Source organism: Ferruginibacter profundus, assembly GCF_054783275.1.
In genome coordinates this window covers 980,415-1,211,100 of sequence record NZ_BAAGQW010000002.1, presented here as the reverse complement: position 1 = coordinate 1,211,100, position 230,686 = coordinate 980,415, and the positions used below count along the sequence as shown (strand labels likewise).

Genomic DNA, 230,686 nt, shown 5'->3' with positions numbered 1-230,686 from the left:
CAGCTGATAGTTGGGTATACTAAAGAAACAGTAAAAACACCGGCATCAAAAAATAATGATGAGGAGGCAAAGAAAGCTGCACAACAAGCCGCAGAAAAAATGAAGGAAGCAGCAGAAGCAGCTGCAGCAAAAGCCAAACAACAGGAAGCTAAAAAAGAAGATGCCAAAACGGAAGACGTTAAACCAGTAAAAACTGTTGAACAGGTAAAAACGCCGGAGATTGCGGTTAAAGCTGCCGACTTTAAAGGAGGTATTTTTAAATCAGTTTTTGATGAGCAGGCAAAAGGCAAACAATTAATAAGTGAAAACGGGCAAGGAGGTATATTTAAAAGCACCAGCGGCTGGGAAGATGGTAAATACTATTGCCTTCATAATAATGCAGCGCCGGGTACCATTTTAAAAATCACCAATACTGCCAACGGCAAAGTGGTCTATGCAAAAGTATTAGACCTGATTACAGATATCAAACAAAACAACGGCCTCATCCTGCGGTTAAGTAATGCGGCGGCTGATGCACTGGGCGTGGTGGATAACAAACTGGATTGTACAATCAATTATTCAAAATAAATTTTATGAAGAAAGTGTTTTTGTTTGCAGTAAGCACTGCAATGTTTATGGTTGGTGTAGCACAAAATGATGTTCAGAATGCTGCTCCGCAGGCAGTAAAACCTAAGGAAACCAATACAAAAGATAATCCAAGAAACCCTGCCAATTATTTTACGGTAGAAAAAAGCATTGCAGCCACCAGCGTAAAAAACCAGGCCATGACGGGAACCTGCTGGTGTTTTTCCACTACCTCATTGGTGGAAAGCCAATGCCTTAAAAATAGCTGGGGCGAATACGACCTGAGTGAAATGTTCAGCGTAAGAAATATCTACATAGAAAAAGCAAAGAATTATATTTTAAGGCAGGGCCATGCACAATTTGGCGAAGGTGGTTTGGGGCACGACCTGATAAGGGCAATTGCTACTTATGGAGCGGTGCCGGAGTCAGTATACAGCGGATTAAAAGCAGGGCAAACACAGCACAACCATGTAAAATTATCGGCTGACCTTAAAAAATATGTTGACAGTGTGATGGCAATACACCCCTTACCTGAAAACTGGCTGGCCGGTTATACCCATATACTGGATACCACATTGGGTACACCTCCCGAAAAATTTACTTACAATGGTAAATCGTATACACCACAAACATTTGCAGAAGAAGCCTTGCATTTTAATGCAAATGATTATGTTAATATCACTTCGTTTACGCATCATGGTTATTACCAGCCCTTTATTTTAGAAGTACCTGATAATTTCAGTAATGGCGCTTACTATAATGTGCCTTTAGCCGATATGATACAACTGACCAAAGATGCTTTAAACAAAGGATATTCTGTATTGTGGGATGCTGATGTGAGTAATGACGGGTTTCAGCAAAGGCTTGGTGCAGCGGTAAACCTTGGTGCGGCTTCTGATGTTATGGTAAGTAAAATGAATGTACTTACAGGAGATGTAAAAGAGGCTAAATCGGATGCGGCCACCCGACAGGCTTTATTTGAAAACCTTACCACACAGGATGATCACCTGATGCATATTACCGGTATAGAAAAAGCCAGGAATGGCAATAGTTATTTTTTAGTAAAAAATTCATGGGGTGATGTAGGGCCGGCTCATGGTTATATCAATGTGTCGGAGTCTTACTTTGCTATCAATACTATAAGTTTAGTGGTTCCTAAAGCAGCGCTAAGCAAAGCCTTGCTGGAAAAATTAAAATTGAAATAACTTGTTTTAAATGCGTCAGACGGCTCTATGCCGTCTGACGCATTTAAAAACGATATCCTCTTAAAAAATCTTCGATAGTCATTTTTTTCTTTCCTTCCAGTTGTAATTCTTTTACCAGGATATAGCCATCGGCGCAGGCAAATTTTAAAAATGTTTTACCATCGGTCATAACGGCCGGAACGCTCCCAGCGATCTGAATGCTCTTATGATTGAGGCCGCTCGTAGCGTCCCGGCTTATTTCACATTTATATATCTTCAACATTTTACCATCCAGTGTTGTAAAGGCCCCGGGAAAAGGAGAGAGGCCGCGGATTAAATTATGCACTGCTGCTACTGTTTTGCTGAAATCAATTTTGCAGGTTTCGGTAAATATTTTTGGTGCATGTTTTAATGAATGGTCAATGGTCAATGGTGAATGACCACTCAAATCTGCAGTGTTTTTTATTGACGACTCACCACTCACCATCGACGTTTGCGGTGTCTCTTTCAAACTGCCATCAACCAGGCCTTTAACTGTTCTTACTAAAAGCTGTGCACCAATTTCTTTCATCGTATCATGCACATCACCTGCGGTATCATTTTCGCCGATAGGAAAACTTTGCTGTAATAAAATATCACCGGTATCTATTTCATGTTTTAATTTAAAGGTAGTAACGCCGGTTTCTTTTTCGCCATTAATAACGGCCCAGTTAATAGGCGCTGCACCGCGGTATTGTGGTAATAAACTGCCATGCAGGTTTACCGAACCCATCGGAGGCATATTCCAAACCACTTCGGGCAGCATGCGGAATGCCACTACAATCTGAAGGTCGGCTTTTAAAGCTTTCAGTTCTTCTAAAAATTCAGGGTTCTTTAATTTCTCCGGTTGTAAAACTTTTAAATGATGCTCCACGGCATATTTTTTCACTGCACTTTGTTGTAATTGCATGCCACGTCCGCCCGGCTTATCGGGCGCAGTAATTACCCCCACAATGTTATAGCCGGCATTTACCAGGGCATCTAAACTGGCCACCGCAAATTCCGGTGTACCCATAAACACTATGCGCAATGGTGTAAGGGTGATATTAAAAGTGGTGGCTTTATTTTCTTTTTCTTTTAATTTAACTTCAATCATTGCTGCAAAGGTACAACACAAAAATTGCCCGCAAATTCCGCTGCTGCTGCAAAGCCGCAAATCAAATGTTTTTTCTGCGGCACCTGCGAAATCAGCGGGCAAACCTTAAATAAAATTTTTCAATCCCCCGATTGAATGCTATATTTAAAAAACGATTGTATTGCTGATCAACATAAATTAATTTTATTATGGCAATACGGGTAGCAATCAGGCACAAAACAGTATATAGTTACGACAGGCCAGTCGCAGTTTCTCCGCATATTTTCAGGTTAAGGCCCGCCGCTCATTCACGAACTGCCATCGAATCGTATTCATTTCAAATTGAACCGAAGGATCATTTTATCAACTGGCAACAGGACCCCTTTGGTAATTACCAGGCAAGAGTGGTTTTCCCGGAAAAAACCACACAACTTAAAATTGATGTGGAAGTAATTGCCAACCTGGTAAGTATTAATCCCTTTGATTTTTTTGTGGAAGAGTACGCTGAGAATTTTCCTTTTAAATACCAGGGACAATTACCGAAAGAGTTAGTGCCATACCTGGAAATAAAAGAAAGCGGGCCAAAATTGATGCAATGGCTGGAAGGCATAGATAAAAGTAAAAAGACCATTAACGATTTCCTGGTGTACCTGAACCAGAAATTAAATAAAGACATTAACTACTCCATACGTATGGAAGCGGGGGTACAATCCTGCGAAGAAACTTTAGAAAAAGCCTTAGGCTCCTGCAGGGATACGGCCTGGTTATTTGTACAGGTATTGCGTCATTTGGGATTGGCATCAAGGTTTGTATCCGGTTACCTGGTACAACTTTCTGCAGATGAAAAATCACTGGATGGCCCTTCCGGCCCGGAAAAGGATTTTACTGATCTGCATGCCTGGGTAGAAGTGTATATACCCGGTGCCGGATGGATCGGGCTGGATGCCACATCAGGCTTATTTGCAGGAGAAGGGCATATACCACTGGCATGCACACCCGATTATGCCAGTGCTGCACCTGTTGTTGGTGCTACAGACAAATGCGAAGTGAGTTTTGAATTTGAAAACTCGGTAACCCGTATTTATGAAGACCCACGTGTTACCAAACCATACACTGAGCAACAATGGTTAGAGATGAATGCTATTGGAGAACAGGTAGACAGGGATTTAGATGCCGGTGATGTACGCATGACCATGGGCGGAGAACCAACTTTTGTTTCTATTGATGATATGGAGTCGGCACAATGGAATACGGCGGCTGATGGAAAAGAAAAACGTATTCTTTCTCATGATTTAATTTTCAGGTTAAGAGAAAAATTCGGCCCCAATGGATTGATCCATTATGGGCAGGGTAAATGGTATCCCGGCGAACCATTGCCAAGATGGCAATATGGTTTGTTCTGGCGTAAAGATGGTTATCCTGTCTGGAAAGATGTATCACTGATTGCTCACGAAAAAAATAATAAAAAATATACGCATAAAGAAGCCGGGCAATTTGCCACGGAACTGGCCAAATGCCTCGCGGTAAGCCCGGCTAATATCAGTGCAGCTTACGAAGATGTATTTTATTTTTTATGGACAGAAGGAAAAAATCCGGTGAATGTAGACCCTTTAAAAGCTAATTTAAAAGATCCGTTTGAGCGGCGTACGCTGGCGCAATTACTTAACCAGGGGCTGGGCGACCCGGTGGGTTATATCCTGCCGCTGCAATGGAATTACTGGAACAGCCAGTGGCTGAGCTGCAAATGGGTATTTAACCGGGAGCATTTATTTTTAATTCCGGGTAATTCACCTATCGGGTTACGGTTACCGTTAGAATCGTTGCCGGTGGTGGCAAAATCAAAAATGCCGCAACGGGTGGAACGGAGTTTATTTGAAGAGTTACCGGTGCTGGATCATTTTCATGAAACGATCACTACACGTTACGGATCAATAACTATTCACGAACAACCCCCGCAACGTATTATACCGCAGGTAAAGGAAAAGATACTCACTGAAGCAGAAAGAAAAAAAACGGAGAAAGAAAAAAAGGAAGAAGAGCCTGAGCCGGAAATTGCTTTTGAAGTAGCCACGGTAAAAACAGCATTGAGTGTGGAAGCTAGAGAAGGCAATATTTATGTGTTTCTGCCACCGATGGATTACCTGGAACATTATTTAGACCTGGTGGCCTCAATAGAATCCACGGCAGCCCATTTAAAAATGCAGGTGCGTATTGAGGGGTATGAGCCACCACGTGATAACCGTATGGAGCGTTTGGTAGTTTCTCCTGATCCGGGCGTGATAGAAGTAAATATTCATCCGGCAAAAAACTGGAAGGAACTTTTAACTAATACAGCAACCTTATATGAGCAGGCAAGATTATCAAGATTAGGTACAGAAAAATTTATGCTGGACGGAAGGCATACCGGCACCGGTGGCGGCAACCATATCACCATTGGTGGCGCTACACCGGCAGATAGCCCTTTATTGCGCAGGCCCGATGTATTGCGGAGTTTAATCACCTTCTGGCAACACCACCCGGGATTATCTTATTTATTCTCCGGTTCTTTTATTGGCCCAACCAGCCAGGCACCACGTATAGACGAAGGCCTGGAAGATCGTTTGTACGAAATGGAAATTGCTTTTAGCCAGGTTCCGGAAAAAGGGTATATCCCGTTTTGGGTTACGGATAGAATTTTCAGGCATTTACTTACCGATATTACCGGCAATACGCACCGCTCCGAATTTTGTATTGATAAATTATATTCTCCCGATTCTTCTTCGGGCCGTTTGGGCATTTTAGAATTCAGGGCTTTTGATATGCCCCCGCATAAGCAAATGAGTTTGCTGCAGATGCTGCTGATACGGGCACTGATAGCCGCTTTCTGGAAAAAGCCCTACAAACATAAATTAGTGCGCTGGGGTACAAGCCTGTATGATAAATATTTATTGCCGCATTATGTGGAGCAGGATCTTGGAGATGTGGTGGACTATTTAAATCAGTCCGGCTATGCATTTGATATCAACTGGTTCAAGCCATTTTTCGAATTCCGTTTTCCGCATTACGGTTCGGTGGTGGTTAAAGATATCAGTATGGAAATACGCATGGGTATTGAACCCTGGCATGTTTTGGGTGAAGAAATGAGCAGCACCGGCACGGCACGTTTTGTAGATTCTTCGCTGGAAAGAGTGCAGGTAAAATTAAAAGGGCTTACCGAAGGAAGGTATATTTTACTTTGCGGTGGTATTCGTGTACCCCTTACAGGTACAGGTGTTAAAGGTGAGTATGTGTGCGGTATACGCTACAGGGCCTGGCAACCTCCCAGTGCATTACACCCTACCATTGGTGTGGATACACCACTTACTTTTGATATTGTGGATACCTGGAACGGGCGCTCTATTGGCGGTTGTACCTATTATGTATCACACCCGGGTGGCAGAAGTTATGATACATTTCCTGTTAATAGTTTTGAAGCAGAGAGCCGCCGCGTAAGCCGCTTTGGCAATACCAGCCATACGCAGGAACCCCGTTTTGTAAAAACACTGGTTGCTGTGGTGGAGCATTATGTGGAAAACAACCGTGGCAGTTTTGTGTATGATGCGCCTGCCCCGGAAATTAATAGCGAGTTCCCTTGTACATTGGATCTGAGGCTGGGAAAAAGATTATAGGAGCAGCAGACTCCTATAATCAAAATGAGGGTTACAATTTAAGCCTTGTTTTTACGGTAAGGTGCTGGTTAATAATAACAGCATCTGCATTTTTTGCAGGCATGTTATTAATAGGCCAGATCTTTTCCTGGGCTAATTGAGGTTGCGAAGTTTTCACAGGGATAATCTTTTTGGTACTGTCTGGTTTTTTAGTTTGTGCAAATGCTGTACAACATATTACAGTAAATGCTACTGGTAAAATAAAATGCTTCATGTTAGGGTTAAGTGGTTTTCATAAAAAAAACGCACACTGCAAGGTAATAGTATGTACTACAAAAAATAAAAACGGTTACATTAAAGATGCATTTTATACGAGAGAAAATACACGGTATTTTCACCAGGTTTATTATAAAGAATTACTATTTCAACCGCATAAAATAGCGTATCATAAATATTTTGCATAGAATTTTTTCTACACATTAAATTTACTGCGGCTCAAAAGAATCCACATCGTTTAGTAAAGCGATGTCTAAATAATTTCATCCACAGGTTTTATATTTCTGGCACCGGATTTTTCTTTCCTGTCTATTATCCTGATTTAAGGTTAATACAGTTTTTAGTTTTGTTGCTGAAAAACAATTCATCATTTTAAAGTAAGCAACATGAAAAAATTAAAAACAACCGCATTACTGGTAGCGCTGGTAATGAGTTCCGGTTTTGCCAATGCGCAAAGCGAAGAAGGCTACATTGCACCAGTGTCTTCCAGATGGATCTCTGCAAAAGGATTTTGGGTAATTGAATCAAACATTAAAACACCCAAAACAGCAACCGTGCATTTTTATACTAACCATCAACAGCTGATCTCCAGCATTGCTGTTGAAGGAAGGGTGCTGAATATTGAAAAAAGAAAAACCCTGAAAACCCTGAAAAAAGCACTGGAAGTTGCTGTAGACTCCTGGGCAAAGAATGGTTCGGTAAAAGATGAAGATATGCTGGTAGCATTATTAAATGCGGACGGTAATAAAAATTAGTACAGCCATGTAAATACTGCCTTCTTTATTGAGGGCAGGTGCAGCAAACCTTGTAAATAATTTACAGGGTTTGCTTTTTGCAGACTAAAAGCTTTTGTCGATGTTTTTAAACTGTATGACCATTTTTGTGAGGAAGGGTTTTTAAAAATGGCCTTTCTATATTATTTTGAGGATGTTTTACTATGCAGCAATACCCTTTTATATTTTCTGATGCACCAGCTTACCGTATAAAACGGCATGTGGTATTCTGGTTGGTATGGTGGCTTTTCCAGGGCTTCCTGTATTCGTTTGTGGCTATCAATAGCGCAACGGCGTATTTTGTAAGGTTACCGGCAGCCATTGTTGAATCGCTGATCTTTCTTGCAGCCCACATGTTTTTAACTTATTCACTTATCTATTTTGTTATCCCACGTTTTGTTATTAAGCAGCTTTACTGGAAAGTTGCTGTTTGGGTACCCCTGCTGTTTTTAATTGCAGCCGCTATGTCTGCGTTCTTATCAATAACAATAATTCCATCTGTAAGAGAGGAAATAATGGGGCTGCGATACGAAGGCCCTGAAAGAACTCCGGCCGTTAATATTTTTTTAGGATTGATGGCTGGCTTAAGAGGTGGTATCACCATTGGCGGTATTGCATCGGCTATTAAACTGATGAAATACTGGTACCTCAAAGAACAAAGAAACCTGCAACTGCAAAAAGAAAATGCAGAGTCGCAATTACAGGTATTAAAAGCACAGGTGCACCCACATTTTTTATTTAATACGCTCAACAATATTTATTCTTACACACAAAATACAGCTCCGCAGGCTGCCCATTTGGTTACCGGCCTGTCTGATATGCTGCGGTATATGCTATATGAATGTAATCAGCCGCTCACTGCATTATCAAAGGAAATAAAATTGTTGCAGAACTATTGTTCGCTTGAAAAAGTACGCTACGATCGGCAGCTTGACATTCAGTTACGGTTACCCGAAAATGAAAAAGAATTATATATTGCCCCCTTGCTGTTATTACCCTTTATAGAAAATTGTTTTAAACATGGTGCCAGCAATATGGTAGAGCATGCCTGGATCAGTGTAACAATTTCAACAGAAGGCAATCGTTTAAAAATGAAAGTAGTCAACAGTAAACCATTGGACGAACAACAAACGGATTTACCTGGCAAACCTGGTATTGGTATTGCCAATGTAAGGGCCCGGCTGCAGCTACTGTATGCCGGTAAATACGAATTGAATATCACTAACGAGCCTGATGTGTTTATTGTAAATCTTGCAATAGTGCTGGACGAACAGCCCAATCATTTTTTCACCCCGGCTGCGGCACAAAAATTACCAGCTCATGAACAGCTATAAAAAAATACGTTGCCTGATCATAGATGACGAACCACCTGCCCGTGAAATTATCGCACGCTATATTCAGCAGGTGCCGATGCTGGAGCTTGCAGGGGAATGCGCTAACGCAATACAGGCTTTAACTTTTTTGCAGGAAACCAAAGTAGACCTTTTGTTCCTGGATATACGCATGCCGCAGCTTAACGGTAATGATTTTTTAAAAACGATGCGGCATCCTCCCAAAGTAATTTTTACCACAGCCTACCCGGATTATGCATTGGAAGGGTATGAACTGGATGTAGTGGATTACCTTTTAAAACCAATACCATTCGACCGCTTTTTAAAAGCAGTAAATAAGACGGTAGCTCTGGCCCCGGAATATGAAGCCAGCATCCCGGTTATACAAGAGCAGGCTTCCGCAGCGCCATTTGTTTATTTCAGGGCCGACCGTAAAATGGTGAAAGTGTTATTGCAGGATATATTTTATATAGAAAGTATGAAGGATTATGTGAAAGTGTGTACAGCATCGGGTGTTATTATTTCCAAACAATCCATCAGTTCGGTAGAAGAAATGTTACCCGAAAATAAATTCATCCGTACACACCGTTCTTATATCATCTCGATTGAAAAAATAAAATCTTTTACCCACGAGTTAATTGAAGTTGACGATACTACGATACCCATTGGTAAATTATACAGGAACATGGTGATAAAAATGCTGGATAAATAATTACATCCTCCTTACATCCACAGATACCCTCATTTCATGCGGACTGCTGCTCATGATGACGCCTTTTAAAGGCACAATATCGAAATAATCACGGCCCCAGCCAACGGTGATGTATTGTTCATCAGGGATTTTATTATTGGTAGGATCAAAATCTACCCAGCCCGTTCCGGGAATGAATACAGAGAACCAGGCATGTGAAGCATCAACGCCGGTAAGTTTTTCTTTTCCTTCTGGTGCTAACGTTTCTATGTACCCGCTGATGTATTTTGCCGGCAACCCCATGGCATGCAAACAGGAAATACCTAAGTGTGCAAAATCCTGGCATACACCTTTTCTTTCTTCCATTACAGCAGAGAGGGGCGTGGAGATGGTAGTGAAGCCGGGTGTAAATTTAAAATCGGTATAAATGCGTTCCATTAAATGGTATACCGCTTTAAATAAAGGCCGGCCGGGTGTAAAAGATGCAGCAGCATAATTACTGATGGCAGCAGTTGGAGCAGTGATATCCGTTACTGCAATAAATTGTTTCTCATCAATATATTGCCCTGCAGAAGCCTGCAACATATCTCTTACAGCTTCCCAGCTGATAGTATTGACAGGGTCAGTAACAGGCATAGGCATTTTTTCTATTACAGAATTGACTGTTACAGAAAGAGTATCATGCTCCTGTTCTACCACAAAATAAATAGCTTTATTGCCAAAAAAATCGGTGTGGCTATCGAGCACTTCGGGTAAAGGAGAAATAATGATATTGCTGCTCCTGCATACCTGTGTGGCGGTATCTCTGGGGCTTAACATCGCTATATTATGGCAAAGGCTTACCTGCTCGTGGTATAAATAAGTGGTGGTATGTGTTACAGAATACAGCAATGAGTTTATAATAAGTTAGTGGTGAATAATTGTTTTTGTGCCTGGCTATGGCTGAAATAGGTTTTAGATACCAGCATGGAAGTGCTGATAAGCAGGTCATTTAATTTATCTAAAAACTCATGCAATGTTTTGTAGTCTTTGCCGGCACTGTCATACTGCGCCAAACTGGTACCATCCACCAATTTTAACATGGTGTCTGCTTCCAGTATCAGTCTTTCCTGTTCGCTCAGTGTGGTGTCATTTCCTGTTTGCGGCAGATCTGAAACATACCATTTTATTTTGCTTACCAGGTAGGCCAGTGATTTAGGATAATTCATATCCAGCATCAGTAATTCTAAAACCAATGGTAATTGTAAATGATCACGGTAAGTGTACCGGTAAGTAATTAAACTCTGTGTGGCAATCATTACCGATTCCAGCAGATCGTATTCGGTTTGTTCGTTTTGTTTTTTATAAAAACTGTTTTTTAAAAGTGCGATGATGTATAGGGATTGCTCCAGTTTGCGGCCAAGGTCTAAAATATTCCAGCCCTGTTCTCTTCTTACACTTTCACGGTTCATACCTAAAAATGCAAACATCGATGTATTTAATTTGTCGATAGTAGTGATCATTTTTAAATGATCGGCATGGTGTTTTTGCCTGGCCTTATCCCAGTCTTCTTCCATCTGGCGCAATACTCGCCAGGTATCCAGCGCCCAGAAATTTCTTACACTGTATACTGCATTTTTTAATAAGGTAATATTATGGCTAAGGCTGCCATTTCTTTTTTCATTGTATAAAATGTCTGTTAATTCTTTCCATGGATCATCATAGTTAGCGTTTCTTACTTCAGGTTCCTCTTCATTAAAAAATCCCGGGAAGGTATAAGTACAACCGGTTAAAATCTGCAATAACAGTGTTTCTGTAATTTCATTTTCCTTACTCAGCGGACGATTGTTTTTCAGCATCCATTGCATTGCGGTGCGTTGCAACCTTGCATTGTAAATTACCCTTTCGGTATAACGGCCTACCCAAAAAAGATTTTCAGCAGTATGGCTCGGTAAAGAACGCTTTTGCGGAGCATATACTGCGGCATCTGTTTTTAATTGTAATAAAACCGGTTGTTGCTCTTCCTCGCTGGCGGCAATTACCCAGGTGTCTTTACTGATGCCTCCCAGCTGGTTGGAGATTAAAAAATTATCTTCTGCCGCACTGGTACGTGTTAAGCCGCCGGGCATAGCAATATAGCTGTTGTTATGACTAACTAAAAAACTTCTGAATAAAGAATGGCAGGGTTTTATTTTTCCTTCTACCCATGAAGGAGTAGAGGAGAAATTTATTTTTTCCTGCCCGGTATATAAATGGGGTTGTGCTTTTATTTGAGCAATAAGCGCTTTTATTTTTTCTGCAGTAAGTGAAGCCCCGTCGATGGTGGCTCGGGTGCCGGCTTCGTGGCGGAAAATTCTTTTGATCACTAAGGTTTGAATATTATCAATTACATACTGCATTTCTTTTGGTTGTCCGCACCACCAGGTAGCAATTGATGGCATGATCAATTCCGTATTCCAGAAATGTTTTGCAATAGCCGGTAAAAAAGGTACCAGTCCTGCATTTTCCACAATGCTGCTGCCAAGCGGATTGGCTATGGCAACATTGCCCTTTCTTACTGCCTGCATTAAACCGGCAACGCCCAGTAAGGAATTACTTTTTAATTCCAGGGGGTCGCAGTAGCTATCATCCAAACGGCGAAGGATGACATCAATTTTTTCAAGCCCTTCAATAGTTTTCAGCCACACAAAATTATCTTTTACAATCAGGTCATTTCCCTGCACTAATGTAAGGCCAAGGTAGGCAGCCAGGTAAGAGTGTTCAAAATAAGTTTCATTGTCCGGCCCCGGTGTAAGGATAACGATCCTGGGATTATCGTTGTTATGGGGTGCAATGGCCATCAATGCTTTTTGCAAAGCATCAAAATAAGGCGATAATCTTTTTACAGATAAATTGTTGAAAAATTCCGGCAGCACCGTACTCATGGCATGACGGTTTTCCAGCGCATAGCCGCTACCGGAAGGTGCCTGGGTTCTGTCGCCGATAACCCAGATGCGGCCATCGCTGCCACGGGCCATATCGGCAGCATATAAAATTAAATGTTGTGTGCCGGGTAACGGAATATTTACACAAGCCCGTAAAAAGCCCGGGTGCAGGTAAATTAATTCCTGCGGAATGATGCCTTCTTTAATCAGTGTTTGCGAACCGTAAATATCTTTTAATATCAGGTCAAATAATTCGGCTCTTTGTATCAACCCAGCATTGATGGTTTCCCAGTCTTTTGCAGGAATGATCTGCGGAATGGGGTCCAGCTCCCAGGGGCGGCTTTGCCCGGAGGGATCGTTGTAAATATTATAGGCTACACCATTTTCTTTTAACAGGCGCAGGATATCATTATTGCGCTCCTCTATTTCGGCAGTACCGGTTTTTACCAATGAAGAAAAAAAAGTTTTCCAATCCTGCTGCATGGTTTTATCAGCAGCCAGTATTTCATTGTAAGAACTGATATCGGGGATATAAGTTTGTAGTAGCGAATTAATTTGTGGTTGATCGGGCATTCAGCTTGGTAATATGTTGATGGCTTAAAAATACAAAATAAATCAGGAACAGCGATTACAGACTTACCGCACCAGCGCTATTGCCCATATGTTGTTGATAACTAAGATAAAGCCTTACCTGGCAGTATACAATACTTTTGAATATAGTAATAGATAGTAGAGCAGTACTATTCAGTTGTTTTTGGTTTACTGTATTTTTTGCCACTATGGCTTAAGCCTGCAGCAAGGTCCCTGGTGATATAATACACCCTAAAGCCAGCCCAGTAAGGTGAAGGGATCTTGTAAATATTTCTTTCCAATGTAAGATAAGCTGAATATTCACTGATGGTATACGAGAGTGCTACCCTTGCTTTTGCTCTTTCTTTTTCTACATCTTTATCGGGTGTAAAAATAAATTTAGCAGGTTTAGGGCCATCCAGGTGGCCGCCATCAGGACCTAAAATAGAACTGGAGGTAAGAAATGTGGCATCCAGTTTTACCAAGAAATTCTTTAGTACCTGGTCGTTTTGAATATTGTACGCTTTTAATTCGCCCCATGGTAATTCAGGAGTTGCCTGCATTAATTTTTTTATCCACTCAACAGAAGCTCTCTCTGCTACTTCAACGGCTTCTTTATTTAAAGCCTTTACCGAGCAATCTTTATTTAAGTCTGCATGATTTTTCTGGCCTTTTGCAGAGCCATCAGGATAAGCGCCGGTGTATAATTGCAGGCTGCGCCTGTAAGCACTGTCTTCTCCAAACCAGGTAGGAATAGTGGTTTTATTTAAAGAGACATAGGTATTTACCCAATTGGAATGCGAATAAAAATCCTGCACAATATGTAATGTGGCCCCCAATATATTGAACAACACAATTAACCTGAACCCGCTTTTAACTTCGGGATTATTATTATATTTTTTTAATGTTGCAATACTGTTCTCATAAAGTTTCTGCCAGTTTTTTTCAATATCAGCTGTGGTGTAAATCGCATCAAAATGCATGTATTCGTAAGACATCTCCTGTTTTAATTTAAATACTTCCACTCTTTCTTTTTCAGGAATACCACTGCCAAATAAAATGGCTGATTGAAAATCGGTAACATAATTAGATACCTGTGTGGCTAACCTGGCGTCGTTGGAAAAACCATTGGCCACCATGGCTTTCCTGGTGCATTCTGCATGCCACCAGGTATCAAATGCCATTACATGTAATGAGCTAATGCAGCAAAGCAGTAATAGTAATTTTTTCATAACAAAGTTTAAGGTTTATAGTATTGTGTTTTTATTTCGGGAATTAATGCGGATAATTTTTTTATCCTGGTTTCATCAGAAGGGTGTGTGGATAAAAACTGTGGCAGCTTGTTGCCTTTATTTTGTGCAGCCATTCTTTGCCAGAAAGGAATGGCTTCTTCAGGATTATAACCTGCCATGCTCATAAAAATCAATCCCAGTTTGTCAGCTTCACTTTCCTGCATACGGCTGTTGGGTAAAGCAATGGCAAGGTTGGAGCCGATCATATACAAGCCGAGGAAAAGTAATTGCGTTTCCTGTTTTTTTTCTTTTAAGGCCTCTTCTAAAACCAGGCCACCTAAATTTATCAGTAAACCTTCGCTCATGCGTTCGTTGCCGTGGCGTGCAATGGCATGTGCAATTTCGTGGCCCATTACAACTGCCAGTGCGGTTTCATTTTGTGTAACGGGCAACAAGCCGGTATACACCACCACTTTACCGCCAGGCATACACCAGGCATTAATGGTTTCTTCATTAATGGTGTTGTATTCCCATTTAAAACTTTTTATTTCTTTGCTCATATTGTTTTGCTGCATGTAGGCTTCCACTGCTTTCTGAATTTTAGAGCCCACCCTGGTTACCATTTGGGCCCTGGTATCATATTGCGAAAGGGTGTTGCTGATCTTAACAACAGAATCGTATTGTGAAAATGCCATTGCCTGTATCATGGCATTGGGTACCAGGTTCAATTGTTTACGGCCGGTTACAGGCACTGTTTTGCAGGCCTGCAATATGCATAGCGTAAAAACAGGTATTGCCAAAAGAAAGCGTTGCATAGAGATAATTTAGAGGTTAAAAGTATTGCTTACCAATAACTGCCACAATCCTCTAAAAAGGGGAGTTTATAATTATTGGCAGGTAGTACATTTATGCAATAATTAATGCTAAGGATATGAAATGTATATTACTACTGCTGGGCGTATTGCTGCTTTTAAAAACCACCGCACAGCAAAACCTGGTTGTTATTAAAGATACCTTGCCGGCAAAAATGGTTATTAAGAATAATGCACTTGCCAAGAAGGCAACCACTGTTTTATCTGTAGCGGCCACCATTGAAAAAGAAATGAATACAATTGTAGCGGCTTATATAAATCAACCCAACACAGCCACAACATGGGCGCAGGTTAAACTGGCTGCAGATAATTTATTGTATCAATATTTCAGAGCCGGGAAATTAATGGGTACAAAAAAAGAACAGGCCTATTATATTAAAATGGGCACAGAAACAATGACGGCTGCTGATATTGAAGCACGTAAACTGGTTTTAGAATACGGCATTGCTATTGTAAAACCGGCTGAGTTCACAATAAACAGGATAGAAAGAAAACTGTGATAACTGATGCCTAATAATTTTTACAGTGATATTAAAAAAGAAGTTCCATTACTGGCAGATTGTAAATTGATGTTGCACCCGATTGCTTTGGCAAGGTCCTTTACAATATGTAAACCTAATCCGTGCCGGCTACCCGAAACGGAGGTTTCGTCAAATAGGGTTTTGGCTTTTTCGTTGCTGATACCGGGGCCGTTATCTGTAACGGATAAAATTACTTTTCCGTTTTCTTTTTTTACTTTCCACTCAATGGCAGCATTAGGAGTATGCTGCAATGCTTTTATAGCGTTGGCGGTTAGATTTTGCATGATGGTACGCAGATAATTTTCGTCGGTGTATACGATTATGCTATCGGGGTCGTCAAAGCTGAAACGGATATTTTCGGTGCCGGAAAAAAACTTTTGCAGGTAGGTAAAAAGATTGCTTACGGGTACTGCAGTTATTTCAGGTTTAAAATTGTCCATTTGGCCCTTGCTCCACAATAGCATGCCTTCCATAGTTTCCAGCAATGCACTGGCAGAAGTAGCAATTTTATTTTCTCTTGCTGCAATATCCTGTTCATTGAGTATACCGGGGTTTCTTTTTTGTAATTGTAAAAAATTGATGAGGTTGGCCACAGGGCTGCGTAAATCATGACTTAAGATACCAAAGAATTTTGCCTTTACTTTATTGGCTTCGTCAAGCTCGCTGTTAAGTTGCAGCAGGGTGGTATTGGTTTTTTTACGTGCCAGCCCCTGCCTGTATAAAACGGCTCCCAGGATAATTAAAAAACCAATACCTGTTGCCAGTAACCACATCCTGTTTTTTTGAGTGGTGATGGTAAGTTGTTTAATAGCTAATTCCTCATTTTTTTTGGCAATCTCATATTTGCTTTCTGCCTCGGCAATTTTATTTTTGTTTTCCTGCGAAAAAATGGAGTCATTTAATTCTTTATAGGATTTTAAATGCAGGTAAGCATTTTTAAAATCATTATTATAATTATCCAGCTCCGAAATGTAGCCGTTTATTTCTGCAATATGAGCCTTGTTTTTAAGTTTGTTACTGGTTTGTAAAGCTTCGTTATAAAAGCTTTTTGCCAGCGCTAAAATGGCCGCTGTATCTTTTGGGATGGTTTTGTCGGCAGCTGTTTCTGCAAAGCGGTTATCTTTTACAATGGAAAAATATAATTGCCCAAGGCTGGTAAGATTGCTGATAGCAGTAACATCACCTGCAGAATATTTTTCCAAAAGCCCTTGCGCTTTTTTTCTCATTGCAATGGCAGCGGGAATATTTTTTTCAATTTCTGCCGCACTGGAATAGGCAGCCCCTAAAAACCTGGAATCGTTATTTTTTATTGCGGTGGCTATTCCCTTATTCAGGTACAGGGCAGCATTGCTGCTGTCTTTTAATTTACTGTAGCACAGGCCCATGCCGGTGTAGGCGTTTGCCAGGCTTGTGTTGATATTGGTTTTCTGCTGCAGCAGCAGGCATTTTTTCCAGTTCTCTAAACTTTTTAAATAATTGCTGTGCTGAAAATATACGAGGGCAATATTTGCAAACGATGAAATCATGATCGTACTGTCTTTAAAAGCTTCAGCATTTTTAAGCACGTACGTAAAATATTCAATAGCTTTTGTATAATTACCTGCACCCTGGTACACTACACCCATATTGTTTAATACGGTGTTGGCCTGCGCTTTGAAATTATTTTTTTCAAAAAGGTCGTAACTCAGTTTGTAATAATAAATGGCCGAATCTGTATTGGCATAAATAGCCTGGTAATTCCGGCCCATGTTTAAATTAAATGCAGCAATGCCTTTTATCCAGTTCATTTGCCTGGATAATGCAAGTCCTGCCCTGGTATATTCTAATGCTTTTCCGGGTAAAGTGGCAAAGCATTCGTCAGACAATGCTTTGTACATTCTTGCCCTTACGGTATCATTTGCAGCTAATGGTAGCATTGCCGTAACCGAATCAACAAATGCCTGTCCATGCTTTTGCGAAAACCCCTTATGCGATAACAACACCAAAAGGAACAAGAAATACTTTTTCATTCAACAATATTAAGGTTGGATATTTTTTAATGCATCTTTAAAACTTCTGCCCACAGGCAATGCAAAATCTTTTACCAGCACTTCTCCCGAACTTATTTTTTTAATAAAATGTTTTTGTACTGCATAACTGCGGTGGATGCGAATAAAACTGCCAAAGGCTTTTTCTTTGATGAGTGTACCCAATGGTGAAAGCACGGCATATTTTTTTTGAGCCGTAACAATACTGGTATAATCTTTCAGGGCTTCCAAATAAATTATGTCGTGCAGTTGCAGTTTAATTTGCTCGGTACCATCTTTTATAAAAATAGTGTCGGCCCCCAGGGTATGTTCCAGCAAAGCGGCTTTTTGCATGATACTGACATGTTGCTGCAGCCGCTCCATCATTTTGGCAAAACGGGCTGCCGTAAATGGTTTTATCAAAAAATCAAGGGCCGCCATCTCAAAACCTTCCAAAGCATAATCGGGATAAGAGGTGATGAATACACAGGCCGGGATATGCATCAATTGTTTACGCAGTTCAAGTCCGCTCATTTCCGGCATATCAATATCTAAAAATAAAACATCGGGAACCCGTTTTTGTATAGCCTCCAGCGCCATCACAGGCGATTCAAATGCATCCAGCAATTCTGTAAATGGGTAGTCATTTAAAAAAGAAACGGTGGTCAGCCGGTCAATTTTATCATCATCCACCACTATGCAGCTGATCTTTTTATTCATGCGGATATAAGGTTGCAACAAAAATCTGTTTTCAAATATAATTCATAAACAGGAATATTGTTGTTGAGCGATTTTTTTTGTTGTTAAGCGATTGGTTCTTTTTAAACCTGTACTATGGAAGTAGGTTTGCTCTATAATCATTAATAACTGTTACAAATGAAAATGTACGTTTATCCGCTGGCCACTTTTGCAATATTGATGTGCCTGCTGCTCTCATGCAAAAAAAATAAGGTTACTGATCCCGGCCCCGGTACGGGTGGCATTTCTGCCAGCCATCCCAATTTTATTTGCCAGCATCAGCCGGGCAGTGCGTCATTAAATGGCCAGTTTGTGATCTTCGACCTTGATCATGATGCCAACACGGGCAAAAATTATTTCATTGTATCTGTATTGCCTAATGGTACCGAATTTACCGACAGCTGCCGGGTGATACAAGAGCCTAAACCTATTGATAGCTTGGCATTAAACTGGCCGGCACAAATTAAAAGTGCTGCCATGGGGGTAACGCGTAATATTGTAACGGATGCAAAAAATGCAGTTACGTATAGCACGCCCGATCCCTGGATATATGCGCCAATTAATACCACTACCAATTTATACAGAAAATTAAATGACCCTCAATATGCTGCAGGTAAAGCCGGGCAAAAACCTTACGGCAATAATTTTTACAGCACAGTATATTATCCGCAAACCGGTTATACTCCATATACCAGGTTCTATAGAGACATTACGTACTATTTTAAAGATGTTGTATACACTGATAATACTCCAGGTGGCGGATTAAGATCACTGGATACTTTGTTTGTTGGCGCAAACCTGGTGGGCTGGAAAAATATTGATCAAACAGTTTATGTAGATTTTGAACGCATCAATAACTATAGCCGTTACTTCAGAAAATATTTTTATTTCGACTGGACCAACTGGAAATATTATGTAGTTACCGAAACTGAAGAGCGAAAAGACTACCTGAGTTATTCGCCGGTGTACTATATCCGCTGGGATGTAAAGTCTTACAGCCTTGATCAATTTTGCAAATGGCCTGCAGGCTGGGGCAAAAAATAAATGTCGGTTTTGTACTATCAATAAGAAGCAGTGCTCCGATAGTTTTGCACCATTACGATCAACGATCAGTATTGGTTAGCAAAATAGTACCCTGGTGGCAGTTGAAAAATTTCCGCTGCCAATGAATATGCCGGCCAGAATTTGGTATTAGAGAGGTATCAACAAACAAGGCACTATTGTTTTCTAAAGCTTTAAAATTGTTTAAATGAAAAAGCATCAACCGCATACCTTATTACCGTTCCTTGTATTTGCTTCAGTTTTATTGGTCAACTGTAATAATACTACCGATAAAAAAGCCACTGCACATGCCAAAGATACCATTGCAACAGCTGCTGCTCAGGCAATGCCGGAACCGCCAGGGCATACAGACGATGGCAAACCGTTCTTTTCTATTCACTATACTGTAAACGGTAAAGTAATGCTGGATTTTTTGTCGGATAAGCCACTGATTTTTTTGGGAGATAATAATATGGTAGTGCAATTGGATTCCTCACATCATTTATTGAAAAATGGTGATATGCTCAATATCTACATCAATGCCAAAAAAGAAGGAGATTACCCGGTTGTAGCATCCGGCGCCGGCAGGGACAGTGCCACAATGATCTTATCATTTAAGCAGCCGGATACTTACCTGCCATCATTCAGCCCTGCAAGCGGGCATGTGACCATCACGAAAATGACAGACAAAATATGTAATGGAAATTATGAAGCAGCTGCAACCATTGGCAACAATACAATGATATTAAAAGGTTCGTTTTTTAATGCATCAATTAATTAGTATGAAAAATATAGTTTTTGTATTTGCTTTATTGTTTTGTGCTTACAAAAGTGAAAGTCAGCTTTTAAAGAAAATAAAAACGACTATTGTTTCCGGTGCCTCTACCGCTGCAGAAGGTAAACTGTATAGTGAATCAGGTAAAGCTGTTAATAAGGTTTTAACTCCCGGAAAAAAAACGAGTCCCGGTAAATCAAATGAATTGCCCCCGGAAAATACCACCGGGTCTGCATCAGCCGACGGTTCTTCTAAGAGCAATAAAACAGAAGCCCCTGCACAACAAAGCAGCGACGGCTTTTTAGATGTTGCCATATCCTCCAAAAGTATTTTTATAGGCGGTACACTTTTTTTTACCGGGCAAAGCGGTGTATACGAAAAAGTGAATAGTGTTGAGGTTGTAATTTCTTCAGGCCATAATCCGCAAAATTTTACCGTACCACTCGATAAAAGTGGAAAATTCAACACCGGATGGACCGCCAATGGACCAACAGGAAATTATACTGCCACCGTGTATAGCAGTGATAAAAAGACAAGCAAGGTATTAAGCTTTACGGTAGGTGGCTTACACGACCTGGATGATATGGCCGGCGAAAGCATCTCGGTTACCAAAAAAATTGTTGCACAGATAGAAAAAAGAGTAGCTGCTGCCAAAGCGGGCCTGGCTACCAAAGATGCTGCGGCATTGGAAAAAAAATCAGCTGAAGGTAAACAACAGGCCAATACACTGATAGATGCTTTTGAAAAGATAAACACAGCGGGCAAAACATTTTCGGCTGCTGCAAAGCAGGGCGAAGTGCTTCCGGTAACGTTATCGCATAACCTGTCGGTGCTTAAGAATGAACTTACAAGTTACAATACCTCATCACAGGTATTGCTGGACAATATTGAGCACCGTACAAATCCATACACCATTTGTGAAACGCTCGTAATGGTCTCGGAGGCTTGTGCAGCTTTGTCTACCGCCACCAATTTTGCTGCAAAGGGAGCAGGCTTTTTAAAAAATATCTTTTTAGATAAGGTCATTCCCTTTACTGCAGCCGGCATGAATGACATGGCCCCCAACCTTACCAAAATGTCCGGTGATAAAGTGGCACTGGGTGTAAAGTATTTGTCTGCTGCTCATTTAGACCTGGAAAGTTTGAATACCGGCATGGGTAAACTGGGCATTGCCGGCGACCTGGCACAGTACGCAGCCAATACACTTTTAAAAAACTACTGCGGTGTTTTTGAAGGCAGTGTAACCCATAGTTATGCGGTGGATTTTAGAAATAAAGATGGTATTACCTGGTGGAAATACGGGTACAATACTGGCGCAAAGATCGTATTGCGCTACCCGAAGGATAATGGCAATGGCAAGATCGTAAATATGAAAGGCCATATTGAAGGCAATGCCACAGGTTTTGATTTTTACCAGAATATAAAAGCAGAAGATGGTTTTTATGAAACCACCAAAGGCCACACTATAGTAAAACAATTGGCGGTATTAACACCGTTCACTATACCTGTTGTAAGCGCCGAAGCAGACAGGCTGGGTTTTGGCATGATGTCCAGGGCCGTAGCCACACCCGCTTACTTTTGTTTGCCTGTGGATGCGATTTATGACAGGAACGCACAGACGATTCGTATTGTGATGACCGAAGGAGGGATTGATTTTACAGAGCTGGTAAAACACCGGGTACTGTTTTGCGTACCTGTACCATTACCATTGTTCAGGATACAGGATTTCCCTATAGAAAAATGTAAAAAAACAATGGATGCGGTGATCAGGCGGTATGGCGAGTATAAGGTAGTGGAAACCAAAGGCGGCGGGCTTTCCTTTGCCGGTAGCAGCGTACATCATGCCGGTGGCAAGGGCTCCGAAATAGAAACCACAGTAAACTTATCCATAAATGCAAAACAGGAATAGAATTGTCGTAAAGCTAAAAATAGATACAATTTTAAAACATACAAAAGCAGCAACAATGAAAAGGATATCATTGACATTATTTTTTATAACGATTACCACTGCCGGTTTTTGTCAGAGTATTACCGGTACCTGGAAAAGAACTTCCACCATACTGGAATATGCTGATGGGAAAAAGGAGGACCTGCAAAAATCAATGCAGTCTGGATTGCCCTGTACGGCAGGAACAAAATATTTTTTTAAAGCAGACGGTACACATTACACGCAATCGCCTGCCGGTTGCGAAATGGTGGATAAAATGAGTAAAGCTACGTGGAAACAAAATGGCAGTACATTAATTGTGGTGACTGCCAGTGATATTAAGCTGAAAACCGGTGGAACTGCCTACACACTTTCTTTTAGTGGAAACACGGTAACCATGATTCATGTATACACTGAGGCTGAAAATAAAGTAACTCATACCAAAACCAAAAAGATCACAATCGTTTATCAAAAAAATTAAATTTTTTATGCGGCCATATTTTTATTCTGTTTTACTGTTGCTTTTTATTACTACAGGCTTTACGCGGTGCAGCGCACCCCAGGCTAAAAGCGGGGATATTTCCGCAGCTGAAACAGCCGGAACAAGTAAGCATAGTTATCTTTCAATGAAGGTCAATGGGGTTAGTTGGGAAGCTGACCATGATATCACTGGTATTTTTCATCCCAAAGGTTACAATAATGCGATACTGATTTCGGGTAACAAAGGTGCAAAAGATAAAACGGAACAAACTTTCAATCTCAACCTGTACAATGCCAATGGTACAGGTAGGTATGATATAATTGGAGGAAATAAAGATAACAGCGAAGTGCAGTTGGCTAATTTAAGCAACGAGCATTACCTGTATGGAAATGTGCTGGGATTTTCTTTTCATGCCCGGATTACAAAGGCCGGCAATAATCCAACTGAACTTGAAGCAGGTTTTGAAGGAGTATTGACTGGAAATGCAGGCGATACAATAAAAATAACGGACGGAAAATTTTATTATCATGAATAGGATAGCGCTGTTAGTTGCTTTTTTTAGTTGGTGCATAGTGTCTCATGCACAAACATTGAGCGATGGTGAATATTTAATTAAGATAAATGCTACAGGGAAATATGTGGCTGTTGCCGGTGCATCCACCAATAATGGAGCCTGGATCATACAATGGGACAATGAATATAAAGCTCATTTTAAATTTATACTGAAAAACCTCGGCAATAACATTTATTCAATTAAAGCATCGCATAGCGGCAAATACCTTAGTACAGAAGGTAATGCGGTACGGGGTGCAAAAATTATCCAATGGGACTGGCTGAACCAGGACAATCAAAAATGGCGGATAGAAAATTCCTCTACCGGCTGGCATATTACCTGTGTGCAAAATGAGCAACGTATGTATTTGTCTGGCCTTAATGCCGCAACTGCTGCTGCGGCAAATGGCGCCTACTTCATCTGCAACAGTGATGATGCCGCCATGAATTTTACTTTCAGGAAAAATGAGACCGGTCAGCAACTGATCAACACAAAGCCCGGTAATAAAATGACCAGTGTTAATAATGATATTACCGCAGTTGCCAAACAAATAACAGCCGATGTACCTGATGGTATTTATAAGATCCGTATAAATGAAAGCGGTAAATACCTGGCCATTGCAGGAGAAGAGGATATGAATAATGGTATGCGGCTGATACAATGGGATATGCTGCCACGCAACAATCACCTGTTTGCACTGAAGCGGATGGATAATGGTAATTATACCATTACTGCTGTGCACAGCAACAAACTGCTGGATGTGGTAGACCGCCAGGCAGCAGACGGTACGCAGGTGCAACAATGGGATGATCTGCAAGGCAGTAACCAGCAATGGAAAATTTATGGTACTGCCAACAGTTATAAAATTGTAAGCGCTGCCAGCGAAAAAGGACTGCAGTTATCTGCCGGTATCTCCAACAATAATAATGGTACGGCTTTAATAATAACCGGCAACAGTATGCAAACATTTTCGCTGCTGCCTGCAAGGGCCAATAAGTTTACTGAATACATTACTTTAAAAAACCTGCGCCTTACGGTGCCGCATGGCGGCGATCTTGATATGTTTGGCGTGATACAGGTGCAGGTGGTAAATAAAAACGGGATCAGTTTAAATAAATATTATCTCACTGCCAATGTATTGCTGAGTGCGCCTGAATCAATGGCCATAGATATGGATAAGAAAAGAGTTTTTGATGTGTTGAACACTGATGTGAAACTGGCAATTCCTGCTGAAGAGATAGCCGGTGCACAGGTGAAAATTATTTATGGTATTAACGAAAGTGATGCGGATGTGAATAATCCTTTTAAATCATTTGGCGTTGCAGCGTTTAAACCAGGGGGTAACCCGGAGGCTCCTGCAAGTTTCAGTACCGCTCCCTTTGTTGCCGGGGGAGCTGATGATTATTACCTGCTGAAAAACGTACTGAGTACCTGCGTCAAGAGTAAGGTAGATGCAGGGCGTTACACCAATACACAATCCTTTTATGTAAGTGATATACCAAATGAATGCATGGTACATGTAAACCTGCAGGATGAAGACGGCAGCGATAACTGGCTGGATATTTTTTTTACAATTACTAAAGAAAGAAAATAAAAATATGAAATCAATTACCCTTTCTGTTTTAGCGGTCTTTTTTTGTATGGCTTTTGCTGCAGCACAAAACGGTTATGTGCAAAAGACATTTCAACTGCCCATGAGCAATGAGGCCAAACCTTATTATGTGAAGCTGGCAGGTACTGATTATTTATTGAACGGTGATATTGTGGTGGGTAATACACTGCAAAGTACAAGGCTCTATCAAACCAACGACCGCAACAGTTTTATTTGGCCCAAAGGAAATGTGCCAGTTGAGATTGATGAAAACATCAAACAAATAAGCAGTGTAAAAAACAAGAACAATATGAGTTTGTGTGATATTATTATAGCGGCCATACAATCACTCAATTCCACTAACCTGCGTATTGTAAAGCATACAACCGAAAAAGATTACATCCATATTAAAATGATTGGCCCGCAGGACCTCGGTTTTCATGGCGGCAGTTCCCCTGTGGGCAAACAGGGTGGAGAGCAAATGATAAAAGTAACTTACGATTGCAGTGAATGGACAATTGCACATGAATTATTGCATGCACTTGGTTTTTGGCATGAGCAAAGCCGCTACGACAGGGATAAATATATAGTAATTGATACAGCAAACGTAGAAGCAAAAAATCAGCATAATTTTCAGTTAGAACCAGGAACTGCTATTGGTGCATATGATTATAATTCCATTATGCATTATTCAGCCTATGATTTTGCAAAAGACCCCGGGAAACCTGTTATGAAATGTAAAAACGGCAATACAGTTAGTGAATGTACTTTCGGCCCCGGAAAATATTTATTCAGCGACCTTGATGTTAAAGCCATAAATGCGGCTTATTATTTTAATGCAAACACACCGGAAGCGGCATACAGGGAGTATACAGCAAAAGCACCGGGCACTATTTTCCAAAATTCAACAGGCAGCACAGATCGTTTTACAAATATTGGGGTAACACCCATTACTACAGGCTGGTATAAAATAAAAGTGAACCAAACCGGCAAATACCTGGCTATTGAAGGTGTAAGTATGGCCAATGGTGCAAGGCTGGTGCAATGGGATTTTGTAAACCAGGCCAATCATAAATTTTTTGTGCAGGAACTGGGTGGCGGCGATTACCAGATAAGCGCCCTGCACAGCAATAAATATATCAATGCAGCCGGGCAATCACAGGCGGATGGCACGGCCGTAATACAATGGGACTGGGCCAACCAGGATAATGTAAAATGGAAAATTGTGTACAGGGCAAAAAATGAAGGGTCGCCTGGCGGCTGGGTAATTCTTAATAAAAACGCTAACTCACCTTTATGCCTAAACGATATGTTCAGTAAAAATAACGGCGAGTTTTGTATCATAAAAAAGCCGGCCTATGCAGATGGCGGGTACGAACCGGAACAAACATTCAGCTTTGAACGGATCATCGAACAACAACCCAAATTATCAGAACAAGGATTGTATAAGGAATCGCCGGGGATGCTGAATAAAGTAAAAAATTAAAGAGCAATTTATTGGTAAGGAATATTTCTTGATTCAAACCATTCTTTAAATTCCTGGCCACGCTCGCCTGCATAATTGATGCAGATCTCTTTGCCGGCGGGGATATTTTCTATTGCAAAAAAAGTGATCTGTCGGGTTTCCCGGTCTAAAACATAGGCAGCATTGGAATTAACCGCATGATTGTACAATGAACCAAAACCCAGTGCTAATGCAAGGGTACTTTCTTCTTTATTAAAATTAAAAAAATAATCTACCAGGTGCGATGCTACTAATGTATCGTAGTCTTTTGCAGGTAGCGCAAGCACGGGGCATACTTCAATTATCTCGTCTTTATTAATGGAGCGGTTACAAAAAACACCCCGGCCTTTGTGCTTTATTTTTTGTATGAATAATTTTTTTTTCATACGGTGGGTGCTTCGGGTGGAAAATAAACCGGTGCAGCATCATCGGGACTGCCGTTATAGTTTAGTGTGATCTCATCCCCGGGCTGAATGATTTTACAGGCTTTAATTACTATTGCCGCATCTTTTAAGGAAATGCTGTACACTGCATTGGCATTGTATGCATGGTTGTATAAAGAGCTGTAGCCAAGCCCCAAAGCCACAGGTGTTTTTTCATCCGCCACCAAAAAATAATAACTGAATAGGGTAGTGCCCTGCAAAAAATCTCTTTCTGCTTTTTCCAATAATACTACAGGGGCTGTTTCAATAACAGCTCCCGGTTTAAAATATGTACAGGCAAACACTCCCCGGCCATGCAAGGGGCTTGGTTGTACAGCAATACCATCCGGCTGGCGAATTTTATTTTTTGTGAACCAATGCAGCATTACCCTTTATGTGGTTTGCTTACAGCGGGGCTTTCTTTCATTTGTACCGGTGTGGTCTTTTTAATGTGGTCAAATTTAATGGCCTTATCTGTTGCTTTATTGGTGGTGCCTATTTTTATTGCTTTTAATGAATCAGTTGCGGTAATTTGCTTTGGCAATACCGGCTTTACCGTTTCTTTTTTTATTGCAGCGGTGTCTTGTGCTTTTACGCCTGCAAAAACTAACAGCGAGCTGAAGAGTCCTAATACTTTTTTCATGTCGTAAATTTTAAAGTGAAAAATGATATGGGTTAAAAATTTGTCCATTCTGTATTGGTGATGGCGTCCCAGCCAAATTTACGGGATACTGTTGACGCCCCTGTTTTTGCAATGGAATAATACGTCCACCCGATCCTGTTAGCCTGTAAAGAAACGGTGGTATTCGTTACTCCGTTGCATCCCATGATCTCGGTACATGATAATACTTTTACCTGTTCCATTTTTATAGTGTAGGAAATGGCCGGCGCACCCAAACCATTCGGGGCCATCGCTACCACATCTCCTGCGGCTAGCAGCTGCCCGGTGGCCATTGCTTTTTTCAGGTCTGCAGAAGCCCCGCTAACCGTCATGGTAAAATTAAATTGCGTATTGTTTTTTCCTGCTGCACTGGCAGAGGTAGCTTGTATCTGTCTTTCAAATCCCTTTGCTACTGATTCGCCCCTGATCATCTGCCCGGTGGCATCGGTAAGCTTAACATAAGTGTTATTGCTTTGTGCGGTGGAGAATAGCGGTGACAGCAACAGTAATAAGATAATTGTACGCATGGGTATTGTTTTAGTTTAATGATTTATTTAGCAATTCCGTAAAGTGTGTAAATGCCCGATCCGGGATAATCCGCATCCAGGAGATGTAATACCCTGGCACCTTTTATGCAAGACCAGAAGGCATGGTATGTTCTTGGTTTATTTTCAATCATTGAAAAATGAATCTGCCAGCCATTGGGCACGGTAAAATTGCCCGACGATTTTACCTGGTTGAATTTTGCGTTGCCTACCATGCCATTTACCACTAATAGTTTCCAGTTGTATGTATTGCCCTGGCCAAAAACAAACTCTTCATTCGACTGGTTCATGTTCATACCTGCATAGTTGCCAGTATATACATTGTACATTTGTTGTATCCCGGTAAAATCACTGGTCCATTTTCCGGTAAAATCTGCAGCATCTATAGCAAACTTGTTGTAGCCGGTCATATTTGCCAGGGGTTTTAATAAATCTGATTCGCTATCCCAGCCTATAGTTTCGGGATCAAATTTATATTGCTGTATAAAACTGTTTTTATCAGGCGTTATAAATTCAAGCCAGCCGCTCTGTCCCTGCCGGAAGAAAACAATAAATACTTCTTTGCCGGTGGCATTTTCAGTGGCAGTGCCCATACCCAGGTAAGGCCTTTCGAAAGTAGTGATATAAGTGGTTTTGTAATTTTTAAGATTGCTGTATCGGGGTGCTACTAAAATATTCCATGCCCCTGTGGTTAATGGCTCAGGGTCGGCAGGAAAGATTGTTCCTGCTTTTGGATAATGCAACAATACTTTGATGTTGCCTTTCGTCACTTCTACCCAATCGGCCTGTTCTGTTGCCGTCCAGCCATCATCAAAATTGGTAGTATTAAATTTATATCCTGAACTTATTGCAGGCGTTATAGTATTACCAGTTGTTTGATTTGGCACCTGCACTTGCTGATCTTGTTGTGTATTGTTAACCTGCTGTTCTGTTACGGTATTATTTTGCTGCACCTCATTTTGTACCTGTGGCGGGGCAATAATTCCTGCGGGAGCCTGGTTGCTTTCTCCAAAATAGATATTGATTTCTTTTTTTGCAGGATAAAAATAGGCCAGCACAGTTTTCCCATTCTGTTGCAGCCAGTAATATTCTTTATCGCCTGTTGCAGACAAAGTCCAACCGGCTTGTTGTGCTGCCAACGCAAAAGAATCTGCATTGTAAGCATTACTGGTTGCCGGTGGCAGCGACAGCACTTCGGTATTTTTTATAACAGCACCGGTTTTCTTTCCTTCCATATCCAGTAACATTTGTGCACTCACTACGCTCAGCATACGTTTGTCGTGTTTACTGCCTTCGGGTAAAGCAATACCGGTGAGCGGCGAATTTTTTACTGGTGCTACTTTTTGAGCAATAGCATTATTTGCTATAATAATCAACAGCGATAACAGGCTGATTTTTTTAAGGGTATGCCAGTATTGCCAGGCGATATTTTTGCTGCCACCATATTGTGGTGTTTTTGCAAACGATGTTGTATAAAGCGGAACCATAATCAAATAATTTACAGGTCAAATATATTTACTGGTTACAACTGCTGCTATCCTATAAAAGGGGGATTTTGCTTACAGCTTTGCAATTTTTATATCGGTGATGAAATATTTCTCTGATGCGGCATTGCTGTTAAGGTGTGCAAATTGCAACCAGTTGAATGATGTGCCTGCAGGCATAGCTTTAGGCACCGCCGTGATCAATTTGCCATCTATAAAATACGCCAGCGTTTCGCCTTGTTTTTTGATGCTCACTTTTACCTGGTTAATAGCAGCATTGTTAGAAAAGCCCGGTGCATCATAATAAGATTTTACACCTGCAAAATATCCGGTACCGAAATTTCCGTTAACAGATGTTTCGCCTGCACGACCATCAAAACCGGGCCTGAGCCTTATTAAAAGGCGCTGTCCGTTTTCTTTATAACTGCCTTCAGTTCCCAGGTATATTTCAAATGCTTTGGCGCCCCATGTAAAATCTTTGGGTACGGCAATATCAAAACTCAATTCAAAATTTTGTGGCAATGGTTTTTTAAGGTTGTTAGGAATTAAGCCGTTATGTCCTTTTACTTCCAGCCATTTTTTATTTTGTACAGCTATTACTTTACTGTAACTGCCTTGCTGATTGGTGGATGAAAACCAGCCGGCAGGTTTTTGATCTATGGTATTACCAGAAAAATCTTCAAAGAAATGTATATTGTTATCCCGGGCTGCATTTTTTGCAGCATTGGATTTTTCTGTAACCATTACAGCTTCTTTTGCGTAAGGTGAATGCAATGGTTTATATGATTGCCCTCTTACTTTTTCAGGAGCAAAGAAGAAGTCATACAAATATTGAAAATTAAAATTGTTAATGATCGATTCATGCATATGGCGGGTACGCTCGTCACTCAGCAGCCAGTTCCAGGTAACCCTTATCCACAAAGGTTTATCCTGTTTTGATTGTTCTACGATGCCGGGGGCAAATTTGTAAACCGGGAATACTTTATCCGCAATTGTTTTTTCTTCAATTTGTGCCCGGGTAAAAATATCGTAGCCATTTACAAAATCAAAATAATCAAATTTATAAGGAAGGTATGCCCATGTGTTTAACCGGGTGGTGTACTTTTCTTTATGTTTACCCAGGGTTACCAGTGCTTTCTGGTAATTTGCATTTTCGTATTGTGTAAAGTAGTCAATGCTTTTTTGATCGTCTTTATTTTTTTCTTTGATGTCTTTTAATTTGGCCGCATGAGATTCCTCAATCATTTTCCCCGCTTTGGTAATCAGTTCTCCAACGCTTACCTGTATAAAAGGGAGTTTATTGTCTTTGCATAATAATACCGCTTCCACAAAACCTGCATTCCTGTCGTAGCGTGATGCTGTACTGTGTGCAGTATTAAAACCGGCAAACTGCGGCAGCGTTTTTATATTATACCTGTCAACAATTTCTTTAGGTACATTATTATCAAACGGATTAATTTCTTCCATAAAAAAATAGTACTCACCATCGGTACATAAATTTTCCATCGCTACACCCGGAACTTCATTGGCAGTAATACCCCATGGAATTTCGGTTTCCTGTATGGGCGTGGGCTTACCATTTTTCATTTCCAGGGTCCAGGTGTAGGAAGTAGCGCCGTAGCCCTGCGGAGAAAACTGCTGGTGTTTATTATACAAGCCAATTGCAGGCATGATCACTTTTCTTACATCGCCGATGGTGCCTTTAGGCAGGTAGCTGGCCTGCATCCAGTTGGCAAAAGAATCGCAGGTTGAAAGTTGTGCAACACTGAAGGTACGGTTGCCTAATGTGCGTGGGGCTTTGGCCCCTTTAAAATTATAGATCTTCATCCAGCCAAAACTGCTGTCGGCAATAACCTGTTCGGTAGTTTTTTGCGCCGGCGAAATAGTGGATAATAATAACAGTGCTATGGAGAAAAATATTTTCATACTGTAATTATTTATTTTGCTTCAGGTAATATAATTTTTACGTTGTTGGGAGAAACAGGGTCGTAAAGCCAGGCGTTATTAAAAACTGCATTGCCACTAAACGGGCCATCCCTGTTAGTAGCTTTGCCGGCCTGCAATACCAATGTCCATCTTTGTATGCCGGAAAAATAGTGTTTGGTAAACTGGTAAATCACTTTTTCCAAAGGTTGGTTTTGTGAGTTGAGTAGTTTGCCCCATTTATCGGCGCCATCTTTTTTGCTCCATCCTTCCAGTACACTTTTTTTAGGGATTACCGTTATACTGGTGCCACTAACCTGGTAGGTGCCTGTTTCTCTACCCAATATAATTTTATCCATTAGCGGATCAAATGCCTTGCTTACAAAACTATACGTGCCATTGGCATTAAAATAATATTGCCTGCTGATATAATTCATTACGCCATTCTTCATCCTGAAACTGGACTGGTCACTTGCAGTAGCGCCCCATTCGCCAACGATGGATTTGCTGTCGTTTACATCAGTCTGCGTTTGTGCAGTGGCGGTAGTTTCAGGTTTTTTCAGGTCGAGCGATGCTAAAAAACTATCAATGTCTTTAATGTAGTCCTGGCTGTTGGTAGTGGATACAACACTTACACAACGATTGTATCCACTGGCAGTAGTGAGCATTGCCATGGCATTGTTATTTTGAAAAATAAATTTTCCGCCACCTGCTTTTATTTTCCAGCCATCAGCTTCCTGCACCGGGTTTACCTGCGGGGCATCAGTAACTTTATAACTTTTAACAATCAGCTCCTGCCACTCACTATCAAAATCTTTTTCAATATCGCCTTTGCTGGCAGTACTTTTTACAATTGATATCTGGCACCAGGTATTGTTTTTTTTATCTGCAATGGTAAAGCTGGTAAAATTTTCTTTCACTTCTTTTTTCCATCCTTTGGGCACTGTATAACTTACTATATCAAAACTTGCTTTTTGCGCCAAAGTTATTGACGCAAAAATGCAGGCAACAGGTAACAGGAGGGTCTTTTTCATGATTTTGTTTTACAGTATCAAAACTATCTTTCTCAGCCGGTGGCTGCCATCCTGTAAAACAGGGAATTTTGCACTGTTATTTTCCCAGCATATTTTTCAACAGGTTAAAATCAACAGCTTTAGTAATATCGGTATAAAATTTTGCAGCAACAGGTTCCTTAAGATTGGCTCTTACATATACACAAAAAAAATGCGGTGCCGACCTGGGTAATTTTTTATTGAAGTACCCGGGGTTGGGTTTTATAAGCACTTTTCCAAAAGGGTCATCATCTGTTGTAAACAGGTAATTGAATGTACTGTGCGGATCGGGCTTAACAATGGCTGGTTGCTCCAGTTGTGCGGCGGGCATTGCAAGTTGTGATTGAATAGCTGCAAATGCCGGGGCATAGGTTTTTTGATTTTCTGCCAATAGTTTTTCGTACCTGGCCTTTTGTGCACTGTATTCTTTTTTCATATACTGCTCCATTTTAGCAGGATCATTTTTAAATTCTTTTTCTTTAAATGATTTTTCGATATCAATATTTTTAAGTGCATCTTTATAGCCACCTGCGGCCATTTGCTGCATTGCGGTTACAGCCTGTATTCTTTTTTCTAAAAATTCCTTTTTGGTTACATAGGCATAAGGAAGTTTATCATCGTAGGTGATAAGCCACATGCTGCTTTTGCCGGTCATTCCAAAACCAAGGTTGGCATCCACTTCTCCAAAGTACCAGTAACCATCTTTTTTTACCGGCATATCAGGCATTACGTTAAAACATTCCATTAGTAAACGGTCTCCCTGTGCGGTATCATAAATTTCTGCTTCAAACATATTGGCACCCACCTGGAAATAGCTGGAAGTTTCATCAGCTACTTTTACTGTTGTACCAGTGCAATAAAAATTCAGCGGTATAATATTGTAGTAATAGCTGTTGGCAGGCATGTTGGGATAAGGCCTGTTGTAGGCCCCATGAAAATTAGCCTGCACACCCATGGGACTGTATTTTGCTTTTATCGTAGCATGGATTGCTGCCACTATCTTTTTTTCTTTTACCAGCTCTGCTACGGTGCCACCTTCTGAGCCTTTGGGGCTTTCTTTCCAAATGCCATTTTTTTGTAGCAATGATTGCGGCGTACAATCCTGTGCATGAGAAAGTATAACTGATAAAACAGCGGTGAGCAATAGCAGAAATTTCATCTTGCAGTAATTTAGCGAAGCTTATAAAGATCAATATCGGTCTTTATTCAATATTTTAATTTGCCTTGCCGTAGGCAGAATAACCAGGGTACGTAACATCAGACAGCCATAATAAACGACTTCCCTTTACGCAGGAAAAAAAAGCATCGTAGGTCTTGGGTTTGCCTTCCATCTCTGAAAAATGTATTTGCCAGGCATTGGGCAATGTAAATTTTCCGTTTGATTTTGCACTTTGAAATTTGATATTACCTACGAAACCGCTGGCAACACCAATATCCCATTTGTAGGTACTGTTGTCACCGAATATAAATTTTTGAGACGAAGCGTGGGTGTCAGCACCTGCACTGGCGCCCGTGTAGGCGTTAACGTACTGTGTCATCCCGCTAAAATTATTGGTCCAGGTTCCGTTGAGGTCGGCGGCAGCTACGGCAAATTTATTTCTAAACTGCATGTTGGCAGTTTTTTCCCAGCCATAAGATTCCCTGTGGTAGGCACCAAATTCATTTTCATAAGCTGCCTTGTTATCAGTAACAAATTCCAGGTAGGCGCCGCTGCCATTACTGTAATGTTCTTTAAATAATACGATATGCACTTTTTTTCCTGTGGCCGTTTCTGTAGCGTCAGCTTCCACAAAAGTTATCGATTGCCAGCTCTGTATCGTCTTCCATTCAAAATTACTCATATTACTGTAGCGGGGTGCTACTAAAATATTCCATGCATTATAATCACTTTCTTTTAAAACAGAATTGTAGGCATCGGCTTTTGCATTGGGATAATGGATCAGTATTTTGATATTTCCTTTTATTACCTGCACCCAATCTTCCTGTACCGTACTGGTCCAGCCATCATCAAAGTTGGTGGTGGTAAATGTAAAACTGCCATTTTTTGCAGGCGCTGCAACCGGCGGAGCTACAGTGTTATTTGCAGTGGTATTGGGTTTGTTTACGGGAGGGGTTGTTTTTACCAGTGTAGTGGCCGGTTTTTTAAAACTCATTGATGCTGTGAAAGCAGTGATCTCTTTTTCATATGCATCGGTGTTAGTAATTATCACCAGGTTGATCATGCGCTGATAGCCGGTTATTGTAGCCAGTACCACCACACCTTTACTACCTTCTGCTTCAAAAGTTGCAGAGCCGCTTTGCAGGTCCCATTCATTTTCCTTAGAAGGTGCCAGCATTTGCGGGGGATCTTTTACAGTAACAAGGCTTTTGATTATTGTTTCCCAGGTATCATCAAAATTTTTCTTTGCATCATTGGAGGCTTCTACCGATTTGTATAAAGTAATGGCGCAATATGCACCAGTGGTTTTATCCTGTTTAATAAACTGCACCACATTTCCCTGCAACTGTTTTTTCCAGCCTTTTAAAACGGTGTAGGTGGTAAGGTCAAGGGTTTCTTTTTGTGCAAAGGATATTGCGGCGCACGCCAGTAAAAAAAACAAAAAACATATCTTTTTCATGTTGGTCAATTTATGCTTAAAGGTATTATGGCGGTGCATATCAGTTTATCCTGTAAAAAAGGGAGTTTTATTCTTTGGTGATCTTTACATTACTCATGTAAACTTTGATATTATCCGCATCATCGGTAATGTTGCTCCAGAAAATGTTATGGAACTTTGTACCGGCAGGCACGCCGCAACTGATGCATTTACCGCCGTAGGTCATTTTAAAATCGGTACTTACCGCAACTGGTTTGTTATTGATCAATACGGTAAGCACATTATTTTTTACGGTAAGTGCCACATGTATCTTTGTTTTTTTATTGGTGAATTCCCGTAAAGGATATTCATATACCAGGCCGCCGGAATAATTTTCCTGGTTTACTTCGGGAGTGGAATTGATCTTTATTCTTACAAGGCCCCTGTAATTGTTGTTGTCATAATCTCTTTCGTTGCCGGAAATAATGTCCATGCTTATTTTTGTGCCATTACCACCGTTGACCTCGGTACCATCGGCTGTTGCCGGCCGGGAATTTAACGATAAGCTGATAGCACCACCGGTACGTGAATCAAAATCGCCATCGGTTACCATATCATATTCCAACGTAAAGTTTTCTGGTATTGGTTTTTTTAATAAGGAGGGATTTACCGGCGTATTATAACCTAACTGCAACCATTTACCAGGTTGATTTTTTATTGTTGCAATAACGGCATGTTTACCATACTTTCTAAAAAACCAATTGGCAGGATCATCACCTTCATTGCCGGAAGAAAAATCGTCGAAGAAAAATGCATTGGACAGTGCAGTAACAGGATTAGCTACAGGTTTAATAGCTGCTGCATTTCTTCTACGGTAATCATTCAGTCTTGCTGTTAACTGCTCTTCATTGGCAGGTTTATAAGCTATTCCTTTTACTTTTTCGGGATCAAAAAAATAATTGTACGCATATTCATAATTAAAATTTTGTGATAGCGCCGTATACATTTCATTTAACTGGTTGCCTTTTTCCTTGTTGGCATAAGGGAAAGCAATTCCCACCCATTGTGGTACATCTGTTTGCATTTTGGCGTATAACGCAGGATCAACTTTATACACCTGGTATTGGTGCTTCAATCCCTTTTCGTAAGTGTCAATTTTAAAAATATCAGGGTCAAGTTCAAAACTATACATGGTGGGTTGCATGTCTCTTATTACTGCGGGTTCGTTCAATGTACTTTGATGTCTTTCTCTTAACTTTTTAATATTGCTCCTGTATTTTTCTATACTTTGTTTGCGTATAACCAGTACTTCATCCTGCGTTTTTTTATTATCGGGCCATTTGGCCTGCACATCTTTTATTTCATCGGCCCATTGCTTATCCAGGCCTTCTTCTGCTTTTTGTAAAAGTTCGCCCTTGGTTAAAGCAATAAATGGCAATTTATTATTGGGCGTAAGATAAACGGTTTGCCAATCGTTGCACCAGGTAACGTATTTATAAACATTGGGGTGAATTCTGGGGTCAGCTTTTTTACCATTCACCTGCACCTGGTCATTAGCAGCATAGCCGTCAGGCTGCATGGTAAAATAATATTCATTTTCTTTTTGTAAAAAGGGAATGGCAAAACTGCCAAAGGTTTTATTAACACCCACCCAGAACGGCGTATTTTCTTCAGCTATGGGTTTAAAATTTCCGTTGGCTTCGGTCCAGTCCTTATCATGGCTTACATTCCATACTTCAAACAATACCCCATAGCCCAGTTTATTTATATAGCGGCTGTAAGTGCCCAGGCCAGCCACAGGCGTGTAAGTTTTTTTTACCCACTCCAGTATTTTGTTTACATGAGCTTCTTTCTTTTTAGCAAGCGGATCTGTTTGTGGTTTCAGGTGATCAAAACGGGTATTGCTCCACCACCCAATAACGCTGTCCTGTATACGTTGTTCTGCAGTAAGCTGTGCTGCAGATTGCAACGATAATAAAATAATAACTGTAAATAAGGCCGTGCTTTTTTTTTGTATCATAGATCTTTGGGTTGTATGTAATTCCTGTTTTTATTTTGTTCTTACCAGCCTGTACTGCATGCCACCTGCATCCATGCATAATATCCTTCCACCCCTTATTACTTTAAACCAGCTGTTAAAGTTTTCTGTTTTACCTTCCCACCTGTTGGTGGCAGTAATGCTCCAGTTAGTAACCGTGTAACTGCCTTTGTAATTTTGCTGAAAAGTGCTCATTGCCCCCACAGCGCCGGTGGCACCATTGTGAATGCTGGTGTAATTACCGCCTGTATTAAAAGTAAATGTAGCGCTCCTGGCGGCCACAGTCATGCCGGCATAACCACCCGGGTTACCCGAAGACGCAGTGTAATACCATTGCAGGGCAGAGGTATTACCATCCTGCCAGGTGCCTAAAATATCATTTTCACCAATGGCAAATTTGTTATAACTGCTCATGTTCGAAAGATCGGAAGGACCAAAGCCGGTGCCATTGCCTTTGGGAAACTGTTGCCATAACGAAGCTTCGTCTTTTGCAGAACCGATAGTGATATAGGCTGTGTTAGGGGCATTATCCAGCCGCATGCCAATAAATCTTTTTTCACCTGTGGCTTTGTCGGTGGCCCATCCTTCCACGTAGTCGGGTTGTAAGCTACCAATCATTTCACCGTTATCCTTGTATTGTTTTGTTTCAACAGTAAAATATTTTGTTACAATGTTATCCCAGTAATAATCCCTGGCTCTCAGTCCTGTGCCTGTGAAATCAGAACCATTAAAAGGCAATGCATAAAACAGGTAAACTTTTATATCGCCCTTTGTTACAAGCACCCAGTCATCTTGTATCACGCTATTCCAGCCATCATCAAAATTGGTGGTATTAAAAGCATAGCCGTCTTTTGCAGCAGGTTGATTGATACTTTGTGAGGGTTGCTGTACATCGGTTTGCTGTGCAGTGGTTTGCTGCGTGGCGGTTTGATTTTGTTGTGTAACGTCTGTACCCGTGGTAGTTTGTTGTATTGTTGAAGTGCTGTTTGTTGCTCCCACGTACAATTCAGTTTGATTTTTTCCGGGTGAGATATAAGCTATTACGGCATGCCCGTCTTTTTGTAACCACTGACATTTTTTATCTGTTGCAGAAGGGGTGGCTGTCCAGCCTGATATACTGAATAACTGGTTAAGGGAATCAGCGGTGAATGTAACCGGAAGGTACAGCACTTCTATACTGCTTACAGCGGCACCGGTATGTGTTGCTTCTGCCTGCAGCAGGGCTCTGGCAGCCACTTCTGTCAGCAGCCGGCTGTCTTTTTTAGTACCAGCCGGCAATGTAATGGCTGTAACAATTGATTGCGTAACCGGCACTACTTTTTTTTGTGCCTGTGTTTTAAACTGCAGCAGCATTGCCACAGCGCAGCATAAAACTAATGGTGTTAAAGTAGCGAAATATCGTTTCATTGTTCTTTATTAAGTTTTTCAAAATAAAGTTGTTGTAGTTTGTACTGTAAAGATGTGAAGAAGAAACAGCAGGCACAATCCCGTAAAAAAGGGATTTTAGTTGATACAATATATGATAGAAGGGGATTGATCTTTACTGATCTCCAGGTTACTAAATGAACATTCACTGCATTGGAGTACCGCCCGGGCTCTGTTTTTTTGTGTGTTATTGAAAGCGATCTTGCTGAATGTGGTGGCTGGCGTGACTCCTTCTCAAATACAGACTTTGCAATAACTCTTTTTAAAATCCTTTGGTGCAGCCACTTGTTTGTTGTTGATGAACAGAACGGCCTGCCATTATCCTGTCAGCATTGGCTAAAATCATCCATAAAAAATACGCCCTGCGGCAATGGTTTATTTTTCACTAACAGCGTAATGTTTTTTCAACTGTTGTACCTGCTCTTTCTGTTCCCCGGCATTGGATGGAGTGTAAGCCATTCCTTTTATTTTTCCGGGATTGAAAAAATAGTCGTACACATAATCAAAATTAAAATAGCGCAGCATGGCTCTGTGTACCTCATACGATTTTACCCTTGTACCCGGTTTTGCAATGGGCCAGGTTATCTCTATCCAAAGCGGTTTATCTTTTTTGCTGTTCTCAATGGCTTCTTTTGTATAACGGTATACAGGATAGCCGGGAATATCCTGGTACCAGTCTTCAATAAAAAGTGTGGGCAAACTGCTGGTACTTGTAAATTCTGAAAATGAAGGCCCCGCCCAGCCATAAAGTTCTGCAGGCTCATTCAACCGGCTTTTATATTTTCCTTTTAAGGCGTTCAGGTTTTTTATGCATTGCGGGTATAATTTTTCATCCAGGTCTTTTATTATGCCGGCATAGTAAGACGGGTTGTTGGATGACATATGCCTTGCTTCGTTCTTTTTTTCTTCCAGTTCTTTTTGCAAACCTTTTTCACAAAGCACCAGTACTTCACCCTTCGTTAATTGCTCAACAGGCAGTTTGTTGCCGGGTATCAATACAACGGTTACCCAGCTTTGGGATAAAAAATAAACCATGTATTTTGAAAAGCGGCTGTCATCATGCAATCCAAATCCTTTTACCTCATCAATTAATTTTTGATTGGTAAAAGTGCTGGCATAATTATCTTTTGGCATCGTAAAATAAAAGCAATCAGGTGAACTAAGCAGTGCAGCATTGTTAATACCTGCAAGGGTGTTGGTATAAATGAAAACATCATCATGGTCTTCATTTGGCGTCATTTGATATTTGCCTGTACGCCCGTTCTTATAAAAGCCATAAAAGCCTGCGGTCATTCCAATGCTTTGGGGCACCGGAAATTTATTTTGCCGGGAGGTAAAGTCTCTCTGGTAAATATCTCCAAAACCACCAATAGGCGTGTAGCTCCGCTGTATCCAGGTAATAAATGAATCCCTTAATGATTGCTGGTAAGGCGAAAATGTTTGCCCGTCAACAACCAGTGGTTTATACTGTTTGTTTTTAAAATTTAACAGGCTTTTCCATCCAATAACACTGTCCTGTATACGCTGTTGCAGGTTGGGCTGCGCAAAGGAGTATGATATTGCTGTAATAGAGACTATTAAAACAAATGTTTTCATTGCTGTAAAAAATTATTTCTGAAAAATGCCGGTACCATAAATAGAACCACTGCCGCTGATCAAACTTATCTTTCCTTCTATACCTGCGTCAATAGAAACATCCCCAACGCCTGCTGCCGCACCTACGCCACCAACTGTATATACATCACTTACTCCATTCCTGTCTATTTCCATACCAATACGGCCACCTGCAGATACACCTACTGTTAAAGGCCCTGTTTTTACTGTCTTGCCTATTTGTGCGCCCACTTCAACATTACAGGTCATAAACTGGTCGGCAAAAGTTTCCTTATCCATATTTTGTTTTAAACCCAGTTTAATAATTCCTGCATCCAGTTCAGTGGTCATCCTGCTGCAGTCTGATTTTATGCTGCCTAATCCCAATTTCAGTTCGCTGTGGTATTTACAGGCCACATCATCAAACTCCGAAAGTTTTCCGGCTGCACCGGGAAGTGGTTTTACACATTTGTAGGTAGTAATGGATTCAAAGCCCACGGGCTCCTGTGCTTTAAGTGCACCCAGCCAGGTCATCTGAGTCTGTAGTTTTGTGGCTTCAAACATTTCGGGCCATTGCACATACATCAGCCAGTAAGCAAGGTCATTCAGGTAAGGTTTTTCAATAGAGATATACTCTTTGTATAAATTTTCCAGTTCACTGTTATACCCGCTTAAATACTGGTCAGCAGTAGCTTTATATTTCGGACAGAAGTCAACGTTAGGTAGTCCTTCCCCGGTTTGTTCCAGGTCTTGTTTACGCAGCAATTCCATAGAAGCTTCGTAATTCTTTTTTAGTTGAACCGATCTTCCTGACAGGAAGGCCGACATTTTTTTTGACCATGCTTCCAGTTTACGGCGGTACTCTTCGGTAACCTGGTTGGCCTTAAGCGAGGCAGCGGCCGCATGCAAAGGCATGGCTGTTAACATGCCTTGCGGACTGCCTGCATTCAGCGAAGCTTTTACCATAGCTATATCAGCCTCATTTCTTTTCTGCTGCATGTCAGTAGCCGTTTTCAAGGCATCTTTGTATTGCTTGCCCAGCATATTGATCTTGCGGTCCAGTTGCTCCCTGTAGCCAGCCCATATGGGCTCAAGCGCAATACACTCATCTACCGATTTAGGAAAAACCGGTGGTGCAGAACCACCAAGATTCAGCGGATCTGCTTTTGTTTTAGGTGGCAGTTTAATATCATCACTATTCATTTTATACCCCAGTTTGCGTAACCGGTCTTCTTTATCTTTTGAATACGCATGCAGCATCGATTTTTTTACCAGGCTCACCGCTTCTTCTTTATTTCCTTTTTCCTCTGCAATAAATGATTTGGTAAGATTGGCCTGCGGATGGTTGGCATAAATGCGTATCGTGCTGTCTAAATATTTTGTGGATTTATCCATATCACCCAAACCAAACCAGGCCTGCCCAAGATTATTCAGGATAGTACTGTTGCCGGGATATTTTGCATTGAGATAATTAAGCAGGGGAATTGCCAATTGCTGTATGCCACACATTGATATCATGGAGGCGTAGTTGGCCAGGTTATCGCTATTAGCAGCATCTTCAACACAAATTTTACCCATGATGTATAAAGCCGGTTGCAAACGCCCCATGATCCATAAACCTGCAGCTGTATTGCCAATGGCATCACTGTTTTTACCCGCCGATTTTAATTGACTGTAAATTTTTTCTGCCAGCGTTTTTGATTCAGGCCATAACAATTGCAATGTTTTATTATGCACATCCGTAACAAATGCAGCTACACTGCCGGAAGATAAAGGCGTTTTAAGGATAGCAGCGATCCTGGCATTATCTTTTTTAGGCACAATAAGATTTTCTGTTTCCCAGGCCTGGGCCAGTTGCTGATCACTTACTTTGGGCACATTTTTTAAGGAGGGCATTTTTATACCCATACTGTCCATCATCTTTTTATCTTCGGGGCTCATTTCATCTATGGCTTTTTGCGCCTCTTTCATCATGTCTTCCATTTCTTTTTGCGTAGGCGGCTTTTCTTTTGACGCCGGTTTTTTACCCGGTTGTGCCAACGTTAAAAAACCTGCGGAAAGAAAGATCAATAAAAGGAAATACTTTTTCATGAAAGAATATTTATGCGTTTTAACTATAGTGTTATTAAAATGTACGGCCTTCCTTACCAGGAAAAATTGTAGGAAGACACCACGGGTGTTGTGTTTATTTTTTTTTCAAAAATGCAGCACGGTAGCCATAAAATAAATCCTGTTTTTACAGGATTTATTTTATGAGCAGTTTTTTATCTTATATTACTTGTTGCGCTAAGAGCAGCTTTATTCATTATCCATTTTCCACCACCGCTGGTGTTGGTGCCACTGCCCCAGGTACCATTTAATTGCGAGCCTGTTAATGTAGCAGCAACTGAAAATACGCCGCCATTATTGTAGGTGTATTTTCCGGAGAGTTGATTATTTGAAAAAACATAATTGCCTTTTGCAGTGATATTGCCACTGGCGTCTACCAGCTGCATGGTGCCATCCGCATTTAAACGGAAGGAATAAAAACTTGGTGTATTATTTTGCCCGGTACCATAGGTCCCCGTCCATACCCCTGCAATTGTGTTTGTTGTGGCCGGGATATTCAATTGTTTAACACCCATATTATTATTGGTATTGTTTGCGGGTGGCGGTGGTGGCGGTGGTGTTTGTTTAGGTGTGTATTCTACACGGATCAATATGGTGTAATTACCATGATCACGGAGATTGCCTACAGCAGCTTCATCATAATTTACTGCAATTACACCTTTACCAAAACCCATATCGCTATTACAGATGGTAACAAGATTGGGTGTATTTAATGCCACGAGTTTGGCAGAAAAATCACCATACTTTTCCATGCCGATAGGGCGTGTGCCCGGTTTGCCTAATTCGCCCTGGTCGCCACCGGCTCTTACCTTTGATATACCTAAGCTTGCAGAATGATAAATTACTGCACCTAAATTTCCGGTGAGTACATTAAAGCCGATCATTATCGGGGCTATTTTTTGGTTGATATTATTGTAAAAACTTTTAAACGTTGTCATGAATGCAATGGAATTATCAGCAATAGGGTCATGCTCCCAGGCTGTGGGAACAATGGTTAGAATATCGCTTTCATTCATATCGTACTCTCCAATGATATCATTGCAGCGGTATGTATCGCCTGCTTTTATACCACCCTTATTATTGTTGAACAGATCCACACAACTACCTGCACTGATGCGGTTGGAGAATTGGCCGGTGGCATCGCCATATACAGCGGTCCGTTTTTCGTAACTCAGTTTTGAATTACCATTTTTATCAGCAAGTAAAAAAGAAAAATTAAAAAATACTTCATCTCCTTTTCCATCGCTGTTTAAAATATCATCCCAGGTTTCACGATAACAGTCAAAGCCAACAAAGGAAATGCGTATCCTGCCACCTTGTGCAAAAATTGTAGTTATTGTACCGGTAAGAAAAATCAGTAGTATGATCTTTTTCATTGTTATAAATTTTTATGCTACAAATATGTTTTTATTATTGTGTTGATGCAATCCCTTAAAAACAGGATTTTAATAATTAAAGACAGGTATCTTTATTCCACGACAAGGTTACCCTGCAACCACCCTGTATGGCCGGTAGTACATTCCATTTATAATTTAATAAAGTATGCACACCCAATAATTTAGCTTTCCAGAAACTGATGCCTTTATTCACGTCAATTTCACTCAAGGGGATCTGTACAGTTACTGTGGTCCTGTTTTCTTCTTTTATCAGGGAATGATTTTGTACCCACAACAATGTTTCTGTATTGTTTGTCTTTGGTATACCGATCTGTTTCCACCAGGTTGTTTTTTTAGAATTCAATTCACCCAATTGTAAAGTAAATTCTACTTTGTCTGCAGGCACTGCATTGTAGTCTACCCTAAAATCAACCATATCGCAATCATCTCCTGTGCGTAAAGTGCCGCTTGCGCCTGAGGGTGTAACGGGAAAGGGATACAACTGCCGTGCATATTGCCTGTCTGTTGAAGAAAAATCTGTATTAACAGGAGTTGACTGGCCATTGGTGGTTAACGAAGCATCAAAATTGTAATGCATGATAGAGAGCGGATCATAGGCAGAATAGTTGGTGGTTGATTTTGAATATTTCGCAAAAATATTAAAGTCAACTTCTGCCCTCGACCAATTATTAGGCGGGCCGGCAAAATAGGCATATACTTTTTCTTTATCCCAGGGAATGCCACCGGCAGCAGGAGATTGATGTTCGTGTATAAATCCCAGTGCATGGCCAAATTCATGCAATATCACCCTCCGGAATTCATCTTCGAAAGTGCTGTTATTAAACATGCCAAAATGCACGGTGTAAAATTGCAGGGGATTGAAGAGTACATCACGCCCTATCCACGACCAGCTTTTATTATCACTGCCAAATTCTACTTTTATTTTTGCATTACTGAAACTGGAATTAAAATCGAATTTTATGTTGGCAATACTTTCCCACTGGCGGGCATAAAATTTTACTTTATCTCTTATAAAATCAGATCCGTTATTAGGAGAAAGAAATACAGTAATGGTTTGCCCGGGGTCCCACATTTTAGGCGTTTCGCCTGCCAATGGCTGGCGGCTTACTCCAATGGCATTGTAACTGCCATCGCTGTTAATCCTGGGCGGTTGTTTTACAGCCGTAAAATTTCTTTCGGGGAGATTGCCGTTAGCTGCAGGCCTGTCTACACACATTTTTATATTACTGAAATCGTAGGCGGCAGGCAGATTTTTTATCATCTTGTTTACAAGAATTGGTTTCTCCGTCATTTTAACCGGCGGTTGTGCGGTAACTGCAGTGCCACAAAACACCGTAAGTGCAAAAAATATTTTTTTCATTTCAGGTTTTTTTTATTGTTGATTATTGATACTGTAAAGATGATACGCAATACATCTGTTTACAATCCTGCAAAAACAGGATATTATAACAACGATGAAAAATCATGGAAAACAGGGAGCAGGTTGCAACAACAGGAACGGCGCAATTAAGCGCCGCTCCTGTTATAAAATGATGCAATGATTTATTGTTTGATAAAAGAAAAAGCCTGCATGGTTTTATCTTTCTTTATTACACGCAGTATATACACTCCTGCATTTAAATTTTTGATGTTCACCTGCATATTTACTGTTGCTTTTTGTTGCAGCAGTATTTTTCCATCACTTGAAATTACCTGTACAAAGTCATCGGTAACGGTACTGGTATTTTTTACCTGCAGTATTGCCGCTGCAGGATTTGGATATACACTAACCTGGATACTTTGGTTGATATTTATTTTTACCGTCGCAGTGTAAATAAACCTGCCATCAAGATCAACCTGCTTTATCCGGTAGAATAACACATTGTCTGCTACGCCGGAGTGTATAAAACTATAACTATTTTTTCCCGGTACATTATTGGCTCTTACCGTTGCCAGTTTTTTAAAGTTTATTCCATCTGTAGAAAACTCTACGTCAAAATACGAAGTGTTGATTTCGTTTTCGGTATTCCATACCAATGTAACATCATTCCTGTTTGCTGTGGCATCAAATGAAAGTAGGTGTAATGGCAGTGTGCCTGCTGCCGAAATTTTTGATGAATAAATATCATAGTCGAGTGTGGTTCGCAGATCCGTCCATGCAATAAAGGCGCCATTAGCGCCATCACTGATAAGTTTTGCAGCAGATTGGGCATGGCCTTCATTGGCAACAGGTACACCGTTGGCAGTCCATAACGCAACACCCGTGGCATCCAAAGCCTGTGCATAAATATCCTGCTGGGCACTGTTCCTCGAATCTGTCCACACAAATACAGCGCCGCCTGCTGTTCTGGCTACCAGCTGCGGTTCCTCCTGTGTATCGGCGGTATTACAAACCGGGATACCGTTTGCAGCCCATTGTGCGGTACCGGCTGCATTAATCCGTTGTGCATAAATATCCCGGTCTGTTCTTCTGTCTTCCCAGGTAAAAATAAAACCTCCGCCGGCATCGGCAACAACCTGGTGCGAAAATTGTATGCCGGCTGCAGTGCAAATGGCTATACCATTACTGGTCCATTGCACACTACCGGAGTTGTTTACACGCTGTGCGTACAGGTCTGTATTCGATCCGGAATTTCTTTTATCTTCCCAGCACATAATAGCGCCACCACTACCATCGGCAACCATTTTTGTGTTGTATTGTTGTGCAAAATTGGGTTCCGAACAAATCACTACACCATTAAATGTCCAGTCGGTAAATCCATTGGAAATATGCTGTGCATAAATATCCGGCTGGCTGAAATTTCTCCAGTCTTCCCATGATACAATAGCACTGCCGGCACCGCCATCACTTATTATCTGCGGCATATTTTGTAAAGAAGAGGCATTACATACAGATATGCCATCAATCGTCCACAATGGTGTACCCGCCTGGTTAAGGCGCTGAGCGTAAATGTCTGCATTGGCACTGCCACCCCGTCCATCACTCCACACAATCATAGCGCCTGAATTATCTGCCAGTAATTGCTGGTTGTTTTGAATGCCTGTTGCCGTGCAAACAGGTAAACCATCTGCACCCCATTGTACCACCCCGCTTGCATTTACACGCTGTGCATAAATATCATAGTTTCCTGCACCGGCCCCGTTCCTGTCATCGATCCATGCAATAACGGCACCGCCTGCACCGTCTGTTACAATTTTAGGATTGAGCTGATTAAAAGCTGCCGTACACAAGGGTACACCGGCCGTAGCCCAGAGTAAATTACCTGTTGCACTAACGTGTTGTGCATAAATATCAGTAGAAGAATTCCGGGTATCTTCCCAAACGGCAATGTAGCCGCCGGTTCCGTCGCTTGTCATTTGTACATTGGATTGGCTGCCGGTAAAATTACACACTGCATTATTTACAGTGGGGTCGTTGTTCCATTGGGCTTTACTATAATTAAAGCATAGTACTAAAAGTAAAAGGTAGGTTTGTCGCATAAAGTTTTTTTAATTGCAGCAAACCTATTCTGCATTGGTAAGATTTACTATCCTTTAAAAACAGGAGATTTGAAAAATAAAAATCCTGTAAAAAGGGGAGCTGGTTTAAGAGGTACTTTAGTTTATTTGTATTTTGGATACAATTCCCTATTTTACTGTATGAGAAAAATTATACTCCTTATCATCTGCTATATGCCCTTTATCGGGTTATCGCAGGACAAAGTTTTCGATAGTATCCGCAACCGAATGAAGACAGAACCGAATGATACAGAAAAAGTAAGGCTGCTGGTACAGCTGGGGAATAAAATAAAGTACAAAGACACTGCGGAAGCCTGGCGCTGCCAAAAAAAGATCGATTCTTTTTCGACCGTTAAAAAGAATGATTTTTTTAAAGCACAATCTTATTTTTTAGCAGCTACTATACAGCTGGCTAATCAAACGCAGGCTTCTATTGATAATTATGAGAGGGCGATAAAAATATTTTCAAAGTTCCCGGATAATTTAAGGTCCCGGGTATCCATGGGAACCTGTTATATTAATTTAGGATTACTGCATGCCAACAATGCCGATTATGAAACGGCTACTTTTTATTACCTGAAGGCAGAGGAAATTTATTTAAAAGACAACCCGAACAACAGCGACCTGGGTGTTTTATACAGTAATCTTTCTATTGCTTATGGCACCATTAACAGGTGGGATGAAGGTATTAAGTACAGTGAAAAAGGGTTGGCATTTGCCAGGCGCAATAATGACAAAGCCAACCTCTTAAATGCATGGTATGCCTATGGTGGTAGTTTGGTAAATGCAAAAAGAGATGCAGAAAGAGGGTTGCGCATACTGGATTCTGCAAAAAAAATTGCACTGGAAATGAACAACCTCAATATGATCTACTCCTGCGATTTTATGAGTGCAATGTATTACTACAATACCAAACAATACCAGAAGGCAATTGATTATTATACGCTGTGCCTGGACTTTGCCAGGAAATATAATTTTACCGCCGGCATTGGTAACAATTTTTTAAATATTGCGGCTAATGAAGCAGAATTAAAAAAGCCAGAACTTGCCGCAGCGCATTTGGATTCTTCGGCAAAATACCTCGACTATTCACAGATCACTACCTCTAAACAAATGTATTTTGAAAATTATGCGGAAGTATACAAACAACTGGGCAATTTTACCAAAGCATTTGCCTATAAGGATTCTGTTGGGGTAATTAAAGATTCTTTATACCAGGCAGATAATATCCGGCAAATGGAGTTCCGCCAGGCAAGGTATAATTACGAGAAAAAACAAAACGAAGTGAATGAACTGGAGGCAGAAAAAAAGATACAGGAATTATCTATCCGCCAGAAAAATACCCTCAATTATATTTTAATCGGCAGTGCCATTACATTGCTGGTACTATCATTACTTGCCTATCGCAATTACAGGCAAAAGCAAAAACTGCAGCAACAAAGAATTGCTGAATTGGAAACACAACAACAATTGACTGCTACCGAAGCCGTATTAAAAGGAGAAGAACAGGAGCGGACAAGATTAGCAAAAGACCTTCATGATGGTTTAGGGGGCATGTTGTCGGGAATAAAATATTCATTCAATACTATGAAGGGAAATTTAGTAATGACAGCGGAAAACAGCCAGGCATTTGAACGTAGTATGGACATGCTGGACAGCTCTATTAAAGAAATGCGCCGTGTGGCACATAATATGATGCCTGAGGCTTTGGTAAAATTTGGATTGGACACTGCACTGAAAGATTTTTGCGCTGATATTAACCAGAGTGGTGCATTAAAAATCAATTATCAATCTATCGGATTAGAAAATGCAGAGATCGATCAGACTACAGCGATTACTATCTACCGCATTGTGCAGGAGCTCATCAATAATACATTGAAGCATGCTGCTGCAACAACAGCCATTGTGCAGGTAACAAAATCGGACGGGCAATTATCAGTAACTGTTGAGGATGATGGTAAAGGATTTGATACAGCTATTTTAGAAAATGTAAGATTGCGACCGGATGAGCAGGGTGGCCGCGGAATTGGCTGGAGCAATATTCAAAGCCGTGTTGATTTCTTAAAAGGGAAACTGGATATCAATTCGCAGCAGGGAAAAGGCACTTCTGTTTTAATTGAGTTAAATGTATAGTGCAGCTTTCTTTTAATTGCTATAAAATCCTGTAAAAAGGGGAGTAGTGTAATCTTTTAGTATTAGTTTATTTGCATAATTGCCATAGATATACAGCCATGCAAAAATTTCTTTTCATAATTATTTTTTTTACACTGCGCCTGGCAATCTTTGCGCAACAGCATTCCGGTAAAGATAGCTTGCTGCATTTGCTGGCGAATGCCAAAGCAGATACCACCAGGGCAGATCTTTATTTTGCCTTATCCGAACTATACGAGAATTCTGCACCTGATTCGGCCAGGTACTATATTGCAAAAGGCGGGGATTTAAGCAAACAACTGAATTATAAAAAAGGTGTTCTTAAATCTTACCGGATGTTTGCCTATGTGCTTTCTTTTCAATCAAAGTTCGACTCGGTATTATACTACAATAAACTGGTGTTGGATATTGCCCGTAATGATAAGGACTCTTTTAACATTGGTGTATCGCTTTTTAATATCGGCACTGCTTACCGCTTTATGAGTGAATTGGATAGTGCGGTGCAATACACATTGGAAGGCTCAAGAATACTTGATGGTAAGGGATATTACAATATTGAAAGTACTGTTAACGACGGGCTGCAATCGCTTTACATGACCCTGGGCCAGTACGATAAAGCCATTGAATACGGAAATAAGGCGGTATCACTGGCAAGAAAAATTAATGACCAGGGGCAGCTGGCCAATGCGCTCAGTAACCTGGGGCTTTCCTATGCCGGGCAGAACAAATTACCCGAGGCTAAAAAACTTTTTAATGAAGCTATAGCTATCGGCAAAGCCGATGATAATAAATCTCTTGAAGCAGTGGGATTAAATAACCTGAGTGATATTGCAATAAAAGAAGGCGATTTTGAAATATTAAAAACCTATGGCGAAAGAAGTGTGCTGTTATCAGAAGCAATGCAGGATGACGGTACCATGGTAAGTGCAAAACTTACGCTTGCCGTATATTACCTGGCTAAGAAGAATTATGTGCAGGCGCAATCACTGGCCGGCGAAGCCTTACTACTGGCGCAAAAGCAAAACCTGCTGGAAGGTAAAAGTACTTCGCTCGGGATGCTTTCGAATATTGCTTTTGCCATGCAGGATTATAAAAAAGGCTTTCAATATTTTTATGAAAGAGATGAAGCACAAGCCAAAGCATTCAACGAATCGATGCAGCAAAAAGAAGTAGCCACAAGAATAAAATACGAAACGGAAAAAAAAGACAACCAGATATTATTGCAGCAGGCACAAATTCAAAAAAAGAATACGCTGAACTATCTATTGATGGGAGGGGCTGTTGCCCTGGTGATAATTTCTTTGCTGGCCTACCGTACCTTAAAACAAAAGCAGAAACTACAACAGCAACGTATAAACGAATTGGAAACAGAGCGGCAATTGACAGCCACAGAAGCCGTATTAAAAGGAGAGGAGCAGGAACGTACACGATTAGCCAAAGACCTGCATGATGGTTTGGGGGGCATGTTATCGGGAATAAAATATTCATTCAACACTATGAGAGGAAATCTGGTAATGACGCCTGACAACGCACAGGCATTTGAACGCAGCATGGATATGCTGGACAGTTCCATTAAGGAAATGCGCCGGGTGGCACATAATATGATGCCCGAAGCGCTGGTTAAATTCGGATTAGATACGGCACTAAAGGATTTTTGTACAGATATTAATAATTCCGGGGCATTGCAGGTATCCTATCAATCCATCGGGCTGGAAAATGTAATGATCGATCAGACGGTTGCCATTACTATTTACCGTATTGTTCAGGAGCTGATCAATAATACCATGAAGCACGCAGCTGCTAAAACTGCCCTGGTACAGGTAAGTAAAACCAATAATCAATTAACGGTAACAGTAGAAGATGATGGTAAAGGATTTGATACCGCTATTTTAAACCGGTCGGGAGGAATTGGCTGGAGTAATATTCAAAACCGTGTTGAATTTTTAAAAGGTAACTTAGATGTACAATCCGGAAAAGAAAAAGGAACTTCGGTACATATTGAGATCAATAATTTATAATTTTAAATTCCTCTTTTGAGGATAAGGCATGGCAATAAAAATTTTTATAGTGGATGATCACTACATGGTGATAGAAGGTATACATTCATTATTGCAAAACGAAAAAAATATCGAATGGATGGGCCATGCCACCAATGCCGCATCCTGCCTGGCTTTTTTGCAGCAGCAAAAACCGGATGTGATTTTAATGGATATTAACCTGCCTGATAAAAGCGGTATTGACCTTTGTAAAGAAGTAAAAGAAAAATATCCTGCCATTGCAGTTTTGGGGTTAAGTACTTTTAACCAGCAAAGTTTTATCGAAAAAATGATTGCCAGCGGTGCATCCGGCTATGTACTAAAAAATGCCACGCAGGAAGAGCTGATGGAAGGAATTGAAACAGTGGTAAAAGGAAAGCAGTTTTTAAGTTTTGATGCGGCACTCGCCCTGCGAAAAACAGATACACAAAATAATATGCCCGTTATAACGCGGCGTGAAAAAGAAGTGCTGGAGCTGATTGCAGATGGTATGACCAATAACGAAATTGCGCAGAAATTGTTTATCAGCAGTACAACTGTTGATACACACCGAAAAAATCTATTGGCTAAATTTGAAGCGAAGAATATTGCAGCACTTATTAAAGTGGCCGTACAGATGCATATGATTGAATAAGGAATTTATTTTAACTTTTTTCTGCACAGGGAAACTCCATTAACGCAGAAGTACCTTCATTGGCCCTGGTACGGTAATCCATCTTTCCCTTTAATATTTTTATCCTGCTTTCGATATTTTTTAAGCCCATGCCTTTATTTTTCAGGCCTTCTTCCAAAACAAAACCTTTGCCATTATCTTCAACAGTAACATACAACCGGTTTGAATTATAACTTAATTGTACAATAGCATTTGCTGCCCCGGAATGTTTGATGATGTTATTGATCAGTTCCTGCACTATCCTGAAAATATGAAAAGCCTGTTCTTCGGTGAGTTGCATTTTTTCTGTATCCAGTGCACTGAAGGCAATATGCAATACGCCGGGTTGTATAATACTGTTACAATAATCCCTCAGCGAATTTTCCAGCCCGTTGTACATTAAATTTTCTGATGCAATACTGTGAGAGATATTGCGTAATTCTTTTATTGATTCATTCAGCTTATCAATATTGGAATGAAACCGGGTTTGCTGATCATCATTCAGCGTTATTTCATTCTTCATTGCCGAAAAAGAATGTTTAATGCCGCTGAGCATACTGCCTAAGCCATCATGCAGTTCGCGGGCCATCCTGATGCGTTCCTGCTCAATAGCATTTTGTTTTTCCAGTTCTGATTTTTCTCTTTCTAATTTTTGTGTGTAATAGGTTTTTATTAAATACCATACTGCTAAAGCCAGTGCTGCTACCAGTAATACATTAAACCACCAGGTTTTATTCCATGGTGTGGCAATAGAAAAGTGTACCGGTTGTTCTGTTTCATTCCAGCGGTTATCGCCTTTATGTTTTGCCCTTACTTTAAACGTATAGTTGCCGGGTTTTATATTGGCATAAGAGGCTGTTTGATTGACGCCTGAAAATATCCAGTCTTTATCTGCACCCTGCAGTAAGTAACTGTATTCAATTTCTTTTCCTTTATTAAAATCAATGCCAGTAAAATGAAATTGTAAATTATTTTCTGAAGGCCCCAGGTTTAAATTATTCTGCAGGGTATCATCATATTTTTTTCCATTCAAAATAATTTCATCCGTATAAACAGGGAATTGCTCTTTGGTAATATTCAGCAATACATCGGGATCAAATTCCATTAATGTACTATTGCTGCCAAACCATAAAATATTTTTTTCTTTATCGTAATAGCTGCAATGGTCAGTAAAATCATCTGCAGGTAAACCATCTTCTTTTTTAAAATTGATGAATTTGTTTTCACGGATGATGAAACAACTCAATCCCTTCAGGGTACTTATCCATAAACGGTTTTTATTATCAAACTGCAGGCCTGTCACAAAATTGCTGGGTAACCCGTCGGCAATATTGTAATTAACAGCGGTATTTTTAACAGGGTCATATTTTATTAAACCGCTGCCATCAAATGCCACCCATATATTATCAGCACTGTCATGTGTTACCATATTGATGCCGAGGTGGCCGATATTTTCAGTTCCTTTTATGGTAAAAAAATTGATCTCATTAAAACGGTCTTTCAACAGGTCCCAGTGTAACAAGCGATCGGTTTTATTAACACCAAACCAAAGGTTTTTTTTACTGTCTTCGGTACAACTGGTATAATAGCCACTGGAGAAAGTGTTGATGCCATCATCTTTTTTATAGGTTTTGTAAGTGCCATTACCTGCAAGTTTACGCACAAAGCCGCCACCACGGTTAGCACTATACCACACATCGCCGTTGCTGTGTACAAAACCCAGCACCAGCAATTCTATATGGGGGTAAAAAGATTGCAAGCTGTTATCTGTTTTAAATTGCCTGGTACTGGTATTGTAAGACAAGAGGCGGTTGCCTGCGCCGGTCCGTATCACTTCATCATCTTTAACAAATAAGTCCCAGTTGTTGGCATTACCAGGATGTTGTAAAGCATTTACTTTACCGGTATTGGTATTTAACTGGTATGCCTTGCCAAAATATACAGAAGCATACATGTTTTTATCAGCCCCTTTTACCACACTCATTAAACCACTGCCATCATTGGTTACAAATTCATCGGTCCAGCTTTTTATGGCTAATGCATTGGCATTTAATTTATAAATTCCTGCTTTGGTGCCAATCCAGAAATTGTTGGCCTTATCGGTATAGCTGGTAAATGTAACACTGTTAAATACCGAGGCATTTTTGTCTTTGGCAGCAGTAATAAACGAAACGGTATTGGTAATTGTATTAAGGATTCTGATTCCGCTTTCTGCCAGTAGCCATAATTCATTGTTTGGCTTCGGTACAATTTCATATACAAAACTGTTAGTGTAGTAAATGCCGTTAGTGTCTCGTACTAAATGCACCGTTTTCTTTTCTTTTAAGGAATAGCGGTAGATGCCAAGCCGGTATTCGCTGAAGTACAATTCCTGTTTTGCAGTATCGTAATACCTGAAAAAAGGAATATAGCTTTTATCGGGAAAATTAAAGGCAATGGATAAGGGAGCAGTTTTTTTTGTTTTGTTATTATAAATCAGCACAGTGTCGAAAGATTGCAGTAATAATAAACTGTCAGTTAAATAAAATGCGTTTAACTGGCTGCCCGTGCCTGCTTTTTCTGAAAGCCTGATACTATCAATTATGCTCAGCTGTTCATTAGCAATATACACTTTGGCTGCAGCACTCAGGTAAAAAATATTTTCTTTGGGTGATTTGTCCAGCCAGGCAAATGCGCTGGCAGGCAGTACAGGTAAATAAAATTTTTCTGTATAGGTATTAAAGCAAACCACACGGTTGTAATTGGTAAATAGCAGGTGCCCTTTTTTATACTCGTAAATATTGCTGAAAGAATTGCTTTTTACAATGGTGTCATTTTTGGGAGCGTAAAAATTCCTGAAATTCTTCCCATCAAACCTGCTGAGACCTTCATTGGTGCCGATCCAGATAAAGCCGCGGCTGTCTTGCGTTATAGACTGTATAATATTATCGCAAAGGCCTTGTGCAGTGGTATACCTTGTAAAGGAATAATTTTTTTGTTGTGCAAATACATTACCTGCATACAAAAGCAATATGTAAATAATAAGCCGGTGCATGCGGTAACAGGTTTATTCAAAATCTTTGTACAATAAATATTTTTTGCGGATGAGCTTGAATGCAGTGAGTTGTGGTGCCCAGCTTTTCCTGATATCTTCTTCTGATGCACCGTTTTTTACCTGCTGCATCAGTACCGCATTGCCGGCAAGTTTATTAAAAAAATAATCTTCTGTTTTACCGCTTTTGGGTTGCAGGAAAAAACTATCCTTAGCAGGAAACAGGCGGTAAGCCTGAAGTAAATATTGTAATTGTATTTTTTTGCCTGTAGCTTTTAAGATGTCCTCATTAGTGCCCGTGATATTCCAGCCATAGCAAAGCTGGTTAAAACATTTACCGCTTTTTGCGCCGGCATTGGGCATTGGTGTAAAGGCAAATAAATTTTTTGGTAATGAGGGATGCCCGAATACCTGGAATGGATAATCAGTGCCTCTGCCTTCACTAATTGCGGTGCCTTCAAAAAAGCAAGTGGAAGGGTAGAGGTAAATACTTTGCATTTGTTTTAAATTAGGCGAAGGATGTACCGGTAAAACATACCTACTGTTATGATCGTAATTTTTGCAATTGATAACTGTTACATGAAAAGGGGTATCGGCAGTGGGTTTGGTAGTAACATTATAGGCATTTATGGCATTGGCGGCAGGCGATAGCCAGTTTTCCCCGGCTAACATCAATGCATATTCACCCATCGTCATTCCATACACAATCGGTATGGGCTGCATGCCAACAAAGCTTTTAAATTTCATATCCAGTACAGGGCCATCCACATAAAAACCATTGGGGTTGGGCCTGTCTAATATCATCAGCGGCTTGTGGTTTTCCAGCGCTGCTTCTAAAAAATATTGCAAAGAAGAAATAAAAGTATAGAATCTTACACCCACATCCTGTATATCAAATACCAGGATGTCCACATCCCGGAGGTCTTCCCCGGTGGGTTTTTTATGTTCGCCATATAAACTGATGATGGGGATACCGGTGCTTTTATCTTTATCATTGGCTACCTGTTCGCCGGCATCGGCAGTGCCCCTGAAACCATGTTCGGGGCCGAATATTTTAACAATTTTTATGCCTCTTTTTAAAAGGGTATCCACCAGGTGAATGCCGTTTACCAAACTGGTTTGATTGGCGAAAACCGCTACGGACTTGCCTTTCAGGTAAGGGAGGTATACTTCTATGCGGTCGGCGCCGGTGATGATTTGAGATTTTTGATGTAAGATTTCAGATTTGATGCCGGCCATTTGAGAGATGGCAGCTTTAGCTGTAACAAGGATAATAAATACACCAAAAATTGCCTTTTTCATGTGGTAAAGTTGCCGAAAAGTTTTTAAATGCCGTATTTCATTTATGGATAAATTTGCAGTTTAATTTTGTCCGCACATTGATTTTAAAAGATCGTAAAGGCAGCAGGTGTAAATCCTCTGACCTGCATTATCCTTCCAAGTCCCGGTTCAGACAAATTCATACAAAAACAAAAAACAATGCAAGCAAAAAACGGAGATAATGTTAAAGTACATTATACAGGAAAATTAGTGAATGGCGAACAATTTGATTCTTCTGCAGGAAGAGAACCACTGGGTTTTACAGTGGGTGCAGGCCAGATGATCAAAGGATTTGACGCCGCTATACCGGGAATGGTAGTAGGAGATAAAAAAACTATCAATATACCTGCAGCAGAAGCTTATGGCGAAAAAGATCCCACAGCAATTATTGAATTCCCTAAAGAACATGTACCTGCCGAAATGAAACTGGAACCGGGTATGCCATTAACCTTAACCGATCCACAGGGCAATCCTGTTCCGGTAATTGTGGTGGAATTAAAAGATGATGTGATCGTTTTAGATGCCAATCATTTTTTAGCCGGCCAGGAGCTCATCTTTGATATTGAGCTGGTAGAGATTAATGGATAATTGATAACCTGCCTGCCGGTAGCCAGGTTTATTAATCAATAATGAGGCAGTTTGTTACTACAAACTGCTTTTTTATTTTGTGCATTTTTGCTGCTGCCTTTAGCAGGCATAAGGTTAAACCATTTGGCATTATCCACTATTCATTAAAAAATTATCCATTAAATTTACTTCATGATTCAAATAAGCCCCGACCTCATTGCCGAACGTTTTATGCGTTATGTACAGGTAGATACACAAAGCGATCCCACCAGCACTACACATCCCACATCTGAAAAGCAAAAAGACCTGAGCAAAATATTGCACCGGGAATTACTGGCTCTTGGCATTACCGATGCCACTACAGATGAGTACGGGTATGTATATGCCACCATTCCCGGTAACAGTGATAAAAAAAATATACCGGCCATTTGTTTTTGCGCCCATGTGGATACTGCTCCGGATTGCAGTGGTACCAATGTAAAACCTATCCATCACCGTTATTACGATGGCAATGACATTGTGTTACCCGATGATGCTACGCAGGTATTAAGCATCAGCAATTCGCCTTACTTAAAAGAACATATTAACCATGGTATAATTACCGCAAGCGGCTTAACCTTATTGGGAGCCGATGATAAAAGTGGTGTGGCTGCTATTATGCAGGCCGCTGTTTATTTTATGCAATACCCCGATGTAAAACATGGTGATATAAAAATTTTATTTACGCCTGATGAGGAAGTAGGGCAAGGTACTGCCAAAGTGGATATGCAAAAACTGGGAGCACAATTCGGGTATACTTTAGACGGCGGTGAAGCAGGCAGCCTGGAAGATGAAACCTTTAGTGCTGATGGCGCCACCATCACTATCCATGGCGTGATTGTGCACCCCGGCTATGCAAAAGATAAACTGGTAAATGCCTTAAAAGTTGCCGGTGCCATATTGGATGCATTACCCAAAAATGAATGGAGCCCCGAAACAACAGAAAAGAAACAGGGCTTTGTACATCCCACTGCTGTAAACGGCATTGCAGAAAAGGCTACCCTGCAACTTATAGTAAGAGATTTTACTACTGAAGGATTAGCGGCTCACCATAACCGTTTGAAAGATATCGCAGCAGCAGTGGTAGCACAATTTCCCGGTGCAACCATGGAGTATGCACAACAGGAACAGTACCGCAATATGAAAGCAGTGCTGGACCGTTACCCGCAGGTAGCGGCTTATGCTAAGAAAGCTATTGAACGTGCCGGCCTTACCGTAAAAATAGAAAGCATCCGCGGAGGCACCGATGGCAGCCGCTTTAGTTATATTGGCATGCCATGTCCCAATATTTTTACCGGCATGCAAAATATCCATAGTAAATTAGAATGGATCGGTACAAAGGATATGGCGAAGGCAGCAGAAACGATTGTGCATTTGAGTATGATATGGGAGGAGAGAAGTTGAACATAAAAAATCCCGGGAATTAAGTTACCGGGATTTTTTTTTAGGCATTTTACTCCTCAACAGCCTGGTTGAGTTGTTGGGTAAACTGCTCTACTGTTGGTAATGCCTGTTTGATATTATTAGGTAATTGTGTGTAGGTAAATTCGCTCACCCCCATTGGTTTGTTTATATCCTGCAAACTAAAATCGACCACCACATCATTTTTATTTTTGCAAAGCAAAATGCCAATTGTTGGTTTATCATCCTTTTCTTTCACCAGCTTATCAATTGCTGTTAAATAAAAATTTAGTTTTCCCAAAAAATCAGGTTCAAATTCTGTTACTTTAAGTTCTACAATAACGTAACATTTTAATTTTGTATGATAAAATAGCAGATCGGTTCTAAAATCCTTTTCGCCAACTTTTATTAAAAATTGCCTTCCCATATAAGCAAAGCCCTTGCCTAGCTCCAATAAAAACCGGGTAATATTTTCCACTAACTTTTGTTCCAACTCATGCTCTTTAACATGGGCAGTAAGGTTTAAAAAATCAAAATTATACGGGTCTTTTAATAATGCATTGGCAAGGTTGCTGTCAATTTCCGGCAACGTAGTTTTAAAATTATTGATAGCTTTACCTTGTCTGCCAAAGAGATTACTTTCTATTTGCATTTCCAGTACAGCACGGCTCCAGTTGTTTTCTATGGTTTGAGCAAGATAGAAAAGCACTTCTTTTTTCTTTTTTACTTTTTCGATTATTGTGATATTATGTGCCCATGGTATTTTTAGACAATGCTGCAAAATAGGGGGTAGAGAATTTGGATCTGCCAAATGCTTTCTGGTTTCCGAATACCCGGCAGTTTGCCGGATATTCAGATCGGCTATTTGTCCAGCAGCTTGCTGGACAAATTCAGATGGCTGACTGTAAAACAGGTAGAATTTTTTTACTGCAAATAAGTTTGATCTGGAAAACCCTGCCATTTCCGGGAACTCAGTTTTCAGGTCCTTACTCAGCTGATCTATAAAACCTGAGCCCCATTTAGCTTTTCCCTGTTTTTCTACTATCTGTCTGCCCAGATTCCAGTACAATAATATTAACTGGCTGTTTACTGCTACAGCTGCTTTTAGCTGGCTTTGTTTAATGGTTAATTTTAATTCAATCAGCCATTTTTTATACTCATTGTTTTTTAATAACTCAGTCATGGGTTGGGCTGTAAAATTGTTTTCTTTTACAATCCTTTCAGACTGATTTATTACACTACAGGTTGCCTGCAAGTGCAGTACTTTATAGTATTACCCGGTGGAATTTACAATTAGCATTTACCCCATAGAAGTATTGCTTTGATATATATTAGCGGGGCTTAATTTTTCACCAGAAATATTTTCTTTAAAAATTTATTGATGTGCGTATCAATACGCTCGGTATACAATATGCTTAGCCAGGTCATTACAAAAACCAGCAGTATCGGCAAAGCATAGCTGAGCGGATAAAAATAATGTCCCCACCTGTTGATGATAAGTAGGGCAATATGTTCATGCACCAGGTACAGCACATACGAAGCAACACCAATTCGTACAATGATCTTCTTCTCCAGGAAAGATAATTTATCAGGATAATAAATAAAGCCAAGAAACAGCAGAAACATCAGTACGAAAATGATGCGTTCTTCCAGTTTGGCACCTGAATAAATCAGCAATACAAAAAGAATAGCCAGGCATATTTTTATAAAAAGAGCAGTCTTTACATTATTCTTTTTGTTTTTAAACAACAGGTAAAATATAACCCCGATGGCAAAAGAAGTCAGGTAATTAAGCAGGTTAAAAATCGTTTTGATCCACAACAGGTAAAATTGTGCCACACTATCCGGTATTTTAATATGCAGCCTGTTGCCGCCTGTAATACTGAGGAATATGGTATTCACCACAATCAGGGCAATGGATAATACAAGGAAATTCCGCACAAATTTTTCTTTATTTAAAAAGAACAGTACGCTTACAAAAAGATAAAATTGAATTTCGGCCCAGAGGCTCCAGTAAACGCCGTTAATATAACTGTAGTAATGCGGTTTGCCCGAAATAGTATTGAAGAATTCCGGCGTAATAAAAGTAAAACTGGGTATAAGGTTCCTGGCTTCGTGGCTGCCGGGGAAAATATTATCAGGGTCAAGAAACTGGAAGATCAGGTAGGTGATCAATGTAACCACAATTATAGAAGGCCATAGCCTGATCATTCTTTTTTTCCAGAATACACCAAAACGATCAGTGGTTTCTAAAGTGTAAAAAATAACAAACCCGCTGATCATAAAAAAGAACTGTACCCCCAGGTAACCATATTTAAAATAAGGAAATTGGGTATTATCATAAGGGTATAAAGAAACCGGGTTATTGGGAGGAGCCCACCTGGTGAAATAATGAAAGAACAGTACCGAAATAATTGCTATTGCCCTGAAACCATCAAGTATACCGATCCTGGATTTTGCCATGCCCGTGTAGCGATTTGAAAATTAAGGTTGAAAATAGTTGTTTAAGGTTTTGCATAAGCCCGGAAAATGACGTGACAGTGGTACCAAAATGTTTTTCATGTAAGGAACCTCGTCGACGGGTAATTGAAAGTACGAACTAAATATTAAATTATTGGCAGATGCACTGATAATTTGAAAAGAAGGTAGTTTTGTTTTCTTTCAGCTTTTCCCTTTTTCTAATATCCAATATGATTTGCTGCGTATTATTTATTACATGCTTTGCCGCAAGTAAACCAGTTGGCCTGTTACTATAACGCAACTTTTACTGTTGTATTTAGCCGGCTTGCTAAAAAGCTGAAAATACTCCTGGCCGATTACTTTACCACGTAATTAATGAATCTGAAATTTTTCCTTTGGTAACACTAAAAATTCTCTACCTTCAACTCAAATTTTATACATATGAATGATTATATTCAGTATTGGTGGGTAGCAGTTTTAGTAGTAGCCGTTTTAGGTTGCTTTGTTACCATCAACCAGGGGCTTATTGGTGTGGTTACCATGTTTGGAAAATACCGTCGTATTATGCGTCCGGGATTGAATTTTAAATTGCCCTTCCTGGAGCAGATCTACAAAAAAGTGAGCATTCAAAACCGCTCTGTAGAACTGGAGTTCCAGGCTGTAACGGTTGACCAGGCCAATGTGTATTTTAAAAGCATGTTGCTGTATTCAGTTATTAATGTTGATGAAGAAACCATTAAAAATGTGGCTTTCAAATTCATCAGCGATAAAGACCTCATGCAGGCATTGATACGCACCGTAGAAGGTAGCATCCGTGCATTTGTGTCTACTAAAAAACAGGCAGAGGTATTGAACGTAAGAAGAGACATTGTAGAGAATGTAAAAGAACAGGTGGATATTACTTTAGAAAGCTGGGGCTATCATCTGCAGGATCTGCAGATCAACGACATTACTTTTGATGAAGCCATCATCACCAGTATGAGTAAAGTGGTGGCCTCAAATAATTTAAAGGCTGCTGCTGAAAATGAAGGACAGGCTTTACTGATCACCAAAACCAAAGCTGCCGAAGCAGAAGGTAATGCCATTAAAATTGCAGCTGAGGCAGAAAGGCAGGCTGCCCAGTTACGTGGACAAGGTGTGGCGTTGTTTCGTGAAGAAGTAGCAAAAGGTATGAGCCAGGCAGCAGAACAAATGAAACAGGCTAACCTGGATACTAATGTGATCTTATTCAGTATGTGGACAGAAGCGATCAAAAACTTTGCAGAATACGGAAAAGGAAATGTGATATTTTTGGATGGCAGCAGCGAAGGCATGGAAAAAACCATGCGCCAGATAATGGCCATGCAACAGATGGATGGAAAAAGATAACCTGATCTGACGTCTGCGTCTGATCAGGTCAACAAGGTCTGACGTCCCTGTCTGACCTTGTTGACAAAACACAAATCATAAACTTAGTGCCCCCCAAACCATTGGAGGGCACTCTTGTATTACTAAAACTTCATACTATGCCCCACTTTAAACAAGACCAACCTTTTGTGGTACCTACCACCGATGGTAAATTAATTGAAGAACATTTTGGTGCGTCCACCAATGAAACTAATGTAAGCATTGCACATATGCTGGCACCTGCAGGCTGGAGTGAGCCTTTTCAGAATCCTGAATTTGATGAATACACATTGGTAAGCCGTGGCAAAAAAATGTTTGAAGTAGACGGAGAAAAAATTATTGTAGCAGCAGGCCAAAGTATTTTAATTACAAAAGGCAGCCGTGTGCGCTACAGCAATCCCTTTGATGAACCTTGCGAATACTGGAGCGTTTGCCTTCCTGCATTTTCTATTGCCTTGGTGCACAGGGAAGATTAACAATTCTTTAAGCAGCATTTTTGCATTGTGTTCGTTTAGGTTTTAATCTTGCAACGGATTGGCACAATTATAGTGTACAGCAAACTAATTATAAATTAAACAATTACTTTTGTTCCTAAATCAGCTTAACTATGTTTGATATTCTTCTACAGATCGACAGCACCGGAATGGCCAAGGCTTTGGCAGTACAAAAAGAAAGTGTGATGGGCCTTTTGGTTAAAGGCGGTATATTAATGATTCCACTGGCAATATTATTTGCCTTAGCTATTTACTTTTTCATAGAAAGATTGATCGCTATCAGGAAGGCAAGTAAGATAGAAGATAACTTCATGAGTATTATACGTGATCATGTAATTACCGGTAATGTTACAGCGGCACGCAGCCTGGCAAAAAATACCAACAATCCTGTTGCCCGTATGATTGATAAAGGCCTGCAACGTTTAGGCAAGCCCATCGATGCCATTGAAAAAAGTATGGATAATGTAGGCAAGCTTGAAATTTATACCATGGAAAAAAATCTGAACATTCTTTCTGTAATATCCCGTATTGCGCCGTTGTTTGGTTTTGTGGGTACTATCTTTGGTTTGATCTTATTATTAAAAGATTTTGCGGCTGCCGCTAACCCTGCTATCAGCGACATTGCGGATGCGATGTATGTAAAAATGATTACCTCGGCTACAGGTTTGATCATTGGTATACTATCATTTTTAGGTTATAGTTTTTTAAACACACAAATTGATAAAACGGTGAACCGAATGGAAGCTGCAAGCGCTGAGTTTATTGATATTTTGCAGGAGCCTACGAAGTAATTGTGAGACGTGAATGGTGAGGCGTGAGTAAGAGAAAGTAAACTATAAAGCTATCAACTCACGATTGACGATTCACAACTGAAGTAAAATAATGCTACACCAATAAATTATTTTGTATAATGAGTTTACGCAAACATTTAAGGGAATCACATAGCGAAGTGGATACTGGTCCATTGAATGATATTCTGTTTATCCTGTTGATGTTCTTCTTGCTGATTTCTACATTGGCCAATCCCAATGTTATCAAAACCAATCTGCCTAAGGGCAAAAGCGATACCAAAATGCGCCAGAGTGTTACCGTAGGATTAAATAAAGATGGTAAATTGTATATGGGGCAAATGCCTATCAGTTTTGCCCAGTTAGATTCGGTGGTTAAAATAGAAGCAGATAAAGTAAAACCTGATACACTTTCTATTGTAATTGCTGCAGACACTGCAAGTAAATATGGAGATGTATTTAAAATATTTTATGCAGCCAAAAAAGCCGGAGCCAAAGCAGGTTTTAATGTAACGCCTAAATAAATTTGATAAAATAAAAATCAGAAAGAAGCGATCACCATTCTTTCTTTTCCAAACATATCTTTTTTTACAATCACCTGCTGGTAAGTAGCTGAAAAAAGCTGCGCTACCTGCTGTGTGTAATCTTCATGTGTTTCTACAAAGATTTTACCGTTATAGTTTAAATGATTGCGCCCGAATTTGGCGATCTTTTCATAAAACAATAATGGGTTATTATCAGGTACAAATAAAGCGGTATGCGGTTCATAATTCACCACGTTCTTATCTAAAAGTTTTTTTTCTTTATCAGGAATATAAGGTGGGTTGCTGATGATGATATCAAATAACATCAGCTCGGGCCAGCGGCTTTCGTCTAAAAAATCAAACAACGTACATTGAATATTTGTTTTATTGGTGATGGCATTTGTTCTGGCAACCTCCAGCGCATCTTCACTTATATCCAGCGCAATCACTTTTGAAGAGGGCAGATTTTTTTTGATTGCCACCGCAATACAACCGCTTCCGGTACCGATATCCAGTATGCTGATCTGCTTTTGTTCAAACCGGTAATTGTTGATCACCATATTGGTCATCTCTTCCGTTTCCGGCCTTGGTATTAACACCTTGTCATTAACCTGGAACTGCATGTTGAAGAACGTAGTGTTACCCATTACGTATTGCACCGGTTTATGTTGCAATAGTTCCTCCTGCTTTACCGCAATCTTTTTTATAATGGCATCCGGCACTTTTTGCAGGGGATTCTTGATAAGGTCTGCTTTTTTTATATGGGCAATATTCTCAAATACCCAATCGGTAATTACAGTAGCTTCACTCAGGTCGTAAACAGATTGTAATTCCACTAAAAAATTCCGGTATAACTCTTTACTATTCATTTTTGCAAACATACTTTATTTTTTGATGCGTATTTTTGTCCCTTGACCGATAATGAAAAATATATATACCGTTGCCTGCAGCTGGCCCGCCTGGGCGCAGGGCATGTAGCACCTAACCCCATGGTAGGCGCCGTTTTGGTATATGAAAATAAGATCATAGGAGAAGGGTATCACCGGCAATACGGCCAGGCGCACGCCGAGGTAAACTGCATTAATAATGTTGCTGTAAACGAACAACGGCATATTGAAAACAGCACTCTTTATGTTTCACTGGAGCCCTGTGCTCATTTTGGTAAAACACCGCCTTGTGCCGACCTGATCATTAAAAATAAAATCCCCCATGTTGTTATCGGGTGCCGTGACAGCTATGCAGAAGTAGATGGAAAAGGTATTGCAAAATTAAAAGCTGCCGGCGTAAATGTAACAGTAGGAATTTTAGAACAGGAAGCGCTGGAACTGAATCAACGTTTTTTTACTTTTCACCAGCAGCAACGGCCGTATATAATTTTAAAATGGGCACAAAGTAAAGATGAAAAAATAGCAGGTAAAGCAGGCGCACCCTTGCACATAAGTAATGCATTTACCAACCGGCTGGTGCATCAATGGCGCAGTGAGGAAGCGGCAATAATGGTGGGCACAAATACCGCACTGCATGATAACCCGGCTTTAACCACCAGGTTGTATCCGGGAAAAAATCCTTTACGTATTGTGATCGATATGGAACTTAAACTTCCGGGTTCCTTACAGTTATTTGATACTACCGTAAAAACGATTGTGTTTAATGGAAAAAAACAAAGTGAAGGTGACATGCTTTCCTATTATCAGCTCCATAAAAATGAACCGGTCATTCGTCAGATGCTAACGGTGTTGTACAATTTAAAAATTCAATCCCTAATTATAGAAGGCGGAACAAAATTATTACAATCTTTCATCGATGATAACCTGTGGGATGAAGCCAGGGTGATCACCAACACCGAAATGATAATAGGCGAAGGCATACAGGCGCCGGTATTGCAACAGCAGCAATTATTAAAAGAAGAAATTATACTCACCGACAAAATCAACTATTTTACAAACAACAAGCAATGATCTATTTATTTGGCAGCATTCTTTTCAGTTCTTATTTAACGCTTTCGTTTAAAGTATTACAAAGGTTAAAGATCAATACGCTGCAGGCTATCGTATTTAATTATATCGCCTGTGTACTTACAGGTTCGGTGGTTAATGGTTCCTTCCCGGTAAATAAAACCAATATAGCAGCGCCCTGGTTTGTGTGGGCATTGCTGATGGGAGCCATGTTCATCAGTATTTTTAATGTGATAGGCTTTACCACACAAAAGTTAGGGGTGGCTGTAGCTTCTGTGGCCAATAAATTATCGATGGTGATCCCTTTCGTTTTTTCCCTGTACCTGTACCAGGAAAATTCAACCGGTTTAAAAATTGCAGGTATTGCTGTTGCATTGGCAGCCGTGGTATTAACTTGCTATCCTTCGCAGAAAAGCGATGGCACAACAAAACAAAGCCGGCAACTTTTATTACTGCTGCCACTGCTTTTATTTGTGAGCAGTGGTTTGCTGGATACTTTAATTGTATACGTAAAAAATAATTTCTTCATCAATCCCGAAGATAATTTTAATACTTTTCTCATCACCGCTTTTTCTGTTGCCGCATGCATTGGCTTTCTTATTTTAGTATTGCAGGTAGCTACAGGCAAACAACAATTTTCTTTTAAAGCGATACTGGCAGGCATCATCATCGGCATACCCAATTATTTTTCTATCTGGTGTTTGGGAAAAGTGATCACTGCCTACAAAGGCAATTCATCGGCTATAATTCCTGTGAATAATATGGGCATTGTATTGTTTAGTGCGGTTGCGGCATGGGTATTATTTAAAGAAAGATTATCCTTAATAAACTGGATAGGAATCGTGTTGGCTATTGCTGCTATTGCATTAATTGCGTATGGATAATTGCCTTTAGTACTATCAGTAAAGACGATGATTTAAGAACAATTTTATTTGAAATGAACGAACAAGATTTTTATTATACTATTACGCAATCTTCCATTGCAGAATATAAAGACAGGGGCAGTAAATTTATTGCGTACGCATTTCCTATCGAAACAGCAGATGATTTTAAAACGCAACTACAGCTTTTAAAAAAAGAACATCCCAAAGCGGTACATCATTGCTTTGCGTACCGTATCGGAACTGATGGCAATAATTTTCGCAGCAGCGATGATGGCGAGCCCTCGGGTACGGCAGGCAAACCCATACTGGGACAAATAGACAGTAAGGAACTTACCAATGTTGCAGTAGTGGTGGTGCGTTATTGGGGCGGCACATTACTGGGCGTGCCGGGCTTGATCAATGCTTATAAAACGGCTGCCGCACTGGCTTTCCAGGTTACGCCAATTATTCAAAAGCAGGTAGAATTAAACTACAGCATTGAATTTGACTATACACAAATGAACGATGTAATGATCATATTAAAACAATTTAACTGCACCATCATTACCCAGGAGATGCAATTGTTTTGTATGATTAAAACGGGCATCCCTAAAAACCGCCTGGAAGAAACGCTTTACCGGCTGAAAGAGCTGCAAAATGTGGTTACAAAAAGAGTAGCATAGTCATATTTTTTGTAACTTTCTGTAAAATCAGGCTATCATAAATTTTTTATGAGGCCTCTTTGAAACAATGGAAATTTAGAATTCGAAAGCTCTGGCTCCCCTTCAGGGGCCGGGGGCAAAATACGATGGCTATGGCTACAGAAAAAAAATACAAAAGCTTCTGGAGTTTTTATCCTTACTACTTAACTGAACATGGCGATGCAAAAAATCGCACGCTGCATTTTATTGGCACAGCCGGTTTGCTGGCAATTTTAATTGTTGCTATAGTGTTACAAAAATGGTGGATGCTGGCATTGATACCCGTTTGTGGTTACGGCTTTGCATGGGTGGGGCATTTTTTTATAGAGAAAAATAAACCGGCTACTTTTACTTACCCGTTGTATAGTTTGGGTAGCGATTTTGTAATGTTCTGGCATATACTAACCGGGCAGATCAATAAAAAATTAGAAGAAGCAAAAAAAATAATTCAACCCTGATCATACAATGGACATCGAACAACTTAGAGAATATGTTTTACAAAAACCTTCTGTAACAGAAGGTTTTCCTTTTGGAGAAGATACTTTAGTGTTTAAAGTAAAAGAAAAAATATTTTTATTAACCGGTTTAGACAGCAGCCCGTTGCGGTTTAATGTAAAATGCGATCCTGATAAAGCCATTGAATTAAGAGACGCATTTCCCGATAATATTTTGCCCGGTTTTCATATGAATAAAAAGCATTGGAATACCATTGTGGTGGATGGAGGAATTACCCAAAAATTATTGAAGGAAATGATTGACCACTCCTATGATCTTGTGGCTAAAACAAAGAAAAAATAACTAGTACTCACGACTCACGTCTCACGCCTTATATTTCCAGTTGCGACTTTTTCCTTCCGCCATCATTTCAATAGCCGAAGCCATACGTTTATTCCTCGTCTCTTCCGTTTTGGCTTCAGTGATCCATTGTACATATTCTTTTCTGTGAGAGTAAGCAAAAGCATCAAATACCTGCTTTGCTTTTTTATTTTTAGCAATTGCCTTTATAAAATAATCGGGCACTACCAATTCTTTCTTCTCTGCAGGTTTGGGCTTAGCTACTTTAATGCCTTTATCATTTAAAGCCATCGCTTCTTTTATCCAGGCGGCTATTTTTTTATCTGAAGGCAGGTCCTTCATTGATGTTAACCTTCCTAAATGCCCCATTGATATTTCTGATTGCGCATTGGCCATCAGTACCGGGTCTTTCATCAGCGACGCTTTCCAGAAGCTCATTACAGCATGTTGTTTAAATGCTGCCATATGGCATAGCATTTCGCCTTTGTAGTCAAAGAAGGGCATGCTCCATTTCATTTTTTCTTCCGCATCCGGGCAGGTTTTATGCACCAGCTCACGAATATGATTTAAAATAGGTTTTGCAAAATCGGCTGATTTGGCAATATAGGCATCTACTGCTTTTTCTTTTTTTGCCATACTGTGGTTATGATTTTTTTATTGCGGTACACATCCAGTCCCAGGGATAAGGTTCGGCCAGCCATTTAGGTGGTTTGTGAAACTCCGTGGTCCATGGATAATTTATTTTTTTTACCAGGGTTACTTCAAAACCTTCCTGTGCCAGCAGGAATTGCAGTTCTTCTTTTAAATAATGCTTGGTAGGCACATTGTCAATATCTGTAACGCCCTGGTTAAAGTTTTTTATTTTCTGAATCGCTTCTTTAAGTGCAGGGGCCTTATCATTTTCTGCGTCATCTACATTCCACCTGTCGGCAATGATATTGGTATATAATTTTGATTCCAGTGATGGTACCACCAATACCAGCTGGCCTCCTTTATTTAAACAAATAGACAATGATTGAAAAAAATTGATTCTTTTTTCAAGCGAAGCCGTAAGGATAGCATTGATACAAACCGCCACATCACAGGGTATTACAGTAAGGTCGTTGGCCGACATATCCATGCGATGGTATTCCACGTTATCATATTCAGGATACCTTTCCCTGGCTATCTCCAGGTTTTTTGCAGATATATCAGCAGCAATAACCTGCTTGAATTTTGGTGCCAGTACCGGTATCCATTTACCTACGGCACAACCAATATCAATTACACTTTTATCCGGAGCAGCCATTTTTTCAATAGCGGCAACAATACTGCCCGATACATCATTCTGCAGTACATCAAAAATTTCTTCGTCGTAATTAGGGGCAATTGTTTCCCAGTATTTTCTATCCATGTTGGGTAATATTAAAAAACAATTTTACAAATGATAATTCAAGATTAAAATCTTTCAACTTTCGATCTTCAATGTAAAAAAATAATTTTTATCCTGGAAAATATAAAGTCCTTTTTTTTACAGGAGATATACACCATTGCAATAAAACGGGTAAAAAAAATGCTTACACGGTAAGTATAAGCATTTTTATTTCAGCCATTATGATATTACTTAAATCTTTCACTCACCACCAACTCTTTACTTCCTGCGATATATTTATAAAATCCTTCGCCGGTCTTAACACCTAATTTATCTGCCATTACCATATTTACCAATAGCGGACAAGGGGCATATTTAGGATTACCAAAACCATCATGCAATACATTTAAAATAGAAAGGCAAACATCAAGCCCGATAAAATCGGCCAGTTGCAATGGCCCCATCGGGTGTGCCATACCTAATTTCATTACGGTATCAATCGCTTCTACATTGGCCACGCCTTCATATAAACTGTAGATCGCTTCATTGATCATCGGCATTAAAATACGGTTGGCAATAAAGCCGGGATAATCATTTACCACGCAGGGTATTTTACCCAGTTGTTTACTCAGTTCAATAACGGTTTCAGTTACTTCTTTTTTAGTGCCATAACCATTTATTATTTCCACCAGTTTCATTACCGGTACCGGGTTCATAAAGTGCATACCAATAACCTGTCCTGGTCTTTTGGTAATAGCAGCAATTTTGGTGATGGAGATAGAAGACGTGTTGGTAGCTAAAATGCAATCTGCCGGAGCATCCATATCCAGCAGTTTAAAGATAGTGAGCTTTGAGTCTATATTTTCTGTTGCAGCTTCCACCACCAGTCCTGCATTTTTTACACCTGCAGCAATATCAGATAGCGTTGTGATATTAGCAAGCGTGGCTTTTTTTTCAGCTTCCGTAATAGAAGCTTTTGCCATTTGCCTGTCCAGGTTTTTCTCTATCGTTGCCAAAGCCCGGTGCAATTGTGTGGGGCTGGAGTCAATTAAATTTACTGTAAATCCGCTTTGTGCAAATACATGTGCAATACCATTGCCCATGGTGCCTGCGCCTATGACGCTGATATTTTTAATCATTTCCTTAGAGTTTTTATTTGTCTGAGTCAAATATAAGTAAGCTCAAAATAATATTTGCTGACTTATCTCAGTTGCCCGGGTAACAGGCGTTATTATTTAAACGCATTCAGGCCGGTTACATCCATTCCTGTTATCAGCAAATGGATATCATGCGTGCCTTCATAGGTGATCACACTTTCCAGGTTCATCATGTGGCGCATAACGGGATATTCGCCTGTGATGCCCATACCGCCAAGCATCTGTCTTGCATCTCTTGCAATATTCGTTGCAATTTCGCAGGCATTTCTTTTAGCCATGCTTACTTGTTGCGGTGTTACTTTTCCTTCATTCATCAATACGCCCAGGCGCCAGTTTAATAATTGTGCCTTGGTAATTTCAGTTACCATTTCTGCAAGTTTTTTCTGCTGCAACTGAAATCCGCCGATAGGTTTACCAAACTGAATTCTTTCCTTACTATATTCCAATGCAATATGATAGCAATCCATTGCTGCACCCACTGCACCCCAGGCAATACCATACCTGGCTTTGGTTAAACAACCCAGCGGGCCTTTCAGCCCTTTTACGTTGGGCAAAATATTTTCTTTAGGAATTTTTACATTATCAAAGACCAGCTCACCGGTGGCGCTTGCACGAAGACTCCATTTGCCATGCGTTGTTGGCGTAGTAAAGCCTTCCATGCCACGTTCAACAATCACGCCCTGTATCTCATCCTGTTCATTTCTTGCCCATACCACCGCTACCTGCGCAAAAGGTGCATTGCTGATCCACATTTTAGCGCCATTTAAAATTACATGGTCGCCGGCATCTTTAATATTGGTTAACATGCTCGACGGGTCGCTGCCATGATTCGGCTCTGTTAAACCAAAACAACCCAGCCATTCGCCACTCGCCAGTTTGGGTAAATATTTATGGCGTTGCGCTTCGTTGCCATATTGGTAAATAGGAAACATAACCAATGAGCCCTGCACACTTGCCGTAGAACGAACACCGCTATCGCCTCTTTCCAATTCCTGCATCATCAGTCCGTAGGAAATATAATCCAGTCCGCCGCCGCCATATTGTTCCGGTACAGTGGGGCCAAAGCAACCAAGGTCGCCCAATTGTTTTACTATTTGCAGGGGAAATTCTGCCCGCTGTGCATAGTCTTCAATAATGGGAGAAATTTCTTTCTTTACATAATTGCGAACACTTTCCCGTATCAACTTGTGTTCTTCCGTTAATAGTTCATCTACATTAAAATAATCCGGAGATTGAAAATTGTCTGTTTTAGCTGCCATTATCGTTAATTAGTTTATTGGTTAACCAGTGTATTTGTTAATTGTTTTATGGGTATTTTATTTTTTCGGGACAAGCATTTGTAATTCTGTTTAGCATAGTTGTGAACTTGTTCTGTTCTTCTTTTCTTTTAGTAAAAGGAAAGAAGAAGCTCACTTGTACCGCATACCTTTATTGGACTTTTATCTAAGCGTAGAATAAAACACAAAAATCTGGGCTAATCTGTTAAATCCTGGTCATCCGTGTTCTATTCCTCTGCAAAGATAATACCTTCATTCCCACGAAAATGCCTGTTTTTTTACCTTTGATGCAACATTGTTGAAACCCTCTTGTCTCTACTATTAAAACCTTTCTTTTTGGAACTGACGGTATTGCCACATCACGATGAACTGATTGAACGCTGCAAAAGGGGCGAAGCGGCGGGCTACAAGGAATTGTACCAGCGTTACGCCAAAGCCATGTTCAATACCTGTTTGCGTATTGTGTACAATGTAGCTGAGGCAGAAGATGTGTTGCAGGAGAGTTTTGCAGAGGCTTTTAAAAACCTGCACCATTTTGAATACCGCACCAGTTTTGGCGGTTGGTTAAAACAGATCTGTATCAACCGGAGTATTAACCAGCTTAAAAAAAGAAAAGTTACCTGGGTGGATATTGACGGCACCGATACTCACAACAGGGCAGACGACACCTTTATCGATGAAAATGAGATCCGCCTGAAAGTGGAAGCGGTAAAAAAAGGCATTATGGCTTTGCCCGATGGTTACCGAACGGTACTAAGTTTGTATTTACTGGAAGGTTATGATCATGAAGAGATTGCAGAAATATTAAACGTTGCCGAATCTACCACCCGTACGCAATACATGCGTGCCAAACAAAAATTATTACAATACTTAAAAGAAAGTATATGAGCAGGAAGTTAGAAAAGTTTATTGGCGATAACCGTAATGAGTTTGATGATGCTATGCCATCAGGCAAAGTATGGGAAAACCTGGCGGCAGGCTTTGAGGAAAAGAAACAAAAAAAAGCAATACTGGCACCCCTGTATAAATGGAGCATTGCTGCAGCCCTGGTGATCACCGCAGGACTCAGTATTTTTTTAGCACTGCATAATAAAAAGACTACTAACGGAGATCCTGATGTGGCAAAGATCGACACTACAACCATTAATTCTATAGCACCGGAATACGCACCGGAAGTAAATGAATTTGCAAAAATGGTGTTGTTAAAACAGGAAGAATTAAAAGCACTGGCACCGGAGCAACCGGAATTATACAAAACATTTGCCACCGACATTAACCAATTGGACAGTTCATATAAATCCCTTAAAAATCAACTCAGCAATACACCCAACCGAGAAATGCTGATTGAAGCCATGATTCAAAACCTGCAGCTGCAGCTGAATGTATTGAACCAGCAATTAAACATCATCAATCAAATTAAACAATCAAAAAGTAATTACCATGAAAAAAATAAGCAGACGACTATTTAGTGTAGTACTGTCATTATGTATCATACAGCAAACAGTTGTTGCACAAAATGATAATGACAATGATAACAAAAATGAAAAAAATAAAAAGTACGAATTTGTAAAAAACAAATCGGTAAATAAATCGTACAATGTTTCTTCATCTGACAAACTGAAAATTGACAATTCATTTGGCGGTGTGGAAGTACATACCTGGAATAAGAATGAAATAAAAGTGGATGTAACCATTGAAGTGTCTTCAAATGTTGAAGCAACAGCCCAAAAAATAATTGATGGAATCACTATTGATGAATCAAAAAGCGGTGGCGATATCAGTTTTAAAACATCTATAAAAGGCACTAACAACGGCAAAGGTGAAAATAGTACGATGAAAATTAATTATGATATCTCAATGCCTGCATCCAACCCGTTGCGTATCAATAATGAATTCGGAAGTACTGTTATACCCGACTTCAGGGGAGAAGTTGAATTGTCAAGCAAATTCGGCTCTTTAACTACGGGTACATTAAGCAATGCCAGGTCAGTAAATGTTGAATTTGGCAGCGCTAAAATTGAAAGTACTAACGGAACTGTTGCTATTAAATATTCTTCTGCCTCAATTGGTAAACTGGTAGGTAATGTAAAACTGAACCTGGAATTCAGCAGTGCCACAAAAATAAATATTGACAACAGCCTTACCGGGCTGGATGCAAAAGTTTCTTACTCAACAGTAAATCTTAAACCCACAGGCGAATTATCTGCTTCATACGATATCTCTACCAGCTTCGGTAGTTTTAAAAACCGCACCGGTATAAAATTCGATGGGGATGATGATGATGACAAAGATGGCCATGGGCCAAAGTTTGACCATAACTACAATGGAAAATCAGGCAGTGGTTCGGTACCGGTTAAAATAAAATCCAGCTTTGGAAAAGTGATCCTGGGGGAGCCCAATCCTGATGATATGAAAAAAGAAAAAAATAAATCGAAAAGCAAAACCACCTGATAACAACTGTATAGCCATGAATGATAAAAGGTTCGTAATTATTACGGACCTTTTGTATTTTCGGTCAAATAATTTTTATGCCCAAAAAAATACTGGTGGTATTACTGGCTGTATTTTGTTGTATCAGCACACAAGCACAAAATAACGATAGCAAAAAAAAGAAACCACGTGCTGAAGACCAGATTGAGCAATACTTTTTTGTATTGATAAAAACCGGTCCCAAACAGGATTTTGATTCAACTCAAAAAGCGGAGTTATTTAAAGGCCATATGGCAAATATTAACAGGTTATATTACGACGGCATTTTAAAAGTTGCCGGCCCTTTTGGTAAAAATGATTTTAACTGGCGGGGTATTTTTGTTTTTGATTGTAGAACAAAGGAAGAAGCAGAGAAGATCGCACAATCAGATCCTGCAGTGGCAGCCGGTTTATTTGCAGTGGATATTTCGCCCTGGTATTCGGCGCCTATAGGAAGCTTTAAGCATGGTAAACCTGCAAAACCAAAACCGTAATATGAAACTGATTACAAAAATCCGCCTGCTGATTTTATTTTTTATTGTGGCTTTACTATTAAGTGGTGTTACTGCATTTCCGCTGGAAACGGAACTATATTGGTTACTCCATCATCCTGCATTTGTGCCATCTTTTGCACGGCAATGGTTGCAGGATGTGTATGCTGCCCTGGTAGCAACAAATGCAAAATATCCTATGCTGGCTTATGGTTTCGACTGGCTGGCATTTGCACATATTGTAATTGCAATGGCATTCATAGGGCCATTACAAGATCCGGTTAAAAATAAATGGATCATCGATTGGGCTATACTGGCTTGTTTGGCTATCATTCCTCTGGCATTTATTGCTGCACCCATCAGGCATATCCCACGCTTTCATGTTTTAATTGATTGCAGCTTTGGTGTAATAGGATTGATTCCCTTATTGATTTGCAGGAGATGGATTAAACAACTTGAAAAATATGAACGCTAAAACACAAAGCATTGTGGCAATTATTATAGGCCTGGTGGTTACTACGGCAGTGGGTGCAGCTTTAATTCCGCTGATGAGAATGGTGCTGACAAATATCTATACCTATTCTATTGAAAAAGATTTGCCCCGGGATATTCAGATCTATGGGTATATTTTTTTATGGACTGCCATTTCATCTTTTATCGGCGGCTATGTTACCTGCTGGGTAGCTGTGGAAAGAAAAGTATTTGCAGCGTTGCTCATGGGGCTTTTGGCATTTGTAATACTGGGGTTACTGGGTACCATATTCGGCATGGCCAGCTTATCCGGTATCTTAACTGCATTAACTGTAATTCCATTGGCATTAATGGGAGGCATCGTAAGGCAACTGGTAGAAAATAAAAGAGAAGATCAAAATTTTTAATCACTATGCATTATACTTATTTAGCATTAGGGGATAGTTACACCATTGGAGAACTGGTGTTGCCCGAAGAAAATTTTCCTAATCAGACTGTAGCGCTTTTAAATCAAACCCCGTCAGCGGTTACAAACCCTCACGGCGGTTGCAGTTACGCTGCCCCGGAAATAATTGCCACCACCGGCTGGACAACAGATGAGCTAAATGCAGCAATTGATGCAGCTAACCTGGCAGCAACTTATGATATTGTTTCCCTGCTTATTGGTGTAAATAATCAATACCGTGGACGGCAGGTAGCAAATTTTGCCATTGAATTTGAAAGCCTGCTTAAAAGAGCTATTTACTTCGCCAACAATTTTTCCAGTCATGTTTTCGTTTTAAGCATTCCCGATTGGGGGGTAACGCCTTTTGCAGAAGGAACAGACAGAAAAAAAATTGCGGGAGAAATTGATGCTTATAATAGTGTATGTAAATCGGTTGCTGAAAAATGGCATGCACATTACATTGATATCACCACAGCACAAAGAAATGATGGTAACAAAGAAGAATTTTTAGCGGCAGATAAACTGCATCCTTCCGGCAGGGAATATAAAAAATGGGCAACACAATTAGCAACAGCAATTCAACCGGTATTTAATTAACTATGCATACATTCAGCGAAGTACAAAGATTCAGGGTAAGATGGGCATGGCTTGGAGCTATCGCTTTAAATGGGCTGTTTATTTATGCCATCATTCAACAGGTAATTTTAGGTAACCCATTTGGCAAAACGCCTGCATCCGATACAGTACTGATCTTGCTGGAAATATTTGTTCTATTACTCCTGGCCTTCATAAGATCGATAAAATTAAAAACCAGCTATAACAGTACGGGCATACAATACCGCTTTTACCCGTTTCAATTTAAAACCACCCATATTGAATGGCATGAATTGAGCGATGCTTATATCAGGGAATACAACTCCTTTTATGAATATGGTGGCTGGGGGATTCGTGTAGGCGCTCCTAAAACAGGTCGTGCTATTAATACTTCGGCTTCCTGCAACCAGGGATTACAGTTGCGTTTCCGGGATGGTAAATTATTATTGATCGGCACTAAAAATCCTGCAGCAGTTCAAAAAATTTTAGATGAAGTTATTATTGCCGGAAAAATAAACCGTATCATTTAAAACCTAGTATTCAATCATTTTTCTTTCAACCGACCCATCGGCAAAAAAATCAAACATTGCAAACGCCGGCGCAAAATCCTGGAAAGCACCGCCCCACCAGTTGCCGCTTACAGCACCATTGCAATAATATTTTATACCCAGGTATTCCACTTCATCCTGTAAATGCACGTGGCCGCTGAGGCAGGTTTTAATGTTGGTATATTTTTTAAAAAGGTCTTTTATCTTCCTGGTATCGGTATGCAGTAACGCTCTCGATAATTTCCAGTCACCATCCGGCAACATATCTTTAAAGAACATCGCACTGCAAAAAGACATGATGGGAATATGCGAAATAATACAGATGAATTTTTCTTTATTGTTATTCAACTCATTCTCCAGCCAGCTGAATTGTTCCTCATCCAGTAAAGCAATATAACCACCCTTATTTTCCTGCACACTGTCTAAAAAAATAAAATGCCAGTTGTTTTGTGTAAAGCTGTAATAGGTTTTTGCATATCCTGTTTGTTGCAGCCACCAGCCCTTACCGTAAAGCGGATCAGTTTTTATAGCGTCCTTTAATTGCCAGCCCCAGATATCATGGTTGCCGATGCAATATTTTATGGGCAGTTTATTTTCTGCCTGCAATATTTTGTTGTACAGGTTCCATTGTGCTGCGGTTTTTTCTTTATCTGCCGCCAGTGCATCCATGATACAATCGCCGCCATTGATGATAAGATCCGGTTGCAACCGGTTTACATGTTGTAAGGCTTTTGCCATTCCTGCTTCGGCAACAGCAGAAGGCTTTACATGTATATCACTGATGAAGGCCGCTGTAAATTTCTTTTTCTTTTTTTCAGCTGAAGCAATGCTTACTGCAGGCAAACCTGCAGTTGCAGTAAGCAGGGAAATGTTCCGGAGGAATTTTCTGCGTTGCATAAATAGAATTACTGTAATGAAATAACCTAACTTTTATTTTCTTTAAAACGGGCTGCAATAATTTCCAAAGCCTGGTCGGATAGTGCAGAAGATGATCTTAGTAAACTAATAAAAGCTGCTACTTCCGGTTCACTTGCAGGGCAACCAATATTGTCGCCGGCTTCGTCTTTGCTAACGCCTTCTTTGCGCATAAAGCTATCCCCTAATAATTGTCCGTCTTTATTTAAAATTACCCAGAAAGGCAATCCTGCTTTATCGCCATGGTATTTTATCAATACCTCATTCCCGCCGGGATTTTCTAAATTTTTCTTACCTGCAGATTCTGCCACAGTAAGGTGTACGGTAACATAATTATCATCAAAATATTTTTTGCATCTGGCATCCTGCATGCTGGCATCCATTTTTTTGCACCAGCCACACCAGCTGGCATGAAAAATAAGGATCACATTTTTCTTTTCTTTTTTTGCCTGTGTATAAGCTTTATCTAATACTTCTTTTGCAGGCAAAGGTTTGGTTTGTGCCTGTACAGCAACTGAAAAAGCAAAGGCGGCCATTAATGCAATAAATTTCATGATGATTGTTTTATAACTAAAAATAAAAGGAATTAAATTATAGCAGTTGTTAAATAATGACTCATTTCTGTTTGATATTGTTGCGCAATAGCCCTTGCTTCTGCTGCAAAATCTTCTTTTTCGCTGGCAAAGATGATAGCACGGCTTGCATTTACCAGTAAGCCGCAATCTTTGTTCATGCCATATTTACTTACATCTTCCAGGCTGCCCCCCTGGAAACCAACACCCGGCACCAGTAAAAAATGTTCAGGAATAATATCTCTTATGTTTTCAAATTCTGTTGCCTGTGTTGCACCGGTTACAAACATCAAATTACCGGGATTGCCCCAGCTTGCTATTTTTCTTAATACACGTTCGTATAAAAATTCAGGGCGTAAATGTCCGCCCGGGTTTGCTTCTTCACTTACCAGCCGTAACATTTCAAAATCATTGGCACCTTTATTACTCGTTAATCCTAAAACAATGGTCCATTTATTTTCATATGCTAAAAACGGCCGAATACTATCTTCTCCCATATAAGGCGCTACTGTGATCGCATCAAAATTCATGGTTTCAAAAAAAGCTTTGGCATATTGCGAAGAAGTATTGCCAATATCACCACGTTTGGCATCTGCAATTTTAAAAAGTCCTTTGGGAATATAGTTTACGGTTTGCTCCATCGCTTCCCAGCCTTTTAATCCTAAAGCTTCATAAAAAGCTGTGTTTATTTTATAACCAACGCAAAGGTCTTTGGTGGCATCAATAATAGCTTTATTGAATTCGAAAATGGCATTGGGCTGCGATTGCAGGTGCCTGGGGATTTTTGTAAGGTCAGTATCTAATCCTACACAGAGGTAAGATTTTTTTTGTTGTATCTCTTCAACTAATTGTTTTCTTGTCATGTTGTAAAATTATAATCTCTTTTCCATTTCCACCGCAATTGCAGCAGAATTATGATCGCCACGTTTTTTTAATTGTTCAATAATATTTTTTTGAGAAGCTGTATCACGGTTCTGGCTGAGTTTAAAAGTATTCTCCATACTTTCTACTTCAATGGTAAAACCAACAATGGCTTTTACCATATGGTCAACATACTCTTTGGATAAATTATCAAAAGCCCCGGCAGACGTGGTGCCTTCATATTTGTCGCTAACTGCTTTTACAGCGTTGATAGTACCTTCTTCATCTGTAAAACGGATGGTGCCTTTTGCCTGCACCGTTACATAATTCCATGTAGAACCAACACCGGGGTTAGTATACCAGCTGGCGCTGACATAGCAATGTGGCCCAGTAAAAAGTACCAGTACTTTATTGTTTTTTTCAAACGCCAGGTGATGGTCTGTCTTTCGCATGAGGTGGCCGCTTAAAAATATTTTGCCGTCTTTTATTTCAATAGCCAAAGGAATTTGTGTGGCCACAGGATATTCTTCCCCGGGGCCGGTAATTAATGCAAATGCATTTTCTTTCATAAAGGCAATTACCTTTTGTTCATCCTGTTCGGTGTAGTAGGGAAATTTGTACATAAAATTAGTTGGCTGAAGCCTGTTGTTTTTTATCCATTGCCCCGGGCCTAAGCCCGGGGCAATGCCATAAAATGTATTCGGGCTTTAACTTTTTTTTATTCGTTCAATAGTTTTATCATTATTTGCTCTATGCCTTCGCCCTGCCAGGTATTTTCAATATCCGGCAATGCCATTACCTGTTGCATTATTGCTTCCTGTCTTATACTATTCTTTAATGCGTCGCTGTAGCGTATCTGCGGACTAAAGGTTACCTGTGTATATGCCGGTATCCACTTGTCGGGATATTTTTTACTGAAGGCCGCTTCAATTTTTTTCTGCAATAAAAATTTAGGGTCGCCCACTTTATCCCTCATCTCAGTGAAATTATTCAGGGCCAGTTCTGCAATGGCATCGGCGTCGGGTTTACGTAAAGCCTGGTATTCTTCCAGGATAATTTTCCAGTCATCATTGTGCTTGCCGATCAGTTCATTTAATACCCGGCAATCTTCAAAGCCGCAGTTCATGCCTTGCCCAAAAAATGGAACGATCGCATGTGCCGCATCACCTATCAGCGCAAATTTATCTTCTCTTACCCAGGGAAAACATTTTACGGTGACTAATGATGAAGTAGGGTTAGTAAAAAAATCATCTTCCAGGTCGGGAATTAATGCAATAGTATCAGGGAAGTTCTTTTCGAAAAATGAGCTTACCTTTTCTTTAGTATCTAATGCAGCAAAAGAAGTTTCACCTTCAAAAGGAAAAAATAATGTACAGGTAAAACTGCCATCAATATTGGGCAATGCAATGAGCATATAATTTCCCCTGGGCCAGATGTGCAATGCATTTTTCTCTATCAAAAATTCACCGTTTGTTCCGCCAGGTATTGTTAGTTCTTTGTAGCCGCAATCAATATAATACTGCTGGTATTGAAATCGATCGAATTGGGTTTGACATTGGTGCCTTGCTGCAGAATATGCGCCATCGCTGCCAAAGGCAAGTTGATAGTTGATGGTTGATAGTTGAAAGTTGCTGGCATTTTGAAATGAAACTTCATTTGTTTTCCAATTGATATTTTCGCATTTTTCATTGAAGAAAATTTCCACCCCATTTTTTTCTGCCAGGTCCATCAGCATTTTATTCAGTTCTCCTCTTGATACAGAATTGATAAACTGTCCCTCAGTGCCATAAGGCTGGTAGGCAGTACTGCCATCAGCATTGTGGATATATCTGCCATGCATGGGAATAGCAATTTTCTTTATTTCCTCCATAATGCCCACTTCTTCCAATGCTTTAATGCCTCTGTCACTTAATGCCAGGTTGATTGAACGGCCGGCAATAATTTTTTCTTTACGCATATCAGGCCTGCGTTCATACACTTTTACATTGTAACCTCTCTTGCTTAAATAAATAGACAACAAAGAGCCTACTAAACCTGCTCCGATGATAACCGTTTCTTTTTTCATTTTATAACCTGGCTATTTAATATTCACTATTGTTGATAATAATCAATCAGCGAAAAACATAATTCTTATCATGATCAATGTTCCAAAATCGCTTTTACAATTTGCCCGAATGTAAACACATCGCTGAAAGTATTGTACAGGGGCACAGGGGCCACACGAATTACATTCGGCTCTCTCCAGTCTGCCAGCACACCATGTTGTTTTAATGCTTCAAAAACTGCTGTCCCTTTTTTCAGCATCAGCATACTTACCTGACAGCCTTTTTCTTTTTCATCCCGTGGTGTAATTACCTGGATCAACTTTTCTTTTAAACCATTATTTATTTCGTCAATGATAAATAATAAATAGTTGCTTAACAGCTTTCCCTTTGCAATTAAATTATCCATTCCTGCGTCATCAAAAATATCTAATGATGCTTTATGTGCTGCCATGGATAAAATCGGCGCATTGCTCAATTGCCACCCTTCTGCCGTGGGTATGGGTTCAAAACCTTTCTCCATTTTAAAACGGGTGTCTTTGGTATGGCCCCACCAGCCTGCAAAGCGTGGAATGCTTGTATCAGTAATATGTTTCTGATGGATATAAATTCCCGATACGCCACCGGGGCCACTGTTTAAATATTTATAAGAACACCAGCAGGCGAAGTCTGCATTCCAATCGTGGAGGCGGAGCTCTACGTTACCTGCCGCGTGGGCTAAATCAAATCCTGCAACAGCACCCGCGGCATGCGCCGCTGCGGTTATTTTTTGAATATCGAAAAACTGGCCGGTATAATAATTTACGCCACCAAATAAAACCAGCGCCACACTATCACTATGTTGCTTAATCGCTGACAGAATATCTTCTGTGCGTATGGCATATTCACCTGCTCTGGGGCTTATTTCAATTACAGCGTCTTCATAACTAAAGCCATGGTATTTTACCTGCGATTCCATAGCATATTGATCAGAAGGAAATGCTTTTGCTTCGCAGATGATTTTATAACGTTGTTTTGTTGGCCGGTAAAAACTTACCATCAGCAAATGTAAATTCACGGTGAGTTGATTCATTACCACAATTTCTTCCGGTAATGCACCAATGATCTTTGATAATTGAGCGGGAAAGATTTCATGATAAGGCATCCATGGTTTTCTTGCATGAAAATGCCCTTCCACGCCAAAGTTCGCCCAGTCTTCCAGTTCATTCAACACATAATCCTGTGTGGTTTTAGGTTGCAGGCCAAGAGAATTTCCGGTGAAGTAAATGCATTCTTTTCCATTGATGATCGGAATATAAAACTGGTCTCTGAAATGTTTTAAGCCATCATTTTCATCAAGCTGTTGAGCAAAGGCTAAAGTGTTTTCGAATGTCATAAAATATATATCGGGCTAAAGCCTCGTAGTTTTTTACATTGCCTTTAGCTTAAGCCATGGGCAATTGATTTTTATTTTCGCAGGGCTTAGCCCATTGATCAATCTATTGTAGCAATCACTTTTAATTCTATTGCAATCGGTGTGGGTAAACTTTTTACTTCCACTGTTGTTCTGCATGCCTGTACTGTTGTAAAATATTGCGCATACACTTTATTATAAACCGGGAAATCTTTTTTCATGTTAGTTAAAAAAACAGTTACATCAACAATCTTATCCCAGCTGCTGCCACTGGCTTCCAGTACGGCTTTTACATTGGCAAAACATTGATGGCATTCTGCTTCTATATCATACTTTAAAATATTCCCTTCACTATCTGATTCTAATCCGGGAATAGCATTGTCTGTTGCATTCCTGCTACCAATGCCGGAGAGAAATAACAAATTGCCCACTTTTCTTGCGTGGGGATAAGCGCCTAAAGGCTTTGCGGCATCCTGTGTATTAATTATTGTATCCATTTTTCTTAAGGGCCAAAGCCCATGCGTTTTTTGCATTGCCGGGGGCTTAAGCCCCCGGCAAGTGATTATGTAGTAGCGGGGTTTTAGCCCCTAAAACTGTAAACAAATATTTTTTGGCTCAGTAAAAAAGCGTAAAGCTTCCCAGCCACCTTCTCTGCCCACGCCGCTATTTTTCATGCCTCCAAATGGTGTTCTTAAATCTCTTACCAGCCAGCAATTGATCCATATAATTCCTGATTGCACTTTTGCAGCCACCAGGTTTGCTTTACTGATATCCTGCGTCCATATGGTGGCTGCCAATCCATAATGGGTAGCATTGGCTGATTGTAGAGCTTCATCTATTGTTTCAAAAGATTGCAGGGTAACAACTGGTCCAAAAATTTCTTCCATATTAGTTTTACAATCTGGTCCAAGATTTTCAATAACCGTTGGTGCAATAAAGTAACCATTGGCACATCTGCCCTCAACAATAACTGAATTGCCGCCGCATAAAATGGTGCCTCCTTCTTCTTTAGCCAGCGCAATGCAATGCATCACTTTATCAAAATGTACTTTACTTACAATGGCACCTTGTTTGGAATGGTCATCTAAAGGATCTCCAACAGTTAATTTTTTCGCTGCTTCAACAAACGCAGTTTTAAATTTTTCGTAAATACTTTGCTCAATTAATATTCTGCTGCTGCACAAACAAATTTGTCCCTGGTTGCTGAAAGACGAACGCACCGTTTCCTGCAACATCTTTTCCCAATCGCAATCAGCAAAAATAATAGCCGGATTTTTTCCGCCTAATTCTAAAGATAATTTTTTAAACAGGGGCGCAGCAATAGAAGCAATGCGTTCTCCGGCTCTCGTACTTCCGGTAAAGGAGATCGCTTTAATATCGTGGTGCTTTACAATCGCTTCGCCGCAATTGGGCCCATCACCGTGTACAATATTTAAAACACCATCAGGCAGTCCGGCTTCTTTACAAATTCTTGCTAATAGAAATGCCGTCACCGGTGTTACTTCGCTGGGCTTTGCAATTACACAATTGCCTACGGCTAATGCCGGCGCAATCTTCCAGGTAAATAAATATAAAGGTAAATTCCAGGGAGAGATGCAGCCCACAATACCAATGGGATTACGCAATGTGTAATTAATGGCTTTATCTTCCATCGCATGGCTTTCGGCAGCAAAGTGCATAATACCAGTGGCAAAAAAACGAAAGTTATCGGCCGCTCTTTTAATATCCATTCTTTTGCTCAGCCATAATGGTTTGCCGTTGTCATTGGTTTCTGCTACAGCCAATGCTTCAAAATGCGTATCAATGAGGTCTGCAATTTTATTGAGTATAGTAAAACGTTTTTCTGTAGCGGAAATGCTCCATTCAGGCAATGCTTTTTGTGCCGCTTTTACTGCAGCATCAATATCTTTTTTATTGCTGTTGGGTATTTGTCCTACCACTTCACCGGTTGCAGGATTCACATTGTCTAAAAATTCACCGCTTAACGGGCCGATAAAATGTCCGCCGATAAAATTTTCTAAATGATATGGAATGGCAAGGTTCATCTTGTAAAGTTAATAGTTTATAGTTCATGCCCGCCGCAATGAATATTTCTGTTGGAACGAATCTTTCGGGCTGGCGTTAGCATGGGGCTGGTAGTGGAAGATTAGTAAAAAAAATCTAACTTACAACCCTAAAATATAGTGCTATGCCAGTTATTGCGCCTTTCAATTTAAAGAAATGGATTGACGAACACCGGGACCTGCTAAAACCGCCGGTAGGCAATCAATGCATATATAAAGATGCGGAAAATTTTATTGTGATGGTAGTGGGAGGGCCCAATGCCCGTAAGGATTATCATTACAACGAAAGTGAGGAATTGTATTACCAGGTTGAGGGCAATATTGTATTAAAGATCATCGATGAAGGAGTACCTAAAGATATTGCCATTAACGAAGGAGATATGTTTTTATTACCACCCAAAACACCGCACAGTCCGCAACGTGGGCCAAATACCGTTGGCCTGGTAATTGAAAAAGTAAGGGCCACTGAAGCAGATGGTTTTTTATGGTATTGCGAAAACTGCGGCAATAAATTGTATGAAGAATATAAAGTGATCACAAATATTGTAACCCAATTGCCGCCGGTGATGGAAGGCTTTTACAAAGACGAACATAAAAGAACCTGCAGTAAATGTGGCGCCGTGATGGCACCTCCGGTGCGTAAGGGATAAGGGCGGAACGCAGATTTTTATGATGATGATGATTTTCGCAGGTGATTTTAAGATATGATTTTATACCCTAACAAAACTTTATGGCGGATAACTATAAACACAGCGAAATAACAGAGCTGGTGATAAAGGCATTTTATAATGTGTACAATAAATTAGGTTATGGCTTTTTAGAAAAGGTATATGAAAATGCTTTATCAATTGAGTGTAGAAAACTGGGGCTTACTTGTCATCTCCAATGTCCGGTAGAAGTATTTTACGACAGTACACAAGTTGGTTTATATATAGCTGATATGATTGTGAACGGTTTTGTAATTGTAGAAATAAAAGCCGCTTCTGTTATTACGGCAGAACATGAGATTCAGTTAATCAATTATTTAAAAGCCACAGAAATTGAAGTGGGACTTCTTTTGAATTTCGGAAAGAAGCCTGAGTTTAAAAGAAAAGTCTTTTCATCTGAATATAAAGAGTGCTAAACAAATCGTAATAAATCATAACCATCATAAAAATCAGCGTTCTGAATAAAGAACGAAGTTCTTTTCATGAAAATAGACATCCACACACATATAATGCCGGACAAAATGCCTAATTGGGTACAAAAATTCGGCTATGGAGAATTTATACACCTGGAGCACCGCAATTGCAAAGCCTGTATGATGAAAGGCGATAAATTATTCAGGGAAGTAGACAACAATTGTTTTGATGCTGCTTTGCGAATGAAAGAAATGGACGAAACGGATGTAACTGTGCAAGTACTTTCTACCATTCCTGTCTTGTTTAATTACTGGGCAAAGCCCAAAGATGGTTTGGAAACCAGCCGTTTTTTTAATGATCATATCGCAGATACGGTGGCAAAAAATACCCGTCGTTTTATTGGTATCGGTACTGTACCACTGCAGGATATTGACCTGGCGATAAAAGAAATGGAACGTTGCGTTACCGAATTAAAAATGCCCGGGTTAGAGATCGGCAGTAATATCAATGGCGATAATTTATCAGACAAAAAGTTCTTTCCGTTTTACAAAAGAGCTGAAGCATTAGGTTGTGCCTTGTTCATTCATCCCTGGGAAATGATAGGAGAAACACAAATGCAAAAATACTGGCTGCCCTGGCTGGTAGGTATGCCTGCAGAAACTTCCCGTGCCATTTGCTCCATGATATTTGGCGGCGTTTTAGAAAGCTTTCCCCGGTTAAGAGTAGCATTTGCACATGGCGGAGGCAGCTTTCCGTTAACGATCGGAAGAATTGAACACGGCTTTAAAGTACGTCCCGACCTGGTTGCGATTGATAATGCTGTTAACCCAAGAGATTATATTGGTAAATTCTGGATCGATAGTTTAGTGCATGATGAAAAAGCAATGCAGTATATTATTGATGTAATGGGCGAGGACAAAATTTGCCTGGGTAGTGATTATCCTTTTCCATTGGGCGAACATCACCCCGGTAAATTAATTGAAGCCATGCATTTTGAAAATGCGGTAAAAGAAAAAATGTTATTTAAAAATGCGAATGATTGGTTAGGGATATAGAACGCAGATTGTTTTGATATTTAGGATTAAGATAGATTAAATCATAACAGGTCTTCATCATCATACAAATCAGCGTTCCGCTTTTCTTTCCATCAGCAACAAAATAAAAACCAGCGGCATTAAAAGTACCACAGCAGCATCAATAAAATTCAGTTTATCTTCCTGCAATAAATGTATTAAACGACTGCCATGGTTATACAATTGCTGCACCATTAAAGCGCCAAAAAACCACAGGAACCACTTGGGCCTTTTTAATAAACCATACATGCAGATAGTGCAAATGCCAATAAATAAAATATGCCGCCATGCCGGTGTGGCATCAAAGGGTTGCACGGCCCCAACAGTATGATACAACATGGCTGCAAAAGCAAGCCCTGCAAATACCATAAATAAAATATGCCGGGCCTTACTATTCATTAAATAAATTGGGGTAATCAGAAATGATACCATCAACGCCCAGTGCTTTTAAACGGTCAATTTCTTTTTTGTCATTCACCGTCCAGGGAATGATCCTGATGTTTTGGTCATGGCATTTTTTTATCACCGCTTCGGTAGCTAAAACATAGGCAGGACTGTAAATAGTGGGTGTAAATCCTAAAGTAGTAATTTGTTCCTCCAGGGTCCGCTTATCAAAATCTTCAATCAGCATGGCTGTTTTTATAGCGGGATAATGCAGGTGTAAATATTGCAGTGTTCTGAAATCAAAAGATTGAATAATTACAAAATCTTCCATCCCGTTATCCTTTATCACTTTCATTAATAATTCTACAAATTCTGCCGGTGCCGGATGAAAAATATTATCTGTTGCCGGCATTGTTTTAGTCTCAATATTAAAATAAGGGAAGGGCCTTCTCCTGGTCATCATATCTTTTTTCACCGCCTCAAAAACATCCGCCAGTAAGGGTTTTACGGCTTTCATTTTTTGCTGCTGCGGAAAACGGGGGTGTGGTTTCATACCCACATCGTACTTGATGACCGAACTATAATCCATGTTGTACATGTTATAATTCTTTTCTTCTTTTTCAGTTATAAAACTACCATCAGGCGTAGTGGTTATTTCATGATTAAAAAATGGTTCGTGAGAAAGAAAAGCTTTTTTGTCTTTGCTGAAGCAGATATCCATCTCCAGTGTAGTAACGCCCAATCCAATTGCATTCAACATAGCAGGAATGGTATTCTCCGGCATTAAACCACGACAGCCCCTGTGGCCTTCTTTATCAAAAGCCACGGCCGCTGTATTACTGGCAACAGGTTTTTGTGGTTCATTATTCAAAACAGTATTTTTTTTAGATGAATTACAGGAAAGGAAGATTAGGAATAAAGAAAGCGCCAGAGAAAAATATTTTTTCATAAAACATCTGTTGAGGATTGTTTGAAACACAGCGTAGCAAAAACTTTATGTTTTTTGTTGCCACAAATGACACGAATTTTAACTAATAGTGTTTTATTATTCGTGCCGCTTAGTGCCATTAGTAGCAAAACTCATTCACAACGTGAATTTTAAAAAAGATTAGCCCTCTACAATTTCCTGTATCTGCGTAGGTGCAAGGTTGGCATTGCGCATTGCAATACCCCTCACCGCATTACCTGCAAATTCTTCAAAAGCTTTTCTGCTGATAGCATCATCACTCACCATTACCGGAATACCCAGGTCGCCACCTTCACGTATGCTTTGTACAATCGGTATCTGTCCCAGGAAGGTCAGCTCAAATTCTTCTGCTAAATTTTTGCCGCCGTCTTTTCCAAAAATATAATATTTATTGTCAGGCAATTCTGCCGGGGTGAAGTAACTCATATTTTCAACCAAACCAATTACCGGCACTTTTAGTTGTGCCTGCCCAAACATGGCCACGCCTTTTTTAGCATCAGCCAGTGCCACCAATTGCGGTGTGGTAACCACAATTACACCCGTAACCGGAACGGTCTGCACGATGGTTAAATGAATATCACCGGTGCCGGGTGGCATATCAATTACCAGATAATCCAGTTCGCCCCAATCCACATCACTTACAAACTGGCGGATGGCACTGCTCACCATCGGGCCACGCCAAACCACGGCCTGCTTTTCATCGATCAGCAAACCAATGCTCATTATTTTAATACCAAACTTTTCAATCGGCACAATCATGCCTTTACCATTACCATCATCTTTCATCAATGGCCTTTCGCCACGTATGCCAAACATAATGTGCTGGCTGGGGCCGTAAATATCGGCATCCATCAAACCCACTTTAGCACCACCGGCAGCCAATGCCAGTGCAAGATTGGCGCTTACAGTGCTTTTTCCCACGCCGCCTTTGCCGCTCACTACGGCAATAATATTTTTTACACCACTTAAAACAGTCTTGGCATCCTTGCGGTTGCTGCTGGTATTAGCAGTAAAATTCACTGTTATTACTGCCTCCTTATTCACCAGTATTTTTATCGCATTTTCACTAGCCATTCGCATCATGTCCTTCATAGGGCAGGCAGGTGTAGTGAGCACAATGGTAAAAGCAACATTATTACCATCAATTGTAATGTCTTTTACCATGTTTAAGGTAACCAGGTCTTTACCCAGGTCGGGCTCCTGTACATTGCTCAGCGCCTTCAGTATATCCTCTTTTGTCATCGTTCAATTATTTGTTAAAAATCCACCAGAAATGCAAATTTAAACACTCATACCTTTACTTTGTTTATTAATTAAGGAATGTTGTTATTTTTGGGGACAAGCTTTTGTAATGCTATTTGGCTTTATTGGCTTTGTTCCGGCACACCGGGATACAGCATACCAAAATTCAACTATTATTGATGCGTAGATTTTTACCCATATTCTTACTGTGTTGTTTTCTTAAACCTGTGCAATCCAAAGCACAATTTGAAGCGTTTAAAGATTCTGTGGTACAGTTATATGGTATAGTAATGACAGCCGATAGCCTGAAAGGCCTGGAGAGTGTAAGTGTGGTGGTAAAAGGGCAAAACAGGGGTACCATCACCAACGATAAAGGGGTTTTTAGCATCGTGGTACTAAAAGGCGATGAAATTGAATTCAGCAGTGTGGGCTACAAAAACAAATCTATATTTATTCCTAAAGACCTGCCCGGTAACCAGCAAAGTGTTATACAGTTAATGGTAAATGATACCGTATATCTTCCGGCAACAATTATTAAAGCAAGGCCAACCAGGCAGCAGTTTGAAAGAGATTTTTTAAATAACCCCGTGCCCGACGATAATATTGCCATAGCCCGGAAAAATAATGAAGCCGCCACCCGCCGCATACTGGTAGCCAATATGCCATTGGACGGAAGGGAAGCCAGTTCCCAATATTTAAAACAGGCCAGTACCAAAGCCTATTATGCAGGCCAGGTAGCACCTCAGAATATTTTTAATCCTTTTGCATGGGCCGAATTTATTAAGGCATGGAAAAGAGGGGACTTTAAAAAGAAAAGTTCCGGCACATCATCATCTTCTTCTACCTCTACAGCGCCTTCCACTACGCCAACGCCTAATGATATTTATAAGCCGCGGCATTAAACGCACCCCCCAAACCCCCTGAAGGGGGAATTTATCGTAGCAAGATTGAAATGAGAATGTCTGCAAATATCTTAAGCCTGAATTTTTATTCGTGTAAATTTGTGCCATTAGTGGCAAAAAAATCAACATGAGCGATTCGGATAAGTCAGGTGCAAATATTTTTCTTGTGGGCTTTATGGGCAATGGTAAAACACATTGGGGCAAATTATGGGCTGCCGAAAGCGGGCATGAATTTTTTGATCTTGATCATGTAATAGAAAAAGAAGAACAGAAAACAATTGCGGCCATATTTGAACAAAATGGGGAAGCCTACTTTCGTGAAAAAGAAACAGAAACGCTGAAAACATTTGCCAACAAAACCAATTGCATTATTGCCTGTGGCGGTGGTACACCTTGCTTCAATAACAACATGCAATGGATGAATGAACATGGCACTACTGTTTACCTGGCGGCAACACCTGCCGATATTTTTAAACGAGTTATTGGCGAGCAGACTAAACGGCCGCTGATAAAAAATCTTTCTGCCGGTGACCTGATGCGGTTCATCGAAAAAAAATTACAGGAAAGAGCGCCTGTTTACAATACCGCAAAAATAATTTTACCGGTTACTGAAATCAATGCCGCTACCATTAATAGTTTATTATGAAAAAGAATTTTTTAAGTGCCGGTGCTTTACTGGCTGCCGTAGCTGTAATTGGCGGCGCTTTCGGGGCTCATTATTTAAAAACAAAATTATCAGCAGAAAGCCTGCAGACTTTTGAAACGGGTATCCGCTACCAGTTTTATCATGCACTGGCATTGCTTGCTGCCGGTATCGTATATAAAGAGTTTCCCGGTAAGCAGGTGCAATGGGCAGGTAATCTTTTTATTGCAGGAATCGTTTTGTTTTCCGGCTCCCTGTATATTCTATGTGCAGCACCGTCAATGAAATGGTTAGGCCCCGTTACACCTTTGGGTGGCTTATGTTTTATTTCGGGCTGGTTGTTGCTTGCACTTGCATTTATGAAGAAAAATTAAAATCGTTGATCACCCGGTGCAATGTAATTAATGTGCCATTGTTATTTTCAATTGAAAAATTGATACCGATATCTTCCATCCTTTTTTTCATGTTCTTCAGGCCGTTACCAAACTGGCGCAGTTTATCAAAATCAATGCCGGTGCCATTATCCTGTATAAATAGTTTAAGGCCATCGCTTACCTGCTGTAATGTAATAGTAACTTCTGTGGCACGGGAGTGTTTTAATACATTGTTCAAAGCTTCTTTCACCACTAAAAAAACATTTCTTCTTATCTCTCCGCTTACCACAATATTGGGCAGGTCTTCGGGAATGCTGATACGGCAATTAACACCGGAGTCCTCAAAATATTCCAGCGAATAACTACGGATATAAGCCACCATATTGCCCAGCGAATCGTTGCTGCTGCTCATACTCCAGATGATGGCATTCATTTTATTCAGCAACTCATTGGCCGAGGAAGATATCTTTTCAATTTCAGGAATAGAGGTATTGTCGCCAATGCGGCTCTTGGCCAGCTCGCTGTATAATCTTATCGTGGTCATACCGGCGCCAAGGTCATCATGCATATCAGCACTGATACGGTTACGTTCTTCCTGCTGCGCTTTAATAATGGCTATCTGCTTTTCAAAATCTTTTTTCTCTACATCTAATTTCAATGATTCCTGTTCCTGTATCCGCTCTACCAGTTCACGCCGGTTTTTATAGGTGAGGCCTAAAAGAAAAAAGGACATTGCAAATACCAATGCTATATCATGGTAGAATAAAGCGTGAAAAAATATCGATTTAGGCGGCATTCCCATCAGGATGATGGTAAGAGAAACTATATTGAAGAAAATGGCAAATGCACTGCCAAGTGCTAAATAAACAATTAACCTTTGCTTTTGCTTAAAGGCAATAATGATAAATACAATACCAATACTCAGTACAATAAATTTCATCAGGTTCTCCAGCATGGCTTCAACCAGGTACCACTCAGTTAAGTAATGGGTAATAGTGAAAGTCAGTAAAAGAATTATCAAAAGCCATTCTTCTATCCTGAAAACCTTATCCAGTATGGTGTAATTGGTTTTTGTATTTAGAAAATGACGGGAAAAAGCCAGGTAAAAAACATTGCCCATAATAAGCAGGCAAACATCCAGGTAGCCATTTAAAAAGGCAGGAAAACTACCCCAGGTGCCGCCGGTAAGGGCATACAGCAACACCAGTAAAAACATCAGCAATGCATAACCAAAATAGTACAAAAATTCTTTTTTCCTGTTCAGTATATAATTCACCATTATAAAGAGCAGCATCAGAAACAACATGCCACTCATCAGGAAACCAAAGCTTACAATGCCTGATGATCTGCTGCGGGCAACAGACAGGTAAGTAGACCAGTAATGCAGTTGTATTAATTGGGGCCTCAGGTAATTAAAATCGTGCCGGCAAAAATCAAGTTTAATAAAAAAAACTTTTTTTTCACCTGGCCCTAATACCAGGTTGCAGACCCCGTTTTTTGAACCATTGCCAGCATATTTTAAATTGCCCGCTGCCGTTTGTTCATAAAAAAGTATTTTATCAAATAATGAACCGGGGAAAAATGAAACCGTGTCTCTCACTTTGCTACTATTGTTTACGCCGATCTGCATATAGGCAAAAGTGGATACCAGCCTGCCCGGAATATGTTTCTGATCGATAAAGCTATACCGGGCAAATGGTAAAAATTTTTGTTGCGGTAAATTTTCAATGCCGGCAATATTGGTACTGTCAAAAAAAAGCAGGGTTTTATCAACTGCCAGTACAGAGTCCCTGATGAGTGCAATATCTATATAATTACTGTCGGGGATTGTTTGACCAATGCCTGAAAATTGTAGTAGAATAAAAAGGGCCAGAAATGAATGTTTCTTAAGCATCCGCTAGTTTATAACCAAACCTACAATTTTTTTTAATATAAATAACAGGTTTGGCTGCTTTGCTTTGGTATGCAGTAATGGTTTTCTTTATCTTTGTTGCTAATGGCAACTAAAACAAAATCTGTAAAAACAAAAGCCGAAAAGCCTGAACAGTTGAAACAGGAGAAGGAAGAAACAGTGGAAGTAAAGCAACTGCTTAAGGATGAACGTACGCACAAAATTGCCGGTAGTATTTTACTGCTGACAGCTATACTGCTTTTTGTGGCTTTTACATCTTATTTATTTACCTGGGCCGAAGACCAGGATAAGTTCAGCTATCGCATGTTGCTGGCCAACGATATTAAAGTGCAAAATCTGCTGGGCACGCTGGGAGCCTTTCTTTCAGAAATTTTTATCCGCAAAGGTTTTGGAGTAGCCGGTTACCTGGTGTGCACTTTCTTTTTTGTAATGGGCGTAAATCTTTTTTTTTGCAAGAAAGTATTTTCCGTTTCCCGGAACATTAAATATTTAATAGTTGGCTTGCCGGTAATAAGTGTGGCTACGGCAGTTATTTTTAACGGGCAGCCTTTTCCCTGGGGCGGTGCAGCGGGGGATATGATAAAAGAATGGTTGTATAAAACCGTTGGCCAGGTGGGAACGATAGGCGTTTTGGTGGTAGCCGTATTATCCTACATTATCTGGCGTTTTAACCCCGTGTTTAAACTGCCTTCAAAAAAAGACCTTATACCTGCAGATAATATTGTGGTACCTGCAGCAGAATCCATTGCAGAAACTGTGGAGTGGCCGGTAGATGAAACTACCACCAACGCCACCGCTAAAATAAATGCGTTAAAAGGCGAAGGCAATGTTTTAATTACTCCGCCACAGGATAATACTACGCTGAACCATGAAATTACGTTGATAGAAAAAGATGAACCCGTAATTGAAGAAGAAGAAAATGAAGAAGCAACAAAAGAAGAATTGGTTTTACCGATAGAAGAAATTATAAAACCTGTTGCGGTAACGCCTAAAATAAAAGATAACAATATTGAACCGCTGGAACTGGAAATTAAAACAGTACCTGATAAAATTGTGGAAGAAGAGGCAGCGCCGGTAAATCCCAAATTGCCGAATGCAAAACCTTACGACCCGATTTTAGATCTTCGTGACTATAAATATCCTACACTTGATCTGCTGGAAAATCATGGCAGCGATAAAATTGTACAGGATAATTCTGAGCTGGAAAATAATAAAAACCAGATCATCAATACCCTTAAAAACTACGATATACAGATCCAGAAAATTTCCGCCACTGTGGGGCCAACAGTTACATTGTATGAAATTATTCCTGCCGCAGGGGTACGTATTTCAAGAATTAAAAACCTGGAAGATGATATTGCATTAAGCCTTGCGGCATTGGGTATACGCATTATTGCACCCATACCCGGTAAAGGTACTATTGGTATTGAAGTGCCGAATGCAAAAAAATCAGTGGTTAGTATGAAGACCTTATTGTCTTCAGAAAAATTTCAGCACAATAATTTTTCTCTGCCTATTGCTATTGGCAAAAAGATCGATAATGAAAATTTTATTGTTGACCTGGCCAGCATGCCGCACTTGTTAATGGCCGGTGCCACCGGGCAGGGAAAGTCGGTAGGATTGAATGCCATACTGGTGTCGCTGTTGTATAAAAAACATCCATCGCAATTAAAATTTGTATTGGTTGATCCTAAGAAGGTGGAGTTGAGTATTTATAAGGCGATAGAAAAACACTTCCTGGCAAAACTGCCCGGTGAAGAAGATGCGATCATCACCGATACCAAAAAAGTGGTACATACATTAAATGCCCTGTGTATTGAAATGGATAACCGCTACGACCTGTTAAAAGAAGCCGGTTGCAGAAATATTCGTGAATACAACGAAAAATTTGCGGCCCGTAAACTCAATCCCGAAAAAGGCCACCAGTTTTTACCCTTTATAGTATTGGTGGTGGATGAATTTGCAGATCTTATAATGACAGCGGGTAAAGAAGTGGAAATGCCGATTGCCCGTTTGGCGCAGCTGGCCAGGGCGGTAGGTATTCATTTAATTATTGCTACGCAAAGGCCTTCAGTAAATATTATTACGGGTACTATTAAAGCCAACTTCCCTGCCCGTATTGCTTTTAAAGTAAGTAGTAAAATTGATAGCCGTACTATTTTAGATGCAGGTGGTGCAGAACAGTTAATTGGTAAAGGTGATATGCTGATCAGTTATAATGGCGAATTAGTGCGTTTGCAATGCGCCTTTGTTGATACACCGGAAGTAGACAAAATTGTTGACTTCATTGGTGAGCAACGTGGCTATCCGCAGGCATTTTTATTACCCGAGTACATTGATGAAAAAGAACTGGAAGCGAAAGGTGCCGATCTTACAGACAGGGATTCTTTATTTGAAGATGCGGCAAGATTAATTGTGGCCAGCCAGGTAGGAAGTACCTCGCTGTTGCAACGCCGGATGAAATTGGGTTATAACAGGGCAGGCCGTTTGATGGATCAGCTGGAAGCCGCCGGCGTTGTTGGTATGAACCAGGGAAGTAAGGCCCGGGACGTTTTAATTAAAACAGAAGCTGATCTGCAGCAAATATTTGATACACTAATTTGAGAACGTGAGGGGTGAATGGTCAATAAAACAGGCTGCACTATTCACTATTCACCATTCACTATTCACCATTCACATGTCTAAATTCTTAATCGTTGGTCTTGGTAATATAGGTGCTGAATATGCCAATACCCGTCATAACATCGGGTTTGATGTAGTGCATGCCTTTGTAAAAAAACACGGCGGCAATTTTGAAGTAGGCAGGTTAGCGTATGTTGCTACAGTAAAGTGGAAAGGGAAAGTAATTGTATGTATTTGTCCCACCACTTACATGAACCTTAGCGGTAAAGCCTTTAAATACTGGCTGGATAAAGAAAAAATTGCCATTGAAAATACCCTTACTATTGTAGACGATGTGGCATTGCCATTAGATAAAATACGTTTGCGGCCTGCAGGTAGCGCCGGGGGCCACAATGGATTAAAAGATATACAGGCTGTTTTAGGCACTGATGTGTACCCTAAATTACGGTTTGGCGTAGGTAATAATTATCCCAAGGGTATGCAGGCCGATTTTGTATTGGGTAAATGGCTCAAAGCTGAAGAACCCACCATTTTACTGAAGATAGAAAAGTGTATTGATATTATAGAAAGTTTTATTGCATCGGGTATTGATCAAACTATGAGTGCCTATAATAACCTCTCTGTAAAACCATAACTGGTGTCATTGCTACACATTGTTGTTTTTTATATGCTATTTGCCTATATTCGCTCTTGAAACCTATCCCTCTAAAAAAGCACTAAATGAAGATAATTTGTGTAGGCCGCAATTATGCGGACCACGCCAAGGAACTTGGCAACGACATACCCGAGGAGCCGGTAATATTTATGAAGCCGAAAAGTGCATTGCTGCAGAGCCATACACCTTTCTACTACCCGGAATTCAGCAACGAACTGCATTATGAATGTGAGTTGGTTTTACGTGTTTGCAAAAACGGTAAGTACATCCAGGAAAGGCATGCTTCCAATTATTATAATGGTATTACTGTTGGTATTGATTTTACAGCCCGTGATATACAGGATGAATTAAAAAAGAAAGGCCTGCCATGGGAAAAAGCAAAAGCATTTGATAATTCTGCTGCGGTAGGAAAATTTATCGATGTTACACCGGCTATGAACCGTAAGAACATCAACTTTACTTTTTATAAAAATAAAGAACTGGTGCAAACGGGTAATTCGGGTAATATGATATTCAGTATCGATTCTTTGATTTCTCATATCTCCAATTATTTTTCTTTAAACATCGGCGACCTGATCTTTACCGGTACACCCGCCGGTGTGGGGGAGTGTGTGGTGGGGGATGTGCTGGAAGCATTTTTGGAAAAAGATAATTTGTTGACGGTAGAAGTGAAATAAAACACAGTAAAATAATTTGAAAAGATCGCAATTACATTGCGATTTTTTTTTTTGCCACGAATTACGCAGATTTACACGAATTTTTTATGTTTTGTTTTAGTAGTCAATTGTATTTATCTGTGTAAATCCGTGTAATCCGTGGCTAACCAAAATTATTTTACATTTGACCAATGATTGCCACCGAAATTTTATTAAAAGCCTACCGACTAATGTGCACTGCCAATGCCATGGCAGCAACTTATGAAGCTAACCGGCCTGTCTGCAAATATGTACACTCCACATCAAGAGGACACGAAGCCATACAACTGGCTGCAGCATTTCAGTTATTGCCCTGCGATTATGTAAGCCCTTATTACCGTGATGAAAGCATGTTGCTGGGTTTAGGTTTTACGCCGTACCAGATGATGCTGCAGTTGCTGGCCAAAGGCAATGATATATTTACAGGCGGCCGGGAATATTATTCGCATCCCAATTACCGTGGTGCTGATAAACCCGGTATTATTCACCAGAGCAGCGCAACCGGTATGCAGGCCATACCCACCACGGGCATTGCACAGGGTATTAAATATTGGGAGCAGTTAAGAGCTGATAGTTCAACGTTGATAGAAAGCGATAAGCTACCGGTTGTTATTTGTTCATTAGGCGATGCTTCGGTTACAGAAGGAGAGGTAAGTGAGGCTTTTCAGTTTGCGGCCTTACACCAGTTGCCCATTATTTACCTGGTACAGGATAATGGGTGGGGCATCAGCGTAACATCAGATGAAGCCCGGACCACCAACGCCAGTGAAATGGTAAAAGGTTTAAAAGGCATCAGCAGGATCAGTATTGATGGCAGCGATTTTTTGCAGAGTTATGAGGTAATGAAAAATGTAGTGGAAGAAGTGCGGAGAGAAAGGCATCCTTTTTTGGTACATGCTAAAGTGCCTCTGCTGGGACATCATACCAGCGGTGTGCGAAAAGAATTTTACAGAACAGAAGAAGACCTGGCTAAACATACTGTTGATGATCCCGGGCCAAAACTCAGGAAAAAATTAATGGAGCTTGGTGTTACTGAAGAAGAATTGATTCAAATAGAAAATGAAACTGCTGCTGTTGTTGCCAATGATTTTAATGCCGCTGTTGCAGCCCCGGAACCTGACCCTTCAACAGTAAGTGATTTTGTTTTTGTACCTACACCGGTTACGCAGGAAAAAGGAGAACGGTCACCCGTTGGTAAAGAAAAAATATTAATGGTAGATGCCGGCTTGTTTGCCATCAGGGAAATTATGGAACAATATCCCGAAGCACTTTTGTACGGGCAGGATGTAGGACGTAGGCTGGGAGGGGTTTTCAGGGAAGCGGCAACATTGGCCGAACAGTTTGGCGATCACCGTGTTTTTAATACTGCCATACAGGAAGCGTATATCATTGGCAGTACTGCAGGCATGAGTGCAGTGGGTTTAAAACCAATAGTAGAAGTACAATTTGCCGACTATATTTACCCCGGATTAAATCAACTGGTTACTGAGATCAGCAAGAGTTGTTATCTGAGTTGTGGCAAATTTCCGGTACAAACATTACTTCGTGTACCCATTGGCGCTTATGGCGGTGGCGGGCCTTATCATAGTGGCAGTATTGAAACTACATTGCTTTCTGTAAAAGGAATTAAAATTGTATACCCTTCCAATGCTGCAGATATGAAAGGATTGATGAAAGCCGCTTTTCTTGATCCCAACCCGGTGGTAATGCTGGAGCATAAAGGTTTATACTGGAGTAAAGTGCCCGGTACCGAAGAGGCAAAAACTGTTGAACCTTCAGCTGATTATATTATTCCGCTGGGCAAAGGGAATGTTGTATTACAGGCCAGTAACGATTGTATAGAAGAGGGAGAAAGCTGCTGTGTGATCACTTACGGCATGGGAGTGTACTGGGCCAGGGCCGCTGCGAAAAACTATAGCGGCAAGGTTGAAGTGATCGACTTAAGAACCTTATTCCCTTTGGATGAAGAACTGATTTTTACTACGGTAAAAAAACATGGTAAATGTTTAATTGTAACCGAAGAGCAACAAAATAATTCTTTTGCAGAAGCTTTGGCAGGCAGAATAAGTAAAGCCTGTTTTAAATACCTGGATGCCCCGGTTGAAGTGCTGGGGGCCCTCAATTTACCTGCAGTACCAATGAATATTGCCCTGGAAAAGGAGATGTTGCCCAATGCAGATAAGGTTTCTGCCAGATTAGGACAACTTTTAAGTACTTAACCTTTTCCCTTTTGGTAAAATGCCTTACATTTGCAGCCCGTAAAACGGATGTCGGGGTAGCTCAGCTGGTTAGAGCATCGGATTCATAACCCGAAGGTCGGCAGTTCAAGTCTGCTCCCCGATACAGTACAGGAGTTTTCAATATTATTTTGAAAACTCCTTTTTTATTTTCCTTATAACCTGGTGAAATTGAAGGTGCTGATTCAATAAACTGCCTTCCGGTGCGGCTATTATCGCTGTAATAATTATCGGCTGTAATGGTATAAAATCAGGGAAATTGTAAGGTTTATGTTGTTTATCTCACAGAAATTTCAATGAATTATATATTGTGCTCTTCATTGTTGTCTTTCTTTTGGCATACCATGATAAGCAGAGCGATGAATGAAATGTTGCGGATATCTTTCAGCGGGCAATAATGCTATTTTGTGGAGGGAAATATCTTTTTGTTTAACCAATGACATAAGTAAGCGCTTCCGATTCCTACAGCAGCACCTGCAATTACATCGGTTGGGTAGTGCACGCCCAGGTAAATTCGTGAATATCCTACACTGCCTGCGTACGCATAAGCAGGTACCACCACATACCATTTTTTACATTCTATGGATAAACTTGCAGCTGTTGCAAATACCAGTGAGGTGTGGCCTGAAGGAAATGAACGGCCGGTAACATTCCTGTAGGGAAAAATTTCGGCAGGATAAGATTCTGCCGGACGTTTCCTGTTAAATCCCTCTTTCATTAATTCTGAAATTATAAGCTCCATTGTGATGCTGCCCAAAATACGATACCCCTTCCTCCTGGCCTTGATGTCATCTTTTATAATGCCTTTTGTTAAAAAATAAATTGGAGCAGCGGCACTGAGAAAATAAGCAGAACCGCTCATGGCTTTCCAATATGTGCTATGAGGGTTTTCTGGATTAATGCTTTTTGCATTATTGATATCCCAATTTTGTGCATCAATTGTAAAAACAATACTCATTATAAGTATAGCTATTAACCCTATTCGTTTCTTCAATGATTGTGTTTTAGTTTTTAAAATAAAAAACCTGTTCTGATTGTAAATACATTTACTTCCTTTGACGATGCATAAAATATATTTATCGCCAGTTTATTGTAGGGAATAAAATAAATACCTCCTCCATAGTCTGTATGCAGTTCGTCGGACTTATCATCTTTTATCCAAATTCTTCCGTCATCAAAAAATGCATAGACACCTATTTTACCTCGTATTACGTAGCCTTTTAAATCCGCCAGTTGTAATCTGGCATCAGTGTTTTGAAAAAAGCTGGTTCGGCCGGTAAACCTTGTTCTCCAGTAGCCTCTCATATTCTCATGTCCGCCAATGGTATTGGCCTGGTAAAACTCATACTCACCAATATTTGTAGCGGCGCCCGTACGATGGGCAAAGGTAAGTTTTTTAAATGGCGTATAATAAAAAGTAAAACCGGATTGCAGGTTGGTAAAACTTCTTTTGCTCTCTTTTAAATTGAGTAACCATTTTGCAGTGGCATCATAAATAACACCTTTTGTAGGATATTTTGAGTTATTGCTATTATTAAAAACGAAGCCAAGATGAGCACCTCCAAAATATTTTGTAGTAAAAACGCCCGGATCAAGTGATGCATCCCGGGAACTAATAAACTTATTATCAGCAGTTTTTATTTTTACTGTATTAAACAGTAACCCGGTCTGGAGAGTAATATTTTTCCAGGAACGGCTTACTCCGGGAGAAAAATAAATTCCTTTTTGCCTTACCCGGTAATAAGATTTTTCACTGGTATTTAATTTTGTGTCGTTACCCAGTCCATAGTAATTCAACACATAAGCAGGCGCATAATAATCAGCAGCTATATCAAAATCCCATTTACCAATTGCCTTTCTGAATTTTCCTTTGTAAAACAAACTGTATGCTCCGGTTGATGCAGCATAGTTACCGCCAATACTTTGCATCCATCCAAAAGGATTTTTATTCCACTGTTGTTTTTTGTAAATAACTGTTGCCCCAATTACAAATCCATCATCAGGATTATACCCGGGAGTGAGTAGCGGAACCCACCAATCGTATTTGAAAGACTTGCGATTATAATTCGTTACGGAAGTATCAATAGTAGCATTGTATTTGTAAGTACCTGATGGTTTAGGTTTGTCAGAAGGCGCATCATAGATTTTTGTTTTTTTGCCTTGCCCATTTGCTCCTGCTTTCGAGAGATAAATATCAGTACCTTCTCCCCCGAGTACATGAACACGGATTTTATTTTTTGTACGGCCTTCAAATATGAATTGATCATTTTCTCCCAAACCATACAGGTTTATTTCTTTACTAGTGTTGTGATCAAATACCCGGTGAAAAATAGTTTTGCCTGCTGCTCTATTTTTATTTAAATCCTGTATTGTGATTTCTGTGGCATTTTCAGACACTTTATTTATGGTGAATAATTCCGCTTCGTCAGAACCGGTAATAGTTACTTCCCTGTTTAATATCTTATAATAGCGCATGCCGAATTGCAGCATATTATCACGTCGCTCTTTTAGCCGCCGGTAAATAAAATCGCCTGAAAGTTTAAATATCTCAGGCGGCATCTGCTTTACCGCATTTAATATTACTGAATCAGAAAGCAATTGTTGCACAGTGGTTATTGTTTGTATCCAGTCATCTTCGGTAAGTGCTGTTGTAAATTTTTTATCAATCACTTTTGCTGATAGATTGGTACCGATAACATCTTTTACAGTAGGGTCCATATTCTGAACACTTCTGAGTGCCCACGGTCTGGATAAAAAATACAGACTTATACCATCGGTTTTAGAAAATGCCTGGTCCCTGTCTCTTGCAAATGGTTCGTATATTGTTTTGCCATCCTTTTTTTTACCTGCCCAAATCCACTGATCTTCATGCCTGTCCCAGTCATTGATCAGCATATCTAAAAACCTCACTTTTAAAAATTCTTTCTGATCCACTGATTTATTATTCGTTGCTGATAATTTAGTAAATAATTTTTCTGAATTAGTAATATCATCGGCGTACCCTGTAAGTGACGTATTTTCCCAGCCATCTCCCGAAGGTCTTTCTTCAAAGAGGCAAAGTTTATCGGCAAAATCTTCCCGGAATTCTCCGAGCCTTGTATTATCTGTTACAAATACAATAACCGGATTGGTGTGTAAAATTTCGATACCCTCAGCTAATTTTGCGATCACGATAGGGCCAAAGGGGTGAGCAGTTGATACCTGGTCATTTACCAGGTCATTTACAAAACTGCCTTTAAATGCTTCAGGGATCAATGCATCCAGGCTTTTATCAATAGTACGTAATACATATTCTCTGCCATTCTTTCCCATCAGGCGCAGTGTTTTTGTCTCATGTCCTCCGCCTCTCTTCAAAGCGGTTAAACCTCCTGCAGTGGTATCCATGTTGAAAACAGGAAAACTTACTGCTGTCATCCATTCCTCACGCCAATGCTTACCCCACCAGAATTCTTTCCAATGAGACGCTTTGTATTGAGCGCCTGCAGCCATTGAAACATACTTTACTCCTGCAGAATCAAAAAATGTAATGCTTTTATTTTGTGAAAAGCCGGAAAGAGGGAAATACAACATCCCGATGCAAATGGCGCAAGCTATAAAAATCCGTTTCATTGTTTAGTTTTTTAAATGTGAAAACAATAGTATAGTTCCGGCGCCATCTTTTCCTTCATTGGAAATCAATAAATCTCCCGCAGTAGAAAAGCAAATCCCTTCAGGTTGAGAAAATTCCTGCCCGGAAAGCGGTTGGACATTTATGATGTTTCCATCATAACTACATTGTATAAACAGCTTGGTATGTGTGCTGATACAATACCACTGCTGCACTGATTCATTGAATACAATCGCTGATGTATGAAAAGGAACTGGTAACTGGCTTGCACCTGGCGAAATGTAATCGGGTAAATTAAACAGCGGCTTGCTTACTGACCATTCAGAAGTGAGTTTCCATAACGGAAGATCGCCTGTTTCGTTTCGTTTTTTATTATGATAATATTTAGCAGCTATGTATAAAGTGTCTTTGCGATGACAGAGGCCTTCCAGTTCAAATGGAGGCGCAATGTTTAGAGTCACAGAACTTACTTCTGGCTGAAGCAAATAATTTTTAATAACCCAGATAACGCCTTTGGAATCTAAAACATATAGCGTGTCTTTTACTATGGTCAGATCTTCGAAATCTCCTTTATTTGCAAATTTTAGTTTTTTGTCAATTGTGCTGCTGTTAAGATTATAGAAATATACTTCACCCTTTTCATCTGCAATACAGGCAATAATACTGTCATCAACAGCAGCAATTCCACTTATCTCCTGTAAAGATTTGGGTAGTTCATATCGCTTTGATGGTGCCTGCAAATTGAAAGGAAAACTATTTGCAGATTTCTTTTCGCCTTTCTTACCACTTTCTTTTTGCAGGCAGGATTGAAGTGCAATAGAAAAAAATAAAAATATGGTAGTAAACTTCTTCATTTTACCACCGGGGCGCTTTGAATGGCAACTACAAAAGCAATTATTGACAATACCAGTCCTCCGATAAAAACCCAATAAGCCTGGGAGAGATACCTGAATTTGTTAGACAATACTTTTCGTACATTATAAGACTCTTTATAGATCTCCATATACACAATTTCCCTGGCTTCACTAAACAACCCGGTAAGCTGTTCAGCATACTCTTTCCAGGTAACATGCCTGAAACTCGGATCGATGAGATCAAAACTTCCAAAGAAAAAACGTTGGTAGCTCAATGGTTTTTCTTTGTCAAAAAAAATATTTTTCTGCGGCCGGCTGGCCAGTATAGAAAGCAGTATCGTTGTCATGCAGACAGACAGCAATAATACCGCAGGCCATAAAAGAAAAGAATACCTTTCAATTCTGCCCAATATGAATGCAAGCATAAATGAAATGATAATTGAATTGACGTTAATGAGTAATGATGCTTTTGCATCTGCTACAGATACCAGGTGATTGTAATTACGAAAAGCAATTTTAAAAAGATCCTCTGTTTCTTTATTGTTCAGAGTTAGTTCATTTTTTTCTTTAGGTTGATCGTCTGCAAGTTTTTTTTCTGTTACTTCAAGTTTATTAATTCTTTTTTCCAGCAAATGAAAATTCTTTTCTCTTTGACCGGAATAGTTTTCATTTGCGTAATCTGTATAATATTTTCTTTTAAGAAACTGGTCGAGATAGTATCTGAGGAAAAAAAGTTCGCTCTTATCGGTTTTGGTAAGCCTGTTTGATTCTTCTTTAAGCAGAATAATATTTTCTACAAAATTCGTTCTGGCCAGCCGGCTGTTGATGGCATCACAAACAACCTTTTGTAATTTAGTTTCCGCATACCTGTTTTTGTTGTAAGCCTGGATGGCATTTTCTAATACAACACGTTCCTGTTCGGGATAGTTAACACGGGAATAAAATTCATTCAATAATCTGCCAGACTTTGTTGCTGTTTCTAAACACAGTTCTGAAACAGCAGAAAAACTAAACCAGGCTGCAACAATGGAATTTTGATATTCCATATCCTTTAACTCCAATGATTTTGCAATATGCCTGGCTTCCTTAGCAATTTCGCTGAGAAATCCAAAGCTGAAAAATATATTCTCTGCCGAATTATTTTCATAGTACGATTTAAGAAATTGGCCAGCGGCCTTGTGATAAGATATTTTTTCTTGCAACATGCTCATTGTGCCTGGTTGATTATTGCTGTATTGATTTCCATTTCAACGTCTTCAGGTGATTTAACTATTTGCATCTCACTTTCAGGTACGGCAACCAGTGTATTATTCTTTGCCTTTTTCGGCAATAAGGTAATATAGTAATTGGTAACGCTGCCCATTTTACTTTCCAGGTACCGGATAATTTTCTTCTGTTTCTGTTTCTTCAAACCATCCAGGTGCACCATTGCAGCTGCAATTAACTTGTTGCTTAATTCTTTTCGTATTTGTTTTTTCTTATTTTTCATTTAATGAGTTTTATATTGTTATAAAAGTATTTTCAGTAGTGTTATTTGTTTAGCGGAATATTTTCAACAGCTGACTAATGTTTTGGGAATTTTAAACTCCGAATAAGTCAGCATGTCTTTCAGTTTTTTTAGAATCACCGGAGGTATCTTTAAAACATTACTGGTATAATGCCTGATTAGTATACCTTTTGCACTGTGGCAGGGAGCGATAATCCCCAATATGATTATGCCGTTTTGTTTTTGTGACCCTTCGATAAAATGATAGCATTCTGTGATAAAAAAATCTCCGGCACGAACCAATATTTTTTTCTGCACCCAAAGCAAATCATTACCTGAAATATGGAAATCATAATTATAACCGTTTTGGTGTAACCCAAAAATCGCATCCTGTTTAGTTAAATAAATTTTCATAACCTTTATTTTGTATGTAGTGCACAGTCTGAAACGACTTTTATCGTTTTAAACTGGCTTATGCAACAAATTTGATAAAGTTGGTTCTCCAGGGCAATTGACAAATCACTGCAATTGTTGTACAAATCGTATTTTATTATAACCAATGTCCGGCGCCGGCTTTTTAAAGTGTTAGTTGTTATTTTAAATATTCATTTAAACAAGTGAGAGATTAAAATACCGGGTAGCCTGAAATTAACTACCGGCATATTGTTTAGTAACGATGGCAAATTCTCTATTTTTATTTAGTTCCTTTAAAAGCCAGGCTGCTATGCATTTTAAGCTATTTGTGATGTATAGCTTTATTGCCGGCATTACAGGATTGATTTGATCAGTCCGCCTTCTACCCGAATGGAAGCGCCATTGGTTGCTGACGCCAGTGGGCTTGAAAAGTAAACAGTAGTATCGGCAATTTCTTCTACATTGGCAAAACGTTGTAATAAAGAAGTTGGACGTATGTGTTTAAAAAATTCTTCTTCAACCTCATGTATATTTTTGTTGCCTGATTTTGCCAGGTCTTCCAGGAATACACCAACACCTTTTGATTTTGTCGGCCCCGGTAAGATCGCATTTACAGTTACATTAGTTCCTTTTGTTAGTTCTGCCAGGCCTCTGCTAACTGCAATTTGTGCAGTCTTTGTCATGCCATAGTGAATCATTTCTGCAGGGATAAATACTGCCGATTCGCTTGCAATAAATATAATACGACCCCAATTCTTCGCTATCATTTTAGGGAAGCAATGCCGGGATAATCGAATGCCACTCATAACATTAACCTCAAAAAATTTAAACCAATCTTCGTCTTCAATTTGCGCAAAGGGCTTCGGTTCAAAAATGCCTGCATTATTTACCAGGATGTCAATTTCGGGTAAACCGGTAATTAAGTCATTGACTTCATCCACCTTTGAAAAATCTGCAGCAATACCAGATACATCGGCATTTACTATTGATGACTTTAATTGACCTGTTGCTTTATCCACACTTTCTTTTGTTCTTCCATTAATAATAACCTTTGCTCCTTCCTGCAGAAATCTTTGTGCAATTGCGAATCCAATCCCTGCAGTTGAACCACTTATAAATACCATTTTATTTTTCAGTTGTAAGTCCATTTTTTATTTTTTTTAGTGCAATAATTTTTAAAAATTCCAGATAAAATGATACTACATGCCGCAGTATCTGCAAAGCCGGCAACGAAAAATATTCTGCGCAACAATACAGCTGCCTGCTATTTTTTGATTAACTGAATCTCTCCATAAAATTTAACTTCATCACTCACTACAACATTTCCGGCTTCTGTTAGTGCACCCCAGGTTAAACCAAATTCCTTACGATTAATTTTCACCTGAACAGTAAAACCGGCTTTCGTTTGCCCGTAGGGATCAATTACTATACCTCCGAATTCGATATTCACCACCACAGGTTTTGCAATACCACGAATGGAAAGATTACCGGTAAGTTTCCCTTCTTTGTCAGAGCCTGCATAAGCCGACCCTTTAAATACTATTGTGCTGTAGATTTCGCTATCAAAAAAATCAGCGGATTTCAGGTGAGTATCCCTTTGCTCATTATTTGTATCAACAGAATCCGTATCGATTGTAAAGATTATATCCTGCATCGTTGTAAAATCATCATTGTCAGTTATTGCCTCCAGACTAAACTTTCTAAAATGCCCCGTAACTGTACTTATCATCAGATGCTTTACTTTAAATTGAATTTCGCTGTGTGTCGGATCAATTGTCCATTTGTTTTTTGACATCTTTTTAATTTATTTGTGTGAAAGGTTGATTAAAATTTAAGCTGTGCTGTGAATCCGGTAAACAGAATATCCTTACCAGGACTGGCTATTTTTAAATAGGAACCGGATTTAAACCAGGTAAACTCTGCCCTGAAATACAAAAACTTACCAGGCGTATACGTTAGTTCTGTTGCATATTGCTGACCAATGAATTTGCTGTTGATATTTCTGCCTGTATAGATCAGCGCTGTACTTGGGGCATAAATACCATCATTGCAACTGTATCGCCAAAAAGCATCGTAATCAATCGTAAGCTCTATTTGTTTAGATAAGTCAAAGGACACAGAAGGGTGAATATCCTGGAGGTTAGATGGCCCAATGAGTGCCGCTAACCCAAAATAAGCGCCTCGTGGAAATAAGGGATTGAAGGAATTTAATTTATTGTCATCGTAATTTTTATCCCCGGTAATCAGTTCTGTTTTCAAACCTATTTGGGGCTTTAATTTCAACGAGTTAAAACTGTACGAGGTATTGGAAGATATCGTCCATGCAGAAATATTTTTTGATGCGAATTTTCCGAACTGGTATAGTCCTTCAAAATCATATTGCCAGTTGCCTGTTTTTTTCCAGATCCGTGATCCGATGGAGTGCCGTACTTCCTTTCCTTTTCCATCATCAAAAGTTGTTACAGCTTTAGACAAACCTAAATAATAGAAATCTGCATTTTGAAGAACCGGAATTTTATTTACCGCTATGTAAGTACCCCAGAATTTGGTAGTTTTATTAAACCCGTCATCAAAAATATTTTGTTTGGAAAGAACATAATGCGAAAAGAAAATATCTGCTTTAAAATGATTGTTGGTGTACATCAATTTTGCTGCATCAAAAGACTGCCTGTTATTAGGCCCATCTCTTACCGCCACTAATCTTTGCGACCCATATAATAATTCCTGCCGGCCAAAACGCAGCAGTAATTTTTGCTTCATTGAAACAACAGGTAGCACTATATCGATAAATGCCTGGTGAAGATCCAATTGATTCTCATCTACTCCGGAAGGTTTATTTATTTTACCATTAGCTAAACTACTTTGTAATTGCAGGAAAAACCTGGTATATTTTCCTGAATGAAAATCAGCGTGGGCAAGGTAACGGGTTAAAATATAGCCATCTTTATCCTTTGGCGTTCCACCCCAATTTTCATTCTTAAAATAAAAATACTGGTACCTTATTTCCCCACCCAAACTGATATACGTTTCACCATTTACAGAGAGTGGATTGTATTTTGCTTTTTTATACCAATTAAGACTGCTGTCTTTTTTTAGAATGGAATAGTCTTCATCATATCTCAACGGTTTGAAAGCTGGCAGCGTTTGGGCATAGGAACAAACCTGGTAAAAGTGTATTATCAGTATAAAAAATATTTTTTTCATGATTAGAATTTTCTGATGATGACTACGCCTGTTATTATTAACACAACGCCCAGCAACTTCCATACAGTAACAGTGTGCTGTTGTGCAACAAGGATATTAAAATGATCAAGCAAGACCGACATGGTCATCTGGCCTGCTACAACAATTCCAAAGGTCATTGCCGGCCCTATTTTTGGGAATGTTAAAATGATGGCCGTAACGTAAAATGCCCCCATTACGCCTGCCAGCAAAACATAGGCAGGAGCGTTTCGGAACCCTGACCAATACACCTGTTGCTTTGTAAGAATACTGTACAGTAAAACCGTAACTGCCCCCACAATGAAAGAAATTAGCGATGCATGCACCGGGCTTTCAATAGCTTTCCCCATCCGGGAATTCAGCCCGGCCTGTATCGGGAGAAATGCACCCGATACTAACGCTATAATAATCCAGGTGATTTTCATTATACTATTTTTTTAGAGATGTAATTATCAATGGAATATTTTCCGGGCCCCAGTACCAGTATGAATAAAAAAATAACACTATAAATAAATGGAGTATCTCTTATCAAAACCGGGTCATTCCAATGCAAGACAAAATAGCCGGTGAGGGTAACCGCAAGCGTTGGTAATGTGGCCAGCCTGGTACATAATCCTATCAATACCAGAAAGGGAAAGAAAATATTTGCAGACACTGCAAAAGCATAATTAAAAGTTTCAGGCAAATGCAATGGGTTGGGCACTTTTTCTGCTTCTGCAACACCAATACCTAATTTTTTAAACCCATGTACAAAAATCATTTCCAGGCTAACAGCGATGCGAAAAAATAACATGGTAGTATTAAAAAGGAAGTATGTTACAGACGGATCAACTAAACGGGCGAAAATCTTTTTCATAAATTAATTGTTTTGATACCCACCATAAAATTTTACAGGGCTCCATGATGGAATAACTGCAGGCATTTCGGGCGCCAGGTTTTGATAGGCCCCTTCTGCATACACTACTTTTCCATTTACAATGGTGAGTAATGAATGAATATCCCTTATATCATCAACAGGTACAGAAAAATAATCCTTGTTAAGGATCGCCACATCTGCATACTGCCCTTTTTCAATTTTGCCTTTTACTTTTTCTTCGCCACTAAACCAGGCACTACCGCTGGTGTATAACTGCAGCGCTTCAAATCTTGATAAAACATCTTTAACAGGCCAGAACTGGTAACCACCCATTGTTTTACCTGTTAGTGCCCAATGTAAACTCATCCAGGGGTTAAAGGTTGATATCCTGGTAGCATCGGTGCCAAGCCCTACCGGAATTCCCATGTTTATCATTTTGCGAATGGGTGGTAGCTGATGATCCGGCTCCCCATACATTTTTTTGTACAACTCACCCTGGTAGTACATTCTAAACTGCACGGCAATGCCACCACCCAGTTTTTTTACTCTTTGTAATTCGCTATCAGTAATGGTTTCCGCATGATCAAAAAACCAACGCAGGCCATTGAAAGGAATTTCCCGGTTTACTTTTTCAAATATGTCCAGCATTCTTTCTATCGATTCGCCATACGTGGCATGCAAACGAAAAGGCCAGTGATTTTTTACCAGTAAACGGATGATAGGTTCAAGGTCAGCTTCCATATCTTTTGATAGTTCTATCCTGGGTTCTAAAAAATTTTCAAAATCTGCTGCGCTGGCAACTAAGTTTTCTCCGGCTCCTTCAGCCATATAGCCGTTTGCAACAAACATGTTATCATTCTTATGGAGTTGTGTTGTCTTCACCCATTTTTCATAATCCAGGTATTCCCTGCCTTTTACCTGTGCAAATAAATAATAGGAAGTGCGGAGCGTTAGTTTTCCCTGCCTTGCCAGCTCTGATGCAATGCCATAATCTTCAGGATAATTTTGTCCGCCGCCGGCAGCATCGATAGCACTCGTTAATCCAAACCTGTTTAGTTCATGATAATATTGCTGTGTTGAATTCAATCTTTCTTCATGATTAAGCACCGTGGTTAGAGCCAGTGTGGTATAAATTGCTTTAGGAGTTAGCTTGGCATATAACATTCCTGTCGGGTTTCCCTGCGCATCCAGTTCTACCAGGCTTCCATCATACTTTGTATCCTTATTATATTTCAACACTTCAATTCCTTTTTTATTCAGAAATGCCTTGCCATACAGGTAGGTAATAAAAACAGGCTTATCAGGAACCGCTTCATTGATCTCTTCAAGTGTAGGTTGTCTTTTTTCCTCAAACTGGTATTCGTTCCACCCTCCAATCACTTTTATCCATACTCCATCCGGTGTACGTGCAGCCTGCTCTTTCAGCATTTCCATTGCACGTTTTAATGTCTTTACACCATCCCATCGTAACTCTGCATTATAGTGTAATCCTTCCCGTATTATATGGATATGACTGTCATTTAAACCAGGCACCACAGTTTTGCCACCGGCATCAATTAATTGTGTTCCGGTATTTTTATAAGCAGCTAATATTTTTTTTGAGTTGCCCACTGCAAGTATTATCCCGTCTTTAATGGCAACAGCCTGCTTAAATTCTCCCGGCTTTGTCATCGTTGCTATTCTGGCATTGTAAATGATAATAGCTGCATTTTTTTGTGCGGATAATTTTATTACAATTACAGTAAGAAATAATAAGGAAAATAATTTTTTCATCACCTGGAGTTTTTTATTTTAAATATAATATGCGCTATTTAGCGGCTGCCATTGCTGCGGCTTCAATTACATCTGCAACTGCTTTTGCTTTAGACATAAATATTACGTGGCTTCCTTTGATCTCGGTAACTGTTGAGCCTGCTCTTTTGTACATCGTACGTTCAATTAAAGGGTTTATACTTTTATCTTCAGTTGCTACAATAGCGTAGGAAGGTTTTGTTTTCCATGCGGCCTGTGTGAGTGGCGTTAAAAAACACTTTACAGCAATTGGTCCCTGTGAGGCATACATAAATTCCGTTTTTTCTTTACTAAGATCAGCTGCAAAGCCAGCATGATATTTAGCTTTATCATACCATACAAAACCTTTTTCATCCGGCGGAAGAATGCCATTTTCAGCGGCAGGCGGTGCCGTTTTAATAAGGTCAAGTGCAGACTCGCCTGCTTCGGGAACAAAAGCTGCCACATAAACCAGGCTTTTTACCTTGGCATGAACGCCAGCCTGTGTTATTACTGCTCCGCCCCATGAATGGCCAACTAATACTACGGGGCCATCCTGCCTGTCTAATATTCTTTCAGTAGCGGCAACATCATCTTCTAAAGAAGTTAATGGGTTTTGAACCATAGTAACATTGTAGCCACGTTCGTGAAGTATCCTGAATACATTTTCCCAGCCCGATCCGTCAGCAAAGGCGCCATGAACAATTACAATGTTTTTTGTTCCGGTAGCAGGTTGTGCAAATACCGTTGTAATTACAGTAAACAAAACTATTAGTGTGTATAGCACTGGTTTGTGCAGGTTTATTTTATTTTTCATGTTATGTTTTTTTTAATGATGAGCAAATATTTATTTCATCGCATTAGTGCTTCAGCATATCATGCGCATATTGTGCACCTATGCCATAAGCGCCGCCATATTTTATAACCAATGCTATTACTGCATTATACGTTGACTGGCGTGCCCAGTCTCTTTGCAACTCCAGTAAATATTGCAGTGCTGTCATTGGTTTTGCGCCTGCCTGAATCATGCGTTTAACTGCCATATCGTGGGCTTCCACACTTACATCTCCGCAGGCATCAGTAATTACATACACTTCATATCCTTCAGCAATGGCTGATAGTGCTGGCCCAACTATACACACACTGGTCCATAGGCCTGCAAACACAATTTTCTTTTTCCCTTTTGCAGTGATAGCTTTATAAGCATTTACATCTTCCCAGGTATTCATACTGCTTCTGTCAATATAATTTGAGGTAGCCTGCGGATAAAATGATTCCAGCTCGGGGAAAACCGGGCCGCTGAACGATTTTTCTGCCACTGTAGTTACTACGGTAGGTATATTGAAAATTTTTGAAGCCCCTGCTATCAGTGCGGTATTATTTCTTAATTCGATGATACTGCTGTTCTTTGCTGCAAAAGCCATCTGGCTTTCGAAGTCGATAAGCACCAGTTCATGATTAGCAGGATTTAATAATTCTGTTGAAGGCTTTTGTGCAATAGTTTTTATTGCAATAGTGATGATAAATAAAGTCATAATTGACCTGGTCATCTTTTTCATAATTTTAAAATTGTCAGGTTAAGAAATTTATATTGATAAGCTGTCTATTTAATTGTTCACAAAAAAATCTATCAGCCCTTTTTGTACCTGTGCAGTTTGCTCCTGAACTATCCAATGCCCCGACCCTGCAATTTTAAATTCAGAAACATTATCAGCAACAAGCTTGCAATGAGTTGCTAAAAATGGTGCGCTGAAGTGTTCACCACCCATGGCAAGCAGCGGCATGGTTAATTTCTTTTTCATGAATTCATGGTTATCCTTTACATCCTGTGCAAATTCACCAAACCAATGAAAGCAACCGGTGGTGGCACCTTTAGTGGCAAATGCCCTTATAAATTCATCGCTCTCTTCTTTTGTAAAAGGCTCTTTTACAAATCCAACCTGTGGCCAGAAGTCAGTTAAGAATTCTCTTTCATGCCCTGCAACGATATTACCTGCAACAGGTCTTGCAAAAAAACCAAAATGCCATACCGTTGTGGAGATCTGTTGCCATACCGGTTCCACGCCAGGTATCAATGCATCAAGCAGGGCCATTTTTTTTACTTCGACGCCAAATTGCGCCGCATAGGCATAAGCCACCATTAAACCAATATCATGACCAACAAGATTTATGCTTTTATAGCCTAGACTTTTTACCAGTTCATGTATATCTGTGGCCATTGTTTTTTTATCATACCCACCGGAAGGCTTGTCCGATTCACCGGATCCACGCAGATCAGGAGCTATCACCGTAAAATGTTTAGATAACTCCGGCAGCAGACGGTTCCACATAAACCAGTTTTGCCCAAAGCCATGTATCAATACTAAAGGCTCGCCTTCGCCACCAATAACGTAATGGATATTGATTCCATTTACAGTAGCAGTTTGATGTTTAAAATTCGATGGTGGTGCAGCCGGCTGAGTTGATACTTGTGCAACACCTTCAGTTGCAGCTGCATTTTCTTTACTTGCAGCCATTGTTTTATCTGTGTTATTACAGGATGCCATAAAAAATAATGAAAGGGATAATAAAAAAAGTGACTGTAATTTGCTCTTGATGGCTTTGTTACCGAAATGATTTGTAATAGTGTTCATAATATTATTTTTAAGTGTTTAGATATGTATTTTTAATTGACCCGGGGCTGATGGTTATTTTGATTTGTTCGCTTTGATATCTTTATAGGCATTAGGGATGTTAAAATTGAAATGAAGCCAGTTGAATAAAACGTAACCTTTATCAAATTCTTTCATTTTTACCGTTTGAATCGTTTGCTCCAGTGTCAACCCGTTGGATACAGCTTCTTCCACATTTTTTTTCAGTGCTTCCACATAATCTATGGTAAACTTTATCCCTGCTTTGTTGGTAATTCGTCCATGACCGGGAATTACAATGGCATCAGCAGGTAAAAAATCATACATCTTTTTTAAATTTTCGGAGGGCTCTAAAAAATAGCCGTCAAATAACCAGGGGATGGCCGGGCTTTCTGCAATAAAAGGATTGCCTGCCCAAAAAACTTTTAAAGAGGGTAGCCAGATAAAAAGATCGGCAGGCGATTGTGCGGTACCGGTATTAATGAATTCCACTACCTTTCCGTTACCCAGGTCAATTTTGAGATTGTTATTTTTCGGTATCACAATATCTGCGGGCCTGTAGGTCGAAACTTCTATTCCCCTGTCTTTGCCAAACAGTTTTATCATGAACTGCTTGATGTATTCGTAATTCTTGGCAAGATTTTCTTTTGCATATTCATTCTGAATAATAACTGTTGATGGCGGCAATAAATAATTTGAAAAGCAATGGTCTCCATGGTCGCTGGTATTCACCGCATAGATAATTGGCTTATTGGTTACCGAGCGTATCAATTTTATTTCCTGGTCATAGAGCCTTTTCGATAACATTACTTCAATGAGCAACACGCCTTTTTCACCAACAATAAATCCTCCTGTTGTAGCCTGGGGAATTCCTTTTGTTGTTTCTGCTGCTGCAGAGGCAGGAATTATTGCATAAACATCAGTTGCAATTTTATTCAGCTGCAGTTCTACTTCATTCGCATCCCAGATTGGGATATGGGGAGGTAAAGAGTTTTGTGCCAATGCCGTATTACTGAATACCAGCATAAACAAAATACCGGTTAGTATTGATTGTATATTTTTCATTTCGATGATTTTAGCAGGTGATGGTATTTAGAATTTTAATTGTGTTTGTATCCAGTTCAGTATATAATCTGCATCCTCTTTCCACGTTGGTTGCCCCAGTATAAAATGATTTCGTCCTTCAAATTCTTTGTAATCAGTAACTGAATTACTATTCCGGTACTTCTTATAATTTGAATAATTAAGTGATGCAGGTATGGTATGATCTGTACTGCCGGAAGTGAGCAGCAGAGGCGCATGCGCAGTATTAAAATTTATTTTTGCTGCGCTGGTGATTGTGTCTCTTACGATCAGTTTTGATTCAGGTATTGCAAATCGGTAGTATGATTCTTTTTGCTCCTCACAGGGCATACCGTTTGTAAAAGCATACTGCCACTGCCTGAACGACATCAGGAAAGATTTTTTAGTAGAAGTAAAAAATCCAAGTGGTCCCCAGCCGGCTTTTAAAAAAGAAAATTTAAAAGTGATTATTCCCTGTGGTGGAACGGAGTGAATGGCAACACCACACGCAGCAAGCCCACGTTGCAATAAAAGTTGCACGATCAATCCCCCGATGGAATGTCCGATAAGGATAGGTTTTTCTGTTAAAGCCTGTGCGATCCTTGCATAATAGTCGGTAAGCGCTGCTAGCCTGTTGGAAGCAATACCAGCATCCGGGTGACAGTTCCTTAATTCTTCCGGTGACGCACCTTTATGGGGCCATGCAGGTGCCATTGTGTTGTAGCCTTTGCCTTCGAAGTATTTTCTCCATTCATCCCAGCAATTATTACCAACAAATGCACCGGTAATAAATAAAATTGATTTTTTAGAAGTGCTCATTTTTTTACAATTGGTTTACTACACAGTAACCAAGTAAGTGCCAACAATGCAAAAGTTTGTAAACCAACGTTTTTTAAATTGGGGCAAGAATAGTGACCACTGTATTTCGTGGAAACCCGGTAAATACTACGAAACTTAAGAGTTGTTTTTATAGCAGCGAGAAGCAGGAACTAATGAAAGCTTGTGAGGCAGCGGGTTTTGCAATTTTTATGAAATAAGGTAAGGATTTTGATAGATTATGGAGTAATTTGTTTTCACAACGCCACATAAAAGTTATGTTTCCCAAACTGGTTTTAGCTTATATATTTAGTATCAGTATAACATTGTGTTTTGGTCAATTACCAAAGATCGAAACAAAGGAAGATGCATTAAAAGCATTGAAACAAAATTTATCTGATAGCAACCGCCAATTCATCTACAATTTTTTAGGCGTGTTTTACATGAGTAATACCAGCCATGACAAAAGTTTGATCGATAGTGCCTTTTATTGCCTGCGAAAGGCCGTTTACTTAGGGGATTCAATAAACCGGGATAATAAGGATATCACCAACGAAAGTCTTTCCCTGCTGGCAAAGGCATACCTGTGGAGCGGTAATGCATCAGCAGCAAAACGAATTTTCCTGCAGGTAATATCCAACTACCATACCAGGCATCAAAAAATAAATGAAGCCAAAGCATGGCGTAGAATGGGAAAAGAATTTTGGTACAGCGATATCCGGTATCTGGAGATAACAAATTATTTTGACAGCGCTATCGTTCTTTTTAACCAGCAAAAACTTACAATAGAAAGTGCACAGGCAATGTTTGACAAGATGAATTTTTTTTCAACTATTGGTAACAATGTTGCAGCGGAGGAAGTATTGCAGCAATTAATTAAGCTGGCTAAAGCCGATCACTTTGAAAACTTCTCTCATATTTACGCTTTGCTGGCAAGGCAGAACAGGTACACCGGTAATTTAAATAAAGCCCTTGAATATGCCTTGGAAGCGATAAATCATATTGATTACCTTAAGGACAAGTCGGGAGTGGCAAATTTTTATGGTGAACTTGCCGAGATATATGAAGAGCTTGGGGAAACCGGCCAGAGTATTACATGGTATAAAAAATGTATTGCAGAAAGGGAGCGCAACGGAACTTCATTATATGTTATTTACAGAACTGTATCCCTGATGGTAGTACAAATGATAAAGGCAAAAGAAGAAAATGAAGCTCTTGCATTGCTGCGGCAACTACTTAAAGATAAACCACCTGTTACGCATGCCGAAAAAGCAATATTGGCGCAGAGTTTTGCATACTGTTATTCAGCACTAAAAGAATATAAACTAGCTGAACCAAAATTTCTTGAAATGATCAATGAATATGACCAGGGAGAAATTCAGCAGGAGATTCTTTTTCTGGCCCATTATGATATTACAAAATTCTACGTTGATATTAATCAATACACAAAGGCCCGGTTTTATCTGGACAAGATACCGTCGGTGGGAGCATCAATCCGGCAAAATAAAGATCTCTATCTGCTGATGTTTAAAATTGATTCCGCAAACGGAAAACTGGCCTCCGCTATAAATTATTATCAAAAATATAAAGCGCTCAATGATACCATATTTAATGAGGCAAAAAGCAAGCAAGTGAATGAGCTGATGATTAAGTATGAATCAGAAAAAAAAGACAATAATATTAAAACCCTTGAAAAAGAATCCGTAGCTCAACATGAAAGACTGGTACAGGCGAACCAAACCCGTAACTGGATACTGGGTGTTGCCATATTACTTTTCATTATTACCGGCTTATTTATCAATAATTCACGTATCAGGCAACAAGCCAATAAAAAATTGCAACTGCAACAAAAAGAAATTCAGGGCAAAAATAAATCGCTGCAGCACCTTTTAAAAGAGAAAGACTGGCTGGTAAAAGAAATTCATCACAGAGTAAAAAATAATCTTCACACCATCATTGGCTTATTGCATACCCAATCTGGTTTTCTAAAATCAGAAGAAGCTTTACTCGCCATCAATGATAGCCAACACCGTATTCAGACAATGTCACTTATTCATGAAAAATTATTTCAAAGCGCAGATCTGTCGACAATTGAAATGTCAGGATATATTTACGAATTGGTGGACTATTTGAAACATTCTTTTGATACAGGGCAAAACATTCAGTTTAAACTGGATACCGAAGAACTGGAACTTAAACTTTCCCATGCCTTGCCGCTTGGGTTGATTCTTAATGAAGCTATCACAAATGCTATTAAGTATGCGTTTCCTGCAAACAGGAGTGGCGTTATAACGGTTTCTTTTAAAAACATAGCGGGGCTGCAATACCTGCTTACCATTGCCGATAACGGAATAGGATTGCCGGAAGGTTTTGATTTTAAAAAAAGCAGCAGCATGGGCATGAACCTTATGGAAGGATTGAGCGAAGATATACAAGGCAATTTTTCCATTAAAAATAATAATGGCACAGCAATAAATATTCTATTTTTATACGACCCGTCCATTGCTGACGAGAAGGTGATTCAGCAAGACGGTAGTTCACCAGAAACTATTTGACTATGAAAAAGACTGTTCTGATAGTAGAGGACCAGTTTGTAGAAGCAAATTATCTACGCTCCATGCTGGAAAAAGCAGGTTATACAGTTACCGGCATAGCCCGCTCGGTATCTATGGCAAAAGAACTGATTGACAAAGAAAGACCAGGCCTGGTGCTGTTGGATATTTTCCTTTCGGGAAAACTTACCGGAGTTGATCTGGCGAAAGAATTAAAAGAGGAAAATATTGCTTTTATTTATTTATCTGCAAATTCAAATGAAGATGTATTAACTGCTGCTAAAGCTACGCAACCGTATGGTTTTTTAGTTAAGCCATTCAGAGAAAAAGACCTGTTGATCACTTTAGAAATTGCACAATACCGGCACGAGCAAAGCCAGGACACAAAATGGCGTATGGAAATACAAACGCAGAAAGAGTTGAACAGCATTCAAAAAATGGAAGGAAGCTGGATACAGAAATTAAAAACAACTGCTAAAGCATTACAACATTATGTGCCTTTTGATGTGCTTGCAGTAAAGTTCAGGCAATTGGAACATAATCATTTTGCCGGGTTTGCCTTTGTTCGTATTGGCTTTGAAGAATACCAGTCCATAGGAATACCGGAGCTATCTGTAATTACAGGATTAACTGCAGCTGAAATAAAACTATTGTTGCAACAAACAAAAGATGATGAATCTGCAGGATATTATAATGGGGAGGATTTTAAAAGTCTGGCATTAATTCATCCGATGAAAAAATTATTCGCCAAACAATTTGATTTAGCATCTAATTTGGTGTTCCCGTCTTTATCTTCCGGTAATAATATTTTTACATTGAGTTTTTTCAGGAAAATACCGGAAGGATATACTTCTGAAAAACTGGATTGGCTTTTCAGGTTTCAACAATCTCTGGCAGAGATTATGAATAGTGTTTCTGCCGAAGAGAAAGATCACATTTTTGCAACCATTGAAACGCCTAACCTTGCCTTAAAAGAAAAGGCTGTTAATAATCAACTCAACTTCGACAATATTATAGGCACAAGTTCTTCGCTGCTGCATGTAATGGATCTAATTAACCAGGTAGCTGCATCAGATACTTCGGTTTTGATATTGGGAGAAAGCGGTACCGGCAAGGAAAAGATTGCCGATTGCATACATAACCGTTCGCCACGCAAGGGCAGGCCTTTTATTAAGGTTAACTGTGCAGCACTTCCGTCTACATTAATTGAATCTGAATTATTTGGACATGAAAAAGGAGCATTTACAGGTGCTACCGATAAAAAAATAGGCAAATTTGAGCAAGCCAATAATGGCACTATATTTTTAGATGAAGTGGGAGAGTTGCCTTTAGATCTGCAGGTAAAGCTACTGCGGGTATTACAGGAAAAAGAAATAGAAAGAGTGGGGGCAGTAGCTACGATTAAACTAAACATCCGAATTATTGCAGCCACCAACCGCAATTTGGAAAAAGAAGTAGCTGCAGGTAAATTTCGTTTAGACCTTTATTACCGGCTCAATATTTTTCCTATACTACTACCACCTTTACGGGAACGGAGAGACGATATACCTGCACTGACCGCTTATTTTATTGACCATTTCAACCGCAAGTCGGGAAAGAAGATCACCGGCATCGCAGATAAAGTGGCAAAAAAGATGGCAACCTATAACTGGCCGGGTAATATCAGGGAGCTGGAACATTTAATAGAGCGAAGTGTTCTGTTATCAAAGGGAACTTTGATTGAAGATATCAGTTTACCGGAATTTAATCCAAAAGAAACAGATGCACTTACCAAAGAAAACCGGATAAAAACGATGGAAGAAAATGAAAGGGATCATATCCTGGCCGTACTAAAACAATGTAAAGGAAAGATCTGGGGACCGGGCGCAGCAGCAGAAATACTCAAAATACCCCCGACAACCCTGAAATCGAAAATGGACAAACTGGGGATTAAAAAAGTATTTATGGAATAAGTAGTATTAAAAAAACTGATCAGTTAAGTATAACTGAATTTATTTAACTGAAAGATAGTCGAAGTGTGTAAAACAGGCAAAGAGTAAGAATGCCATTTAATCTTTAAATTTACCGCATGTTTAACAGCATCAACAAACAGGTATTAAAACTCATCGATCTTTCAGAGGAAGAAATTGCGATTTTTAATTCGTTGCTGGAATTTAAAAAAGTACCCAAAAAAACCATGCTGCTGCATGAGGGTGATATTTGCAATTTTGAAGCATTCATCAATAAAGGTTGTATCCGCAATTATTACATAGATGAAAATGGCTTTGAAGTAATATTGCAATTTGCGATAGAAGACTGGTGGGTGAGTGATATTGCCAGTTTTCATAACCATACCCCCAGTAATATGTTTATTGAAACACTGGAAGACTGCGAATTATTGGTCTTATCACCACAAACAAAAGAACAACTTTTGAAGGCGGTGCCTAAATTAGAAAGGATGTTCCGCCTGATGGTACAAAAAAACCTTTCTGTTTTACAAAAGCGCTTTTTAAACACGATAACTACATCTGCGCAGGAAAAATACCTGGATTTTATTGAACGTTACCCTACTATTCCACAGCGTGTAGCGCAACATTATATTGCTTCCTATCTCGGCATTTCAGCAGAATTTCTCAGCAAAGTGAGAACAAAACTCTCCAAAAAATAACAGCTTCTTTTTTCATTTCTTGTCCTGGTTCAATGTTTTGGCCCTCCCGCCAATAGCATCTTTGTATGGCAAACATTGAGACGGCGTAAGACATTATCAATTATTCATTTTATAATTATCCGTTAAACTGAATTTCTTGTCCTGGTTCAATGTCCTGCAATTTTAAACGATTCAACTTTGTGTTATCAAAAACAAATAAAATTACTACCATGGAAAGAAAAGATTTTTTAAAGAAAGGTTTGATGGGCACAGGTATGTTTGTTGCCAGCGCTGCATTAGGTAATGTAATTAAAAACGAGGTAGATGAATTAAAAGAACTGGAACCAGTTGGATTCAATCATTTGCCCAATACTGATTCTGCAATTACACCCAGTACAGTGTTGCATAAAGCAGACAGCCGCGGACATGCTAATCATGGCTGGCTGGATAGTCATCATACATTCAGTTTTGCCAATTATTATAACCCGGAAAGAATGCACTTTGGTGTATTAAGAGTATTGAATGATGACCGTGTTGACCCGGGCATGGGTTTCGGCAGGCATCCACACGACAATATGGAAATTATTTCAATCCCTTTAGAAGGAGACCTGGAACACAAAGACAGTATGGGTAATGTTGCCATCATTAAGCATGGTGATATACAGGTGATGAGCGCAGGCACAGGAATATTCCATAGTGAGTACAATAAGAATAAAGACCAGGAAGCAAAATTTTTACAGATATGGTTGTTTCCAAAAACCAAAAATGTAACACCGAGGTATGATCAGATGACGTTGGATGTAAATGACCGTCATAACCGGTTACAACAAATATTGTCGCCTGATAAAAATGATGCAGGTGTCTGGATCAACCAGGATGCATGGTTTCATATCGGAAAATTTGATAAAGACTTTACCACAACATATACTTTAAAAAATCCGGCTAACGGAGTGTATGCCTTTATAATAAAAGGAGATATCACAATTGCCGGCATTGCCCTCCACCAAAGAGATGGCCTGGGTATATGGGATGCTGACAAAATATCATTGCAGGCCGGTTCACAGGATGCTGAAGTATTGCTAATGGAAGTGCCCATGTCAGTGGTGTAAATAATTAAAACCTGATATATCCAAAGATTGCGATAATACGTACAACAAGAAAAATAAAACAAAACATAGTATTACATAAAAATAAAACAACACAAAATGTCACAAAAAACTAAATGGGCAATAGACCCAACACACTCAGAGATCGGCTTTAAAGTAAAGCACATGATGTTCACCAATGTTTCCGGTAAAATTGTAAAATACGATGCAACGGTAGAAACTGATGGCGATGAATTTACTAATGCAGTTATTGATTTTAGTGCCGATGTAGATTCGGTAACTACAGGCAATGCAGATCGTGATGCTCACCTTTTGAGCCCTGATTTTTTTGATGCCACACAATTTCCGAAAATGAATTTTGTCGCAACATCGTTGGTAAAAGTTGATGATGCTGATTTTGAATTAACAGGCGATCTTACTTTACATGGTGTTACAAAATCGGTAAAATTAGCAGTTGAATTTGGCGGATTAATGAAAGATCCGTGGGGTAATATCAAAGCCGGATTCAATATCAGCGGCAAAATAAACCGCAAAGATTTTGGCCTTACCTGGAACGCAGCATTAGAAACCGGTGGTGTATTGGTTAGCGAAGAAGTAAGAATTATTGCCGAAGTACAATTAATCAAACAATAAAGACATGAACGATATAAAAAGGGCAACAACAAAATATCCTGTGCTGGATATTATAAAAAACAGGTGGAGCCCGAGAAGCTTTTCTGATAAATCAATTAGCGAAGAAGATATCAATACCATCATTGAAGCAGCCACCTGGAGCTTCAGTGCAATGAACGAACAACCATGGCGCTATGTGGTTGCACGCAAAGGAACGGCATTGTTCAATGCGTTTCTTGAATTGTTGTATCCCGGTAATAAACCCTGGAATACACAAGCCGCAGCATTGGTATTAAGTTTGAGGAAGACGACCTACACAGGTACTGACAAGATCAATGCTATTGGATTGCACGATATTGGTGCTGCCAATATTTTACTCACTTTGCAGGCAAACAGTATGGGCATTTATACGCATGTTATTGAAGGTTATTCCAAAGAGGCAGCAAAAGAATTGTTAGCATTGGATGAAGGCCTTGAACCTGTTGTGATGATTGCACTTGGCTATCCTGATGCTGCCGAAAAACTGGACGAACCATTTAAGGCAAGGGAGCTTTCGCCAAGATCAAGAAAAGATCTGACTGAAATTGTATTGAATCCTCAATTAAATTAAACAGGCATGAAAACTCAAATACTGGTAGTTGGCAGGCATGAAGAAATTCTGCAAACAGTTTTAAGACTCATCAATAAAAACGAGCAGTGGCAAGCCCAGGGCACTTTGGATGATGCGGAAGCAATACGACTTTTCGATACTTTCGATTTTGATATCGTATTGTTAAGTAGTGGTATTTCTGAAAATTGCGAGGATAGTCTCTGCTTATATTTCAGAGATAAGAAACCTTCAATCAAAATCATCCAGCATTACGGCGGCGGCAGTGGATTACTGAGTAATGAAATTCTGCAGGCATTGCATTCACCTGCTGTTTCAAATACGCAACAGGATTAATATTTCTTGTCCTGGTTCAATGCCGGGGTATCAAAAAGAGTTGACATTTGTGTTATAAAATTAATTATCATGAACAACAGTATATTAGGTTTGCACCACATTACAGCAATCGCTGACAATGCAAAAAGGAACTTTGAATTTTACACCAACGTGTTGGGTTTAAGAATGGTAAAGAAGACCGTGAACTTTGATGATCCCGGCACCTATCATTTTTACTTTGGTGATGAAGTGGGCACACCAGGATCGATACTCACTTTCTTTCCCTGGGAAGGTATTGGCAGAGGAAGAACGGGAACCGGTATGGCTACAGAAATTGGTTATTCTGTTCCGGCAGGCAGTCTTGAATTCTGGGCTGCCCGTTTTACGCAATTCAATGTAAAACACGGTGCCATTGCTGAATCATTTGGCGAGCAATACCTTTCTTTTGAAGATCCTGATGGATTGAAAATTAACCTGATCGTTTCAAAAAATACTGATACCAGGAAACAGTGGGAAACAGCAGACATCAAGGCAGCAAATGCATTGAAAGGATTTCATAGCATTGTGCTTACCCTTAGAAATATAAAAGCTACCGCAGCAATTTTAACAGAAATATTCGGCTATAAATTCCTGGAACAACAGGGTAATCGTTACCGGTATATTACTGATGCTATTGAAACTGCAGCAATTGTAGATTTATTAGAATCCCCGGACGAAGCAAGGGGCAATAATACTGCAGGTACCAATCACCATGTTGCGTTCAGGGTAAAAGATGAAGCAACATTAATGGAATACCGTGAAAAAATACTGAGCAAACAGCTTAACATCACTGAAAAAATAAACCGTGATTACTTCTTCTCCTTGTATTTTAGAGAACCCGGTGGTGTATTATTTGAACTGGCTACAGAAAATCCCGGATTTGCAACCGACGAAACCGTTGCTGAATTAGGCAGCAGTCTTCGTTTACCAAAACAATATGAAGGGGCACGTGCAAAAATAGAAGCAGCTTTACCAAAGCTGGATTAATTAAATACAAAAATTATGCATCAGAAAAATATTATTACAGCAGGCAAAAAATTAAGTGAAGCAAAAAAGGTACTGATCATGGCCCATGGGCGTGGCGGTTCTGCAGAAGATATTTTATCGCTGGCCAGCCATTTAAATGTAAAAGATTTTGCACTGCTGGCACCGCAGGCTATAAATAATAGTTGGTACCCTTATTCTTTTCTTGCTCCGCCTGCAAGCAACGAGCCCGGATTAAGTGCAGCATTGAAGGTTTTAAAAGATACCGTAACGGATATCACCAACAGCGGAATAGCTAAAGAGAATATTTTCTTTTTAGGTTTTTCTCAGGGAGCCTGCTTAACATTGGAATTTGTTACGCAGAATGCAGCAAAGTATGGCGGTGTAGTGGCATTCACCGGCGGTTTGATCGGCGATAAAATTTATACAGAAAATTATACCGGCGATTTTGGCGATACGCCTGTATTCATTGGCACCAGCGATCCCGATCCACATGTACCGGTGGAAAGAGTAGAAGCCACCACTACTATTTTAAAAGATATGAATGCCGATGTTACGGTAAAGATCTACAAGAACATGGGGCATACCATCAACCAGGATGAAATTAACCAGGTGAACAATCTTATATTTAATAAATAATACTATCCATTGAAGTACTTACAAAGCCGTTAATGTCAAAAACCACATACTTTAAAAGCCTGTAAAAGATTACAAAATCTTCTACAATCAGGTTAGATAATCTTGACTCTTCCGATATATATAAATAAATCCCCGAAAATAGAATCGGGGATTTATTATGTTTCATATCGATCAACGCACTTGCTGCCAAAACCGGCAACTATTTTTAGTTAATATTTTACAGTTGCCCCGGCTTTAAAGGAAGACGTACGGCATTATTAACAGGTTTAATGCTTTTAAGGTAACTGAAAATGGCTTTCACATCTTCATCAGTCATTTTTGCATAATTAGGCCAGGGCATAGGTGGAAGCAGTTGCCTGCCGCCATCCTGGCCTTTAAATTTTCCTTTGGTAAGGGCATTTTTAAATTGTTCCGCTGTCCAGCCGCCAATGCCGGTGGCAGAATCCGGTGTAAGGTTGGCTGAAAAACTGGTGCCCCACGGGCCGGTGGCTGCGGTTAAATCGGGGGCAAAAACGGAAAACCCTGCAGACAAAACATTTTTATCGCCTTGCGGAAGGGGCGTATGCTGCGAATAGCCGGATAGCATCAATTCGGGTACCAGTTCCGGACCGTTGGGGCCGGGCTTTTTAGGCGAATGACAATCATTGCAACCGGAAATTTGCACCAGGTAGGCTCCCCGTTTAATTAACTCTTCTTTGGTAGCAGTAGGTGCTGCTGTTGCTTTTGTAGTTTCATCTTTACTGTTGCAGGCGGCTAGTGTAATTACAAAAATTAAAGCCATGGCAATAACAGGATGTTTCATTTTTTTAGTTTAAGGTTTGAAGAATAAAAAATTGTACAATTTCAGCAGGTAACCAGCAATAATGATTTTGCTGCACTTTAAAAATAATAAAGTTTTTTTGAAGATGCTAACCATTGCAGGCAGGGGAGGGCTACAGGTAACAGATCACTATTGTTGTAAACACTATAACCAGTACAGCAGCTATAAAAATCTGTAACAACTTGTATAGCATTTGTGCCAGCATCCTGTTCCTTTGTTCTTCTTCATGCTCCATATAATCAAAAGAGATGCTGCTGTTTTACAAACTGTTGCTTCGCAGAAAAAAAATTATTCAGCCGTGCAGGTAATGAAGGGATAGGTTATACGAAATGATGTATACGATAGTTAATATTTTGGAGCGGCTTAAATATTTTTCAGGAATTATGTAGACTGAATTAACGGATATACTTCTTTGTTTTAGTGATCTGCCTGTCTTTAAATTCATATTCAATGGTAAATGTTTTATCCGTTACATTGGTTAAACGTATCCGGTTAAGCCGCTGCGGTTCATCAAAAATCTCTTTCGGAAAAGCATATTGCCGGTTCGTATTTTTTTTGGCATCAAATAAACTCATGCTATCCGAAGGTAAAGGCACATCTGCTTTCGAATACAAGAGCACCTGCCTTGCTGTATCAACGTCAATCCAGGCACTTCCGTTGGCAATTAAATTCGTAGCCGTTTCTTTATCGTATAATTGTATATAGTCAGGGTTGCCGCTGCCATAAGATTGCACAAACACAAAACTGTTGTCAAAATCGGCACCTATATAACCTGAATTTTTATACAAAAGGCCTAATGAACAATTGCCGATAGTGTCAATTATTTTTTGTCCTTTTTGATAGAGCAAAAATTGGTCTTCGGTATTGTGGTGAAAAGATATTGAAAAGCCTCCTTTCAATGAAGTATCATACTCGGCAGCGTATGGATTCTCTTGTATGGCTTTAACCATGGCCAGGTAATTACTATCAATAGTATTGGAGTGGGTAGTATCAGTAGTTGTTTTAGCTATAGCTGGTTGCACAGAATCTTTAGATGATATCGGTATTGTTTTGTTGTGGTTGCAGGAAAATAGCAACAGCAAAAAGAGCAGTAAGAAATTACGGAGCATCATAGTATAAAGTTTGCATTAATATTTCAATACCCGTGTTGAAAACAGTAAATCTAAGCAATAAAAAATCCCGGCACAACTTACCGGGATTTCAATACTTTATTTTCACTTCCGCTTAACTCATTTCCGCAAAGCACTTATGGAAATACGGTATCGTTTCAATGCCTTTGTAAAAATTATCAAGGTTGAATTTTTCATTAGGGCTGTGCAGGTTATCGCTATCTAATCCAAAACCCATGAACACAATTTTAATACCCAACTCTTTTTCAAATAAGGCACAAATAGGAATGCTGCCTCCTCCACGAACAGGAATGGGCGTTTTACCAAATGTAGTTTCCATTGCCCTGGCAGCAGCTTTGTAAGCTTTGCTGTCAATTGGTGTCATGTATGGTTCGCCGCCATGGTGTTCAAATGCATGTACGCTTACATAGGGCGGAGCAATCTTTTTAAAATGCTCCAGCAACATCGCTGTAATTTTTTCAGAAGATTGATTAGGTACTAAACGGGTAGAGATTTTTGCAGTGGCTTTACTGGGCAAAACAGTTTTGGCACCTTCACCCTGGTAACCGCCCCAGATACCATTCAATTCCAGTGTAGGACGAATGCCTGTTCTTTCATTGGTGCTGTAACCTTTTTCGCCCCATAATTCCTTTACTCCTAAATCATCTTTGTATTCCTGCTCATCATATGGCGCTAACGACATTAATTTTCTTTCTTCATCAGTTGCATTTAAAACATCATCATAAAAACCAGGTATGGTAATATGATTGTTCTCATCGTGGCAGCTGGCAATCATCTTTGCTAAAATAGTAATAGGGTTGGCAACAGCTCCACCATAAACACCGCTGTGCAGATCACGGTTAGGGCCGGTTACTTCCACTTCAATATAGCTAAGGCCACGTACACCAATATCAATACTGGGTGTATCCAGGCTTATCATTGCACTATCGCTGATCAATACACAATCTGCTTTTAATAATTCAGTATGTGATGCTACAAATTTGCCCAGGTTAGGAGAACCCACTTCTTCTTCCCCTTCAATACAAAATTTAATATTGGTGGTCATGCTGTTTGTCTTCACCATTGTTTCCAGCGCTTTCACATGCATGTAAAACTGTCCTTTATCATCGCAACTGCCACGGGCAAAAATTTTACCATCAATAATCACGGGTTCAAATGGTCCGCTCTTCCACAATTCCAATGGTTCGGCAGGTTGTACGTCATAATGGCCATATACCAATACTGTTGGTTTGGCAGGGTCAATCATTTTTTCGCCATACACCAATGGGTGGCCATCAGTAGGGTAAATCTCCACTTTATCGGCACCGGCTTCCAGCAATCTTGCTTTAACTGCTTCGGCGCATTTTTGCATATCGGCTTTATGTTCGCTTTTAGCGCTGATGCTGGGTATGCGTAACAGGTCCAGGAGTTCGTTTAAAAAACGGTCTTTGTTTTGTGCTTGATAATCTTTCCAGGCTTGCATATAATTAATTTAGTTTAGATGTTTAGTGCGTAAAACTTTGGTGTACGAAAGTAGGCGTTTTTAACGGAAATTGTTTTATCAAAATTTTACATAAAAGATACAATTTGTAAGCACTAATGCCATTACTTTTGCGGTAGATTGTTTGTCAATTTATCAGCCTTTGTTACCGTTGCATTTTTGGTGAGTGCTTCGATGGCAAAGGCTGAGCCAATTCAGGCCAGTAAGGAACTCATTTTCTTTTGGCTGATAATATAAATTAGTCCTGCAAGGCAATACAATGCAGCCAATAAGGCCAGCACCCATTTTATAACAGAACATATAGTGGTACACAAAGCCACTGTTCCCGATGTAGGTCCGGATAATGTATATAACATGCCTGCATTTTCCAGTATATCTAAAAAACCTGCAATTAATGCAGCTTTGGCAAATAATATTCCGGCCTTGCTAAAGGCGCCGCTACTCAGCCTTGCAATTTTTTTACAGGTAAAAAATAGAGATAAGGCATAAAAAAACAGAAAAATAAAATCTAACCAGGTATTGGCGCTCGCTGCGCCGATATTATTAGTAGGAGGGTTAAGTATCCAGGCAGTTTTAACATCATTTGCTAAAGCGGCATTATAAGCAAATTCCAGGTCCAGAATGCCTTTGGGAGTATCGGGGGTTTTTAAAGTAGCGCCGGTTTTTGCCATTACTACAACCATAATTAAAGTGCCCGCTAATAAAAATAACAGCGAATATTTTTTCATGCGCTTACAATAAGTTTGGTTGTTAAAATACAACTAATAATGATAAAAAAGAAACAGCCCACACCCGGGTATTCCGGGAAGAACCTGGAAATACCAAAGTATGAGCCGCATGTGCCGGGTACTGATTTTTATAATTCTACTTCTCCAATAAATACTTCTCCTTGTTTATCTTTTTCCATTTGCAGGGTGATGATCTTTTTTTCTTCATTGGCTGCGCCATAATGTAAATAGATCTCCGCCATTACTGTGGTGGGGCCGGCAATGGTAACCTGCCTGTCGCTGTAGTAATTGATCTGGATTTTATATTTGCCTTTAACTCCGGTTTTAAGCATGAATTGTTCAGGGCCAAAACCTTCGGTGAAATCATCCGATATGCGTCCACCCATTTCTGTTAGTTTATGGCTGTAAAAACATTTCTCTCCATTGGGGTCGGTTACCCATAGGTCAATATCAGAATTATTTTTATTCCAGTTCATTACTACTCTTACATCAGTTGGCATAGCCGCAATAATGTTTTTATCTATTTTTTTAAGGTCCAGTTCTTTTTTGTGTAATGCTATGATGCGGTTGATCTCCGTTAAAAATATTTCCTCAATGCCGTTATACATCCTGTTCATTTCGCTGCTGTAACTTTTGGTCATGCCTTCGTACAACATATCCAATGCCTGCTGGTAATAACCCAGGTCGAGGTATGCCAGGGCACAATCCCTGAAACTTTGCGGATCAGAAGGGCGCAACTCCATTACTTTTTTAAAGGCTGATAACTCATTTTCGTAATCACCGGCTTCTTTTAATTTATAGCCCAGCATCTTGTATAATTCATAACTGCCGTTTTCCAGTTCGGCAAGATTTGTGAGAATAGTAATGCCATTAATTTTATCACCTGTTTTTAATAGATAAGAAGCGATATCAAAAAAATACGTTGGCCTGTTACTATAGTATTTACGCAGTTCTAAATATTTTAAATAACGGTTGGCCCTGTCGGTTTGTTTGATGGCCTTCAGGTAATCAAAATTTGCAGGATTAAAGGACGGGTTTAAAGAATCGATGGGCAGGGTTGCAGATTGATAATATCCATCGGTCGTATTTTTTCTTCCGGTTGGTTTACTGTTCGCATTATTTTTATCTTTCCACGTTGCCTGGAACCTTGAATCGTCATCGGGGTTAAGAGGAGCCCTGTCTTTAAGTATTTCACCATCTCCAAAATTCACCAATCCTGAATTTGCATCAAGACCATTTTGTCCACGTAAACCAACATTATTACTTGCGCCGGGTGTGGTGGCAGACTGGCTTCTTACCTGTACACCCGCCACTTTTCCGGCCAACGCATCATTAATATTATTTTGTCTCACTACATTTAACTGTTCGCTACTTATGTTTTGGACACTGCTGCCTGTAACCATTGTTCTTTTTTCCGAGCCGTATCCAATTACCACCACTTCCTGTAATTCTATTCTTGATTTTTCAATTACAACAGAAATCATACTACTGTTACTGATGCGTTGTTCAAATGGAATAAAACCTACCGCCGAAAATTGTAATACATCGCCTTTTTTGGCACGTATGCTAAAGCCCCCATTGGCATCCGATGATACACCCGTATGGGTACCTTTTAGCATTACTGTTGAGCCTGCAACGGCATTGCCATCTTTATCAGTTATTTTACCCGAGAGGGTTTTGGTTTCTCCAACAGGCCTTGGAGTGATGCCAACAGGCCGTTGTATTGCAACAGGGTTGTTTTGCGCCGGTGTGGTAACTACTTCTTTTTTATCATACCAGCCTTTCAATACCGCCATCATATTTAATGAATTTCTCAGGTCGGCTTCTTTTTTTGTAATGATATCGCCGCCACGCATTTTCATAATTCTGTCATATTCCTGTCTCAATTCTGCAGGCGGTTCTATCTGGTATTGCAGGTAATCGTTAATGGTTTCCAAAACAATTAAAGAAGTATTTCGGGTAACCACCCCAAACTGTTTGCCCAGTCTTTCAATCTCCTGTTTATTTTGATTGTATTGAATATCCAGTTCTGCAATTTTCTTTTGTGCAAACACTTTAGTGATGTCGAAGTTTTCGCAAAGTTGTTTGTCAGAATTGATGGTGATTGTTTTTTCGTAGGTCACATTGTTGCCATAACCAAATTGCAAAACCATTTCCTGTATAGCTTCATCGGCAATACCTGCCACTGCAAAATTATCAGCCACCACAACGGGTATAGAAGGATAATTTTCTTTAGTGAAATTGTTTTGTTTAATGCCTAAAAAGCGAAAGGGTTGATTTACCAGTTTTTTCAGTGCATCTGCTATTGCTTCATGCTGAATATCTATAACAAGGCCGCCTGTTTTGCCGGCAATAAATTTAAGGTTGCTGTAATCGGCGGTTACAGAACTATTGATACAATACACAGGTTTATTACCCAACTGCAGGGTTTTATTACCTAAGGTATGGTGCCCGTCACTCACCAGTAAAAATTCATCTGCCTTTATATTTTTTAAATTAAGATTGCCTAGATCTGTTGCGCCATCGTATTGCAATGCAGTAATATCTTTTTTTAATTCCTCCCAATTACCGTTCGCAAGCGTATAGGTTTTTGTGTTTTTTATAGTATTGCTGAATGCAATAAAATCAATGGTTGCAGAATTTAGTTTTTTAAAATACGCATCCAGTAATTCCATTTCTTTTTTGATATTTCTGCCGGTGCCACTTAAAGAAACATCCCACAACAAACCTACTGCTGAGGGTGCAGTTTTTTCTCTTTCATTTTTTTGCAGCCTTGTATTGATGAGGTAATAATATTTATTTTCAAATTCCTGTAACATTACTTCAGCAGCGTCCAATGGTTTGGGTATACTGAACGACAATGCATACCCGGGCACATAATTAATTTTATGCATTGCGGCATTGTACTGGTTATTGCTGTTGGTAAAACTGATGTTTTCATTAAGGGACGAATCAAAAACGGGCTGTGTAGCGGATTGAATAACAGATAAATCAAGATTAAAATCAGCAACCGTATCTTTTAAATTTAAAGGAAGATAATAATGCAATGCAGCATCGCCTGCCAGGGGCAATTCTTCTTCGTAACCTATTAAAACGGTACGGGTGCTATTAGGATTGATAGGATAGATACGGGTACGGAAGGTGTTGCCGTCTGCTTTTTCTAAAAGGCCGGGATCAACTCTTCTTCTTTCGATGGTTTCAAATACTTCCGTGCCTTTTGCCCGGTCTACAGGTACCGCTTCTCTCATTTTTCCGTTAATGTCTAATGCATAACGGCTTGCACTTAATCCATCTTTAAGCGGAAAGTTTAAGGTGCCCTCCAGTATTTTTGAGGTAGTGTTTTTAAAGGTCATTTGCCAGGTGGTTCTGGCTACGGTACCGCATACTTTTACATCTATTTTTAATGCCTGTAACTGAACCCCGTTATTGGTTTTGCCATCAATGGTAAGCTGTGGCATTTGAGCTTTTGTAATAATGGAACACAACAAAAGCAACAGGGCAACCGGAAAATATTTTCTCATAAAACTGTTTGGCAACAGGATGAGCAAATAAAAACGATTACATAAAAACGAAAAAATATTTTTATGTAATCGTAAACTATGTTTTAAAGAAGCCGGCCTTTAAGATTTAACTTCTCTTAGTAATATGCTATAATTTTTCAAAACGCTGCTGCACAAAATCCCAGTTTACTACATTCCACCAGTTCTCAATATAATCAGCTCTTTTATTTTGATATTTTAAATAGTAAGCATGCTCCCAAACATCTAATGCTAATAATGGAGTGCCTTTAATATCGCTGATGTCCATCAGGGGATTATCCTGATTTGGTGTGGAGCCAATCTTAAGATTATTATCCTTATCGGCATACAACCATGCCCAGCCACTTCCAAACCTTGTTGCACCGGCAGTAGCAAATTGTTTTTTAAATTCAGCAAACGAGGTAAAACTCTTATCAATGGCCACCGCAAGTTTTCCGGAAGGTTTATTGTCTGTGGTTTTTGCTCTCATACATTGCCAGAATAATTCGTGGTTATAATGCCCGCCACCATTATTACGCATCTTGGGAGAATATTTTGAAATTTTTGCCAGCACATCCTCCAACGGTTTGCTTACGTCTACCGCTTCGGCCGCCGCCGCTTCTTTTACATTTTTAGCATATGCAGCGGCATGCTTACTGTAATGAATTTCCATCGTCATGGCATCAATTACATTTTCCAGCGCATCGTATTTGTAAGGTAATGGCTGCTGGTCAAAATTAGTGAACACCATAGTTTTTGCAATTGGTTTTGCTTCGGCACAGGATGCAATAAAAGTTCCTGCAGCACTTAACCCTACGCTTGCGGCAATAGCACCTTTGGCAGAATTGGCAATAAATTTTCTGCGACTTTTTGATATTGATGACATAGTAAATTATTTAGAGGTTTGTAATGTATTCTTTGCTTTGCTAAATGTACTTAAAAACAGCCTGAATCTTTTGAAAACCCTGTTATAAAATTCTTTGCTGAATAACTGTGAGTCGTGCAACGCTTTATAGGTAAGAAAAATACCTACCGGAATTAATACCAATACAGAAAGCCACATGCCCAGCAGGGGAGAAGTGATATCTTCTTTTACAAATTTTTCGCCAAACATATTCAGCAGGTGAAAGATCAGGAAGAATACAATGGCTACTACAAGCGGCATGCCCAACCCGCCTTTGCGGATTATGGAACCCAGCGGGGCGCCAATAAAAAATAATACCAGGCACGCAAGCGAAAGCGAATACTTTCTGTGCCATTCCAGTTTATGAAATTTGATCTCGTTATCCTTATTGGTTATCTCGCTGATATTATTCTGAATAGTGTTACGCATAAAAGTGGCTGTGTTGGTAGCGGTCTCATATACGTTAAGCCTGGCACTGTCAGGTAAAAGATTATCGATAGTATCTGCCTTTGCAGTTACTGTATTTTTTTTCCAGGTGCTGTCGTTAATAGTTAAGTAATGAACGAAACCACTTATTTCTGCATTGATTCTCTTGTATAACGAATCATCAATCTTTTTTAAAGAGTCGATACCTATATTGAGTAAACGCACACTTTTCATTTTATAATTACTCTTGTAAATAGAATCGGGAGTGGCGCCCATTTGTAATGCCCTGAGGTCAAATAATTTTTTAAAGGTTTTAAAGCCCAGCCGTATATATTCTGTGGCGGTATCGCCTGAATTTCCTCTTTCCTGGTACCGATAGCCGTTTTGTAAATTGAATTCTAAATATTGTTTATCATCTGAGGTTTTCATGATCCCTGTTTCTGCAACAATACAATTATCCTGCATCGGGTTCGATTGCTCATAGATCAAAACATTATGTATCGTTTTGCCGTCGGCATCTTTTTTCCCTATCTTAATCGCATACGTAGGAATATGCGTATAAAAAACCCCTTCCTTAAGATCAAGTGCCGGCTTTTTATACATGATATCGTTGTACAATGCAGTAGATTTAAGATAGGCTACAGGTATCAGGTAGTTGGCAAAAACAAAAGTGATACCGCATAGCAATAGCGCTACAAAAAATAAGGGCCGCATAAAACGCAGCAAGGAAATGCCGGATGATTTAATGGCCACCAGTTCAAAACTTTCGCCCAGGTTACCAAATGTCATGATAGATGATAATAAAATGGAGATGGGCATGGCCAGCATCAGCAAAGTGGCACTCATGTACCAGATAAACTTTCCTATCGTCCAGAAGTCAAGGCCTTTTCCCACAAGGTCATCAATGTACTTCCACAAAGTTTGCATTAACAGGATGAACAGGGTAATAAAAAAGGTAGCAATAAATGGCCCCAGGAAGGATTTAATAATGAGCTTGTCTAATTTTTTTATCATACCCCTTTGTAAAGGCTGTTAAAAGTTATTTGTAAATTGTATGCTACTATGACTGAAGTATCAAAATTAACGCTTTCTTCCGGTGAAATGCAATTGGTAACAAATACGGAATGGATTTTAACGAAACGTATCATTATCGATAAGGTGAATTTGCTTTTTGGCGCAATAGCAGTTGCCATGCAGGATATTATTGAAGCCGAAAGGGAATATCTGCCAACGGCGGCCATTATAACGGCACCAAAAATTGCAAAAGGAGAAAATTACCTGCAATTACCGTATGTGCTGCTGGATTACCCCCGCTGTTTTGACAGGGAAAATATATTCGCCATTCGTACCATGTTCTGGTGGGGAAATTTCTTTAGTTGTACCCTGCACTTGTCGGGTACTTACAAAACAATGTTTAAACAGGCTTTGCAAAACAACAGTAATGCCATGCGGCAACATAATCTATACCTATGTACTAACAATAACGAATGGGAACATCATTTTGAAGCCGGCAATTACATAGCTGCCAATACACTGGATGAGGAAGAAATAAACACAGCACTATCACAACAGCACTTTATAAAAGTGGCTGCAAAATTTTCACTACACCAGTGGAATCAAATGGATGTATTGTTGCAAAAAGCCTTTTCAGATCTGCTGCACCTGTTAAAATATTAACTGCCTATACGATGGAAAAGATCTTTGATCTGGTATTCCCATAACTGGCTCTGGTCTTTAATATCCTTTTTTTCTGCAAAGTCCTTTATTACCAAAATGGTTTGGTTAGTAACTTCAGATTTTTCAATGCTCCATTCAAAATACTCACCCTTAGGCATATGCGACCAATGAAAGCGTACAAATTTATCTTCTTCGCTTTCCAATAACTCAGCTTTATCAGTAGTGCCATTCCACGAAAAACTAAAAACGCCATCACGTTCATCCACTTTATCTGCAAACCATTCCTGTAAGCCTGCTGGTGTACTTAAAAACTCATACAAAATGCCGGGTGAACATCTAACCGGGTATTCTAATGTAAATAATTGTTTCTTACTCATCCTTATATTTTAATAAATCCTTTCAAGCATGCAATAATAACAAAATAATTCTCGTAACAAAATATTTGCGCATTTATTTTACGCTTACTTATTAACATACCGCATTGCGAAAATGCCTTTTTAAAGCTGCTGAAAGACAGGTTGTTACAAAAAGTTTTTTGGTCAGATACTTTAAATAGTATAAATTACGTTAATAATAGTAATATTTTTTAACAAATCATTAACCCGCCTACCGGCAGGCAGGCCGCAAACCATTTCTAAACCTAACCTTTAAAACTGCAGGCTTATGAGCATGCGTCAACTAAAGATCACCAAGTCCATCACCAATCGTGAGAGTCAGAGTTTAGAGAAGTATTTACAGGAAATTGGAAAAGTGGAATTAATCTCTCCCGAAGAAGAGGTTTCCCTCGCCATCCGTATTAAAAACGGCGACCAGGTAGCATTGGATAAACTAACCAAAGCTAATTTGAGATTTGTAGTATCTGTTGCCAAACAGTACCAGAACCAGGGCCTTACTTTACCTGATCTTATCAATGAAGGTAATCTTGGCCTCATTAAAGCAGCACAGCGTTTTGACGAAACCAGGGGCTTTAAATTTATTTCCTATGCCGTATGGTGGATACGCCAGAGTATTTTGCAGGCATTGGCCGAACAATCGAGAATTGTAAGATTACCTTTAAATAAAGTTGGCCTCTCCAACAGGATCAGCAAAGCCTATTCTTTATTGGAACAGGAATTTGAAAGAGAGCCCAGTGCAGAAGAACTGGCTGCTTTTTTAGAAATGGATATAGAAGAAGTAAGGGCTACGCTGGGCGCAGGTATCCGCCATGTAAGTATGGACCAGCCGTTGGCAGATGGAGAAGATAATACCCTGATGGATGTGATGATAAATCCCAATGCCATCAGCACCGATAATGAACTGGCTTTTAAAGCTTCCTTAAAAACAGAAATTGAACGTTCCCTGAGTACCCTTTCCGAAAGGCAGAAAGATGTGATCCGTTACTTTTTTGGCATTGGTATAGATCATGCACTAAGCCTGGAAGATATTGGTGAAAGATTTAACCTTACCAGGGAAAGAGTAAGGCAGATTAAGGACAAAGCCATTACCAAATTAAGAACGGCCTCCAGGTGTAAGATCTTAAAAACCTACCTGGGAACCTGAAGCATTCGCTGGTTTAAAACTGAAAAACACCCCTTAAAAATAGTAGTTGTGCAGCTTACAATAGCTGCACATTTATTTTTAACCATATTTCTGCAAATCAATTTCTATAATCCTTTATTTTCCCCGAAATTTGCACAACTCATAAAAATAAATAGATGGCAATCGACATAAAAGTTCCTACTGTAGGAGAAAGCATTAGCGAAGTAACTTTAGTGAAATGGCTTAAAAAAAATGGTGACTATGCCAACAGGGACGAAGTAATTGCAGAACTGGAAAGCGAAAAAGCCACTTTTGAATTGAATGCAGAGCAGGCCGGCACCATTAAAATAATTGCACAGGAAGGCGATACCTTGAAGATAGGAGATATTGTTTGCTCCATTGATACCGATGCAGCAAAACCGGAAGGCGCCGCTGCCGCTACAGAAAAGGCACCCGAAAAAGCAGCAGCAAAACCTGCTGAAGCGCCGAAATCTGAAATCATAAATCCCAAAGCTGAAACCGAAACCAAAGCTACTCCTGTAGCCGCAGCCATTATTGCCGATAAAAAAGTTGACGTTAAAACTGTTACCGCTACCGGCTCTAACGGAAAAATAGTGAAACAGGATGTATTGGAAGCATTGAGTAATCCCGGCCGAAAACCAGGCGTTGCTATGTTTGGCCGTACCGACAGGCCGGAAAAAATGAGCAATCTCCGCAAAACCATCAGCCGTCGTTTGGTGGAAGCAAAAAATACCACGGCAATGCTCACCACTTTTAACGAAGTGGATATGAGTGCCATAATGGAAATAAGAGCAAAGTATAAGGATAAATTTAAAGAAGGCCACGGGGTCAACCTGGGCTTTATGAGTTTCTTTACCAAAGCCTGTACCTATGCATTAATGGAATGGCCATCGGTAAATGCCTACATTGATGGCGAAAATATTATTTATCATGAGTACTGCGATATCTCCATTGCTGTAAGTGCCCCCAAAGGGTTGGTGGTACCGGTAATAAGAAATGCCGAAAGCCTGAGCATGGCCGAAATTGAAAAGAAAGTGGTAGAACTGGCCACCAAGGCAAAAGACAATAAACTGACCATAGAAGAAATGACCGGGGGAACCTTCACCATCACTAATGGCGGTATTTTCGGGTCGATGATGAGTACACCGATCATCAACATTCCGCAATCGGCTATTTTGGGTATGCATAATATTCTGCAAAGGCCAATGGCAGTTAATGGCCAGGTGGTAATTAAACCAATGATGTACCTGGCATTAAGCTACGATCACCGTATTATTGACGGCCGGGAATCGGTGAGTTTCCTGGTAAGGGTCAAAGAATTACTGGAAAATCCTGCATTATTATTATTTGGAAAAGATCCCGTAAAGAGTTTGCTGGAATTATAATATAAATAGAGTTTCAACGTTTTTAAGCCTGTTGTTTCGCAACAGGCTTTATTTTTGTACAAATGCGCTACCAATCCTATTTAAATACTAGCAAAAGATTACTTGAATTATACAAGGGAGAGGAACCTTTTGCCAGTTATTTAAAAAAGTTTTTTGCAGCCAATAAAAAATACGGTTCCAAAGACAGGAAATATATCGCTTCACTATGTTATGCATATTTCCGTTTAGGAAAAGCTGCCGCTACTGGTTCTGTTGAAGATAATATTTTAACGGGCTTGTTTTTAAGCGAAACCATTTACAATGAGGTCATCCATTTTTTTAAACCAGAGTGGGACGAGTGGATAGGAAAACCCCTGGAAGAAAAAATAGCGTTGATCAGTTTTTCAGCAAAAGAAATATTTCCTTTTAAAGAAGAATTAACAGCTGCAGTAAGCCATTCAAAATTCTGCGAATCTTTTTTACAACAACCCAAATTATTTTTACGGGTAAGGCCTAATAAAAAAAATATCGTTGTTCAGAAATTACAAAAAGCAAAAATCCCATTGGCCTTAATGGATGAAGATTGTATTGCATTATCCAATGCCACTAAGCTGGATGAGGTAATTGAAACCGACAGGGAAGCTGTGATACAGGATTATAATTCGCAGCAGGTATTTAATTTTTTAAAAGGTTTTGCAATCGGCAAGGCTGCAGTTACAGCCTGGGATTGTTGTGCGGCAAGTGGCGGTAAATCCATTTTATTATTTGATATTCTGAAAAAAAATATTGAGCTTACCGTATCTGATATCAGGCTGAGTATTCTGTTAAACCTGCACCAGCGGTTTAATAAAGCCGGTATAAAGAATTACAATTATTTTTTAGGAGACCTGAATACCCCCGGGTTTAAATTTCCTGCATTAACGGCAAAAGGCACGCAGGGTGTATTGCCATTGTATAATTACCAGCTGATTGTTTGCGATGCACCTTGTACAGGCAGCGGTACCTGGAGCCGTACACCCGAAAATCTTTTTTATTTTAAACCGGAAATTATTGCAGAGTTTACGCAGCGCCAAAAGCAGATAGTTACTAACGTAATACCTTACCTGCAAACAGAAGGGTTGTTTTTTTACATTACCTGTTCGGTATTTAAAGAAGAAAATGAAGAAGTGGCACACTTTATCAAAGAAAAATTCAACCTGCAGATACTGCACATGGAATTATTAAAAGGCTATGATATAAAGGCAGACTCTATGTTTGTAGCGGTATTTAAGAAATAATTACCGGTTCACTATTTGCTTCACGGCTTCTTTTTTATCATTTATAAATACAGCTACATAATAAACCCCCGACGCCATTTGCTTCATTGGTATGGAATAGGTTTGTGTACCTGCTGCCTGCTGCCCTGTGGTACTATATATTTTTTCTCCAAGCGTATTATAAATTATGAGCTCTGCTTTTATCCCATTTTTATTGGTAATAACCACTTTAAGTTTGTCACTCACCGGGTTAGGGGTGATAGTGATTTTATTAATAATTACAGGACAAAGCTGCGGGTCATTATTTACTGTTACCAATGCTGTATCCGAACAGCCGGAAGTATTAACAACAATCAAACGATAAATTCCTGCAACACTTACGGCAGAAGGAGTGGCGACAGGAGTACCGCTAATTGTCCATGAAGTGGTTAAACCTGTTGTGGTAAACAAAGTGGTTAAATTAAAACTGCTGTCTGTACATTTTGCAACCACTTTATCTGCACCAAGATTTGGCTTGGCAATAAAATTCAAGGTTACCAATGCGGTATCAGCACAACCCGAAGTATTGTTGCCGGTTAATTGATAAATGCCTGAAACATTCACTGCCGAAGGATTAGCCACAGTAATGGTATTCAGGGTCCATAAAGCAGTTAAACCAGCAGTGCTGTATAAAGTAGTTAAATTTAAACTGCTGTCGCTGCAGCGGGTGATTGATTTATCTGCACCAAAATTTGGCTTAGGCACAAAATTCACTGTTGCCGAATCTAAATAAAAGCTGGTATCGCTGGCAATATTCACTTTAAGCCTGTATTTAATAGTGGTGCTGGTAATTGTTGAAAGGTCATCATTATAGGTAAAATTTCTTGCTGCAAAAGCACCTGTTGAAGTAAGTGTATTGAGTGGTATATAATTAATATCAGAACTCAGTTTTCTTTCTACTACCAGACTGATAACAGAATCTGTTTTTACATTCCATTGCAGGTTGGTTTTGCAGTTGGATATAGCAACCTGTTGCGAATGCAATTGTTTGATCAGCATTACAAAGGCTTTCTTCATATCCGGTATGCCGTATCCCACCCGGTCATCAGGGTTTGCAGCCCTGGTAGCGGACTGTTGTAGTGTATTGATGATCGTCATGTTATTCACTTCGGGAAAAGCCTGCCATAAGCAGGTGCTCAATCCCGCCATATTAGGGCAGGCAAATGAAGTGCCATTGCCAAATGTGGGTTGGCCATTGGCACTGTTGGCAATTACTGCACCAACACCTACTGCTGCAACACTGGGTTTTACCTGTCCATCGCTGCTGGGCCCAAAACTGCTGAAACCGCCTACTACACCGTTGGTGGTTACAGCGCCAACCGCCATTACACTATCCGCATCGGCAGGCGTGATGATGTAGTGCCAGCTGCTGGTACCTTCATTACCTGCTGCAACCACTATCAGCATTCCTTTTTTGGCAGCCATATCCGCAGCCTTTGCAATTAAGGTGGTATTGCCATCCATATCAGCATAAGTGTGGTTGAACGCCGGGTTATCAAAAGTGAAATAACCTAATGAAGTTGAACAAACGTCTACGCCCAGGCTATCGGCTCTTTCAATGCCTGCTGCCCAGTTCTGTTCCTCTATCGGGTATTCTGAATTCACATCTTCGGTACGGTATAAATAAAAAGATGTTTTAGGTGCGGTACCCATAAATACGCCGGGCATATTAGCTGCAATTGTACTCAGGCAATTCATACCATGTGTATGATCTTCATCCACACTGGCATTGCCGGCAACAAAATCCCAGGTACCCAGCACCTGGTTATTATTTCGTATACTGTCAAACGTGGGTAAACTTAAGTAATGATAAAAACCTGCGTCCAGCATCGCCATTTGCATACCTTCTCCCCTGAAACCCCGGTTGTGTAAAAACTCTCCGTTATGCAAATGCACCTGGCCGAATGACTGTCCGTAACTGTAATAATCACTTATTGTGTTTTGCGGCAGGTGATCACCGGGAGCAAAATTGCCGGTAGCGTCCAATTGTTTATTTACCGGCACTTCTGCAGGTTGTATCAATGCCGCAATGGGATTGGTGCTGATAACAAATGGAAAACTGCTGATCTTGTTCAGTGCATTAACATCCGTTGTTTGTATCGCCACCTGGTTCAGCCATTTGCTGCTGTTAAGAATGGTAACAGCACCTGCCAGGCGTATGCTATCAATATACCTTGGTGTTATCGGCAGATCCGAGGAATCGATGGCTACAGCATACCTGGTACGCCGTTGAATAGCACGGTTGGTAAGATAAGCCGAAGGATTGCTGAGTGAATAGGGGTTGGTGCCTTTATCTTTAAAACGAACGATAAAACGGGAGGATTGGCAAAAGCTATAGTTGGAGAAAAAGATAACCAATAAAAGTAAAAGTATTCTTTTCATAGATTGCAGTTAGGATACAAATATAGCTAATAAGTAAAGAATTTCCATTGCGTAAAGCCCTCCGAAGAATTAGTATTAACTGTTAAAACTCAGGCTGGTAAAGCTTCCACAAAAAATAAATGCCTTGTTGTGGGCTTATTAGTGTATGTTTGCACTGTATTATCGTATTTAGTTCAAAGTATTATTGATAGATTCTATTTTTCAAATTTTCTCACCACAATAGTTTTCCCGTCTTTATAGTTTGCTTTCTCCTTAATGCAAAGGCATTTAATTTATTTAATTTTTAATTTTTTTATCATGAACATTTATGTTTCAAATTTAAGTTTCAACACATCTGATACAGAATTATCAGATCTTTTTTCAAAATTTGGTGAAGTATCTTCAGCTAAAGTAATTACAGACAGGGAAACAGGCAGAAGCCGTGGTTTTGGATTTGTAGAAATGGGTAACGACGAAGAAGGTAAAGCTGCAATGGCTGGCCTTAACAACAAAGAAGTAGAAGGACGTGCAATGTCAGTTTCTGTTGCTAAAGAAAGAGAAGCAAGAACCGGCGGCGGTGGTTACGGCGGCGGCGGAAGTCGTGGCGGTGGTGGTTATTCTAACAACCGCGGTGGCGGTGGTGGAAGCAGGTGGTAATATGTAATATCACATTCAACCTATTATAAAATAAAGCCTCTGATTAATCAGAGGCTTTATTTATTATGTATGATTTGTGATTTCATTATAATCTATCACAATACTTATATCATAAATCTAAAATCCTATATCCAAAATCAACTATTATAAGCCCACTTCAGCCACGTCGCTCCCCAGGTAAACCCGCCACCAAAAGCAGCTAAAATAATATTATCACCCTTCTTCAATTGCTTTTCCCAATCCCACAAACAAAGCGGTAAAGTACCCGCCGTGGTATTGCCATATTTCTGAATATTGATCATCACTTTTTCCCTGGGTAAACTCATGCGGTTGGCGGTAGCATCAATAATCCTCAGGTTGGCCTGGTGCGGTACCAGCCAGGCAATATCATCAGCAGTTAAATTATTACGTTCCATCAGTTCGTAACTAACATCAGCCATGCCTTTTACGGCAAATTTAAAAACCGCCTGGCCTTCCTGGTAAGCATAATGTTCTTTGGCCAACACGCTTTCCATACTTGCAGGCTTTACGGATCCACCTGCCTTCATGTGTAAATATTTGCTGCCGCTGCCATCGCTTTTTAATATACTATCTAAAACCCCACAGCCTTCTTCATTAGGTTCTAATAATACCGCACCGGCACCATCACCAAAAATAATACAGGTGGTCCTGTCGCTATAATCAATAATACTGCTCATTTTATCTACCCCAACCACCACTACTTTTTTATAGCGGCCACTTTCAATAAAACTGGCACCTGTGGTAAGCGCAAACAAAAAGCCGGAGCAGGCAGCGCCAATATCAAATCCAAATGCATTAACAGCCCCAATCTTATCGCATACTATGTTGGCCGTGGCAGGAAAAACCATATCAGGCGTCACCGTTGCGCAAATCAGGCATTCAATTTCGCCGGGGTCAATGCCTCTTTTTTTACACAATTCCAACACAGCAGGCACCGCCATATCGCTGCTGCCAAGGCCTTCGCCTTTTAATATTCTTCTTTCTTCAATACCTGTACGGGAGCGTATCCACTCATCATTGGTATCCACCATGGTTTCCAGTTCTTTGTTGGTAAGCCTGTATTCGGGTACATATCCGCCAACAGCGCTGATAGCAGCAGTAATTTTTTGCATGTAAATCGGGAGTTTGTTTAATCGGTTCTGTTTTATTGGTTTCTGAACGATAAAAGTACATAAAAAATAGCTATTGCTATTTTAACAACGATGCTCACAAATTATTCCTATTTTCGCTATGTAAAACTAAACAAAGGCGCTCATTGTAATAAAGTGCTGCATTTTAACTAAGAACTATTAACTGAGAACTGATTAATGTACGCATATTTACAAGGAAAATTTACCGATAAAACACCGGCACAGGTATATGTAGATGTTAACGGTGTGGGATATGAAGTAAATATCAGCCTCAATACGTATTCGCATATTCAAAACCTTAATGAAGGTAAGTTGTATACGCACCTGCAGGTAAAAGAAGATGCTCATGTATTGTTTGGCTTTTTTGAGAAATCGGAAAAGGAAATGTTTTTATTATTAATAGGCATTTCCGGGGTGGGAGCAGCTACTGCAAGGATGATGCTGTCCTCCTTAAAACCCGAAGAAGTAAGCAGGGCAATCATTCAAAGCAACGTTAAGTTGCTGGAAAGCGTCAAAGGAATAGGAAAGAAGACTGCCGAACGTTTGGTACTGGAGCTCAAAGACAAACTGGGCAAGCAGTCTTTAAACGAAAGTATTTCACCCAATTGGGGCAATAGTTTGGAACAGGATGCGTTAAATGCCTTAGTTGCACTAGGTATATCAAGGCAACAGGCAGAGCAATCCATCCAAAAAGTTATCCTGAACGAACCATCTGTATCTAAATTAGAAGATTTAATTAAAAAAGCCTTAAAAACCATTTGACAGAACTCTACGTTAATTGATTTACCGGATGTTGCTTATAAGAAAATTTTTTCCGAACATAATCTGCTGTGGGGTGCTGTCAGTAATGGGGGCACTATTTGCTGTAAATAAGGCTGCCGCTCAGGATTCATTACATTATCCTATCCACGACAGGAGAGGAGACCCCGTTTCTGACCCTAAAAAAAATACACTCGATCTCAGGAATCCATCTAACCTGAGGGATTCTGTAGTATACGATCCAAAGACCAAAAGATATACCGTGTATGAAAAAGTGGGTAATAAATATTACCGCACACCCACCACTTATTCATCCGAAGAATACTGGAAACTGCGTGGCAGGCAGATGGAAATAGAATATTTTCAAAAAAGAGCCAACACTACCACTATACTTAACCGGGGTAAAATAAAACCCAAGCTGTCTATCTATGACAATTTATTCAACCGCTTATTTGGTAACGGCAAAATTAATATTACCCCACAAGGTAATGTGGGCATCACTGCAGGGTACCAGGGCCAGAATATTAAAAACCCTACTTTACCTGAAGCCGCAAGAAAAAACGGCGGCTTCGATTTTGACCAGCAGATACAATTAAATGTAAATGCTGATATCGGTGGTAAATTAAAATTCCCGATCAATTATAATAACCTGGCCAATTTCGGGCAGGATAACCAGTTGAAATTAGACTATACCGGCCTGGATGATGAGATCATCAAACGTTTTGAACTCGGTTCTGTTTCTTTCCCCAGCAGAAGCACATTAATACCGGGTGCACAGCAATTATTTGGTATCAAAACACAATTACAATTCGGTAAACTTTTTGTTACGGCTGTTTTAGCTAACCAAAAATCACAAAGGCAAACGGCCAATTTACAAGGCAATACTTCATCACAGTTATTTGAAGTAAAAGCAGATGAATACGAAGAAAACCGCCACTTCCTGGCAGCACAATATTTCAGGGCCAATTACAATAAAGTAATGTCTACCATCCCTGCAGTAACTGCCCCCATCAAAATATTAAGGATGGAAGTTTGGGTAACCAATAAAACCGGCGCCACTGTAGAAACAAGGGATGTGGTGGGTTTAGCCAACCTGGGCGAAGATGGTAACCTGGTAAATCCAGGAATACCTACTAATGGTTCAAATGCTTTGTATTCAAGCATTATTTCTAATGCCAGCAATCGTAACCCCTCATCAGTGTACAATAACCTGATAAGCCTGGGCCTGCAACCGGTACAGGATTTTGAAAAAACCTATGCCCGTAAATTAGATTCTACCCAATACACTTTTCACCCTTCGGTGGGTTTTATTTCTTTAAGCCAGCCTTTACAAACAGATGAAGTACTGGCAGTGGCCTATCAATATTCCTATGCCGGAAAAATCTTCCAGGTGGGTGAATTTTCGCAGGATCTTCCTCCGGATAGTGCATCAGCTACTCAAAAAATACTATTCTTAAAATTGCTTAAAGCCACTTCGCAGCGCCCTAACTTACCGATATGGAATTTAATGCTGAAGAATGTGTATGCTATTGGTTATGGTACACTAACACCAACAGATTTTAAACTGGATGTATTGTACCAGGAGCCGGGCCTGGGTTTAAAAAGATATGTGCCTTTTGGAAATAAAAATGCCGGTTTCCCTATTATTTCACTGATCAATTTAGACCGGCTGAATAACCAGGGCGACCCACAACCCGATGGTGTATTTGATTACGTGGATGGATACACGGTATTTCCGCAATTCAGCAGGGTAATGTTCCCGGTGCTGGAACCGTTTGGGAGAGACCTTGCGCAGGGCATTTATACTAATCCCAATTCGGCTACCATAAAAGATACTTTGTATTATGCTTTATATGATTCCATAAAAGCGGTGGCACAGCAGTACCCTAACCTTAACCGCTTTGTATTAAAAGGATCGGCAAAAATTTCAGGTTCTTCTGATATCAGCATTGGCTATAATATTCCCCGTGGTTCGGTTACTGTAACTGCAGGAGGAAGAACCTTACTGGAGGGTGTGGACTATGATATTAACTACGACCTGGGAACTATAAAGATTATTAATACCGCCATCATTAATGCAGGCTTACCCGTACAGGTGAATTATGAAAATAACGCCGGTTATGGGTTGCAGACAAGAAATTACACCGGCTTAAGATTTGATTATAATGCTAAAAATACCGCTAAAGAACAACTTTCTTTTGGAGGTACATTAGTGCGCCTGGGCGAAAGGCCCTTCTTCAATAAAACCAATATTGGCGAAGATCCTATCCGTAATACCATGTATGGCCTGGATGTGAATTACCGCAAAGAAACTCCACGTATTACCAAGTTGCTGGATAAGCTGCCATTTTACTCTACCACAGCACCGTCTTCAATAAATGTATTTGCCGAAGGTGCCGCTTTAAAGCCAGGCCATGCGCCGCAAATTGGTAAAGGGTCTAATGGTACTTCTTACCTGGATGATTTTGAAAGCAGCAAATCCGGTATCGACCTGCGTTTTCCGCAAAATATATGGACATTGGCTTCTACTCCGCAGGGAGCTACAGATGCTTCAGGTAATCCTAAATTCCCTGAAGCTGCCTTAAATGATAATATTGATTATGGTAAAAACAGGAGTAAAATAGCCTGGTACCAGATTGAACAAACCTTACAGCAGTACAGGGGAAGTAATAACCCATTGGGTGGTGATCCTATCGAATTAAGTGACCCGAGGGTTCGCCAGGTATATCAGAAAGAGATCTTCCCTCAGCGTACCACCGGCTTTGGCGAAAGCTTTCTGCAAACTTTTGATCTGTCTTATTACCCTACCGATAAAGGGCCTTATAACTACGATGATGTAAACGTTACAGCAAATGGTAAGTTAACACAACCCAAACAACGCTGGGGTGGTTTGATGCGTAGCCTTGATCAGACCGATTTTGAAACCAGTAATATTGAGTTTGTGGAATTCTGGTTGCAGGATCCTTATATCAATTCAGAAAAAAGGCCAGCTGCCGATGCTTCTACAGGTGGTAAACTCTATTTTAACTTTGGTAATGTATCGGAAGATATTTTAAAAGATGGTAAAAGATTTTATGAGAATGGTCTAAGCACACCCAATGCACCTGCACCGGTAGATAATACCAACTGGGGCCGTGTGCCACGTAATCCTATACAGGTAACTAATGCTTTCAGTAACAATCCTGATGACAGGGTATACCAGGACGTTGGTTTGGATGGATTGGATGACACAGCTGAAGTAAATAAACGCAGCGCTTACCTTAACCAGTTAAGAACCAGTTTTGGCGCCGGGTCAAAAGCTTATCTGGATGCCTTGAAAGATCCGTCAAGCGATAACTACCAGAATTACAGGGGCGATAATTTTGATCAGCAGGGTACAGGTATCCTTGGGCGTTATAAAAATTACAATAGTCCCCAGGGTAATTCGCCTATCGCCGATAATAACAGCACATTTACATCTGCCGCTACTTTATACCCCGATGCAGAAGACCTGAACCGGGATAATACACTCAATCAAACCGAAGAGTATTTTCAATATATAGTTGATATTAAGCCCGCCAACCAGATGAATGTGGGGAGCAATTTTATTGTAGATAAAAAAGTAGTGAGCGTAAGCCTTGCAACAGGTAAAAGCAGGAATGAAACCTGGTACCAGTTCCGTATACCGTTAGACGAGTACAACAAAAAAGTAGGTAATATCCCCGATTTTAAATCTATACGCTTTGTGAGGATGTTCCTTACAGATTTTGATGATAGCGTTACATTGCGTTTTGGTGAATTGCAGTTAACAAGAAATACCTGGCGTAATTTTAATAACAAGATCGATAATTCGGGCCAGTATGCGCCGGTACCTAATCCTGGTACAGTATTTACAGTAGGTGCTGTTAATATTGAAGAAAACGATAAACGTTTGCCACTGCCTTACCGTACGCCAAGAGAAATTGAACGCCAGCAAACATTAAGCAGCAATGGTGTAAACCTGTTGCAGAATGAACAAAGTATGAGCCTGCAGTTTTGTAATTTGGTTAAAGACGATGCCAGGGGTGTTTTTCAAACCTTCCCCAATAAGGATCTGCGGCAGTATAAGAAAATAGCCATGTACATACATGCAGAAAAAAAGAACAAGCTTACCACATTAAATGATAAAGACCTTACTGCAGTTATTCGTATAGGAACAGATTTTGTAAACAACTACTACCAGATAAGGATACCATTGAATTTAACCAGCCTGGATGTTGCAAGCATGGATCCCAACTCTAATGCTTATAACGATACTTTATGGCTGGGGTCAAATTCCCTGGATGTTAACCTGCAGGACCTGATAAAATTAAAACAAAACCGTAACGCAGATCCTGCTGCATTGATAACAAAAATATACCGCAAAACACAGGCTAACGGTCAGGAATACGCGGTAATCGGCAGCCCTAACCTTGCAGAAGTAAGAGGCCTTTTGATCAGCGTGGAAAACTCTAATCAGTCAGCAGGTGCCTGCGGCGAAATGTGGGTAAACGAATTGCGTTTAATATCACTTGATGAAAGTGGTGGCTACGCAGCATTGGGAAGGGTGGATATGAATCTTGCAGACCTTGGTACATTATCTTTATCAGGTAATATACATACCGCTGGTTTTGGTACTTTGGAGCAAAGGGTAAATGAAAGGTACAGGGATAATTTTTCGCAGTTTGATGTATCAACCACATTGGAACTGGGTAAACTATTACCTAAGAAAGCTGCGGTATCTATCCCGGTTTTTGCCAGCTATTCGCAGTCTGTAAGTAAACCACAGTATGATCCGTATGACATGGATATTAAGCTGAACGACAAATTAAAAGCAGCTAAGGATAAAGCAACAAGAGACTCGATAAGAAATGATGCGATAGATTTCACTTCTACCACTACAGTCAATTTTACCAACGTACGTAAAAACAGGACGGGTAACAAAAAGCCTAAAATTTACGATATCTCCAATATTGATGTTAGCTATTCCTACCTCAATACTAAAAGGCATAATCCTTTAATAGAAAGTGATGAGGTAACCAAACATCATGGTGGCATCGGTTACCTGTTTAATCCGCAGCCGAAATATATAGAGCCATTTAAAAGGATATTTAAAAAAACAAAAACACATTGGTTCGACCTGGTGAAGGATTTTAATGTGAACCTTATTCCTTCTACCTTAAGTTTCAGGGCAGATATCAACCGCCAGTTTGGTGCTATAAGACCAAGAAGCGTGGGTGCATCAAAATACGCTATCCCCGAAACCTACGACAAGTATTTTATCTTCCAGAGAGATTATATTTTGCGCTGGAACTTTACCCGGTCACTGAATTTCGATCTTACAGCTACCAACAATTCAAGAATTGACGAACCTGCAGGAAGGTTGGATAACAAACAAAAGAAAGACAGTGTTTGGAAAAACTTTATGAAGGGTGGTAGAAATACTTTGTACAGGCACACAGCTAATTTTACCTATACTTTACCTACGGCCAAATTTCCTTTACTGGACTGGACAACCGTTAACGTTAGTTACCAGGCTACTTACGGATGGATCGGTGCATCACGCCTGGCTGTAAACCTGGGTAACATTATAGAAAATGGCCAGCAAAGAGAAGGAACGGCTCAATTAGATTTTACCCGTTTGTATCAAAAGTCTAAATGGTTACGCCAGCTGGAGCAACCATCTAATAAAGATGACAGGGAAAAATGGAGGAACAGGATACAAAAAGTAAAAGACACCGTGACTTTAAAAAGCGGCAAAAAAGTTATTAAAACACGTAAAATAATTGACAGAACTGCAGTGCCTTATGTTGGCGGTGTAGAAAAAGTATTCGGTAAATTATTAACCAGCATTAAACAGGTAGGCGCTACCATTTCTGAAAATGCCAACACCCGTTTGCCGGGTTATGCAGACAGCACTAAATATTTGGGGCAGAACTGGAAGAGCATGGCACCCGGAGTAGACTTTATATTAGGGCGTCAACCAGATACTACGTGGCTGAATAATGCCGCACAAAAAGGATTGATAACAAAAGACACTACTTTCAACTCCTTGTTTACGCAAAACTTTAACCAGACCATTACGCTTACAGCACAGGTAGAACCGGTAAAAGACCTGACCATTTCTGTGAATCTGAAAAAGACCTTCAATAAAAATTATTCAGAAACGTTCCGCTACGCAGACACGAGCGGTGGTACCAATTATAAATTCGGTCACCTCAACCCTTATGCAGGGGGAGGTTTTGATATCAGCTATATCTCTTACAAAACCTTATTCGGCAAATTCGATCCTAACAGGGTTTCTGAAACCTTCAGGAAATTCCAGGATTACCGTTTAATATTATCACAACGTTTGGGTAATGCCAATCCTTACAGTAAAGCACAAGGTACCGGTGCCGATGGTTATTACTATGGTTACGGAAGATATGCAGTTGACGTGTTGGTGCCCGCATTCATTGCGGCATACACGGGTAAAGATCCTAACTCCGTAGCGTTGATCAAACAAAGCAATCCTAATATCAGGTCTAATCCTTTCAGGGCAATTTTGCCAAAGCCCAATTGGAAAGTGGATTATAACGGATTGAGCAGGGTGAAAGGATTGGAAAAAATATTTACCAACTTCTCTTTATCACATGGCTACATTGGTAACCTGAGCATGAATGGATTTACTTCGGCATTACTGTACCAGGATGTTTCAAGATATGGGTACCCGTCTTTTTACGATACCTTATCTAAAAACTTTATTCCTTATTTCTTAGTGCCTAATATTTCAATCGGCGAGCAATTTGCACCGCTACTAGGCGTGGATATGATGTTCACGAACCAGATGCAGTTTAAATTTGAATATGCCAAATCAAGGCAGTTGAGTTTAAGCCTTATCGATTTTCAATTAAGTGAAGTACGCAGTTCAGAATTTAGTATAGGGGCCGGCTACAGGAAAAGAGGCATGAAATTATTAGGAGGTTTAACCCTGCCTAAATTCCTGCAAAGTAAAAAGCCCAATGCCAGCAAAACCAAACTGGAAAATGAGATCAATTTCCGTTTAGACTTTAAGATAAGAGACAACGTAACTGCTAACAGCCGCTTAGACCAGGATAATAATTTTGCAACCGGTGGTAGTAAAGAGATCACCATTAATCCAACGGTTGATTATTACCTGAGCAACAGGGTACAGATCAAGTTCTACTTTGAGCAGCGCAGGGTAATTCCTTACATTTCTTCCAGTGCGCCTATTACCAACACAAGGGCAGGGGTGCAGGTGAACGTGTCGTTAGCGCAATAGGCAATAATATTTCAAATGAATATTTTTAGTCCTCATCATTTTTGGTGGGGACTTTTTAATTAGCCCACAGATTTCGCAGAAGTAAGGAATTAATAATTATTACCTCTGTGCTCTCTATCACTCCGCATGCTAATTCAATCCAATTTGATTGGCTAAAAATTTAAGGCAGTAACACGAAGTGCAGCTATTGTAAATTATAAACCTTTCTGCGCCTTCTGCGGGCCACATCCCCTGAATACAAAAGAGTCCCGCATTATACAGGACTCTTTTAAATTATAACCAAGCAAAAAACAACTTACTTAACTTTTTTCAGCAGCATTACGTAGCCGCATAAATTCTTCTTCTTTTTATTTACCTGAACAGGCTTCATCATATGGTATTCAGAAAATTTAGGTATGTAAGAATAACTGATCACATTACCATCCACATCGCCCCACATCTTTTTCTGGTATACCACCTGCTTTTCGTTCCAGTCAAACATTCTTACTTCGTATAATTTAGAGGTAATATCTCCTATAAATACAAACTGGTACCAACTGCCTTCTGTAAGCGGAACAATTACCGGCATTTCGTATTCACTTTCCATTTCCATGGATGCCTCTTTAACTACAATAAAACCTTGCTTTGCCAATTCCTGTTTAACGCTATCGGCCTGGTGGGCAATAGCCGGACTGGAGCATGGTTGCTGGCGTATCACATCCTGGGCATCGGCTTGCGAAGCGGTTAAAAAAATGGAAAAAATAATGGTGGATAAGGTTATAAGGCGTTTCATTGGTCTTTCGCTTAAGTAATAGGATAATACAATTTACAACTTCTGCCCCGGTTTTCATAATTTTTTTATTGAACCGAGTTCAGTTGCCTCATGAACGCTAATTATAAAGCCAATATTGTGCCACGGAAGTTAAATAAAATATATCCTTTTTATAAATATATTTTAACAGCTAATCTATTGATTTCTATTGAAGTAAAAGGCATCGGCCTGTTGCGTGGGAGTGATTACTAAATCATTGATACACACATGAGCCGGCAGGTGGCAACAGTAAAATATGGTTTCGGCAATATCTGCACCTGTAAGCGGGGTAATGCCGTTGTAGGTAGCTGCTGCGGTAGAAGCATCTCCTTTATATCGTACTAAAGAAAATTCAGTTTCCACAGCACCCGGATGAATACCGGTTACTTTAATATTATGTTTTAAAAGATCGATACGCATGGCCCTGTTTAAGGCATCTACCGCAAACTTGCTGGCGCAATAGCCATTGCCTTTTTCATACACTTCTTTACCTGCAACAGAACCCATATTCACAATATGCCCTTTTTTTTGAGCGATCATAAAAGGCAATACGGCCCTGGTAACATACAACAAGCCATGCACATTGGTATTCAGCATGGTTTCCCAATCGTTCATATCGGCATCTTCAAAACTATCCCTGCCCAGCGCAAGCCCGGCATTATTAATCAGTATAGAAATAGTTTGCCATGCTGCAGGCAAATTACTGATAGCTGCAAATACAGCCGCTTTATCCTGCACATCAAAGCAAAGCGGTAATACCGAAACCTGGTAAGCAGATTCCAGTTCAGCTTTTAAGGTTTCAAGCCTGTCTTTCCTTCTTCCGGTAATAATAAGATCATGCCTGGCAGCCGCAAACTTTTCAGCGCAGGCTTTTCCTATGCCGGATGTGGCACCGGTAATTAATACGATATTATTCATGCTTGCAAATTACGCAGCAACGGGTTAATAAAAAAGTAGTGTTTAAGGTTGAATTTGTCTAACATAACGCAAGTGCGTTTTTATTGAACATTGAGTATTGTATGTTGAACATTGAACATTTCATTTCGGCTGCGTATTCCGCGGCATCTGTGGGCCATTTCTTACTGCCTTATCAGCACAGCATACCCTTTCTTCTTCTTCACTTCTCCTTTGTAAGTTACCCCTTCTGCCATCCATACAAATGTTGCAGGGTCTTGACCCTTACCACCATAAATGCCATCCCATCCCTTCCCTATTTCGGTAGTGCTGTACACCAGGTTACCAAATCTGTTATATACCCTGAAATAGCGCAGCTCTTTCATGCCCAGTAAAATGGGCCTTAAGATATCATTGTTACCATCACCATTAGGCGTAAATGCAGTAGGCACATACATATCGGGATCTACTTTAAACACATGCACCAGTATACTATCGGTGCCAATGCAACCACCAGCCGATGTTGCGGTAACCACATATAAAATATCGCTTTGTGGCAGAGAAACGGGATTTCGTATGGCAGGGTTATTCAGCCAGGTGACAGGGCTCCACAAATACGTAACACCGCCGGCAGCATTTAAAGCTAAAGGTTCGCCCAATACCACGCTGGTATCTCTTGGCCCGGCATTGGCAATTACTTTGGGATACACATTTACCCAAACTGTATCTCTTACAGGTTTAGGACAACCCAGTGTATCCGTAACCGCTACAATATAGCGTATAGAAGCAGCTGGATTTATGGAACGTGGATTGGCAATATTGCGGTTGTTTAAAAAAGTAGCCGGCGTCCATAAATAACTGCTGCCGCCTGAAGCAATCAGCTGTGCAGAAAAGCCTGGGCATATTGAAGCATCCGGCCCTGCATTGGCAGCAGGGTAAGGCACCACTTTTATGGTTACATCATCCTGGCTCTGGCATTTGCCGATATTGGCTACCACATGATAGGTAATGGTAGTAAGAGGTAAAGTAAAAGGACGTTTTAACGTATCAAAATTTAAATAAGTTGCGGGACTCCATTTATAGTGCAGGGCATCACTTTGCGTTGTGAGTAAAAAACCATCGGTCTGGCAAATGGTGGTATCATTGCCTGCAAAAAGTGTTACATGATCTTTTACATCCACAAAAACAGTATCATCGCTATGGCAGCCGAAAGCATCTGTTAACCGTACAAAATATTTTGTGGGCACATCCGGGCTTACCAGCGGACTGGGCACTGTGGTGCTGCTGATCATATAATTGGGGCTCCAGGTATAATTGCCAATACCCGTAGTAGTGAGTTGCAAAGTATCGGTATTGCAGATCAGCGTATCGTTCAATACTGTAAGTGGCGGCGAAGGTTGAACGGTTACAATTAAACTGTCGTTCCTGGTTTTGGGGCAACCGTTAACGCCAACTGTTACCGTGTAAATAGTAGTAACACCCGGAGATGCCACAGGATTGGCAATATTGGGATTGCTCAAACCCGTTGCAGGCGACCAGCTATACGTGTCGCCCCCACTCGCTGTTAATTGCGTGGATTGCTGCCCGGTACAAATAACCGGGCTTGGCCCTGCATTGGGTACCGCCAAAGGCTTTACGGTAATTATTTTACTGGCAGTGGCCACACAATTTTTGCCCCAGGTAGTGGCAAGAATATAATTGGTGGTTGATGCAGGAAAAACTCTTGTTGTTCCGTTTGTGGGAGATGCTACCGTTGCCACCGGGCTCCATTGCCAGCTTACATTGGGGGCATAATTACTGGTACCCGTTAAGGTTATGGTGTCTTCTTCGCAAATGGGGCTGGGGCCGGTAAAGGCATTGGTAAGATCGAATTTGGGCGTGACCGTTACCGAATCTTTGCTGCTGCAACCGGCTAAATTGGTAAGTGTGGCATAATATGTTGTGGTACTGGAGGGAAATACGGTTGGTGTTGCCGTATTGGCCCCGATAATATTGGTGTTGGGCAGCCAGTTAAAACTACCCGTACCTGTTCCCGTTAGTTGAATAGAATCCAGTCCGCAGTAAATGGTATCGGCAGGAAAAACATCAACTATGGGAAGATCGGAGATGGTTATTGGCCTGGTGATGGAATCAATACAGCCCTTACTGTTGGTAACCACCAGTTTTACATTATAAGTAGCGCCTGGTGGTGGATAAGTATAAGTTGGATTGGGGAAAATACTGGTATCCGCCAGTGTGGTAAGGTCTCCAAAATCCCATCGCCAGCTGTTTACCGTGCCATAAGTGGTTTTGGAAGTGTCGTTAAATTGAATGGGTTGCCCCACACAAAGTATTGGCGAAGCTTTAAAGCCCGGAACAAAACCGGGGAATACACTTAATGGTTTTATGATGGAATCGGTGCATTGGCCGGCAATGGAAACTCTTAGTTTGATATTAAAAATGCCTGCGGTAGTAAAAGTGTGTGTGGGTACCTGCAAAGTGGAAGTATCTGCAGTACCACTGGCAGGGTCACCAAAATTCCAGAAAAATGTTGTTGGGTTACCTGAACTGGCTTCATGAAAAGTTACTGTAAAACCATCGCAGGTAATGGGGTTAAAGTTAGGGATTGCAGTTAGTGGAACGCAACCCGATACTTCAACAATCAAATCTTTTCTATGTACGGTTATTAAAACGCCATCTCGATAAACAGATGCACAAACACAAATAACATATTTACCTACTCCGGGTGCTATACCAGATATAATCCCGGTACTTGAATTTATAGTAACCTGGCTACCCATTGGACTAGAAGAAGTATAAGGTGCAATGTATGTAACTGCTCCATATGGCGGAGCCACAGGGTCTTGAAAATCAGCCAAAGTGGCCGGCCCTCCATTAAAGGCATCGCAAAAATTATAAACTAATGAATCACCGGCGTCAGGATCTGTTGCGCTAAAATCTAATGTAAATGGTGAATTTTCGCAAATTGCTGAGATTGGTAATTTATATGCTGGAGAATTATCGATTTGTGGTCTTGGTAAAACGTTTAAACCAGGAATGGTACAACCATAGTTTGCACCTTGATTTGGATTAACGTTATTTGAATTTTGTCTGCTGTAGGTTTGAAAAGCAACAGTATAACCAGTATTGTTATCAGTTAATTCAATGATAAAAGAATATGTTTTATAAGTGTAATCTAGTTGCGGCGGCGGTTGAATACATGGCGAAACTATTATTGGAACATTTAAAGCTCCGGAGAAATCTTCTACAGCTGCCCAATTACTATTTGCAGCCGGACCTAATACCTTAGAACCATTATCATTATTAAAAACACCAACAATATATTGAGAAATGAAAGTTGCTCCTGTAGGACCTCTTAAAAGTAAAAGTTTTATTCTGTATTGTTTCGAATTAGGAGAACTGCCTGGCCCTATATATTCGTAACGCATTTCACCACCAATAAGATGTGTTGCAAAAACACTTAGTAGTGAAAAAGTAAAAAAACAAACAAGTAGAATCTTCTTCATAAAAGTACCTGGCGTATCTGGTAGGCGTTAAAACTAACAAAAAACGCTGTCTTTTCAAAGGAGACAGCGTTGTAAACTATAAACATTTTGGGTTACCGTATCAACACCACGTAACCTTTCTTCTTAATTTTTGTACCCTTATAGTCGGTGCCTTCGGCGTACCATACATACGTGGCGGGATCTTGTCCCTTGCCGCCGTAAGTGCCATCCCAGCCTTTTTGGGCATCGCTGCCACTGTACATTAATTGGCCCCAGCGGTTGTATACACGGAAGAGGTCTAAAGATTTCATACCAATAATAATGGGTCGGAAATAATCGTTACTGCCATCGCCATTGGGCGTAAAGCCACTGGGTACATAAATACCGGCATCCAGTTTAAATAAATGTACCCTGATGCTATCGTAATCAAAACAACCGGCATCGTTGCTCACTTTTACAATGTATTCAATATCTGCCTGTGGCAAACTTACCGGGTTGGAAATACCAATATTGGTAAGCCATTGCGCCGGGCTCCATAAATAATGAGTGCTGCCGGTAGCCTGCAATAACAAAGGCTGGTTCAATACTACAGATGTATCTCTCGGCCCTGCATCGGCTTTTATTTTTGCAACAAATACCACCACTGTATCTCTCACAGGTTTGGGGCAACCCAGTGTATCTGTAACCGTTACTATGTATTTTATATTGGCTGTCGGGTTAACAGAAACGGGATTATAAATTAACCGGTTATTTAAAAATGCTGCCGGCGTCCACGAATAGGAGCTTCCACCGCTGGCACTCAGCTGCGCCGATTTACCAAAGCAAATGGTCTGATCAGCACCGGCATCGGCATCGGGGTAAGGCACTACTTTTACCCTGATAGTACTTTGCGCTACACATTTACCAATACTGCCCACTACAGAATAAGTGGTATTGTTTAGCGGCGTAGCCGTTGGATTTTTTATGTTAGGATTATTTAAGGTATTGCCTGCCGGAAATTCCGTCCACTGGTAATAGAGGGCATCACTAAGCAGGTTGAGCACCACGCCATCTGTTTTGCAAATAGTGGTATCATTGGGCGCAAACTGGGTAACCTGGCTTACCACACTTACTTTAACCGAATCGGAACCCACACAACCATAAGGATCGGTAAGGGTTACATGATAAGTGGTGGTAACATCCGGACTAACCAATGGATTACTGATATTGATATTGCTGATATTGTAATTGGGATTCCATACAAAAGAACCGGTGCCGATTGCGTTGAGTTGTAAAGTATCAACTATACAGATTAAGGTGTCGTTGGGTACAGCAAGCGCAGGTTTGTCAGTAATTAAAATTGTTTTAAGAACTGTATCTATGCAGCCTACGCTGGAAGATACAATTAGTTGAACATTATAACTATTAGAGCTTACATAAGTATGTGTCGGGTTTTTTATTGTAGATGTGTTGGTCGCTGAACCAATTTCCCCAAAATTCCAACTCCAATTGTTTATGGTGCCATATGTAGCAGTGCTAATGTCATTAAATTGAATAGGTGTGTTTTTGCATTGACCGGTTACTGTAAAATCCGGATTAAAACCCGGGAAGAGTTTTAATTGTTTTGTTACAGAATCAACGCAATTAGCAGAACCAGTTATAGATAATTTAACGTTGTAAATGCCGGCTGCGGTAAAAGTATGTGTTGGGGTCTGAGCGTTAGATGTGTTTGCAGCACCACTAGCAGGGTCGCCAAAATCCCAGGAATAAATACTCGGATTACCTGAACTGGCTTCTGTGAAAGTAACAGTAAGACTTTCGCAATTAATAGGAGCAAAGGTCGGGTTCGCAGCAAGTGGTGTACAAGTGTTTACTGCCACAATTAAATCTTTTCTATGAGTGCCGATATATTGCTTGTTTTTATACTCAGATACACAAACGCACAAAACGTATTTACCCGATGACGGGGCTATACCGGAAATGATACCGGTTCGTGAATTGATTGTTACCTGCGACCCCATTGGAGAACTTCCCGTATATGGGGGTACATAATTTACTGAGCCATATGGCGGGCCAACCGGGTTCTGAAAATCTCCTGCATCAGCAGCTCCTCCATTATAGGCATTACAGAAAGTATAAACTAAAGAATCTCCATCTGCATCAGTGGCACTAAAATCAAGGTTGAATGGCGAATTTGCACAAATCACCGAAATGGGTAATTTATATTTGGGGCAATTATCTGTTAGTGGTGATGGCAATGTACTTAACCCCGGAACAACACAGCTATATGTTGCACCCTGATTAGTAACTATGTTAAATGAATTCTGGCGACTAAAAGTTTGAAAGGCAACAGTGTAACCTAAATTATTATTAGGCAGCTCAATTGTGAAAGAATAAGTCTTATAAGTGTAAAGTAAAGTGGTGTCACCGGTAATACACGGAGATACGGTAATGGGCACGGGCAATTTCCCTGAGAAATCTTCAATTGCAAGCCAATTACTATTATTGGCAGAACCTGGAATTTTTTGGCCATTATCATTATTGAATACACCAACTACATATTGATTTATTAAATCAGCCCCCCCTGCATCTCCTTTTAAAAGTAATAACCTTATTCGATATTGTTTGGAATTTGGTGACGAACCAGGTCCGATATATTCATACCGCATTTCGCCACCAATTATATGTGTAGCAAAAACAGTAAAAGCAGAAAATGAAAGTATTGTTATAAGTAAGTATTTCTTCATACACAACTCTATAGTATATCAGACCTAAAAATAATGCAAAACGCTGTCTTTTCAGTAAAGACAGCGTTTTAAAACGTTAAAACAACATTATTATTACCGTAACAACATTACATATCCCTTCTTCTTTATTTTATTATTCTTATAATCTGTACCCTCGGCATACCACACATACGTAGAAGTTTCCTGTTTTTTACCTCCCAGGCTGCCGTCCCAGCCCGGGGCACCGGTGCTGCTGTATACCAGTTGTCCCCAGCGGTTAAATACTTTAAACAGGTCCAGTGAGCGCATGCCAATCAATATCGGGTGAAAATAATCGTTGTTGCCATCACCATTGGGGGTAAAGGCATTGGGCACATAAATGCCGGCATCCAGTTTAAAAAGGTGTACCGTAATACTGTCGTAATCAAAGCAGCCGGCATCGTTACTCACTTTTACAATGTAGCGGATATCGCTTTGCGGCAAAGCAACAGGGTTGGCAATGCCGGGGTTGCTGAGCCATTGCGCCGGGCTCCACAAATAATGCGTACTACCGGAGGCGTTTAATACCAGGGGCTGGTCCAGCACTACCGAAGTATCAGAAGGGCCGGCATCAGCTTTTATTTTGGCCACAAAAACAATTACAGTGTCTCTGCCGGGCTTGGGGCAACCCAGGGTATCAGTTATGGATACCACGTATTTTGTATTGGCAGTAGGGTTTGTAACAGTGGGATCAGCAATCAGCCGGTTATTTAAGTATGCGGCCGGGCTCCAGGAATAGGAACTGCCGCCGCTGGCAAAAAGTTGCGTTGAATTGCCAAGGCAAATAGTTTGGTCGGCACCGGCATTAGCTGCCGGGTAGGGCACTGCTTTTATAGTAATGCTGCTTTGTGCAATACATTTACCAATACTGCCCACTACATTGTATGTGGTATTGGTAACAGGGGTAGCAATGGGATTTTTTATATTTGGATTACTGAGCGTATTGCCAGCCGGACTTTCCGTCCATTGATAGGTAAGGGCATCACTGACTAAATGTAAAACTATGTCATCAGTTGTGCAGATGGTGGTATCATTGGGCGCCAGCTGCGATACCTGGCTCACCACATTTACCTTTACAGAATCTTTTGCAATGCAACCTATATCATCAGTAAGGGTTACACGATAAGTAGTAGTTACATCAGGACTCACTAACGGGCTGCTGCTGTTTACACTGCTGATATTATAATTGGGCGACCATGAAAAAGTGCCTGTGCCAATAGCATTCAGTTGTACGGTATCAATGGTACACATCAAAGTATCATGGGTAAGGCTTAAAGACGGACCGCTGGTGATGAGGATTGTTTTCAGTACGGTATCAGTGCAACCTTTATTATTGGCAACAATAAAACGAATATCATAACTGTTGGCAGCGCTGTACACATGCGTGGGATTTTGTTGCGAAGAAATATTATTGCCGGTAGCAGCATTAAAATCGCCAAAATTCCAATACCAGAAATTTACATTACCATAGGTGGAAGTAGTGAGGTCGGTAAATTGTACAGGTGCATTGGCGCATTTGTTTTCCAGTTTAAAATCGGGTTTAAAAACAGGGTACACTTTCACGATAGATGTAGTGGAATCGGAACAGGAAAGCCCCCTGTTGACCACTAATTTCAATACATAATCTCCCGGGCCGCTATAGGTATGCGAGGGAAACTGCAGATCAGAAGTATTATTTACCCCGCTGGCAGGGTCACCAAATTCCCAGTAAAAACTTTGTATGATATTACCCGTAATACCATTGCTGAAGCTCATGTCAAAATCGTCGCAGCTGTAATACTCCGGTTCCAGTAATGCTTTGGAAGAAACGCAGTCGGCCACTTCAATATGCAGTGATTTTCTTACTTCGCCTCTTTTAATGGTAGTGCCTTTAATAAATTCGGTCACCGTAACAGTCAGTACATATACTCCTGATGCATCCGGTGCAATACCGCTTACCATGCCGGTATAGGGATTGATCTTTACGGTTTTTCCCAATGGCTCACTGCCTGTATATGGCGCCTGGTATTCTGCTGAATTATAAGGTGGCGGAAGTGATACCTCGTTAGCACAGCTACCACCGGTGCCGCCATCGGGCGTGCCGGCATAGGCATTGGTAAATGCGTAGCTTAAAGAATCATTATTAAGATCGATCGCTCCGAAATTGTAAGTAAAATAATTGCCCCTGCAAATAATGGCGGTATCATTCTGGGGAAAACGGGCGCTTGAATTGGTGGGGCATAATGGGCTGGCAGCATTGCCTGGAATATTCACCGTCCAGGTATCTCCCACAACAAACGTGGGTTGCTTAAGATTGATTATACCCGAAATGCGGCAGCAGCGCTGGTAAGAAATGGTGTAGCCATAAGCCGTAATGGGCAATTCTTTGATAAACTCGTAGGTAGTTATTTTGTAGCAAATGGGCGCCGGCAAAGGGCTTACGCAAGGGTGGCATTCGGCAGTAGGGCAATTACGCATATTTACCGAATCGGGAGAGCCGATCACCTGCCGCTCCAGCAGCGAATTGCTGGCCGCACTAAAAATGCTGATGACCACAGTAGGGCAATATTGCGCCGGGTTATCTAAAACACATTTGGTGTATATCTTAAGGGTAATTCTGTAGCGGGCACTATTGGGGCTGCTGCCCGGGCCTAAATAAGTATAATACATCCATCCGCCCTTGGTATGTTCGGCCATTGCCGTATAAGCCATCACAATAAAAAGCAATGAAGTAAAAAGCTTTCTCATTAACACTGAATTATTGTAAAGGCAGGCCAAATAACTATGCAGCTGGTTGCTGCCAGTAATGGTTCCTGTACTTTAAACGATATAAAATTTATTCTGGTTGCCCTTGTAAAAATTCCAGCAATGCAGCATTGGCCTTGTCAGCTTCTTCCCACATACCCATATGTGCGCTATTGCGTAATATGTATACGTACGATAGATCGGGTAAATAAGATTGCTGTAAACCCTGTGCAAATGGCACTGCCTGGTCGTGTTCTCCGATTATAAACAAGATCGGATGTAAAAAGTTTTTAAGAATGGCAGTTCTATCCGGCCGGGCAATCATGGCCTGGTAGTATTTAATTAAGGCCCCCGGGGTGAAGTGCCTTGATTTTTCTACGAGTTCTTCAATATAGGGGGACGAAGGATTTGAGTTGTCCTGCCCCTGAAAAAACAAGCCGGGGATGGCTGTTTTTAAAAATTCGTAAGCCCCATTGTTTTCTATAAAGCCAATGGATTTTAAACGGGCAGCTTTTTTTTCTTCACTATCTGCAAAGGCAGAGGAGTGGAATAAGCCTAAACAATTTAATAATTGCGGATATTTTTCGGCAATAGCTAAAGCGATATAGCCGCCCATACTGTGCCCGATAATGCTCACTGCAGAATAAGCGTGAAGTTCAGGTGCAATGATTTCTTTTATTGCATCAGCCATTCCTTCAATGCTCATATCAGCAATCAGATCCGATTTGCCGGAGCCTGGTAAATCGGGTATAATGAGGGTGAAATAGTTTTTTAAAAAATCAATTTGTTTTTCCCATATATCTCCATCTTCGCCAAAGCCATGTACCAGTACCAGCGGCTTACCTGTGCCGGTGATGCGGTAAAAAATAGTAGTGTTTTGATATGCAATATTTTTCAGCAACATATTAATTGCTTTCAAAAAAAACTTTTGTAGCGCTGCGGTAAATCAATAATAATACAAAGGGAATCAACGACACATTTAAATGTTGTTTTAAAAAGAACCAGGCCAGCAGTACTATTACCAATGCAACTGAAGTAACGGCAAAATATTTTTTTACCCAGTCTTTTTTGCTGTTTACAAAAAATGCAATGAAGATATGTGTAGGCCATGCCCACAATAAATTAAAATTATTTTTTGTCATGCTGTGATCGGTACCAAACCACATAAAAATTAAAATAATGCCCAACAGCCCTGTAAAAAAGAACAAAAGCCCGTCAAAACCCTGCATGAATTTTTGCGCAAATTTGTTTTTTGATAAACTGATCAATGCAATTATTACCAGTAGCAAACTAAATACTACTAAAGGATTGAATAGTGATGTTGAGCCCGGTGTTGTATTGATGGTATATAAATTCTGATGCGAAAGAACTAAAGGGTGACTGGCACTATCTAAACTTTTCATCAGGTTGTCGGGTAAAAACTGCATTTGCTCTGCCGTCATTATTCTGTCGCAAGGCTGGCCCAGTAAAATATCAATACCCAATTTGCTCCATTGCTTATCATTTTTATCCAGGTATTGATAAATGGCCTGCCTGAAAGTAGTGCCCAAAGGCATTACCGGTTTGACAGTAAAGGCAGAGTCGTGATTTTTTTTGAGGATATCTCTCAGTCTTGTAGTGCAATTATCAAAGAAAAAGTCGTATTTATAATAGCGGTTTTCTTCCCGTAAATTATTATTTAAAAAATATTGAATGGTAGTTTTTTCTGTTGCAGTTAAATCCAGCACCTGCTCGGTAATGCCCCTGTTGGTAGATTGGTAAGTGTCCCGGAAATCAATGAAACTTTCAGCAGAAACATAATACAATAATTTTCCTCTTACGAATTTTAAATAAAAGCCATCATCATCAAAATTAAACGTGCCGTAGTTATACACCACATCCCTGAAATTATCATTGAATGATCTGCTGCTATCTACAATTCTATATGCACTGTGCCCGAATGTTGAATACAATTCATCACCCGGGGTACAGGTGAGTAACGAAATTCTTAAATGAGAAGAGTCCTGTGCAACAGCACCCAACTTCGTAACTGCAAACAGGCAGGTAAAGAAAAGAAGTTTTAATAGTTTATTCATTGAGATCTAATGGGTATTATTAAGCGCCTTTAAAAATGTTCAATGTTCAATACTCAATGTACAATTTTCAATGTAAGGCAACTCTTTTCTGATTGTATTACTCAGCGTAAATTACAAAGAATAATACTGTTCGTTTCTATTTAACATTGAGAGCTGAGCATTGCATATTGAATATTTTTCTTCCTCTATAACCAGTTTCTCCTTTAGGGGCGGCGGCTTCTACCTGCTGTAATTCGGTGCTTCCTTAGTAATATCAATGTCATGTGCATGGCTTTCTCTCATGCCGGCGTTGGTGATCTTAACAAAAGTGGCTTTTTGTAATTCGGTAATATTTTTCGCACCACAGTAACCCATACCTGCACGCAGGCCACCGGTAAACTGGTGTACTACTTCCCTTAAATAACCTTTAAAAGCCACACGGCCTTCAATGCCCTCAGGCACAAATTTTTTCACATCATCTTCCACATCCTGAAAGTAGCGGTCGCTGCTGCCCTGGGCCATAGCGCCTAAACTGCCCATACCACGGTATTGCTTGAATTTACGGCCTTCGTAAATAATGGTTTCGCCAGGGCTTTCTTCTGTACCTGCAAAAACATTACCCATCATTACGCAACTTGCACCTGCAGCTAAAGCCTTTACCATATCGCCGGTATACCTGATGCCTCCATCGCTGATAATACCTACTTTTTTATTTTTTAATGCGGCTGCAGCTTCCATTACAGCTGTTATTTGAGGCACCCCGGTACCTGCTACAATCCTGGTGGTACAAATTGACCCCGGTCCTATACCCACTTTTACAGCATCGGCACCTGCATCGGCTAATGCTTTTGCGCCGGCTGCGGTACCCACATTACCGGCAATTACCTGTATGTGTTTGTATATCTTTTTAATTTCTTTTAAAGTGTTGATCACCCCTTTGGTATGGCCGTGTGCACTGTCAAGGCAAATTACATCCACCCCAAAACTGTTTAGTGCAGCTACTCTTTCCAGGCTGTCTTTTGTAATACCAACACCTGCACCTACCAGCAAACGTCCTTTATTATCCTTTACTGCATTGGGATTAGATTTTAATTTCAAGATATCGCTATAGGTGAACAAGCCGATCAGTTTACCTTGTTTATTTACTATTGGTAATTTTTCAACCTTGGTTTGTTTAAATAACTGTTCTGCTTTTTTTATATCGGTGCCTTCGGGGGCGGTGTACAAATTCTCTTTCGTCATGGCCGTACTCACTTTAGCTTTAAAGTTGGTTTCAAAGCGTAAATCACGGTTGGTAAGTATACCCACTAATTTATGTTGTGCATCCACAATAGGAATGCCGCCGATCTTATTTTCTCTCATCAGCCTTAAAGCCTCGCCAATAGTGGCATCTGGTGTAAGGGTAACAGGGTCTACTATCAGTCCGCTTTCGCTACGTTTTACTTTACGTACCTGCTCTGCCTGCTGATCTATCCCCATATTTTTATGCAGAATACCCAGGCCGCCTTCTCTTGCCAGGGCAATAGCCAGTGCTGCTTCTGTAACGGTATCCATTGCTGCGCTCAGCAAGGGTACGTTCAGTGTAATGGTTTTGGTGAGCTGGGTTTTAATTTCCACTTCCCGTGGTAAAATCTGAGAGTAGGCGGGCATTAGTAGCACGTCATCAAACGTTAAGCCTTCGCCGAAAAATTTAGTTGATTTGTTGGAGGAGTAATTTCTTATTGCCATGTGCAAAGATAAAGAAAAACCCCTAAATCCCCTAAAGAGGCTCCCGGAACAGTAAAATTATTTGTAAGTCTGTTATTTGATAAGGGTTACTTGTTTATGACATAGTTGGCAAAAAAGCTGCAAAAGTCTCCTTCAGGGCTTCGGGGATTTAAGCCAGCTTATACACTTTGCCCGGCAGTGAAAGTATTACATTCTGCATTTCCAGCATCAGCAAAGCCTGCGCTACAGCACTGCTGCTCAGGCCGCTTTTAAAATACAATTCGTCAATCTGTATATTTTCCCGTTGCTGCAGAATATCTGTAATGATCTTTTCATCAGGGGTTAATTCAATAAATAACTCCCGCTGCTTTTTTTGCTGTACTTTCTCATTGGGTATCCAGTTCATTAATTCTACCAGGTCGGCGGCAGAGGTAATAAGTGAAGCTTTGTTTTGCCGGATCAGGTAATTACAGCCTTCGCTTTTGCCATCGGTGGTTTTACCAGGAATGGCAAATACATCTTTATTGTAGCCATTGGCTAATTCGGCTGTAATTAAAGAACCACCTTTTTTACCACTTTCAATTACTACTATGGCATCGCACATGCCGGCTACAATACGGTTGCGTTTGGGAAAATTCTGTTTGTCGGGGTTGGTATTGCTGGTAAAGTCAGTAAGCAGTCCTCCCTGTTCTGTCATTTGCCTGGCAAGATTTTTATTTTGACCGGGATAAATTCTGTCTAATCCATGTGCCAGCACGCCCACAGTGCACAAATTATTTTTTAAGGCAGCCTTGTGTGCAATAGTATCAATACCAAATGCAAGGCCACTTGTAACCAGTACGTTTTGTTCTGCCAGTTCTTCAATTAATTTTTCGCAAACCGATCTGCCATAGTCACTGTTATTCCTGGTACCCACAATGGAAATTACTTTAGGGGCATTTAAATCTGCATTGCCGCGGTAATATAATAAAGCCGGGCAATCATAAGAATTCAAAAGCCGCTGTGGATAATTTTTATTGGTAAGAAATAAAGGGGTGATCTTATATTTTTCTATAAATTTTATTTCTTCTTCGCAAGTGGTAAAATCTATGAAACTTTTAATGCTGTTGGCCCTTATTGTACCAATACCTTCAATAGCTTCCAGCTCCTTTTTTTTTGCTTTAAAGATGGATTGGGCATTACCGTAAATATTCACTAAAGCTTTGGCGTGTACATCACCAATATTAGGTACAAGGGTCAGGGCAATCTGGTATGGTAGATCGTTAGTCATTAAAAAGCAATAATAAAAAAATCTTTTTATTATTCAGCTTTTTCTAATTACTAATTACAGATAATTCTGTTCGCCTGTTCTGCGATTTACCGGTATCGGTAGTGTTGTCAGCTATGGGTTTTGCAGCCCCAAATCCTTTGTAAATAAGTCGGCCGTTAGCAATGCCCTTACTCAATAAATAATCTACAACAGCTTTTGCCCGGTTATTGGAAAGACTGAGATTGTCTTTTGCCAATCCTACATTATCAGTATGCCCGTCAATCTCAATTCTAAGTTTAGGGTTATCATTTAGCAACAATACCACTTTGTCCAATTCAGCAATTGATTCCGGCTTCAGGTCAAACTTTTTGGTATCGAAAAAAATGTTTTTCAAAACAATATATGCCCCTGCTTCAAGTGGCTGCAGCGGAATGTCTTTATAAAAAACTGAATCGGCAGAATTGTCCTGCAAGGAAAAATTATCAGAATAAAATAAATAGCCTTTACGGTTTACATTAAATGCATAATCTTTACCTACGGGCAAAGTAGCCAGGTAATTACCTTCTTCGTCGGTTTGTATTTTGCTGACTATATTCCGGGTCTTTAAATTGATCAGCTCTACCGATGAAGGTAATCCCGCCATTGTTTTTTTATCCAGTACTTTACCACTTACCCATAATGTTTTCAATGGACGGATATCTTCTCTCATTTGAAAAGTGTACAGGTCAAGTCCACCTTTTCCATCAGCACGGTCGCTGGCATAATAAGCTGTTTTTGCATCAGCTGCCACAATTAAAGATCCTTCATCATCAATGGTGTTAATAGGATAGCCCAGGTTCTCTGCTTCCAGCCATGAGGTATCACTTATCTTTTTTGTAAAGAAAAGGTCTGTTGAACCATAGCCGGGGCGGCCATTACTATTAAAATACAAAGTTTCATTATCAGCATGCATAAAGGGGCAGCTTTCATCGCCACTGGTGTTAACAGCAGCACCCAGGTTTTCCGGGCGGCTCCACTTACCTGTTAGTGAGCGATGGGTAACCCAGATATCCCTGCCACCAAAACCGCCGGCAATGGCGCTGGAAAAATACAGGTCTCTTTTATCAGGCGATAAGGAAGGAGAAGATTCCCAAAAATCGGTGTTCACCATCGGACCTAGATTTTCAGCTTCGCTCCAGCCATTTTTTGTTTTGTAAGAAATATAAAGATCGCATTCGCCCTGGCCCTCGGGATAATTGCATCCGGCAAATATAATCCATTGCCCATCCTGCGATATGCACTGAGCCCCTTCATTAAAATTGGTGTTTACTTTGCCTGCTAATGGTTTTGCCTTATTCCATTTGCCATCTGCAAAATTACTTTCATAAAAATCCTCGTCACTGTTTATACGGCGTGTAAATACCAGTTTACTGCCATCAATAGTAAGAGAAGGATAATATTCCAACGCAGCTGAGTTGATACTGTCGCCTAAATTTTGTGGTGCAAACACATAGTTTTTTACAGGGTGCGTCTTATCGTAATTTAATGCAAACTCGTAAGTAGTTTTTCTGAAGTTACCGGCTCCGATGCTTTTTTTATTCAGCTTGTCTATGGCAAGAAATTTATTGACTGCATCTAAAGCCCGCTGAAATTTTCCGGTTCCTGCAAGAGAGATGGAATAGGGTAGCAGGTAATCTCTTGAATATACTGAATCCAGTTCAAAAGCCTGTTCATATCCTGTTATAGAGGAATCGTATTTTTTTAAAGTGCCATAAATGGCGGCTTTTGAAATATAAGCGTCTACTAATCTCGGGTCAGCTTTTATAGATTCATTAAGAAGACGGATAGCGGCTGCATAATTTCCGGCAACACCTTCATTAAGTGCCTGCCCATAAATATCAGCAGCTTTTTTATTTACTTTTTCGGGGTCGTACCATTGGGCAGTACAAAAACTAACAACAATAAATTGAAAGCTGAAAACAAGAAAAAACGGGAGGATATTTTTTTTAGTAAGCATCTGTTTTATTTCAATTGTTGAAGATAAAACGAAAACTGCTTATAATTAGTGTACAGGGATTTAATAACAAGTTTTTATGGTTTTAACCTCCCTGTTTGCTTAAGGACACTTTCTGAAGAAGAGTGTTTTGCCATACCTTGTTTCCCAGGTGCTTCTGGCAGTGTCGTTGCGGTTAACAACAAGGATGCCTATCCCTGCTCTGTTGCAACTGTCTTTATACATAGTGCAGATAGTATCACAAATGGCATTAGCGTGAGCAGCATAGGTAGTATCAATTGCCAGAACCACGGTGTCGTTATTGTTATAACTTAAAAAAGCGTGCTGGCCACGTGCACTATCTTTAAATAACCAGAATGAAGTTCTTTCATAGCACGGGTCCAGTACAACCGGTTTTGTAGTAGCTATAAAACTGATGGCATAAAAAAGGATACCAGTAACTGCAGCAATACTAAATAACACTTTTCTTTTCATGCTTAAAATAGTTTAAAGTAAGCAGGCTTATAATTACAGCCAATAATAAATCTGCCCAGTCAAAAGTAAATTGTGTTGAAAAAAATACCTGTATAACTTCAGTTAAAGACACCCCCAAAACAATTAATGCTGCCCGCTTTTTATTTTTTATGTTACCTGAAAAACACCATATTAAAAAGCAGGTTAAAGAATAATCCCAGAGTGCATCAGGAACGTGATTTAAAAAAAGTATAACAATGGGCTTATCTTTTACCCGGTCATAAAAATTAGGAAAGGACACAGAATCTGCCATCCATTGGTGAAGCAGTAAATTGGGTTGATGAAAAAAAAGGTATATCGTAAAGCCAATCAGCAGTGGAAATATACAATGCCATGCAATGCGCTTTAACATCTGTATATTTTATTTACGGCACATTAATGTATTTGTGTATCTGCAGGCTTAATTCCCATTTAGGATTAGCTTTTATGTAATCGATAATTAATGGAGTAATAATTGCAGCCTTATCCCATTCAGGTTGTAAAAATAATCTGCAGCCCGGCGATACCCGGCTGGCATACTCTTCGGCCCAGTCAAAATCGCTTTTATTAAATATTACCACTTTCAATTCATTGGCTAAAGGCAGTATCCCGGGTAATGGCGCTTTAAATTTTTTGGGAGATAAACAGATCCAGTTCCAGCTGCCGCTTACAGGATGAGCCCCGGATGTTTCAATATTAGTTTCCAATCCTTTTGATTGTAATGCGGCAGTTAATGCATCTAAATTATGCATCAATGGTTCACCTCCGGTAATCACTACCAGCGTAGTACCCGATTGACAGGCAGTAGAAACTAAATAATCAATATTACATTTAGGATGTTTGGTGGCATCCCAGCTATCTTTTACGTCGCACCACACACAGCCTACATCACATCCGCCAAGGCGAATGAAATAAGCTGCCCTGCCCTGGTGAAAACCCTCACCCTGCAGAGTGTAAAAATGCTCCATCACGGGCAGCAAAACTTCCTCGGTATTTTTAGTAGTCATTATTAATTATCCCTTGTTCATTAAAGCCGCATTATAGGTATTCATCATCAGTGCGCCAATGGTCATTAATCCTACGCCGCCAGGCACAGGTGTAATATAGCTGCATTTAGGCGCTACATTTTCAAAATCAACATCGCCTTTTATGGCAAAGCCGCTTTTTTTGGTGGCATCTGCCACTCTTGTAATACCCACATCAATCACTACAGCACCTTCTTTCACCATATCCGCAGTTAAAAAACCCGGTTTGCCTAATGCGGCAACAATAATATCTGCCTGTAAACAAATTTCTTTTAAATTGGTAGTGCGGCTATGGCATACTGTTACAGTGCAATTGCCGGGATAAGTATTCTGGCTTAATAAAATACTCATAGGCCTGCCCACAATATTGCTACGCCCGATTACAACTGCATGTTTACCGCTGGTTTCAATTTTGTAATGTTCCAGCATCAGCATTATTCCATACGGCGTAGCAGGAATAAAAGCCGGTAACCCCTGTACCAGTTTACCAATGCTTACCGGGTGAAAGCCATCCACATCTTTATCAGGATGAATCAGGCTGATGATCTTTTCTTCGCTTATTTGTTTAGGTAATGGCAACTGCACTAAAATACCGTCGATATCGTCGTCATTATTTAACCGTTCAATAGCAGCAGTTAAATCAGCTTCCGCAATAGCTTCATCAAACCGGATCAATGAACTTTTAAAGCCAATTTCATGGCATGTTTTTACTTTGCTCGCCACATAGGTTTCGCTGGCACCATTAGTGCCAATCAAAATCGCTGCCAGGTGAGGCACTCTTTTACCCTCAGCTTTTAATAAGTCGGTTTTCGTTTTCAGCTGATCCTTTACATGCTGAGCAACTATTTTTCCATCTAAAATTTGCATGCTGCAAAAGTACTTAACAAAAACCTATTTTACTAGGATCACTGCATGACAACCTTTTTATATGTATCCCGGTCTTTAAGTAGAATAAACGTTTACTGCTTTGAGATATACCATTTCACTCATCATTTTTCTTTTGGCAATAAGTTTTTTTAAAACTGCAAAAGCTCAGTCGCTACGGTACCCGGTGGCATTGCCTTATGCAGGATTATCTGCATATTCTGCCAAACAAACCGACCCGCTTTCTTTTACAGCTAACCAGGCAGCATTGGCCGGCAATAAACAGCCGGGTATTGGCTTGTATGGCGAACAGCGGTATTTACTGGCAGCAACCAATTCATATACGGTTGCAGGTGCATTGCCTACAAAAATGGGCAGAATTGGTGTGCAGTTCAATTATTCGGGATTTAAGAACTATAACGAACATACCATTGGACTGGCCTACGGCCGTAGCCTGGGGACCAAAGTGGATATTGGGATACAGTTCAATTATTTCGGCTACAGCATTCCTGCTTATGGCAATGCATCCACTATAAATGCTGAGGCCGGAGCTATTATACATTTTACCGATAAGTTAAATGGCGGTTTTCATATATATAATCCTGCCGGTGGAAAGCTGGGTAAAGCCGGCGATGAAAAACTGGCTGCTGTGTATACCATGGGATTAGGCTATGATGCGTCAGAAAATTTTTTCTTAGGTACAGCAATAATTAAAGAAGAAGATAAACCCGTAAATGTAGTGGCCGGATTTCAATACCATTTTTCCAAACAATTTTTTGCAAGAGCAGGTTTTACGAGTGTTTCTTCTACAGCTTTTGCAGGGGCAGGAGTGGGCTGGAATAATTTTCGGGTAGATATTTCCGGTAGCTATCATCCGCAACTGGGGGTATCTCCGGGAATTTTACTGATTGCCTACTTTGGAAATAAAAAAGAATAATGATCATCTGAAAAATTTAAAATACAAAGGAATATTGTGCCGTTTATTACTGTTTATAACAACCAGGTAAAAGCTTTTAAAGTAAAGCAGGTGTTGCTTAGTTTAGCAGTTTGCCTGTATACAACCTTTTCGCTGGCTCAAGCCCCTGAATTGCCCGCCACCACCACAGAACAACAACTGGAGAATATCACAGCGAACAATGCTGATGCCGAAATTGAGGATGATACTTACCTGCAACAAATGCAGGAATATAGCAGGCATCCTGTAAATTTAAATACTGCCGATGAAAATGAGATCCGGGAATTAAAAATACTTAGCCCCCTGCAAATTCAAAGCCTGGTTTTATACAGGAAACTTGTTGGAAAATTGATTGATATTTATGAATTACAGGCCATACCAGGCTGGGATATTCCAATGATACAAAAGATTCGTCCTTACGTAATGGTTTCTGCTGAAGCAGCATTGGTAACTACGATCCTTACACGTTTTAAAAGTGGCGAACATAGCATGCTGGTTAGGGCAAGCGAGGTACTTGAAAAATCGAAAGGTTACCAGTCAGATCCATCATCTGTAACTAATTTTTATCCGGGCTCTCCGCAAAAATTATTAGTACGGTATAAATACCAATTTAAAAACTTACTGCAGTTTGGTATTACCGGGGAAAAAGATGCAGGGGAACAGTTTTTTAAAGGTGCTCAAAAACAGGGTTTTGATTTTTATTCCGCTCATTTTTTTGTACGAAAGATTGGTGTTATAAAAGCCCTTGCCTTAGGAGATTTTACCGTTAATCTGGGGCAGGGTTTAATACAATGGCAAAGCCTGGCCTTTAAAAAGAGTGCGGCAGTAATGAGTATAAAAAGAGAGGCAGATGTTTTACGCCCTTACAATGCTGCAGGGGAGATCAACTTTTACCGTGGTGCAGGAATTACTTTTTCCAAAGATAAATGGGAGGCAACAGCCTTTATGTCATATAAAAAAACAGATGCCAACCTGGTAACCGATACTACGCAAAACCAGGATGATTTTATTTCATCGCTGCAAACCTCGGGTTACCATCGCACCAAAAGCGAAATTGATGATAAAGGTGTGCAGCAGCAACTGGTGTTTGGCGGTAATGTGGCATACAGGTACCATTCGTTTCACGTTGGATTAAATGCTATGCAGTATAAATTCAGGTTGCCGGTAGTTAAATCAAATGAGCCTTATAATCTGTATGCGTTGGCAGGCCGTTCTTTTGGTAATTACAGTGCAGACTATAGCTATACCTATAAAAATGTACATTTTTTTGGCGAAGCTGCATGTTTTCAAAATGCCGGAAAGGCTATTGTAACGGGCATTTTGATGAGTGTTGCCAGTGATGTTGAAATGAGTTTTTTATACAGGAATATTTCAAATCGTTACCAGTCACTATCCACAGCGGCTTTTACAGAAAATACTTATCCCAATAACGAAAAGGGTTTTTACGCAGGGGTGTCCGTGCACCCGGGTAGTAGCTGGCGAATTGATGCCTATGCTGATTTTTACAGGTTTCCCTGGTTAAAGTATGGTGTAGATGCACCATCCGGCGGCACTGAATATTTAATGCAACTAACCTACAAACCCAATAAACAACTGGAACTGACCAGCCGTTTGCGCAGCGAATCAAAAGCTACAAATTCTAATCCTGCCCAATTTGCGCTTTCTCCGGTGGTTTTGCAACCAAAGTTAAACTGGCGTACACAATTCAGTTACAAAATAAATGCAGAAATGGCTGTTAGCAACAGAACCGAAATGCTCTGGATCAACAGAAAATCAGAAGGCAGTGAACAAGGACTTTTAACGTATATAAATTTTTTATATAAGCCGCTGATGAAACCCTGGACTGCTAATATGCGCCTTCAATATTTTGAAACCGATAGTTACAACAGCCGGGTATACGCTTACGAAAATGATGTTTTATACAGTTTTTCCATTCCTGTTTTTTACGACAAGGGGTTAAGATATTATATAAATTCAAGTTATGACTTTAACAAAAAAATGACTTTCTGGATAAAATGGAGCCAGACAATTTATGCCGGTAAAACACTTATTGGTAGCGGACTTGACGAGATAAAGGGAGGTAAAAAAAGCGAAATAAAACTCCAGTGGCTGTACAAATTTTAACATTTTTTTCAGTGGTTAAGCAGCTAATTCAAACCTTAATTTGTCCTTTATAAATCTAAGGGTCTTAAATATTTAACATTTTTTTGACTTTAAAGAAATATTCCTATTTTTACACATCATTAAACTTAATTAAACGCACATGAGAAGATTTTTATCACTGTTCACAATGCTGATGCTCTGTGGGGTGTTTGCATTTGCCCAAAACCGGGTGGTGTCCGGTAAGGTTACCGACAAGGATGGTAACCCGGTACCTTTTGCTTCTGTTAAGGTTAAAGGATCACAAGTTGGTCTTTCTGCAGATGCAAATGGCGCTTATACTATCAAAGTAAAAGACGGAGATGTTCTTGTTATCTCAGGTTCAGGTTACAAAGCAACTGACGTACCTGTAGGAACATCTGCTTACCTTAACACCGTACTGGAACCCAATTCAGAATTAAAAGAGGTGGTGGTTTCAAGTGCTTACGGAGTTAAGCGTAGCTTAAAAACTACCAGTTCAAACACACAGGTGGTTACTTCAGAACAATTGAATACAATCCGTAACACCAATATCAACGAAGCGTTGGCTGGTAAAGTTTCCGGTATTCAGTTACGTGGTCAGTCTGGCGCTAAATTAAGCAGCACTGGTGCAATCCGTTTGCATGGTGCAACTTCATTAGGTGGTAACTCTGGTTTGTTATACGTTTTGGACGGAACAAGGGTTTCTGCTGATGATATCAACACAGATGACGTTGAAGACGTTTCTTTGTTGCTTGGTCCTGCTGCTGCAGCTCTTTTTGGTCCTGATGGACAAAATGGTGCAATGGTAGTTACTTCTAAAAAAGCTAAGAAAGGTGCAACTAACAGCATAGGAATTGATGTTAACCTTGGTGTTAGATTTGACAATGTTTATATTCTACCTAATTATCAGAATTCTTATGCCGGTGGTGATTTCCAGGATATGAAAAAATATACCTGGAAAGCTGGTCAGCCAATTGAATGGAAAGCATTAGATGGTAAATACTATCCTGACTATTCTGAAGATGTTAGCTGGGGTCCACGCATGGTAGGCCAGGAATATATTCCCTGGTATGCATGGTATGGTGGTCATGAAAGAGCTTTCAAAACAGCTTTATTGACTCCACAGCCAAGCAACGCACGTGATTATTATGAAACTCAGTTTAAGAAATTCAACACAATTTCTTTCTCTAAAGCAAATGATAATTCAAATGTTAAGATCAGCTACACCAATGTTGATGTAAAAGGTTTAGTACCTACTACATGGTTAAAAAGAAACCAGTTTACTACTGCTACTTCTATTGACCTGAGCAACCGTTTAACTGCTGGTTTCAATGTTAACGTTATCAACCAGAAATCAAATGGTGACTTTAATGATGCTTATGCTAACCAGTCTTCAGGTTCATTTAACCAATGGTTTCACCGTGACCTGGATATGAGCATTGTAAAAGAATTAAAAGATCTTAAAACTCCGGGTGGTATCCAGGCAAGCTGGAACCATAATGGTCCTGATGCATATAACGCAGCTAATCCTAAAGATTTCTACGGTCCTTATTACTGGCAGAATTTCTACACTGCATACGATCAGGTACAGCAGCTGAACAATTTTACTAAAGTATTAGGTGATGCATCTTTAACTTATAAGGTAAGCAAAGACCTTAAAGTAAGAGGTACTTACAGGATCAATGAATTAGTTTCTTTCAACGAATTAAAAGTGAGCAGCGATTTAACTGATATGAAATTTGCATCTCAGGCTGCTTTTGGATTTACTAAAGGTGGTTATGCAAGTACTACCAATACCCAACACGATGAACATATCGAATTGACAGGTATGTACTCAAAAATCATCAAAGATTTCAATATCGGTGCAACTGCCGGTTTGGATATCCATAGCTTTAACAGGCATTCTAACTCAGGTTCTACTTCTGACGGATTTAACACGCCTAACCTGTATACTTTAGGTAACTCTAAAGGAACTATCAGTTCTACTGACGTTCGTCAAAAACAAAAAGACAATGCAATTTTCCTTTCTGCAAACTTTGGTTTCAGAAAATTCATCAATGCTGATGTTACTGTACGTAATGACTGGTTCTCTACATTACCATCTGGTAACAACGACATCCTTTCTAAAGCATTTGGTTTATCATTTGTTGCAAGCGACCTGTTAAAAGGCCAGGCTTCATGGTTATCTCTTGCTAAATTAAGAGCTTCATGGGGTGAGATTCCTACAAGTATTGGTATCTATCAATATCCAGGTTCTTTATACAACCAGGGTGCAGTACAATGGAATGGTAACTTTATACAAGGCGTAAGCAATGCTGGTATCGATCCAAATATTCATGGTGCTGTTGCAACTGAAAAAACTGCAGGTGCAGATTTCAGCTTCCTGAAAAACAGGGTAGGTTTCTCAGTTACTTATACTGAAAGAATCAGTAAAGACTTCCCAACTAACGTTGTATTTAGCCAGGCTTACGGTTATCCAACTTTGTTGACTAACGCCGGTGAAATCGACTTTAAAGGCCTTGATCTTACTTTCAATGTTAAACCAGTTTGGTCTAAAAACCTTAAATGGGAAATTAACGCCACTTATGCTAAAACAATTGATAACACAGTGGTGGATATAGATGGTCAGCCTCAGTCTGTATGGAAAAATGCAGGTACTGCAGCTCCTTCTATTACAGTTGAAACTGCCACATTTGGTCCTACATTACGTGCTACTGAAGGTCAGCAATGGGGTCAGCTTTACGGACATGGTATTAAAAGAGATGCCAGCGGTAATGCTTTATTAAATACCAATGGTACTTATGTTTACGATAATAATGCAAACTTTGGTAGTGTATTACCAGAATTCACCGGTGGTTTCCAGAACTCATTCACTGTGTTTGGTAACTTCACTGTAAATGCAAACGTGGATTTCCAGAAAGGTGGTAAATTCTATTCTACTTCTACTAAATGGGGTAATAGCACAGGTGTATTAGCTAAATCTGCCGGTCTTAACGACAAAGGAATTCCAGTAAGGGATCCGGTAGCTGATGGCGGTGGTATCCATGTATTTGGTGTTGATGCAACCACACTTAAACCAGTTGATTATTATGTAAATGCAAGGGATTACCTGAACGGTAGTAACAATACATTTGATAATGACATCTTCGATTTAACTTATGTTAAATTACGTGAGGTTTCTGTTGGTTACAATATTCCTGTAAGCAAATTGGGTATGGGCAAATGGATCAGAAAAGCTAACTTCTCTGTTGTAGCCAGCAATGCTGTTTTGATCTATGCTAAAACTAAAGATTTTGATCCGTCAGAAATTTCTGGTCAGAGTGGTGAAGGTGGACAGTTCCCGGGCTTACGTGGATTTGGTGTTAACCTAAAACTTGGATTCTAATTTTTAGACCCTTTAAATAAAAGTAAAATGAAAAATACTCATATAAAAATTGCTCTTTTTTCAATGGGGCTTACAACTTTGGTAAGTTGTAATAAAATAAAAGACTTTGGTGATACCAACACCAATCCAACGGCTATTACCACTCCTGCTACTTATGCCATCCTTACCAACGTTGAGTCTGGTATCTCTGGTTGGGCAAAAGACGGTGCGGCAAGTGCCTGGATACAGTACAGTTCAGAAACACAATACCCAAGTGAAGGTATCTATGATGTTACTACCACTTACTTTGGTTTTGGAACTTACAGTGGTACGTTGTTAAACTTAAAAACTATCATCGATAAGAATAACAACCCTGATGAAGTGGCTGCTGCAAGGGTACTAACACAGTACGTTTACTGGCATTTAACTGATGCATTAGGTGATATTCCTTATTCTCAGGCATTCGCAAGTAAAACTCCTGCTTACGACAAACAGGAAGATATTTACAAAGGAATGATCAAAGAATTAAAAGCTGCAAAAGCTCAATTTGCAAACACCGGCGGTTTAAAAGGAGATATCCTGAATGGCGGAGACGTTAACAAGTGGATAAAATTTGCTAATTCTTTAAGGGCTATGATGGCTATTCAATTAACCAAAAGATACCCAGGTGCTACAGACTATGCAGCAACTGAGTTTAAAGCTGCTTTAGCTGATGGAGTGATTGACAACAATACTGACAACATTAAATTGGTTTTCCCGGGTGGTTCATTTAAAAACCCATACTGGAGCGATTATGATGGTGCCCGTGATAATGGCGAAAGCACAACTATCTATGCTATGTTGGCTAACTTAGGCGATAACAGGCATGCGGCATTTGGTACTTCTGCTAAACCGGTTCCTTTCGGTTTAAAAGAAGCCAGCATCAATGACTGGATCAAAAATAACGTTGGTTGGTCTCATTTAATGGCCGATAACCAAAGGTTAGAAACCAGTCCTGTGTACATGTTAACAGCATCTCAGCTTTATATTGCACGTGCAGAAGCTGCTGTAAGAGGCTGGACAACTGAAAACAAAACTGCAATGTTAGTAGCTGGTGTAAACGCTTCTTTTGCTCAATGGGGCCTGGCATTACCTCCTGCTTCTTATTTTACTCAATCTGGTGTTGTTTTAGATGGTACCAACGATATCAAGAAAGTGGCTGAACAGGCATTTCTTGCTGGTTTCCCTAACGGAAGGGCAGGTTGGAACGTATGGAGAAGAACAGGTTATCCTGTTTTAACCAATGCGCCTGATCCTTTGAATGCTGCTCATACCACTATTCCAAGAAGGTATATCTACACTCCTGCAACTGCTTCAACTTTCTCTGAATACAGTTTGAACGCAGCGAATGTAAATGCAGCTGTTACAAAGTTGGTTCCTGCAGCGGATCAACCGGAATCTAAAATATGGTGGGATCAATAATACTATTCATGAAACCCGGTATTTAACCCCCGGGTTTCATGATATTTTTTATTAAATAACTAAAACATATACCAAAATGAAATATTTACAAATTACAAAACAGTTTGCCGCTTTGGGATTAGCAGCAATGTTGTTTTCTGCCTGTGATAAGGTTGAAACAACTGCCCCATTAGGTGATGCAGGACAAAACCTTGTTACAATTTTACAAGGTGCTACTCCTTATAATGTTATTAAAGATCCGGTTGATTTTGTGGCTACTCCTACTACTTTAACCAAAGGTGTTATTGATGTAAGAAGGGAAGTTCCTACAGCTGCTGCTCTTAATCAAACAATGACTGTTACTATTAAAGATGATACTGCAGCTGTAAGAGCGGCTAATGCATCTTATGTTCAGTTCCCTACATCATTGTACACCCTTACACTTTCTGACGGTGTAACAAAAGTTGGCGGACAAGGTGGCACTTTCACTGTAGTTTTTAAACCAGGTGAATTTGCAAAACAGATTTACATCAATGTGCCTAATGCAACTTTATTAAATCCAAGTGCATTATATGCTTTAGGGTTTACAATTACTTCTGCTGATGCTGGTGGTAAAATTGCCACTGCTAAGTCTGTAGTTGTTGAAGTGGGTGCTAAAAATAACTGGGATGGTCTTTACGAAATGTCCGGAACTTTTAATGATGTTTCAAACACAGCCTTTACTTACTATGGTGACCAGGAATATGCTTTGGTTACAGTAGGTGCTACTACCTGCGATGTGGTGAATAATGATTTAAATACTGGTTATCCTGGATATCTTTTCTTAAATGCAGGTTCTGGTACATATTACGGAAGCTACGGTTTGGTGATATCATTTAACCCTTCAAATAACACCATTAGTGATTTGCATAACTATTATGGAGATCCAAGTAAAGCTGCTACAGCTGGTGGAACCCCATCAAGTGGTACAGGAGCTCCGCTTTATGCTGCAAGTAATACTCGTCGTGCTGTATTAGATCCAACAGGGGCCAATGCTGCACAGGGTAATAAAGATATTCTTATCAAGCACTGGTTGGTTCAACCAAGCGTTATTACCGCTTCACCTAACATTCGTACATATTTCGACGAAAAATGGACATACTTAGGTCCTAGATAATATTTAAAATAAAAATCGTTTTATTTGCAAAGAGCCCCTTAATGGGGCTCTTTGTTTTTATCTTTGTAAAAAAATATATCATGACAAATACCGAACAGCCCAATCAACTTAATATAGAGATATCAGAAGAAGTATCCGAAGGTGAATATGCTAACCTGGCCATTATTACCCATAGCCACGCAGAGTTTGTAATAGATTTTGTAAATGTGATGCCGGGTACACCCAAGAGTAAGGTAAAAAGCCGTATCATACTTACTCCCTTTCATGCCAAACGTTTTATGAAGGCAATGATTGAAAATATTAAGAAATTTGAAACGGCTAACGGCACTATACAGGATATGGAGGCCGTGGAAATACCCTTTAATTTTGGCGGGCCAACGGCGCAGGCGTAAAAACAGAGAGCTAGATCATCCCGTCATCCGCAAAACTGTAGTAGCCTTCTTCACTCACAATAATGTGATCAATTACTTTTATATCGAAGTACCTGGCAGCTTCTTTAATTTTTTTCGTGAGTTCTTCATCAGCTTTGCTGGGTTTTAAGCTCCCCGAAGGATGGTTATGGCTTAGTATAATGGAAGTTGCATCTTCTTCAAGCGCCTTCTTTAAAATTATTTTCGGGTCGGCAACAGTGCCTGTAATACCCCCACGGCTGATGATTTCAAAATGATTGATCTTATTGGCACGGTTTAAAAAAAGTACGGCAAAAACCTCGTACGAAAAATCCTTCAAAACCACTTTTAAATATTCGGCAATGTCTTTACTACTTAGTATTGTAGGTTTATCCAATGTTGCTGCCGCATGTCTTCTTCTTCCCAATTCTAAAGCAGCCGCAATAGTAATTGCCTTGGCAACTCCAATTCCTTTTACGTGCAGAAAATCTTTCAGCGAAATTTTTCCTAACTCATTCAGGTTATTTTGTCCCAGTTGTAGTATCTCTTTGGCAAGATCTACTGCAGATTTATCTTTACTGCCCTTGTTGATCAGGATAGCAAGTAATTCAGAATTACTTAATGCTTCGCCTCCCTTGGCCAGCATTTTTTCCCTGGGCCTGTCATCTATACTCCAGTTTTTGATAGATGTGGATGGCTTGTTGAAATTTTCCATGACTTCAAATATTATTCGTGTAAACTAAACGATACTTTTGCGGCATCTTATTTTTATTATCTCAAACAACTATATGGAACCAACAGCAAAAATTTTTTCCGGAACAGGCTCTCAGTACTTAGCCGAAAAAATTGCACAGAAATTTGGCGAACCACTGGGTAAAGTAAATATCCAGCGCTTCAGCGATGGTGAAATTTATGTAGAGTTCCAGGAAAGTATCCGGGGCAAATTTGTGTTTTTAATACAAAGCACCTATGCCCCATCTGACAACCTGATGGAACTGCTGCTGATGATTGATGCCGCCAAAAGGGCATCGGCCTACAAAGTAATTGCTGTAATACCATATTATGGTTTAGCAAGACAAGACCGAAAAGACCGCCCCAGGGTTGCCATCGGTTCAAAATTAGTAGCTAATATGCTTACGGCTGCCGGTGCCGACAGGGTGATCACCATGGATTTACATGCACCGCAGATTCAGGGGTATTTTGATATACCTGTGGATCACCTGGAAGCATCTGCTATATTCATCCCTTACATAGAAAAGCTTAACCTGGCAAACCTCACCTTTGCCGCACCTGATGTAGGCAGCGCTAACCGCATACGTGAAATAGCCTCTTATTTTGAATGCGAAATGGTGATTTGTGATAAACACAGGAAAAGAGCCAATGAAATTGCCAGCATGGTGGTAATTGGAGATGTTGCCGGCAAAGATGTGGTACTGGTGGATGATTTGTGTGATACCGGGGGTACTTTGGTAAAAAGCGCCGCACTAATGAAAGAAAAAGGCGCCAATAGTGTGAGGGCACTTATTACGCACCCGGTACTGAGTGGTAATGCCTACCAGAATATCGAAAACAGTGTGTTAGAAGAATTAGTGGTTTGCGATACTATACCACTGAGAGGCGAGAGTAGCAAAATAAAAGTACTTTCTACAGATGAATTATTTGCAGTAACTATACGTAATGCCTTTGAAAACAAGAGTATTAACAGTCTTTTTATGCGTAGCAGGATGGCAAATAAGAAATAATGGATTCTTGTTTAACGGATAATGAATAATTAGTTTTTAATTTAAAAGCATCAATTATTCATTATCCATTTTTTCATTACTAATTATCCATTATTTGCTTACCTTTGCGCCTCACAAAAAAATCATAATAATGAAATCAATTACAATCGAAGGACAACTGAGGACCGAAAGCGGAAAAAAAGCCACCCGCCAACTTCGCTCTCAGCAACTGGTGCCAGCTGTAATTTATGGTGGTAAAAAAGAGATCAACTTCTCTGCTCCGGCTACTGCTTTTAAAGACATCGTATACACCTCAGAATTTATGTTGACAGAAGTTAAAATAGACGGTGCAACTTACCGTTGTATTTTAAAAGACCTGCAATTCAACAAAGTTACCGACCTGCTTACGCATGTTGACCTTTTAGAACTGGTAGACGACAAAAAAGTAATTGCTACTTTACCTTTAAAATTTACCGGTACACCGGCAGGTGTTAAAGCGGGTGGTAAATTGGTTACTAAAATGAAATCTTTTAAAGTGAAAACTTTACCTAAATACCTGAGAGAATTTATTGAAGTAGACCTTACTAAACTGGAACTTAACGAAAACGTAAGGGTAGAAGATGTGAAACTGGAAAATATCGAAGTTTTAAACTCTCCACGTATTCCAATTGCTTCAGTAACCATGACACGTCAGTTGAAACAGGAAGAGGCCACTGCTCCAAAAGCTGCTGCCGCTGCACCAGCTGCAAAAGCTGCCGCTCCTGCCGCTGCTGCCAAAAAATAAGACCAGACTTTTTAAGAATACAGCCCCTGCCAAAAGCAGGGGCTTTTTTGTAAAAAAGGGGCTAATATCTTAAAGGGCTTAACCCGTAAGTTTCCCTACCTTTGCGCTCTTAAATTATTTTACAATGGGAATGGACAGGAATACGATCATAGGGTTTGTATTAATTGGTGCGTTATTAATAGGCATGTTGTATGTTAATAGCAAAAGCAGCCAGGCATTGCAGGCCCAACAGGCGCAACAAAAAAAGACTGCGGATTCTCTGGCAGCTATTAAGGCCAAGAGCGATACCACAACAATAAAACTGGAAGCAAAAAAACTTGACTCTCTGCAGAATGCAAAAAAACAGTTGCCACAGACTTTTAAAACTGACTCTATTGAGCAGCTTACAACAATTGAAAACGATGTTTTAAGGGTTACGTTTACCAATAAAGGTGCACAACCTAAAACAGTTGAACTGAAGAATTTTAAAACTTTTGATGGCAAACCACTTTACCTGCAATCAGGCGATTTTAATAAGCTCTCCTATGAAATAAATGCCGGCGGCACCAAAAAAACTTCCGATATTCTTTTTACAAAAGGCGGGGTTAAAATTAATGCAGATAGCTCTCAAACTATAACCTATAGCATAAAAGATTCGTCCCAAACTAAAAATGTGCTTACGCATGAATTTACTTTGCCGGCACCTCACAAAGACGGCTACATGCTTGATTTTAATATCACCATGAATGAGGGAGACCAGTTAGTTACACAAAATACTATGAACCTGGTATGGCAAACTGAAATACCGCAGGTTGAAAAAACCATTACCTATGAAAAAACACAGACACATATAAGTTACCTTGAAAATGACAAGTACGACTTTCATCAGTTAGGTAGTGGTGGAAATGAAAAATTAGATAAACAAGTAAGTTGGGTGGCTGTTAATCCCCAATTTTTTGTGGCTACTTTACTGGCAAAAAATAAATTTAATAATGCTGAAATAAGTTGGGTTACACCGGCTGATTCATTGAAGATACTTGCTCAAAGCTCGGCACAATGCAGGGTTAATGTACCAGCTAATGGCATTGTTCCTTTGCAGTTGTATTACGGCCCTAACGATTATAATATCCTGGATAAGTATAATAACGAGATGCACCAGATTACAACTTATGGTAGCGGGCCGTTTTCGTTTGTAAAATATATTAACCGCCATTTTCTTTTGCCGGTTTGGGATTTTATCAGGAGCCATGTAGCCAGCTACGGTATTGTTATTCTGTTACTCACTTTATTAATACGCCTGATCACTTCACCAATACTTTATAAGAGTTATTTAAGCGGTGCCAAAATGAAACTCTTAAAACCCGAGGTAGATGCATTGAAGCTGAAGTTTACTGATAAGAGTGGCACTATGGACCAGCAGGCATTTAGTATGGAACAGATGAAACTGTGGAAATCGGCAGGTGTAAGCCCGCTGGGGGGATGTTTACCGGCACTGTTGCAAATACCGATCTTTATGTCGTTGTATTATTTCTTTCAAAGCAATATTGCGCTGCGTGGACAAAGTTTCTTATGGTCAAAAGATCTTGCAGCATACGATTCTATTGCACACCTGCCTTTTAATATTCCATTTTATGGCGATCATGTAAGCTTGTTCACCATTACAGCTACTCTTACCAGCTTACTCATATCTATTTACAGCATGAGTAATATGCAGGATAATACCAATCCGGTAATGAAGTATATGCCTTATATCTTCCCTGTGCTGTTACTGGGCGTATTCAATAACTTACCATCGGCATTAACCTGGTATTACACCGTTTCTAACACCATTACGCTTTTACTTCAAATCATTATTCAAAAGTATATTATTGATCATGATAAGATACTGGCGCAAATATCCGAAAACCGTAAAAAGCCAGTGAAGCAAAGTAAGCTACAGGAACGGATTGCGGCGATGCAGGAAAGCCAGAAAAAAATGCAGGAACAGAAGAATAAGAACGGCAGAAACTAGAAAGTTAAGTTAAAAGCACCGGCCTGCAACCTATTTACCAGGTTGCAGGTCTTTTTATTTGTGGTTACAATTTCTTTGGCACGGGATTTTATTATCTTTATTAAAACTTATAAAATGAAAAAATTACAAAGGGCAGGATTACTGGTTTTATCACTGGGATTGTCTGTTTTTTCATTTGCACAAAAAACAATTTCTGAAGGAACGATCGTGTATGATATCGTTATTCAGTCGGCCAGCAAAGAACCCCGGATGGCGGATGCATTGGATGGGGGAACCGTTACAGTGTATCTTAAGGGAGCACAGAGCCGTTCAGACATGGTTAGTTCAATAGGTAAGGAATCTACCATTCATGATGCCAAGACAGGTAATGCCGTTATTTTAAAAGAATACAGCAGCCAGAAACTGATGATCACTTTAACAAAGGATAACTGGGCCGAAAAAAATAAAGCCTATAATGATATTAAATTTGATATTACAGACGAAACAAAGATGATAGCAGGGTATACCTGTAAGAAAGCTATTGCAAAAATGCCGAGTGGTAAAACCTTTACAGTATATTATTCGCCTGATGTAACGGTAACCAATAAGGAATATGATGCTACTTTTAAAAACCTGCCAGGGTTAGCTATGCAATATGAATCCGGATCGGCCAGCTATAAGTATACGCTTACCCTATCTAAAATAAATTTTGAACCGGTTGCAGCTTCTAAATTTGATATACCAAAATCGGGTTACAGGGTAATGACTTATGATGAGAATCAGCAGATGAGAAAGGGGGACAATAAATAGCTAAACGGTTGGGCATAAAAAAACCTCTTGGTGAAGAGGTTTCTATTTTTAGTGAGATTTAGTTTTTATCATCAGTTTCATTCCGGTGGCGCCATTGGCTTTAATATCCGGCATCACCACTTTTTGTTTATAAGGAATAATGTAAACTGTATTTCCTTTTTGATATGAAACGAGTGTATTACTGATCATTGAATTATTCAGCGTATGCTGGTTAACTAAAACGCTTCCTGTATATCTTAAACCTGATCTCAGGTTAAGTGAAACAGAATTTCTTAAAGTAGTAGGGGTACTGATATTTAAAGTAACTTTTGCTTTACTTTTTTTCGAAATGCCTCTATCAGCCAAAGCACTTAGTGCCGGGCCCAAAAGCACGACAACTGCAAGTGTTAATTTTGATAATTTTATCATTGGTGATAATTTATGTTACAAATATATTAAAAAATATCGGGTATTTGTATACCGTTCATACATTCTTTTGTCATTTCTTTAACGTTTTACGGAAAAAAAAGTTACAAAAACTTGTATAGTTATTTAAAAGGGGGTAATTTACAATAACTTATACCGTATGAGCAAATATCCTTACCGTCAGGACAGAGATGAGTTAAAAGAGTTATTGCAGCAATACGATAACCTTAAATCAGGAAAACCTAACTCCTTTATCGAGGAGGACTCGTTTGAAAGGTTGATAGACCATTTTGACGAAAAGGAACAATTATCGCTGGCTTTGGAGGTTTCTGAATACGCCATCAGCCAGTATCCCTATTCTTCTACATTACTTTTAAGAAAAGCAGACCTTTTAATAGCATTGCGCCATTATAAGGAAGCGCTGTATATCCTTGACCAGGCAGAATTGCTGGACGGAAAAGATACCGATCTGTATATTTTAAAAACAGATGCTTACCTGGCCTTGGATCAACAGGAAAAAGCAGCAGCTGTTTTAGAAGCGGTAATAGATGATTTTGATGGAGAAGAGAAGATAGATCTGTTATTTGAATTGGCAGATGTATACGATGACTACGAAAATTTTGAAAAAGTTTTTGATTGCCTGAAAATGATCCTGGAGCAGGAGCCTAACAACGAAGAAGCATTGTATAAGATTTGTTTCTGGACTGATTTTACCGGTAGAAATGAAGAGGGCATCAGGCTGCATCAAAAAATAATTGAAGACTTTCCTTTTAATGAACTGGCATGGTTTAACCTTGCTGCCGCTTACCAGGGGTTAAAACTGTATGAAAAGGCAATTGATGCCTATCATTATGCAGTAGCAATTGATGATAAATTTGACTATGCATGGCGTAATATGGGAGATGCTTTTTTACGCCTGAGGAAGTATAAGGAGGCTATTGAGGTACTGGAAAAAGTACTGGAACTGGCAAGGCCCGAAGATGTGATTTACGAGGCTATTGGCCACTGCTACGACAAGATGGGCAATTTTGCACAGGCCCGGTTTAATTATAAAAAAGCTGCACATTTAAATCATAATGACAGCCAGTTGCATTATAAGATAGCCTGCACCTACATGAATGAAAGCAACTGGAGCAGTGCTGTAAAAAACCTGGAAATTGCTTTACGGGTGCACCGCCTGCAACCTGAGTATAACCTTGCTCTAGGGCAATGTTTCATGGAAATGGGCAAGCTGGATGATGCCATCACTTATTTTGGCAATGTGGTAAGGGTTAGGCCAAAAAATTTAAACGGATGGACCGAGTTACTGAAATGCCTCTATAAAGCAGGGCTTTTAGAAGAGGCATTGGAATATGCCGGTTTTGCATACGACCAAACAGACGGGAAAACGATTTTTATTTTCTATAAAAGTGCTATTTTATTTGCGATGGGTAAATCAAAAGAAGCCATACTGCAACTTGAAAACGGGATGGAACGAAGCCCCAAGCTGATAAAAAAAATAATAGAACTCAATCCTTCTATTTTACAAAGCCAGCAAGTGGTGGACGTCCTGGCCAGGTTTAAGAAAAAAAGATCTCATTAATCTTTTACAGCTACAACTCGATAGCACTACTGCAAAACATTTATCCCAAACTGCTTATTGAAAGGGCTTTATTACCATTTCCATTGCCTATTGCCTAATTGTTTTTACATTTGCACCACTTAAAAAACAGCAGGCATGAATTTTAATCTTTCTCAGATTCCCGATAGAAATAAGAAACCCCGTGATCATGGTATTACAATGGTGATGGACAAGGGTTTAAGTATTGAAGAAGCAAAGAACTTTATGAGTGTTTCTCATCCGCATGTGGATGTGGTGAAGCTTGGATTTGGCACTTCTTACGTAACACCTAATTTAAAGGAAAAACTGGAAGTATATCGTTCTTATGATATACCGGTTTACTTTGGCGGTACGCTGTTTGAAGCATTTTTAATCAGGAACCAGTTTGATGATTATATTGAAGTGTGTAAAGAGTTTGGAGTGTCTTATGTAGAGGTTAGCGATGGCTCAATTACTATACCGCATGCTGAAAAATGTGGCTATATAGAAAAACTTACCAAACATTTTACTGTATTAAGTGAAGTAGGTAGTAAGGATGCAGCGCATATTATACCTCCCTATAAATGGATCGAATTGATGAGGGCTGAGCTGGAAGCAGGTTCAACTTATGTAATTGCAGAAGCAAGGGAAGCAGGAAATGTAGGTATATATCGTGGTACCGGTGAAGTAAGGGAAGGGTTGGTACAGGAAATTCTTACACAGATACCGGAAGGAAAAATTCTTTGGGAAGCACCACAAAAAGCCCAGCAATTATACTTTTTAGAATTGATAGGATGTAATGTAAACCTGGGCAATATAGCCCCCAATGAAGTAATACCGCTGGAAACCATGCGTATTGGTTTACGTGGCGATACATTTCATTTATATTTAGATTCAAAAGAATCCTGATGAAAGTGTATGGTATCATAGGGTATCCTTTAGGCCATTCTTTTTCAAAAAAATATTTTACCGAGAAATTTATAGCGGAAGGCATTGCCGATTGTGCTTACGAAGTTTTTCCACTTCAATCAATTGAAGAATTGAGGCCGTTGCTTGTTAAAAATCCTGCACTTTGCGGATTGAATATTACTATACCGCACAAGCAATCTGTATTGGCGTATCTTGATGACAGGCCTCACCTTCCGGCAACATTAAGCGCCTGCAATTGTATCAGGATAAAAGACGGCAAATTATCGGGGTATAATACGGATATCATAGGTTTTGAAAAATCACTTTTGCCGCAGTTAAAAAATTATCATACTCATGCTTTGATATTGGGTAACGGGGGAGCCGCCGAAGCCGTAAAGTTTGTACTCAACAAATTGAATATTGGTTTTAAAGTGGTAAGTCGAAAATTACACGAGGGCTCGGATCTGACCTATGCTGATCTTGATGAAAAAATTATTAATGAACATCTCCTGATCATTAATACAACGCCACTGGGCACGTTCCCTAATGTTGATGAATGCCCTGCAATTCCTTACAACTATTTAACCAGCAAACATTTTTTATACGACCTGGTATATAATCCTTACAAAACCTTATTTCTGCAAAAAGGGGAAGAACATGGAGCCGCTACAAAAAATGGTTATGATATGCTGGTGATACAGGCGGAGGAAAGCTGGAGGATATGGAATGCTGTAGAATAGTTTTTTCTATAAGATTGCTTTCAGTTTTTCAGGAATGCTAATTACTTTTCTAACAGCATAGTCATAACAAACCATTCCTGTTTTAGCCAGTGCCAGCAAAATATTTTTTTCGTTTCTTGTTGCAGATAGTTTATAAAACAATTCAAAACTTACTTTTGATATTTCTCCCGAAGCAATGGTTACTTCAATAATGTCGCCATAAAAAGATTCATTCTTAAACTCAACTGCTAAATCTGCCAGGATTAATCCTGCGCCTTCAATATTTAATTCGGTATAGCCATGCCTGCTCAGCCATTGCATCCTGGCCTCATGGATAATAGCCACAAAGGCATCGTTGCCCAGGTGGCTGCCGTAATTAATATCGGTTATCCTTACCGGGATGGTAATAACTGCAATTGTATTGTCCGGTATCTCTAATTTTATCCTGGCCATTTTTAATTAAAGATAGTATTTACTTTAAAAAGCAGCGCTTCGCATAAAATGCGAAGCGCTGCTTTGAGTACTGAATTTTAAAACGGGCAATGCTATTTATTTCTGTCTTCCAGAATTTTGCTTAATTCTATAATATCCATAAAGTTTGAGAAAGAGGGAGCAACAGTGTTATTGGTCATTTTATCACGCCACTCTGCAAATATCTTTTTCCACCTGGTACTTTCTTCTATGATAACGTCGATATTTTCCTGCGTATCAGGATTGCCTTCTGCTAAATAACCAATAAGGTTAGAAAATTTAGATGAGACCTTTACAGTTTGCCCATCGGCACCGGTTATGCTGAAATAGGTATTAGGTGTATTCATCAACGCAATGTCCATCGGTATTTCGCCTTTGCTGTTTTGCAATTTTTCTCTACTGTCAACACCAGGTGCTTGCGCTAAATCAACAATTTCGTTACCTTTTACATAGTCCTGTATTTTACTGTTAACAGCCTGTTGAATAGTTGATCCTTCAGGTTGATTGTTTGCAATGCCTGTTTTTACAGGATCGGTTTTTGGTGTACCGGCAATAACAGGAGTAGTGGTTTTATTTTCTTTGCTTCCATTTCCGGAATTTGTACCTGCGATATTTACATCTCCCTGTTTTGTGTTTTTTGTGAGTTGTAAAACAGCCAGTAGCAGTATGGCAATTACAGCAGCTGCAGCAACCATCCTTACATAAATTGCCCTCAAGTTTTTGCCTGCAGGAAGGATGGGTATCACTTTAGCTTCTTCTTTATCCATCTCTGCAATGATATTGCTCCATGCTGCAAGGGGGGCTTGCTCAGTATGATTTTTAATTCTTTCAATGTAGCCAGGTGCTGAGGGTTGTGCATCCTCTTTATCCAACGCATTAAAAATATCAGACAGCACTTTTACGGGAGGAGTTGCCTCGTGCGCAAGCATTTTAGTTTTCAGGTCACTGCTAATCGTTTCATCTTGTTTGTCCAGCTCGTTGGTAATATTTACCCAAGCCTGCTCAGGGGGAGCAACTTCATGGTTGAGTATTTTATTTAACCAATTAGAGGTCATGATTTACTTAAATTGAGATTAGGTTTGTTTCGTTTTTATTTTAATTAAGTTCCTGCCTGTTTTGCTCCAACTTTTCTTCCACCATTTTTTTCAGAATTCCTTTGGCCCTTGCTAACTGTGATTTACTGGTACCTTCACTTATGCCTAAGATATCTCCAATGTCTTTATGGGAGTACCCTTCAATCACATACATGTTAAATACCTGTCTATACCCGGGGCTAAGCCCCTGTATCATTTTTATTATGTCTTTCTCAGCAAGGTTATCAAGTGCACTCCAGGAGGGGTCTTCAAGTAGTATTTCCTGCGTTTCAGTTACAGGGAAACTCTTTAGCGATTTTCTGAAATGTTCAATAGAAGTATTTACAAATATCCGGCGTATCCACCCTTCAAACGAACCTTCTCCACGAAACTTGTCCAGGTTCTTAAATATTTTTACAAATCCATCCTGTAAAAGATCCTGGGCATCTTCTGCATCTTTACAATACCTCAGGCAAACCGCATACATTTTAGATGAAAAACGGTGATAGAGTATTTCCTGCATTTTTCTATCCTTGTTCAAACATCCATTAATTAAGTCGGCGTCAGATACATTTAGGTTGCTTTCGGTATTCAATTTTAAATAGGTTGGTTTGGTTGTTTAATAATTTCTAACCTTTTCAGGTATTTATTTTAACGGGAGATTAGAAATTCAACCAGTTTTTCCATTGCTTTCTTTCTGTGGCTGAACAGAGATTTTTCTTCCATCGTCATTTCAGCAAAGGTCTTACTGCTCCCGTCGGGGATAAAGACGGGATCGTACCCAAAACCGTTGCGTCCCTTTCTTTCCGTTGTTATTACACCGGGGCATATGCCTTCAAAAAAGTATTCTTTCTCATTCAGAATGAGGGAAATAATGGTTTTAAAGCGGGCATTCCGGTTGTTTTTGCCGGCCAGGTTTTGTAATAATTTATCAATATTGTTTTCAAAAGACCTGCCTTCTCCGGCATAGCGGGCACTTTTTACCCCGGGTTCGCCATTTAAGGCCTCTACTTCAAGCCCGGTATCTTCGCTAAAACAGTTTTTTTTGGTGAGCCTGTGAATTACGCCTGATTTCTCAGTGGCATTTTCTTCCAGTGTGTCATGTGGTTCAGGAATATCTATATCTATCCCGGCCTCTTTTAAAGTGATAATATTAAACCTGTTGCCCAATACCAATCGTATTTCATCAACTTTATTTTGGTTATTGGTAGCAAATATGAGTGTGTCCATTGATCTTTTGTTTTACATCAGCTGATAGAAAAAATTTGTTTCAGGCAATTCCACAATTTTGTTTTTTCTCCTTTGTCTGCTGCAATAGCAGCAAGCGCAGGGGCGGCCAGGTACACCTGGTTGTTGAATTTTTGAATTTGGTAATGCGGAAATTGCAGTGGTAATTGCAATTGCGAAGGGCTTACTCCAAAGAGCAGTATGGTTGCTGCACCCAATTCTTCCTGAATTTTGCCATAGCTAACAGCCCCGGTTTTTGCAATATTCACCAGTGCCACATCTGCCATAGAAAGTTTGCAGGCATTTAAAATACCCATCAGAAAATTCAATTCTTCATCGGGCAGGTAAATAGTAGTGGTATCATCTGCAATAATGGTTACCTGTTTATGGTTATTGCCCAGGAATGCAATACCTGCCGTTTTTTCAACGGGCTTTTTTGCAATGCCTCCATCTACGTCTACCAATGAATTTTTGAACAGATCCTGTAAAACAATTGCCGGTAGTTGAATATTATCTAAACTCATAAAAGCCTGCTTTATACGCTGTTTTTTTTGTTTCTTTGCTGTAAAATTAATGAATATGACAGCAGCTGCGGATATAAATGTTACAAGGGCAGAACAGAGTAAATTAAAAGATATCAATTTAGAAAATATTCCCTTTGGTAAATATTTTACCGACCATATGCTGGAAGTGGATTATGAGGACGGGGAGTGGAAGAATGCTGAAATTAAGCCCTACCAGCCTTTGTTGCTGGCGCCATCTTTGGCCGCATTACATTACGGACAGGCTATTTTTGAAGGTATCAAAGCTTATAAGAATGCTGCCGGGGAAGCTTTTATCTTCAGGCCTTATGATAATTTCAGGCGTTTTAATATTTCTGCAGAAAGAATTGCTATGCCACAGGTACCGGAAGAGATATTTATGGAAGGCATGCGTATGCTGATAGATATTGACAAGAGCTGGATTCCCGGACAAAAAGACCATTCTTTATACATTCGCCCGTTTATGTTCAGCAGTGACGAAATGATAGGAGTGAGGCCAAGTGAAAAATATAAGTTCCTGATCATTTTAAGCCCCACTGGTCCGTATTATGCTGCGCCAATGCGTATTAATGTGGAAGAGCATTATGTACGTGCAGTGCCCGGAGGTGTGGGCTTTGCAAAAGCAGCCGGTAATTATGCCGGAGCCATGTTTGCTACTGCACAGGCAAGATCAAAAGGATTTGACCAGGTGTTATGGATGGATGCCCTGGAGCATAAATACGTACAGGAGTGCGGCGTAATGAATGTATTCTTTATTATTGGTAATAAAGCCGTTACACCGGATTTAAAAGAAGGTACCATACTGGCCGGGGTAACCAGGGATAGTGTTATCGTGCTTTTAAAAGAAATGGGCTACACTGTTGAGGAGAGGGCCATCAGTATTGATGAAATTACCGAAGCGTATAAGCAAGGCGCTTTAAAAGAAGTGTTTGGAACAGGTACTGCAGCCACTATTTCGATGATAAAGGCCCTGAATTATAAAGATTTTGAAATGATCTTTGATGTGGAGCAATGGAAAGCTGCCCCAGAAGTAAAGAGAAGGATGGATGCGATAAAAGCCGGGGTTGAGGCTGATACACATGGTTGGATGTATAAGATTTAGGATTTTTGATTGCCGATTTCAGATTTGGTATTGCGGATGTTGAGCGATGTTATCTGAACAGGCCGATTTTTCAGGGGTATTATTCGATACTTTTTCACAGAAATTGACGGTTTTTGGCCTTAAACGCATGTTTTTATTAAGACTACAAAAAAATCTTACATCTAAAATCTAAAATCTAAAATTTTCCCCTACCTTTGCCGTCCGAAAAATAAAAGCATTATAATGCCTACAATTCAACAGTTAGTAAGAAAAGGAAGACAAATTATCAAAGCTAAAAGCAAGTCAAGGGCTTTAGATAGTTGTCCTCAGCGCCGTGGAGTATGTACAAGAGTATATACCACAACTCCTAAAAAACCAAACTCAGCTTTACGTAAAGTAGCTAAGGTTCGTTTAACCAACAAAATTGAGGTTATTGCCTACATACCGGGTGAAGGACACAATTTACAGGAGCACAGTATTGTACTGATCCGTGGCGGAAGGGTAAAGGATCTGCCGGGTGTACGTTATCATATCGTACGTGGTAGCCTGGATACTGCCGGTGTAAAAGACCGTAAGCAAAGCCGTAGTAAATATGGTACTAAAAAGGAAAAAGCTAAAAAATAATACCTCTGACCTTGTAAACAGGAGAGGAAAATAAATATTTAAAAAACGGTTGAGTAAAGTTTTAATACTTGAAGAAATTCAGCCTAAAATCAAAATTAAACAATGCGTAAATCACAACCGAAAAAGATACCGTTAGCGCCAGATCCGAAATTTAATGATAAACTGGTAACACGTTTTGTAAACAACTTAATGTGGGCAGGTAAAAAAAGTGGTGCTTATATTATTTTTTATGATGCTTTGGATAAAGTAGCTAAGCAAACCGGTGAAAACGGTTATGAAGTTTGGAAAAAAGCTTTGGCAAACATCACTCCGGGTGTGGAAGTTAGAAGCCGTCGTATTGGTGGTGCAACTTTCCAGATTCCTGCAGAGGTTCGTGCTGACAGAAAGATCTCTTTAAGCATTAAATGGATGGTAAAGTACAGCCGCGACAGGAACGGTCGTAGCATGGCTGATAAATTAGCTAATGAAATTGTAGCAGCAAGTAAAGGTGAAGGTGCTTCTTTTAAAAAGAAAGAAGATACCCATCGTATGGCTGAAGCTAACAAAGCATTCGCTCACTTCAGAATCTAACAAAAGTAAATATACTGGTAAAGCCGTCCCCAACAAGTTGGGGACGGCTTTTTTATTTATTGCCACTGAGGCGCAGAAATACAGGGATAGTTAAAAATTCATAACCTGAATTTTGGCTTTCAATTTTCAGTAACTTTAGTTTTTAACCAAATCATATTGTTGCTGTATGAATACCAGAAGAACCTTTATAAAACAATCCAGCTTATTAACAGCAGGGTTAATGATGAATCCATCAGACCTACTGAAAAAACAGAAAACAGTGGGCATCCAGCTTTACTCGGTACGGGATGAAATTGTGAAAGACCCTAAAGGGGTACTGCAGAAAGTTGCAGCAGCCGGTTATAATGAAGTAGAGATGTACGGGCTAAGTGCCGAAAATAAATTTTATGGCTTAACTGTAAAAGAACTGGCCCTGGTATTAAAAGATAATAATTTGAAAAGCCCGAGCGGCCATTATGCGCCGGAAAAATTTCTTTTTGATAATGGTAATGGCGACGATGTAAAAAACTTTTGTGATGCAGGACATACACTGGGGAATAAATATATCATCATCCCGTATTTAAAGGAAGAGCAAAGAAAAACAATTGACCAGTATAAAGCATTGGCCGAAAGAATTAATAAGGCTGGTGAAATATGCAAAAAGGCAGGTCTTCAGTTAGCGTATCATAACCACGATTTTGAATTTATTGACATCAACGGTGAGCATGGATATGATATCTTTTTAAACAATACGGATAAGGATTTGGTGAAAATGGAAATGGACCTGTATTGGGTAGTAAGGGCAGGCTACAACCCGGTAGAACTATTTAAAAAGCATCCCGGCCGTTTCCCATTCTGGCATGTAAAAGATATGGATAAGGCAGATAAAACCAAAAACACTGAAATAGGCAGCGGTACGGTGGATTTTAAATCGATATTTGCCAATGCAAAACTGGCAGGCGTGCAACATTACATGGTGGAACAGGAAAATAATTATAAGCCGGATATTTTCAGTAGTATAAAAACAAGTTGCAGCTATACAAAAAATACATTGCTGAAATAGTTCTATGTATAGAATTTTAAAATATCGAATACTGGTTGTTGTTAGTGTTAAATGATGGCTGGTATTCGATGTTTTATGTTTCTAAATTTTCTTTGGTTCAATCATATCCCACAAATTGCCATATAGGTCTTCAAAAACAGCTACTGTTCCATAAGGCTCGTCCACCGGTTGACGCACAAAATTGATTCCTTTTTCCGTATAAGCCTTATGGTCTCTCCAAAAATCGTCGGTATATAAAAATAGAAATACTCTTCCGCCTGTTTGATTGCCTACACGGCTTTTTTGCTCTTCCGTAGCAGCTTGTGCCAGCAATAAGCAACATTGTCCATCGCCTTTTGGTGCTACCATCACCCAGCGTTTGGTTTCGCTTAGTTTGGTGTCTTCAATAAGTACAAAGCCCAATTTTTCTGTATAGAATTGTATGGCTTCATCATAGTTGGCAACTACCAAAGCAATGTGTGCAATGTGCTGGTTCATGGTCTATAATTTTAGTATTGGCAAGTCGTTCTTTTGTTTCTTAAACGTGCATTCAAAATAAAGCTGGCCGGGTTGTTTATTTATAGTAAGCTGTACCGATTCCAGGTTAGCGATGGCTTTGGTAATATCGCCAGGTAAATACCGCAGCAGATCTTTTGGGATTTTAGTCAGCATCAGTTTAAAGAAAAGCACAGCCTGGATATTCCTGTCTGTTGATACTGGCTGGTAATTGGCTGCTGTAATATGTAATGTGGTAGAAGATGCTTTACTGCAATACGATTTTACAAATGGCATGCCGGTGAAAAGTTGCCCTGCATCTGTTGGTTCCAGTTTATTATTGTGCTGCCAGTAATTATATATGTTAGTAACGCTATCCCCTGTAATGGCAAAATTAAATGCCGGTTCCTGTACTGTGTTAACCACGGTTTTTTCTACTTTATTAAAATCATCGTCGTATGTGTAGCTGATTGCAGAATCATTTCTTGACAGGATACCTGAGATACCTAGGTTGTAATTTTTATTGGATGGCAGTAATACGGAATCAATATCCTGGTTCAGCGCTTTTGAGATATTGGTTTTATCAGTATTGCTTAACAGGTTGAGTACGGCCTCTGGTGGTTGCGTAAATGCAAGAGTGCAAAGAGAAGTGCTGTTACAATCGAAATTATCCGCACTGAATGTAAATTGTTTTTTTTGTGTTGCTGTGCAAATGAATTCGATTTCATTCTTATCGAAATTACCGGAAATAACAGCTGGCTCTTCTAAAAAATTATTTGCTGCTATGTATACTGCCAAATGACTCTTTGCTGCAATGGCTTTTTCCAGGGTTTGTTTTGCAACATAGTTTTTTTGTACAAAGAGTTCGTTGGCTACCAGTGATAAATTATTGTCGTTTTCCGAAGTAGTATTAGTCAGCAGTATTTTATCTCCGCTCTTAAAAAAAGACAAAGAATAGTCTTTGCTTATGTAACTGTTACTGTCTTTTTTTTCAAAATGATATACCTGTAATCCCTTTGCAAAATCGGTTTCATTTTTTACCTGCAATACTACATACCAGGTATTTAACGGTTGCTCTTTTACATGAAATGCCAAAACATAATCGGGTATCTCTACCATATCCTTCCAGCTTATTTCATCTTTATTGCCGGATGAAAAACTGATCTTCTTCCACTGGCCGGGTGTAGTAATGGTATTCCAGATTATTGTATTGGTAATCCTTTTTACATCAACTGCAATAATACAATCAGCACTGCCTGTAATAACGGCAGTGCTGTAAGTTTTGTAAAATAATTTTATGTAACCTAATACAATTACCGCAATCAACACTACTAATGCCCATCGCTTTTTGTTCATTTAATTTACTGTTTTTTCTTTTTCCTGGTGATCCTTTTCGATGATGCTGTTAATAGCATCCATCATGTTAAAGAAAAACTCAAGGCTGTTGCTATGGTTGCCTTTAATACCCATGGTAGTAGTGCCTTGTATCATGCCATCTTTCATACCGCTTTCCATGGTAAGGTCGCCCATGTTTTCCTTCATATAGTCAGCTATTTTTTTATTCATATCTGTTGTGAACTCGGGGCCTAATTTTTCAATCAGTTTTATAACACTGATCTTTAAAGAGTAGTTATTGTTGAGGATAGAATTTTTTGTTGCTGCGTCAGTAGCAAAAGCGGTATTATTAAGCGTCATATCCACCACTGCTTTAGAAGTGGTTACAATGGCTTTGCCATCTTTCACCATAAAATATAAACTACTGATAGGGTATTTACCTTCTTCAAAAGCCAGTTCGTAATAACCACCTTTATCTTTATAATTATACTTTTCTTTTTCGGCATACTTCAATGGCAGGCGGGCAATCTTTTCCATAAAACCTTCTTTTTTGGTTTCCATGATAAAGGTAAAATCCGGAGAAAGTTCCTGTTTGGTTTTCTTTACTTCTTTTTTATTGAATTCCTTATCATAGTCATAATCGGTATAGGTAACTGTTTTGGCTTTCATGTCGTGCATTACAAATAAATAATTGCCCGGCGTTAATTCTGCTATTCCTTTTTCATCAATCAGTATCTGTAAAAAATCTATATACACATCCACTATAGCTGCATAATCATCAGTACCGGAGATACCGCCGATGTATTTCTTTAAAAGTGTATAGTAATAGTTGGCCATTGCCTCGGTATTAATGCTCATGGAGAAATAACCAATGTTATCAGGGTTTACATAGTTCACTAAAGAAGGATTTTGTTTGCTGTTCATTACTTCATTGCCCATTTTAGCAATTTTAGAATCGGCAGCAAAAGTTTTTTGTTCCATCCTCATTTTGTCTTTATCAAAATAGATGTTTACAGATGATTTAAAACCATCAGTGGTGTCCTTGATGATCTTTGGCATATTATGCAGAAAATAGTAAGAACCCCTGTATAAATAATTCCAGTATTGGCTGGAGATACTTTCGGTATTGATCCACACACTGGCATGTGCCGCAGGGTCGATGATCTTTTTATAAGCCACTTCATTTTCTATTGACGTAATATTGCTGTTAATAGTATTGCTCATTATTTTTTCTGCCACCGCCTGCTGTTTCTTTTTAGCAATCATATCCTGCTGCTGTTCCCACAATTCTCTTTTTATATTGTTGATACTATCCTGGATACGGTAATTATAATTTTCATTTACATAAACTTTTTTGGGAGCAGTTTTTTTAGCCGGTGTTTTACCTTTTGCAGTTGCAGGTTTTTTTGCAGCAGCCATGGGCTTTTTTTGGGTACCTGTAACTTTACCTTTTGCAGCTTTAGGCGGCGGAATGCTGTATGCGTTATCTTCTACTTTAAGTTCTTCAATGGTGGCAACAGCGGTATCAGCTTTTACACTTATCGTGTCGTTGCTGTATAAATGATCGTAATAGCTTTTTTTATGCTGATAAGTGGTGTTTACCACTATCGCCATGGTTTCATTCCAGCCAATATAGGTTTCTGGCGATACCGCTAAAAAATCAAAGCCATCTTTTTTCTCTGTTTTTGCAGCCATGCCTGCTTTGTAGGTGCCTTTGATCAATTGCAAAAACTGCGGTACATTATCCAGGTGCAGCAGGGTTACAAAACTCATAGAAGAATCTTCGGTAGTAATGTACTGGTAAGTATCCTGTTCAAAATTGATACCTATATTCTTCAGCGAAGTCAGCGTATCGATATGCAGCATTTTAAAAAAACTGTGCTTAATAAAATTGTAAGAATCTAATTTTTGTATGGGTACATTTTTACTGAAGTTATCACCTGAGTATTTTATTACTACAGAAGATGATGAAGGCACTTTGGCTAAAAAATTTTGTGCCTGTATTGCAGGCAATACAACACAAAAGAGGGCTACGGCAAGAATGAATTGTTTCATTTTATTTGTTGGTTAAGGTGATTTTATTTTCTACTGATTTTTTTTCTGTGATAATATCCAGTGCATTTTGTTTTAGCATGGTGGCTTTTTTACTGGGCGATATTTGTGTACCCTTGTTGGAGGCCCCAACAACAGTAGCTTCAAATTTATAAATAGAAGTATAGTTGGCTGTTGCAAATACTTCCTTATCAGCATTGCTCAGTTTTTTATAATCGTCCTGTATAGAAAATTTGTTTATCCTGCTGAAGGTATTGGTAGCAGCATCATAGTCATAAGTTTTTTCAACACCTTTCAGTTTGCCGTTTTCTTTATCATATACATTTTTTACGGCGGCATTCAACTGACTTACCTTGCCAAAGTTGCAGCTTAGCGTGGCAATATAATTTTCAAAATCCACACTTGTTTTAACGCCGCTTAACCCGGGTGTTTTTGCCACTGTTTTTTCAATTTCAGTTATCCTGTACCTGATCTCGTTTTTACCAGGCACATTATGCCCGTTAATTGTCTGCATTTTAATAATGGAATTGAGCCTGGTTTTACTCTTGCTTAAGTTAACCACCAATTGAAAATTGCCGGAACCATCATTTTTTAAGAACACCGTTTCAATAATCTCAAAACAACCCTGTAATAAAAAAAGGCAGGAAAACAGCAGCAGGTAGGCAATTCTTTTCATGATACAAAATTAAAAATCGCAACAAAGCTAACTATTTATATTATCCAAAAAATATATCTGGCAAAAAAGAATCGGTTACGTATTACATTTTTAACCATATCAATCGCAAATATTGCAGATATCATATTCGCAGGCACATTTTTTAAGTTTTCATCTTATATATCTTTTATTGAAATACATCGTGCAGGTTTTGGTGTTAAAAACCAATAGCTATTTGTTAACAATTACATAAAGTTCAAACAACGATTTTGACGCATCTTTGCAGCTTAAACAAACTAAAAGATGAGATTAAAATTTTTACTAACATTGTTTTTAGCAAGCGTTCTTTCGTTTGCTTTTGCACAGGAAACCACGTCGGAGATACAAGGTATTGTTACCGATGGCAGCAACGGATTAGGCAATGCCACCATTGTTGCAGTACATACTCCAACGGGTACTAAATACAGTACCACCAGCCGCAGAGACGGCCGTTATAACCTGCCTAACTTACGTGTGGGCGGGCCTTACACCATTACTGTAAGTTTTGTTGGTTTTAAAGCCGAACAGCAGGATAACATTACATTGTTATTGGGCCAGGCTTACAAAGCCGATTTCAAATTGTCTTCTACCTCATCTACATTAGGTGAAGTAGTGGTAGCAACAAAAAGGCAGGATAAAATTTTCAGTAATAACAGAACCGGTAGCCAGGAAGTGATCAACCGCACACAGATTGAGCGCTTACCCACTATCAGCCGTTCATTACAGGATTTTACCAAACTGGAACCTACTTCAAACGGCCTTAGTTTTGGTGGCAGAAGCAACCAGTATAACAACGTAACTGTTGATGGTGCTAACTTCAACAACTCTTTCGGGTTATCGGGTACGTTAGGTGGACAAACAGGTTCTCAGCCCATCAGCCTTGATGCGATTGAGCAGATACAGGTGAACGTTTCTCCTTATGATATCCGCCAGGGTGGATTTACCGGTGCCGGTATCAATACTGTTACACGCAGTGGTACCAACCAGATAAGAGGAACGGTATATACTTATTTGAAAAATGAAAACAACCAGGGTTATAAAGTAGCCAATACACAATTAACTAAAACACCCATCACTTTTAATTTAAGAGGTTTTTCAGTTGGTGGTGCTATCATCAAAAATAAAGTATTCTTTTTTGTAAGTGCTGAACAGGTTAGACAGGAATTACCTGCTACAAGTTATATCGCTTCTGATGCAAGCCATCCACCGGTTAACGGAAGTGTATCACAGGCTAATGCAGATACTTTAGCTAAACTGGCCAGCTTTTTACAAACCAAGTTTGGATACAATGCAGGACCGTTCCAGGGTTACAACCAAAAAACACAGAGTGATAAGATCACTGCTAAAGTAGACTGGAATATCAATGACAAGAATACACTTACTTTAAAATACAATTATCTTAAATCAAGTTCAGACCAGTTTGCAAGTACAAGCAGAAACGGATTTTCAGGATTTGTAACCGGTGGACAGCCTGGTTTTAATTCTATGCCTTTTCAGGGTAGTGGCTATGTAATTAATAACAACTTCAATATTTTTATTGCTGAGTTAAATACAAGGTTCAGTAATAAGATCGTAAATAAATTCCAGGTTGGATTTACACAATTACGTGATTTCCGCAGTACGCAAGGAAATTCTGATCTGCCTTTAGTAGATATTTTATCAGGTGGTAATATCTATACTACTTTTGGTTACGAACCTTTCACTTACAATAACAAACTGAATACAGATAACTTCCAGTTCTCTGATATCCTTACTTTTTACAAAGGAAGCCATGAGATCACTGCAGGTACTCAAAACTCTTTCAAAAAATACCTGAATGGTTTTGCTCCTGCTTACCAGGGGGCTTACCAGTTTGCAAGTCTTACTGATTTTTATAACAGTGTAAACGATGGTACTACTAAAGCACTTCGTTATGCCGTACAGTACTCTGCATTAAAAGATGGTTCTTTCCCTTACGCAAAAGCGGGTTCAAATGATATCAGCGTATTTGTACAGGATAAATGGAGCGTAAAAAAGAATTTCACTTTAACTTATGGTATCAGGTTTGATAATTCTTCTTATACAGGAAGTTTTGACCAGAATCCTGATTTTGCTGCATTAACTTTTGCCAACGGTGCAACATATGATGTGGGTAAAAAACCAAAAAGTGCATTACTGGTTTCTCCACGTTTAGGACTTAACTGGGATGTATTAGGCGATAAGAGTTTACAGGTAAGAGGTGGCGGTGGTATCTTCTCCGGCCCTCCTCCTTTTGTATGGATCAGCAACCAGGCTAGTAACAATGGTGTACAGTTTGGTTCTGTTATTAAAACCGGAGCTACTGCGGTACCATTCAGCACAGATCCTAATATTTACAAACCTACCGCAGGTGCAGCTAATACTGCTTACAGCGTAGCACTTGTAGACAATAAATTCAAATACCCATCTGTAGTAAAAACCAGCCTGGCTATTGATAAAAAATTAAAACACGACTGGATATTGACTTTAGAAGGTACTTATACCAAAGATATCAATGCGGTGTATTATTCTAACGTAAACCTTAATGAAACAGCAGCATTTGCTTTAGCTGGTCCGGATAACAGGTTACGTTATAACACTTCTACCACCACTACATTAAATAACAGCAGCAAGTATTATTTTGCCGGCACTTCAGCAGCTAATCCAAACCTGGGTAATGCGATTTTAATGAAGAACTCAAGCAAAGGATATTCTTCTACCACTACTTTCAGGGTACAAAAAACTATTAAGAGTTTGTACCTGAGTGCAGCTTATACCCATTCAAAAAGTAAGAATACAGCAGAAGGCGGAAGCACTGCAGGTAGCTTATGGAGTGGCAGGGCAGTTTCAGGAACTGATCCTAACGAAGCTAACTTATCAAATGCATCATGGTACCAACCACACCGTGTAGTTGCTTTTGCATCTTACAAATTTAATTATGCAAAATATTTTGCTACCAGCTTTGGTTTGTATTTTGAAGCGGCACCAAACGGTGTAACTTCTTATATCTACAATGGCGATTTAAATGGTGATGGAAATAATAACGATCTTATTTTTATTCCGGCTGCTGCAAACCAGATCACATTGGTGAAATCAGGTTCAGGCGGTTTAGGTACAGGTACAAGTACAGATACACGTACAGCTGCACAGCAATGGGCACAGCTGAATGCGTTTATCAGCCAGGATAACTATTTATCTGCTCACCGCGGAGAAATAGCTAAAGCTAATGCTGTAGTATTACCTTACTTTAAAAAACTGGATGTTAATATTACACAGGATATCTCTATCAGAACAGGTAAGAAAGCTGATGCAGACCGTCATACCTTAAGATTATCTTTAGATATTCTTAACGTGGGTAACCTGCTTAATAAATACTGGGGTATTGTAAAATCTCCAACTGTTACCAACTTCTTACGTTATGAAGGTTTGGGAGCTGATGGTAAAACACCTAGCTTCTCCTTTACACAACAGGATGCAGCTAACCTTACTCCTTACGTAAATAGTTTTGCAAACAGCACCAGCATTGCTTCACGCTGGCAGATGCAGTTTGGTATCCGTTATTTATTTAACTAAGCGCTTAACTACAATAATAAAAAACTGTCCCCATTTACCGGGGACAGTTTTTTTATGCCGTAGTGTTTGCATTTTTTAATTCACTGATCAAAGAAGCCAGGTTTTAAAGCACCCAGGTTTCTGAAACCTGGGTGCTTTAAAAATAGTACTATGTGGCTTTATCTTTTGTATTGCGCACAAGGCCAATGCCTGCAAAAAAGAAAATAGCACCAATAATGCCTGCCACGATAATAGCTTTAACATTCCTGGTGCCCGTGCCGCCATTCATAAAATATACACCTGCATATATAAGGCCGGCAACGCCCAGCAGAGAAAGAATTATACCTAATACCCGCTTTTCCATAACTTGTTTTTTTACAAGGTAGGGTTATAAAACTGTTGAAGGTGGTAATGTGGGAATGATGTAAGGGCTATCCGGAATTGTGTAAGAACATTATTAAGGCAAATAAAGCAGTTTTTTATCAAAGTAAAATACGTTCAAAATAAAGTTCTTCCTCCCGGGAAGGCGCTTCTTTTTTGTAAAACAACCCTATTTCATTATCGTTGACCTCAAAATAATCTACAAAAGAATACCTGTCTATACGGGTATTGGCATTCATTACAAATGACCTGATGGTTCGTTGGTAGCCTGCTTTATCAAATAGCACCAGGCAGGTGGAATCCCATCTTTTATCTACCTGCGTAATAAAATTGCCATTGCGCAGTGGCTTGGGTTTTAAATAGAACCACCTGTTGCCAGGCTCTGTGGTCCACCGTGTATGACCCTGTTTATCCAGTAAAGCAATTTTAGAAACAGAGGCCCAGCTATTTGGTGACAAAGCATAGGTGGAGTCAAAAAAAATCACACGATCACCACTGGTAAGCAATATTTCACGTTTTACTTTTTTATCTTCCGGAATGAATTTTTCTCTTGCTGTAATGGAATAGTGCAGGTCTTTATCACTGCTCACTTCAAGTAATGAATCTGTTTGATAAAAAGGTAAAACCAGTTTTTGCTGATGCAACAGCAGGTGCAAGCTATCGCCTTTGATTGTGAGGCCAGATAAAAAACATTTTTCAAACAATATTTTATTCATCACTTCGCCACCGGCAGCTAATTTTACCAGGTAAGAACCTTTAAAGTCTTCCTGCCTGTGGTCAAGAAAATACGGGTCGGTCAATAAAAAAATATTGCCTTCTTTGCTTACCGTAAAATCGGTAAAGCCACTTTGGTGTGGCAGGTCGTCAATTTTAAACTCCAATTCTAATTCCCAGTTGGAGTTGTATACAAAGCAATTGCGATAAAATTCCCTTTTGGTATATTTTAGATCTTTATCGAGTAAATAATATTTATGGTTAAAAGTTTTAAGTACGGGATTGTCGGCATACCGGGAAAGTATAGTTACAAAACTGATATTGCCATTTTTGTCGATGCGGCTAACGATTAATTCAGATTTGTCTTCATTCTTCTTTTTCCAATAACTGTCGGGCTTATGACTGGTGATGACATAGATATTGGAATCAACACCTTTAATAATGTTTTTAAGCGAATGAAAGAACTGGCGATGCAGGTACCAGGAATTATTGTCTGTTGATTTTATCCAGGTCTGTGCATTACTGTTTTGGTGGCAAAAAAATAAAATGGTAATGCATAAAGCTTTTATGGAGAGTTTATTTTTTTTGTAATGCATATCCTTACATGGGTTTAAGGTGTCCGTAATCGGGGTTCAGTTGCAGCTGTTTAAATTTTTTAAAATATTTTTTCTTTGTCAGTGTCATAATAATTATGCCGTTTCGTCCCTCATGGCCATAGATTGCACTGGCTGCGGGATCGTTGGGGCTTACTAAATAAACCTCCTTAATATAGGTTTGGTTTATCAGTGCTGTCAGCGCCACAATTTTATGGGTTGCTGTTTGGTTATCAATCAAAAAAGGGGTGCCATCAATTACCATCACTGGCTTGCCGTCGCCATATTTACGAGTGCCCAATGAATCAACAATTGCAAAGTTGGTTTTAATCCTGTCGTTGTACAACTGCCGCAGGTAAACATTGGTATCGGCCAGCAACCTGTTTCTTATATTCAGTAATTGCTGATCAAATGGTAATGCTTTTACACTATCCATCCATTTGTTATTTTGCTCCCGGGTAAGAATTAAACCTTTCAATTGGCCGTAAGCCGTTGAAAAAACAAGGTAAAATAAAATGAGCAATGCTGAAGATTTCTTCATCGTGCCGCTTACTTAATTTATAAATGATTCCAGTTTTCTTATTCTATCCAAAGTTTCCTCCGTATAAGCATCATTGGACATTGCATTACAGCCAGAGCCGCCTTCACAATTGATATGTGCTACTTCTACATTGGCATCCCTGGTTTTTATCCATTGGCGTTGCGAATTAATGATAGCGTTTTTAAGGCGTTGGTTCTGATCAATATTTTTGGTGCGGAAATATATTTGATCTTTATCCGGAGTTTTGGAAAGTTTTTTTTCTTTGGCCAATGCAATTTGATCTGCTTTAATCTCTTTGTCAATAGATCTGAGTATGTTTTTGTATAAACGATTTAATAAACTGTCTGCAAACTCTGCTTTAGTACCGGAGCATAAATTTATTTCCACTGTGCCCGTGCCGGTATCGCAGGGGAAAGTATGTGCTTCGTATATGTCTACTACACTGGATTGTGCAGGCGAATGAAAAGGGATGCTGTAAAAGACGAAGAACAGGAGCAGAGATTTCATGGTTATATTTTTACAATACTGCTTAAAGGATGCCGGGAAAGTATTTTTTACACAGTTCATGTAAATCATTCGTTTTGTAATTTTAATTGGATACCTCGTAAATCACGGTGATCTTTTCTTCCAGCTCTGTTTCTTCTACCTGGAATTTATCAAAGGATGTGTTATACCTGATATCTGTATCTCCAACATTTTTCGGCGGTGTAAATCTTACATAACTGATTTCATTTGCAAATACCTGGTTACGGGCATTTTCTTTATATACCTGTTTCACTTTTGTAATGGTCAGGCCCAGTTTTTTAGAAATATTAGCGGCATTGGCTTTGGCATCTTCTATAGCAGACTGTACTAACAGCAGCCGGGTAGATTTTTTCCAGGCTGTCTGAAATACCGGTTTCATAATTGAAATCCAGGTCTTTAAAGTTCCTGCTTTGTATTTCATTGTAAAATGCATCAATCAGTTTATTGTCGAGCCGGAATTCTACTTTTAAAATATTGGTTGCAGTATAGGTTTTTTGTTTCCTGTCTTCATCAAATGAACTGGAAATTCTGTAATCTGAAACTTTGACGGCTTTATTTTGAAAACCCAGTTTTTCCAAAGACCGGGAGAGTAAATCCACTTCTTCATTGAGAATTTTAATAACATTCTTTTCTATGGTGTCTGATTTTTCAATTGTAAGTGTGAATGTAACAATATCAGGCTTCACCTTTATTTTTGCGTTTCCTTCTGCCGTAATTTCTGCCAACTTTTTGTTTTGAGAAAATGCACTATGGCTAAAAAGTGATACTGTAGCCAAAATAATTGCAATGCGGAACGAAATGATATTACTGCTCATAAGGGAAGTTTAGTATAGAGATTCAAATTAATAAATCCTCCATAAAGAAGGCTTATCTGAAACTAAATGTATAAATAAAACCTGATGATTGGTATCCCGAAAGCAACTATGCTCCAATTATTAACATTTTCCAATATTTTGAGAAAGGGATTGCTGTCAGCATTTACTCTTTGTTAATTATAATTTCTCTGATTAAATTACCTGTTGTTATTTTTATTCGTGTAAAATGTTTTTCTGCCTGTTGTTGTGTAGGATACCATTTCCGGTTTGTTTCTACAATTATAAATAAGCCATTATCATTTCCTAATGTAACAAATTCTTTGCTTTTAGTGCCTTTGGCAAAAACGGGCAATGTATTATCAAGCATTAATTGATCTGCAAGTTGTATTGGTGCATCAGTAACTATCCCTATCTCACTTATAGATTGAATGGATGAGATGCTGAAAGTTTTATCTGATGTATCGGGAAGATCAAAACGTGCAATGAATTCTACAATGTTTTTATTATTGTCGTAAAAATAAATAGCTTTTGCATTCCAGCTTTTAAAGTCTGCTACCATGCCACTACCGGTAGTTGCTATTAAATTAAGTTTTGCTGTAGCCCATTCTATCGCCTCATTTAATTTATTATGTGGAATGTTAAAAGCAAAGTGATATGTCGGATGTAAGTGATTGGATTGAATAAAAGTGAGTGTTGATTGCCCGGCTGAAAGCGATATTGTATCCGATGTTTTGTTTACCAGCTTCATTCCCAGGATGCCGGTATAAAATAATTCTGTTGCGTTAAGGTCGTCAGTCTGTATCTCTATTTCCAATATATCCATTACACCAGTTGTGATTATGTAGTTCAGTTCAATATGACTATATCATGTATTATAGTTTGCTTGCCAGGCATTAACAAGCATACGTTACTTTCCCTCCAGCTCCTTTAACCTGTTTTTCGCTTCTTCATACACCGGTGTTATGGCAAGGGCTTTTTTATAATACCTGATCGCATCTTCTTTTTTATTCAACGCTGCATAAATATTACCCATGGTAACCATTACAAGGTCCTTATCCGGAAACTCAGCCACATTATTTTCAGCAATTATTGTTGCTGCTTCAAATCTTTTAAGATCATATAATTGCTGTGCAATAAAATTCATCGAGATCCAGTCAATATAATAATGGGCCGTATCTGCTTTCATTTTTTTATATTCATCCACGGCTTTAGCAGCACCCGATCGTTCAATGATGGTTTCCATTTTTTTGTGTACGGGCTGTTTCAGTGTAACCGGTTTATTGTATAATACTTTGTACAAATTGTTGGTGATGCCAAAAAAATCAGTAGGAGAACTGTTGCAGAGTATTACCACAACACTATTGGTAGCAGGGATGCGTCGGATAAAAGAAATAAATCCTTCCGTCATACCTAAATGAAAATTAGAAGCCACGCTATCAACGGGTGTATATTTAAATTGTTTATTAAACCAGCCATAACCGTATTGTGCCAGTTCAATACCGGGGGTAAACATTGCTGACGTCAGTTCCTTATTCAGTAAACTGTTATCGGATAAAGCCAGATGAAATTTAAAAAGATCTTCCACAGTTGAATAGATATCACCCGTGCCCATGGTGTTCGACTGGTCCCTGAAATCGGAACTGGTATAACCGCCAAAACTATAATCATAACCTGTTGCCCTGTTGGGTACAATCTGTGTATGATAATAAGAACCCGAGTTGACCATGTTGAGTTTTTTAAAAATATCGTCGGCCATTAATTGGGCATACGTTTTATTGGTTACTCTTTCCATGATATAGCCCAATGTAAAATACCCCCAGCTGCTATATGCATAATGAGTGCCGGGTATAAATGCAAGCGGAGAATCAATAAACACTTTTATATATTCTTCCCTGCTGTAATGCTGGCGGCTTATCCTTGGAAAAAAATCTTTTATGATATCATAATTCGGTATGCCCGAAGTATGACTCAGCAATTGCCTGATGGTAACTTTTGCCGCCGGTTTATTTTTAAATTCGGGTAGATAGTTGTCAATAGTTTTATCTAAACCTACCAGGCCTTTTTGCACCTGTAGCAGCATCAATACAGCTGTTAAAGGTTTTGAAACAGACCCGATCATAAACTTTGTATCTGCCCGGTTTGGAATATTCCATTCCCTGTTGGCCAGTCCAAAAGCATCTTTGTAAATCACCTTCCCGTTTTCAGCCACCAGCACCGCACCATCAAACATGTTGTAATCATGATAGCTTTTCATTATTGCAGCCAGTTTATCTTTTTTGTTCTGGGCAAACATCACCGGCCCGATGATAATGCCGATAAGCAGCAGGAATATTTTTTTTGAATTCATATACGCTTATTTAAAAGTATGCTGATGCAATTGTTATTTGCTATATTTTTTTCTGTATCTGCCAGTAGTGCCCGAAAGGATCTTTAATGCTGCCTTGCCTGTACCCGTAATCATAATCCTGTGCAGGACTGATTTCAGTGGCTCCTGCTGTAATGGCGTTGTGCATTACTGCATCTACATCAGCAACAAACAAACCAATGCAAACTGTGGAGCCATTATTTTTACCCGGAGAAAAAAATGATGTATTTGCTGTTACTTCATGAACATGAAATATAGCGCCGTCAATGGAGAGCTCTGCCACATGAATACTGCCATCGTCGTTTGTAAAACGCAGTTGTTCTGTTGCACCAAAAGCATTTTGGTAAAATGAAATATCCATTACTCCGTTATTGATGAAAAGTTCAGGAGCAAAAAAGGTTTTATTTTCTTTTGCGGTCATAATTTTTTATTGAAATAATTGAAAAGGCCGGATGCTATCCGTGACATAATATTTTCAGAGTACCAAAACCAGTCTGAAAATATTTTATTGAAGTTAAGCATTAAAATACACCGGTGCAAGTAGATGAAGAAGGTGGCCGGCGGGGGAAAGTGTGGGTACGGGAGAATATAAACAGCAAAAATGTTTTTTAATGGTTGTCTATTGCAACTTGCGCTTAAGGTTTTCCATGTATTTTGTCCATGCACCCGAACAGGCATCATAACATTCAATCTGTGGTACCAGGCCGTCGTGGGTAAATGTTAGTTTTGTTTTATTCCCCTCTGTGGCAATATCAAAACTGATCCTGGTATCAACCCATTCAGCAGGGTGGCTTAAAAAACTAAGGTTACTATCTGTTACCAGCCAAACGATCTTTTTGCCGGGTACAAGCTCCACTAGTTTTTGTTTTGAATAATGAGCACCGCCACCTGCGGTAAAACTAAACTCATCATTAAGTTTTTTGTTTTTCCCTTTTATGGTTTCTTCATACAAACCTGACCACCATTGTTCAATATGCAACAGTAGTTGAAAGATATCCGCTGGCGTTTTTGATGAAGTGAAACTATTGGTGTAGCTGCCTTTTTTCATGTTGATTGTTTAAGATTGTTCAAATGTATAGTGCAAAACTACCGTCTTTATACTACTTTAACAGGGTGTAAAATAGACTTTGTAACGGGTTGTTTTAGACAAGACTTTTTTCTACCTTTACCAAAAAAACGATGAAGCATTTAACCATCCTGGTGCCCGACGGAGAAGGGAATAACCTCAGCAGCATAGTAGGTGCTTATAAAATATTTACCCGCGCCAATGAATATTGGTCGCAGAACGTTGCGGGGAAACCAAATGGCAGGCGGCAAATGTTCCAGGTTGAACTGGCGGGTATTTCAAAAAAAGTGGAGTATTACGACGGCTTGTTTTCGGTGAAGCCACATAAGAATATTGCAGCCATTACAAAAACTGATCTCATCATTATTCCCTCTCTAAATCACAATTATCAAAAAACTATAAAGCAAAATAAATTGCTGGCAGACTGGATCGGGCAACAATACAGGCACGGTGCCGAAGTAGCCAGCATTTGCACCGGCGCTTTTTTACTGGCCACATCGGGGTTGCTGGATGGAAAAAGCTGCTCCACACATTGGTCTGCGGCAGATCATTTCAGAACCATGTTTCCTAAAGTAAATGTAGCAACCGATAAACTGATCACCGATGAAAAAGGAATATATACTAACGGCGGTGCCTATTCTTTTCTTAACCTTATCATTTACCTGGTAGAGAAATACTACGACAGGCCCACCGCTATTTTCTGTTCCAAAGTATTCCAGGTTGAAATGGACAGGCAGAGTCAGTCGGCATTCATTATCTTCCGGGGGCAGAAATTACATGGCGATGAAGTGGTAAAAAAAGCACAGGAGTATATTGAAAGCAATTTGCATGAAAAGATATCGGTTGAAAATTTATCTTCCCGGCTTGCGGTGGGCAGAAGAAATTTCGACAGGCGTTTTATCAAAGCAACAGGTAACACACCTGTGGAATATTCGCAGCGGGTGAAAATTGAATCGGCAAAAAAATCACTGGAGACAAGCCGGAAAACCATCAATGAAGTGATGTACGAAGTAGGCTATTCGGATGTAAAAGCATTTCGAGAAGTGTTCAGGAAAATTACAGGCATCTCGCCGCTGGAGTACAGGGACAAATATAATAAAGATGCGGTGGTATAGGAGAGAACATGTTTTTCGCCAGGCTTATTTTTACGATTTCATGTTGGCTATAGTTTTAATCAATACCTAAATCGTCTGTAAATATTTTTTCAATTCCAATCTCCGAATAGTCTACGCCAATTTTGTCCACAGTAATTCTCATGATGGCGATATAGATTTCATACTTTGATTTGTACTCTATTGTCAGGGCATTGCTATTCAGATTTTTTGCAAGCGTTATATCTATGAACTTCTTCCAGGTGATCTTATCGAAGTCAATATCATCTATCATAGTCAACCAGTGTTTGACATTTCCCAATATTCTATTGCTATTTTCAGGTTTAAAATAGATGCCAGGCAATTTTAAATTTAATTTACTTTCAATTGCCTGTATTAAGCATTTGTCCCGGATATCTAAATTATCAGCAACTTTGCTGCTTATTACAAAGTCAACGAAATCTTTTCTTTGGCTTTGTAATTCTGTTTTGAATAATGAGAATATTTTTTCCCTTAGTGTGAAGTCATAGGATTTAACCGCTAGAATATTTGCCACACAATCTACGAGTTTACCAACCGTGTAAGCTTTCTCCGCTTCACGGTCGGGGATTGAAATAGAAAAATGATTTTCTACTTCCAATATCAATTCAACGCTGTCGAGTCCCATAAAAATCAGTAAAGCAGGGGTTTATGAAATTTGAATTGTTTGCTGTTATCTATTACCCAATACCACAACATCCATTGCATTCACATTAACCTGGTTGCCGGCAGCTGAATGCGTAAACAAATTTTTATACTGCTGTTTTTTTAATTCCGGGTTGGTGAATGATAATGATTTGCCGCTGCGGTTAATGATCACGATCACTTCTTCGTTGCCCAGCTTACGGGTGAAGGCATACAGTTTTTTTTCATCATCAATAACCAAAGTGTTGTAGCTCCCCAATTTAATAGATTTGTATTGCTGACGTAAGCCGATAAATTTTTTATACCAGGCAAACAGATCTTTGTCGAACACCACTTCATCAGTACTATGTTTACTTTGATCAGGATTAAAAGTTTCCGCATCATATTTTTTATCCGGCCATAGCATTGGTTTACGGCAGTCGGGGTCGTTGGCGCCCCACATACCGGCTTCATCACCATAAAAAAACATGGGCGCACCTAAGTAAAGCATTTGAAATGCTACTATCAGTTTTTGTTTTTGCCTTTGTTCCGGCGTTGGTTTACGGGCATTGTATTTTTTGTTATTGCTCTTCTGGCTCCAGCCAAAATATTTTCCCCAGTCACCAAACTTTTTACCATCAGGATTTGCTACGGCACTTGCAAGCCTTGTGGCATCATGACTGTTCATCAGGTTCTGCATATTTAAAGCCACGTCTTCACCAAATGCTTCCCGCAATTCTTTCAGCTTCCTGTCAAACTCAGTAACTGTTGAGGCAGTGGTATCCTGCACAAAAAAATCATGCATGATAAAAGCAAAGTTGTAATTCATGGTAGCATCAAATTCATCGCCCTTTAAATACGGTTTTGTTTGTTCAACAGGATACACCAGTTCAGCAGTTAAATAGGCATTAGGGTTGATATGGCGAACCCACTTGCGCCAGTCTTTCCAAAAAGGATGGCCCACATCATAAGCCACATCCAGTCGCCAGCCGTCAATACCATAAGCTATGCCTTTGTTCATCGGGTTCATCCAGCGCATGGTGGAGTTAAAAATGTATTGTTTCGGGCCTGCAACTATGCCGCTGCTGTCTTCTTTTAATTCAGGTAATGTTTTTACACCAAACCATCCGTTGTAGTCGAATTTTGTACCTTTTGCACTATCCCCCCAGCTTTTTATTTCAAACCAGTCTTTGTATGCGGATGCCTGTTGGTTTTTTACCACATCCTGGAAGGCAAAATTCTTTACACCCAAATGATTGAACACACCATCGAAGATAATGTACATCTTTCGCTTGTGTACTTCTTCAATCAGCTTTAAGGCAAGCAGGTCGGCCTTTGTCCATACCCAGGTATCGGGCTTCAGCGGATCTTCTTTTTGCATCATGGTTATATCTCCTTCGGGGTCGGGACCAAAAGTAGGGTCAACATGATGATAACAAAGGGCATCATATTTATGTGAGGAAGGCGACCAGAAAATGGGTGTCATGTAGATTGCATTTACACCTAACGATTGTATGTACCCGAGTTTATCAATTACGCCCTGCAGGTCGCCGCCATACCTCCTCCGCTGCAGGTTATAATAAATGTCTTTCCCGTTTTTTTGTTCATAAGGTTGCAACTGGTACCAGTCGCTTGTCCAGGGATGAATCTGAAATGGGGAAGTATCATCAAAAGGATAGGCTCCGTCCTGGTCCCTTACTTTCGGGTCGTTGGCGGGGGCGCCATTATTAAATCTTTCCGGAAATACCTGGTACCATACCGCACCTTTGCTCCATTGCGGTGCAGGATTATTTTGTGCTGCAACGGGTGCTGCATAAAATAACAGGAATTGAACGAGGAGAATAGTGGAGATTATTTGTTTTTTCATTTTTTAAATTTGAAATGTACTGCGTACAACTGGGAGAGGTGGAGTTGTTGGGGAATAAGTATTATGCCTTCCATTGCCGCTGGGGATTGAAAATGTAATTGGTGAAGTTACGCACTAAACCCCATTTTTTGCTCGGCTTAAATAACCGCCCCAATTTGTAAATGATTGATGCTTGTATATCAAAATACATCTGCTCTAAACCTGAGGTTTGGGGCTGCATTAGCTCTTTTTCTTTTTTTTATGTTTCGGATCAATATATTCCGGAGTAATAATCTTTATGATTTTTTGATCCGGCAGATTAGATCTTACAAAAGAATTCTCTTCAATCTGAACTCTCCACATCTTTACTATGTAAGACGAATCAATCATAATGGATGAATTATCATTCACTATGTGATCATCCAGGATTAAAATTACCGGAGCATTTTTCTCAATATTATTAAGTTGAGCAATATCCTGAATTGATAAAAATTTATAATCGTTGGGGTTTTTAGACTTCATGTAAATTTTTCCACCTGGTGCTGTGGTATCTCCATCATTAATTTCATTCACACTTTCTATTTTATCAGGATTAAATAATGTGATTTTATCAAGCCTGATTGAATCGAGAAAATAAACCGGCTCAGATTTATTTTTTTTGTTTGTCTTTTGAGATATGGCATGAAACGACATTAAAATGGGAATAATTGCGAGCAAATATGTACGGATTTTTTGAAGCATTTTATTGAAATTCAATCAGGGTGTATCATTTGGTTAATATTGTTCATGCTGTTCAACAGCATGTTAGGGTCAGTTTTTTATTTTAATTTTATTGTTGCAGCCAGTTTTTTAAACTCTGCCAAATTATTTTCTATATCTTTTTTTGCGATTCCTTGTATAACTATAGCCTTGTCATCTTTAGCAACTGAACATATATAAATTACTCCGCTTTTACCTTGCAGTTGTCCATACACTTCAGCTTGATATGTATCATAGCCATTTCGCTTTTCATTACTTATATTTTTTATTTCCGGATTTGTTAAGCCATATTGTTGAGCCTTTCCAATCATCATATCTGAAATACTTTTTACTGTAGCAGAGTTACTCATTGGAAGCTGAGTAACCAATAGTATTGGTGCTTCTTTATCGCTGCTGTTATCTTTCCCGTCAATGGAGTAAATGTATAGATTGGAACTGTATTGATAGAATTTAAATTTTGACTCCTTGTCGCTTAAAGAAAAGTTAGCAGTTTCAAAAGGTTCTATTTTTTTTGATTTATCATAGTAGATGGTATTTAAGCAATCAATAATTTGCTTGCCGGTAAGTTCTTCATTTACCGGATATGCGGCCATTATCATAACAGAAAAGGTAGTGTCTCCAAAAACCAAAGCAATTGCTTTAGCGGCTGGGTCGCCTTGCATAGAAATATATTTGGCCGGGTAGCCATCGACTTTTATTTCTTTATAGTCAAATATCTTTACCCCTTGCTTTTCAAATGATTCTTTACTAAAAGTTGCTGTATTTGTGTAAAAGTTACCTCCTACTAAATCGTAAACGTTAAGCATTGAACTCTCACCCTTTTGTAAACCCAGAAATGTCTTTGAAACTGAAAAGTTAACGGGTGGTATTACGAATAATCTTGTACCTGGAATATTAATATGCTTTGTTGTTTTACTATTAGAAACAACTTGTTTTATTTTCCCTGTTTGTGTCTGTCCACAAGCAGTCAAGGACAAAATAAAAAAGGGATAGATTAGTTTTCTCATGTAGAGTATCTTTTAAAATTACCTGCAGATTATGCATCTATGAAACTCTTATTCACTAAAAACAAAAAAAATAATTGACAAATGAACAGAGATTTTTGATTGGCTAATTGTTACTAAATAAAATTAATCTTTAATTCCTGAAATAAAAAATCCTCCCCAGGTCATTGAGGAGGATTCAAAATAGCATTCAAAAAAAGATTTACGCAAAACTCTTCTCCGCCATATCCGGTATTTTCTCTGCTTTATAGGCACCGGCATCCAGTTTCTTTTTGGTGGCTTCAAAAGCCTGTAAAGTTCTTTCAATATCCGCATCGCTGTGTGATGCAGTAGGGATGAGCCTGTAAATGATATCGCCTTTAGGTATTACAGGGTACACCACAATAGAACAGAAGATACCGTAATTCTCTCTCAGGTCCATTACCATTTGCGTAGCTTCAGGTACATCACCTTTCATGTAGATAGGTGTTACCGGGCTGTTGGTATCGCCAATATCAAAACCACGTTCTTTTAAACCGCTTTGTAATTTAGTTACATTGCTCCAGAGTTTTTCTCTCAGCTCGGGCATGGTTTTTATCATGTCCATACGTTTCAACATACCTTCTACTACTAACAACGGAACACTCTTGGCAAATATTTGTGAGCGTACATTGTAACGCAAATATTTAATCACCGCTTTTGGTCCGCAGATAAAACCACCCAGGCTACCTAAGCTTTTTACCATGCTGGAAAAATACAGGTCAATACCATCCTGGCAACCCTGTGCTTCATCGGCACCTGCACCAGTGGGGCCCATATAACCAAAGCCATGTGCATCATCAATTAAAATACGGAATTCGTATTTTTTCTTCAGTGCAACAATATCTTTCAAAATGCCCTGTTCACCATCCATACCAAACACGCCTTCGGTAATTACTAAAATACCACCACCGTTTTTAGCTGCTAATTCAGTAGCCCTCTGCAATTGCTTTTCGCAATCTTCAATATCGTTGTGTTTAAAGGCATAGCGATGGCCCATGTGCAGGCGTACACCATCCACAATGCAGGCATGAGACTCTGCATCGTACACGATCACATCACGGCGGTTCACCAATGCATCAATACAACTCATGATGCCCTGGTAACCAAAGTTCAGTAACATAGTATCTTCCCGGCCTACAAATTCGCTGATCACTCTTTCCAGCTCTTCATGCATGGTAGTGTTGCCACTCATCATTCTTGCACCCATGGGATTGCCCATACCGTATTTGGCAGCTGCTTCAGCATCTACTTTTCTGATTTCAGGATGGTTTACCAGACCCAGGTAATTATTCAGGCTCCATACCAATACATCTTTACCGCGGAATTTCATGTGTGGCCCCAATTCACCCTCTAACTTAGGGAATGCAAAATAGCCATGTGCCCTGTCCATATAAGCACCAATCGGGCCACCGTCTTTTACTAACTTTTCAAAAACATCCATACTGATTGTAGATTTTAGATTTACGATTTTAGATTTTGTTTCCAATACCCTGGTCTCTGCACCTGATTTGTACTTAGGATCTTCAGACGAAACAATAAAGAGTAGCTAATGTTAAAAATCCTTTTAATCTTTATTATCCTGCTAAATCCCCGTTCCAACAATTCCGCAAAAATAACGTAATCCGGGCAAAATGCATAACATTGGCATAACAATGCACCGGGGTATAAATCATGTGGTTAAAGATTATCTTTGCCAAAATTGTCAATATGCACAGGAGATATTCCCTTGGTTTTTATTTTGTATTACTGGCGCTTACTGCCGGTCTGTCTTTAAATGTTTCAGCACAGGCACCTGCCAAACCAAAACTGGTGGTGGGCCTTGTAATTGACCAGATGCGCTGGGATTACCTGTACCGCTACAATGCTTTATATAGCAACGGTGGTTTTAAAAGGTTAATGAAAGAAGGTTTTACTGCCGAAAATACTTTGATACCATACCTGCCTACTTATACCGCAGTGGGCCATACCTGTATTTACACGGGCAGTGTACCTGCAATTGCCGGTATTGTAGGTAATAACTGGTTCGATAAAACCACGAATAAATTTGTGTATTGTACCGATGATAGTACAGTAAGTACCGTGGGCAATAATGGCATTGCCGGAAAAATGAGTCCTGCAAATTTGTGGGCCACCACTATTACTGATGAACTGCGCCTGAGCAACAATTTTAAAAGTAAAGTAATTGGTATTGCTTTAAAAGACAGGGGCGCTATTTTACCTGCAGGCCATAGCGCCAATGCCGCCTATTGGTATGATGGTGGTAAATGGATCAGCAGTACACACTACATGAGCAAATTACCTGATTGGGTAAACACATTTAATGCTAAAGACGAAGCCGGTACTTTTATGAGTAAGGACTGGAATACGCTGTTGCCGATAGATCAATATGATTTGAGTACGGCAGATGACAAGCCTTATGAGAATATGATCCGTGGAGAAAAAACTGTGGTGTTTCCGCACCGTCTTTCTGCCATTGACGGAGGCAATAAATATGAAGCCTTTCGCACTACGCCTTTTGCCAACACGTTTACTTTTGACTTTGCCAAAGCGGCAATAGAAAGTGAAGGCCTTGGAAAAAATACGGTACCAGATTTTTTAGCGGTAAGTATTTCTTCCACTGATTATGTAGGCCATTCTTTTGGGCCCAACTCCATTGAAATTGAAGACACGTATTTACGTTTGGATAAAGACATTGAAAGTTTTTTAAATTACCTGGATGCAAAAATCGGCAAGGGTAATTATACGTTGTTCTTATCTGCCGATCATGGTGTGGCGCATATTCCGGCTTTTTTAGAAGAGCACAATATACCAGGCGGTACATTTGATGATGCAGAAGTGCAGAGAGATTTAAACAAACAGGTGGAAGAAAAACTGGGTGTAAAAACTGCTGTAAAAACAGTGATGAACTACCAGGTGTACCTGAATAAAAATAATATTATGGATGCCGGTAAAACAATGGCTGAAGTAAAACAATTTGTGATGGATGCTTTAAAGGAAAAGGATTTTATTATTGAAGCAGTTGACCTGGCTAAAGTGGGCGAATCATCTTTACCCGAACCACAAAAAAAGATGATGATCAATGGCTACAATCCAAAACGCAGCGGCGATATACAATTTACTTTTAAACCCGGTTATTTTGATGGGGGTAAAAAAGGTACCACCCATGGTTTATGGAATCCTTACGATGCTCATATTCCCTGTTTATTCTTTGGCTGGGGTGTAAGGCCGGGCAAAACGCACCGTGAAACTTATATGACGGATATTGCACCAACAATAGCCGCTATGCTGCATATACAAATGCCGAGCGGCAGCGTGGGTAAGGTGATTGCGGAATTGGTGAAATAATATTTTACAGCTTAATTGCCTGTCCGGTTCACTACAGAAACGGACAGGCAATTTTTTTTTTCGATAAAAATTACTTCACTTGTAACGGCGGCCCTGCAATAACCATATCATGATCGGTAAATGCTTTTGCCATTTCTTCTTTTGATGGTGGCATGGTCCATGCAGCAGTAGTTTTAAAAAATGCTTCCATTTTTCCTGCAGGTAAATAGGTAACCATCATTCTTGCTTTTTCGGTAAGCTGCACAAAAGCATGTGGTACATTTTTCGGTAGAAAAATAGTATCACCGGTCTCCAGGTAAAATGTATCTTCTCCTACCTGGAAATAATATTTCCCTTCCACCACATAAAACCATTCGTCCTGCAAAGGATGAATATGCAATGGCGGACCGCCATTGAGTGTATGGCCTGTTTGTTCAAATACTGCAATGCCTTCGTTGGTATCTTTGCCGGAAATTTTTATATCTAAAGTATTTGCAGTTACACCTTTCATCGTGTAGTGTTCACCAAACCTGGCTTCACCGGATTTTACCTTGAATCCTTTGTTGGTTCTTTCCATAAGTTGATTTTTAAATTGAGCGAAAATACTTACCGGGTATAAGGCCAAGGAAGCCAGGAGAAATTTTCTGCGTTGCATAATTTGTAGTTTTATTCTTTAATGAATTTTATCGTTTGTTCGGTATCCTTTTCTTTTAATCTGATGAAATATATTCCTTTAGGCAGCTTGCTGATAGTGAAATAATTTGCAGCAGCGCTGATAGAAAGACGGTCAATTGTTTTTCCATTAACATCAGTAATTACAGCGGTAGAAATATTGCGCAAGCCATGTATATACAATTTATTTGTTGCAGGATTAGGGAACACAGATAAAGCAACTTTTGCAAAAGGGTTTAAAATAATAGTATTGCTGTAACTCGTTTTGCCGTCAATATCTTTTTGTAATACACGGAAATAATTTTTAAAAGTAGTATTGGCAGAAACTGTACAGGAATAGTTGTTACTGTTACCTGCATTCACTATACAGGCATCGGTATATGTAGTGCCGTTACTGCTTTGCTGTACGGTGTAATCTTTTACATTTACCTGGTTAGCAACCTGCCAGTTTATTTTTGCCTGTGCATTCTGCCATTGCGCCTGTATGCCTAACCATGTAACGGGTAATGTGCCCGGGGTAAGTTTTAATAATTCAAAATCTATTGCAAAGCCATTGCAAATTCCGGAAAAATATAATTCAGTATTGAAGGTTGCAAATTGAAATATATTACTAAAACTACTTACAGGGTTAACCGTGTTTTGAAGTACAATAGGAATAGTGCCCGCAGTGGAGCCATTGCTTTGCCATACCGGGTAAGAAAAATTATCATTAACAGTGAAATATAATTTACCATTCCAAACCGTAAGCGCTTTCAGATCATTAAGAAGGGGTTGTCCTCCGCCACCGGTTTTAACCAAACTGGTACCGGCAGCAGTGCCATCAGATTTCCATAATCCGTGTGCATTGTTGCCCAGGTAACAACAAAAAAACAACTGCCCGTTGTAAACAACACTTTGAAACGGATAACTGCTATTGATGCCCGGCTCCATATCCATTACTATTTGTGTGCCTGCAGCCGTGCCATCAGTTGAAAATAATTCCCTGCCATGGGTATCATCTGTAGCAGTAAAATAAACCTTGTTATTGTAAGTGATAAAATTATCCGGGCTGCCGCTATACATTACGCCACCTGATTCGGGCATTAAATTGATGACCATATTAGTGCCCGCAGTGCTGCCATCACTCACCCATAATTCGCTGCCATTGATACCATCATACGAGTTAAAATATAATTGGTTATTTAACACGGTATAATTACTTCCGAAAGTATTGATAATATCTGGCTTTACTATTACGGTTCCTGCAAGCGTGCCATCGCTTTTCCATAAGCCATATCCGGCGCCGCTACCGTTATCACTGGTAAAGAAAATGTCGGTATTCATCACGGCAAAATCTGTCATGCCATTAAAAAGTACTACGCCATTATCTTTTATAATAGTGGTTCCGGCTACGGTACCATCACAAACATATAGTTTATGATTATTGTCGTTAATAAAAAAAAGTTTATCATTCGCTACCGTAAAAGCTTTTGGAAATGACCCGCTACTGCCCGGTTCAATATCTTTAAACAATGCCGTACCTGCAGGTGTGCCGTCACTTACCCAAAGTTCATACCCGTTAACACCATCGTTGTAAGAAAAATAAATTTTATTGTTGTAAGCAATGATATCTTCAAGACCATTTACTGGAGTTGCTGGCGGGGTGAGCTTAATCGTGTTGCCGCTTGTGCCTTCGGTTACCCAAAGGCCATTGCCATTTACATTGTCATTGGCAATGAAAAATAATTTATTGTTGGCAATCGTAAAATCAAAGGGAGAAGAACTGTTAACGGGATTGATCTCTTTTACTTTCTGGATATTTTGTGCCTGCATTAGTGGTAATGTAAACACCATGAAAATAAGCAGGGATAAAATTTTGTGTACGGTAAGAAAAGAAAAGCGTTTCATAATTTCAGGTTTAATGATTTTACAACATAAAAGTATGGAGCCGCAAAATTGAAAAACAACTAAGTAGATGAAGGGACTAATTCAGAAAGCAGACAACGTAATTGGTTAAACCTGTTATATTATTAGACATATATTGTTGTTTGTCTTCAAAATAATGTCGTTTGTCTATAAAGGGTTAAGCATATAGGCGGCGCATGTATTTAGTTGTACTTTTGAGAAACCGCCGAAAATGAAATTCCAGTCTTTTTTTGCAAAGCATGAGTGGGTAAGGAAGATATTGTTACACCTGCTATTCTGGATCATTGTGCTTACTTATTTTGCCTGGGGATTTGGGGCAAAAACAAGTTTCGCTACTTCTTTTTACAATATCATAATTTACCTGCCGGGTTTTATGCTCATGGTATATTCACTAATTTATTTTCTGACTCCCCGTTTTCTTTTCCAAAAAAAATACGGCTATTTTTTTGCCGGGTTATTGGTTGTTTTGTTATTGTGCCTTGGCTATTCAGAGCTGGTGCAAATGGTGGTTAAAAGCAAAGTGTTTAACGGCCTTACCATGAACGAAGGCAGAGGTGTATTGCCATTCATTCATATCGGCGGCATTGCTATTGCCATTAATCTTTTAAAATACTGGTACCAGCAAAAGCAACAAACCTTAGAGGCAGAGCAAAAGAAAACAGCAGCAGAACTGGAATTATTAAAATCGCAGGTTCATCCGCATTTTTTATTCAATACCCTTAATAATTTGTATGCGCATGTTTTAGATCAGTCACCTAAGGCGCCGGAGATTGTGTTGAAATTATCTAACCTCCTGCGTTTCATGATCTATGAAAGCGGTGTGCCTTTAATACCACTCACTAAAGAAATTAAATTGCTGCAGGAATATATTTCATTGGAACAATTGCGCTACGGCGACAGGCTGGATGTTTCGGTTACAGTTACCGGTACGCTGGAAGATAAACAGGTAACACCATTATTAATGTTGCCGTTGGTAGAAAATGCGTTTAAACACGGCACAAGTAATCAAACCGATCAATGCTGGATAAGTTTTGACTTGCACGTTACAGAACAAAGTATGCATTTTAAACTGGTGAATAGTAAAGATGGTGGACCGGCTTCGGTAAGTAATGAGAGTAAGGGAATTGGTTTATTAAATGTAAAACGCAGGTTGGACCTGCTGTACAATGGCCGGTATACATTTGCTACCGAAGAAGATAATGAAGTGTTTGTAGTTAATCTTGAAATACAATGGAACAACAGCGTTGCCCCAAAAACTGCTGCAGCAATTATTAACCAGTCAATCAATCAGCAATATGAAATGGAAATGTTTACTGGTTGATGATGAACCACCGGCATTAAATATTCTTGAAAAATATATTGCCCTGATCGAGCAACTGGAAGTAGTGGACAAATGCAGCAACGCCTTCCAGGCAATGGAGGTACTGCAAAAGAAAAAAGTAGACCTTATTTTTTTAGATATCCAAATGCCGAAGCTCTCCGGTACTGGTTTTTTAAATACGCTGAAAAATCCGCCAAAAGTAATTTTTACAACAGCATTTAAAGAATATGCCAGCGAAGCATTTGACCTTGATGCAGTAGATTATCTGGTGAAGCCGGTGTCGCTGGAACGCTTTATTAAAGCGGTAAACAAAGTAACACAGGCCAATAATTTTATAGCAGAAAAACCAGCTACTGCTGATACAGCAGGGTTTTTATATTTCCGGGCCGACCGTAAAATGGTGAAGGTATTTTTAGATGATATAATTTATGTTGAGAGTTTAAAGGATTATATCAAAATTTACCGGGTAAAAGAAAAGCCTTTACTGGTAAAACAATCTATGAGTACGCTGGAAGCGATGTTGCCGGAGCATTTGTTTTTAAGGGTGCATCGTTCATTTGTAGTGGCAATAAATAAAATTACAGCGTTTACAAATCATGATGTGGAGGTTGGAGAAATGGCAATTCCGATAGGGCGCCAGTATGCCGCCAGACTGCAACAGTTTCCGGGGTTTAAAAAACAGGGGTAAATAAAAACGTCGTTCACAATTTAGTTGAAGACGGTTTTTTTGTTTACCCTGAAATAGGTTGACTACAAATCAACCAAAATGGAAATCAAAGACCAGACCATTCAGGAGTATTTAAACAGCGGTTGCGGTTACCGAATATTACAAGCCAGGTATGGCATTATCAAATAGCAATGGGGAGAGCTCTTTTTTTGATTTATTAGGGCGCAATAAACTGCTGGTACGTAAAACAAAAGGAAGTGTACACCATCAAGTGCAAACACCGTTTTCGCCACTATCCCAACCTGGTAAAGCCTGCCTGCCGGCGTGCAGGTTTTGCAGTACGGCTTATGTGCAATTTTTACAACGGCACCAGGCACACGTCAGCATGACTCAAAATGGCGACCCTTATGAAAATACCCCGGTAAGCTATCGGGACCGAAAGAGTGAATGGAATTTTAAAGCCGGAACTGATCAGGAGGTATTACGATACGATTGATAATGCATCGGTCTTTTTTTACCACTGGTATTGTATAAATTATTAAAACCTGTAAATGAAACTTACGCAAAAATTATGGTTCTTTTAGCAGTAATGAGTGTACCAATATTTTTCTTAAATGTTCAAAATCAATTTAACGTTCTTTCGCTTGTCAGCAATAAAAGCAATCATTTAGGTTTTGCTGCCGGACAACTACAATCGCAGGTTATATTATATCTTGGCCAATTTGACAATGGTATGCGAATTGTTCATATATTTTCAGGACTATGGTTATTTTCGTTTGGATATTTAGTTTTCAAATCAGGCTTTCTGCCAAGAATTTTAGGTGTGTTATTAATGCTTGGCTGTCGGGGGCATAAAGCTATTTTAGTAGTTTATTGCATACCGCTATGAATGCTTGTTTTCCTGTCTTGCCATTGGCGCTGAAGCTTTCGTATTTTATTTTACAGGCAGTATTGATTTTCATGCATTCATGCTGCACACCTGCCTGCCTGGTTATAAGGATACAGCACGAAGGTTTACCGCCAAGTTTGTATTTCCTGGGCCGCCCCGCATGCTGTTACCGCTGCTGTAGGGTGGTGTGTAACTCCGCCGAAACTGACTAGTTGCCTGGGTTTTGTTATAAGTGAGTTTTGGCTACGCCACATTTTTTACAATAGGATTAACCATTTTCAAAAGATAATTAAATGTCATTGATGCTACGCTAAATACAAAATGTATAACATAAAAGTGTTGACGTTTAACAGGGGTTATTTAACTTCATAGCATAGAATAGCATAAGTACACCTGTTAGCGGTAATTTAAAATGATACAATCTGATAAATCAAGACATAATATTTGTGTTGCTAAAATCAAGCGGAGCACAATAAAACCTTATGATTTTAAATGGACAAAATTTCATGATAGCAACATTGAATTTCAGAACTTATACTCTAATATTCCGGTTGACATAGCTGATAGCGAATTGATAATTTGCTCTACAATTATTGACTCAGACAACTATAGCATTCTAACCACCAGACAACTAATTACAAATAAGAACGCTGTACTAAAAAAATGCTCGGTACTGGAAGCTACTAATAAGTTTTATGGCGATTTTAAAGGCTATGAAAAGAAGCCTTATACTTTCGGTGAAATAAAATTAAGAGAAGATAATATTTTTGAATACTTTATTGAAGTTGGCAATGCTTCAATGATAATGATTCATGGTGTAAGAACAATTATAATGACAAATAATATGACAGCTGCTCAAGTAGAAAATATAGGCCGGGCATGGAATAATAGGCTTAACAAATAAACTACCGCTAATAAAAAGTTTGCCAAAAGTATGGCAGTACAAACTAACATCAGCAAAGTATAAAACCGGGCATTAGTGTGGGCAGGCACAACGCTATCGAACTTTAATGCTTAACTTCAACTCATCAAATTATTCAGCAGAAGTTAAGGCGGGCACAATACTGATTCCACACCCTTGCCGGTACTTGCTCGTTAGCGGTAATAGCAAAGACAAACAAAACAGTAAACAACAATAACAAACATGGAGAATGGAATTAATTCCTTATAAAGAAGAACATAGAGAACAAATGATTTCCGTTTGGGAAAGATCTGTAAGAGCAACTCATCATTTTGTAAATTCAAAAGAAGTTGACAGGCTAAAAGAATTGGTAAAACAAATAGATTTTAATTCATTTTCAGTATACTGCCTGATTGCCGGTGATAAAGTAGTAGGGTTTTTAGGTGTTGAAGATTATGTCATAGAATCCTTGTTTTTAGACCCTGACTATATTGGGCAAAAATTGGGAACCATGCTGATAAATTTTGCAATAAATGAGTTGAAAGCCCATAAGGTTAATGTAAATGAACAGAACACAGAAGCCATTAAATTCTATGCTAAATTTGGATTTGTTGTGTATGAAAGAACTGCAAAAGACGACTATGGTAACGATTATCCAATATTAAAAATGACACTTAAACCTAAAGTACTTATTCGAAACGCATATCAGGACGAACAAATTCCTTACGACTTGTTATTGCTATCTGATGATACAATAGAAGCAATAGACAAGAGTCTGAATAATGGCGAATTATTTGTAGCAGAAATCAATAACAAAGTCATAGCTGCATTTATTTTGAAAATTATCGGAAAGGATACGATTGAAATTAAAAATATTGCAGTATCAGAAGATCAACAGGGCACTGGGATTGGAACAATATTACTTCAACATATAATCTCAGTTGCTACACAAAGAGATTTTAAAAATTTAACCGTTGGCACTTGCGACCTTTGTAGTAAAGAAATTCAATTTTATAAAAAATCAGGATTTACCGTCACCGATATCCGTAAAAACTTTTTCATTGACAATTATAAAAATCCCATCTATGAAAATGGAATGCAGATTAAAGATATGGTCATGTTGTCGATAGATTTGAGTTCTAAAATGGCGAACTGAAAGACAGAAAACAATTACCGCTTACAGGATTGGTGTAAGAACCTCAACAAAAACCCTGTTTTGTTGAGCTAAATTATTATCAGGTTGGTACAAAAAATATTGGTTTATTTCCCAACGTTGATCGGGGCGTAAACCTGTTGTAATAGTGCATTACATACAGCGCTTGATCCTTGTTTTCCTGCCTTGTCATTGGCAATGAAGCTTTGGTATAATACTTTGCTGGCGGTATTGGTTTGCATTGCATTGCTGCTGCACACCTGCCAGGTTTTTATTTCCAGGGCCGCCCTGTATACCGTTACCGTTGCTGTAGAGCTGGGGTGCAACTCTGCCAAAACTCATCATCTGCTGGGGGGGTGTTGTAAGTGAGTTTTGGAAATACCCCATTTTTATAACAAAATCAGGCATATTAAAAAAATAGTTAAATGTCATTGATGCTACGCTAAATACAAAATGTATAATGTCAAAGTGTTGAATTCAATACAATTTCATTTAACTTCATAGCTGATAGTAGCATAAATACACAAGTAAGCGACAAGCAATTTCGGCGATAGTACTTCTTTCAACTATGGAGGCAGCATCAAAAACAAGTTGGCAAAATCACCCAATTCACAATCCTAAAAAGATTAACTTTTCAATTCACTTCAATTACAAGCAATTTGAAAAGCTAAAGCATGGACTCATTCCAAAGCAAATGGAAGACAAATGGTTTATCTTTTACGAAAATGATTGGCTTTACTTTCATCGTTCTTGGACAGGTTTCGGACTTTATAAAGCACAGCTAATAAAAGAACAAGACGGGTATTCAATAAAAGAATTTTGGGCAGAGAGGAATCAAGAGAAGTACAAAAATGAAGATGACAACACCGACATTGATAATATTTCATTTCTCATCGCAAGAGGACTTTTAGGAATTGATGTTCGGGAACTTTACGCAGACAAACACATTGAATCAGAAAATGACAGTTTAAAAGGTTGGAGCACCTTTGGACATCTTTTATTTACAAATCAAGGTGTCGATTATTCTGACAAAATAAAATCTGTTCTTTTCGGGGTTGCAGTTGGTGATGCAATTGGTGTTCCGGTTGAGTTTAAGAGCAGACAAGTTATTCGCAAAAATCCTGTTACCGATATGATTGGTTACGGCACTTACAATTTACCACCAGGAACTTTCTCTGACGACAGTTCACTAACTTTTTGTCTTGCGGAAGCTTTGACAAACGACTTTAACTTAGAAGCCATCGGACAAAATTTTGTAAAGTGGTGCTATAACAACTATTGGACGCCGAGAGGAAATGTTTTTGATATTGGCGTCGCAACACGGCAGGCAATTGACCGACTTGCAAAAGGTGTACGACCAGATTTAGCTGGAGGTTTTGACGTTTCGTCAAATTGCAACGGCTCACTAATGAGAATTTCTCCATTGCTTTTCTATTTGTTGGATAAGCCAATCAAAGAACGCTACGAAATAATAAAACAAGTTTCTTCAATTACT

General features: G+C 39.6%; 203 protein-coding genes and 1 tRNA gene (2 of these 204 only partly in view). 90 read left to right on the top strand and 114 right to left on the bottom strand.

Features of this window, described 5'->3' with window-relative positions:
* Positions 1-567, top strand: partial view of a LysM peptidoglycan-binding domain-containing protein gene (locus ACYVM0_RS15335; RefSeq protein ID WP_460558220.1) — the 3' portion only. Its footprint begins 447 nt before the window's first position; the window shows 567 of its 1,014 coding nt (coding positions 448-1,014); its start codon lies off the left edge, out of view; the stop codon is at positions 565-567.
* 5 nt (positions 568-572) lie between these two features.
* On the top strand, positions 573-1,769 hold the full coding sequence (locus tag ACYVM0_RS15330; protein ID WP_460558218.1) for a C1 family peptidase: 1,197 nt from the start codon (positions 573-575) through the stop codon (positions 1,767-1,769).
* Positions 1,770-1,812: 43 nt separating this feature from the next.
* Here ACYVM0_RS15330 and ACYVM0_RS15325 read toward each other — a convergent pair whose 3' ends face one another.
* Complete coding sequence (locus ACYVM0_RS15325; RefSeq protein WP_460558216.1) at positions 1,813-2,883, bottom strand: methionyl-tRNA formyltransferase; 1,071 nt, start codon at positions 2,881-2,883, stop codon at positions 1,813-1,815.
* A 188-nt stretch (positions 2,884-3,071) separates the two neighbouring features.
* Between ACYVM0_RS15325 and ACYVM0_RS15320 the strand changes: the two genes are divergently transcribed.
* Positions 3,072-6,509 (top strand): transglutaminase family protein, encoded by a 3,438-nt coding sequence (locus ACYVM0_RS15320; RefSeq protein WP_460558215.1) that lies wholly within the window; start codon positions 3,072-3,074, stop codon positions 6,507-6,509.
* Between the two features lie 31 nt (positions 6,510-6,540).
* Here ACYVM0_RS15320 and ACYVM0_RS15315 read toward each other — a convergent pair whose 3' ends face one another.
* Complete coding sequence (locus tag ACYVM0_RS15315) at positions 6,541-6,762, bottom strand: hypothetical protein (protein ID WP_460558213.1); 222 nt, start codon at positions 6,760-6,762, stop codon at positions 6,541-6,543.
* A gap of 388 nt (positions 6,763-7,150) precedes the next feature.
* Between ACYVM0_RS15315 and ACYVM0_RS15310 the strand changes: the two genes are divergently transcribed.
* The 3 genes from ACYVM0_RS15310 to ACYVM0_RS15300 all read left to right on the top strand — a co-directional run bounded on the left by ACYVM0_RS15310 (position 7,151) and on the right by ACYVM0_RS15300 (position 9,580).
* Complete coding sequence (locus tag ACYVM0_RS15310) at positions 7,151-7,519, top strand: hypothetical protein (RefSeq protein WP_460558211.1); 369 nt, start codon at positions 7,151-7,153, stop codon at positions 7,517-7,519.
* Between the two features lie 182 nt (positions 7,520-7,701).
* A complete protein-coding gene (locus ACYVM0_RS15305; protein WP_460558209.1) occupies positions 7,702-8,871 on the top strand; it encodes a sensor histidine kinase in 1,170 nt (389 codons plus the stop codon).
* A complete protein-coding gene (locus ACYVM0_RS15300; RefSeq protein ID WP_460558207.1) occupies positions 8,858-9,580 on the top strand; it encodes a LytR/AlgR family response regulator transcription factor in 723 nt (240 codons plus the stop codon). Before ACYVM0_RS15305 ends, ACYVM0_RS15300 begins: the two co-directional genes overlap by 14 nt.
* Here ACYVM0_RS15300 and ACYVM0_RS15295 read toward each other — a convergent pair whose 3' ends face one another.
* The 4 genes from ACYVM0_RS15295 to ACYVM0_RS15280 all read right to left on the bottom strand — a co-directional run bounded on the left by ACYVM0_RS15295 (position 9,581) and on the right by ACYVM0_RS15280 (position 15,079).
* Positions 9,581-10,450: a transglutaminase family protein gene (locus ACYVM0_RS15295; RefSeq protein ID WP_460558205.1), complete on the bottom strand. Its 870-nt coding sequence runs from the start codon at positions 10,448-10,450 to the stop codon at positions 9,581-9,583. It lies immediately after the preceding gene.
* Between the two features lie 5 nt (positions 10,451-10,455).
* The gene (locus tag ACYVM0_RS15290) at positions 10,456-13,035 is read right to left on the bottom strand and encodes a circularly permuted type 2 ATP-grasp protein (protein ID WP_460558203.1); all 2,580 of its coding nucleotides are present in this window, start codon (positions 13,033-13,035) and stop codon (positions 10,456-10,458) included.
* Between the two features lie 167 nt (positions 13,036-13,202).
* Positions 13,203-14,264: a hypothetical protein gene (locus ACYVM0_RS15285; RefSeq protein ID WP_460558202.1), complete on the bottom strand. Its 1,062-nt coding sequence runs from the start codon at positions 14,262-14,264 to the stop codon at positions 13,203-13,205.
* 8 nt (positions 14,265-14,272) lie between these two features.
* Positions 14,273-15,079 (bottom strand): M48 family metallopeptidase, encoded by an 807-nt coding sequence (locus ACYVM0_RS15280; protein ID WP_460558201.1) that lies wholly within the window; start codon positions 15,077-15,079, stop codon positions 14,273-14,275.
* 116 nt (positions 15,080-15,195) lie between these two features.
* Here ACYVM0_RS15280 and ACYVM0_RS15275 point away from each other — a divergent pair, with 116 nt between their 5' ends.
* Positions 15,196-15,636: a hypothetical protein gene (locus ACYVM0_RS15275; protein WP_460558200.1), complete on the top strand. Its 441-nt coding sequence runs from the start codon at positions 15,196-15,198 to the stop codon at positions 15,634-15,636.
* A gap of 20 nt (positions 15,637-15,656) precedes the next feature.
* Here the strand turns inward: ACYVM0_RS15275 and ACYVM0_RS15270 are convergent, their stop codons facing one another.
* Both ACYVM0_RS15270 and ACYVM0_RS15265 read right to left on the bottom strand, forming a co-directional pair.
* Entirely contained in the window at positions 15,657-17,666 is a 2,010-nt protein-coding gene (locus ACYVM0_RS15270) for an ATP-binding protein (protein WP_460558199.1), read from the bottom strand.
* A 9-nt stretch (positions 17,667-17,675) separates the two neighbouring features.
* On the bottom strand, positions 17,676-18,383 hold the full coding sequence (locus ACYVM0_RS15265; protein ID WP_460558198.1) for a LytR/AlgR family response regulator transcription factor: 708 nt from the start codon (positions 18,381-18,383) through the stop codon (positions 17,676-17,678).
* 156 nt (positions 18,384-18,539) lie between these two features.
* Between ACYVM0_RS15265 and ACYVM0_RS15260 the strand changes: the two genes are divergently transcribed.
* The 7 genes from ACYVM0_RS15260 (at position 18,540) to ACYVM0_RS15230 (ending at position 26,255) form a co-directional block, all read left to right on the top strand.
* The gene (locus tag ACYVM0_RS15260) at positions 18,540-19,445 is read left to right on the top strand and encodes a hypothetical protein (protein WP_460558197.1); all 906 of its coding nucleotides are present in this window, start codon (positions 18,540-18,542) and stop codon (positions 19,443-19,445) included.
* A 205-nt stretch (positions 19,446-19,650) separates the two neighbouring features.
* Positions 19,651-20,223, top strand: coding sequence for a hypothetical protein (locus ACYVM0_RS15255; protein ID WP_460558196.1), 573 nt, complete (start codon positions 19,651-19,653; stop codon positions 20,221-20,223).
* A 1-nt stretch (position 20,224) separates the two neighbouring features.
* Positions 20,225-22,126 carry a hypothetical protein gene (locus tag ACYVM0_RS15250; RefSeq protein WP_460558195.1) on the top strand — a complete coding sequence of 634 codons (1,902 nt, stop codon included), beginning with the start codon at positions 20,225-20,227 and terminating at the stop codon, positions 22,124-22,126.
* Between the two features lie 55 nt (positions 22,127-22,181).
* A complete protein-coding gene (locus ACYVM0_RS15245; protein WP_460558194.1) occupies positions 22,182-22,625 on the top strand; it encodes a hypothetical protein in 444 nt (147 codons plus the stop codon).
* Positions 22,626-22,632: 7 nt separating this feature from the next.
* Positions 22,633-23,160, top strand: coding sequence for a hypothetical protein (locus ACYVM0_RS15240; protein ID WP_460558193.1), 528 nt, complete (start codon positions 22,633-22,635; stop codon positions 23,158-23,160).
* The gene (locus ACYVM0_RS15235; protein WP_460558192.1) at positions 23,153-24,772 is read left to right on the top strand and encodes an RICIN domain-containing protein; all 1,620 of its coding nucleotides are present in this window, start codon (positions 23,153-23,155) and stop codon (positions 24,770-24,772) included. Before ACYVM0_RS15240 ends, ACYVM0_RS15235 begins: the two co-directional genes overlap by 8 nt.
* A 4-nt stretch (positions 24,773-24,776) precedes the next feature.
* Entirely contained in the window at positions 24,777-26,255 is a 1,479-nt protein-coding gene (locus tag ACYVM0_RS15230) for a M12 family metallopeptidase (protein ID WP_460558191.1), read from the top strand.
* Between the two features lie 8 nt (positions 26,256-26,263).
* On the opposite strand, the gene ACYVM0_RS15225 is transcribed toward ACYVM0_RS15230, so the two are convergent.
* The 16 genes from ACYVM0_RS15225 to ACYVM0_RS15150 form a co-directional block, all read right to left on the bottom strand.
* Complete coding sequence (locus ACYVM0_RS15225) at positions 26,264-26,659, bottom strand: SET domain-containing protein (protein WP_460558190.1); 396 nt, start codon at positions 26,657-26,659, stop codon at positions 26,264-26,266.
* Entirely contained in the window at positions 26,656-27,081 is a 426-nt protein-coding gene (locus ACYVM0_RS15220; RefSeq protein WP_460558189.1) for an SET domain-containing protein, read from the bottom strand. Before ACYVM0_RS15220 ends, ACYVM0_RS15225 begins: the two co-directional genes overlap by 4 nt.
* Positions 27,081-27,338, bottom strand: a complete 258-nt coding sequence (locus ACYVM0_RS15215) for a hypothetical protein (RefSeq protein ID WP_460558188.1) — start codon at positions 27,336-27,338, stop codon at positions 27,081-27,083. The genes ACYVM0_RS15220 and ACYVM0_RS15215 overlap by 1 nt, the downstream gene beginning before the upstream one ends.
* A gap of 32 nt (positions 27,339-27,370) precedes the next feature.
* Positions 27,371-27,883, bottom strand: coding sequence for an Hcp family type VI secretion system effector (locus ACYVM0_RS15210; protein WP_460558187.1), 513 nt, complete (start codon positions 27,881-27,883; stop codon positions 27,371-27,373).
* A gap of 23 nt (positions 27,884-27,906) precedes the next feature.
* Positions 27,907-29,388, bottom strand: coding sequence for a hypothetical protein (locus ACYVM0_RS15205; RefSeq protein WP_460558186.1), 1,482 nt, complete (start codon positions 29,386-29,388; stop codon positions 27,907-27,909).
* 72 nt (positions 29,389-29,460) lie between these two features.
* Entirely contained in the window at positions 29,461-31,311 is a 1,851-nt protein-coding gene (locus tag ACYVM0_RS15200) for a hypothetical protein (protein ID WP_460558185.1), read from the bottom strand.
* Between the two features lie 11 nt (positions 31,312-31,322).
* Positions 31,323-32,342, bottom strand: coding sequence for a hypothetical protein (locus ACYVM0_RS15195; protein WP_460558184.1), 1,020 nt, complete (start codon positions 32,340-32,342; stop codon positions 31,323-31,325).
* 76 nt (positions 32,343-32,418) lie between these two features.
* Positions 32,419-33,519: a hypothetical protein gene (locus ACYVM0_RS15190; protein WP_460558183.1), complete on the bottom strand. Its 1,101-nt coding sequence runs from the start codon at positions 33,517-33,519 to the stop codon at positions 32,419-32,421.
* 55 nt (positions 33,520-33,574) lie between these two features.
* Positions 33,575-34,978: a hypothetical protein gene (locus ACYVM0_RS15185; RefSeq protein WP_460558182.1), complete on the bottom strand. Its 1,404-nt coding sequence runs from the start codon at positions 34,976-34,978 to the stop codon at positions 33,575-33,577.
* 67 nt (positions 34,979-35,045) lie between these two features.
* The gene (locus tag ACYVM0_RS15180) at positions 35,046-36,956 is read right to left on the bottom strand and encodes a hypothetical protein (protein WP_460558181.1); all 1,911 of its coding nucleotides are present in this window, start codon (positions 36,954-36,956) and stop codon (positions 35,046-35,048) included.
* A gap of 30 nt (positions 36,957-36,986) precedes the next feature.
* Entirely contained in the window at positions 36,987-38,381 is a 1,395-nt protein-coding gene (locus tag ACYVM0_RS15175; protein ID WP_460558180.1) for a hypothetical protein, read from the bottom strand.
* A 393-nt stretch (positions 38,382-38,774) separates the two neighbouring features.
* The gene (locus tag ACYVM0_RS15170) at positions 38,775-39,995 is read right to left on the bottom strand and encodes a hypothetical protein (protein WP_460558179.1); all 1,221 of its coding nucleotides are present in this window, start codon (positions 39,993-39,995) and stop codon (positions 38,775-38,777) included.
* 12 nt (positions 39,996-40,007) lie between these two features.
* A complete protein-coding gene (locus tag ACYVM0_RS15165) occupies positions 40,008-42,083 on the bottom strand; it encodes a tetratricopeptide repeat protein (protein WP_460558178.1) in 2,076 nt (691 codons plus the stop codon).
* Positions 42,084-42,256: 173 nt separating this feature from the next.
* Positions 42,257-43,477, bottom strand: coding sequence for a hypothetical protein (locus tag ACYVM0_RS15160; protein WP_460558177.1), 1,221 nt, complete (start codon positions 43,475-43,477; stop codon positions 42,257-42,259).
* Between the two features lie 76 nt (positions 43,478-43,553).
* The gene (locus ACYVM0_RS15155) at positions 43,554-44,858 is read right to left on the bottom strand and encodes a zinc metalloprotease (RefSeq protein WP_460558176.1); all 1,305 of its coding nucleotides are present in this window, start codon (positions 44,856-44,858) and stop codon (positions 43,554-43,556) included.
* Between the two features lie 182 nt (positions 44,859-45,040).
* Positions 45,041-46,957, bottom strand: coding sequence for a T9SS type A sorting domain-containing protein (locus ACYVM0_RS15150; RefSeq protein ID WP_460558175.1), 1,917 nt, complete (start codon positions 46,955-46,957; stop codon positions 45,041-45,043).
* A 159-nt stretch (positions 46,958-47,116) separates the two neighbouring features.
* On the opposite strand from ACYVM0_RS15150, the gene ACYVM0_RS15145 reads away from it, so the two are divergent.
* The 3 genes from ACYVM0_RS15145 to ACYVM0_RS15135 all read left to right on the top strand — a co-directional run bounded on the left by ACYVM0_RS15145 (position 47,117) and on the right by ACYVM0_RS15135 (position 51,796).
* Entirely contained in the window at positions 47,117-49,108 is a 1,992-nt protein-coding gene (locus ACYVM0_RS15145) for a tetratricopeptide repeat-containing sensor histidine kinase (protein ID WP_460558174.1), read from the top strand.
* Positions 49,109-49,206: 98 nt separating this feature from the next.
* A complete protein-coding gene (locus tag ACYVM0_RS15140; RefSeq protein ID WP_460558173.1) occupies positions 49,207-51,144 on the top strand; it encodes a tetratricopeptide repeat-containing sensor histidine kinase in 1,938 nt (645 codons plus the stop codon).
* 49 nt (positions 51,145-51,193) lie between these two features.
* On the top strand, positions 51,194-51,796 hold the full coding sequence (locus ACYVM0_RS15135; RefSeq protein ID WP_460558172.1) for a response regulator: 603 nt from the start codon (positions 51,194-51,196) through the stop codon (positions 51,794-51,796).
* A gap of 10 nt (positions 51,797-51,806) precedes the next feature.
* Here ACYVM0_RS15135 and ACYVM0_RS15130 read toward each other — a convergent pair whose 3' ends face one another.
* A complete protein-coding gene (locus ACYVM0_RS15130; protein ID WP_460558171.1) occupies positions 51,807-54,848 on the bottom strand; it encodes a sensor histidine kinase in 3,042 nt (1,013 codons plus the stop codon).
* Positions 54,849-54,860: 12 nt separating this feature from the next.
* A complete protein-coding gene (locus ACYVM0_RS15125) occupies positions 54,861-56,147 on the bottom strand; it encodes an exo-beta-N-acetylmuramidase NamZ family protein (RefSeq protein ID WP_460558170.1) in 1,287 nt (428 codons plus the stop codon).
* 177 nt (positions 56,148-56,324) lie between these two features.
* On the opposite strand from ACYVM0_RS15125, the gene ACYVM0_RS15120 reads away from it, so the two are divergent.
* Both ACYVM0_RS15120 and pepT read left to right on the top strand, forming a co-directional pair.
* Positions 56,325-56,753 (top strand): FKBP-type peptidyl-prolyl cis-trans isomerase, encoded by a 429-nt coding sequence (locus ACYVM0_RS15120; protein ID WP_460558169.1) that lies wholly within the window; start codon positions 56,325-56,327, stop codon positions 56,751-56,753.
* Between the two features lie 171 nt (positions 56,754-56,924).
* Positions 56,925-58,175 carry a peptidase T gene (gene pepT / locus ACYVM0_RS15115; protein WP_460558168.1) on the top strand — a complete coding sequence of 417 codons (1,251 nt, stop codon included), beginning with the start codon at positions 56,925-56,927 and terminating at the stop codon, positions 58,173-58,175.
* A 49-nt stretch (positions 58,176-58,224) separates the two neighbouring features.
* On the opposite strand, the gene ACYVM0_RS15110 is transcribed toward pepT, so the two are convergent.
* Together ACYVM0_RS15110 and ACYVM0_RS15105 are read right to left on the bottom strand one after the other, a co-directional pair.
* Complete coding sequence (locus ACYVM0_RS15110) at positions 58,225-59,355, bottom strand: PDDEXK nuclease domain-containing protein (RefSeq protein WP_460558167.1); 1,131 nt, start codon at positions 59,353-59,355, stop codon at positions 58,225-58,227.
* 158 nt (positions 59,356-59,513) lie between these two features.
* Entirely contained in the window at positions 59,514-60,635 is a 1,122-nt protein-coding gene (locus tag ACYVM0_RS15105) for an acyltransferase family protein (RefSeq protein ID WP_460558166.1), read from the bottom strand.
* A gap of 438 nt (positions 60,636-61,073) precedes the next feature.
* On the opposite strand from ACYVM0_RS15105, the gene ACYVM0_RS15100 reads away from it, so the two are divergent.
* The 4 genes from ACYVM0_RS15100 (at position 61,074) to ACYVM0_RS15085 (ending at position 63,824) form a co-directional block, all read left to right on the top strand.
* On the top strand, positions 61,074-62,000 hold the full coding sequence (locus ACYVM0_RS15100) for an SPFH domain-containing protein (RefSeq protein ID WP_460558165.1): 927 nt from the start codon (positions 61,074-61,076) through the stop codon (positions 61,998-62,000).
* A 137-nt stretch (positions 62,001-62,137) separates the two neighbouring features.
* Positions 62,138-62,494 carry a cupin domain-containing protein gene (locus tag ACYVM0_RS15095; protein ID WP_460558164.1) on the top strand — a complete coding sequence of 119 codons (357 nt, stop codon included), beginning with the start codon at positions 62,138-62,140 and terminating at the stop codon, positions 62,492-62,494.
* Between the two features lie 131 nt (positions 62,495-62,625).
* Complete coding sequence (locus ACYVM0_RS15090; RefSeq protein WP_460558163.1) at positions 62,626-63,303, top strand: MotA/TolQ/ExbB proton channel family protein; 678 nt, start codon at positions 62,626-62,628, stop codon at positions 63,301-63,303.
* Between the two features lie 119 nt (positions 63,304-63,422).
* Entirely contained in the window at positions 63,423-63,824 is a 402-nt protein-coding gene (locus ACYVM0_RS15085) for an ExbD/TolR family protein (protein WP_460558162.1), read from the top strand.
* A 17-nt stretch (positions 63,825-63,841) separates the two neighbouring features.
* Here the strand turns inward: ACYVM0_RS15085 and prmC are convergent, their stop codons facing one another.
* Positions 63,842-64,705: a N5-glutamine methyltransferase family protein gene (prmC, locus tag ACYVM0_RS15080; protein WP_460558161.1), complete on the bottom strand. Its 864-nt coding sequence runs from the start codon at positions 64,703-64,705 to the stop codon at positions 63,842-63,844.
* A 30-nt stretch (positions 64,706-64,735) separates the two neighbouring features.
* Here prmC and ribD point away from each other — a divergent pair, with 30 nt between their 5' ends.
* From ribD to ACYVM0_RS15055, 5 genes are all read left to right on the top strand, one after another.
* Positions 64,736-65,782, top strand: coding sequence for a bifunctional diaminohydroxyphosphoribosylaminopyrimidine deaminase/5-amino-6-(5-phosphoribosylamino)uracil reductase RibD (gene ribD, locus ACYVM0_RS15075; protein WP_460558160.1), 1,047 nt, complete (start codon positions 64,736-64,738; stop codon positions 65,780-65,782).
* Positions 65,779-66,663 carry a hypothetical protein gene (locus tag ACYVM0_RS15070; RefSeq protein WP_460558159.1) on the top strand — a complete coding sequence of 295 codons (885 nt, stop codon included), beginning with the start codon at positions 65,779-65,781 and terminating at the stop codon, positions 66,661-66,663. The genes ribD and ACYVM0_RS15070 overlap by 4 nt, the downstream gene beginning before the upstream one ends.
* Before the next feature lie 53 nt (positions 66,664-66,716).
* Complete coding sequence (locus ACYVM0_RS15065; RefSeq protein WP_460558158.1) at positions 66,717-67,325, top strand: IMPACT family protein; 609 nt, start codon at positions 66,717-66,719, stop codon at positions 67,323-67,325.
* A gap of 131 nt (positions 67,326-67,456) precedes the next feature.
* The gene (locus ACYVM0_RS15060; RefSeq protein WP_460558157.1) at positions 67,457-67,801 is read left to right on the top strand and encodes an Mpo1-like protein; all 345 of its coding nucleotides are present in this window, start codon (positions 67,457-67,459) and stop codon (positions 67,799-67,801) included.
* Between the two features lie 7 nt (positions 67,802-67,808).
* A complete protein-coding gene (locus ACYVM0_RS15055; RefSeq protein WP_460558156.1) occupies positions 67,809-68,141 on the top strand; it encodes an MmcQ/YjbR family DNA-binding protein in 333 nt (110 codons plus the stop codon).
* A gap of 21 nt (positions 68,142-68,162) precedes the next feature.
* On the opposite strand, the gene ACYVM0_RS15050 is transcribed toward ACYVM0_RS15055, so the two are convergent.
* From ACYVM0_RS15050 to ACYVM0_RS15035, 4 genes are all read right to left on the bottom strand, one after another.
* Positions 68,163-68,774 carry a YdeI/OmpD-associated family protein gene (locus ACYVM0_RS15050; protein WP_460558155.1) on the bottom strand — a complete coding sequence of 204 codons (612 nt, stop codon included), beginning with the start codon at positions 68,772-68,774 and terminating at the stop codon, positions 68,163-68,165.
* A 7-nt stretch (positions 68,775-68,781) separates the two neighbouring features.
* Positions 68,782-69,531: a class I SAM-dependent methyltransferase gene (locus ACYVM0_RS15045; RefSeq protein WP_460558154.1), complete on the bottom strand. Its 750-nt coding sequence runs from the start codon at positions 69,529-69,531 to the stop codon at positions 68,782-68,784.
* 206 nt (positions 69,532-69,737) lie between these two features.
* On the bottom strand, positions 69,738-70,628 hold the full coding sequence (locus ACYVM0_RS15040; RefSeq protein WP_460558153.1) for a 3-hydroxyacyl-CoA dehydrogenase family protein: 891 nt from the start codon (positions 70,626-70,628) through the stop codon (positions 69,738-69,740).
* A 92-nt stretch (positions 70,629-70,720) separates the two neighbouring features.
* Positions 70,721-71,905, bottom strand: a complete 1,185-nt coding sequence (locus ACYVM0_RS15035; protein ID WP_460558152.1) for an acyl-CoA dehydrogenase family protein — start codon at positions 71,903-71,905, stop codon at positions 70,721-70,723.
* 354 nt (positions 71,906-72,259) lie between these two features.
* Here ACYVM0_RS15035 and ACYVM0_RS15030 point away from each other — a divergent pair, with 354 nt between their 5' ends.
* The 8 genes from ACYVM0_RS15030 (at position 72,260) to ACYVM0_RS14995 (ending at position 76,923) form a co-directional block, all read left to right on the top strand.
* Positions 72,260-72,811 (top strand): RNA polymerase sigma factor, encoded by a 552-nt coding sequence (locus tag ACYVM0_RS15030; protein ID WP_460558151.1) that lies wholly within the window; start codon positions 72,260-72,262, stop codon positions 72,809-72,811.
* Positions 72,808-73,392, top strand: a complete 585-nt coding sequence (locus ACYVM0_RS15025) for a hypothetical protein (RefSeq protein WP_460558150.1) — start codon at positions 72,808-72,810, stop codon at positions 73,390-73,392. Before ACYVM0_RS15030 ends, ACYVM0_RS15025 begins: the two co-directional genes overlap by 4 nt.
* Positions 73,364-74,374, top strand: coding sequence for a DUF4097 family beta strand repeat-containing protein (locus ACYVM0_RS15020; RefSeq protein ID WP_460558149.1), 1,011 nt, complete (start codon positions 73,364-73,366; stop codon positions 74,372-74,374). The genes ACYVM0_RS15025 and ACYVM0_RS15020 overlap by 29 nt, the downstream gene beginning before the upstream one ends.
* Before the next feature lie 77 nt (positions 74,375-74,451).
* On the top strand, positions 74,452-74,886 hold the full coding sequence (locus ACYVM0_RS15015) for a YciI family protein (RefSeq protein WP_460558148.1): 435 nt from the start codon (positions 74,452-74,454) through the stop codon (positions 74,884-74,886).
* A 1-nt stretch (position 74,887) separates the two neighbouring features.
* Entirely contained in the window at positions 74,888-75,358 is a 471-nt protein-coding gene (locus ACYVM0_RS15010) for a hypothetical protein (RefSeq protein WP_460558147.1), read from the top strand.
* Positions 75,348-75,761 (top strand): hypothetical protein, encoded by a 414-nt coding sequence (locus ACYVM0_RS15005; protein ID WP_460558146.1) that lies wholly within the window; start codon positions 75,348-75,350, stop codon positions 75,759-75,761. The genes ACYVM0_RS15010 and ACYVM0_RS15005 overlap by 11 nt, the downstream gene beginning before the upstream one ends.
* Before the next feature lie 5 nt (positions 75,762-75,766).
* Complete coding sequence (locus tag ACYVM0_RS15000) at positions 75,767-76,396, top strand: SGNH/GDSL hydrolase family protein (protein WP_460558145.1); 630 nt, start codon at positions 75,767-75,769, stop codon at positions 76,394-76,396.
* 2 nt (positions 76,397-76,398) lie between these two features.
* Positions 76,399-76,923, top strand: a complete 525-nt coding sequence (locus tag ACYVM0_RS14995) for a hypothetical protein (RefSeq protein WP_460558144.1) — start codon at positions 76,399-76,401, stop codon at positions 76,921-76,923.
* 3 nt (positions 76,924-76,926) lie between these two features.
* Here ACYVM0_RS14995 and ACYVM0_RS14990 read toward each other — a convergent pair whose 3' ends face one another.
* From ACYVM0_RS14990 to ACYVM0_RS14955, 8 genes are all read right to left on the bottom strand, one after another.
* Positions 76,927-77,838 carry a metallophosphoesterase family protein gene (locus ACYVM0_RS14990; RefSeq protein WP_460558143.1) on the bottom strand — a complete coding sequence of 304 codons (912 nt, stop codon included), beginning with the start codon at positions 77,836-77,838 and terminating at the stop codon, positions 76,927-76,929.
* A 26-nt stretch (positions 77,839-77,864) separates the two neighbouring features.
* A complete protein-coding gene (locus ACYVM0_RS14985) occupies positions 77,865-78,410 on the bottom strand; it encodes a thioredoxin family protein (protein WP_460558142.1) in 546 nt (181 codons plus the stop codon).
* A 32-nt stretch (positions 78,411-78,442) separates the two neighbouring features.
* On the bottom strand, positions 78,443-79,291 hold the full coding sequence (gene pyrF / locus ACYVM0_RS14980) for a beta/alpha barrel domain-containing protein (RefSeq protein ID WP_460558141.1): 849 nt from the start codon (positions 79,289-79,291) through the stop codon (positions 78,443-78,445).
* 9 nt (positions 79,292-79,300) lie between these two features.
* Positions 79,301-79,912: an FMN-binding negative transcriptional regulator gene (locus ACYVM0_RS14975; RefSeq protein ID WP_460558140.1), complete on the bottom strand. Its 612-nt coding sequence runs from the start codon at positions 79,910-79,912 to the stop codon at positions 79,301-79,303.
* Between the two features lie 95 nt (positions 79,913-80,007).
* Entirely contained in the window at positions 80,008-81,354 is a 1,347-nt protein-coding gene (locus ACYVM0_RS14970) for an FAD-dependent oxidoreductase (RefSeq protein ID WP_460558139.1), read from the bottom strand.
* A 74-nt stretch (positions 81,355-81,428) separates the two neighbouring features.
* The gene (gene kynU, locus ACYVM0_RS14965; protein ID WP_460558138.1) at positions 81,429-82,706 is read right to left on the bottom strand and encodes a kynureninase; all 1,278 of its coding nucleotides are present in this window, start codon (positions 82,704-82,706) and stop codon (positions 81,429-81,431) included.
* Between the two features lie 98 nt (positions 82,707-82,804).
* Positions 82,805-83,221 (bottom strand): RidA family protein, encoded by a 417-nt coding sequence (locus tag ACYVM0_RS14960; RefSeq protein WP_460558137.1) that lies wholly within the window; start codon positions 83,219-83,221, stop codon positions 82,805-82,807.
* A gap of 90 nt (positions 83,222-83,311) precedes the next feature.
* Entirely contained in the window at positions 83,312-84,769 is a 1,458-nt protein-coding gene (locus ACYVM0_RS14955) for an aldehyde dehydrogenase (RefSeq protein WP_460558136.1), read from the bottom strand.
* A gap of 143 nt (positions 84,770-84,912) precedes the next feature.
* On the opposite strand from ACYVM0_RS14955, the gene ACYVM0_RS14950 reads away from it, so the two are divergent.
* The 3 genes from ACYVM0_RS14950 (at position 84,913) to ACYVM0_RS14940 (ending at position 86,963) form a co-directional block, all read left to right on the top strand.
* Positions 84,913-85,437: a 3-hydroxyanthranilate 3,4-dioxygenase gene (locus ACYVM0_RS14950; RefSeq protein WP_460558135.1), complete on the top strand. Its 525-nt coding sequence runs from the start codon at positions 84,913-84,915 to the stop codon at positions 85,435-85,437.
* A gap of 80 nt (positions 85,438-85,517) precedes the next feature.
* On the top strand, positions 85,518-85,910 hold the full coding sequence (locus ACYVM0_RS14945; protein ID WP_460558134.1) for a GxxExxY protein: 393 nt from the start codon (positions 85,518-85,520) through the stop codon (positions 85,908-85,910).
* 66 nt (positions 85,911-85,976) lie between these two features.
* On the top strand, positions 85,977-86,963 hold the full coding sequence (locus ACYVM0_RS14940) for an amidohydrolase family protein (protein WP_460558133.1): 987 nt from the start codon (positions 85,977-85,979) through the stop codon (positions 86,961-86,963).
* Positions 86,964-87,032: 69 nt separating this feature from the next.
* Here the strand turns inward: ACYVM0_RS14940 and ACYVM0_RS14935 are convergent, their stop codons facing one another.
* From ACYVM0_RS14935 to ACYVM0_RS14925, 3 genes are all read right to left on the bottom strand, one after another.
* Positions 87,033-87,380 (bottom strand): hypothetical protein, encoded by a 348-nt coding sequence (locus ACYVM0_RS14935; protein ID WP_460558132.1) that lies wholly within the window; start codon positions 87,378-87,380, stop codon positions 87,033-87,035.
* Positions 87,373-88,314, bottom strand: coding sequence for a glycerophosphodiester phosphodiesterase family protein (locus tag ACYVM0_RS14930; RefSeq protein ID WP_460558131.1), 942 nt, complete (start codon positions 88,312-88,314; stop codon positions 87,373-87,375). Before ACYVM0_RS14930 ends, ACYVM0_RS14935 begins: the two co-directional genes overlap by 8 nt.
* A gap of 159 nt (positions 88,315-88,473) precedes the next feature.
* A complete protein-coding gene (locus ACYVM0_RS14925) occupies positions 88,474-89,574 on the bottom strand; it encodes an Mrp/NBP35 family ATP-binding protein (RefSeq protein ID WP_460558130.1) in 1,101 nt (366 codons plus the stop codon).
* 179 nt (positions 89,575-89,753) lie between these two features.
* Between ACYVM0_RS14925 and ACYVM0_RS14920 the strand changes: the two genes are divergently transcribed.
* From ACYVM0_RS14920 to ACYVM0_RS14910, 3 genes are all read left to right on the top strand, one after another.
* Positions 89,754-90,476 (top strand): carboxypeptidase-like regulatory domain-containing protein, encoded by a 723-nt coding sequence (locus ACYVM0_RS14920; protein WP_460558129.1) that lies wholly within the window; start codon positions 89,754-89,756, stop codon positions 90,474-90,476.
* 127 nt (positions 90,477-90,603) lie between these two features.
* Positions 90,604-91,122 (top strand): shikimate kinase, encoded by a 519-nt coding sequence (locus tag ACYVM0_RS14915; protein WP_460558128.1) that lies wholly within the window; start codon positions 90,604-90,606, stop codon positions 91,120-91,122.
* Entirely contained in the window at positions 91,119-91,493 is a 375-nt protein-coding gene (locus ACYVM0_RS14910; RefSeq protein ID WP_460558127.1) for a DUF423 domain-containing protein, read from the top strand. Before ACYVM0_RS14915 ends, ACYVM0_RS14910 begins: the two co-directional genes overlap by 4 nt.
* On the opposite strand, the gene ACYVM0_RS14905 is transcribed toward ACYVM0_RS14910, so the two are convergent.
* Positions 91,477-93,387: a sensor histidine kinase gene (locus tag ACYVM0_RS14905; RefSeq protein ID WP_460558126.1), complete on the bottom strand. Its 1,911-nt coding sequence runs from the start codon at positions 93,385-93,387 to the stop codon at positions 91,477-91,479. The two genes, ACYVM0_RS14910 and ACYVM0_RS14905, sit on opposite strands and share 17 nt — an antisense overlap.
* A gap of 102 nt (positions 93,388-93,489) precedes the next feature.
* Between ACYVM0_RS14905 and ACYVM0_RS14900 the strand changes: the two genes are divergently transcribed.
* From ACYVM0_RS14900 to ACYVM0_RS14880, 5 genes are all read left to right on the top strand, one after another.
* Positions 93,490-96,009, top strand: a complete 2,520-nt coding sequence (locus ACYVM0_RS14900) for an FtsK/SpoIIIE family DNA translocase (RefSeq protein WP_460558125.1) — start codon at positions 93,490-93,492, stop codon at positions 96,007-96,009.
* Positions 96,010-96,082: 73 nt separating this feature from the next.
* Positions 96,083-96,661 (top strand): aminoacyl-tRNA hydrolase, encoded by a 579-nt coding sequence (pth, locus tag ACYVM0_RS14895; RefSeq protein WP_460558124.1) that lies wholly within the window; start codon positions 96,083-96,085, stop codon positions 96,659-96,661.
* A gap of 86 nt (positions 96,662-96,747) precedes the next feature.
* Complete coding sequence (locus ACYVM0_RS14890) at positions 96,748-97,359, top strand: fumarylacetoacetate hydrolase family protein (protein WP_460558123.1); 612 nt, start codon at positions 96,748-96,750, stop codon at positions 97,357-97,359.
* Between the two features lie 170 nt (positions 97,360-97,529).
* Positions 97,530-99,596, top strand: a complete 2,067-nt coding sequence (locus tag ACYVM0_RS14885; RefSeq protein ID WP_460558122.1) for an alpha-ketoacid dehydrogenase subunit alpha/beta — start codon at positions 97,530-97,532, stop codon at positions 99,594-99,596.
* Positions 99,597-99,646: 50 nt separating this feature from the next.
* Positions 99,647-99,720: transfer RNA gene (locus tag ACYVM0_RS14880), tRNA-Met, on the top strand.
* 294 nt (positions 99,721-100,014) lie between these two features.
* On the opposite strand, the gene ACYVM0_RS14875 is transcribed toward ACYVM0_RS14880, so the two are convergent.
* The 17 genes from ACYVM0_RS14875 to ACYVM0_RS14795 all read right to left on the bottom strand — a co-directional run bounded on the left by ACYVM0_RS14875 (position 100,015) and on the right by ACYVM0_RS14795 (position 116,334).
* On the bottom strand, positions 100,015-100,608 hold the full coding sequence (locus tag ACYVM0_RS14875; RefSeq protein WP_460558121.1) for a phosphatase PAP2 family protein: 594 nt from the start codon (positions 100,606-100,608) through the stop codon (positions 100,015-100,017).
* Positions 100,609-100,625: 17 nt separating this feature from the next.
* The gene (locus ACYVM0_RS14870; protein WP_460558120.1) at positions 100,626-103,223 is read right to left on the bottom strand and encodes a BamA/TamA family outer membrane protein; all 2,598 of its coding nucleotides are present in this window, start codon (positions 103,221-103,223) and stop codon (positions 100,626-100,628) included.
* A gap of 3 nt (positions 103,224-103,226) precedes the next feature.
* Positions 103,227-104,075: a hypothetical protein gene (locus ACYVM0_RS14865; RefSeq protein ID WP_460558119.1), complete on the bottom strand. Its 849-nt coding sequence runs from the start codon at positions 104,073-104,075 to the stop codon at positions 103,227-103,229.
* Positions 104,072-105,286 (bottom strand): Pycsar system effector family protein, encoded by a 1,215-nt coding sequence (locus ACYVM0_RS14860; RefSeq protein ID WP_460558118.1) that lies wholly within the window; start codon positions 105,284-105,286, stop codon positions 104,072-104,074. The genes ACYVM0_RS14865 and ACYVM0_RS14860 overlap by 4 nt, the downstream gene beginning before the upstream one ends.
* Complete coding sequence (locus ACYVM0_RS14855; RefSeq protein WP_460558117.1) at positions 105,283-105,564, bottom strand: hypothetical protein; 282 nt, start codon at positions 105,562-105,564, stop codon at positions 105,283-105,285. The genes ACYVM0_RS14860 and ACYVM0_RS14855 overlap by 4 nt, the downstream gene beginning before the upstream one ends.
* Positions 105,565-105,627: 63 nt before the next feature.
* Complete coding sequence (locus ACYVM0_RS14850; protein WP_460558116.1) at positions 105,628-105,975, bottom strand: hypothetical protein; 348 nt, start codon at positions 105,973-105,975, stop codon at positions 105,628-105,630.
* 353 nt (positions 105,976-106,328) lie between these two features.
* Positions 106,329-107,123: an SDR family NAD(P)-dependent oxidoreductase gene (locus tag ACYVM0_RS14845; protein ID WP_460558115.1), complete on the bottom strand. Its 795-nt coding sequence runs from the start codon at positions 107,121-107,123 to the stop codon at positions 106,329-106,331.
* 116 nt (positions 107,124-107,239) lie between these two features.
* A complete protein-coding gene (locus ACYVM0_RS14840; RefSeq protein ID WP_460558114.1) occupies positions 107,240-107,770 on the bottom strand; it encodes a YceI family protein in 531 nt (176 codons plus the stop codon).
* A 29-nt stretch (positions 107,771-107,799) separates the two neighbouring features.
* Positions 107,800-109,179, bottom strand: coding sequence for an alginate export family protein (locus tag ACYVM0_RS14835; RefSeq protein ID WP_460558113.1), 1,380 nt, complete (start codon positions 109,177-109,179; stop codon positions 107,800-107,802).
* Between the two features lie 2 nt (positions 109,180-109,181).
* A complete protein-coding gene (locus ACYVM0_RS14830) occupies positions 109,182-109,622 on the bottom strand; it encodes a DMT family transporter (RefSeq protein ID WP_460558112.1) in 441 nt (146 codons plus the stop codon).
* The gene (locus ACYVM0_RS14825; RefSeq protein WP_460558111.1) at positions 109,622-110,053 is read right to left on the bottom strand and encodes a DoxX family protein; all 432 of its coding nucleotides are present in this window, start codon (positions 110,051-110,053) and stop codon (positions 109,622-109,624) included. Before ACYVM0_RS14825 ends, ACYVM0_RS14830 begins: the two co-directional genes overlap by 1 nt.
* Positions 110,054-110,056: 3 nt before the next feature.
* Complete coding sequence (locus ACYVM0_RS14820; RefSeq protein WP_460558110.1) at positions 110,057-111,826, bottom strand: amidohydrolase; 1,770 nt, start codon at positions 111,824-111,826, stop codon at positions 110,057-110,059.
* Between the two features lie 34 nt (positions 111,827-111,860).
* A complete protein-coding gene (locus tag ACYVM0_RS14815; RefSeq protein WP_460558109.1) occupies positions 111,861-112,640 on the bottom strand; it encodes an alpha/beta hydrolase in 780 nt (259 codons plus the stop codon).
* A gap of 43 nt (positions 112,641-112,683) precedes the next feature.
* Positions 112,684-113,382 (bottom strand): hydrolase, encoded by a 699-nt coding sequence (locus ACYVM0_RS14810; protein WP_460558108.1) that lies wholly within the window; start codon positions 113,380-113,382, stop codon positions 112,684-112,686.
* A 48-nt stretch (positions 113,383-113,430) separates the two neighbouring features.
* Positions 113,431-114,456 (bottom strand): alpha/beta fold hydrolase, encoded by a 1,026-nt coding sequence (locus ACYVM0_RS14805; RefSeq protein WP_460558107.1) that lies wholly within the window; start codon positions 114,454-114,456, stop codon positions 113,431-113,433.
* A 54-nt stretch (positions 114,457-114,510) separates the two neighbouring features.
* Positions 114,511-115,518 carry an MBL fold metallo-hydrolase gene (locus ACYVM0_RS14800; protein WP_460558106.1) on the bottom strand — a complete coding sequence of 336 codons (1,008 nt, stop codon included), beginning with the start codon at positions 115,516-115,518 and terminating at the stop codon, positions 114,511-114,513.
* A gap of 27 nt (positions 115,519-115,545) precedes the next feature.
* On the bottom strand, positions 115,546-116,334 hold the full coding sequence (locus ACYVM0_RS14795; protein ID WP_460558105.1) for an alpha/beta hydrolase: 789 nt from the start codon (positions 116,332-116,334) through the stop codon (positions 115,546-115,548).
* 275 nt (positions 116,335-116,609) lie between these two features.
* Here ACYVM0_RS14795 and ACYVM0_RS14790 point away from each other — a divergent pair, with 275 nt between their 5' ends.
* The 9 genes from ACYVM0_RS14790 (at position 116,610) to ACYVM0_RS14750 (ending at position 125,811) form a co-directional block, all read left to right on the top strand.
* Positions 116,610-118,886, top strand: a complete 2,277-nt coding sequence (locus ACYVM0_RS14790; RefSeq protein WP_460558104.1) for a tetratricopeptide repeat-containing sensor histidine kinase — start codon at positions 116,610-116,612, stop codon at positions 118,884-118,886.
* 2 nt (positions 118,887-118,888) lie between these two features.
* Positions 118,889-120,835: a sigma 54-interacting transcriptional regulator gene (locus ACYVM0_RS14785; RefSeq protein WP_460558103.1), complete on the top strand. Its 1,947-nt coding sequence runs from the start codon at positions 118,889-118,891 to the stop codon at positions 120,833-120,835.
* A 116-nt stretch (positions 120,836-120,951) separates the two neighbouring features.
* Positions 120,952-121,530 carry a Crp/Fnr family transcriptional regulator gene (locus ACYVM0_RS14780; RefSeq protein ID WP_460558102.1) on the top strand — a complete coding sequence of 193 codons (579 nt, stop codon included), beginning with the start codon at positions 120,952-120,954 and terminating at the stop codon, positions 121,528-121,530.
* 209 nt (positions 121,531-121,739) lie between these two features.
* Positions 121,740-122,618, top strand: a complete 879-nt coding sequence (locus ACYVM0_RS14775; protein ID WP_460558101.1) for a pirin family protein — start codon at positions 121,740-121,742, stop codon at positions 122,616-122,618.
* Between the two features lie 96 nt (positions 122,619-122,714).
* Complete coding sequence (locus ACYVM0_RS14770; protein WP_460558100.1) at positions 122,715-123,248, top strand: YceI family protein; 534 nt, start codon at positions 122,715-122,717, stop codon at positions 123,246-123,248.
* A gap of 4 nt (positions 123,249-123,252) precedes the next feature.
* Positions 123,253-123,837, top strand: a complete 585-nt coding sequence (locus ACYVM0_RS14765; protein WP_460558099.1) for a nitroreductase family protein — start codon at positions 123,253-123,255, stop codon at positions 123,835-123,837.
* A gap of 6 nt (positions 123,838-123,843) precedes the next feature.
* Positions 123,844-124,170, top strand: coding sequence for a hypothetical protein (locus ACYVM0_RS14760; RefSeq protein WP_460558098.1), 327 nt, complete (start codon positions 123,844-123,846; stop codon positions 124,168-124,170).
* Between the two features lie 69 nt (positions 124,171-124,239).
* Entirely contained in the window at positions 124,240-125,175 is a 936-nt protein-coding gene (locus tag ACYVM0_RS14755; protein ID WP_460558097.1) for a ring-cleaving dioxygenase, read from the top strand.
* 15 nt (positions 125,176-125,190) lie between these two features.
* On the top strand, positions 125,191-125,811 hold the full coding sequence (locus ACYVM0_RS14750; protein WP_460558096.1) for an alpha/beta hydrolase: 621 nt from the start codon (positions 125,191-125,193) through the stop codon (positions 125,809-125,811).
* Positions 125,812-126,028: 217 nt separating this feature from the next.
* On the opposite strand, the gene ACYVM0_RS14745 is transcribed toward ACYVM0_RS14750, so the two are convergent.
* From ACYVM0_RS14745 to ACYVM0_RS14715, 7 genes are all read right to left on the bottom strand, one after another.
* Positions 126,029-126,613, bottom strand: a complete 585-nt coding sequence (locus ACYVM0_RS14745) for a c-type cytochrome (RefSeq protein ID WP_460558095.1) — start codon at positions 126,611-126,613, stop codon at positions 126,029-126,031.
* A gap of 413 nt (positions 126,614-127,026) precedes the next feature.
* Positions 127,027-127,743: a hypothetical protein gene (locus ACYVM0_RS14740; protein WP_460558094.1), complete on the bottom strand. Its 717-nt coding sequence runs from the start codon at positions 127,741-127,743 to the stop codon at positions 127,027-127,029.
* A 112-nt stretch (positions 127,744-127,855) separates the two neighbouring features.
* Positions 127,856-129,223, bottom strand: coding sequence for a M20 family dipeptidase (locus ACYVM0_RS14735; RefSeq protein ID WP_460558093.1), 1,368 nt, complete (start codon positions 129,221-129,223; stop codon positions 127,856-127,858).
* Positions 129,224-129,435: 212 nt separating this feature from the next.
* Complete coding sequence (locus ACYVM0_RS14730) at positions 129,436-129,969, bottom strand: hypothetical protein (RefSeq protein WP_460558092.1); 534 nt, start codon at positions 129,967-129,969, stop codon at positions 129,436-129,438.
* Positions 129,970-130,097: 128 nt separating this feature from the next.
* On the bottom strand, positions 130,098-133,490 hold the full coding sequence (locus ACYVM0_RS14725) for a VIT domain-containing protein (protein ID WP_460558091.1): 3,393 nt from the start codon (positions 133,488-133,490) through the stop codon (positions 130,098-130,100).
* A 127-nt stretch (positions 133,491-133,617) separates the two neighbouring features.
* Entirely contained in the window at positions 133,618-134,373 is a 756-nt protein-coding gene (locus ACYVM0_RS14720) for a superoxide dismutase (RefSeq protein ID WP_460558090.1), read from the bottom strand.
* 6 nt (positions 134,374-134,379) lie between these two features.
* Entirely contained in the window at positions 134,380-135,831 is a 1,452-nt protein-coding gene (locus ACYVM0_RS14715; RefSeq protein ID WP_460558089.1) for an LptF/LptG family permease, read from the bottom strand.
* Between the two features lie 48 nt (positions 135,832-135,879).
* Between ACYVM0_RS14715 and ACYVM0_RS14710 the strand changes: the two genes are divergently transcribed.
* The gene (locus ACYVM0_RS14710; protein ID WP_460558088.1) at positions 135,880-136,494 is read left to right on the top strand and encodes a hypothetical protein; all 615 of its coding nucleotides are present in this window, start codon (positions 135,880-135,882) and stop codon (positions 136,492-136,494) included.
* Here ACYVM0_RS14710 and ACYVM0_RS14705 read toward each other — a convergent pair.
* Complete coding sequence (locus ACYVM0_RS14705) at positions 136,491-136,871, bottom strand: START-like domain-containing protein (protein ID WP_430986775.1); 381 nt, start codon at positions 136,869-136,871, stop codon at positions 136,491-136,493. The two genes, ACYVM0_RS14710 and ACYVM0_RS14705, sit on opposite strands and share 4 nt — an antisense overlap.
* A gap of 286 nt (positions 136,872-137,157) precedes the next feature.
* Here ACYVM0_RS14705 and ACYVM0_RS14700 point away from each other — a divergent pair, with 286 nt between their 5' ends.
* The 3 genes from ACYVM0_RS14700 to ACYVM0_RS14690 all read left to right on the top strand — a co-directional run bounded on the left by ACYVM0_RS14700 (position 137,158) and on the right by ACYVM0_RS14690 (position 140,674).
* Entirely contained in the window at positions 137,158-138,033 is an 876-nt protein-coding gene (locus ACYVM0_RS14700; RefSeq protein WP_460558087.1) for a sigma-70 family RNA polymerase sigma factor, read from the top strand.
* A gap of 155 nt (positions 138,034-138,188) precedes the next feature.
* Complete coding sequence (gene odhB / locus ACYVM0_RS14695; protein WP_460558086.1) at positions 138,189-139,418, top strand: 2-oxoglutarate dehydrogenase complex dihydrolipoyllysine-residue succinyltransferase; 1,230 nt, start codon at positions 138,189-138,191, stop codon at positions 139,416-139,418.
* A 62-nt stretch (positions 139,419-139,480) separates the two neighbouring features.
* Positions 139,481-140,674 carry an RsmB/NOP family class I SAM-dependent RNA methyltransferase gene (locus ACYVM0_RS14690; RefSeq protein WP_460558085.1) on the top strand — a complete coding sequence of 398 codons (1,194 nt, stop codon included), beginning with the start codon at positions 139,481-139,483 and terminating at the stop codon, positions 140,672-140,674.
* Here the strand turns inward: ACYVM0_RS14690 and ACYVM0_RS14685 are convergent, their stop codons facing one another.
* Positions 140,675-143,074 carry a S8 family serine peptidase gene (locus ACYVM0_RS14685; RefSeq protein WP_460558084.1) on the bottom strand — a complete coding sequence of 800 codons (2,400 nt, stop codon included), beginning with the start codon at positions 143,072-143,074 and terminating at the stop codon, positions 140,675-140,677.
* Between the two features lie 297 nt (positions 143,075-143,371).
* Between ACYVM0_RS14685 and ACYVM0_RS14680 the strand changes: the two genes are divergently transcribed.
* Complete coding sequence (locus ACYVM0_RS14680; RefSeq protein ID WP_460558083.1) at positions 143,372-143,710, top strand: RNA recognition motif domain-containing protein; 339 nt, start codon at positions 143,372-143,374, stop codon at positions 143,708-143,710.
* Positions 143,711-143,847: 137 nt separating this feature from the next.
* Here the strand turns inward: ACYVM0_RS14680 and ACYVM0_RS14675 are convergent, their stop codons facing one another.
* The gene (locus tag ACYVM0_RS14675; RefSeq protein ID WP_460558082.1) at positions 143,848-144,843 is read right to left on the bottom strand and encodes a beta-ketoacyl-ACP synthase III; all 996 of its coding nucleotides are present in this window, start codon (positions 144,841-144,843) and stop codon (positions 143,848-143,850) included.
* 195 nt (positions 144,844-145,038) lie between these two features.
* On the opposite strand from ACYVM0_RS14675, the gene ruvA reads away from it, so the two are divergent.
* Both ruvA and sov read left to right on the top strand, forming a co-directional pair.
* Positions 145,039-145,623, top strand: a complete 585-nt coding sequence (gene ruvA / locus ACYVM0_RS14670; protein ID WP_460558081.1) for a Holliday junction branch migration protein RuvA — start codon at positions 145,039-145,041, stop codon at positions 145,621-145,623.
* A 73-nt stretch (positions 145,624-145,696) separates the two neighbouring features.
* Positions 145,697-152,899 (top strand): T9SS outer membrane translocon Sov/SprA, encoded by a 7,203-nt coding sequence (gene sov / locus ACYVM0_RS14665; RefSeq protein ID WP_460558080.1) that lies wholly within the window; start codon positions 145,697-145,699, stop codon positions 152,897-152,899.
* Positions 152,900-153,194: 295 nt separating this feature from the next.
* Here sov and ACYVM0_RS14660 read toward each other — a convergent pair whose 3' ends face one another.
* The 14 genes from ACYVM0_RS14660 to ACYVM0_RS14595 all read right to left on the bottom strand — a co-directional run bounded on the left by ACYVM0_RS14660 (position 153,195) and on the right by ACYVM0_RS14595 (position 172,923).
* Positions 153,195-153,671: a hypothetical protein gene (locus ACYVM0_RS14660; RefSeq protein WP_460558079.1), complete on the bottom strand. Its 477-nt coding sequence runs from the start codon at positions 153,669-153,671 to the stop codon at positions 153,195-153,197.
* 174 nt (positions 153,672-153,845) lie between these two features.
* A complete protein-coding gene (locus tag ACYVM0_RS14655) occupies positions 153,846-154,607 on the bottom strand; it encodes a Rossmann-fold NAD(P)-binding domain-containing protein (RefSeq protein WP_460558078.1) in 762 nt (253 codons plus the stop codon).
* 161 nt (positions 154,608-154,768) lie between these two features.
* Complete coding sequence (locus tag ACYVM0_RS14650) at positions 154,769-158,089, bottom strand: PKD domain-containing protein (RefSeq protein ID WP_460558077.1); 3,321 nt, start codon at positions 158,087-158,089, stop codon at positions 154,769-154,771.
* A 92-nt stretch (positions 158,090-158,181) separates the two neighbouring features.
* A complete protein-coding gene (locus ACYVM0_RS14645; protein WP_460558076.1) occupies positions 158,182-160,794 on the bottom strand; it encodes a PKD domain-containing protein in 2,613 nt (870 codons plus the stop codon).
* 93 nt (positions 160,795-160,887) lie between these two features.
* The gene (locus ACYVM0_RS14640; RefSeq protein ID WP_460558075.1) at positions 160,888-163,539 is read right to left on the bottom strand and encodes a PKD domain-containing protein; all 2,652 of its coding nucleotides are present in this window, start codon (positions 163,537-163,539) and stop codon (positions 160,888-160,890) included.
* Positions 163,540-163,627: 88 nt separating this feature from the next.
* Positions 163,628-164,455, bottom strand: a complete 828-nt coding sequence (locus ACYVM0_RS14635) for an alpha/beta fold hydrolase (RefSeq protein ID WP_460558074.1) — start codon at positions 164,453-164,455, stop codon at positions 163,628-163,630.
* Complete coding sequence (locus ACYVM0_RS14630) at positions 164,442-165,611, bottom strand: Lnb N-terminal periplasmic domain-containing protein (protein ID WP_460558073.1); 1,170 nt, start codon at positions 165,609-165,611, stop codon at positions 164,442-164,444. The genes ACYVM0_RS14635 and ACYVM0_RS14630 overlap by 14 nt, the downstream gene beginning before the upstream one ends.
* 219 nt (positions 165,612-165,830) lie before the next feature.
* The gene (gene guaB, locus ACYVM0_RS14625; RefSeq protein ID WP_460558072.1) at positions 165,831-167,318 is read right to left on the bottom strand and encodes an IMP dehydrogenase; all 1,488 of its coding nucleotides are present in this window, start codon (positions 167,316-167,318) and stop codon (positions 165,831-165,833) included.
* A gap of 148 nt (positions 167,319-167,466) precedes the next feature.
* Entirely contained in the window at positions 167,467-168,567 is a 1,101-nt protein-coding gene (gene dprA, locus ACYVM0_RS14620) for a DNA-processing protein DprA (RefSeq protein ID WP_460558071.1), read from the bottom strand.
* Positions 168,568-168,610: 43 nt separating this feature from the next.
* The gene (locus ACYVM0_RS14615) at positions 168,611-170,542 is read right to left on the bottom strand and encodes an OmpA family protein (RefSeq protein ID WP_460558070.1); all 1,932 of its coding nucleotides are present in this window, start codon (positions 170,540-170,542) and stop codon (positions 168,611-168,613) included.
* A gap of 99 nt (positions 170,543-170,641) precedes the next feature.
* Positions 170,642-171,013 (bottom strand): hypothetical protein, encoded by a 372-nt coding sequence (locus ACYVM0_RS14610; protein ID WP_460558069.1) that lies wholly within the window; start codon positions 171,011-171,013, stop codon positions 170,642-170,644.
* Positions 170,991-171,404, bottom strand: a complete 414-nt coding sequence (locus ACYVM0_RS14605) for a hypothetical protein (RefSeq protein WP_460558068.1) — start codon at positions 171,402-171,404, stop codon at positions 170,991-170,993. Before ACYVM0_RS14605 ends, ACYVM0_RS14610 begins: the two co-directional genes overlap by 23 nt.
* 13 nt (positions 171,405-171,417) lie before the next feature.
* Positions 171,418-172,038, bottom strand: coding sequence for a 7-carboxy-7-deazaguanine synthase QueE (locus tag ACYVM0_RS14600; RefSeq protein WP_460558067.1), 621 nt, complete (start codon positions 172,036-172,038; stop codon positions 171,418-171,420).
* Positions 172,039-172,044: 6 nt separating this feature from the next.
* Positions 172,045-172,923, bottom strand: coding sequence for a bifunctional 5,10-methylenetetrahydrofolate dehydrogenase/5,10-methenyltetrahydrofolate cyclohydrolase (locus ACYVM0_RS14595; RefSeq protein WP_460558066.1), 879 nt, complete (start codon positions 172,921-172,923; stop codon positions 172,045-172,047).
* A gap of 100 nt (positions 172,924-173,023) precedes the next feature.
* Here ACYVM0_RS14595 and ACYVM0_RS14590 point away from each other — a divergent pair, with 100 nt between their 5' ends.
* From ACYVM0_RS14590 to ACYVM0_RS14565, 6 genes are all read left to right on the top strand, one after another.
* Positions 173,024-173,857 (top strand): PorV/PorQ family protein, encoded by an 834-nt coding sequence (locus ACYVM0_RS14590; protein WP_460558065.1) that lies wholly within the window; start codon positions 173,024-173,026, stop codon positions 173,855-173,857.
* A 36-nt stretch (positions 173,858-173,893) separates the two neighbouring features.
* The gene (locus ACYVM0_RS14585; RefSeq protein WP_460558064.1) at positions 173,894-175,999 is read left to right on the top strand and encodes a ComEA family DNA-binding protein; all 2,106 of its coding nucleotides are present in this window, start codon (positions 173,894-173,896) and stop codon (positions 175,997-175,999) included.
* 139 nt (positions 176,000-176,138) lie between these two features.
* Entirely contained in the window at positions 176,139-179,381 is a 3,243-nt protein-coding gene (locus ACYVM0_RS14580; protein ID WP_460558063.1) for a SusC/RagA family TonB-linked outer membrane protein, read from the top strand.
* A gap of 27 nt (positions 179,382-179,408) precedes the next feature.
* A complete protein-coding gene (locus ACYVM0_RS14575) occupies positions 179,409-180,821 on the top strand; it encodes a SusD/RagB family nutrient-binding outer membrane lipoprotein (RefSeq protein ID WP_460558062.1) in 1,413 nt (470 codons plus the stop codon).
* Between the two features lie 76 nt (positions 180,822-180,897).
* On the top strand, positions 180,898-181,956 hold the full coding sequence (locus tag ACYVM0_RS14570) for a BT_3987 domain-containing protein (protein WP_460558061.1): 1,059 nt from the start codon (positions 180,898-180,900) through the stop codon (positions 181,954-181,956).
* Between the two features lie 80 nt (positions 181,957-182,036).
* Entirely contained in the window at positions 182,037-182,348 is a 312-nt protein-coding gene (locus ACYVM0_RS14565) for a DUF3467 domain-containing protein (RefSeq protein ID WP_430986805.1), read from the top strand.
* A gap of 10 nt (positions 182,349-182,358) precedes the next feature.
* On the opposite strand, the gene radC is transcribed toward ACYVM0_RS14565, so the two are convergent.
* Complete coding sequence (radC, locus tag ACYVM0_RS14560) at positions 182,359-183,060, bottom strand: JAB domain-containing protein (protein ID WP_460558060.1); 702 nt, start codon at positions 183,058-183,060, stop codon at positions 182,359-182,361.
* Positions 183,061-183,133: 73 nt separating this feature from the next.
* On the opposite strand from radC, the gene ACYVM0_RS14555 reads away from it, so the two are divergent.
* The 4 genes from ACYVM0_RS14555 (at position 183,134) to ACYVM0_RS14540 (ending at position 187,629) form a co-directional block, all read left to right on the top strand.
* Positions 183,134-184,087 carry a ribose-phosphate pyrophosphokinase gene (locus tag ACYVM0_RS14555; RefSeq protein WP_430986807.1) on the top strand — a complete coding sequence of 318 codons (954 nt, stop codon included), beginning with the start codon at positions 183,134-183,136 and terminating at the stop codon, positions 184,085-184,087.
* 130 nt (positions 184,088-184,217) lie between these two features.
* On the top strand, positions 184,218-184,850 hold the full coding sequence (locus tag ACYVM0_RS14550) for a 50S ribosomal protein L25 (protein WP_430986808.1): 633 nt from the start codon (positions 184,218-184,220) through the stop codon (positions 184,848-184,850).
* Positions 184,851-184,974: 124 nt separating this feature from the next.
* Positions 184,975-186,840, top strand: coding sequence for a membrane protein insertase YidC (gene yidC / locus ACYVM0_RS14545; RefSeq protein WP_460558059.1), 1,866 nt, complete (start codon positions 184,975-184,977; stop codon positions 186,838-186,840).
* A 114-nt stretch (positions 186,841-186,954) separates the two neighbouring features.
* The gene (locus ACYVM0_RS14540; protein WP_460558058.1) at positions 186,955-187,629 is read left to right on the top strand and encodes a GLPGLI family protein; all 675 of its coding nucleotides are present in this window, start codon (positions 186,955-186,957) and stop codon (positions 187,627-187,629) included.
* 48 nt (positions 187,630-187,677) lie between these two features.
* Here ACYVM0_RS14540 and ACYVM0_RS14535 read toward each other — a convergent pair whose 3' ends face one another.
* Positions 187,678-188,037 (bottom strand): hypothetical protein, encoded by a 360-nt coding sequence (locus tag ACYVM0_RS14535; RefSeq protein ID WP_460558057.1) that lies wholly within the window; start codon positions 188,035-188,037, stop codon positions 187,678-187,680.
* A 157-nt stretch (positions 188,038-188,194) separates the two neighbouring features.
* Here ACYVM0_RS14535 and ACYVM0_RS14530 point away from each other — a divergent pair, with 157 nt between their 5' ends.
* From ACYVM0_RS14530 to ACYVM0_RS14520, 3 genes are all read left to right on the top strand, one after another.
* The gene (locus ACYVM0_RS14530) at positions 188,195-189,616 is read left to right on the top strand and encodes a tetratricopeptide repeat protein (protein ID WP_460558056.1); all 1,422 of its coding nucleotides are present in this window, start codon (positions 188,195-188,197) and stop codon (positions 189,614-189,616) included.
* 135 nt (positions 189,617-189,751) lie between these two features.
* Complete coding sequence (locus ACYVM0_RS14525) at positions 189,752-190,522, top strand: phosphosulfolactate synthase (protein WP_460558055.1); 771 nt, start codon at positions 189,752-189,754, stop codon at positions 190,520-190,522.
* Positions 190,522-191,262, top strand: coding sequence for a shikimate dehydrogenase family protein (locus ACYVM0_RS14520; protein ID WP_460558054.1), 741 nt, complete (start codon positions 190,522-190,524; stop codon positions 191,260-191,262). Before ACYVM0_RS14525 ends, ACYVM0_RS14520 begins: the two co-directional genes overlap by 1 nt.
* Before the next feature lie 6 nt (positions 191,263-191,268).
* On the opposite strand, the gene ACYVM0_RS14515 is transcribed toward ACYVM0_RS14520, so the two are convergent.
* From ACYVM0_RS14515 to ACYVM0_RS14495, 5 genes are all read right to left on the bottom strand, one after another.
* A complete protein-coding gene (locus ACYVM0_RS14515; protein WP_460558053.1) occupies positions 191,269-191,694 on the bottom strand; it encodes an acyl-CoA thioesterase in 426 nt (141 codons plus the stop codon).
* Positions 191,695-191,786: 92 nt separating this feature from the next.
* A complete protein-coding gene (locus ACYVM0_RS14510) occupies positions 191,787-192,767 on the bottom strand; it encodes a hypothetical protein (RefSeq protein ID WP_460558052.1) in 981 nt (326 codons plus the stop codon).
* Positions 192,768-192,807: 40 nt separating this feature from the next.
* Positions 192,808-193,326 (bottom strand): RNA polymerase sigma factor, encoded by a 519-nt coding sequence (locus tag ACYVM0_RS14505; protein ID WP_460558051.1) that lies wholly within the window; start codon positions 193,324-193,326, stop codon positions 192,808-192,810.
* A 110-nt stretch (positions 193,327-193,436) separates the two neighbouring features.
* Positions 193,437-194,015 carry a non-canonical purine NTP pyrophosphatase gene (gene rdgB / locus ACYVM0_RS14500; protein ID WP_460558050.1) on the bottom strand — a complete coding sequence of 193 codons (579 nt, stop codon included), beginning with the start codon at positions 194,013-194,015 and terminating at the stop codon, positions 193,437-193,439.
* 17 nt (positions 194,016-194,032) lie between these two features.
* A complete protein-coding gene (locus ACYVM0_RS14495; RefSeq protein ID WP_460558049.1) occupies positions 194,033-194,536 on the bottom strand; it encodes a hypothetical protein in 504 nt (167 codons plus the stop codon).
* 55 nt (positions 194,537-194,591) lie between these two features.
* Here ACYVM0_RS14495 and ACYVM0_RS14490 point away from each other — a divergent pair, with 55 nt between their 5' ends.
* The 4 genes from ACYVM0_RS14490 to ACYVM0_RS14475 all read left to right on the top strand — a co-directional run bounded on the left by ACYVM0_RS14490 (position 194,592) and on the right by ACYVM0_RS14475 (position 197,871).
* Positions 194,592-195,656, top strand: coding sequence for a branched-chain amino acid aminotransferase (locus ACYVM0_RS14490; RefSeq protein ID WP_460558048.1), 1,065 nt, complete (start codon positions 194,592-194,594; stop codon positions 195,654-195,656).
* A 222-nt stretch (positions 195,657-195,878) separates the two neighbouring features.
* A complete protein-coding gene (gene rpsL, locus ACYVM0_RS14485; protein WP_430986821.1) occupies positions 195,879-196,259 on the top strand; it encodes a 30S ribosomal protein S12 in 381 nt (126 codons plus the stop codon).
* A 102-nt stretch (positions 196,260-196,361) separates the two neighbouring features.
* Positions 196,362-196,829 (top strand): 30S ribosomal protein S7, encoded by a 468-nt coding sequence (gene rpsG, locus ACYVM0_RS14480; RefSeq protein ID WP_430986822.1) that lies wholly within the window; start codon positions 196,362-196,364, stop codon positions 196,827-196,829.
* A 166-nt stretch (positions 196,830-196,995) separates the two neighbouring features.
* The gene (locus ACYVM0_RS14475; RefSeq protein WP_460558047.1) at positions 196,996-197,871 is read left to right on the top strand and encodes a sugar phosphate isomerase/epimerase family protein; all 876 of its coding nucleotides are present in this window, start codon (positions 196,996-196,998) and stop codon (positions 197,869-197,871) included.
* A gap of 81 nt (positions 197,872-197,952) precedes the next feature.
* On the opposite strand, the gene ACYVM0_RS14470 is transcribed toward ACYVM0_RS14475, so the two are convergent.
* Genes ACYVM0_RS14470 through ACYVM0_RS14455 form a run of 4 tightly spaced genes read right to left on the bottom strand, consistent with a single transcriptional unit; the run spans position 197,953 to position 202,408 of the window.
* Positions 197,953-198,348 carry a VOC family protein gene (locus ACYVM0_RS14470; RefSeq protein WP_460558046.1) on the bottom strand — a complete coding sequence of 132 codons (396 nt, stop codon included), beginning with the start codon at positions 198,346-198,348 and terminating at the stop codon, positions 197,953-197,955.
* Positions 198,349-198,351: 3 nt separating this feature from the next.
* Positions 198,352-199,701 carry a hypothetical protein gene (locus ACYVM0_RS14465; RefSeq protein WP_460558045.1) on the bottom strand — a complete coding sequence of 450 codons (1,350 nt, stop codon included), beginning with the start codon at positions 199,699-199,701 and terminating at the stop codon, positions 198,352-198,354.
* Positions 199,702-201,735, bottom strand: a complete 2,034-nt coding sequence (locus tag ACYVM0_RS14460; RefSeq protein ID WP_460558044.1) for a DUF4836 family protein — start codon at positions 201,733-201,735, stop codon at positions 199,702-199,704.
* A 1-nt stretch (position 201,736) separates the two neighbouring features.
* Complete coding sequence (locus tag ACYVM0_RS14455) at positions 201,737-202,408, bottom strand: hypothetical protein (protein WP_460558043.1); 672 nt, start codon at positions 202,406-202,408, stop codon at positions 201,737-201,739.
* Between the two features lie 282 nt (positions 202,409-202,690).
* Between ACYVM0_RS14455 and ACYVM0_RS14450 the strand changes: the two genes are divergently transcribed.
* Positions 202,691-205,996, top strand: a complete 3,306-nt coding sequence (locus ACYVM0_RS14450; protein ID WP_460558042.1) for a TonB-dependent receptor — start codon at positions 202,691-202,693, stop codon at positions 205,994-205,996.
* Positions 205,997-206,144: 148 nt separating this feature from the next.
* Here ACYVM0_RS14450 and ACYVM0_RS14445 read toward each other — a convergent pair whose 3' ends face one another.
* From ACYVM0_RS14445 to ACYVM0_RS14400, 10 genes are all read right to left on the bottom strand, one after another.
* Complete coding sequence (locus tag ACYVM0_RS14445; protein ID WP_460558041.1) at positions 206,145-206,339, bottom strand: hypothetical protein; 195 nt, start codon at positions 206,337-206,339, stop codon at positions 206,145-206,147.
* Between the two features lie 118 nt (positions 206,340-206,457).
* Positions 206,458-207,666 (bottom strand): hypothetical protein, encoded by a 1,209-nt coding sequence (locus ACYVM0_RS14440; protein WP_460558040.1) that lies wholly within the window; start codon positions 207,664-207,666, stop codon positions 206,458-206,460.
* A gap of 4 nt (positions 207,667-207,670) precedes the next feature.
* A complete protein-coding gene (locus ACYVM0_RS14435; protein WP_460558039.1) occupies positions 207,671-208,204 on the bottom strand; it encodes a hypothetical protein in 534 nt (177 codons plus the stop codon).
* A 12-nt stretch (positions 208,205-208,216) separates the two neighbouring features.
* Positions 208,217-208,711, bottom strand: coding sequence for a lysozyme inhibitor LprI family protein (locus ACYVM0_RS14430; RefSeq protein ID WP_460558038.1), 495 nt, complete (start codon positions 208,709-208,711; stop codon positions 208,217-208,219).
* A gap of 82 nt (positions 208,712-208,793) precedes the next feature.
* Positions 208,794-208,982 (bottom strand): hypothetical protein, encoded by a 189-nt coding sequence (locus tag ACYVM0_RS14425; protein ID WP_460558037.1) that lies wholly within the window; start codon positions 208,980-208,982, stop codon positions 208,794-208,796.
* A gap of 34 nt (positions 208,983-209,016) precedes the next feature.
* Positions 209,017-209,544 carry an SIMPL domain-containing protein gene (locus ACYVM0_RS14420; RefSeq protein WP_460558036.1) on the bottom strand — a complete coding sequence of 176 codons (528 nt, stop codon included), beginning with the start codon at positions 209,542-209,544 and terminating at the stop codon, positions 209,017-209,019.
* Between the two features lie 163 nt (positions 209,545-209,707).
* Positions 209,708-210,367: a VOC family protein gene (locus ACYVM0_RS14415; RefSeq protein ID WP_460558035.1), complete on the bottom strand. Its 660-nt coding sequence runs from the start codon at positions 210,365-210,367 to the stop codon at positions 209,708-209,710.
* 84 nt (positions 210,368-210,451) lie between these two features.
* Positions 210,452-211,891, bottom strand: coding sequence for a serine hydrolase (locus tag ACYVM0_RS14410; RefSeq protein WP_460558034.1), 1,440 nt, complete (start codon positions 211,889-211,891; stop codon positions 210,452-210,454).
* Positions 211,892-211,931: 40 nt separating this feature from the next.
* The gene (locus tag ACYVM0_RS14405; protein ID WP_460558033.1) at positions 211,932-212,330 is read right to left on the bottom strand and encodes a VOC family protein; all 399 of its coding nucleotides are present in this window, start codon (positions 212,328-212,330) and stop codon (positions 211,932-211,934) included.
* A gap of 198 nt (positions 212,331-212,528) precedes the next feature.
* Positions 212,529-212,957: an SRPBCC family protein gene (locus tag ACYVM0_RS14400; RefSeq protein ID WP_460558032.1), complete on the bottom strand. Its 429-nt coding sequence runs from the start codon at positions 212,955-212,957 to the stop codon at positions 212,529-212,531.
* 131 nt (positions 212,958-213,088) lie between these two features.
* On the opposite strand from ACYVM0_RS14400, the gene ACYVM0_RS14395 reads away from it, so the two are divergent.
* Positions 213,089-214,090 (top strand): GlxA family transcriptional regulator, encoded by a 1,002-nt coding sequence (locus ACYVM0_RS14395; protein WP_460558031.1) that lies wholly within the window; start codon positions 213,089-213,091, stop codon positions 214,088-214,090.
* Between the two features lie 55 nt (positions 214,091-214,145).
* On the opposite strand, the gene ACYVM0_RS14390 is transcribed toward ACYVM0_RS14395, so the two are convergent.
* The 5 genes from ACYVM0_RS14390 to ACYVM0_RS14370 form a co-directional block, all read right to left on the bottom strand.
* Positions 214,146-214,733: an acyl carrier protein gene (locus ACYVM0_RS14390; protein ID WP_460558030.1), complete on the bottom strand. Its 588-nt coding sequence runs from the start codon at positions 214,731-214,733 to the stop codon at positions 214,146-214,148.
* Positions 214,734-214,778: 45 nt separating this feature from the next.
* Positions 214,779-216,596: a glycoside hydrolase family 13 protein gene (locus tag ACYVM0_RS14385; protein ID WP_460558029.1), complete on the bottom strand. Its 1,818-nt coding sequence runs from the start codon at positions 216,594-216,596 to the stop codon at positions 214,779-214,781.
* Between the two features lie 219 nt (positions 216,597-216,815).
* Positions 216,816-217,316: a hypothetical protein gene (locus tag ACYVM0_RS14380; RefSeq protein WP_460558028.1), complete on the bottom strand. Its 501-nt coding sequence runs from the start codon at positions 217,314-217,316 to the stop codon at positions 216,816-216,818.
* A gap of 77 nt (positions 217,317-217,393) precedes the next feature.
* Entirely contained in the window at positions 217,394-218,341 is a 948-nt protein-coding gene (locus tag ACYVM0_RS14375) for a hypothetical protein (RefSeq protein ID WP_460558027.1), read from the bottom strand.
* A gap of 199 nt (positions 218,342-218,540) precedes the next feature.
* Positions 218,541-219,800, bottom strand: coding sequence for an aminotransferase class I/II-fold pyridoxal phosphate-dependent enzyme (locus ACYVM0_RS14370; protein WP_460558026.1), 1,260 nt, complete (start codon positions 219,798-219,800; stop codon positions 218,541-218,543).
* 266 nt (positions 219,801-220,066) lie between these two features.
* Here ACYVM0_RS14370 and pafA point away from each other — a divergent pair, with 266 nt between their 5' ends.
* The gene (gene pafA, locus ACYVM0_RS14365) at positions 220,067-221,704 is read left to right on the top strand and encodes an alkaline phosphatase family protein (RefSeq protein ID WP_460558025.1); all 1,638 of its coding nucleotides are present in this window, start codon (positions 220,067-220,069) and stop codon (positions 221,702-221,704) included.
* Positions 221,705-221,774: 70 nt separating this feature from the next.
* Here pafA and ACYVM0_RS14360 read toward each other — a convergent pair whose 3' ends face one another.
* On the bottom strand, positions 221,775-222,338 hold the full coding sequence (locus tag ACYVM0_RS14360) for a cupin domain-containing protein (protein ID WP_460558024.1): 564 nt from the start codon (positions 222,336-222,338) through the stop codon (positions 221,775-221,777).
* 11 nt (positions 222,339-222,349) lie between these two features.
* Positions 222,350-224,242 (bottom strand): ELWxxDGT repeat protein, encoded by a 1,893-nt coding sequence (locus ACYVM0_RS14355; RefSeq protein ID WP_460558023.1) that lies wholly within the window; start codon positions 224,240-224,242, stop codon positions 222,350-222,352.
* 229 nt (positions 224,243-224,471) lie between these two features.
* Between ACYVM0_RS14355 and ACYVM0_RS14350 the strand changes: the two genes are divergently transcribed.
* From ACYVM0_RS14350 to ACYVM0_RS14320, 7 genes are all read left to right on the top strand, one after another.
* Complete coding sequence (locus ACYVM0_RS14350; RefSeq protein ID WP_460558022.1) at positions 224,472-225,581, top strand: sensor histidine kinase; 1,110 nt, start codon at positions 224,472-224,474, stop codon at positions 225,579-225,581.
* Positions 225,556-226,269, top strand: a complete 714-nt coding sequence (locus tag ACYVM0_RS14345; protein ID WP_460558021.1) for a LytR/AlgR family response regulator transcription factor — start codon at positions 225,556-225,558, stop codon at positions 226,267-226,269. The genes ACYVM0_RS14350 and ACYVM0_RS14345 overlap by 26 nt, the downstream gene beginning before the upstream one ends.
* Before the next feature lie 151 nt (positions 226,270-226,420).
* Positions 226,421-226,744, top strand: coding sequence for a hypothetical protein (locus ACYVM0_RS14340; protein ID WP_460558020.1), 324 nt, complete (start codon positions 226,421-226,423; stop codon positions 226,742-226,744).
* Between the two features lie 6 nt (positions 226,745-226,750).
* Positions 226,751-227,137 carry a DUF4386 domain-containing protein gene (locus ACYVM0_RS14335; RefSeq protein ID WP_460559877.1) on the top strand — a complete coding sequence of 129 codons (387 nt, stop codon included), beginning with the start codon at positions 226,751-226,753 and terminating at the stop codon, positions 227,135-227,137.
* A gap of 412 nt (positions 227,138-227,549) precedes the next feature.
* Positions 227,550-228,041 carry a hypothetical protein gene (locus tag ACYVM0_RS14330; RefSeq protein WP_460558019.1) on the top strand — a complete coding sequence of 164 codons (492 nt, stop codon included), beginning with the start codon at positions 227,550-227,552 and terminating at the stop codon, positions 228,039-228,041.
* Positions 228,042-228,288: 247 nt separating this feature from the next.
* Positions 228,289-229,194 carry a GNAT family N-acetyltransferase gene (locus ACYVM0_RS14325; protein WP_460558018.1) on the top strand — a complete coding sequence of 302 codons (906 nt, stop codon included), beginning with the start codon at positions 228,289-228,291 and terminating at the stop codon, positions 229,192-229,194.
* A 565-nt stretch (positions 229,195-229,759) separates the two neighbouring features.
* Positions 229,760-230,686, top strand: the 5' portion of a protein-coding gene (locus ACYVM0_RS14320; protein ID WP_460558017.1) for an ADP-ribosylglycohydrolase family protein. 468 nt of this gene lie beyond the right edge of the window; 927 of the gene's 1,395 nt are visible here — the first part of the coding sequence; its start codon is at positions 229,760-229,762; its stop codon lies off the right edge, out of view.

Excerpts from the sequence above, each read along its gene's own strand:
- prmC (WP_460558161.1), bottom strand. The coding sequence starts at position 64,705 with ATGTTTGCAAAAATGAATAGTAAAGAGTTATACCGGAATTTTTTAGTG.
- ACYVM0_RS14870 (WP_460558120.1), bottom strand. The coding sequence starts at position 103,223 with ATGAAACGGATTTTTATAGCTTGCGCCATTTGCATCGGGATGTTGTAT.
- ACYVM0_RS14530 (WP_460558056.1), top strand. The coding sequence starts at position 188,195 with ATGAGCAAATATCCTTACCGTCAGGACAGAGATGAGTTAAAAGAGTTA.
- rdgB (WP_460558050.1), bottom strand. The coding sequence starts at position 194,015 with ATGGACACACTCATATTTGCTACCAATAACCAAAATAAAGTTGATGAA.
- ACYVM0_RS14540 (WP_460558058.1), top strand. The coding sequence starts at position 186,955 with ATGAAAAAATTACAAAGGGCAGGATTACTGGTTTTATCACTGGGATTG.
- ACYVM0_RS14835 (WP_460558113.1), bottom strand. The coding sequence starts at position 109,179 with ATGAAAAAAATATTTTTTATACTGATAATACACTTTTACCAGGTTTGT.
- ACYVM0_RS14690 (WP_460558085.1), top strand. The coding sequence starts at position 139,481 with ATGCGCTACCAATCCTATTTAAATACTAGCAAAAGATTACTTGAATTA.
- ACYVM0_RS15085 (WP_460558162.1), top strand. The coding sequence starts at position 63,423 with ATGAGTTTACGCAAACATTTAAGGGAATCACATAGCGAAGTGGATACT.
- pth (WP_460558124.1), top strand. The coding sequence starts at position 96,083 with ATGTCTAAATTCTTAATCGTTGGTCTTGGTAATATAGGTGCTGAATAT.
- ACYVM0_RS14655 (WP_460558078.1), bottom strand. The coding sequence starts at position 154,607 with ATGAATAATATCGTATTAATTACCGGTGCCACATCCGGCATAGGAAAA.
- ACYVM0_RS14845 (WP_460558115.1), bottom strand. The coding sequence starts at position 107,123 with ATGGACTTACAACTGAAAAATAAAATGGTATTTATAAGTGGTTCAACT.
- ACYVM0_RS14595 (WP_460558066.1), bottom strand. The coding sequence starts at position 172,923 with ATGCAAATTTTAGATGGAAAAATAGTTGCTCAGCATGTAAAGGATCAG.
- ACYVM0_RS14350 (WP_460558022.1), top strand. The coding sequence starts at position 224,472 with ATGAAATTCCAGTCTTTTTTTGCAAAGCATGAGTGGGTAAGGAAGATA.
- ACYVM0_RS15315 (WP_460558213.1), bottom strand. The coding sequence starts at position 6,762 with ATGAAGCATTTTATTTTACCAGTAGCATTTACTGTAATATGTTGTACA.
- ACYVM0_RS14340 (WP_460558020.1), top strand. The coding sequence starts at position 226,421 with ATGGCATTATCAAATAGCAATGGGGAGAGCTCTTTTTTTGATTTATTA.
- ACYVM0_RS14825 (WP_460558111.1), bottom strand. The coding sequence starts at position 110,053 with ATGAAAAAGATTTTCGCCCGTTTAGTTGATCCGTCTGTAACATACTTC.
- ACYVM0_RS14935 (WP_460558132.1), bottom strand. The coding sequence starts at position 87,380 with ATGAATAGTAAGGCCCGGCATATTTTATTTATGGTATTTGCAGGGCTT.
- ACYVM0_RS14815 (WP_460558109.1), bottom strand. The coding sequence starts at position 112,640 with ATGAAAAATAAAATAAACCTGCACAAACCAGTGCTATACACACTAATA.
- ACYVM0_RS14490 (WP_460558048.1), top strand. The coding sequence starts at position 194,592 with ATGACAGCAGCTGCGGATATAAATGTTACAAGGGCAGAACAGAGTAAA.
- ACYVM0_RS14475 (WP_460558047.1), top strand. The coding sequence starts at position 196,996 with ATGAATACCAGAAGAACCTTTATAAAACAATCCAGCTTATTAACAGCA.
- ACYVM0_RS14660 (WP_460558079.1), bottom strand. The coding sequence starts at position 153,671 with ATGAAACGCCTTATAACCTTATCCACCATTATTTTTTCCATTTTTTTA.
- ACYVM0_RS14600 (WP_460558067.1), bottom strand. The coding sequence starts at position 172,038 with ATGACTACTAAAAATACCGAGGAAGTTTTGCTGCCCGTGATGGAGCAT.
- rpsG (WP_430986822.1), top strand. The coding sequence starts at position 196,362 with ATGCGTAAATCACAACCGAAAAAGATACCGTTAGCGCCAGATCCGAAA.
- ACYVM0_RS14440 (WP_460558040.1), bottom strand. The coding sequence starts at position 207,666 with ATGCATTACAAAAAAAATAAACTCTCCATAAAAGCTTTATGCATTACC.
- ACYVM0_RS15300 (WP_460558207.1), top strand. The coding sequence starts at position 8,858 with ATGAACAGCTATAAAAAAATACGTTGCCTGATCATAGATGACGAACCA.
- ACYVM0_RS15170 (WP_460558179.1), bottom strand. The coding sequence starts at position 39,995 with ATGAAAACATTTGTTTTAATAGTCTCTATTACAGCAATATCATACTCC.
- ACYVM0_RS15245 (WP_460558194.1), top strand. The coding sequence starts at position 22,182 with ATGAAAAGGATATCATTGACATTATTTTTTATAACGATTACCACTGCC.
- ACYVM0_RS14650 (WP_460558077.1), bottom strand. The coding sequence starts at position 158,089 with ATGAAGAAGATTCTACTTGTTTGTTTTTTTACTTTTTCACTACTAAGT.
- ACYVM0_RS14395 (WP_460558031.1), top strand. The coding sequence starts at position 213,089 with ATGAAGCATTTAACCATCCTGGTGCCCGACGGAGAAGGGAATAACCTC.
- ACYVM0_RS15265 (WP_460558198.1), bottom strand. The coding sequence starts at position 18,383 with ATGAATAAAAAGATCAGCTGCATAGTGGTGGATGATGATAAAATTGAC.
- ACYVM0_RS14930 (WP_460558131.1), bottom strand. The coding sequence starts at position 88,314 with ATGAAAAAATATTTTTCTCTGGCGCTTTCTTTATTCCTAATCTTCCTT.
- ACYVM0_RS14860 (WP_460558118.1), bottom strand. The coding sequence starts at position 105,286 with ATGAGCATGTTGCAAGAAAAAATATCTTATCACAAGGCCGCTGGCCAA.
- ACYVM0_RS14460 (WP_460558044.1), bottom strand. The coding sequence starts at position 201,735 with ATGAAACAATTCATTCTTGCCGTAGCCCTCTTTTGTGTTGTATTGCCT.
- ACYVM0_RS15235 (WP_460558192.1), top strand. The coding sequence starts at position 23,153 with ATGAATAGGATAGCGCTGTTAGTTGCTTTTTTTAGTTGGTGCATAGTG.
- ACYVM0_RS14420 (WP_460558036.1), bottom strand. The coding sequence starts at position 209,544 with ATGAGCAGTAATATCATTTCGTTCCGCATTGCAATTATTTTGGCTACA.
- ACYVM0_RS14630 (WP_460558073.1), bottom strand. The coding sequence starts at position 165,611 with ATGAATAAACTATTAAAACTTCTTTTCTTTACCTGCCTGTTTGCAGTT.
- ACYVM0_RS14370 (WP_460558026.1), bottom strand. The coding sequence starts at position 219,800 with ATGGATGTTTTTGAAAAGTTAGTAAAAGACGGTGGCCCGATTGGTGCT.
- ACYVM0_RS15105 (WP_460558166.1), bottom strand. The coding sequence starts at position 60,635 with ATGGCAAAATCCAGGATCGGTATACTTGATGGTTTCAGGGCAATAGCA.
- ACYVM0_RS14745 (WP_460558095.1), bottom strand. The coding sequence starts at position 126,613 with ATGAAACATCCTGTTATTGCCATGGCTTTAATTTTTGTAATTACACTA.
- ACYVM0_RS15320 (WP_460558215.1), top strand. The coding sequence starts at position 3,072 with ATGGCAATACGGGTAGCAATCAGGCACAAAACAGTATATAGTTACGAC.
- ACYVM0_RS14445 (WP_460558041.1), bottom strand. The coding sequence starts at position 206,339 with ATGGAAAAGCGGGTATTAGGTATAATTCTTTCTCTGCTGGGCGTTGCC.
- ACYVM0_RS15000 (WP_460558145.1), top strand. The coding sequence starts at position 75,767 with ATGCATTATACTTATTTAGCATTAGGGGATAGTTACACCATTGGAGAA.
- ACYVM0_RS14605 (WP_460558068.1), bottom strand. The coding sequence starts at position 171,404 with ATGTTAAAGCGCATTGCATGGCATTGTATATTTCCACTGCTGATTGGC.
- ACYVM0_RS15070 (WP_460558159.1), top strand. The coding sequence starts at position 65,779 with ATGATCTATTTATTTGGCAGCATTCTTTTCAGTTCTTATTTAACGCTT.
- ACYVM0_RS15275 (WP_460558200.1), top strand. The coding sequence starts at position 15,196 with ATGAAATGTATATTACTACTGCTGGGCGTATTGCTGCTTTTAAAAACC.
- ACYVM0_RS14770 (WP_460558100.1), top strand. The coding sequence starts at position 122,715 with ATGTCACAAAAAACTAAATGGGCAATAGACCCAACACACTCAGAGATC.
- yidC (WP_460558059.1), top strand. The coding sequence starts at position 184,975 with ATGGGAATGGACAGGAATACGATCATAGGGTTTGTATTAATTGGTGCG.
- ACYVM0_RS15175 (WP_460558180.1), bottom strand. The coding sequence starts at position 38,381 with ATGAAACGATATTTCGCTACTTTAACACCATTAGTTTTATGCTGCGCT.
- ACYVM0_RS15125 (WP_460558170.1), bottom strand. The coding sequence starts at position 56,147 with ATGAAAAAGGCAATTTTTGGTGTATTTATTATCCTTGTTACAGCTAAA.
- ACYVM0_RS14960 (WP_460558137.1), bottom strand. The coding sequence starts at position 83,221 with ATGGATACAATAATTAATACACAGGATGCCGCAAAGCCTTTAGGCGCT.
- ACYVM0_RS14775 (WP_460558101.1), top strand. The coding sequence starts at position 121,740 with ATGGAAAGAAAAGATTTTTTAAAGAAAGGTTTGATGGGCACAGGTATG.
- ACYVM0_RS15250 (WP_460558195.1), top strand. The coding sequence starts at position 20,225 with ATGAAAAATATAGTTTTTGTATTTGCTTTATTGTTTTGTGCTTACAAA.
- ACYVM0_RS15330 (WP_460558218.1), top strand. The coding sequence starts at position 573 with ATGAAGAAAGTGTTTTTGTTTGCAGTAAGCACTGCAATGTTTATGGTT.
- ACYVM0_RS15215 (WP_460558188.1), bottom strand. The coding sequence starts at position 27,338 with ATGAAAAAAGTATTAGGACTCTTCAGCTCGCTGTTAGTTTTTGCAGGC.
- ACYVM0_RS14780 (WP_460558102.1), top strand. The coding sequence starts at position 120,952 with ATGTTTAACAGCATCAACAAACAGGTATTAAAACTCATCGATCTTTCA.
- ACYVM0_RS15020 (WP_460558149.1), top strand. The coding sequence starts at position 73,364 with ATGAAAAAAATAAGCAGACGACTATTTAGTGTAGTACTGTCATTATGT.
- ACYVM0_RS14810 (WP_460558108.1), bottom strand. The coding sequence starts at position 113,382 with ATGAAAAAGATGACCAGGTCAATTATGACTTTATTTATCATCACTATT.
- ACYVM0_RS15160 (WP_460558177.1), bottom strand. The coding sequence starts at position 43,477 with ATGAAAAAGATCATACTACTGATTTTTCTTACCGGTACAATAACTACA.
- ACYVM0_RS14375 (WP_460558027.1), bottom strand. The coding sequence starts at position 218,341 with ATGAGAAAACTAATCTATCCCTTTTTTATTTTGTCCTTGACTGCTTGT.
- ACYVM0_RS14355 (WP_460558023.1), bottom strand. The coding sequence starts at position 224,242 with ATGAAACGCTTTTCTTTTCTTACCGTACACAAAATTTTATCCCTGCTT.
- ACYVM0_RS15165 (WP_460558178.1), bottom strand. The coding sequence starts at position 42,083 with ATGAAAAAGTATTTCCTTTTATTGATCTTTCTTTCCGCAGGTTTTTTA.
- ACYVM0_RS14580 (WP_460558063.1), top strand. The coding sequence starts at position 176,139 with ATGAGAAGATTTTTATCACTGTTCACAATGCTGATGCTCTGTGGGGTG.
- ACYVM0_RS15095 (WP_460558164.1), top strand. The coding sequence starts at position 62,138 with ATGCCCCACTTTAAACAAGACCAACCTTTTGTGGTACCTACCACCGAT.
- ACYVM0_RS15130 (WP_460558171.1), bottom strand. The coding sequence starts at position 54,848 with ATGCACCGGCTTATTATTTACATATTGCTTTTGTATGCAGGTAATGTA.
- ACYVM0_RS14820 (WP_460558110.1), bottom strand. The coding sequence starts at position 111,826 with ATGAAAAAATTATTTTCCTTATTATTTCTTACTGTAATTGTAATAAAA.
- ACYVM0_RS14945 (WP_460558134.1), top strand. The coding sequence starts at position 85,518 with ATGGCGGATAACTATAAACACAGCGAAATAACAGAGCTGGTGATAAAG.
- ACYVM0_RS15040 (WP_460558153.1), bottom strand. The coding sequence starts at position 70,628 with ATGATTAAAAATATCAGCGTCATAGGCGCAGGCACCATGGGCAATGGT.
- ACYVM0_RS15210 (WP_460558187.1), bottom strand. The coding sequence starts at position 27,883 with ATGCGTACAATTATCTTATTACTGTTGCTGTCACCGCTATTCTCCACC.
- ACYVM0_RS15005 (WP_460558146.1), top strand. The coding sequence starts at position 75,348 with ATGAACGCTAAAACACAAAGCATTGTGGCAATTATTATAGGCCTGGTG.
- ACYVM0_RS14975 (WP_460558140.1), bottom strand. The coding sequence starts at position 79,912 with ATGTACAAATTTCCCTACTACACCGAACAGGATGAACAAAAGGTAATT.
- ACYVM0_RS15255 (WP_460558196.1), top strand. The coding sequence starts at position 19,651 with ATGAAAAAGCATCAACCGCATACCTTATTACCGTTCCTTGTATTTGCT.
- ACYVM0_RS14345 (WP_460558021.1), top strand. The coding sequence starts at position 225,556 with ATGAAATGGAAATGTTTACTGGTTGATGATGAACCACCGGCATTAAAT.
- ACYVM0_RS14610 (WP_460558069.1), bottom strand. The coding sequence starts at position 171,013 with ATGAAAAGAAAAGTGTTATTTAGTATTGCTGCAGTTACTGGTATCCTT.
- ACYVM0_RS15045 (WP_460558154.1), bottom strand. The coding sequence starts at position 69,531 with ATGGATAGAAAATACTGGGAAACAATTGCCCCTAATTACGACGAAGAA.
- ACYVM0_RS14890 (WP_460558123.1), top strand. The coding sequence starts at position 96,748 with ATGAAGATAATTTGTGTAGGCCGCAATTATGCGGACCACGCCAAGGAA.
- ACYVM0_RS15195 (WP_460558184.1), bottom strand. The coding sequence starts at position 32,342 with ATGAAAAAGACCCTCCTGTTACCTGTTGCCTGCATTTTTGCGTCAATA.
- ACYVM0_RS15260 (WP_460558197.1), top strand. The coding sequence starts at position 18,540 with ATGAAAATGTACGTTTATCCGCTGGCCACTTTTGCAATATTGATGTGC.
- ACYVM0_RS14760 (WP_460558098.1), top strand. The coding sequence starts at position 123,844 with ATGAAAACTCAAATACTGGTAGTTGGCAGGCATGAAGAAATTCTGCAA.
- ACYVM0_RS14525 (WP_460558055.1), top strand. The coding sequence starts at position 189,752 with ATGAATTTTAATCTTTCTCAGATTCCCGATAGAAATAAGAAACCCCGT.
- ACYVM0_RS15240 (WP_460558193.1), top strand. The coding sequence starts at position 22,633 with ATGCGGCCATATTTTTATTCTGTTTTACTGTTGCTTTTTATTACTACA.
- ACYVM0_RS15035 (WP_460558152.1), bottom strand. The coding sequence starts at position 71,905 with ATGGCAGCTAAAACAGACAATTTTCAATCTCCGGATTATTTTAATGTA.
- ACYVM0_RS14910 (WP_460558127.1), top strand. The coding sequence starts at position 91,119 with ATGAAAAAGAATTTTTTAAGTGCCGGTGCTTTACTGGCTGCCGTAGCT.
- ACYVM0_RS14785 (WP_460558103.1), top strand. The coding sequence starts at position 118,889 with ATGAAAAAGACTGTTCTGATAGTAGAGGACCAGTTTGTAGAAGCAAAT.
- ACYVM0_RS14435 (WP_460558039.1), bottom strand. The coding sequence starts at position 208,204 with ATGAAGAAATCTTCAGCATTGCTCATTTTATTTTACCTTGTTTTTTCA.
- ACYVM0_RS14985 (WP_460558142.1), bottom strand. The coding sequence starts at position 78,410 with ATGAAATTTATTGCATTAATGGCCGCCTTTGCTTTTTCAGTTGCTGTA.
- ACYVM0_RS14865 (WP_460558119.1), bottom strand. The coding sequence starts at position 104,075 with ATGAAGAAGTTTACTACCATATTTTTATTTTTTTCTATTGCACTTCAA.
- ACYVM0_RS15055 (WP_460558156.1), top strand. The coding sequence starts at position 67,809 with ATGGACATCGAACAACTTAGAGAATATGTTTTACAAAAACCTTCTGTA.
- ACYVM0_RS14515 (WP_460558053.1), bottom strand. The coding sequence starts at position 191,694 with ATGGCCAGGATAAAATTAGAGATACCGGACAATACAATTGCAGTTATT.
- ACYVM0_RS14400 (WP_460558032.1), bottom strand. The coding sequence starts at position 212,957 with ATGAAAAAAGGCAGCTACACCAATAGTTTCACTTCATCAAAAACGCCA.
- ACYVM0_RS14850 (WP_460558116.1), bottom strand. The coding sequence starts at position 105,975 with ATGAAAATTTATTTAACTAAACAGGATGCGATTTTTGGGTTACACCAA.
- ACYVM0_RS14550 (WP_430986808.1), top strand. The coding sequence starts at position 184,218 with ATGAAATCAATTACAATCGAAGGACAACTGAGGACCGAAAGCGGAAAA.
- ACYVM0_RS14470 (WP_460558046.1), bottom strand. The coding sequence starts at position 198,348 with ATGAACCAGCACATTGCACACATTGCTTTGGTAGTTGCCAACTATGAT.
- ACYVM0_RS14575 (WP_460558062.1), top strand. The coding sequence starts at position 179,409 with ATGAAAAATACTCATATAAAAATTGCTCTTTTTTCAATGGGGCTTACA.
- ACYVM0_RS14990 (WP_460558143.1), bottom strand. The coding sequence starts at position 77,838 with ATGCAACGCAGAAAATTCCTCCGGAACATTTCCCTGCTTACTGCAACT.
- ACYVM0_RS14465 (WP_460558045.1), bottom strand. The coding sequence starts at position 199,701 with ATGAACAAAAAGCGATGGGCATTAGTAGTGTTGATTGCGGTAATTGTA.
- ACYVM0_RS14615 (WP_460558070.1), bottom strand. The coding sequence starts at position 170,542 with ATGCTTACTAAAAAAAATATCCTCCCGTTTTTTCTTGTTTTCAGCTTT.
- ACYVM0_RS14735 (WP_460558093.1), bottom strand. The coding sequence starts at position 129,223 with ATGCAAGCCTGGAAAGATTATCAAGCACAAAACAAAGACCGTTTTTTA.
- ACYVM0_RS14390 (WP_460558030.1), bottom strand. The coding sequence starts at position 214,733 with ATGGGACTCGACAGCGTTGAATTGATATTGGAAGTAGAAAATCATTTT.
- rpsL (WP_430986821.1), top strand. The coding sequence starts at position 195,879 with ATGCCTACAATTCAACAGTTAGTAAGAAAAGGAAGACAAATTATCAAA.
- ACYVM0_RS14325 (WP_460558018.1), top strand. The coding sequence starts at position 228,289 with ATGGAATTAATTCCTTATAAAGAAGAACATAGAGAACAAATGATTTCC.
- pafA (WP_460558025.1), top strand. The coding sequence starts at position 220,067 with ATGCACAGGAGATATTCCCTTGGTTTTTATTTTGTATTACTGGCGCTT.
- ACYVM0_RS14805 (WP_460558107.1), bottom strand. The coding sequence starts at position 114,456 with ATGAACACTATTACAAATCATTTCGGTAACAAAGCCATCAAGAGCAAA.
- ACYVM0_RS14705 (WP_430986775.1), bottom strand. The coding sequence starts at position 136,871 with ATGAGTAAGAAACAATTATTTACATTAGAATACCCGGTTAGATGTTCA.
- guaB (WP_460558072.1), bottom strand. The coding sequence starts at position 167,318 with ATGGCAATAAGAAATTACTCCTCCAACAAATCAACTAAATTTTTCGGC.
- ACYVM0_RS14455 (WP_460558043.1), bottom strand. The coding sequence starts at position 202,408 with ATGAAAAGAATTGCCTACCTGCTGCTGTTTTCCTGCCTTTTTTTATTA.
- ACYVM0_RS14645 (WP_460558076.1), bottom strand. The coding sequence starts at position 160,794 with ATGAAGAAATACTTACTTATAACAATACTTTCATTTTCTGCTTTTACT.
- ACYVM0_RS15065 (WP_460558158.1), top strand. The coding sequence starts at position 66,717 with ATGAACGAACAAGATTTTTATTATACTATTACGCAATCTTCCATTGCA.
- ACYVM0_RS14955 (WP_460558136.1), bottom strand. The coding sequence starts at position 84,769 with ATGAACCTTGCCATTCCATATCATTTAGAAAATTTTATCGGCGGACAT.
- ACYVM0_RS14715 (WP_460558089.1), bottom strand. The coding sequence starts at position 135,831 with ATGATAAAAAAATTAGACAAGCTCATTATTAAATCCTTCCTGGGGCCA.
- ACYVM0_RS14430 (WP_460558038.1), bottom strand. The coding sequence starts at position 208,711 with ATGAAATCTCTGCTCCTGTTCTTCGTCTTTTACAGCATCCCTTTTCAT.
- ACYVM0_RS15230 (WP_460558191.1), top strand. The coding sequence starts at position 24,777 with ATGAAATCAATTACCCTTTCTGTTTTAGCGGTCTTTTTTTGTATGGCT.
- ACYVM0_RS15185 (WP_460558182.1), bottom strand. The coding sequence starts at position 34,978 with ATGAAAAAGATATGTTTTTTGTTTTTTTTACTGGCGTGCGCCGCAATA.
- ACYVM0_RS14750 (WP_460558096.1), top strand. The coding sequence starts at position 125,191 with ATGCATCAGAAAAATATTATTACAGCAGGCAAAAAATTAAGTGAAGCA.
- ACYVM0_RS14830 (WP_460558112.1), bottom strand. The coding sequence starts at position 109,622 with ATGAAAATCACCTGGATTATTATAGCGTTAGTATCGGGTGCATTTCTC.
- ACYVM0_RS14840 (WP_460558114.1), bottom strand. The coding sequence starts at position 107,770 with ATGTCAAAAAACAAATGGACAATTGATCCGACACACAGCGAAATTCAA.
- radC (WP_460558060.1), bottom strand. The coding sequence starts at position 183,060 with ATGGAAAATTTCAACAAGCCATCCACATCTATCAAAAACTGGAGTATA.
- ACYVM0_RS15110 (WP_460558167.1), bottom strand. The coding sequence starts at position 59,355 with ATGACTGAGTTATTAAAAAACAATGAGTATAAAAAATGGCTGATTGAA.
- odhB (WP_460558086.1), top strand. The coding sequence starts at position 138,189 with ATGGCAATCGACATAAAAGTTCCTACTGTAGGAGAAAGCATTAGCGAA.
- ACYVM0_RS14885 (WP_460558122.1), top strand. The coding sequence starts at position 97,530 with ATGATTGCCACCGAAATTTTATTAAAAGCCTACCGACTAATGTGCACT.
- ACYVM0_RS14380 (WP_460558028.1), bottom strand. The coding sequence starts at position 217,316 with ATGCTTCAAAAAATCCGTACATATTTGCTCGCAATTATTCCCATTTTA.
- ACYVM0_RS14720 (WP_460558090.1), bottom strand. The coding sequence starts at position 134,373 with ATGTCATCAATATCAAAAAGTCGCAGAAAATTTATTGCCAATTCTGCC.
- ACYVM0_RS14730 (WP_460558092.1), bottom strand. The coding sequence starts at position 129,969 with ATGAAAAAATATTCGCTGTTATTTTTATTAGCGGGCACTTTAATTATG.
- pepT (WP_460558168.1), top strand. The coding sequence starts at position 56,925 with ATGATTCAAATAAGCCCCGACCTCATTGCCGAACGTTTTATGCGTTAT.
- ACYVM0_RS14520 (WP_460558054.1), top strand. The coding sequence starts at position 190,522 with ATGAAAGTGTATGGTATCATAGGGTATCCTTTAGGCCATTCTTTTTCA.
- ACYVM0_RS14640 (WP_460558075.1), bottom strand. The coding sequence starts at position 163,539 with ATGAGAAAGCTTTTTACTTCATTGCTTTTTATTGTGATGGCTTATACG.
- dprA (WP_460558071.1), bottom strand. The coding sequence starts at position 168,567 with ATGACTAACGATCTACCATACCAGATTGCCCTGACCCTTGTACCTAAT.
- ACYVM0_RS14755 (WP_460558097.1), top strand. The coding sequence starts at position 124,240 with ATGAACAACAGTATATTAGGTTTGCACCACATTACAGCAATCGCTGAC.
- ACYVM0_RS14970 (WP_460558139.1), bottom strand. The coding sequence starts at position 81,354 with ATGAAAAAAGAAACGGTTATCATCGGAGCAGGTTTAGTAGGCTCTTTG.
- ACYVM0_RS14405 (WP_460558033.1), bottom strand. The coding sequence starts at position 212,330 with ATGACCGCAAAAGAAAATAAAACCTTTTTTGCTCCTGAACTTTTCATC.
- ACYVM0_RS14790 (WP_460558104.1), top strand. The coding sequence starts at position 116,610 with ATGTTTCCCAAACTGGTTTTAGCTTATATATTTAGTATCAGTATAACA.
- ACYVM0_RS15120 (WP_460558169.1), top strand. The coding sequence starts at position 56,325 with ATGCAAGCAAAAAACGGAGATAATGTTAAAGTACATTATACAGGAAAA.
- ACYVM0_RS14725 (WP_460558091.1), bottom strand. The coding sequence starts at position 133,490 with ATGAGAAAATATTTTCCGGTTGCCCTGTTGCTTTTGTTGTGTTCCATT.
- ACYVM0_RS15155 (WP_460558176.1), bottom strand. The coding sequence starts at position 44,858 with ATGAAAAAAATATTTTTTGCACTTACGGTGTTTTGTGGCACTGCAGTT.
- ACYVM0_RS14685 (WP_460558084.1), bottom strand. The coding sequence starts at position 143,074 with ATGAAAAGAATACTTTTACTTTTATTGGTTATCTTTTTCTCCAACTAT.
- ACYVM0_RS15140 (WP_460558173.1), top strand. The coding sequence starts at position 49,207 with ATGCAAAAATTTCTTTTCATAATTATTTTTTTTACACTGCGCCTGGCA.
- ACYVM0_RS14680 (WP_460558083.1), top strand. The coding sequence starts at position 143,372 with ATGAACATTTATGTTTCAAATTTAAGTTTCAACACATCTGATACAGAA.
- ACYVM0_RS14855 (WP_460558117.1), bottom strand. The coding sequence starts at position 105,564 with ATGAAAAATAAGAAAAAACAAATACGAAAAGAATTAAGCAACAAGTTA.
- ACYVM0_RS14700 (WP_460558087.1), top strand. The coding sequence starts at position 137,158 with ATGAGCATGCGTCAACTAAAGATCACCAAGTCCATCACCAATCGTGAG.
- ACYVM0_RS15145 (WP_460558174.1), top strand. The coding sequence starts at position 47,117 with ATGAGAAAAATTATACTCCTTATCATCTGCTATATGCCCTTTATCGGG.
- ACYVM0_RS15180 (WP_460558181.1), bottom strand. The coding sequence starts at position 36,956 with ATGATACAAAAAAAAAGCACGGCCTTATTTACAGTTATTATTTTATTA.
- ACYVM0_RS14740 (WP_460558094.1), bottom strand. The coding sequence starts at position 127,743 with ATGATGCTCCGTAATTTCTTACTGCTCTTTTTGCTGTTGCTATTTTCC.
- ACYVM0_RS15025 (WP_460558150.1), top strand. The coding sequence starts at position 72,808 with ATGAGCAGGAAGTTAGAAAAGTTTATTGGCGATAACCGTAATGAGTTT.
- ACYVM0_RS15280 (WP_460558201.1), bottom strand. The coding sequence starts at position 15,079 with ATGCAACGCTTTCTTTTGGCAATACCTGTTTTTACGCTATGCATATTG.
- ACYVM0_RS15200 (WP_460558185.1), bottom strand. The coding sequence starts at position 31,311 with ATGAAAATATTTTTCTCCATAGCACTGTTATTATTATCCACTATTTCG.
- ACYVM0_RS14800 (WP_460558106.1), bottom strand. The coding sequence starts at position 115,518 with ATGAAAAATATACAATCAATACTAACCGGTATTTTGTTTATGCTGGTA.
- ACYVM0_RS15150 (WP_460558175.1), bottom strand. The coding sequence starts at position 46,957 with ATGCGACAAACCTACCTTTTACTTTTAGTACTATGCTTTAATTATAGT.
- ACYVM0_RS14925 (WP_460558130.1), bottom strand. The coding sequence starts at position 89,574 with ATGACAAAAGAGGATATACTGAAGGCGCTGAGCAATGTACAGGAGCCC.
- ACYVM0_RS15290 (WP_460558203.1), bottom strand. The coding sequence starts at position 13,035 with ATGCCCGATCAACCACAAATTAATTCGCTACTACAAACTTATATCCCC.
- ACYVM0_RS14995 (WP_460558144.1), top strand. The coding sequence starts at position 76,399 with ATGCATACATTCAGCGAAGTACAAAGATTCAGGGTAAGATGGGCATGG.
- ACYVM0_RS15090 (WP_460558163.1), top strand. The coding sequence starts at position 62,626 with ATGTTTGATATTCTTCTACAGATCGACAGCACCGGAATGGCCAAGGCT.
- ACYVM0_RS14510 (WP_460558052.1), bottom strand. The coding sequence starts at position 192,767 with ATGACCTCTAATTGGTTAAATAAAATACTCAACCATGAAGTTGCTCCC.
- ACYVM0_RS14950 (WP_460558135.1), top strand. The coding sequence starts at position 84,913 with ATGCCAGTTATTGCGCCTTTCAATTTAAAGAAATGGATTGACGAACAC.
- ACYVM0_RS15270 (WP_460558199.1), bottom strand. The coding sequence starts at position 17,666 with ATGAAAAAGTATTTCTTGTTCCTTTTGGTGTTGTTATCGCATAAGGGG.
- ACYVM0_RS15100 (WP_460558165.1), top strand. The coding sequence starts at position 61,074 with ATGAATGATTATATTCAGTATTGGTGGGTAGCAGTTTTAGTAGTAGCC.
- ACYVM0_RS15220 (WP_460558189.1), bottom strand. The coding sequence starts at position 27,081 with ATGCTGCATTGGTTCACAAAAAATAAAATTCGCCAGCCGGATGGTATT.
- ACYVM0_RS14385 (WP_460558029.1), bottom strand. The coding sequence starts at position 216,596 with ATGAAAAAACAAATAATCTCCACTATTCTCCTCGTTCAATTCCTGTTA.
- ACYVM0_RS14675 (WP_460558082.1), bottom strand. The coding sequence starts at position 144,843 with ATGCAAAAAATTACTGCTGCTATCAGCGCTGTTGGCGGATATGTACCC.
- ACYVM0_RS15015 (WP_460558148.1), top strand. The coding sequence starts at position 74,452 with ATGCCCAAAAAAATACTGGTGGTATTACTGGCTGTATTTTGTTGTATC.
- ACYVM0_RS14410 (WP_460558034.1), bottom strand. The coding sequence starts at position 211,891 with ATGAATTCAAAAAAAATATTCCTGCTGCTTATCGGCATTATCATCGGG.
- ACYVM0_RS15060 (WP_460558157.1), top strand. The coding sequence starts at position 67,457 with ATGGCTACAGAAAAAAAATACAAAAGCTTCTGGAGTTTTTATCCTTAC.
- ACYVM0_RS14915 (WP_460558128.1), top strand. The coding sequence starts at position 90,604 with ATGAGCGATTCGGATAAGTCAGGTGCAAATATTTTTCTTGTGGGCTTT.
- ACYVM0_RS14565 (WP_430986805.1), top strand. The coding sequence starts at position 182,037 with ATGACAAATACCGAACAGCCCAATCAACTTAATATAGAGATATCAGAA.
- ACYVM0_RS14450 (WP_460558042.1), top strand. The coding sequence starts at position 202,691 with ATGAGATTAAAATTTTTACTAACATTGTTTTTAGCAAGCGTTCTTTCG.
- ACYVM0_RS15205 (WP_460558186.1), bottom strand. The coding sequence starts at position 29,388 with ATGGTTCCGCTTTATACAACATCGTTTGCAAAAACACCACAATATGGT.
- ACYVM0_RS15305 (WP_460558209.1), top strand. The coding sequence starts at position 7,702 with ATGCAGCAATACCCTTTTATATTTTCTGATGCACCAGCTTACCGTATA.
- ACYVM0_RS14795 (WP_460558105.1), bottom strand. The coding sequence starts at position 116,334 with ATGAGCACTTCTAAAAAATCAATTTTATTTATTACCGGTGCATTTGTT.
- kynU (WP_460558138.1), bottom strand. The coding sequence starts at position 82,706 with ATGACATTCGAAAACACTTTAGCCTTTGCTCAACAGCTTGATGAAAAT.
- ACYVM0_RS14495 (WP_460558049.1), bottom strand. The coding sequence starts at position 194,536 with ATGAGTTTAGATAATATTCAACTACCGGCAATTGTTTTACAGGATCTG.
- ACYVM0_RS15190 (WP_460558183.1), bottom strand. The coding sequence starts at position 33,519 with ATGAAATTTCTGCTATTGCTCACCGCTGTTTTATCAGTTATACTTTCT.
- ACYVM0_RS14570 (WP_460558061.1), top strand. The coding sequence starts at position 180,898 with ATGAAATATTTACAAATTACAAAACAGTTTGCCGCTTTGGGATTAGCA.
- ACYVM0_RS14905 (WP_460558126.1), bottom strand. The coding sequence starts at position 93,387 with ATGCTTAAGAAACATTCATTTCTGGCCCTTTTTATTCTACTACAATTT.
- ACYVM0_RS15050 (WP_460558155.1), bottom strand. The coding sequence starts at position 68,774 with ATGGCAAAAAAAGAAAAAGCAGTAGATGCCTATATTGCCAAATCAGCC.
- ACYVM0_RS14360 (WP_460558024.1), bottom strand. The coding sequence starts at position 222,338 with ATGCAACGCAGAAAATTTCTCCTGGCTTCCTTGGCCTTATACCCGGTA.
- ACYVM0_RS14900 (WP_460558125.1), top strand. The coding sequence starts at position 93,490 with ATGGCAACTAAAACAAAATCTGTAAAAACAAAAGCCGAAAAGCCTGAA.
- ACYVM0_RS14330 (WP_460558019.1), top strand. The coding sequence starts at position 227,550 with ATGATACAATCTGATAAATCAAGACATAATATTTGTGTTGCTAAAATC.
- pyrF (WP_460558141.1), bottom strand. The coding sequence starts at position 79,291 with ATGACAAGAAAACAATTAGTTGAAGAGATACAACAAAAAAAATCTTAC.
- ACYVM0_RS15325 (WP_460558216.1), bottom strand. The coding sequence starts at position 2,883 with ATGATTGAAGTTAAATTAAAAGAAAAAGAAAATAAAGCCACCACTTTT.
- ACYVM0_RS15010 (WP_460558147.1), top strand. The coding sequence starts at position 74,888 with ATGAAACTGATTACAAAAATCCGCCTGCTGATTTTATTTTTTATTGTG.
- ACYVM0_RS14555 (WP_430986807.1), top strand. The coding sequence starts at position 183,134 with ATGGAACCAACAGCAAAAATTTTTTCCGGAACAGGCTCTCAGTACTTA.
- ruvA (WP_460558081.1), top strand. The coding sequence starts at position 145,039 with ATGTACGCATATTTACAAGGAAAATTTACCGATAAAACACCGGCACAG.
- ACYVM0_RS14415 (WP_460558035.1), bottom strand. The coding sequence starts at position 210,367 with ATGGATATATTGGAAATAGAGATACAGACTGACGACCTTAACGCAACA.
- ACYVM0_RS14710 (WP_460558088.1), top strand. The coding sequence starts at position 135,880 with ATGACTGAAGTATCAAAATTAACGCTTTCTTCCGGTGAAATGCAATTG.
- ACYVM0_RS15310 (WP_460558211.1), top strand. The coding sequence starts at position 7,151 with ATGAAAAAATTAAAAACAACCGCATTACTGGTAGCGCTGGTAATGAGT.
- ACYVM0_RS14535 (WP_460558057.1), bottom strand. The coding sequence starts at position 188,037 with ATGATAAAATTATCAAAATTAACACTTGCAGTTGTCGTGCTTTTGGGC.
- ACYVM0_RS15225 (WP_460558190.1), bottom strand. The coding sequence starts at position 26,659 with ATGAAAAAAAAATTATTCATACAAAAAATAAAGCACAAAGGCCGGGGT.
- ACYVM0_RS15285 (WP_460558202.1), bottom strand. The coding sequence starts at position 14,264 with ATGAAAAAATTACTATTACTGCTTTGCTGCATTAGCTCATTACATGTA.
- ACYVM0_RS14920 (WP_460558129.1), top strand. The coding sequence starts at position 89,754 with ATGCGTAGATTTTTACCCATATTCTTACTGTGTTGTTTTCTTAAACCT.
- ACYVM0_RS14940 (WP_460558133.1), top strand. The coding sequence starts at position 85,977 with ATGAAAATAGACATCCACACACATATAATGCCGGACAAAATGCCTAAT.
- ACYVM0_RS14765 (WP_460558099.1), top strand. The coding sequence starts at position 123,253 with ATGAACGATATAAAAAGGGCAACAACAAAATATCCTGTGCTGGATATT.